192 protein-coding genes (2 of these 192 running past the window's edge) are annotated in these 230,686 nt (G+C 65.7%); 87 read left to right on the top strand and 105 right to left on the bottom strand.

The features are described from left to right. Positions 1-1,248 carry the final stretch of a reverse transcriptase domain-containing protein gene (locus QEP15_RS21735; RefSeq protein WP_280148046.1) on the top strand. It extends 1,791 nt beyond the left edge of the window, so the window shows 1,248 of its 3,039 coding nt (coding positions 1,792-3,039); the start codon falls outside the window, past its left edge; it ends in the stop codon at positions 1,246-1,248. A 101-nt stretch (positions 1,249-1,349) separates the two neighbouring features. Here the strand turns inward: QEP15_RS21735 and QEP15_RS21730 are convergent, their stop codons facing one another. Together QEP15_RS21730 and QEP15_RS21725 are read right to left on the bottom strand one after the other, a co-directional pair. Continuing rightward, positions 1,350-1,793 (bottom strand): MarR family winged helix-turn-helix transcriptional regulator, encoded by a 444-nt coding sequence (locus QEP15_RS21730; RefSeq protein WP_056325394.1) that lies wholly within the window; start codon positions 1,791-1,793, stop codon positions 1,350-1,352. Between the two features lie 3 nt (positions 1,794-1,796). Then, complete coding sequence (locus QEP15_RS21725) at positions 1,797-3,395, bottom strand: MDR family MFS transporter (RefSeq protein WP_179690311.1); 1,599 nt, start codon at positions 3,393-3,395, stop codon at positions 1,797-1,799. 357 nt (positions 3,396-3,752) lie between these two features. Here QEP15_RS21725 and QEP15_RS21720 point away from each other — a divergent pair, with 357 nt between their 5' ends. Both QEP15_RS21720 and QEP15_RS21715 read left to right on the top strand, forming a co-directional pair. After that, positions 3,753-6,251 carry an AsmA family protein gene (locus QEP15_RS21720; protein ID WP_280148045.1) on the top strand — a complete coding sequence of 833 codons (2,499 nt, stop codon included), beginning with the start codon at positions 3,753-3,755 and terminating at the stop codon, positions 6,249-6,251. Continuing rightward, positions 6,248-6,634 carry an MOSC N-terminal beta barrel domain-containing protein gene (locus QEP15_RS21715; RefSeq protein ID WP_217618999.1) on the top strand — a complete coding sequence of 129 codons (387 nt, stop codon included), beginning with the start codon at positions 6,248-6,250 and terminating at the stop codon, positions 6,632-6,634. Before QEP15_RS21720 ends, QEP15_RS21715 begins: the two co-directional genes overlap by 4 nt. Before the next feature lie 19 nt (positions 6,635-6,653). Here the strand turns inward: QEP15_RS21715 and QEP15_RS21710 are convergent, their stop codons facing one another. From QEP15_RS21710 to rsmD, 4 genes are all read right to left on the bottom strand, one after another. Next, positions 6,654-7,877 carry a benzoate/H(+) symporter BenE family transporter gene (locus tag QEP15_RS21710; RefSeq protein ID WP_280148044.1) on the bottom strand — a complete coding sequence of 408 codons (1,224 nt, stop codon included), beginning with the start codon at positions 7,875-7,877 and terminating at the stop codon, positions 6,654-6,656. Next, entirely contained in the window at positions 7,874-8,125 is a 252-nt protein-coding gene (locus QEP15_RS21705) for a YfhL family 4Fe-4S dicluster ferredoxin (protein ID WP_042795127.1), read from the bottom strand. Before QEP15_RS21705 ends, QEP15_RS21710 begins: the two co-directional genes overlap by 4 nt. A gap of 113 nt (positions 8,126-8,238) precedes the next feature. Next, positions 8,239-8,742 carry a pantetheine-phosphate adenylyltransferase gene (gene coaD, locus QEP15_RS21700; RefSeq protein WP_056558877.1) on the bottom strand — a complete coding sequence of 168 codons (504 nt, stop codon included), beginning with the start codon at positions 8,740-8,742 and terminating at the stop codon, positions 8,239-8,241. An 18-nt stretch (positions 8,743-8,760) separates the two neighbouring features. Continuing rightward, a complete protein-coding gene (rsmD, locus tag QEP15_RS21695) occupies positions 8,761-9,366 on the bottom strand; it encodes a 16S rRNA (guanine(966)-N(2))-methyltransferase RsmD (protein ID WP_056325409.1) in 606 nt (201 codons plus the stop codon). Positions 9,367-9,832: 466 nt separating this feature from the next. On the opposite strand from rsmD, the gene ftsY reads away from it, so the two are divergent. Then, on the top strand, positions 9,833-10,873 hold the full coding sequence (gene ftsY / locus QEP15_RS21690) for a signal recognition particle-docking protein FtsY (protein ID WP_226849524.1): 1,041 nt from the start codon (positions 9,833-9,835) through the stop codon (positions 10,871-10,873). A gap of 114 nt (positions 10,874-10,987) precedes the next feature. On the opposite strand, the gene QEP15_RS21685 is transcribed toward ftsY, so the two are convergent. The 7 genes from QEP15_RS21685 to QEP15_RS21655 form a co-directional block, all read right to left on the bottom strand. Further along, entirely contained in the window at positions 10,988-12,646 is a 1,659-nt protein-coding gene (locus tag QEP15_RS21685; RefSeq protein WP_280148042.1) for a CYTH and CHAD domain-containing protein, read from the bottom strand. Between the two features lie 246 nt (positions 12,647-12,892). After that, positions 12,893-13,717: a phosphonate ABC transporter, permease protein PhnE gene (gene phnE, locus QEP15_RS21680; protein WP_056325416.1), complete on the bottom strand. Its 825-nt coding sequence runs from the start codon at positions 13,715-13,717 to the stop codon at positions 12,893-12,895. After that, positions 13,714-14,601, bottom strand: a complete 888-nt coding sequence (gene phnE / locus QEP15_RS21675; RefSeq protein ID WP_062839588.1) for a phosphonate ABC transporter, permease protein PhnE — start codon at positions 14,599-14,601, stop codon at positions 13,714-13,716. Before phnE (QEP15_RS21675) ends, phnE (QEP15_RS21680) begins: the two co-directional genes overlap by 4 nt. After that, positions 14,598-15,368 carry a phosphonate ABC transporter ATP-binding protein gene (gene phnC / locus QEP15_RS21670; protein WP_128828945.1) on the bottom strand — a complete coding sequence of 257 codons (771 nt, stop codon included), beginning with the start codon at positions 15,366-15,368 and terminating at the stop codon, positions 14,598-14,600. The genes phnE (QEP15_RS21675) and phnC overlap by 4 nt, the downstream gene beginning before the upstream one ends. A 6-nt stretch (positions 15,369-15,374) precedes the next feature. Further along, positions 15,375-16,373, bottom strand: a complete 999-nt coding sequence (phnD, locus tag QEP15_RS21665; protein ID WP_056325424.1) for a phosphate/phosphite/phosphonate ABC transporter substrate-binding protein — start codon at positions 16,371-16,373, stop codon at positions 15,375-15,377. Between the two features lie 147 nt (positions 16,374-16,520). Then, on the bottom strand, positions 16,521-17,333 hold the full coding sequence (locus QEP15_RS21660) for an IclR family transcriptional regulator (protein WP_056325427.1): 813 nt from the start codon (positions 17,331-17,333) through the stop codon (positions 16,521-16,523). Positions 17,334-17,345: 12 nt separating this feature from the next. Then, complete coding sequence (locus QEP15_RS21655) at positions 17,346-18,164, bottom strand: HAD-IIB family hydrolase (protein WP_280148041.1); 819 nt, start codon at positions 18,162-18,164, stop codon at positions 17,346-17,348. Between the two features lie 149 nt (positions 18,165-18,313). Between QEP15_RS21655 and ribBA the strand changes: the two genes are divergently transcribed. From ribBA to QEP15_RS21625, 6 genes are all read left to right on the top strand, one after another. Continuing rightward, positions 18,314-19,489, top strand: a complete 1,176-nt coding sequence (gene ribBA, locus QEP15_RS21650) for a bifunctional 3,4-dihydroxy-2-butanone-4-phosphate synthase/GTP cyclohydrolase II (protein WP_280148040.1) — start codon at positions 18,314-18,316, stop codon at positions 19,487-19,489. Between the two features lie 10 nt (positions 19,490-19,499). Continuing rightward, complete coding sequence (gene ribH / locus QEP15_RS21645; RefSeq protein ID WP_056325435.1) at positions 19,500-20,030, top strand: 6,7-dimethyl-8-ribityllumazine synthase; 531 nt, start codon at positions 19,500-19,502, stop codon at positions 20,028-20,030. Continuing rightward, on the top strand, positions 19,999-20,508 hold the full coding sequence (nusB, locus tag QEP15_RS21640; protein WP_056325438.1) for a transcription antitermination factor NusB: 510 nt from the start codon (positions 19,999-20,001) through the stop codon (positions 20,506-20,508). Before ribH ends, nusB begins: the two co-directional genes overlap by 32 nt. 146 nt (positions 20,509-20,654) lie before the next feature. Continuing rightward, on the top strand, positions 20,655-21,620 hold the full coding sequence (gene thiL, locus QEP15_RS21635) for a thiamine-phosphate kinase (protein ID WP_217619003.1): 966 nt from the start codon (positions 20,655-20,657) through the stop codon (positions 21,618-21,620). A gap of 63 nt (positions 21,621-21,683) precedes the next feature. Beyond that, a complete protein-coding gene (locus tag QEP15_RS21630; protein WP_175156222.1) occupies positions 21,684-22,190 on the top strand; it encodes a phosphatidylglycerophosphatase A family protein in 507 nt (168 codons plus the stop codon). Then, positions 22,187-22,753, top strand: coding sequence for a CinA family protein (locus QEP15_RS21625; protein ID WP_056325445.1), 567 nt, complete (start codon positions 22,187-22,189; stop codon positions 22,751-22,753). Before QEP15_RS21630 ends, QEP15_RS21625 begins: the two co-directional genes overlap by 4 nt. Positions 22,754-22,857: 104 nt before the next feature. On the opposite strand, the gene pyrF is transcribed toward QEP15_RS21625, so the two are convergent. The 3 genes from pyrF to QEP15_RS21610 are packed head-to-tail and all read right to left on the bottom strand — an operon-like array spanning position 22,858 to position 25,449. After that, entirely contained in the window at positions 22,858-23,676 is an 819-nt protein-coding gene (gene pyrF / locus QEP15_RS21620) for an orotidine-5'-phosphate decarboxylase (RefSeq protein WP_062839593.1), read from the bottom strand. 5 nt (positions 23,677-23,681) lie between these two features. Then, positions 23,682-25,001 carry an NAD(P)/FAD-dependent oxidoreductase gene (locus QEP15_RS21615; protein WP_062839594.1) on the bottom strand — a complete coding sequence of 440 codons (1,320 nt, stop codon included), beginning with the start codon at positions 24,999-25,001 and terminating at the stop codon, positions 23,682-23,684. A gap of 49 nt (positions 25,002-25,050) precedes the next feature. Continuing rightward, on the bottom strand, positions 25,051-25,449 hold the full coding sequence (locus QEP15_RS21610; protein ID WP_076516669.1) for a diacylglycerol kinase: 399 nt from the start codon (positions 25,447-25,449) through the stop codon (positions 25,051-25,053). 147 nt (positions 25,450-25,596) lie between these two features. Here QEP15_RS21610 and QEP15_RS21605 point away from each other — a divergent pair, with 147 nt between their 5' ends. From QEP15_RS21605 to QEP15_RS21565, 9 genes are all read left to right on the top strand, one after another. After that, on the top strand, positions 25,597-26,310 hold the full coding sequence (locus QEP15_RS21605) for a FadR/GntR family transcriptional regulator (RefSeq protein ID WP_056325456.1): 714 nt from the start codon (positions 25,597-25,599) through the stop codon (positions 26,308-26,310). A gap of 139 nt (positions 26,311-26,449) precedes the next feature. Then, a complete protein-coding gene (locus QEP15_RS21600; RefSeq protein WP_152382573.1) occupies positions 26,450-27,424 on the top strand; it encodes a sialic acid TRAP transporter substrate-binding protein SiaP in 975 nt (324 codons plus the stop codon). Positions 27,425-27,504: 80 nt separating this feature from the next. Continuing rightward, the gene (locus QEP15_RS21595) at positions 27,505-28,131 is read left to right on the top strand and encodes a TRAP transporter small permease (RefSeq protein ID WP_175156059.1); all 627 of its coding nucleotides are present in this window, start codon (positions 27,505-27,507) and stop codon (positions 28,129-28,131) included. A 49-nt stretch (positions 28,132-28,180) separates the two neighbouring features. Next, the gene (locus QEP15_RS21590; protein WP_280148039.1) at positions 28,181-29,590 is read left to right on the top strand and encodes a TRAP transporter large permease; all 1,410 of its coding nucleotides are present in this window, start codon (positions 28,181-28,183) and stop codon (positions 29,588-29,590) included. A 12-nt stretch (positions 29,591-29,602) separates the two neighbouring features. Beyond that, a complete protein-coding gene (locus QEP15_RS21585) occupies positions 29,603-30,349 on the top strand; it encodes an SDR family oxidoreductase (RefSeq protein ID WP_152382571.1) in 747 nt (248 codons plus the stop codon). Between the two features lie 31 nt (positions 30,350-30,380). Next, positions 30,381-31,247 (top strand): fumarylacetoacetate hydrolase family protein, encoded by an 867-nt coding sequence (locus QEP15_RS21580; RefSeq protein ID WP_152382570.1) that lies wholly within the window; start codon positions 30,381-30,383, stop codon positions 31,245-31,247. Positions 31,248-31,279: 32 nt separating this feature from the next. After that, positions 31,280-32,815: a UxaA family hydrolase gene (locus QEP15_RS21575; protein ID WP_280148038.1), complete on the top strand. Its 1,536-nt coding sequence runs from the start codon at positions 31,280-31,282 to the stop codon at positions 32,813-32,815. 59 nt (positions 32,816-32,874) lie between these two features. Next, positions 32,875-34,395 (top strand): mannitol dehydrogenase family protein, encoded by a 1,521-nt coding sequence (locus tag QEP15_RS21570; protein ID WP_180097815.1) that lies wholly within the window; start codon positions 32,875-32,877, stop codon positions 34,393-34,395. Positions 34,396-34,405: 10 nt separating this feature from the next. Further along, positions 34,406-35,470 (top strand): Ldh family oxidoreductase, encoded by a 1,065-nt coding sequence (locus QEP15_RS21565; RefSeq protein WP_280148037.1) that lies wholly within the window; start codon positions 34,406-34,408, stop codon positions 35,468-35,470. A 10-nt stretch (positions 35,471-35,480) separates the two neighbouring features. On the opposite strand, the gene QEP15_RS21560 is transcribed toward QEP15_RS21565, so the two are convergent. The 3 genes from QEP15_RS21560 to groES all read right to left on the bottom strand — a co-directional run bounded on the left by QEP15_RS21560 (position 35,481) and on the right by groES (position 38,683). Further along, entirely contained in the window at positions 35,481-36,488 is a 1,008-nt protein-coding gene (locus QEP15_RS21560; RefSeq protein WP_175156052.1) for a YihY/virulence factor BrkB family protein, read from the bottom strand. A gap of 229 nt (positions 36,489-36,717) precedes the next feature. Beyond that, a complete protein-coding gene (groL, locus tag QEP15_RS21555; protein WP_056325479.1) occupies positions 36,718-38,358 on the bottom strand; it encodes a chaperonin GroEL in 1,641 nt (546 codons plus the stop codon). 37 nt (positions 38,359-38,395) lie between these two features. Next, positions 38,396-38,683 (bottom strand): co-chaperone GroES, encoded by a 288-nt coding sequence (gene groES / locus QEP15_RS21550; RefSeq protein ID WP_006221616.1) that lies wholly within the window; start codon positions 38,681-38,683, stop codon positions 38,396-38,398. Between the two features lie 318 nt (positions 38,684-39,001). Here groES and QEP15_RS21545 point away from each other — a divergent pair, with 318 nt between their 5' ends. Further along, positions 39,002-39,784: a hypothetical protein gene (locus QEP15_RS21545; protein ID WP_280148036.1), complete on the top strand. Its 783-nt coding sequence runs from the start codon at positions 39,002-39,004 to the stop codon at positions 39,782-39,784. 46 nt (positions 39,785-39,830) lie between these two features. Here QEP15_RS21545 and QEP15_RS21540 read toward each other — a convergent pair whose 3' ends face one another. Then, positions 39,831-40,778, bottom strand: a complete 948-nt coding sequence (locus QEP15_RS21540) for an amidohydrolase family protein (protein ID WP_280148035.1) — start codon at positions 40,776-40,778, stop codon at positions 39,831-39,833. Between the two features lie 49 nt (positions 40,779-40,827). Beyond that, positions 40,828-41,832 (bottom strand): tripartite tricarboxylate transporter substrate-binding protein, encoded by a 1,005-nt coding sequence (locus QEP15_RS21535; protein WP_280148034.1) that lies wholly within the window; start codon positions 41,830-41,832, stop codon positions 40,828-40,830. Positions 41,833-41,981: 149 nt separating this feature from the next. On the opposite strand from QEP15_RS21535, the gene QEP15_RS21530 reads away from it, so the two are divergent. Together QEP15_RS21530 and QEP15_RS21525 are read left to right on the top strand one after the other, a co-directional pair. Beyond that, the gene (locus QEP15_RS21530; RefSeq protein WP_280148033.1) at positions 41,982-42,872 is read left to right on the top strand and encodes a LysR family transcriptional regulator; all 891 of its coding nucleotides are present in this window, start codon (positions 41,982-41,984) and stop codon (positions 42,870-42,872) included. A 185-nt stretch (positions 42,873-43,057) separates the two neighbouring features. Beyond that, positions 43,058-44,041, top strand: a complete 984-nt coding sequence (locus QEP15_RS21525) for a Bug family tripartite tricarboxylate transporter substrate binding protein (RefSeq protein WP_152382563.1) — start codon at positions 43,058-43,060, stop codon at positions 44,039-44,041. A 27-nt stretch (positions 44,042-44,068) separates the two neighbouring features. Here the strand turns inward: QEP15_RS21525 and QEP15_RS21520 are convergent, their stop codons facing one another. The 6 genes from QEP15_RS21520 to QEP15_RS21495 form a co-directional block, all read right to left on the bottom strand. Next, positions 44,069-46,204 carry an acetate--CoA ligase family protein gene (locus QEP15_RS21520; RefSeq protein WP_280148032.1) on the bottom strand — a complete coding sequence of 712 codons (2,136 nt, stop codon included), beginning with the start codon at positions 46,202-46,204 and terminating at the stop codon, positions 44,069-44,071. Positions 46,205-46,216: 12 nt separating this feature from the next. Beyond that, the gene (locus QEP15_RS21515; RefSeq protein WP_280148031.1) at positions 46,217-47,212 is read right to left on the bottom strand and encodes an acrylyl-CoA reductase family protein; all 996 of its coding nucleotides are present in this window, start codon (positions 47,210-47,212) and stop codon (positions 46,217-46,219) included. Positions 47,213-47,230: 18 nt separating this feature from the next. Continuing rightward, the gene (locus QEP15_RS21510) at positions 47,231-48,400 is read right to left on the bottom strand and encodes an acyl-CoA dehydrogenase family protein (protein ID WP_280148030.1); all 1,170 of its coding nucleotides are present in this window, start codon (positions 48,398-48,400) and stop codon (positions 47,231-47,233) included. Between the two features lie 3 nt (positions 48,401-48,403). Then, complete coding sequence (locus QEP15_RS21505; RefSeq protein WP_280148029.1) at positions 48,404-49,375, bottom strand: Bug family tripartite tricarboxylate transporter substrate binding protein; 972 nt, start codon at positions 49,373-49,375, stop codon at positions 48,404-48,406. Positions 49,376-49,395: 20 nt separating this feature from the next. Next, complete coding sequence (locus QEP15_RS21500) at positions 49,396-50,379, bottom strand: Bug family tripartite tricarboxylate transporter substrate binding protein (RefSeq protein WP_062839609.1); 984 nt, start codon at positions 50,377-50,379, stop codon at positions 49,396-49,398. 62 nt (positions 50,380-50,441) lie between these two features. After that, positions 50,442-51,608: an acyl-CoA dehydrogenase family protein gene (locus QEP15_RS21495; protein ID WP_280148028.1), complete on the bottom strand. Its 1,167-nt coding sequence runs from the start codon at positions 51,606-51,608 to the stop codon at positions 50,442-50,444. A gap of 193 nt (positions 51,609-51,801) precedes the next feature. Here QEP15_RS21495 and QEP15_RS21490 point away from each other — a divergent pair, with 193 nt between their 5' ends. Both QEP15_RS21490 and QEP15_RS21485 read left to right on the top strand, forming a co-directional pair. Next, positions 51,802-52,599 (top strand): IclR family transcriptional regulator, encoded by a 798-nt coding sequence (locus QEP15_RS21490; RefSeq protein WP_062839611.1) that lies wholly within the window; start codon positions 51,802-51,804, stop codon positions 52,597-52,599. Next, entirely contained in the window at positions 52,589-53,362 is a 774-nt protein-coding gene (locus tag QEP15_RS21485; RefSeq protein ID WP_152382556.1) for an IclR family transcriptional regulator, read from the top strand. The genes QEP15_RS21490 and QEP15_RS21485 overlap by 11 nt, the downstream gene beginning before the upstream one ends. 164 nt (positions 53,363-53,526) lie before the next feature. On the opposite strand, the gene QEP15_RS21480 is transcribed toward QEP15_RS21485, so the two are convergent. Further along, a complete protein-coding gene (locus tag QEP15_RS21480) occupies positions 53,527-55,479 on the bottom strand; it encodes a heavy metal translocating P-type ATPase (RefSeq protein ID WP_334165409.1) in 1,953 nt (650 codons plus the stop codon). A 326-nt stretch (positions 55,480-55,805) separates the two neighbouring features. Between QEP15_RS21480 and QEP15_RS21475 the strand changes: the two genes are divergently transcribed. Together QEP15_RS21475 and QEP15_RS21470 are read left to right on the top strand one after the other, a co-directional pair. Beyond that, positions 55,806-56,141 (top strand): DUF4148 domain-containing protein, encoded by a 336-nt coding sequence (locus QEP15_RS21475; RefSeq protein ID WP_280148027.1) that lies wholly within the window; start codon positions 55,806-55,808, stop codon positions 56,139-56,141. A 69-nt stretch (positions 56,142-56,210) separates the two neighbouring features. Next, a complete protein-coding gene (locus tag QEP15_RS21470) occupies positions 56,211-56,525 on the top strand; it encodes a DUF4148 domain-containing protein (protein ID WP_334165407.1) in 315 nt (104 codons plus the stop codon). Between the two features lie 338 nt (positions 56,526-56,863). On the opposite strand, the gene QEP15_RS21465 is transcribed toward QEP15_RS21470, so the two are convergent. After that, on the bottom strand, positions 56,864-57,175 hold the full coding sequence (locus QEP15_RS21465; protein ID WP_280148025.1) for a DUF4148 domain-containing protein: 312 nt from the start codon (positions 57,173-57,175) through the stop codon (positions 56,864-56,866). A gap of 497 nt (positions 57,176-57,672) precedes the next feature. On the opposite strand from QEP15_RS21465, the gene QEP15_RS21460 reads away from it, so the two are divergent. After that, entirely contained in the window at positions 57,673-58,830 is a 1,158-nt protein-coding gene (locus QEP15_RS21460; RefSeq protein ID WP_280148024.1) for a porin, read from the top strand. A gap of 118 nt (positions 58,831-58,948) precedes the next feature. On the opposite strand, the gene QEP15_RS21455 is transcribed toward QEP15_RS21460, so the two are convergent. The 3 genes from QEP15_RS21455 to QEP15_RS21445 form a co-directional block, all read right to left on the bottom strand. After that, positions 58,949-59,641 (bottom strand): heavy metal response regulator transcription factor, encoded by a 693-nt coding sequence (locus QEP15_RS21455; protein ID WP_253854652.1) that lies wholly within the window; start codon positions 59,639-59,641, stop codon positions 58,949-58,951. Positions 59,642-60,013: 372 nt separating this feature from the next. Then, on the bottom strand, positions 60,014-61,360 hold the full coding sequence (locus QEP15_RS21450; protein WP_253854654.1) for a heavy metal sensor histidine kinase: 1,347 nt from the start codon (positions 61,358-61,360) through the stop codon (positions 60,014-60,016). Then, complete coding sequence (locus QEP15_RS21445) at positions 61,360-62,049, bottom strand: heavy metal response regulator transcription factor (protein ID WP_253854656.1); 690 nt, start codon at positions 62,047-62,049, stop codon at positions 61,360-61,362. The genes QEP15_RS21450 and QEP15_RS21445 overlap by 1 nt, the downstream gene beginning before the upstream one ends. A gap of 360 nt (positions 62,050-62,409) precedes the next feature. Between QEP15_RS21445 and QEP15_RS21440 the strand changes: the two genes are divergently transcribed. From QEP15_RS21440 to QEP15_RS21415, 6 genes are all read left to right on the top strand, one after another. After that, on the top strand, positions 62,410-63,669 hold the full coding sequence (locus QEP15_RS21440; RefSeq protein ID WP_253854658.1) for a TolC family protein: 1,260 nt from the start codon (positions 62,410-62,412) through the stop codon (positions 63,667-63,669). Between the two features lie 12 nt (positions 63,670-63,681). Next, positions 63,682-65,154, top strand: a complete 1,473-nt coding sequence (locus QEP15_RS21435; RefSeq protein ID WP_253854660.1) for an efflux RND transporter periplasmic adaptor subunit — start codon at positions 63,682-63,684, stop codon at positions 65,152-65,154. A gap of 12 nt (positions 65,155-65,166) precedes the next feature. Continuing rightward, positions 65,167-68,316, top strand: coding sequence for a CusA/CzcA family heavy metal efflux RND transporter (locus tag QEP15_RS21430; protein ID WP_280148023.1), 3,150 nt, complete (start codon positions 65,167-65,169; stop codon positions 68,314-68,316). A 130-nt stretch (positions 68,317-68,446) separates the two neighbouring features. Beyond that, positions 68,447-69,481, top strand: a complete 1,035-nt coding sequence (locus QEP15_RS21425) for a glycosyltransferase family 2 protein (RefSeq protein WP_253854664.1) — start codon at positions 68,447-68,449, stop codon at positions 69,479-69,481. Beyond that, the gene (locus QEP15_RS21420) at positions 69,465-70,910 is read left to right on the top strand and encodes an ArnT family glycosyltransferase (protein ID WP_280148022.1); all 1,446 of its coding nucleotides are present in this window, start codon (positions 69,465-69,467) and stop codon (positions 70,908-70,910) included. The genes QEP15_RS21425 and QEP15_RS21420 overlap by 17 nt, the downstream gene beginning before the upstream one ends. A 157-nt stretch (positions 70,911-71,067) precedes the next feature. Beyond that, positions 71,068-72,096: a glycosyltransferase family 4 protein gene (locus QEP15_RS21415; protein ID WP_253854668.1), complete on the top strand. Its 1,029-nt coding sequence runs from the start codon at positions 71,068-71,070 to the stop codon at positions 72,094-72,096. 218 nt (positions 72,097-72,314) lie between these two features. Here the strand turns inward: QEP15_RS21415 and blaOXA are convergent, their stop codons facing one another. Then, positions 72,315-73,160 (bottom strand): class D beta-lactamase, encoded by an 846-nt coding sequence (gene blaOXA, locus QEP15_RS21410; RefSeq protein WP_280148021.1) that lies wholly within the window; start codon positions 73,158-73,160, stop codon positions 72,315-72,317. Positions 73,161-73,261: 101 nt separating this feature from the next. Between blaOXA and QEP15_RS21405 the strand changes: the two genes are divergently transcribed. Then, entirely contained in the window at positions 73,262-74,863 is a 1,602-nt protein-coding gene (locus QEP15_RS21405; protein ID WP_280148020.1) for a hypothetical protein, read from the top strand. Positions 74,864-74,878: 15 nt separating this feature from the next. Here QEP15_RS21405 and QEP15_RS21400 read toward each other — a convergent pair whose 3' ends face one another. Then, entirely contained in the window at positions 74,879-75,745 is an 867-nt protein-coding gene (locus QEP15_RS21400; RefSeq protein ID WP_425285967.1) for a LysR family transcriptional regulator, read from the bottom strand. Positions 75,746-75,892: 147 nt separating this feature from the next. Here QEP15_RS21400 and argH point away from each other — a divergent pair, with 147 nt between their 5' ends. Continuing rightward, on the top strand, positions 75,893-77,404 hold the full coding sequence (gene argH, locus QEP15_RS21395) for an argininosuccinate lyase (protein WP_280148019.1): 1,512 nt from the start codon (positions 75,893-75,895) through the stop codon (positions 77,402-77,404). A 52-nt stretch (positions 77,405-77,456) separates the two neighbouring features. After that, entirely contained in the window at positions 77,457-78,422 is a 966-nt protein-coding gene (locus tag QEP15_RS21390; RefSeq protein ID WP_280148018.1) for a Bug family tripartite tricarboxylate transporter substrate binding protein, read from the top strand. A gap of 10 nt (positions 78,423-78,432) precedes the next feature. Here QEP15_RS21390 and QEP15_RS21385 read toward each other — a convergent pair whose 3' ends face one another. From QEP15_RS21385 to QEP15_RS21355, 7 genes are all read right to left on the bottom strand, one after another. Continuing rightward, positions 78,433-79,158 (bottom strand): anti-sigma factor, encoded by a 726-nt coding sequence (locus tag QEP15_RS21385; protein ID WP_280148017.1) that lies wholly within the window; start codon positions 79,156-79,158, stop codon positions 78,433-78,435. After that, positions 79,155-79,724 carry a sigma-70 family RNA polymerase sigma factor gene (locus QEP15_RS21380; RefSeq protein WP_226847074.1) on the bottom strand — a complete coding sequence of 190 codons (570 nt, stop codon included), beginning with the start codon at positions 79,722-79,724 and terminating at the stop codon, positions 79,155-79,157. The genes QEP15_RS21385 and QEP15_RS21380 overlap by 4 nt, the downstream gene beginning before the upstream one ends. 109 nt (positions 79,725-79,833) lie before the next feature. Then, on the bottom strand, positions 79,834-80,379 hold the full coding sequence (locus QEP15_RS21375) for a DUF3455 domain-containing protein (RefSeq protein ID WP_280148016.1): 546 nt from the start codon (positions 80,377-80,379) through the stop codon (positions 79,834-79,836). A 179-nt stretch (positions 80,380-80,558) separates the two neighbouring features. Beyond that, positions 80,559-81,500 carry a DUF3829 domain-containing protein gene (locus tag QEP15_RS21370; protein ID WP_280148015.1) on the bottom strand — a complete coding sequence of 314 codons (942 nt, stop codon included), beginning with the start codon at positions 81,498-81,500 and terminating at the stop codon, positions 80,559-80,561. Positions 81,501-81,683: 183 nt separating this feature from the next. Further along, positions 81,684-82,556: a LysR family transcriptional regulator gene (locus QEP15_RS21365; RefSeq protein ID WP_152382544.1), complete on the bottom strand. Its 873-nt coding sequence runs from the start codon at positions 82,554-82,556 to the stop codon at positions 81,684-81,686. A 30-nt stretch (positions 82,557-82,586) separates the two neighbouring features. Next, positions 82,587-83,315, bottom strand: a complete 729-nt coding sequence (locus QEP15_RS21360; protein ID WP_175155280.1) for a type 1 glutamine amidotransferase — start codon at positions 83,313-83,315, stop codon at positions 82,587-82,589. A 118-nt stretch (positions 83,316-83,433) separates the two neighbouring features. Beyond that, positions 83,434-84,672 carry an MFS transporter gene (locus QEP15_RS21355; protein ID WP_217618806.1) on the bottom strand — a complete coding sequence of 413 codons (1,239 nt, stop codon included), beginning with the start codon at positions 84,670-84,672 and terminating at the stop codon, positions 83,434-83,436. 386 nt (positions 84,673-85,058) lie between these two features. Here QEP15_RS21355 and QEP15_RS21350 point away from each other — a divergent pair, with 386 nt between their 5' ends. The 12 genes from QEP15_RS21350 (at position 85,059) to QEP15_RS21295 (ending at position 95,138) form a co-directional block, all read left to right on the top strand. Next, positions 85,059-85,559 (top strand): anti-virulence regulator CigR family protein, encoded by a 501-nt coding sequence (locus tag QEP15_RS21350; protein WP_152382541.1) that lies wholly within the window; start codon positions 85,059-85,061, stop codon positions 85,557-85,559. 144 nt (positions 85,560-85,703) lie between these two features. Continuing rightward, positions 85,704-86,249 carry an RNA polymerase sigma factor gene (locus QEP15_RS21345; RefSeq protein ID WP_056325661.1) on the top strand — a complete coding sequence of 182 codons (546 nt, stop codon included), beginning with the start codon at positions 85,704-85,706 and terminating at the stop codon, positions 86,247-86,249. Then, the gene (locus tag QEP15_RS21340) at positions 86,246-86,917 is read left to right on the top strand and encodes an anti-sigma factor (RefSeq protein ID WP_152382540.1); all 672 of its coding nucleotides are present in this window, start codon (positions 86,246-86,248) and stop codon (positions 86,915-86,917) included. Before QEP15_RS21345 ends, QEP15_RS21340 begins: the two co-directional genes overlap by 4 nt. Positions 86,918-86,974: 57 nt before the next feature. After that, complete coding sequence (locus QEP15_RS21335; RefSeq protein WP_152382539.1) at positions 86,975-87,874, top strand: alpha/beta hydrolase; 900 nt, start codon at positions 86,975-86,977, stop codon at positions 87,872-87,874. A gap of 118 nt (positions 87,875-87,992) precedes the next feature. Then, positions 87,993-88,925, top strand: a complete 933-nt coding sequence (locus QEP15_RS21330) for an acyl-CoA desaturase (protein ID WP_056325670.1) — start codon at positions 87,993-87,995, stop codon at positions 88,923-88,925. 2 nt (positions 88,926-88,927) lie between these two features. Further along, a complete protein-coding gene (locus tag QEP15_RS21325) occupies positions 88,928-90,193 on the top strand; it encodes an NAD(P)/FAD-dependent oxidoreductase (RefSeq protein ID WP_152382538.1) in 1,266 nt (421 codons plus the stop codon). Continuing rightward, positions 90,190-90,966 (top strand): DUF1365 domain-containing protein, encoded by a 777-nt coding sequence (locus QEP15_RS21320; RefSeq protein WP_152382537.1) that lies wholly within the window; start codon positions 90,190-90,192, stop codon positions 90,964-90,966. Before QEP15_RS21325 ends, QEP15_RS21320 begins: the two co-directional genes overlap by 4 nt. After that, complete coding sequence (locus QEP15_RS21315; protein WP_152382536.1) at positions 90,963-92,237, top strand: SAM-dependent methyltransferase; 1,275 nt, start codon at positions 90,963-90,965, stop codon at positions 92,235-92,237. The genes QEP15_RS21320 and QEP15_RS21315 overlap by 4 nt, the downstream gene beginning before the upstream one ends. Further along, positions 92,234-92,749 carry a DUF2878 domain-containing protein gene (locus QEP15_RS21310; protein ID WP_227741301.1) on the top strand — a complete coding sequence of 172 codons (516 nt, stop codon included), beginning with the start codon at positions 92,234-92,236 and terminating at the stop codon, positions 92,747-92,749. Before QEP15_RS21315 ends, QEP15_RS21310 begins: the two co-directional genes overlap by 4 nt. After that, positions 92,746-93,513, top strand: a complete 768-nt coding sequence (locus tag QEP15_RS21305; RefSeq protein ID WP_280148014.1) for a DUF1295 domain-containing protein — start codon at positions 92,746-92,748, stop codon at positions 93,511-93,513. The genes QEP15_RS21310 and QEP15_RS21305 overlap by 4 nt, the downstream gene beginning before the upstream one ends. Positions 93,514-93,524: 11 nt before the next feature. Beyond that, complete coding sequence (locus QEP15_RS21300) at positions 93,525-94,607, top strand: SAM-dependent methyltransferase (protein WP_152382534.1); 1,083 nt, start codon at positions 93,525-93,527, stop codon at positions 94,605-94,607. 12 nt (positions 94,608-94,619) lie between these two features. Beyond that, positions 94,620-95,138: a lipocalin family protein gene (locus QEP15_RS21295; protein ID WP_056325683.1), complete on the top strand. Its 519-nt coding sequence runs from the start codon at positions 94,620-94,622 to the stop codon at positions 95,136-95,138. A gap of 16 nt (positions 95,139-95,154) precedes the next feature. Here QEP15_RS21295 and QEP15_RS21290 read toward each other — a convergent pair whose 3' ends face one another. Then, complete coding sequence (locus tag QEP15_RS21290; RefSeq protein ID WP_056325685.1) at positions 95,155-95,424, bottom strand: PAAR domain-containing protein; 270 nt, start codon at positions 95,422-95,424, stop codon at positions 95,155-95,157. 18 nt (positions 95,425-95,442) lie between these two features. After that, positions 95,443-95,697: a hypothetical protein gene (locus QEP15_RS21285; RefSeq protein WP_063952630.1), complete on the bottom strand. Its 255-nt coding sequence runs from the start codon at positions 95,695-95,697 to the stop codon at positions 95,443-95,445. A gap of 131 nt (positions 95,698-95,828) precedes the next feature. On the opposite strand from QEP15_RS21285, the gene tssA reads away from it, so the two are divergent. After that, positions 95,829-96,974, top strand: coding sequence for a type VI secretion system protein TssA (gene tssA, locus QEP15_RS21280; RefSeq protein ID WP_217618782.1), 1,146 nt, complete (start codon positions 95,829-95,831; stop codon positions 96,972-96,974). A gap of 21 nt (positions 96,975-96,995) precedes the next feature. On the opposite strand, the gene QEP15_RS21275 is transcribed toward tssA, so the two are convergent. The 5 genes from QEP15_RS21275 to QEP15_RS21255 form a co-directional block, all read right to left on the bottom strand. Beyond that, entirely contained in the window at positions 96,996-97,790 is a 795-nt protein-coding gene (locus QEP15_RS21275; protein WP_056325693.1) for an OmpA family protein, read from the bottom strand. A gap of 3 nt (positions 97,791-97,793) precedes the next feature. After that, positions 97,794-98,777 (bottom strand): type VI secretion system-associated protein TagF, encoded by a 984-nt coding sequence (tagF, locus tag QEP15_RS21270; RefSeq protein WP_056325695.1) that lies wholly within the window; start codon positions 98,775-98,777, stop codon positions 97,794-97,796. Beyond that, complete coding sequence (gene tssM, locus QEP15_RS21265) at positions 98,774-102,541, bottom strand: type VI secretion system membrane subunit TssM (protein WP_254636955.1); 3,768 nt, start codon at positions 102,539-102,541, stop codon at positions 98,774-98,776. The genes tagF and tssM overlap by 4 nt, the downstream gene beginning before the upstream one ends. 64 nt (positions 102,542-102,605) lie before the next feature. Further along, on the bottom strand, positions 102,606-103,973 hold the full coding sequence (locus tag QEP15_RS21260) for a hypothetical protein (RefSeq protein ID WP_280148013.1): 1,368 nt from the start codon (positions 103,971-103,973) through the stop codon (positions 102,606-102,608). Beyond that, positions 103,973-104,827: a M15 family metallopeptidase gene (locus tag QEP15_RS21255; protein ID WP_180098203.1), complete on the bottom strand. Its 855-nt coding sequence runs from the start codon at positions 104,825-104,827 to the stop codon at positions 103,973-103,975. Before QEP15_RS21255 ends, QEP15_RS21260 begins: the two co-directional genes overlap by 1 nt. Before the next feature lie 189 nt (positions 104,828-105,016). Between QEP15_RS21255 and QEP15_RS21250 the strand changes: the two genes are divergently transcribed. From QEP15_RS21250 to QEP15_RS21225, 6 genes are read left to right on the top strand one after another with little or no spacing between them, the layout of a single operon-like run. Further along, positions 105,017-105,892, top strand: coding sequence for a hypothetical protein (locus QEP15_RS21250; protein ID WP_146177817.1), 876 nt, complete (start codon positions 105,017-105,019; stop codon positions 105,890-105,892). A 58-nt stretch (positions 105,893-105,950) separates the two neighbouring features. Beyond that, positions 105,951-108,839, top strand: coding sequence for a type VI secretion system Vgr family protein (locus QEP15_RS21245; RefSeq protein WP_280148012.1), 2,889 nt, complete (start codon positions 105,951-105,953; stop codon positions 108,837-108,839). Next, a complete protein-coding gene (locus tag QEP15_RS21240) occupies positions 108,836-109,825 on the top strand; it encodes a DUF4123 domain-containing protein (RefSeq protein ID WP_254607095.1) in 990 nt (329 codons plus the stop codon). Before QEP15_RS21245 ends, QEP15_RS21240 begins: the two co-directional genes overlap by 4 nt. Beyond that, entirely contained in the window at positions 109,818-110,597 is a 780-nt protein-coding gene (locus tag QEP15_RS21235) for a DUF3304 domain-containing protein (protein ID WP_217618786.1), read from the top strand. Before QEP15_RS21240 ends, QEP15_RS21235 begins: the two co-directional genes overlap by 8 nt. 20 nt (positions 110,598-110,617) lie before the next feature. After that, a complete protein-coding gene (locus QEP15_RS21230; RefSeq protein WP_217618787.1) occupies positions 110,618-111,400 on the top strand; it encodes a hypothetical protein in 783 nt (260 codons plus the stop codon). Next, the gene (locus QEP15_RS21225; protein WP_217618788.1) at positions 111,390-113,696 is read left to right on the top strand and encodes a DUF2235 domain-containing protein; all 2,307 of its coding nucleotides are present in this window, start codon (positions 111,390-111,392) and stop codon (positions 113,694-113,696) included. Before QEP15_RS21230 ends, QEP15_RS21225 begins: the two co-directional genes overlap by 11 nt. Before the next feature lie 134 nt (positions 113,697-113,830). Here QEP15_RS21225 and QEP15_RS21220 read toward each other — a convergent pair whose 3' ends face one another. The 5 genes from QEP15_RS21220 to tssJ form a co-directional block, all read right to left on the bottom strand. Beyond that, complete coding sequence (locus tag QEP15_RS21220; RefSeq protein WP_056325710.1) at positions 113,831-114,334, bottom strand: hypothetical protein; 504 nt, start codon at positions 114,332-114,334, stop codon at positions 113,831-113,833. 43 nt (positions 114,335-114,377) lie between these two features. Further along, complete coding sequence (gene tssI, locus QEP15_RS21215) at positions 114,378-122,912, bottom strand: type VI secretion system tip protein TssI/VgrG (RefSeq protein ID WP_280148011.1); 8,535 nt, start codon at positions 122,910-122,912, stop codon at positions 114,378-114,380. A 92-nt stretch (positions 122,913-123,004) separates the two neighbouring features. Next, positions 123,005-123,784 (bottom strand): type IVB secretion system protein IcmH/DotU, encoded by a 780-nt coding sequence (icmH, locus tag QEP15_RS21210; protein ID WP_056325715.1) that lies wholly within the window; start codon positions 123,782-123,784, stop codon positions 123,005-123,007. A gap of 16 nt (positions 123,785-123,800) precedes the next feature. After that, positions 123,801-125,147 (bottom strand): type VI secretion system baseplate subunit TssK, encoded by a 1,347-nt coding sequence (tssK, locus tag QEP15_RS21205; protein WP_056325717.1) that lies wholly within the window; start codon positions 125,145-125,147, stop codon positions 123,801-123,803. A 66-nt stretch (positions 125,148-125,213) separates the two neighbouring features. Beyond that, complete coding sequence (gene tssJ / locus QEP15_RS21200) at positions 125,214-125,831, bottom strand: type VI secretion system lipoprotein TssJ (RefSeq protein ID WP_081100935.1); 618 nt, start codon at positions 125,829-125,831, stop codon at positions 125,214-125,216. Between the two features lie 155 nt (positions 125,832-125,986). On the opposite strand from tssJ, the gene QEP15_RS21195 reads away from it, so the two are divergent. The 13 genes from QEP15_RS21195 to pdxR all read left to right on the top strand — a co-directional run bounded on the left by QEP15_RS21195 (position 125,987) and on the right by pdxR (position 144,594). After that, positions 125,987-126,700 carry a tetratricopeptide repeat protein gene (locus QEP15_RS21195; protein WP_280148010.1) on the top strand — a complete coding sequence of 238 codons (714 nt, stop codon included), beginning with the start codon at positions 125,987-125,989 and terminating at the stop codon, positions 126,698-126,700. Between the two features lie 70 nt (positions 126,701-126,770). After that, entirely contained in the window at positions 126,771-127,286 is a 516-nt protein-coding gene (tssB, locus tag QEP15_RS21190; RefSeq protein ID WP_152382523.1) for a type VI secretion system contractile sheath small subunit, read from the top strand. Beyond that, positions 127,279-128,772, top strand: a complete 1,494-nt coding sequence (gene tssC, locus QEP15_RS21185; protein ID WP_056325730.1) for a type VI secretion system contractile sheath large subunit — start codon at positions 127,279-127,281, stop codon at positions 128,770-128,772. Before tssB ends, tssC begins: the two co-directional genes overlap by 8 nt. Positions 128,773-128,817: 45 nt before the next feature. Continuing rightward, complete coding sequence (locus QEP15_RS21180) at positions 128,818-129,321, top strand: Hcp family type VI secretion system effector (RefSeq protein WP_006226591.1); 504 nt, start codon at positions 128,818-128,820, stop codon at positions 129,319-129,321. Between the two features lie 82 nt (positions 129,322-129,403). Beyond that, on the top strand, positions 129,404-129,889 hold the full coding sequence (gene tssE, locus QEP15_RS21175; protein WP_056325732.1) for a type VI secretion system baseplate subunit TssE: 486 nt from the start codon (positions 129,404-129,406) through the stop codon (positions 129,887-129,889). A 51-nt stretch (positions 129,890-129,940) separates the two neighbouring features. Next, entirely contained in the window at positions 129,941-131,779 is a 1,839-nt protein-coding gene (gene tssF / locus QEP15_RS21170; RefSeq protein ID WP_152382522.1) for a type VI secretion system baseplate subunit TssF, read from the top strand. Further along, complete coding sequence (gene tssG / locus QEP15_RS21165; RefSeq protein ID WP_174245419.1) at positions 131,743-132,834, top strand: type VI secretion system baseplate subunit TssG; 1,092 nt, start codon at positions 131,743-131,745, stop codon at positions 132,832-132,834. The genes tssF and tssG overlap by 37 nt, the downstream gene beginning before the upstream one ends. Before the next feature lie 21 nt (positions 132,835-132,855). After that, on the top strand, positions 132,856-135,567 hold the full coding sequence (tssH, locus tag QEP15_RS21160) for a type VI secretion system ATPase TssH (RefSeq protein ID WP_280148009.1): 2,712 nt from the start codon (positions 132,856-132,858) through the stop codon (positions 135,565-135,567). Between the two features lie 25 nt (positions 135,568-135,592). Beyond that, positions 135,593-138,310 carry a type VI secretion system Vgr family protein gene (locus QEP15_RS21155; protein WP_280148008.1) on the top strand — a complete coding sequence of 906 codons (2,718 nt, stop codon included), beginning with the start codon at positions 135,593-135,595 and terminating at the stop codon, positions 138,308-138,310. Continuing rightward, positions 138,307-139,269, top strand: coding sequence for a DUF4123 domain-containing protein (locus tag QEP15_RS21150; RefSeq protein WP_280148007.1), 963 nt, complete (start codon positions 138,307-138,309; stop codon positions 139,267-139,269). The genes QEP15_RS21155 and QEP15_RS21150 overlap by 4 nt, the downstream gene beginning before the upstream one ends. Beyond that, positions 139,266-142,406: a T6SS effector BTH_I2691 family protein gene (locus QEP15_RS21145; protein WP_280148006.1), complete on the top strand. Its 3,141-nt coding sequence runs from the start codon at positions 139,266-139,268 to the stop codon at positions 142,404-142,406. The genes QEP15_RS21150 and QEP15_RS21145 overlap by 4 nt, the downstream gene beginning before the upstream one ends. Positions 142,407-142,460: 54 nt before the next feature. Continuing rightward, positions 142,461-143,069 (top strand): hypothetical protein, encoded by a 609-nt coding sequence (locus QEP15_RS21140; RefSeq protein WP_142053390.1) that lies wholly within the window; start codon positions 142,461-142,463, stop codon positions 143,067-143,069. Positions 143,070-143,097: 28 nt separating this feature from the next. Beyond that, a complete protein-coding gene (gene pdxR, locus QEP15_RS21135) occupies positions 143,098-144,594 on the top strand; it encodes a MocR-like pyridoxine biosynthesis transcription factor PdxR (RefSeq protein WP_280148005.1) in 1,497 nt (498 codons plus the stop codon). On the opposite strand, the gene QEP15_RS21130 is transcribed toward pdxR, so the two are convergent. Together QEP15_RS21130 and QEP15_RS21125 are read right to left on the bottom strand one after the other, a co-directional pair. Continuing rightward, positions 144,583-145,797, bottom strand: coding sequence for a benzoate/H(+) symporter BenE family transporter (locus QEP15_RS21130; RefSeq protein ID WP_280148004.1), 1,215 nt, complete (start codon positions 145,795-145,797; stop codon positions 144,583-144,585). The two genes, pdxR and QEP15_RS21130, sit on opposite strands and share 12 nt — an antisense overlap. Positions 145,798-145,976: 179 nt before the next feature. Further along, complete coding sequence (locus tag QEP15_RS21125) at positions 145,977-148,076, bottom strand: TonB-dependent siderophore receptor (RefSeq protein WP_280148003.1); 2,100 nt, start codon at positions 148,074-148,076, stop codon at positions 145,977-145,979. Positions 148,077-148,209: 133 nt separating this feature from the next. Between QEP15_RS21125 and QEP15_RS21120 the strand changes: the two genes are divergently transcribed. Further along, the gene (locus QEP15_RS21120; protein WP_280148002.1) at positions 148,210-149,532 is read left to right on the top strand and encodes a PepSY-associated TM helix domain-containing protein; all 1,323 of its coding nucleotides are present in this window, start codon (positions 148,210-148,212) and stop codon (positions 149,530-149,532) included. Between the two features lie 25 nt (positions 149,533-149,557). Here QEP15_RS21120 and QEP15_RS21115 read toward each other — a convergent pair whose 3' ends face one another. From QEP15_RS21115 to QEP15_RS21050, 14 genes are all read right to left on the bottom strand, one after another. Continuing rightward, positions 149,558-150,712 (bottom strand): iron-containing alcohol dehydrogenase, encoded by a 1,155-nt coding sequence (locus QEP15_RS21115; protein WP_280148001.1) that lies wholly within the window; start codon positions 150,710-150,712, stop codon positions 149,558-149,560. Positions 150,713-150,716: 4 nt separating this feature from the next. Next, positions 150,717-151,325, bottom strand: coding sequence for an ANTAR domain-containing response regulator (locus tag QEP15_RS21110; RefSeq protein ID WP_152382514.1), 609 nt, complete (start codon positions 151,323-151,325; stop codon positions 150,717-150,719). Continuing rightward, complete coding sequence (locus QEP15_RS21105; RefSeq protein WP_062839650.1) at positions 151,322-152,461, bottom strand: transporter substrate-binding domain-containing protein; 1,140 nt, start codon at positions 152,459-152,461, stop codon at positions 151,322-151,324. The genes QEP15_RS21110 and QEP15_RS21105 overlap by 4 nt, the downstream gene beginning before the upstream one ends. After that, on the bottom strand, positions 152,458-153,969 hold the full coding sequence (locus tag QEP15_RS21100; protein WP_142053400.1) for an amidase: 1,512 nt from the start codon (positions 153,967-153,969) through the stop codon (positions 152,458-152,460). Before QEP15_RS21100 ends, QEP15_RS21105 begins: the two co-directional genes overlap by 4 nt. A gap of 13 nt (positions 153,970-153,982) precedes the next feature. After that, positions 153,983-154,687, bottom strand: coding sequence for an ABC transporter ATP-binding protein (locus tag QEP15_RS21095; protein ID WP_280148000.1), 705 nt, complete (start codon positions 154,685-154,687; stop codon positions 153,983-153,985). Further along, a complete protein-coding gene (locus tag QEP15_RS21090) occupies positions 154,671-155,405 on the bottom strand; it encodes an ATP-binding cassette domain-containing protein (protein WP_056325776.1) in 735 nt (244 codons plus the stop codon). The genes QEP15_RS21095 and QEP15_RS21090 overlap by 17 nt, the downstream gene beginning before the upstream one ends. Beyond that, complete coding sequence (locus tag QEP15_RS21085) at positions 155,402-156,394, bottom strand: ABC transporter permease subunit (protein WP_152382512.1); 993 nt, start codon at positions 156,392-156,394, stop codon at positions 155,402-155,404. Before QEP15_RS21085 ends, QEP15_RS21090 begins: the two co-directional genes overlap by 4 nt. Further along, positions 156,394-157,263 (bottom strand): ABC transporter permease subunit, encoded by an 870-nt coding sequence (locus QEP15_RS21080; RefSeq protein ID WP_056325781.1) that lies wholly within the window; start codon positions 157,261-157,263, stop codon positions 156,394-156,396. The genes QEP15_RS21085 and QEP15_RS21080 overlap by 1 nt, the downstream gene beginning before the upstream one ends. 7 nt (positions 157,264-157,270) lie before the next feature. Next, positions 157,271-158,512 (bottom strand): urea ABC transporter substrate-binding protein, encoded by a 1,242-nt coding sequence (locus QEP15_RS21075; protein ID WP_142053405.1) that lies wholly within the window; start codon positions 158,510-158,512, stop codon positions 157,271-157,273. Positions 158,513-158,835: 323 nt separating this feature from the next. After that, positions 158,836-159,387, bottom strand: coding sequence for a cytochrome b (locus QEP15_RS21070; protein WP_152382511.1), 552 nt, complete (start codon positions 159,385-159,387; stop codon positions 158,836-158,838). A gap of 15 nt (positions 159,388-159,402) precedes the next feature. Then, positions 159,403-160,389, bottom strand: a complete 987-nt coding sequence (locus QEP15_RS21065) for a cation diffusion facilitator family transporter (RefSeq protein ID WP_063955135.1) — start codon at positions 160,387-160,389, stop codon at positions 159,403-159,405. Positions 160,390-160,508: 119 nt separating this feature from the next. Then, positions 160,509-162,059, bottom strand: a complete 1,551-nt coding sequence (locus QEP15_RS21060) for a cryptochrome/photolyase family protein (RefSeq protein WP_280147999.1) — start codon at positions 162,057-162,059, stop codon at positions 160,509-160,511. Between the two features lie 16 nt (positions 162,060-162,075). Beyond that, complete coding sequence (locus QEP15_RS21055; protein ID WP_152382509.1) at positions 162,076-162,684, bottom strand: lipocalin family protein; 609 nt, start codon at positions 162,682-162,684, stop codon at positions 162,076-162,078. Positions 162,685-162,845: 161 nt separating this feature from the next. Beyond that, positions 162,846-167,591 (bottom strand): autotransporter domain-containing protein, encoded by a 4,746-nt coding sequence (locus QEP15_RS21050; protein ID WP_483069188.1) that lies wholly within the window; start codon positions 167,589-167,591, stop codon positions 162,846-162,848. 501 nt (positions 167,592-168,092) lie between these two features. On the opposite strand from QEP15_RS21050, the gene QEP15_RS21045 reads away from it, so the two are divergent. Continuing rightward, complete coding sequence (locus tag QEP15_RS21045) at positions 168,093-174,188, top strand: autotransporter outer membrane beta-barrel domain-containing protein (protein ID WP_280147998.1); 6,096 nt, start codon at positions 168,093-168,095, stop codon at positions 174,186-174,188. Positions 174,189-174,313: 125 nt separating this feature from the next. Here the strand turns inward: QEP15_RS21045 and QEP15_RS21040 are convergent, their stop codons facing one another. The 4 genes from QEP15_RS21040 to QEP15_RS21025 all read right to left on the bottom strand — a co-directional run bounded on the left by QEP15_RS21040 (position 174,314) and on the right by QEP15_RS21025 (position 182,140). Beyond that, positions 174,314-177,682 (bottom strand): autotransporter outer membrane beta-barrel domain-containing protein, encoded by a 3,369-nt coding sequence (locus QEP15_RS21040; RefSeq protein ID WP_280147997.1) that lies wholly within the window; start codon positions 177,680-177,682, stop codon positions 174,314-174,316. A gap of 359 nt (positions 177,683-178,041) precedes the next feature. Further along, positions 178,042-180,030, bottom strand: a complete 1,989-nt coding sequence (locus QEP15_RS26010; protein ID WP_280147996.1) for a tetratricopeptide repeat protein — start codon at positions 180,028-180,030, stop codon at positions 178,042-178,044. Positions 180,031-180,113: 83 nt separating this feature from the next. Further along, positions 180,114-181,472 carry an ATP-binding protein gene (locus QEP15_RS21030; RefSeq protein ID WP_152382504.1) on the bottom strand — a complete coding sequence of 453 codons (1,359 nt, stop codon included), beginning with the start codon at positions 181,470-181,472 and terminating at the stop codon, positions 180,114-180,116. After that, positions 181,469-182,140 (bottom strand): response regulator, encoded by a 672-nt coding sequence (locus tag QEP15_RS21025; protein WP_063955380.1) that lies wholly within the window; start codon positions 182,138-182,140, stop codon positions 181,469-181,471. Before QEP15_RS21025 ends, QEP15_RS21030 begins: the two co-directional genes overlap by 4 nt. Before the next feature lie 127 nt (positions 182,141-182,267). Here QEP15_RS21025 and QEP15_RS21020 point away from each other — a divergent pair, with 127 nt between their 5' ends. From QEP15_RS21020 to QEP15_RS21000, 5 genes are read left to right on the top strand one after another with little or no spacing between them, the layout of a single operon-like run. Continuing rightward, positions 182,268-182,894: a thermostable hemolysin gene (locus QEP15_RS21020; RefSeq protein ID WP_280147995.1), complete on the top strand. Its 627-nt coding sequence runs from the start codon at positions 182,268-182,270 to the stop codon at positions 182,892-182,894. Continuing rightward, on the top strand, positions 182,891-184,384 hold the full coding sequence (locus QEP15_RS21015; RefSeq protein ID WP_280147994.1) for an AMP-binding protein: 1,494 nt from the start codon (positions 182,891-182,893) through the stop codon (positions 184,382-184,384). Before QEP15_RS21020 ends, QEP15_RS21015 begins: the two co-directional genes overlap by 4 nt. Next, positions 184,381-185,052, top strand: a complete 672-nt coding sequence (locus QEP15_RS21010; protein WP_280147993.1) for an iron-containing redox enzyme family protein — start codon at positions 184,381-184,383, stop codon at positions 185,050-185,052. The genes QEP15_RS21015 and QEP15_RS21010 overlap by 4 nt, the downstream gene beginning before the upstream one ends. After that, on the top strand, positions 185,049-185,858 hold the full coding sequence (locus QEP15_RS21005; protein WP_175155245.1) for an SDR family oxidoreductase: 810 nt from the start codon (positions 185,049-185,051) through the stop codon (positions 185,856-185,858). Before QEP15_RS21010 ends, QEP15_RS21005 begins: the two co-directional genes overlap by 4 nt. Positions 185,859-185,860: 2 nt before the next feature. Further along, positions 185,861-186,520, top strand: coding sequence for a tetratricopeptide repeat protein (locus QEP15_RS21000; RefSeq protein ID WP_152382500.1), 660 nt, complete (start codon positions 185,861-185,863; stop codon positions 186,518-186,520). Between the two features lie 13 nt (positions 186,521-186,533). Here the strand turns inward: QEP15_RS21000 and QEP15_RS20995 are convergent, their stop codons facing one another. Further along, positions 186,534-187,397, bottom strand: a complete 864-nt coding sequence (locus tag QEP15_RS20995) for a prephenate dehydratase (protein WP_416372788.1) — start codon at positions 187,395-187,397, stop codon at positions 186,534-186,536. 278 nt (positions 187,398-187,675) lie between these two features. On the opposite strand from QEP15_RS20995, the gene QEP15_RS20990 reads away from it, so the two are divergent. Continuing rightward, complete coding sequence (locus QEP15_RS20990; protein ID WP_280147992.1) at positions 187,676-189,310, top strand: thiamine pyrophosphate-binding protein; 1,635 nt, start codon at positions 187,676-187,678, stop codon at positions 189,308-189,310. A gap of 63 nt (positions 189,311-189,373) precedes the next feature. Beyond that, entirely contained in the window at positions 189,374-190,375 is a 1,002-nt protein-coding gene (locus tag QEP15_RS20985) for a Bug family tripartite tricarboxylate transporter substrate binding protein (RefSeq protein ID WP_280147991.1), read from the top strand. On the opposite strand, the gene QEP15_RS20980 is transcribed toward QEP15_RS20985, so the two are convergent. Then, positions 190,372-191,334 (bottom strand): LysR family transcriptional regulator, encoded by a 963-nt coding sequence (locus QEP15_RS20980; protein WP_280147990.1) that lies wholly within the window; start codon positions 191,332-191,334, stop codon positions 190,372-190,374. The two genes, QEP15_RS20985 and QEP15_RS20980, sit on opposite strands and share 4 nt — an antisense overlap. Positions 191,335-191,453: 119 nt before the next feature. Here QEP15_RS20980 and QEP15_RS20975 point away from each other — a divergent pair, with 119 nt between their 5' ends. Beyond that, positions 191,454-192,983, top strand: coding sequence for a CoA-acylating methylmalonate-semialdehyde dehydrogenase (locus QEP15_RS20975; protein WP_056325830.1), 1,530 nt, complete (start codon positions 191,454-191,456; stop codon positions 192,981-192,983). Between the two features lie 74 nt (positions 192,984-193,057). On the opposite strand, the gene QEP15_RS20970 is transcribed toward QEP15_RS20975, so the two are convergent. The 15 genes from QEP15_RS20970 to QEP15_RS20900 form a co-directional block, all read right to left on the bottom strand. Further along, a complete protein-coding gene (locus tag QEP15_RS20970; protein ID WP_128827573.1) occupies positions 193,058-193,807 on the bottom strand; it encodes a sulfite exporter TauE/SafE family protein in 750 nt (249 codons plus the stop codon). 62 nt (positions 193,808-193,869) lie between these two features. Next, positions 193,870-194,871, bottom strand: a complete 1,002-nt coding sequence (locus QEP15_RS20965; protein ID WP_280147989.1) for a Bug family tripartite tricarboxylate transporter substrate binding protein — start codon at positions 194,869-194,871, stop codon at positions 193,870-193,872. A 211-nt stretch (positions 194,872-195,082) separates the two neighbouring features. After that, entirely contained in the window at positions 195,083-195,961 is an 879-nt protein-coding gene (locus QEP15_RS20960; protein ID WP_056325836.1) for a LysR substrate-binding domain-containing protein, read from the bottom strand. 52 nt (positions 195,962-196,013) lie between these two features. After that, positions 196,014-196,847, bottom strand: coding sequence for an amidohydrolase family protein (locus tag QEP15_RS20955; protein ID WP_180097903.1), 834 nt, complete (start codon positions 196,845-196,847; stop codon positions 196,014-196,016). 48 nt (positions 196,848-196,895) lie between these two features. Beyond that, the gene (locus QEP15_RS20950) at positions 196,896-197,576 is read right to left on the bottom strand and encodes a fumarate hydratase C-terminal domain-containing protein (protein WP_280147988.1); all 681 of its coding nucleotides are present in this window, start codon (positions 197,574-197,576) and stop codon (positions 196,896-196,898) included. Continuing rightward, positions 197,570-198,505 (bottom strand): fumarate hydratase, encoded by a 936-nt coding sequence (locus QEP15_RS20945; RefSeq protein WP_056325844.1) that lies wholly within the window; start codon positions 198,503-198,505, stop codon positions 197,570-197,572. The genes QEP15_RS20950 and QEP15_RS20945 overlap by 7 nt, the downstream gene beginning before the upstream one ends. A 12-nt stretch (positions 198,506-198,517) precedes the next feature. Further along, a complete protein-coding gene (locus QEP15_RS20940; RefSeq protein WP_180097904.1) occupies positions 198,518-200,257 on the bottom strand; it encodes an L-aspartate oxidase in 1,740 nt (579 codons plus the stop codon). 1 nt (position 200,258) lies between these two features. Then, the gene (locus QEP15_RS20935) at positions 200,259-200,603 is read right to left on the bottom strand and encodes a succinate dehydrogenase/fumarate reductase transmembrane subunit (protein ID WP_108696761.1); all 345 of its coding nucleotides are present in this window, start codon (positions 200,601-200,603) and stop codon (positions 200,259-200,261) included. Next, positions 200,603-200,935 (bottom strand): succinate dehydrogenase, encoded by a 333-nt coding sequence (locus tag QEP15_RS20930; RefSeq protein WP_280147987.1) that lies wholly within the window; start codon positions 200,933-200,935, stop codon positions 200,603-200,605. Before QEP15_RS20930 ends, QEP15_RS20935 begins: the two co-directional genes overlap by 1 nt. A gap of 1 nt (position 200,936) precedes the next feature. Continuing rightward, positions 200,937-201,671 (bottom strand): succinate dehydrogenase/fumarate reductase iron-sulfur subunit, encoded by a 735-nt coding sequence (locus QEP15_RS20925; protein WP_217618803.1) that lies wholly within the window; start codon positions 201,669-201,671, stop codon positions 200,937-200,939. Between the two features lie 204 nt (positions 201,672-201,875). After that, the gene (locus QEP15_RS20920; RefSeq protein ID WP_056325855.1) at positions 201,876-203,057 is read right to left on the bottom strand and encodes an MFS transporter; all 1,182 of its coding nucleotides are present in this window, start codon (positions 203,055-203,057) and stop codon (positions 201,876-201,878) included. A 90-nt stretch (positions 203,058-203,147) separates the two neighbouring features. After that, positions 203,148-204,044, bottom strand: a complete 897-nt coding sequence (locus QEP15_RS20915) for a glycerophosphodiester phosphodiesterase (protein WP_227741295.1) — start codon at positions 204,042-204,044, stop codon at positions 203,148-203,150. After that, complete coding sequence (locus QEP15_RS20910) at positions 204,034-205,638, bottom strand: hypothetical protein (RefSeq protein WP_280148938.1); 1,605 nt, start codon at positions 205,636-205,638, stop codon at positions 204,034-204,036. The genes QEP15_RS20915 and QEP15_RS20910 overlap by 11 nt, the downstream gene beginning before the upstream one ends. Positions 205,639-205,640: 2 nt before the next feature. Continuing rightward, positions 205,641-206,555: a hypothetical protein gene (locus QEP15_RS20905; protein ID WP_280147986.1), complete on the bottom strand. Its 915-nt coding sequence runs from the start codon at positions 206,553-206,555 to the stop codon at positions 205,641-205,643. Positions 206,556-206,672: 117 nt separating this feature from the next. Beyond that, entirely contained in the window at positions 206,673-207,131 is a 459-nt protein-coding gene (locus QEP15_RS20900) for a hypothetical protein (protein WP_152382488.1), read from the bottom strand. Positions 207,132-207,395: 264 nt separating this feature from the next. Here QEP15_RS20900 and QEP15_RS20895 point away from each other — a divergent pair, with 264 nt between their 5' ends. From QEP15_RS20895 to QEP15_RS20880, 4 genes are read left to right on the top strand one after another with little or no spacing between them, the layout of a single operon-like run. Further along, positions 207,396-207,980: a hypothetical protein gene (locus QEP15_RS20895; protein WP_175155235.1), complete on the top strand. Its 585-nt coding sequence runs from the start codon at positions 207,396-207,398 to the stop codon at positions 207,978-207,980. Between the two features lie 49 nt (positions 207,981-208,029). After that, positions 208,030-208,695, top strand: coding sequence for an RNA polymerase sigma factor (locus tag QEP15_RS20890; RefSeq protein ID WP_175155234.1), 666 nt, complete (start codon positions 208,030-208,032; stop codon positions 208,693-208,695). Beyond that, the gene (locus QEP15_RS20885; protein WP_280147985.1) at positions 208,695-209,315 is read left to right on the top strand and encodes a hypothetical protein; all 621 of its coding nucleotides are present in this window, start codon (positions 208,695-208,697) and stop codon (positions 209,313-209,315) included. Before QEP15_RS20890 ends, QEP15_RS20885 begins: the two co-directional genes overlap by 1 nt. Positions 209,316-209,349: 34 nt before the next feature. Continuing rightward, complete coding sequence (locus tag QEP15_RS20880; protein ID WP_253854821.1) at positions 209,350-210,987, top strand: caspase family protein; 1,638 nt, start codon at positions 209,350-209,352, stop codon at positions 210,985-210,987. A gap of 15 nt (positions 210,988-211,002) precedes the next feature. On the opposite strand, the gene QEP15_RS20875 is transcribed toward QEP15_RS20880, so the two are convergent. From QEP15_RS20875 to QEP15_RS20805, 15 genes are all read right to left on the bottom strand, one after another. Next, the gene (locus QEP15_RS20875; protein WP_152382485.1) at positions 211,003-211,797 is read right to left on the bottom strand and encodes an SDR family NAD(P)-dependent oxidoreductase; all 795 of its coding nucleotides are present in this window, start codon (positions 211,795-211,797) and stop codon (positions 211,003-211,005) included. 18 nt (positions 211,798-211,815) lie between these two features. Then, positions 211,816-212,322: a 2,4'-dihydroxyacetophenone dioxygenase family protein gene (locus QEP15_RS20870; RefSeq protein ID WP_056325881.1), complete on the bottom strand. Its 507-nt coding sequence runs from the start codon at positions 212,320-212,322 to the stop codon at positions 211,816-211,818. Positions 212,323-212,344: 22 nt separating this feature from the next. After that, the gene (locus QEP15_RS20865; RefSeq protein WP_280147984.1) at positions 212,345-213,364 is read right to left on the bottom strand and encodes a LacI family DNA-binding transcriptional regulator; all 1,020 of its coding nucleotides are present in this window, start codon (positions 213,362-213,364) and stop codon (positions 212,345-212,347) included. Positions 213,365-213,423: 59 nt separating this feature from the next. Continuing rightward, positions 213,424-213,954 carry a VOC family protein gene (locus QEP15_RS20860; RefSeq protein WP_179690065.1) on the bottom strand — a complete coding sequence of 177 codons (531 nt, stop codon included), beginning with the start codon at positions 213,952-213,954 and terminating at the stop codon, positions 213,424-213,426. A gap of 9 nt (positions 213,955-213,963) precedes the next feature. Then, on the bottom strand, positions 213,964-214,728 hold the full coding sequence (locus QEP15_RS20855) for an SDR family NAD(P)-dependent oxidoreductase (RefSeq protein ID WP_152382482.1): 765 nt from the start codon (positions 214,726-214,728) through the stop codon (positions 213,964-213,966). A gap of 51 nt (positions 214,729-214,779) precedes the next feature. Then, on the bottom strand, positions 214,780-215,742 hold the full coding sequence (locus QEP15_RS20850) for a Bug family tripartite tricarboxylate transporter substrate binding protein (RefSeq protein WP_152382481.1): 963 nt from the start codon (positions 215,740-215,742) through the stop codon (positions 214,780-214,782). A 118-nt stretch (positions 215,743-215,860) separates the two neighbouring features. Then, the gene (locus QEP15_RS20845; protein WP_175155230.1) at positions 215,861-216,304 is read right to left on the bottom strand and encodes a nuclear transport factor 2 family protein; all 444 of its coding nucleotides are present in this window, start codon (positions 216,302-216,304) and stop codon (positions 215,861-215,863) included. 74 nt (positions 216,305-216,378) lie between these two features. Then, complete coding sequence (locus QEP15_RS20840; RefSeq protein WP_175155229.1) at positions 216,379-216,519, bottom strand: hypothetical protein; 141 nt, start codon at positions 216,517-216,519, stop codon at positions 216,379-216,381. Between the two features lie 149 nt (positions 216,520-216,668). Beyond that, positions 216,669-218,504, bottom strand: coding sequence for a methyl-accepting chemotaxis protein (locus tag QEP15_RS20835; RefSeq protein ID WP_280147983.1), 1,836 nt, complete (start codon positions 218,502-218,504; stop codon positions 216,669-216,671). 106 nt (positions 218,505-218,610) lie between these two features. Continuing rightward, positions 218,611-219,558 (bottom strand): sensor domain-containing diguanylate cyclase, encoded by a 948-nt coding sequence (locus QEP15_RS20830; RefSeq protein WP_280147982.1) that lies wholly within the window; start codon positions 219,556-219,558, stop codon positions 218,611-218,613. Between the two features lie 113 nt (positions 219,559-219,671). Then, on the bottom strand, positions 219,672-221,249 hold the full coding sequence (locus tag QEP15_RS20825; RefSeq protein WP_280147981.1) for a serine hydrolase: 1,578 nt from the start codon (positions 221,247-221,249) through the stop codon (positions 219,672-219,674). Positions 221,250-221,256: 7 nt separating this feature from the next. After that, positions 221,257-222,426, bottom strand: a complete 1,170-nt coding sequence (locus QEP15_RS20820; protein ID WP_280147980.1) for a hypothetical protein — start codon at positions 222,424-222,426, stop codon at positions 221,257-221,259. Further along, positions 222,426-223,571 (bottom strand): D-alanyl-D-alanine-carboxypeptidase/endopeptidase AmpH, encoded by a 1,146-nt coding sequence (ampH, locus tag QEP15_RS20815; protein WP_280147979.1) that lies wholly within the window; start codon positions 223,569-223,571, stop codon positions 222,426-222,428. The genes QEP15_RS20820 and ampH overlap by 1 nt, the downstream gene beginning before the upstream one ends. 153 nt (positions 223,572-223,724) lie before the next feature. Continuing rightward, positions 223,725-224,639 carry a GAF domain-containing DNA-binding protein gene (locus QEP15_RS20810; RefSeq protein ID WP_253854836.1) on the bottom strand — a complete coding sequence of 305 codons (915 nt, stop codon included), beginning with the start codon at positions 224,637-224,639 and terminating at the stop codon, positions 223,725-223,727. A gap of 136 nt (positions 224,640-224,775) precedes the next feature. Continuing rightward, positions 224,776-225,777: a LacI family DNA-binding transcriptional regulator gene (locus QEP15_RS20805; protein WP_175155223.1), complete on the bottom strand. Its 1,002-nt coding sequence runs from the start codon at positions 225,775-225,777 to the stop codon at positions 224,776-224,778. Positions 225,778-226,000: 223 nt separating this feature from the next. Between QEP15_RS20805 and QEP15_RS20800 the strand changes: the two genes are divergently transcribed. From QEP15_RS20800 to QEP15_RS20780, 5 genes are all read left to right on the top strand, one after another. Beyond that, the gene (locus QEP15_RS20800) at positions 226,001-227,143 is read left to right on the top strand and encodes an L-talarate/galactarate dehydratase (protein WP_175155222.1); all 1,143 of its coding nucleotides are present in this window, start codon (positions 226,001-226,003) and stop codon (positions 227,141-227,143) included. A gap of 86 nt (positions 227,144-227,229) precedes the next feature. After that, positions 227,230-228,192 carry a Bug family tripartite tricarboxylate transporter substrate binding protein gene (locus tag QEP15_RS20795; RefSeq protein ID WP_142053480.1) on the top strand — a complete coding sequence of 321 codons (963 nt, stop codon included), beginning with the start codon at positions 227,230-227,232 and terminating at the stop codon, positions 228,190-228,192. A 197-nt stretch (positions 228,193-228,389) separates the two neighbouring features. Beyond that, the gene (locus QEP15_RS20790; protein ID WP_152385336.1) at positions 228,390-229,535 is read left to right on the top strand and encodes a muconate/chloromuconate family cycloisomerase; all 1,146 of its coding nucleotides are present in this window, start codon (positions 228,390-228,392) and stop codon (positions 229,533-229,535) included. 37 nt (positions 229,536-229,572) lie between these two features. Further along, a complete protein-coding gene (gene catA / locus QEP15_RS20785) occupies positions 229,573-230,508 on the top strand; it encodes a catechol 1,2-dioxygenase (protein WP_152382471.1) in 936 nt (311 codons plus the stop codon). A gap of 98 nt (positions 230,509-230,606) precedes the next feature. Continuing rightward, positions 230,607-230,686, top strand: partial view of an SDR family oxidoreductase gene (locus QEP15_RS20780; RefSeq protein WP_280148937.1) — the 5' end (the start) only. It continues 223 nt past the right edge of the window; 80 of the gene's 303 nt are visible here — the first part of the coding sequence; it begins with the start codon at positions 230,607-230,609; its stop codon lies beyond the right edge, outside the window.

Genomic DNA, 230,686 nt, shown 5'->3' with positions numbered 1-230,686 from the left:
TCGCTTGACCTTGCGCATTTGCCATTCCGCTTCATCGGTCTGCCGAAGGAAATGGTGGCACAGCGCGGTATCCCTGCCAAAAAAACCGTTGTAGGTTGCGACAATGCTGCCGAGGTGTTGCCTAGCGCTGTACTTGAGGGCGCCCAGACACTTGCCCAGTGGATCGGCTTCAAGCATTTGCCACAGGGGCTCCCGTTCGCAACTCGGCCCTTCAATCTGCCTGAGCTGTTTATCCTGAATCGCCATGCCTATTTAGAAGGGGCACAGGTCGACATGCAGGCGGTGGTGATGTCGGTGCGTGGCTTCGACATGGGAGAGAAAGCGCCTCTATTCGACAAAAATAACGTACTGCAAATACCAGACAGTGTTACTCAACGGAAATACGGCATTGCTGTCTCTAGTTGGCAAACAAAGCTAGAGAGCTGGACAGCCAGCGTGATGTGCATGCCGGACCCTGATGCCGAACGCTATGTTCGCCTTTGCCGTCTGTTAGATGGCGTAATTGCCCAGCCCAGAGACAGCCGCTATCTGGTCCTGCCAGAGCTGGCACTGCCAGCGCACTGGTTCATCCGTATCGCTCGCAAGTTGCAAGGGCGAGGCATTTCGCTGATTACCGGCGTCGAATACCTGCACGCCAGCAAGTCACGAATCCGTAACCAGGTTTGGGCGGCGCTATGCCACGATGGTTTGGGCTTTCCCTCGCTGATGATCTACCGTCAGGATAAACAAAGGCCTGCGTTGCATGAAGAGCAGGAGTTGCAGCGCTTGGCAGGGTTGGAAATGAAGCCGGACAAAGCGTGGAAAACACCGCCCGTCATTCAGCATGGCGATTTGCGTTTCGCTATGCTGATTTGCAGCGAACTGACCAACATCCGTTATCGCGCTGATCTGCGTGGCAAGGTGGATGCGCTGTTCGTGCCTGAATGGAACCCAGACACTGAAACCTTCAATGCACTAGTTGAATCCGCCGCATTGGATATCCACGCCTACATCATTCAATGTAATGATAGACAGTACGGCGACAGCCGCATCCGCGCTCCCTACAAGGATAATTGGAAGCGCGATGTGTTACGGGTCAAGGGCGGCGTGACTGATTACTGTGTGATTGGTGAAATCGATGTGCAAGCCTTGCGCCAATTTCAGAGTAGCCACCGTTCACCTGGACACTCTTTTAAGCCGGTACCGGATGGATTTAACGATGCGATGAACTATCAACGCAGGGTATTGCCCACGAATAATGGTGGTTGACCCTGAGCTTTGGCTCATGCGGGAGGGGCGTCGAATTTGGAACGTTCTAACTGTGTGGCAGCGTCACGCCAATCACGGCGCAATGCGGCCCTTAGAAGCGCTTAACCGCCCCGATCCCCCGCCGCCCTTACAAAATTCTCCTCCAATACGCTCAACACCCGATTCAGCGTATCCACATCCGCCGCGGACAACCCCTTCAGCGACTCCTCAAAAAACTGCGCCCGCTTCGGCAGCGCCTCATTCACCACCGCCTGCCCTTCAGCCGTCAGCGTCGCATTCGTCAGCCGGTTGTCGTCGGCATCCACCGCCCGCGAAATCCATCCCAGCTTTTGCATCGCCTGCAATTGCCGCGTCAACGAAGCCGGATCCAACCGGCAACGCTCGGCCAGATGCTTTTGCGAGCATTGTCCGTTTTCATGCAGCGCCAGCAGAATCCGCCAGCGCGGCAGCGCGTGGCCAACCTTGCTGCTGAAGGCGCTTTGCATCACGCGGTAGGTTTGGCCCATGTGCTGGATGACTTGCAGGCCTTGTTGTTGTTTGGGCAAAAGCTACTCTCCGACGCCGGCGGGCTCCGGTTTGGATGGCCGGACCAGTTGCACCAGGGGCACGCGCCGCACGCACCAGATTGCGAAGACGGCGACGGCGAGGGCGATGAGTTGCCCTTCGTGGATGGCGCCCACCAGCGCGATGCGCGCGATTTCGATGAGCGACGTTCCGTCCTGGCCTTGATGGGCCAATTGTGCCAGGAACTCGGTCTGGGCCGCGGGGTTGACCAGCATCTGCGGGTCGTTGAGTTTCGGAAGCCATTGGGCGGACGCGCCGCGCAGCGTGGACTCCACGCCGTTGAAGTAGCTGTGGCTGACCATCGTGCCGACAACCGCGGTGCCCAGCATGCCGCCGATCATGCGCAGGGATTGCAGCAGCGCCGTGGCGATGCCCAGGTGGCTGCGGCCGGCGGTCTGTTGGGCGAAGACGGTGAGGTTGGGCATGATGAAGCCCATGCCCAGGCCGGCCATCAGCATGTAGCCGGCGATCAAGAGGTGCGAGGTGTAGTTGTGGGTGGTGACGATGCCCAGGCACGAGAACGCCATGAGGATGAAGCCGGCGTACAGCATGCGGTTGGGGTTGCGGATGCGGGTGATGATGCGGCCATTGACGATGCTGCCCACGGTGATGAAGACGACCATGGGCGTGATGAGCAGACCCGCCTGCTGGGGCGACAGCCCGAAGCCGCCTTGCAGGAGCAGCGGGGCGTAGAAGAGCAGGGAATACATCGTCACGCCGACCAGCAGGGCCAGGGTGAAGAGCGTGGCCAGGCCGCGGTTGCGGAACATGTCCAGGGGCAAAAGGGGATGCGGGCAGCGGCGCTCCCACCAGATCAGGGCGGCGAAGGCGGCGATGCTGCCGGCGCCCAGCAGCATGAGCGAGGGCGTGAAGCCGTCCTTGGGCAGGAGCTCGACGAGCAGTTGCAGGGCGCCCAATGCCACGGCAATCAGCAGCGCGCCCTGCCAATCCAGCCGGACCTTGCCGGGGTTTTGGTTGCGCAGGTGCGGCAGGTAGCGGGCGACGAACCACAGGCCCAGGATGCCGATGGGCAGGTTGACGTAGAAGACGGAGCGCCAGCCGTAGTGCTCCGTCAAGGCGCCGCCTAGGGTGGGGCCGACGGCGTTGGCGATGCCGAAGGCGGCGCTGAGCATTACCTGCCAGCGCAGGCGCACGTGGGGGTCGGGGAAGAGATCCGGGATACAGGCGAAGGCCGTGCCGACCAGCATGCCGCCGCCAATGCCTTGCAGTGCCCGCGCCAGCACCAGTTCGAGCATCGTGTCAGCCGCGCCGCACAGGACCGAGGCCAGCGTGAACAGCACGATGGCGGCCACGACGAAGGGTTTGCGTCCGTAGTAGTCGCCCAGCCTGCCGAAGATGGGCACGGTGATGACGGAGGTGAGGAGGTACGACGTCGCGACCCATGCGTAGAGTTCGAAGCCCCGCAGCTCCGCCACGATGGTGGGCAGCGCGGTGCCCACCACGGTCTGGTCGATGGCGACCAGCATCATCACGAAGCACATGCCCAGCATGGCCAGCAGGGTTTGCCGGAAGGGCAGGATCTGGCCGGGCGAGTGTGGAGAAGTGGGGGCGGGGGCGGTCATTGTTGGACGCATCAATAATTGATCGATCAATCATTCTAGTCCCACAATCCGCCCGACAGGAAGCCGTCAGCTTGGCCGATCCCGCTGACCGGCCTGATTTGTTACGATAGCGGTTATCTGCACGCTGGGTTACCGGCGTCTTCAGCAGGCCTTCCTCGGTAGCACCTTCCTTTGGCGCCCATGCCGCAGGCTCGGCAGGCGCGAGGACACGTCCTGAAAGGCAAGCCCTTCGTGGCAAGCCCTGGAATGCAGACAGTTCAATAGGCCGGCGGACTTCCGCTGGCAACGCACCTTCCCCCGCGCTTGGCGCGGTGGTCGGCATCAAGGATTTCCAGTCGAGGTACCGACGGGGCAGCAATGAAAACGTGGTTCAAGCGCATTTTGATAGGCCTGGTAGTGTTGGTTGTCGTGGCCGTCGTCGGCCTGGCCATCTTCTTGCTGACATTCGACCCCAACGCGTACAAGTACAAGCTGGAAGAGCTTGTCCAGGAACGCTATCAGCGCACGTTGACGATCGACGGCGAGATCGAGCTTTCGCTCTTCCCGCGGATCGGCCTGTCGGTGCAGGGCGTGTCCCTGTCCGAACCCAATAGCACGGACACCTTTGCCTCCATCGAGAGCACGCGGCTGGCCGTGGCCGTTTGGCCGCTGCTGTCCAACAGCTTCGTCGTGGACCACGTTGCCATCAGTGGGCTGAAGGCGCGCGTGGTGCGCGACAAGCAGGGCCAGTTCAATTTCAGCAATCTGGTGGGCGGCACGCCGCCTGTCACCGATGCCCCCGGCAACCCGGCCGAGGCCCTGGTGGGCGCGGCCCAGACCGCCGCGCAGGCGATTACCGGCGGCCCCGTGCCGACGCCGCGCAACAACATGCAGATCGACATCGCCGGCCTGGACCTGAAGGACGGCGAAGTGCAGATGCAGGACGCGATCACCGGCATGGCGGTCGCGGTGACCCGTATCAACGCCAATACCGGCCGCGTCACGTTCAACCAGCCTTTCGATGTGCGGATGTCGGCCCGGGTCGAAGGCGGCTATCCGCGCGTCGACGCCAACCTGACCGGCCAGGCGTTGCTGACGCTGGACCCCTCGGCCAAGCGCTACGCCGCGCAAAAGCTTGATTTGCGCATGGACGGCAAGTTGCCCGGCGCGGAGGCCAAGAGCCTCGTGATGCGCGGCAACCTTGCCTTCAATGGGCAGAAGTCCGCGCTGGACGTGGCTGGGCTGGAACTCCTGTTCCAGGGCGACGTGACCGAACCTTCGGCCAAGGCGACCAATGTGGAAGCCAGCGTGGCAATTCCCAAACTGGCGATCGACCCGCACAAGAGCCAGCTCCAGATCGAAAAACTGGCCGTGCGCGCCAAGGGCGGCGTGGCCGATGGTCCGTTTGAACTGGCGGTCGATGCGCCCGCGCTCAATATTTCGCCCGCGTCCGCCACCGGCGAGGCGCTGACCGGCCGCGTGCGCATCAGCGGCCTGGACGCCAGCTTCGGCCTGAACGGCATCAGCGGCAATGCCGGCGAACTGGACATCAAGGAAGCCAAACTGGACAGCACGTCCAAGAAGGGCGAACGGGTGGTGAAGCTGAATTTTGCGTCGCCGCTCAGCCTGAATCTCTTGATGCGCAGCGGCGCCATGTCCGCGCTGCGTGGCGACGTGAACATCACCGATCCGGGCCTGCCCAAGGGCAGCCTCCAGATCCCGGTGATCGGCAGCCTGACGGTGGACCTGCTCAAGGACCAGGCCACCAGCAAGATCAACGCGGTCCTGGAAGGCGGCAAGTTCGACCTGAGCGCCGACATCACCAAACTGTCCGACACGCCGCAGATGAAGTTTGCGCTGGCCGTGGACACGCTGGACCTGGACAAGCTGGTGCCGCCGGTCTTGGCCGCGCCGCCCAAGCCGCCCACGGACGGCAAGAAAGACGACAGCAAGCCCGCGCCGGCGCCCGCACCGGCAGCGCCCCCTGACGACACGATCAACCTGTCCGCGCTGGTGGGTCCCAGCGTGAACGGCACGCTGAAAGTGGGCAAGCTGGTCGTGCGCGGCCTGAAGGCCGACGACGTGTCGGCGGCGGTCAAGCTGGACAAGGGCAAGCTCGACATCTCCAACCTCGCGGCAGGGCTTTACGGCGGCAAGCTGGCCGGCGCCCTGTCGGTGGACGCGGCGCAGGGCAATCAGATCGCGACCAAGATGACGCTGGCCGATATCGCCATCGAGCCGCTGCTGATGGACCTGGCCAAACGGAACGTGCTGAGCGGCACGGGCAATCTGATGCTGGACCTGAAAACCGGGGGCGCCAACGTCTATGCCATGAAGAGCGGGCTGGCGGGCGCGTTGCAAGTGCGCCTGCGCGATGGCGCGGTCAAGGGCATCGACCTGACGCAGACGCTGCGCGACCTGAAGGCCCGGTTCTCGCCGGACGCGCAGAACGAGACCGTGGCTGCCGACACCAGCAAGCAGACGCAGTTCTCCGAAATGGATGCGGACCTGGCCATCGCCAAGGGCGTGGCAACGGTCAAGCGCCTGAGCTTCGTGTCGCCGCTGCTGCGCGTCACGCAGGGCGATCCGGCCACCATCGACTTCGTCAAGAGCGAGCTGGATCTGGTGGCGCGCGCGCGTGTCATCAACCCGGCGGCCAATCCCGACGGCAAAGAACTGATCGACCTGAAGGACGTGACCATTCCCGTCCATTTCAAGGGTCCGTTCGACAACCCTTCGTACACGCTGCTCTGGAAGGACGCCATCGGCGGCATCCTGAAGCGCAGCCTGGAGAACAAGCTCAAGGAAGCGGTCTCCGGGAAGGGCAAGAGCGGCGCCGCGGTGGACAAGGCCTTGAAGGGACTGCTTGGCAAATGAGCGACGACCAATTCCAGCCCATCGCCGAATGCGGCGTGACGACGCAGGCGCAGGCCGCCGCCTACCATCGCCAGTGGCTGGTCGCCAATGATTCCGGGCAGTGGCTGAACCGCGAGCTGTGCCCCAGGCTGGCCGACGTGTCGGTGGAACTGCGCCTGGGCTACCTGGTGTTGAAGGCGCCGGGCATGCTGCGCATGGATATTCCGCTGGACGTGATCGAAGACGACGACAGCGTGCGCTACAGCATGCTGGTGGGTGAGCAGAACATCGACGTCGTCGACGAAGGCGAGCTGGCCGCGGCCTGGATTTCGAACTTCGTGCAGGTGCCTTGCCGCATCATGAAGGTCCACCCGGATACACCCGTGACCCACTGGCCGGCCTGAAGGCGGCCAGCGCCGGTTTTCAAGCGCCCGCGCGGGTGCGCTTGTACTCGAAGGCGGTGTGGGCCACGAGGCCCGCCGCCAGGCCCCAGAAGGCCGAACCAATTCCCCAGAAACTGAATCCCGAGGCCGTCGCCAGCAGCGTGATGAGCGCGGCCTCGCGTCGTTGCGGGTTGGCCATGGCAGCGGCCATGCCGCCCATGATGGTGCCCAGCAGCGCCAGGCCGGCCAACGCTGCCAGCAGGGCGGCAGGTAGCGCCTGGAAGAAGACGGCGACCGCGCCCGCAACGATGCTGAGCGCGACGTAGCTGACGCCGTAGGTGGCGGCGGCGATGTAGCGCTTGGCCGGATCAGGATGGGCCTCGGGCCCCGTGCAGATGGCCGCGCTGATCGCGCCCATGGTGACGCTGTGCGCGCCGAAGGGGGCGGCCAGGAGGCCCAGCAGGCCCGTGGCGGCCACGAGGCGCGAGGCCGGCGGCCGGTAGCCGGCGGCCTGCAGAATGGCCAGGCCGGGCAGGTTCTGCGAGGCCATGGCGACGACAAAGAGGGGAATGCCCAGGCTGACCGCCGCCTGCGCGCTGAAGGCGGGCGTCGTCCACACGAATTCGGTCAGGCGCCAGTCCAGCTGGTCGACCTGCATGAGGCCCATTGCGGCCGCCATGGCCACTGCCACGGCCATCACCACCAGCACGGCGTAGCGCGGCGCCCAGCGGCGGCACAGCAGGTAGGCGGCGCACATGGCCAGCACCAGCGCGGGCTGCTTGTTGATGTTGCTGAAGATGCCCATGCCGAAATTGAGCAGCACGCCTGCCAGCATGGCGGCGGCGACCTCGCCGGGAATGCGGCGCAGGATGGGATCGATCCAGCCGAACAGTCCGCACGCGAGCGTCAGGCCGGCCGCCAGCACGAAGGCGCCCACGGCTTCATTGAAGGGAACGCCGGCCAGCGCGGTGACCAGCAGCGCCGCGCCGGGCGTGGACCACGCCATGACAACGGGCAGGCCCGTGCGCAGGCTGTAGAACGCGCCGCCCAGGCCCAGTACGAGGCTCAGCGAGCCGATCCATGAGCCGATGCGCGCCGCGTCCAGGCCGGCTGCATGGCCCGCCTGCACCATCAGCACGGCGGTGCCGCCGAAACTGACCAGGACGGCGACCAGCCCCGCAGCGACCGCGGACGCGGAGAGGTCGCGTCGGGCGTGGTGTGGGGAGGGGGAAAGGTTGATGCTTGGCGGCGCCGTGTCGCTCATGCGGCACCGGTCAGGCGTCGATACTTGGCCATGAGTTGCTCCTGGCCTTCATTCCATTGCGGGTGCAGCTCGATGCATTCCACCGGACAGACCACCTTGCACTGCGGCTCGTCGTGGTGGCCGACGCATTCCGTGCACCGGTCGGGGTCGATGACGTAGTAGTCCTCGCCCATGGAAATCGCTTCGTTCGGGCACTGGGGCTCGCAAACGTCGCAATTGATACATTCTTCGGTGATGGTCAGGGCCATGATGGGCTACGGAAAGGCGAGGGGCCCGGCCATTGTAGCGCCGGGCGGCCGGGGCCCGGAAAGCGCGAAAAGGGCGCCTTCGCACCCTTTGGGGATGGTGCGGGCGGGGCGCCTCAGCCCGGCCAGGACTGTTCGCGGCGTTCCTTGGCCTTTTCCTGGAGCCAGCGCTCGACGGAGGGGAACACGAACTTGCTGACGTCTCCGCCCAGTTGCGCGATTTCACGGACGATGGTGCCCGAGATGAACTGGTACTGGTCGGACGGCGTCATGAACAGCGTCTCGACGTCGGGCAGCAGATGGCGGTTCATGCCGGCCATCTGGAATTCGTATTCGAAGTCGGACACGGCGCGCAGCCCGCGCACGATGACGCGCCCATTCTGTTCGCGAACAAAGTCCTTCAACAGGCCGCCGAAGCTTTGCACTTCCACGTTGGGATAGTGCCCCAGCACTTCGCGCGCGATGTCCACGCGCTCGTCGATGCTGAAGAAGGGCTTCTTGTTGCGGCTAATGGCGATTCCCACCACGACTTTGTCAAAAAGCGTGGCTGCACGGCGAACCAGGTCCTCGTGGCCCCTGGTCAGCGGGTCGAAAGTGCCGGGATAAACAGCGATGATCATGCGAGCTCCGTACCGTTATTAGTGGTCTACACCATCCTCCGAAGCCGGATTATTGATCGATTTGCGCATCGCAGCAAATTCCAAAAGATGGAAGTGGACCGCGCCGGCCTTGTCCTGCCGCAGAATCTGGAATCCTTCGGGGGCTTCGATGGCGGATTCCGCCTCGACATAGACTAGCCCGTGATCGGTCAAAATGCCCGGCAGGATCGGCCACAGGCGCGGCAGCCAGCCCTGTCCAAAGGGCGGATCCAGCAGGATGAGGTCGAACCGCGAGGCATCCATCCGTTCGGCGACCTGCATCGCATCGCCCACATGGATGCGTATCATGTCGGCTTTGAGCTTGTCGCGCAGTGTCCGCAGCGCGGACGCGGCGGTCTTGTCCCGCTCGACCATCTGCACATGCGCCACGCCGCGCGAGGCCGCCTCGAAGCCCAGGGCGCCGCTGCCGGCAAAAAGATCCAGCACCTGCTTGTCGGCGAACTCGCCGCCCCACAGGTGCGTAAGCCAGTTGAACAGCGTCTCGCGGACCCGGTCGGGCGTGGGACGCAGCGTCTCCACGTCGGGCACGGCGATGGGGGTGCGCCTGTATTGGCCCCCGACGATACGAATATACTTGTTACCCATGTTTAGCCGCTTCTTCAAGAAAAAATCCCCTCCGCCCGCCACGCCGGCTCAGCCCGCGTCGCCGCCGGAGGTTGCCGACGCGCCAGTCGCGCCCGCGGAGCCGTCTTCTGCCCCGTCCAGCCCGTCGCCGGCGTCGTCTTCGCCGGCGCTTCGGCCGGAACCTGCGGAGCCGGTCGCCGCGCCGGTCAGCGCGCCTGTGACGGCGCCTGTGACCCCGACGGTGACCCCGCCCGCGGCGCCGCCAGCTCCGGCTGTGCCTGCGCCGACGTCTACGCCAGCGCCGTCGGTCTCATCCGCGCCTGGCCCAGTAGCGACGCCCGCGCAGCCTGCGCCGTCCTCGGCACCGGCCGCGCCGTCCCTCACGCGCACCGCGCCGGCTTCCGCGCCGGTCGCCGCGCCTGCAGCAGCTGCTTCCGCCGCGCCAGCGGTTGAGCCATTCCGCGCACCGCAGCCGCCCGCACCCGTCATCGCGCCCACGCCTGCACCCGTGGTCCCGGCGCCTGCGCCGGTATCAGCGCCTGCGCCAGTATCCACGCCTGCCCCTGTTGCAGCCCCCGCACCCGTCCCGGAACCCGCACCCGCCGAGGCGCCCAAGAAGGCCTCGTGGCTGTCGCGCCTGAAGCAGGGCTTGTCGCGCACCGGTCAGAGCATTGGCGGCATCTTCGTCGGCGTTAAGGTCGACGAGAACCTGTTCGAGGAACTCGAATCGGCCCTCATTATGGCCGATGCGGGCCTTGAGGCCACCGAGAAGCTCCTGACCGCGCTGCGCGCGCGCGTCAAGAAGGAACGCATCGAGGACCCGGCCAAGGTGAAGACGGCCCTGCGCCAGTTGCTGGCCGATCACCTGCGCCCACTGGAGCGCGCGTTTGACCTGAAGCGCACGCAACCGCTGGTGGTGATGATTGCCGGCGTGAACGGCGCGGGCAAGACGACTTCCATCGGCAAGCTGGCGCATACGTTCCAGCGCCAGGGCGCCAGCGTGCTGCTGGCCGCCGGCGACACCTTCCGTGCCGCCGCGCGCGAGCAACTGGTGGAATGGGGCAGCCGCAACAACGTCAGCGTGATTTCGCAGGACGGCGGCGATCCGGCCGCGGTGGCGTTCGACTCGGTCAACGCCGGCCGCGCACGCGGCATGGGCGTGGTGATGGTGGATACCGCCGGCCGCCTGCCCACGCAGCTGCACCTGATGGAAGAACTGAAGAAGATCCGCCGCGTCATCGGCAAGGCGGATGCGTCCGCGCCGCATGAGGTGCTGCTGGTGGTGGATGGCAACACGGGGCAGAATGCGCTGGCGCAGATCCGCGCGTTTGACGCTGCCATCAACCTGACCGGTCTGGTCGTGACCAAGCTGGACGGCACGGCCAAGGGCGGCACGCTGGCGGCCGTTGCTGCCGGCAGCCAGGGCGTGCGTCCGGTGCCGGTGTATTGGATTGGCGTGGGCGAAAGCCTGGAAGACCTGCAGCCCTTCGTGGCGGACGAGTTCGCGGCGGCATTGCTGGCGGATTGAAGCCGTTCATTCGGCGGGCTGAAACGCCCCTCTGAAGGCCCCTGGCGGGACGACGCGCAAGCGCCGTCCCGCAGTCGTTTGCGCGCCCGCCACACGGCCGGCGCACGATACGTGTCACTTCCAGAATGGCTTGCTGCGCGCCAGATCATCGAAGGCTTGCTGCGCCTCGATGACCAGTTCGTCCAGGCGCGCGCTGATCCAGCCCAGCGCAAACCACGCCTGCGGATGCGATGCCGTACACGACTGGTAGTAGTCCTTGGCCATCGCCAGATCATTGATCTCGCCCAACACGTCCTGCACGCGGGACAGCAGCTTGCGATAGCCGCGCAGCTTGCAGGCGGGCAGCAGCGATTCGGCGAAAGACAGGCCGTAGCGCAGGCGTTTGCCGCGCTTGCGCAGTTCGTGGCGGGTGGGGATGTCCAGCGAGGCGAAGTGCGTGCCTTGGTCGGCCACCTTGCCGTGCCAACGGTGCAGGCGGCGGGCCAGGAGCTTGTGCAGACGCTGCGGCTGCGGCTCCGGCGTCAGCATCGGGATGATGGTGGGCTTGACGACGGGACCGGCCACGCCGCCTTCCAGCCGGATGGCGGGTTCGGGCGCGGCGTCGCTGGGCGTGCCGTTGGCGATGGTCTGGCCATCCGCTTCCGGCTGGACCGCCGGCACGTCGAGCGACCATTCCAGCAGTTCCAGCAGCCAGGCCTGAAACGGCTGGCCTCCCGCAATGGTCTGCGCGTCCGCCTCGGGCGGCGCGGCTTCCATCGGGATCACGGGCATGCCGGCGCGCAGCAGCGCGGGGGCGACCGTTTCGTTCAGCACGTCCTGGTCGCGGTTGGCGCCGAACGCCGCAAAGTGGGTGCGCACGCCTTGCAGCAGGGAATCGGGCACCGGCGCGATCCAGCCATCGAACAGCTTCCAGGCCGACCGCAGCCGGCGCACGCCCACGCGCAATTGATGCACGTGTTCGGAATTACCCGCGCGGTACACGCCTTCGGTGTCGACTTCGGCCAGCACCGCGGCATTGCGGCAGATCTGGTCCAGGCATTCGGCCGCGATCGCGCCCATGGCCTGGGACGGCGTCATGTCATTGCGCAGCTTGACGGCGGCGGCGCCGCGTGGCGCCCAGAACTGGGCGATGGCCTGCGCACGCCGCGCTTCGTGATCTTCGCCGGCGGCGGCGTCCACCTCGGCCAGGCGCTGCGCAAGCTGGGCCAGGGCGTCGCCGCGTTCTGACTTGCTGCGCGGATCCAGGATCAGCGCATGCCGCTGCTGCCAGCCGCGCGCGGCGGCGAAGATGGCGGCGGGGCGTCCCGACACCAGTTCGAATTCCAGTTCGGAGATCGGCAGCTCCAGCGCGCCCGCGCGCAGGATGCCGGTGTCGTAGGCCAGCTCCACTGTGCCGTGACGCGTGCGGATCTTGCGCAAGAGGCGCTGCACGTCGGTTTCGTAACGCAGGCCCAGTTCGCCTTTGATGGCGGATAGCGGGCCTTCGACTTCGGTGCCGGCATAGACCGACAGGTCCAGCACGGGACCGGGGCGCGGATGGTTCATCTCGATGCGCGAGATCGCGTCGGCGCCGGGCATCTTCAGCGTCTGCACCCAGTCGGGCCCTTCCTGGCGCAGCCGGATGGCGATGCGCGCCCGCGCAAGCTCACGCTCTGGCGTGTCGAAATACATGGCATGCAGGCGAAGGCGCGTGGCCTCGCGCTGCTTGACTTCACGCAACACGGCCTGGCGCGAAGCCGTGGGCACGTGCAGTTTCAATTCCTGTTCCGACATGGCAGCGGGTGTCCAACGGCAAAAGCCGAGATCTTAATCAAGGCGCGGGTGCGATTTGATGACCGGTCATATTTTGTTCACATGGAGGATAGACGTGATCGCGCCGCAAAAACAAGGCGGCGGATCAAGGACGCTGACGCGCTTTTGCGTTGCTTGCGAACAGAAAGGAACCGTCCATAGAAAACGCCGCCCCACAGGGGGCGGCGAAGGAGCGCTGTCAGGGGAAACCGACAACCGTAAAGCGGGCTACAGGATGCGTTTGCGCGCCTGCGTGATGATGACTTCGGCCAGGACGACGACCACGAAGATGGCGGCCAGCACCAGGGCAACGCGGTCCCACTGGAACAGGTTCAGCGCGGTGTCCAGCGCCATGCCGATGCCGCCGGCGCCAACCAGGCCCAGCACCGCGGATTCGCGCACGTTGATGTCCCAGCGCAGCAGCACGATGGACCAGAACGCCGGGCGGATCTGCGGCCAGTAGGCGTACCAGATCACCGATGCCTTGCTGGCGCCGGTGGCCGTGACGGCTTCGATGGGCCCGCGCTGCGCTTCTTCGATGGCTTCGCCGACCAGCTTGCCGACAAAGCCGATCGAGCGGAAGGCGATGGCCAACGTGCCGGCCAGCGCGCCCGGTCCGAAGATGGCGATGAACAGCAGCGCCCAGACCAGCGAATTGACCGACCGGCTGGACACCAGGATCAGGCGGGCCAGCATGTTGATGGTCTTGCTGGGCGTGAGGTTGTTGGCCGCCAGCAGGCCCACCGGCACGGCCATGAACACCGACAGGATGGTGCCAAGCGTGGCGATGTGCAGCGTTTCGATCAGCGCCGCGTGCACGCCATCCGGGTAGTAGGCCCAGTCGATCGGCCACATCCGGCGAAAGAGATCGGCCATCTGCTCCGGCGCGTCATACAGGAACTCCGGAATGATCTCCACGCCGCGGATCGCTTGCACGACGGCTGCCACCAGCAGCAGGTACAGCGCAAAGCGCAGCAGGCGCTGGCCCATGCTGTAGCGTTGCCAGACACGCGGCTGGCCAGCGGGATTCAAGGGGGAAACGTGGGCGTTCATTCGTCCACCTCCGCCTTGCGCGCCGCTGCCGGCTTGCTGGTGCCAAGGCCCCGCGCGCCGGCAAAGCGGCTTTGCAAGATGCGGTCGAAACCCAGGTTGTCCAGGAACACCGCCCGCACGAAGCCAGCCAGGATTTCGCCCAGCATGATGATCGCGATCAGGGTCAGCAGGATCGCGCTGACGAAGTCGTAATCGAAGCGCTGGAAGGCCGAGAACAACGTGCCGCCCACGCCGCCCGCGCCCACGATCCCCACCATGGTGGAGTTGCGCAGGTTGGAGTCGAATTGGTAGGTGGCAAAGCCGATGAAGCGGGCGAACACCTGCGGCAGCACGCCAAAGACGATGACGTTGGAGAACGACGCGCCGGTGGCGCGCACGGCCTCGACCTGCTTGAGCGAGATTTCTTCGATAGCCTCGGTGAAGAGCTTGCCGATGAAGCCGATGGACGCCACGGTCAGCGCCAGGATGCCTGCCAGTGCGCCAAAGCCCACGGCCTTGACGAACAGGATGGCGACGATGACCGGGTGCAGCGCGCGGCACAACGCGACGATCGACCGCGCGGGCCACGAGATCCACGCGGGCATCAGGTTGCGCGCGCCCAAAAGGCCCACGGGCAGGGCAAGAAAGATGCCCAGCATCGACGCCAGGACCGCGATTTCAAGACTTTCCGCGATGCCCTTCCACAGGGTGGCGGGCTTCTCGAAATTGGGCGGGAACATGCGCGCGAGGAACGTCGAGGCGTGCCCCATGCCGGCCTCGAAACGCGACCAGCTGAAGTCGAGCTGCGCGGCCGCATAGACCGTGTAGAGCACCAGCAGCAGCAAGCCCAGCTTGGCGCGTCCGGACATGGCGAAGGGGCGGATGGCGCCCCGGGGTTGCGTCATTCCAGCCAAGACTCGCCTCCGTAGATGGTCTTGAGCATGGTGGCGTCCAGGCCCTGTCCGTTGCCGTCATAGACCACGTGGCCGCCCGACATGCCGACGATGCGCGTGGCATAGCGGCGGGCCAGTTCGACGTCGTGGATGTTGACGATGACGGGGATGCCCGTGGCGCTGCCCTGCGCGGACAGCAGTTCCATGATTTCGACGGAGGTCTTGGGATCGAGCGACGACGTCGGTTCGTCGGCCAGCAGCACCTGCGGGCGCTGCATCAGCGCGCGGGCGATGCCCACACGTTGGCGCTGGCCGCCCGACAGCGCATCGGCGCGCTGGTCGGCAAACCCGGCAAGGCCCACGGTATCGAGCAGCTTGTAGGCGTGCTCGATGTCCTCGGGCTCGAAGCGGCGCATCCAGGCCTTCATGGCCGAGGTATAGCCCAGCCGGCCGGTCAGCAGGTTTTCCATCACCGTCAGGCGTTCGACCAGGTTGTATTCCTGGAACACCATGCCGATGCGGCGGCGCGCGCGGCGCAGCGACGCGCCGCGCACTTGCGCCAGGTCGACGGTGCCGTCTTCGGACTGCAGGATGATCTCGCCCTTGGTGGGTTCGATCAGCCGGTTGATGCAGCGCAGGAGCGTGCTTTTACCGGTGCCCGACGGCCCGATGATGGCGGTGAGCCCCTGTCCGGCGATCTGCAGGTCGATGCCGTTCAGTACCGGCCGGCCGGCCCGGTATTCCTTGACCAGGCCGGAAATGCGTAGCGACGTCGTCATGCTGGATTACTTCTTGCTCTTGGCGGATTCGCGGTCGTAGGCCGCGCGGTTGAAGCTTTCGCCACCGGACTCGGCGACCTGGCGGACGATGGCCCAGTCCTTCTGGTAGGTCACCGGATAGAAGCGGTCAGCGTTGTCAAAGGCCTTGGACATCTCCGGCGGGAAGCGGTAGTCGTAGAAGCACTTGAGCATCTGGTCGCGGAACTTCGGCTCCAGGTCGTGCGCGTAGGCGAACGACGAGGTCGGGAATTTCTCGCTGGTGTAGATGATGCGGAAATCGGCTTCCTTGACCTGGCCGCGTTCGACCATGCGCTTGAAGACGTCGGACGCGACGGCCGCGGCGTCGTAGTCGCCGGAGTTCACGCCCATGACCGATTGGTCGTGCTTGCCCGAGAAGATGACCTTGTAGTCCTTGTCGGGCGTCAGGCCTTCCTTGGGGAACAGGGCAACGGGCGCCATGTGGCCGGAGTTCGACGAGGGGGCGGTGTGCGCGAGCTTCTTGCCCTTCAGGTCGGTCAGCTTCTGGTAGGGGCTGTCCTTCTTGACGATGACGATCAGGTTGTAGCCCTGGAAGCCGTCGGCGTAGCCCTTGACCGCGAACGGCACGGCGCCCGCGATGTTCACGGCGAAGGCGGTGGGGCCGGTCGAGAAGCCGCCGACGTGCAGGCGGCCCGAGCGCATGGCTTCGATTTCAGCCGCATTGCTCTGCACCTGATAGAACACGACGCGCTTGCCCGTGCACTCGGACAGGTGCTTGGTGAAGGGCTTGAAGATGTCTTCGTACACGGCCGGGTCTTCCACGGGCGTGTACGTGAACACCAGCGTGGAAGGCGTCTTGAGCTTGGACGGATCGGTCGGCGTGTCGGCCACCAGGTCCTTGTTCGAGTCGCAGTACATCTGGTCCAGGTCGCCGCGGTTGGAGCAGGTGTCGGCGGCCTGGGCGGCGGACGCTCCAAAAGCGAATGCGGCCAGGGCGGCCGCCTGCATAAGACGCAAGGCTTGCATCGTGTGTCTCCTCGTATGGGTATTAATTGAATGTTTGCTGAATTCAAACACACAACCGGGGACGGCACACTCGGGAAAGTCCCTGCCTTTCTTTTCGTCTTTTGTTCGTTTTGTTCGCTTTGTTTTCGTTTTTGCGCGAAAGCGCGCTCAGCCGCGGAAGCCCAATTTGCGGGAGATTTCCTGCGCGCAGGCCAGCAACGGCCGCGCGATCGCGCCGTCCCACGACACGTCGAACAGGCCCGTGGGGCCCAGGCTGGTCAGCGCCAGCACGATGCTGCCCGTGTTGTCGAAGACCGGCACGGACAGCGCGTCCACGCCCGGCAGCGGATTGCCCAGCGCGCGGGCCATGCCGTGCACGCGGATGTCCGCCAATTGCGCGTCGATGTTGGCGCGCGAGGCCTTGCGCGGGGGCGGCACGCTGGCGATGACGGCGGTGTCGCCTTCCTCGCGCGCGATGTAGTGTTCGCTGACCTTCGGGGGCAGCCAGGCCGCGAACACAAGCCCCGTGGCGGTGTGCAGCATGGACATCACCGTGCCTTTGCGCATGTTCACGTGAACCGGGTAGCTGGCTTCGGTCATGTGGATCATGGTGGGGCCGTGCGAGCCCAGCACCGCGATGCCCAGCGTGTGGCCGATCTCGGATTGCAGCTTGGCGATCTCGGGCATGGCCACCCGCACGGGGTCCAGACGCTGCAGACTGACCAGCCCCATCTGCAGGGCGAAGGGGCCCAATTCGTACTGGCCGGTGGTGGCGTCTTGCTGCACCAGTCCCACGCGGATGAAGCTGACGAGATAAGGATGGGCCTTGGCGGAGGTCATGCCCGCGCCCGCCGCGAGATCGCGCAAGGTCAGGGGCTTGCCGGCGTCGACCAGGGCGGCCAGCAGCGGCACGCCCACTTCGATGGACTGGATGCTGCGGCGGCCGTCATTGGCGGGCGCCGCGGTCTTGGAAGTTGCCACGGTGTGCTGACCTCAGGCCGGCTGGACTTGGGAGGGCTGGCGCGCGGCGAGCAGCCGGTCGGCCATTTCGACGAAACCGCCGCCGCCATGGAAGGCGGCCACGAAAGCGGGGCGGTGCGTCAGGCGATGCAACTGGGCCTGGATGTTGGCCACGCCGACCGAGATCGGGAAGTAGGCGAACATCGGCTCGTCGTTGGGCGAATCGCCAATGAACAGTGTGCTGTCCAGCGCGCCCGCCACGTCCTGGCCGAACTCGCGCTGGAACATGGTGCGTGTCATCGTGAGCTTGTCGTAGTCGCCGAACCAGCCATTGACGTGGATGGAGCTGACCTTGGCCTGCGCGCCCGCGTCCTGGAAGATCTGGACGATGCGGCTGATGGCGGCGTCGGGCAGGGCGGGCACGTCTTCGCAGAAATCGATGGCCAGGTCGGCCACGCGATAGTCCTGGTCGCTGGCGACGGCGCTGCCGTGCACCTCGGCCAGGACGCGGTCGCGGATGGCGTCCAGCCGCTTGCGGCTTTCCTGGCGCGAAGCGGCGTCGGTCCAGTAATGCGTGGTCATGCGGCGGGCCTTGCGGTCGTAGGCGTAGTAGAACGCGCCGTTCTCGCCGACCACGGCGCGCACGGGCCACATGCGCGCGATGTGGTCGCACCAGCCGGCCGGACGGCCGGTGATGGGCACGACCTGGATGCCGGCCTGTTCCAGGCGTTCAAGCGCGGCGTACGCGTCGGCCGGCAGGCGGCCTTCAGTGGTCAGCGTGTCGTCGATGTCGGTCAGGACGACGCGGACGGCTGCCGCGACGTTCAAAGGCATGGCCGCAAGGGCTTGCATGAGGTTTTTCCTTCGTTTTTCTGGGGGGATCTCCGGGCGAAAGTTTAACCGGACGGCCCCATCCGGACGGGCCCTCCAGACACGAATAGGGGTTCGGCCCGCAGGGGCGGTAAAATTCGGGCTTTCCCGCCTGGTTTACGCGTCACGCCATGTCCGTCCAGTTGTCCTCCCTGCCCGGCTCCGAGCCGGAATCCTTCGGCATCGCTTCGGTTGCCGAGATCATCGCCGAGCTGCGCGCCGGCCGCATCGTCATTTTGGTTGACGAAGAAGACCGCGAAAACGAGGGCGACCTCGTCATGGCCGCCGAATTCGTCACGCCCGAAGCCATCAACTTCATGGTCACCCACGGCCGCGGCCTGGTGTGCCTGACTCTGACCGAAGAACGCTGCCGCCAGCTCGAGCTGCCCATGATGGCCGCCCGCAACGGCACGCGTTACGGCACCAATTTCACGCAATCGATCGAAGCCGCCGTGGGCGTCGAGACCGGCATCTCGGCCGCCGACCGCGCCCGCACCATCCAGGTGGCGGTGGCGCGCGACGCCAAGCCGGCCGATCTGGTCCAGCCGGGCCACATCTTCCCGGTGCGCGCCGTGCCCGGCGGCGTGCTGGTGCGCGCTGGCCATACCGAGGCCGGCTGCGACCTGACCGCCATGGCGGGCCTGACGCCCGCCGCCGTGATCTGCGAAATCCTCAAACCCGACGGCACCATGGCCCGCCTGCCGGACCTGGTCGAATTCGCGCGCCAGCACGGCCTGAAGATCGGCACCATCGCCGATCTGATTCAGTACCGCAGCGAGCACGAGTCCATCGTCAAGCGCGTGGGCAAGCGCACCATGCAAACGGCCTGGGGCACGTTCGAGGCCGTGGCCTACAAAGACGCCGCCACCGGCTCCGCCCACTTGGCGCTGGTGCATGGTAATGTGACTCCCGACGCCGAGACGCTGGTGCGCGTGCACGAGCCCGCGTCCGTGCTGGATGTGCTGGATACCGGCGCAAGTCCGCATAGCTGGGGCGTGGCCCAGGCGCTCGAGGCCATCGCCGCCGCCCCGGCCGGCGTGCTGGTGCTGATGAACTGCCAGTCTTCCACGGAACACCTGTTTGGCCAGATTGCAGGCTGGAACGACCCGAAGGCCCAGGCCAATTCCGCCAACGCCGACCGCTTCGGCCTGCGCACTTACGGGATCGGCGCCCAGATTCTGCGCGACCTGAACGTGGGTCAAATGAGGCTCCTGGCCCGGCCGCGCAAGATGCCCAGCATGGCGGGCTTCTCGCTCACCATTACGGGTTACGATTGCGACCCGCAGAACACTCCCGCAACACACTGAAGGCCGACACATGAACCCTTACATCCTTACCCCCGACCTGAACGGCGAAGGGCTGCACATCGGCATCGTACGCGCCCGCTTCAACGAAGAAGTCGGCCAGGCCGAACTCGAAGCGTGCCTGAAGGAACTGGCCGAACTGGGCGTGGACGAGCGCGACGTGATGGTCGCCACCGTGCCCGGCGCGCTGGAACTGGGCGTGGCCCTGTCCCACATGGCCGAAACGTTTGAATTCGACGCCCTGATCGCGCTGGGCGCGGTCATCCGCGGCGAAACCTATCACTTTGAAGTGGTCAGCAATGAAATGGCCACGGCAATCACCCGCATCTCCCTCGAAACCGGCATCCCCGTCGCGAACGGCGTGCTGACCGTCGACACCGACGAGCAGGCGCAAGCCCGCGCCGCCGGCAAGGGTCGCGATTGCGCCCAGGTGGCCGTCGAAATGGCCAACCTGGTGGCAGCGCTGGAACCCGAGGAAGAAGACGAAGACGAAGACGACGAGGACGAAGATTTTGACGACGAAGAAGACGACGACCAGCGCTGATAGCGCGGCGCAGGCCCGCGCCAATGCGCGCAGCGCGCGCCGCCGTGCGCGCGAATTCGCGCTGCAGGGCGTGTACGCGTGGCTGCTGCGCGGCGGCGAAGGCACGCAGGACGCCGGCGAGATCGACGCCCATCTGCGCGACACCGAGGACTTTTCCGAGGCCGATGCGCAGTGGTTCAAGACCTTGCTGCACGGCGTGCTGCGCGAAGCGCCCGCGCTGCGCGAACGCTTCACGCCTTACGTCGACCGTCCGCTGGCCGAGTTGTCGCCCGTTGAGCACGGCATCCTGCTGATCGGCAGCTTCGAGCTGATCCATCACGTCGAAGTGCCGTACAAGGTCGCCATCAACGAAGCCGTGGAACTGGCCAAGTCGTTCGGCGGCACCGATGGCTTCAAGTTCGTCAACGGCGTGCTCGACAAGCTGGCTGCCGATGTCCGCGCGCACGAGGTCCAGGCCGCGGCGCAGCAACGGCGATAGCGAGCCCCCCCCCGCAGCGCTTTGCGCTTCCCCCCGGGGGGCGCCGCTGCGGACCGGCGGAGCCCGGATCCGCGCGGCCCCGATCTGAGCCGCACGGCGGCCATGCAGACAATGGCGACCATCGGGCGCCGCATAGTGGAGGCGCGGTGGCGTCCGAATTTGATCTGATTGCGCGCTATTTCACGCGTGCCGCGCCTGACGGCCTCTTGGGCGTTGGCGACGACTGCGCGCTCTTTCCTGTTCCTCCCGGTGAACAGGTGGCCACCAGCACGGATCTGCTGCTGGAAGGCCGGCATTTCTTTCCCGACGTAGACCCGAAATCGCTGGGCCACAAGGCGCTGGCGGTGAACCTGTCCGACCTCGCGGCCATGGGCGCGCGCCCGATCGGCTGCGTGCTCGGGTTGGCGTTGCCGCGCCTGGACGAGCCTTGGCTGGCGGCGTTTGCCGAAGGGTTTCACGCGCTGGCCGCAGCGCACGGCTGCCCGCTAGTCGGCGGCGACACCACGCGCAGCGCGCACGACCTGGCGATCAGCGTGACCGTTTTTGGCTCGGTGCCCCCCGGCCAGGCGCTGCGCCGCGATGGCGCGCGAAGCGGCGACGACATCTGGGTGTCCGGTGAACTGGGGGCAGCCGACGTGGCCTACCGGCTGCTCGACGGGCAATATCCGGCTAATGCCGCGCTGCTGGCCGCCACGCGCGGCGCGTTGGAATGGCCCGAGCCGCAAGTGGGGCTGGGCACGGCGCTGCGCGGCATCGCGAATGCAGCCATCGATCTTTCCGACGGCCTGGTGCAGGACCTGGGCCACATCCTGGCCGCCAGCCGCGTCGGCGCCTGCCTGCGGTTCGCGGACCTGCCGATGGCGCCCGCGCTGGCGGGCCTGGACGCGGCGCCGCAGCAACGCGCGCTGCTGGGCGGGGGTGATGTCTATCAACTGTGTTTCACCGCGCCGCCGTCCCGGCGCGACGCTGTGCTGGCGGCAGCCCGCAGGGCCGGCGCCCGCGTGACCCGGGTGGGAGAGATCCTGCCGCAGCCGGGAATCGCCGTTCTCGACTCGCACGGCCAGCCGCTTGCCGAGCTGCCCGCCGGCTTCGATCACTTCCCCGCGGACTGATCCGCGGCTTCCTTTTTGCAGGCCCTTCCCCCCATGTCTTCCGCTGATAAGCACTCCACCTCCATGCGCGACCGCCGCCGCGCCGCGTATCCGGCGCTCTCCTGGGTCTGCCGCGATCCGGGCCGGCTGATTGCGTTTGGCTTTGGCAGCGGACTGATCCGTCCGGCCTCGGGCACGTGGGGCACGCTGCTTGCTTGGGCCATCTGGGTGGCGGCGGCGCCTGCGGCGTCGGACCTGGCCATTGGCGTGTTCCTGGCGGTGGCATTTCTGTACGGATGCTGGGCCTGCCATCGCGTCGGCCGAGAACTCCAGCAGCCGGATCATGTCGGAATGGTCTGGGACGAGATGGTGGCGTTCTGGCTGGTGCTGTGGCTTACGCCGGCCGGCTGGGTCGCGCAGGCGCTGGCGTTCGTGCTGTTCCGCACGTTCGACATCGTCAAGCCGCCACCCATCAAGTTCTTCGACGCCCATATCAAGGGCGGTTTCGGAGTCATGTGGGACGATATCGTGGCTGCCGGCTATGCCTTGCTGGTAATGGCGCTGGTGGCCCGCACAGGAGTCTTGGGATGAACGATCAGCATGAAGGCGCGCGGACCAACATGACGGCCGCGCAGTTGTCGGAAGCGACGATCCTCGGCCTGTCCGAGCGGCTGGGCGATGTGCTGCGCCAGCAGGGGTGGATGCTTGGCACCGCCGAATCCTGCACGGGCGGCCTGCTGGCAGGCGCCGTCACCGCGGTGGCCGGTTCCAGCGAATGGTTCGAGCGCGGCTTCGTCACTTACAGCAACGACGCCAAGGTTACCGAGCTGGAGGTGTCGCCCGAAACGCTGCATCACTTTGGCGCAGTCAGCGAGCCCGTGGCGCTGGAAATGGCAAACGGGGTGCTGCTTGCCGTGCCCAATGCGCACGTGGCCATGTCGACCACCGGCATCGCCGGACCGGGCGGCGCCACGCCCGGCAAGCCGGTGGGCATGGTGTGCTTTGGCTTTGCCATGCGGGTGGGCGACGGCATCAGCAGCCGCGCGGTGACGCATGTGTTCCAGGGCGACCGGGGGCAGGTGCGGCAGGCGGCGGTGGAGTTCGCGCTGCGGGCCGTGCTGGAATTCGCGGGGGCGCCGATCAACCGGCGATGAATCCCGACGCGAAACGCCCGCGCTGAACTGGCGGGCGTTGAAATGAAAAAAGCCGCTGCACCGTGCATTCGCACATGGTGCAGCGGCTTTTGCGCAATGTGGCGTCAGCGCACCGCGTTGATCGCGTCGCGCAGGCCCTTGGCGGCCTCGGCGGCGGCTTGGCGCCAGTCGTCGCCGCCGCTGGCGTAGATAATGGCGCGCGACGAGTTGATCATCATGCCGTTGCGCGCCGCGTTGGCGCCGGCGTTGACCGTGGCGGTGATGTCGCCGCCCTGGGCGCCGATGCCCGGCACCAGCAGGGGCAGGGCGTCGCCGATGCGCTGGCGCACCGCGGCCAGTTCGTTGGGGAACGTGGCGCCCACCACCAGGCCGCACTGGCCATTGGCATTCCATTTGTCAGCCACCAGCCCTGCCACGTGCAGGTACAGCGGCTCGCCGTTGTCCATCTTCAGGAATTGCAGGTCCGAGCCGCCGGGGTTGGAGGTGCGGCACAGCACGATCACGCCGCGGTCGCGCCACGCCAGGTAGGGCTCGACCGAGTCCAGTCCCATGTAGGGGCTGACGGTGAGGGCGTGGGCCTGGTAGCGCTCGTAGGCTTCGCGGGCGTAGTTTTCGGCGGTCGAGCCGATGTCGCCGCGCTTGGCGTCCAGCACGATGGGCAGGTCGGGGTGGTTGTCGCGGATGTGCTGGCACAGCGCTTCCAGCTGGTCTTCGGCGCGGTGCGCGGCGAAGTACGCGATCTGCGGCTTGAAGCTGCAGGCGTACGGCGCGGTGGCGTCGACGATGTCGCGGCAGAACTGGAAGATGGCGTCCGGCTTGTCCTGCAATTCGCGCGGGAAGCGCTGCGGGTCGGGATCCAGCCCGACTTGCAGGAGCGAGTTGCTGGTGGTCCAGGCGTGTTCGAGTTTTTGCAGGAAATTCATGGGATTCAGTGCAGTTTGACCCGCGGGCGCGTGCGCCGCATGAGCAGGCGAGCCAGGGCGAGGGAGACGGTACGCGAGGCGCCCAGCACCGCGCGGTGGTGCATCAGGTGCAGGCTCATGTACATCAGGCGCGCCAGTGTACCGCTTACGAACAGTCCCCGTCCGGCAAGCTTGCCCATCAGGCTGCCCACCCCGGCGTCCTGGCCCAGCGACACCAGCGATCCGTGGTCCTGGTAGACGTAGGGCTCGGTGGGCTCGGGGTTGTTGCGCAGCCGGGCGGTCAGCTTCTTGGTCAGGTAATCGGCCTGCTGGTGCGCGGCCTGGGCGCGGGCGGGCACGGTGCGGCCGTCACGCCACGGCGCCGCGCAGCAGTCGCCCAGCGCCAGAATGTGCGGATCGGGCGTTTCGAGCCGCTCGTTGACTTCGATCTGCCCCAGCTTGTTCAGCGGCAATCCCAGGTCGGCCAAGAGCGCCGGGCCCTTGATGCCGGCGGCCCACATGCACAACTGCGCGGGAAACTCGCGGCCGTCGGCGGTGCGCACCGTGTTGTCCGTCACTTCGGACACACGGCATGAGGTCTCGACGCGGATCCCCAATTCGGTCAGGCGCTTGGTCGCCGCCACCGAGATCTTCTCGGGCAGCGCGGACAGGATGCGCGGGGCGCCTTCGACCAGCGTAATGGCCAGGTCGCGGTCGGCGCGGAAGTTGGGCAGGCCATAGGCGCTGACGACGTGGCTGGCTTCGGTCAGTTCCACCGCCAGCTCGACGCCGGTGGCGCCGCCGCCCACGATCACGAGATCCAGCCGCGCGGACGGATTGCGCACCTTGGCCTGATCTACCAGCGCCATGGCCTTGAGCATGGTCAGGCGAAATTGCTCGGCGTTTTCGGTGGTGTCCAGCGTGACGGCGTGCTCGGCCGCGCCCGGCGTGTTGAAGAAGTTGGAGGTGCTGCCCAGCGCCAGCACCAGCGTGTCGTACGCCAGTTCGCGGCGGGGCAGGACTTCCTGGCCCTGCGCGTCATTGACGGCGTCCACGGTGATGAGACGGCGTTCGCGGTCGACGCTTTCAAGCCGGCCCTGGGCGAACGAGAAGCCGTCCATGTGGGCCAGCATCAGGTAGGACAGGCCTTCCTGGTGAATATCCAGCGTGCCCGCCGCCGCTTCATGCAGCGAAGGCTTCCAGATGTGAAAAGGGCGGCTGTCGACCAGGGTGATGTATTGGCGGCCGTGGATCCGGCCCAGTTTGGCGGCCAGTTCAAGGCCGCCTGCGCCACCGCCGACGATGACGATGCGCTTGGAGGGTGCTGACGTCGATTGAGGCATCATGGCTCCCAGTATAAATAGAGTCGCATCCCCGTCGCGGTGCGAACCCGTATCAGTGCATGACGAAACGGCTGATGGCCACGCCCACCCATACCGTTCCGGCAAATATCAGCAGCAGCATCACCGCCGCGCTGCCCAGGTCCTTGGCCCGCCCCAAGAGGGGGTGGCGTTCGACCGACAACGCATCGGCAAGCGCTTCGATGGCGGAATTGAGCAGTTCTGCCGCCAGCACCATGACCACCACGCCCACCAGGAAAAACACCTCGACCGTGGTGCGGCCCAGAAAGAATGCCGCTGGAATCATCAGCACGGCCAGCGCCAGTTCCTGGCGGAAGGCCGCCTCGTATTGGACGGCCGCCTTCAGGCCCTGCCAGGAATAGCGCAGCGCGTTGAGGATACGGCGCGCGCCGCCGGTGCTCTTGAAGGGCGAGTGTTGCGGATCGTGGGTCATGGAATCGGATGAAAGCCGTGGTGGCCGCTTTTTAACAGATAAGGGTTGCCCGCGTGGCACATCCCGACGCGGATGGGCAAACCCTAATTGTGACCCAGCGTCGGGAGGCGCAGGATTCTGGTCAATTGGTAAGGCCACTTTACCTATATGCCGATTCAGACCATTGAACCTCGCCGCCTGTATCGCCAGATCGCCGATCAGCTTCGCCTGCTGATCGAGGCTGGCGAATTTCCGGCCGGCGCGCGCCTGCCGCCCGAGCGCGATCTAGCGCTGAAGCTGGGCGTGTCCCGGCCGTCGGTGCGGGAAGCGCTGATTGCGCTGGAGGTCGAAGGCTGGGTGGAAGTGCGCATGGGTTCGGGCGTGTACGTGCAGAGCCCGGGCGGCGCGCCGCGCGCCAGCCTGACCGCCGAAAGCCCGCTTGAAACCATCCGCGCCCGCCGCACCATCGAGAGCGAGCTGGCCGCGCAGGCGGCGCTCAATCCCGTGCCCGCGTTGGTGGAAGGCCTGCGCGAAGCCGTCGATGCGATGGAAGACGAGGCGCGGGCCGGCAGCGTGCCCATCCGCGGCGACCGGCTGTTCCATCTGCGCGTGGCGGAAATGGCCAACAACGCCGTGCTGGTGCGCGTCGTGGGCGAACTCTTTGACGAACGCCACAACCCGCTCTCCGTGAAGCTGGGCGATTACTTCGAAAACTCCGACAGCTGGGCCGTCGCCATCACCGAACACCGCCGCGTCATCGACGCCATCGCGGCCGGTGACGAACAGGGCGCGCGGGCCGCCATGCGTGAACATCTTTCCTGCTCGTACGACCGCCTGATGGCCAGCTGGCCCGGTGCGGCGGAAGCCTTGCGCGCTGAATAGCAACAGGCTGCCGGTCCCTCCCGGGAGGCCGGCGGCAACTCGCAGTCGCAGTTGGTAGGTGCAGCTCCAGTAGGTGAACTCCATATGTAAAACATGACGCGAGGCCGCCGAGCCCGCCACCTCAAAGAGAGGAGACAACATGAAGCCAGGCAACGCCATCAAAGTGCTCTTTGCCGCCGTCGCGATCGCCGTCAGCGGCTCCGCGCTGGCGCAGACCAAACTGAAGTGGGCGCACGTCTACGAGACGTCCGAACCGTTCCATACCTCGTCGGTGTGGGCCGCGCAGGAGATCGAGAAGCGCACCAACGGCCGCTATCACATCGACGTCTATCCGGCCTCGCAACTGGGCAAGGAAAACGACATCAACCAGGGGCTGACGCTCGGCACGGTCGACATGATCATCTCCGGGTCCAGCTTCGCGGCCAAGAGTTTTCCGCGCATCGGCGTCACGTACTACCCCTATACCTTCCGCAACCCCGAGCACCTGATCGCCTACACCAAGAGCGACATCTACAAGGAGCTCACGCAGGGCTACGACGAAAAGAGCGGCAACCACATCGTCGCGACCACCTACTACGGCACGCGCCAGACGACGTCCAACAAGCCGTTCACCAAGTGCAGCGAGATGAAGGGCCTGAAGATTCGCGTGCCGGACGTGGCCGCGTATCTGGCCATGCCGCGCGCCTGTGGCGCCAACACCGCGCCCATTGCCTTTGCCGAGGTCTATCTGGCCTTGCAGAACGGCACGGTCGAGGCCCAGGAAAACCCGCTGACCACCATCGAGGCCAAGAAGTTCTACGAGGTGCAGAAGAACATCATCCTCACCGGCCACATCGTCGATCACCTGAACACGGTGATCTCCGGCAAGCTCTGGAAGAGCCTGTCGGACGAGGACAAGAAGATCTTCGCCGAGGTCGCGCAGCAGGCCGCGGAAAAGGCGTCGGCCGAAGTGGCCGCGTCCGAGAAGAAGATGGTCGACGTCTTCAAACAGCGTGGCCTGACGGTGGCCGAGGTCAACATCGACGACTTCCGCAACACGGTGCTGGAGAAGGTGCCGTTCAAGCAATACGGTTACGAGAAGTCGGACTGGGAAAAGATCCAGGCGGTGAAGTGAACGCCGGCGCGGCGGGCCGCCACGCCGGTCCGCCGCGCCTGATCTGATCGCCATACCGATCCCGCACGAGGGTAGATTCCATGCACTCCAACGCGAAGGCCGCGCCGATGGCGGCCGTCAGCAATCCGCCGGACCAGCCGCCCGGTCCGCATCATGTCGCCTCGGTGGACGAGATCGTCCAGAGTTTCGAGGAAGCCGATCATCACGTGGTCAGCCTGTCCGGCTACCAGCCGGAAGACTGGATCTGCCTGGCCATGTTCTGGGCGATGGCGTTGCTGGTCTTCCTGCAGTTTTTTTCCCGCTACGTGCTGAACGACTCGTACGCCTGGACCGAGGAGCTGGCGGTGTATTGCCTGATCGGCGTGGTGTTCTTGGGATCCGCGATGTGCGTGCGCGCGTGCCGCCATATCCAGGTGGACTTCCTGTACCGCTACCTGCCCAAGCCAGCCGGCCGCGTGCTGTCCACGCTGATCGATATCCTGCGCACCGCGTTTTTCGGCTATGCCGTGTGGCTGACGTACCGCTACATCGTGCTGGTCGGCGACGAGCCCATGACGACGCTGTTCTGGAACAAGGCGTACGTCTACTGGGTGGCGCTGGCGGGCTTCGTCATGATGTTCTTGCGGTCTCTGCAGGTGTCCGTGCAGAACTGGCGGCAGGGCTACTCCATCCTGGAGAACCCCGCGGCCTATGAGTCGCTGGACTGAAGCGCTGGACTGAATTCCCGAATCCGCAGTGCCTTTGCCAGGAGCGAACATGGGCACCCTGATTGGAACCTTTCTGCTGTTGATGATCATGGGGCTGCCGGTGGCGGTCTCGATGGCGGGCGCATCCCTGCTGTTCATCCTGATTTCCGGCAGCGTGCCGGACGTCGTGATCGCGCAGCGCATGATTGCGGGCGTCGAGTCGTTTCCGCTGCTGGCCGTGCCGTTCTTCATCCTGGCCGGCAACCTGATGAACATCGCGGGCATCACGGGCCGCATCTACAACTTCGCCGTCGCGCTGGTGGGCTGGATGCGCGGCGGGCTGGGGCAGGTGAACATCATCGGCTCGGTGGTGTTTGCCGGCATGTCCGGCACCGCCATCGCCGACGCCGCGGGCCTGGGCACCATCGAGATCAAGGCCATGAAGGACCACGGCTACCAGACCGAGTTCGCGGTCGGGGTGACGGCCGCATCGGCCACGCTGGGCCCCATCATTCCGCCGTCGCTGCCGTTCGTCATCTACGGCATGATGGCCAACGTGTCGATCGGTTCGCTGTTCCTGGCAGGCCTGATTCCCGGCCTGGTGCTGACCATCCTGATGATGCTCACCGTGGCCTACTACGCGCGCCGCAACAATTGGGGCGGCGACGTTGCCTTCAACTGGAAGCGGCTGGGGGGCGCGGGGCTGGAAGTGCTGATCGTGCTGGCGTTTCCGATGTCGATCTGGCTGATGACGCTGGCGGGCGTGTCGCCCAACATCGCCACCGGCATCTCGTTCGCGGCCTTGCTGCTGCTGGACTGGAAGTTCAACTTTTCGGCCGTGATGGCGCTGATGGCGCCGGTGATCCTGATCGGCGGCATGACGCTGGGCTGGTTCACGCCCACGGAAGCTGCGGTGGCGGCCGTGATCTGGGCGCTCTTTTTGGGACTGGTGCGCTATCGCTCCATGACGCTGCGCACGCTGGCCAAGGCGTCGTTCGACACCATCGAGACCACCGCGTCGGTCCTGTTCATCGTGACGGCAGCCTCGGTGTTCGCCTGGCTGCTGACCACGACGCAGGCCGCGCAGGCGCTTACCGACGCCATCCTGAGCGTGACGCAGAACAAGTGGGTGTTCCTGCTGATGGCGAACGTGCTGATCCTGATCGTCGGCTGCTTCATCGACACCATCGCGGCCATCACCATCCTCGTGCCCATCCTGCTGCCCATCGTCCTGAAACTGGGCATTGACCCGATCCACTTCGGGCTCATCATGACGCTGAATCTGATGATCGGCCTTCTGCATCCGCCAATGGGCATGGTGCTCTTCGTGCTGGCGCGGGTGGCCAAGCTGTCGGTCGAGCGCACCACGATGGCCATCCTGCCGTGGCTTGTGCCGCTGTTCGTGGCGCTGATCGCCATCACCTACATTCCTTCGATCACCCTGTGGCTGCCCACCGTAATGGGCATGACCGGCAAATAAGGACGCACGCCCATGTCAGCAAGACTGCAAGGCAAGACCGCCATCGTCACCGCCGCAGGGCAGGGCATTGGCCGCGCCGTGGCCCTGGCCTACGCGCACCAGGGCGCCGATGTGCTGGCCGTGGACCTGAACGGCGCCGCGCTGGAGTCGCTGTCCGGCTGCCGCACCCACGTGCTGGACGTGACCGACGCCCGCGCCGTGCGCGCGTTGGCCCAGGATGCGGGCGGCGTCGACGTGCTGTTCAATGGCGCGGGCTTCGTGCATGCCGGCACCATCCTGGATTGCGACGAAGACGCCTGGGATTTCTCGTTCAACCTGAACGTGCGATCCATGTACCTGCTGATCCGTGCCTGCCTGCCGGCCATGCTGGCGCGCGGCGCGGGTTCCATCGTCAACATGGCGTCCGTGGCGGGCAGCATCAAGGGCGCGCCCAACCGCTGCGCCTACGGCGCCACCAAGGCAGCCGTCATCGGCCTGACCAAGGCGGTCGCCGCCGACTACGTGGGGCAGGGCATCCGCTGTAACGCGATCTGCCCCGGCACGGTGGAGTCGCCGTCCCTGCGCCAGCGCATCGACGCGCAGGCGCTGGCCAGCGGCCAGTCCGTCGCGGCGGTCGAAGCCGCCTTCACCGCGCGCCAGCCAATGGGCCGGATCGGCCGCGCCGAAGAGATCGCCGCGCTGGCGGTGTATCTTGCCAGCGACGAATCCGCCTTCACCACCGGCACCGCGCAGGTGATCGACGGCGGCTGGTCCAATTGAATTCTTCTTTTCCAGCAACCAGGAAACCGCTATGAAACTGATGCGCTATGGCGCCAAGGGCTCGGAAAAGCCCGCCTTGATCGACGCAGAGGGCCAGGTCCGCGACCTGTCGTCCGTCATTTCCGACATCACCGCCGAGTCGCTCGTGCCCGCCAAGCTGGCGCAGTTGCGCGCGCTGGATCCGGCGTCGCTGCCGCTTGTTGCGCAGCCCGGCCGCGTGGCGCCGCCGTGGCGCGGCATGGGCAAGTTCATCTGCATCGGCCTGAATTACGCCGACCATGCCGCCGAGTCCGGACTGCCGGTGCCGGCCGAACCTGTCGTCTTCATGAAGACGACGTCGGCCGTGGTGGGCTGCAACGATCCGGTCGTGCTGCCGCAGGAATCGGTCAAGACCGACTGGGAAGTCGAGCTGGGCGTGGTGATCGGCGAGAAGGCCCGCTATGTCAGCGAGGCCGACGCCATGAAGCACGTGGCCGGTTACTGCGTGGTGAACGACGTGTCCGAGCGCGAATACCAGATCGAACGCGGCGGCACGTGGGACAAGGGCAAGGGCTGCGATACCTTTGGCCCTGTCGGGCCGTGGCTGGTGACGGCCGACGAGATCCCCAATCCGCAGGACCTGGAGATGTGGCTGGAGGTCAACGGCAAGCGCTACCAGAATGGCAGCACCCGCACGATGGTGTTCGGCGTGGCGCAGCTGGTGTCGTACGTCAGCCGCTTCATGACGCTGTACCCGGGGGACCTCATCAGCACCGGCACGCCGCCCGGCGTGGGCATGGGCCAGAAGCCGTCGCCCGTTTATCTGAAAGCGGGCGACGAAATGAAACTGGGCATCGCGGGCCTGGGCGAACAGCGCCAGCGCGTCCATGCCTGGGATCCCGCCCTGATTGACGGCTGATCCGCAAGGCCCCCCTGGATTCCGGAGTTCTCATGTCGCAGACCAATACGGCAGTCATCCGCATTCACCCGGCGGACAACGTGGTGATCGCCAGACGCCAGCTTGTCAGCGGCACGAGGCTGGAAGGCGAGGGGGTGACTATCGTGGGGCTGGTGCCGCCGGGCCACAAGGTGGCGGTGCGCGCCATCGCGGCCGGCGAACCGGTGCGCCGCTACAACCAGATCATCGGCGTGGCGCGGCAGGACATTGCGCCCGGCCAGCACGTTCACACCCAGAATCTGGAATTCTCGGATTTCGAGCGCGACTATGCCGTGGGGCAAGATGCGCGGCCCACCGACTACGTGGGGGCGCCGGCCATGTTCGACGGCATCGTGCGCGCCGACGGCCGCATCGCCACGCGCAACTACATCGGCATCCTGACCAGCGTGAACTGTTCGGCCACGGTGGCGCGCGCCATCGCCGATCACTTCCGCCGCGACATCCGGCCCGAGGCCCTGGCAGCCTGTCCGAACGTGGACGGCGTCGTGGCGCTGACGCATGGCGCGGGCTGCGCCACCGGCAGCGACGGCGAACCATTGCGCGTGCTGCGGCGCACGCTGGGCGGTTACGCCCGGCATGCCAACTTTGGCGGGCTGATGGTCGTGGGGCTGGGCTGCGAGACCAACCAGATCGGCGGGCTGATGGAGCAGGAGCATTTGCGCGAAAGCGGCATGCTGCACACCTTCAACATCCAGGACACGGGCGGCACGCGCAAGACGGTGGCGCGCGGCATTGAATTGGTCGAGCGCATGCTGGACCAGGCCAATCGCGTCCAGCGCCAGCCCGTGCCCGCCAGCCACCTGACCGTGGGGTTGCAATGCGGCGGGTCGGACGGCTATTCCGGCATCAGCGCCAATCCGGCGCTGGGCGCCGCGGTGGACCTGCTGGTGCGCCACGGCGGCACGGCCATCCTGTCCGAGACGCCGGAAATCTACGGCGGCGAGCACCTGCTGACGCGCCGCGCGCAATCGCCCGCCGTGGCGGACAAGCTGCTGGCGCGGGTGCGCTGGTGGGAAGACTACTGCGCCCGCAACGATGCCGAGATGGACAACAACCCCTCGGCCGGCAACAAGGCGGGCGGGCTGACCACCATCCTGGAAAAATCGCTGGGCGCCATCGCCAAGAGCGGCACGACCAATCTCACCGACGTCTACGAGTACGCCGAGCCCGTGCATACGCGCGGGCTGGTCTTCATGGACACCCCGGGCTACGACCCGGTCTCGGCCACCGGGCAGGTGGCCGGGGGCGCCAATCTGATCTGCTTTACGACCGGCCGCGGGTCTGCGTATGGCTGCGCGCCCGCGCCGTCGCTCAAGCTGTCCACCAACACGGCGCTTTGGCAGCACCAGTCCGACGATATCGACATCAATTGCGGCGAAGTCGTCGACGGCGCGCAAAGCGTGGCGCAGATGGGCGAGCGAATTTTCCAGCTCATGCTGCAGACGGCGTCGGGCCGGCGCACCCGCAGCGAGACGCACGGCTACGGACAAAATGAATTCGTCCCGTGGCAACTGGGCGCGGTGATGTAGCGAAGACGGCTCGGGGCATGCTATACCCTGGCGTCTCCCCTTTTAGGCATAGCGCACCCATGCTTGAACGTTTGAATTCGGAGTCATTGCCGCGTCTGCCCGCCGACGTTGAAAAGCCCAGCTACGACCGTAGCCGGCTGACGCCGGGCATCGTCCATCTTGGGCTGGGCGCCTTTCATCGGGCGCATCAGGCGTTTGTGACCGATCAGGCCATGCAAGCCAGCGGCGACCTCACCTGGGGCATCCTGGGCGTCTCGCTGCGTCACCCCGCCACCCGCGATGCGCTCACGCCCCAGGACGGGCTGTACACGCTGGCCGTGCGCGACGCCGGTCCGGACGGCCAGGACCGCGAACACCTGCGTATCGTGGGATCCGTGCTGCGCGTGATGGTGGCCGAGGAAGACCCCAACGCCGTCCTCGAACGCATCGCGTATCCGCAGACCCGCATCGTCAGCCTGACCGTGACGGAAAAGGGCTACAGCCACGAACCGGCCACGGGGCATTTGCGCTGGGACGATCCGGACATCGTGCACGATCTGGAAAACCCCATCCGGCCCCGCAGCACCATCGGCATCCTGGTCTACGGCCTGGCGCTGCGCCGCGAACGCGACCTGCCGCCGATCACGCTGTTGTCGTGCGACAACCTGCGCGGCAACGGCGACACGCTGCGCAGCCTGGTGCTGGCCTTTGCGCTGCGCGTCGACGTGACCCTGGCCGACTGGATCGACCGCCACTGCACGTTTCCGAATTCCATGGTCGACCGCATCGTGCCGGCCACCGAAGACCAGGACCGCCGGCGGATCGCCGAACGCCTGGGCGTCGAGGATGCCTGGCCCGTGCTGGGCGAGCCCTATCTGAACTGGGTGATCGAAGACCGGTTCGCCGCCGGCCGCCCTGCCTGGGACGCGTACGGAGGCGCCACCTTCGTGCGCAATGCGGCGCCCTACGAGCGTCTGAAACTGCGCATGGTCAGCGGGCCGCATTCGGCGCTGGCCTACCTGGGCGCGACGCTGGGACTGCATACGGTGGCCGATGCCGCCAACACGCCCGCCCTGCGGGCGTTCGTCGACGCCATGATGCGCGAAGAGATCGCCCCGACCCTGCGCGGCATTCCCGACACGGGGCTGGTGGAATACCGTCTGCGGTTTCTGGAACGGATCTCCAACCCGGCGCTGCCGCATCCGCTGTCGCAGATCGCCATGGACGGATCGCAGAAGCTGCCCCAGCGCCTGCTGGACACCATCCGCGACCGGCTGCGTGCCGGCCACGGCATCGATCGTCTGTGCCTGGCGGTTGCCGCATGGCTGAACTACCTGCGCGGCGAAGACGAGCAGGGCAGCGCCTACCCCATCCAGGACCCCATTGCCGCGCGCCTTGACCGCCTGTTGGCGCGTGCCGAGGTGGCCGCGCATGCCGCCATGCCGTCGCAGGCGGCGCAGCGGCGCGCGACGGTGCTGGCGCGTTTCAAACCGGTGTTCGGCGACCTGGGCAATTCGGCCGAGTTCGTGGGCGCCCTGACCAAGCATCTGGAAGCGCTGCGCGAGCACGGTGTGATCCATGCCGTGCAGGCGGCCACCTAGGAGACAGGACATGAACGCCGACCGCCGCGTGACCGCCACCGACTGGGAACGCTGGGGCACGGCGTGCCTGCTGGCGCAGGATTTTCCGGCCGATGACGCGCGCTGTCTGGCGCAAAGCCTGGCGCAGACCAGCCTGTGGGGCATCGATTCGCACGGCATCGCGCGCCTGCCGCATTACCTGAACCGCGTGGCGCATGGCTCGATCCTGGCGCGCCCGGACATCCGCGTCGACCGGACGGGGCCGGGAGCCGCCCAGGTGCATGGCGGCCGGGGGCAGGGCATCGTGGTGGCCCATCGGGCGAACGCGCTGGCAATCGACCTGGCGCGCGAGGCTGGGGTGGCGGCGGTGGGCGTCAGCGATTCGTCTCACTGCGGGGCGATCGGCCTGTACAGCCGCGCGGCCGCCCGGCAGGGTCTCATCGGCATCGCCTTCACGCATTCCGATTCCATCGCCGCACCCTTCGGCGGCCATGCGCCCTTTTTCGGCACCAATCCCATTTCGCTCGCCTTCCCGCGTGCGGGCGGACAGCCGCTTTGCCTGGATATGGCGACAACCGCCATTCCGTGGAACCGCGTCATGAACGCGCGGCGCGACGGCGCGGCGCTGCCGCCGGGCGTGGCGCTGGACGGGCGGGGCGACGACTCCACCGATGCGCAGGCCGCGCGCGCCCTGCGTCCGCTGGGCGGCGAGGAATACGGCTACAAGGGCTATGGCTTGGCAATGATGATCGAGCTGCTGTGCGGACCGCTGAACGGCAACCCTCACGGCCCGCACATCTCGCCCATGTACGACGCCTTGGACCGGCCGCGCGAACTGGGCGCTTTCTTCATCGTCATCGATCCGGCGCGCTTCGCGGGGGGCGCGGCCCTGGCGTCCGTGGTGGCGGGAATGGCGATGGAGCTATCGGAAGCGCCCGGCAAGCCTCGCATGCCTGGCGATCCGGAGGCCACGCACGAAGCGGAACGCCAACGCCTCGGCTTGCCCGTGCCGCCGGCGCTTTGGCACGAGATGCAGGTCTGGAGCGACCGGCTTGGCGCGGCACTGCCACCCTTGCATCAGACGCGGCAGGCGTGAAGCCCGGAGGTCAGGCGTCGGTCGGGGGCGTCTGCACGGGCGATTGGGCGGGCGGCTGCGTGGGCGATTGCGTGGACGTTTGCGCGGGCGATTGCGCGGGCGATTGAACCGGCGGTTCGGCGGACGGCGTGCGCGGCCGCTCCACCTTGCCAAAGCGCAGCGCAAACTGGCGCGTGAAGACCGCGCCAAAGAAGAAGATCTGCGCCGAATACCAAATCCACAGCAACAGCGCGATCAGCGACCCGGCCGCGCCATAGGCCGACACCGCCGCGCCGCGGCTCAGGTACAGCCCGATCCCCCATTTGCCCAGCAAAAACAGCCCGGCCGTCACGATGGCCCCGGGGATCACGTCCTGCCACGAGATCTTGGCGCTGGGCAGCAGCTTGAAGATCACCGCAAATAGCGCCGCCACCACCGAAAACGAAAAAAGATTAGACGCCCAATCGGCCACGATCGAGAACGTCGAGTTGGCCCACAGCGAGCCATAGATGCCCCTGGCCGCCGCGAGCGCCGCGTTCACGGTCAGCGACACCAGCAGGAACAGCGCCAGCACCAGCACCAGGCCGAACGACAGCAGACGGCTGCGCACCAGTCCGTGCAGGCCGCTCTTCTGGTTGGCCCTCACGTCCCACAATTCGTCCAGGCTGGCCTGCAGCTCGGCAAAGGCCGTGGTCGCGCTGAAGATCAGCACGCAGATCGACACCAGCGCCGCCATCCAGCCGCCGCCCGATTCGTGGGCGCTGGCCAGCACGGTCTGGATCACCTCGGCCCCGCGATCGCCGATCAGGTCGCGCAATTGCGCAAAGAGCTCGGAGCGAACCGCTTCCTCCCCGAAGAAGGCGCCTGCCACCGCGATCACCAGCAGCAGCATCGGCGCCAACGAAAACACCATGTACAGCGCCAGCGCCGCACCCTTGCTGGACGCGCGATGACTGGACCACTGTTTGGCCGAGTCGACCAGCAGGCCGCTGATCTGGGAGGGGCGCAGGATACGCAGCACGGTTCGGGGCAGTCGCATGGGCGGATTCTCGGTGAGGCGAACCTTCATTGTAGGGACGCATGCAAGCCCCAGATACGGGCAGATTGTTGGCAAAAGTTTGCCAACCCCGGGAAATCCGGCGCCGCTGAAACAACACGCAAAGATATCCGGGCGGACAAAAGAAAAACCCCCGGGGCGAAGGACCGGGGGTTTTTGGATACTGCGTTCCCCGGCCGAAGCCGGGGAGGCCTTGCAAGAAGAGCGGGACTTAGAAGTCCATGCCGCCCATGCCGCCCATGCCGCCGGGCATGGCCGGAGCAGCGGGCTTGTCTTCAGCCAGTTCCACAACGGCGGCTTCGGCCGTCAGCAGCAGGCTGGCGACGGAGGCAGCGTTTTGCAGGGCGGTGCGGGTCACCTTGGTGGGATCCAGCACGCCTTGCTCGACCAGGTCGGTGTACTCGCCGGTCGCGGCGTTGTAGCCGTAGTTGCCCTTGCCGTTCAGCACGTTGCTGACCACGACGCTGGCTTCTTCGCCGGCGTTCGTGACGATGGTGCGCAGGGGCTCTTCCACAGCGCGCAGGATCAGCTTGATGCCGGCGTTCTGGTCAGGCGTGTCGCCCTTCAGGTCAGCGATGGCTTGCTTGGCGCGCAGCAGCGCAACGCCGCCACCAGCCACAACGCCTTCTTCCACTGCAGCGCGGGTGGCGTGCAGGGCGTCTTCGACGCGAGCCTTCTTTTCCTTCATTTCGACTTCGGTGGCAGCGCCAACGCGAATCACGGCAACGCCGCCGGCCAGCTTGGCCACGCGTTCTTGCAGCTTTTCACGGTCGTAGTCGGACGTGGCTTCTTCGATCTGCACGCGCACTTGCTTGACGCGGGCTTCGATGGACTTGCTGTCGCCAGCGCCGTCGATGACCGTGGTGTTTTCCTTGCCCACTTCGATGCGCTTGGCTTGGCCCAGCTCAGCCAGCGTGGCCTTTTCCAGCGACATGCCGGTTTCTTCGGAGATCACCGTGCCGCCCGTCAGGATGGCGATGTCTTCCAGCATGGCCTTGCGGCGGTCGCCGAAGCCAGGCGCCTTGACGGCGGTGGTCTTCAGGATGCCACGGATGTTGTTCACAACCAGGGTGGCCAGCGCTTCGCCTTCGACGTCTTCCGCGATGATCAGCAGGGGACGGCTCGACTTGGCGACTTGTTCCAGCACGGGCAGCAGGTCGCGGATGTTGCTGATCTTCTTGTCGAAGATCAGGACATACGGGTCTTCCAGGACGGCGACTTGCTTGTCCGGGTTGTTGATGAAGTAGGGCGACAGGTAGCCGCGGTCGAATTGCATACCTTCGACGACGTCCAGCTCGTTTTCCAGCGACTTGCCGTCTTCGACGGTGATGACGCCTTCCTTGCCAACCTTGTCCATCGCGTCAGCGATGATCTGGCCGATGGAGGAATCGCTGTTGGCCGAGATGGAACCGACTTGGGCGATTTCCTTGCTGGTCGTGACCGGCTTGGATTGCTTTTGCAGTTCGGCGACGGCAGCGGCGACAGCCTTGTCGATGCCGCGCTTCAGGTCGATGGGGTTGAAACCGGCGGCAACGTACTTCAGGCCTTCCTGAACGATGGCCTGGGCCAGCACGGTCGCGGTCGTGGTGCCGTCACCGGCGTTGTCGGAGGTCTTGGACGCGACGTCCTTGACGAGTTGGGCGCCGATGTTTTCGAACTTGTCCTTCAGTTCGATTTCCTTGGCGACGGACACACCGTCCTTGGTCACGGTCGGGGCGCCGAACGAGCGCTCCAGCACGACGTTGCGACCCTTGGGGCCCAGGGTGGTCTTGACAGCGTTGGCGAGAACGTTCACGCCACGGACGATGCGCACACGGGCGTCATCACCGAACAATACTTGCTTGGCAGCCATGTCTTAGCTTCCTTCGAAAATTCGTTTGAGGCAGGGTTTACTGGACCACGGCGAGGATTTCGTCCTCGCGGATGACGAGCAGTTCTTCGCCATCAACCTTCACGGACTGGCCGGCGTACTTGCCGAACAGAACCTTGTCACCAGCCTTCAGGTCAACCGGCAGGATCTTGCCGTCTTCGGTCTTCTTGCCGGGGCCGACGGCCACGACTTCACCCTGGTCGGGCTTTTCAGCGGCGCTGTCCGGGATGACGATGCCCGAGGCAGTCTTGCGCTCGTTTTCGAGGCGTTTGACGATCACGCGATCGCCCAGGGGACGCAAGGCCATGAGGAACTCCTGTTAACTAAAAGTAAGTGAATGGTCGGTTTGCCCCGGGAGGTGTTAGCACTCACCGGTGTCGAGTGCTAATTATAGGGATGATGTTTGGAGGTTCAAGGGGGGGAGGTGCGCTGTTACATCTTCGGGGAGAGCAGGGGCTCGGCATCCTGGTGAGAGCGACGCCTCGGAAAGATGTGATTGGATGCGGACAAACAGGGTGGAATCATGTCCCGCGTGAAACCCCGGCCGCTCCGCTTAGCAATCTGGAGCCTCGCCGATACCTGCGCTCCTGCTTGATAACGACTTTCGAACCTGTCTGATTCGAATGTGCAATCGATCTCTATATCGTATCGCCGCATCGCGGATGTGGCAGGCGCGTTGGCTTTAGCGGATGTGAGTTGGCGTTCTCCGATGTGCACTGGCAACTCTTGCAACGGAAGCTCAAACCCGGAGGATGAAATTATCGTGATGTTTGCACCCAGTATTAAAACTGTCCGGTTGACAAGTCGCCTTGCTGTCGTCGGCGCTTTGCTCACCGTCGTTGCCAATCTGGCTGGTTTTTACAACGTCACATACCGGCCGTGGAGCGATAACGAGATTCCGCCGTGGCTGAACTGGTTTGGAATCCAGTTGGCGCTAGCAGGCTGGCTCATCATGTTGCTTGGCGGCAAGAAGTGGCTCGGTTGGGGCGCAGTGGTGCTCTCCGTCATTCTGCTGAATATATTCTGGCCTGCACGAATGCACATCCACCTATCCAATGCGAGCAGTGAATCCGTTCATGGGTCTCCTTATCGCATCAGCTACGAGCCTTTTCGCAATTGGAGATGGCGAGTCACTCAAGCCGAGGGGCTGATGCCGGGAAGCAGTACGTTTTCCGGCCAAAGATTCATGTACAAGAAGGTGACTGCTGCGACGGCTGATGACGCGGGTGATATCTCGATTCGAGAGTTCAGATGCGAGGCCCGCAGGGAGGTCTATTGGGGGCCCATATCGATTACGTATGCGCGAGCCTTTCCCGAAAATCCTCTGAGCCCCTATCTCAACTTGCTGGAAGACTCTGCAGGTTTCAATTTCAAGGGATGTTCCGTAATCACGGAGAGAAATAGGTAGTGCTGTGACGCGGCCCGGAGTACCGGGCATTCGGTATTCCGACGCGCTAAAAGTCATAGAGCCGCGCCGCGTTATCCACCAGGATCGCCTGCTTTTCCTTTTCGCTCACCCAAGCGCAAAACGCCGACAGTTGTTCGCCGTCGTCGATGGGATGCAGCGGTTCGCTCCGATCCCGTGTGCGCGCCACACCCGGCCATGCTCCCGAATGCGGCCAGTCGGTGCCCCACAGCATGCGGTCGAGCCGCGTATCGATCAGGGCGCGTGCGATCTCGCGCGCCTGGATGGGCGGGCGGCCGTCCTGCCAGACCGTAAGGCGATACGGCGCGGAGAGCTTTACGTACACATTGCCCGTTGCCACCGTCTCCAGCAGCGCATCGAAGCCGGGCTGGCCCGTGCCGGCGACGGCGCTCGCCAATGCGAAGTGATCGATCACGATCGGCACGGGGCAGTCGCGCAGCGCGGGCGCCAGCGCGGCAACCACCGGCAGCGTGGTGTAGATCTGCACATGCCAACCCAGGTCGGCGACTTGCTCGGCGGTGCGCGTCAGCGCATCGCGCGCGATGGCCGGATCCTGCTGGCCGAACGATTGCAGGTTGACGCGCGCGCCTCTTACGCCTGCCGCATGCAGCGCGCGCAGGCCCTCGCGCGAGATATCGGGCGCCAGTACCGCGACGCCGCGCGACGCGTGGCCTGCCGCATTCAGGGTGGCTAGGGCATCGGTCATGCAGCGGTTGTCGGTGCCTTGAGGGCTGGCCTGCACAACCACTGCCCGGTCAACCCCAAGCGCCGCGTGCAGCGCCAGCAGATCATCGGTCGAGGCGAGGCCCGGCATGAACACGCGGTTTTCGGCAAGCGGATAGCGGTCGAAGGGGCCGAAGATGTGTACGTGGCAATCGCAGGCGCCGGGCGGAATCGTGCCGGCGACAGGGCTGTGATGGACGCCCAACACGGTGCGCGGGTCGTCGGAAGAAGCGGCGGACTGGGTACGGCTCATGGGATGCTCGAAAGGTTCGGGGTCGGGAAACGCATTCAAACGTCGGCGCTCAGGGGTTCTGCTTGATGCCGGCGGTCTGGATCAGCCGCACCCATTTGTCGCGATCGGCCTGGTAGTAGCGGGTGAACGCCGCCGGGCTGTCGTCCGACAGCGCATAGCCCTGCGCCTGCAGCTTCTCGCGCACATCCGGCAGGCGCAGCACGCGGCGCACTTCCGCGTTCAGTGCGTTGACGACGTCGGGCGGCGTGGCGGCGGGGGCAAGCAGGCCAAGCCAGGTCGCGACCTCGTAGTCCTTGAGGCCCGCTTCGGCCGTTGTAGGTAACTGCGGCGCGAAGCTGACGCGCGCGTTGCTCGTCACGGCCAGGGCGCGCAGGCGCTGGTCCTTCATGTAGGGCAGGGCCGTCGAGGCATTGGCGAACATGAACGGCAGGCGGCCTGCCAGCATTTCAGTGATGCAGGCTTGTTCGCCGGCAAACGGGATGCTGTGCAGTTCGATTCCCGCGGTCTGGGCAAACAGCACGGCCGCCATGGAGGGCGAGGTGCCGATGCCGCCCGAACAGAAATCGATCTCGCCCGGCGCGGCCTTGGCCTGCGCGATGAGTTCCTGGACGGAGTTGGCGCGCAGCTTCGGCCCGGCCAGCAGCACCTGCGGCGCGCTGCCCACCAACGCCACGCCCGTGAAATCCTTCATGGGGTCGAACGTCGTCACGTTCTGCAGCGTGGGCGCGACCGCGACCGTCGTCTGGCTGGCGAGCAAGAGGGTGTTGCCATCGGGCCGCGCGCGGGCCACATAGGCGGCCGCGATCATGGAGGCGGCGCCGTTCTTGTTTTCGACCATCACGGCACGGCCACCCACCTGCATGTGCTGCGCCACGATGCGGGCCACGGTGTCGGGCGCGCCACCCGGCGGGGCGCCGACGACGATCCGGATCGTGCCCCCGGCCGGGGTGTCGGACAGGGCGGGGGCCACGAAAGCCAGCAACGCGCTGCCAAGCAGCGGTGCAAGCAATCTGGCCAGCAGCCTGCGTGGGTGAGCGCCAGGTCTCGTCTGCATCGTTGTCTCCTCGCGGTATTGCCGTGCGCCGCATCGAAGCGGCGCCGGCTGTTGTGATGTGGAGCCAGTGTCCGGCAGGCGGATTGATATAGTCAAATATATATATTTAGTCATTTCATACATGAATATGTATGAGAAAAGAGGTTTGCATGAATAAACGCGAGATGGCGCTGTTTGAAGCGGTGGGGCGAACCGGTTCCGTCACCTTGGCGGCTGCGGCCACCGGGATGTCGCAGCCCGCGGCCAGCGCGATGCTGAAGTCGCTGGAAGACAAGTTGGGCTTTGCGCTGTTCAGCCGCGAGAAACGCCGGCTGGCGCTGACCGCCGAGGCCCGCATGTTGCTGCCGGAGATCGATCATGCGCTTGCTGCGATGGACAACGCCGAACGGGTGGCGGCCAGCATGCGGGGCGGGGCGCAGGCGAGGCTGGACGTGGGGGCGGTGGCGGCCGTGGGCGCGAGCATCCTGCCCGGTGCGATGGCGTGGTTGCAAGCCCGCGAGCCCGGCGTGCGCGTCAGCGTGCGTACGGACATGACGCTGGGCGTGGCGGGGCTGGCGGCCGATCAGCGTATCGATATCGGCATCGTGATCGGCTCGGCCGCGCTGCCGAACGTGGGTCAGCGCACGCTGGCGCGGTTGACCCTGCAGGCCGTGATGCCGGCCGGCCACGCGCTGGCGGACCGCCGTCAACTCGCCTTGTCCGATCTGGCGGACATCCCCTATATCTCGCTCAGTCGTCACTTGCAGGTGGGGGCGCTTACGGCGCGGCAGTTCGAGCGGGAGCGGTTGCCCTTTCTGCCCGTGATCGAGGTGAATCAGTACTCGGCCGCCTGCGCCTTCGCGGAGCGGGGCCTGGGCGTGGCCATCCTCGATAGCATGAGCGGCCTGTACGCGCGTCGACATGGGCTGAACGTCGTACCCGTCGATGTGGAAGGCGGTCTTGACCTTTCCATCGTATGGCCCCTGAACCGGGGACTGGGGCGCGTGGCGCGGCAGCTGGAGTCCGGCCTGGAGCACGAACTGTCACAGACCACCGAATAGCGAAGCCTGGCCTGCCGCCGGCAAGCTAGGGTTATCAGGGATTCTTTATGCTTAAACTTTTGTGAAGAATGAGCGGCACATGCGGGGCCGCCGCCGCGATGCGCAATCAGGGCGGTTCACCGTGGTGCGGCGCGGGACGCACCGGGCGCATGATCTCGGGGTAGAGCCCCCTTAAGGAGAATTGCATGCTGCTGCGTAGACGTTGTCTGGCCGTGATGATGCTGGCGTTGGCGGGTTGGACGACGGGCAGCCATGCACAAACATCGTCTGCGGCGTGGCCCACCAAGCCCGTTCGTCTGGTCGTGGGGCTGGCGCCCGGCGGGCTGGTCGACGTGCTGGCCCGCACCGTGCAGCCGCACTTGGCCGAGGCCTTGAAGCAGACCGTCATCGTGGAGAATCGTGGCGGTGCGGGCGGCAACCTGGCGGGGGCCGAAGTGGTCCGCAATGGCCGCGACAACCATACTTTCCTGCTCAATCCGTCGACGACCGAATCGGTCAACCCGCTGATGTTCGCCAACATGCCGTTCGACCCGCAGCGGGATTTGCGGCCGGTTGCCCTGCTGGCCAACAGCCAGTTGTTCCTGTTTGTCCGGTCCTCGCTTGGCGTCAATACGCTCGAAGAGTTCGTGGAATACGCGCGCAAGCGGCCCGAGCCCCTGAATTACGGGTCGGCCGGCAACGGCACGACGCCGCATCTGGCCGGCGAGCTGCTCAAGCAGGCCACTGGCATGCAGGCCACCCACGCGCCGTATCGCGGCGTGGCGCCGGCGATACAAGACCTGGCCGCGGGCCAGATCGACTTCGCGTTTGGACCCGCCACGGTCTTTCCCATGGTGCAGGCGGGCAAATTGAAGGTGCTGGCAGTGGCAAGCCGGCAACGCGCGGCCGTGGCGCCCGACATCCGGACCTTTACCGAGGCCGGCATTGACGGCGTGTTCGCGGACAGCCTGTTCGGCGTGTATGCGGCCGCGGGCACCCGCGATGATGTGGTCGAACGCATGAACGCCGAGATCAACAAGGTGCTGGCGCGGCCGGATATCAAGGCGCGCTTCCTGGATGCGGGCGCCGAGGCGATCCCGCTGAGCGTGGCCGATTACGCCACGCGCGTGCAGGACGAAAAGAAACTGTTCGCGCCGTTGGTGAAATCGTTGGGGCTGAAGGAGCAGTAGACGGAACTGGCCCCAGTGCCCAGCACATCACGCAGGCTGGCCTTTCCGAATCACCACCGCGTCCAGCGCCACCGCGCCCTGTCCCTCGGGCAGCGCCAGCAAGGGATTGATCTCGACCGAGCTGAAATCCCCCGCTCGCGCATGCGCGAACCGGGATAGGGTGGCCAGCGCGTCGGCCAGGGCATCGACATCGCACGGGGGCGCCCCGCGCGCGCCCTGCAGCAGCGCGTATCCCTTAATCTCGCGAATCATGTCCAGGGCCTCATCGCGGCCAAAGGGCGCCAGCCGGAAGCTGACGTCTTTCAGCACCTCGACGAAAACGCCGCCCAGTCCGAACATGACCACGGGCCCGAACACCGGGTCGCAATGCACGCCCGCGATGCATTCCACGCCCTTGGGCGCCATGGGCGCGACGAGTACCCCCTCGACGCGGGCGTCGGGGCGATGCTGGCTTACCGCGGCCATGATGTCCGCATAAGCCCGTCGCACCGCGTCCTCGCCCCGGATGTTGAGCTTGACGCCGCCCACGTCGCTTTTGTGCGTGATATCTGGCGAGACCACTTTTAGGACGACAGGAATGTCCTGGCCTGCCGCGCGAAGGTCGCCGGCGGCGCGCACGGCCGCGTCGGCATCAACCGCCAGCGTGCTCGGGGAAGCCGGCATGCCGGCGTCGCGCAGCAGTTCCATGGCCTGGATTTCGGTATAGGTTTCGCGCAGCGGCGCACGGTTAGCCGTGTCCGGGGCGGGATCCGCTTGCGTCGTTCCGCGGCCGGAATGGGATGCCATGGCGGCCACCGCAGCGATCGTGCGGACGGCGGCGCTGGGATCCGGGAAGACCAGGCAGCCCAGACGCTCCAGTTCGCGCCGCCGCGCAGGCGGGAACAGGGCGCTAATTGCAAGCGGCACGTCGGGATGGCGCGCCTGCATCTGCCGCGCGAAGGCTTCGAAGGTGGGCCACAGCGCTTCGGACGAGCCCGCGGCGGCCAGGAAGACAGCCAGGGCATCGTAGCGGCCATCGGCCAGCATGTCGTCGGCGGTGGCCAGCAGCAGCCCAGGTTCGGAGACGGCCTGGCCGGTGACGTCGACCGGATTGCGGCCGCTGGCAAACGGCACGCGTTCCAGCAGCCTGGCCTGCGCGTCCGCGGCCGGTTCGGGCAGCGTCAGTCCGCTGTCGGCGGCGTCGTCGGCCATCAGCGCGCCCACGCCGCCGGAAATGGTGAAGATGCCCAGGCGGCGGCCTTGCGGCGGGCGCTTCCAGGTGTCCAGCGCATAGCCCAGGTTGAAGAATTCCTCGATGGTGCGCGCGCGCAGGGCGCCGTACTGGCGGAACAGCGCGTCGTACACGGCGTCGTCGCCGGCAAGTGCCGCGGTGTGCGAGGCCGCGGCCTGCGCGCCGGCCTGGGTGCGGCCGATCTTGGTCACGACCACGGGCTTGCCGGCAGCGCGCGCCGCGGACAGCGCGTGGCGTAGCTTGGCGCCGTCTCGGCAGCCTTCCATGTAGGCCATGATGACGCGGGTGTGTGTATCGTTGGCCAGCCATTCGATGCAGTCGGCAACGTCGATGTCGGCCTCGTTGCCGGTGCTGATCCAGTGCGACAGGCCCAGGCCGCGCTCGCGCGCCATGCTGTAGGCGTAGGCGCCGAACGCGCCGCTTTGCGTCACCATGCCGATGCCGCCGGCGGCGACGACACCGTTGGCGGGCGCGGGCGAGAACGTCGCGTAGACGTTGCGCCGCACATTCATGAAGCCCAGGCAATTCGGTCCCAGCAGGCGGATGCCGCGCTCGCGCGCGATGGCGCACAGCCGGTCCTGTTCGGCCGCGCCTTGCGCGCCGGTTTCGGAAAAGCCGGAGGTAAACACCACGGCCGCGCCTACCTGGCCCGGGCGGGCGCGTTCAAGTGCCTGCGCGGCGTGGGCGGCGGGCACCGCCAGAATGGCCAGGTCGATGTCCGCGTCGAGCGCGTCCAGGCCGGGCACGGCACGCAGGCCAGCGATGGTGTCCGCGCGCGGATTCACGGGGACGATGCGGCCGCCATAGCCGTGCTGCAGCAGCAGGCTGACGGGCATCGCGCCGATCTTGCCGGGCGTGGCCGACGCGCCGACGATGGCAATCCCTTGCGGATCGAAGAGGCGGGACAGGGAGGGGAGGGCAGACGGGTTCATGGATATCGGCGTTCAGGAGTAGCGGACGACACTGCGGCCGGTGCTGCCGCGTTCGAGCAGGGCGGCAAGCGCCTGCGGCAGCTGGCGGGGTTCGATGACGCGCGCGATCAGGTCCAGGTGCGCGGGGCGGTATTCACCGGCAAGCTTGTTCCAGACCTCGCGCCGCAACGGCATGGGGCTGTTGGCGTTGATGCCCAGCAGCTTGATGCCGCGAAGGATGAAGGGGATGACCGACGTGGGCAGCTCCGCGCCGCCCGCGTTGCCGAAGGCAGCGGCAACGCCGTCCGGTTTCACGCTGGCCAGCGCGTGGGCCAGCAGCGCGCCGCCCACGGCGTCGATCACGCCCGCCCAGCGCGCGCTCATCAGCGGCTTGATGCCGGCCGGCAGATCGGGCGGGGCGATCACTTCGTGGGCGCCGAGCGAGCTCAGATAGTCCGCGGCGTCCGGCTTGCCGGTCATGGCGCAGACGCGGTAGCCGCGCTGGCTCAGGATGTCGATCGCGACGCTGGCCACGCCGCCCGTGGCGCCGGTGACCAGCACGTCGCCGTGCGCGGGCGTCAGTCCGCAGTGTTCCATCCAGTGCAGCGACAGCGCGGCGGTGTAGCCGGCTGCGCCCAGCACGGCCGCGTCGCGCAGGCCGATGCCCGCGGGCAGCGGCAGCACCCAGTCATGGCGCACCCGCGCAAACTCGGCATAGCCGCCGTCGCAATCCACGCCGATGCCGAAGCCGTGCACGACGACCTCCTGGCCCGGCGAAAGCGCGGGGTCGGCGGAATGCACCACCGTGCCGGACAGGTCGATGCCGCCGATGCGGGGGTAGTCGCGCACGATGCCGCCGCGTCCGGCCTGCGCCAGCGCATCCTTGTAGTTCAGGCCGGCATACGCCACCTTGATGAGCGTGTCGCCCGCGGACAACTGGTCGGCGGTCAGCGTCTCGAAGCGGCCCTGCGGCGGCTCGCCCGCCGCGCCGGCGTGCAGGCGCCAGGCCTGGAATCGGGGATTGTCCATCGTTGTCTCCATTGAGGCTCAGGCTTGCGCCATCAGCCGGCGCGCCAGCGTGGCGCGGTGCAGTTCGTTGGCGCCGTCATAGATGCGGAAAGGGCGCATCTCCTGCCAGATCATCGACACGGGGGTGTCGTCGGACAGACCCAGGGCGCCCATCATTTGCACGGCGCGGTCGGCCACGCGGTTCACGGCGTCGGACACGAAAACCTTGGTCATGGCGCTGTGCTGCTTTACCGGCAGGCCCGCGTCCATGCGGGCCGCGCAGTCCAGCGTCATGAGGCGGCTGGCATGCAGGTCGATGTGCGAATCCGCGATCATCGCCTGCACCTGTTGCAGGTCCGCAAGACGCGCGCCGAAGGACTCGCGCTGCGCGACGTAGGCCTGCGCCGTCTCCAGCGCGCGGCGGGCGCGGCCGATGTATCGCATGCAGTGGGAAAGGCGTGCGGGCTCCAGCCTGAGTTGCGCATGGGCCAGGCCCTGGCCCGGTTCACCCAGCACGGCGTCGTCGCCCACCTCGCAGTCCTGCAGCAGGATCTCGGCATGTCCGCCGATCTGGTAGCCCGTGACCATGCCGATGTCGCGCACCACCCGGTAACCCGGGGTGTCGGCAGGCACCAGGAACAAGGTGGCGCCGGTCTCGCCGCGTGCCAGCACCAGGGCAAAGTCCGCGCCCACGCCGCCGCTGATGAACTGCTTGTGGCCGTTCAGCACCCAGTGCGAACCGCGCCGCTCGGCCCGTGTGCGCAGCATGGACGGGTCGGAGCCGGCGCCTGGCGCCGGTTCGGTCATGGCGAAGCAGGCCCGCTGCTCTCCCCGCACCAGCGGCGCCAGAAAGCGCTCCTGCTGGGCAGCGTTGCCCAGACGTAGCAGCGTCAGCATGTTGGGCTGGTCGGGCGCGGCGCAGTTAAGCGCCGCGGGGCCCAGAAAGCTCCGGCCGGCTTCTTCCAGCACCTCGGCCAGCGCGCGCCAGCCCAGCCCGAGTCCGCCCCATTGCACGGGCAACTGGGGCGCGTACAGACCGGCCTCTTTTGCCCGTGCGCGCAGTTGGGCGACACAACGGTCGAGTGCGGCCACGTCGCGCGCGATGGCCGGGGACTCGGCGGGTATCGCGACCTCGTCAACGAAGCGGCGCACCCGTGCGCACAGGTCCGGCAGGGCATCGCCCGCGTAGCGATCTTGCGTATCCTGCATGGCTTATTCCTCGATCTTGACGCCCGCCTGCTTGACGACGGCGCGCCATCTGCGGGTTTCGTCGGCGATGTGCTGCCCGAAGGCTTCGGGCGTGCCGCCGGTAGGCTGCATGCCAAGGCCGGTGAAATAGCTGCGCACTTCGGGGTCGGCCAGCACGGCGTTGATCTGGCGGTTGAGCTGGCCGATCACGTCCTTCGGTGTGTCGGCAGGCGCCATCACGCCCCACCACGACGAGGCCGACAGCGGCACGCCCAGCTCGGCCAGCGTGGGCACGTCGGGCAGATCGGGGTTGCGTTTCTGCGCCGCGATGGCAATGGGCCGCAGCCGCCGCGCCTTGACCTGCGCATACACCGGGGGCAGGTTGTCAAAGCTCATCTGGACCTGCCCGCCGACCAGTGCGGTGGCGGCCTCGCTGCTCCCCTTGTACGGAATGTGGCGCAGCGAAATGCCCGTCTCGTGCGCGAACTGCTCGCCTGCCAGATGCGGGATGCTGCCCGTGCCGGCGGTGGCGTAGGTCAGGCCCTGCTGCGCGGTGGCGGCACGCTTGATGTCTTCCAACGTCCGAAGCGGGCTGGCCGCCGGCAGCAGCAGGTACACGGGCACATCCGTGGCCCCGATCACCGGCGTCAGGTCCTTGTTCACGTCGTAGGGCAGCTTGGCGTACAGCACGCTGTTGGTCGCAAGATTGGCCGTGCCCATCAGCAGGGTGTAGCCGTCCGGCTGCGCGCTGGCCACGTAGGCGGTCCCGATCTGCGTGGCGCCGCCAGGCTTGTTTTCAACCACCACCGGCTGCCCGATCAGGGGCGCCAGTTTGCGCGCGATCATTCGCGCGGCGGTGTCGGTGCCGCCGCCGGCGGCGTAGGGCACGATCAGCCGCACCGGTTTATCCGGATAGGCGCCCGCCTGGGCGGCGCCCGCCGCGCTCAGCAGGACGGCGGCGCAAAGCGCGCGCAACGTTCGAAAGCAGGGTTGCATGGCGGTCTCCTGGCGTCGGCCTATTGGATGCGGGTGCCTGTGGACTTCACCAGCTTGGCCCACCAGGCGGTTTCGTCGGCGATCTGCTTGGCGAACTCGGCCGGCGTGCTGGCCAGCGGCTCGGCCCCCAGCTCCTGGAAGCGGGCGCGCAATTGCGGATCCTGCAGCGCCTTGACCACGGCTGCATGCAGGCGCTCGATCACCGCCGGGTCGGTGCCGGCGGGCGCCATCAAGCCTTTCCAGGCCATCACTACAAAGCCCTTCTGGCCGGCCTCGTCAAAGGTGGGAATGTCGGGCGCGGCGGTGGCGCGCTGGTCGCTGGGCACGGCCAGCGCGCGCAGGCCGCCCGCCTTCACCTGGGGCAAGAGGGCGGGCATGTTGTCGATCATGAAATCGATGTGCCCGGCCACGAGGTCGGTGATGGCGGGACCGCTGCCCTTGTACGGCACGTGCTCGGCCTGGATGCCTGTCTGCTGCTTGAGCAGCTCTCCGGCCAGTTGCGCGGGTGAGCCATTGCCCGGCGAGCCGAACGACAGCTTGCCCGGGTTGGCGCGGGCGTACTGCAGGAACTCCTGCAGCGTCTTCACCGGCATCGACTTTGTCACCACCATCAGGTTGTGCTCGCGTTCCAGGCAGGTGATGGGCGCCAGATCCTTGGCCGGATTGAACGGCATGTTGGCGTACAGGCTGGGATTGACGACGGTGGGCCCGGCGGCGGCCAGCAGCAGCGTATAGCCGTCGGGGGCCGCGCGCGCCACGAAGTCGCCGCCGATGTTGCCGCCCGCGCCCGGCTTGTTCTCGACGATGACGGGCTGACCCAGGATGGGGTGCAGGGCCTCGGCCAGCAGGCGGCCCAGGATGTCGGTCGAGCCGCCGGGGGCGAACGGCACGATCAGGCGGATGGGCTTGTCGGGGTAGGCAGCCGCGGCTTGCGGCGGCAACGCCGCGCAGGCGAGGGCGGCGGCCAGCGCGCCGATCCATTTGGGCAGGTGCTTGTGCAGCATGATGGGAGTCTCCTTTGGTTTGGCGGGCCGGCGGCTTCTGGTGGCCGTGGTCCCTGGGTGCCCTAGCGGCCGGGCGTGTAGCCCGCCTGGGTCAGCGTGTGGCGGGCGATGGTCAATTGATGGATCTGGCTGGTGCCCTCGTACAGACGGAACAGGCGCACGTCGCGGTAGAAGCGCTCGATGCCGTAATCGGCGATGTAGCCATAGCCGCCGTGCATCTGCACGCAGCGGTCGGCCACGCGGCCGCACATTTCAGAGGCGAAGTACTTGCAGATCGAGGCGTTCAACGTCACGTCCACGCCCGCGTCGCGTTCCCGGGCGGTTTGCAGCACCAGCGCGCGGGCGGCCTGGATCTCGGTCTGGCAGTCCGCCAGCATGGCCTGGATGAGCTGGAAGTCCATCAGGGGCTTGCCGAACTGCTGGCGTTCGGCCACAAAGCGCAGCGTGTCGTCCAGCATGCGGATGGCGGGACCGATGCACAGGGCCGCCAGATGGATGCGTTGCTTGTTCAGCACCTTCATCGCGGTCTTGAAACCCAGGCCTTCCTGGCCGCCGATGATGTTGGCCGCCGGCACCCGGCAGTCCTGGAAATGCACGGCCGACACGGGGGACCCGGCCTGGCCCATCTTGTCGTAAGGCTGGCCGGTGGTCAGTCCTGGCGTGCCGCGCTCCACGATGAATGCCGTGATGCCCTTGGCGCCGGGCGCGTCCGGATCGGTGCGCGCCATGACCGTGAAGAGGCCAGCTAGTGGCGCGTTCGTGATGAAGCACTTCTCGCCGTTCAAGACGTAATGGTCGCCGTCGCGCACGGCGGTGGTCCGCAGCGCGGTAGCGTCGGAGCCTGCCTGCGGCTCCGTCAGGGCAAAGCACCCGGTCAGTTCGCCCGCCGCCAGCAGCGGCAGGTAGTGCGCCTTCTGCGCCGGGGTGCCGTCGGCGACCAGCGCCTCGGACCCGATGCCGGTGTTGGTGCCGACGCGGGCGCGCAGCGCCACGGAACACTGGGACAGCTCCATCGCGGCCAGGATCAGCTCTTCGCTCGTCATGCCCGCTCCGCCATACTCCTGCGGAATGGAATAGCCGAACATCCCCTGTTCGGCCATGCTCTCGACCAGATCCTGCGGCACCTCATCCAAACGGGCGATCTCGGCCTCGCGGGGCGCGAGCTGATCGCGCACGTAGCGGCGCAGTGAATCGAGAAATTGCGGGAAACCTTCGGGGTCCCTGATCATGGCGAGTCTCCGTTTTATCGTGGGCGCTGATGCGTGCCGCGTCTTGTTCAAATCAGGCTAGCAAAAGGCCGCCGGATTTGAGACAAATGTTTCGATATCTTGAACGGCATGAAAGGGGGCGCGCAGGCTGGCTGCTCTATCATCTGCGGATACGCGGTGCGCGTCCCGAGCGCGCCGCACCAGGATCCCGCCCATGACCGCCCGCCCCGGTGAACACCATGCCGACCCCGCCTTCGCCACCACGCTGGCGCACGGCCTGTCGGTGCTGCAGGCTTTCCGGCATGGCGAGCCCGCGCTCAGCAACCGTGAACTCTCGGACCGCACGGGCCTGTCCAAGGCCACGATTTCCCGCCTGACGACGACGCTGATGCAGCGCGGCCTGTTGCGCTACGACGCGGGGCTGCGGCGCTACCGCCTTGGCACGGCCGTGCTCTCACTCAGCTATCCGCTTCTGGCCAGCATCAAGGTGCGTCAATTGGCGCGCCCGTTGATGAAGCGGCTGGCCGATGCGGCGGGCGGGTCCGCGTCGCTGGGCATGCACCACGGCTTGAGCATGGTCTACGTGGAAACTTGCCGCGGGCACGATGCCGTGTCGTTCCGACCGGACATCGGCGCTTTGCTGCCGCTGCTGCCTTCGGCGATGGGGCGGGCCTGGCTGGCGCAGGCGCCGCCCGGCGAGGCCGAACCCGTGCTGGCGGCGTTACGGCGGCACGATCCCGCCATCTGGCGGCGCCACGCGCCGGATCTGGCAGCGGCGCAACGTGATTACGCCGAACACGGGTATTGCGTGGGACAGGGGGATTGGCACTCGGACGTACATGCCGTGGCGGTGCCCATGCGCACGCGCGTGGATGGCCAGACGCTGGTCTTCAATTGCGGGGTGCCGGTGACGCGGCTGCGGCCCGGCGACCTGCGCGGCCGCATTGCGCCGCGCCTGGTGACGCTGGTCAAGCGTGTGGAGAAAATGCTGGAGCAGCGCAATGACGCGTGATCCGGACCGCGAACTGACCACCACGCTGGCGCGCGGGATCGACATCCTTACGTGCTTTCGTGCCGACAGGCCCGTGTTGGCCAACAAAGACTTCGCGCAGCAAACCGGCCTGTCGCGCAGCGCGGTGGCGCGTCTGACGCACACGCTGGTGGAACTGGGGTTCCTGCAGCGCGAGGGCGAGCCGGCACGCTACCGCCTGGGCGCGTCGGTGCTGGCGTTGAGTTACCCCTTGCTCGCCAGCATGCAGATCCGGCAACTGGCCCGGCCGTTGATGAAGCAGCTTGCCGACCACGCGCGCGGCGCGGTGTCGCTAGTTGTGCGAGACCGCTTGCAGATGGTGTACGTGGAAACGGCCCGCTCCAACGAGGCGCTGCAGACGCGGCCCGACATCGGCGCGTCGCTGCCGCTGCTGTCCAGCGCCGCGGGCAAGGCATGGCTTGCACGGGTGCCGGACGAGGAACGCGCCGTCGTGCTGAACCAGCTGCGCGTGGCCGACCCAAGGCATTACGCGGCGCATTTTCCCAATCTGGCCGCGGCGCGCCGCGATCTGGAACGCAAGGGTTTCTGTGGCAACAACCAGGAATGGCGGCCGGACGCCTACGGATTTGCAGCGCCGCTGGGGCGGCCGTATCAATCGTTGTTATATGTTTTCAATTGCGGCGTGCCCACGCAGGACGGCCCTTACCGCGAACGCGCGGCCGACATCGGCCCCCGGCTGGTTGCGTTGGCCAGAGAAACCGAAAGGCTGCTGGGGCTTGCCTGATTGGTGTGCGCTTGGTGTCCTTGGCCCATGCGGCCATGGCGGCGCCGGACGCATCGCCATCGGGGGCAACCATCGGGCAAAAGAGCCGGTATTCGTGACGGTCCTCTGTCTATTGCCCGTACCGGCCTGGTGGGCGCCATTCGCAGCGCTCGTGACGGCGCCAACTAGCCCTTTCGGTAGGCCAGCAATCTCAAAGCGTTAAACACGACGAGCAGCGTCGATCCTTCATGGACGGCAACTGCGGCACCCATACTCAGCCCCATGATCGTCGCAGGTACCAAGACGGCGACGATAGCGAGACTGACATACAGATTCTGACGAATGATTCGTCGAGTCTGGCGGCTCAGTCCGACCGCAAAAGGCAGATGACGCAGATCATCCGCCATCAAAGCGACATCGGCCGTTTCCAGCGCGACATCAGATCCGGCGGCGCCCATGGCGATACCCACGGTCGCATTTGCCATGGCGGGAGCATCGTTCACTCCGTCTCCAATCATCGCGATTTGAGCCTTAGCCCTAAGATCGCGAATCACTTGAACTTTGTCCTCCGGCATTAAATTGCCGCGCGCGTCCTCTATGCCCACTTCGTTTGCGATGGCGCGGGCGACGTTCTCATGGTCGCCAGAGATCATCACCATGTGGGAAATCCCCAGTTGTCGCAGGTCCTCTATCGTTTCGGCAGCTCCCTGCCGTGGCGTATCCATTAGCCCAATGGCACCGAGATCTCGGTCTCCCAGTCGCACGACCATTGTGGTTCGGCCATCCTCTCTCAACTCGTTGGCGGCAGCCGTCGTCGAGCTTTCGAGCAGAGGAATGCCAGCCGCGCCGAACATTTCAACCTTTCCGATCCATACGCTTTGCGAACCCACTTTGGCCGTGATCCCCTGGCCAACTAAATTCTCCACCTGGTAAGCCTCGGGGATCGGATACGTTCCCAGAATTTTGCGGCCATCTCGCACAATGGCCGCGGCTAGCGGATGATCACTCAGCGACTCTACTGCCACCGCGACCGCGACTAGCTCCTGTTCGGAGACTCCAGGTGCGGGCAAGAGGTCGGTGATTCGAGGGCGCCCTACGGTCAAGGTTCCGGTCTTGTCAAAAGCTAGCGCCTTCAGACTTCCCAGTTCCTCCAGCGGGGCGCCGCCCTTGATGAGTACGCCGCCCCGTGCCGCGCGAGCGATACCTGAAAGCACTGCGCTAGGGGTGGCGATGGCAAGTGCACAAGGGCTGGCTGCGACGAGTACTGCCATCGCGCGGTAGAAGCTATCGCGAAATGGCTCATCAACAATGACCCAAGCGAAAAGTAATAGGATCGCGAGGCTTAGGACAGTCGGCACAAAGATTCGCTCGAATCTGTCTGTGAACCGCTGGGTTGGTGACCTTCTGACGTCAGCCTGCTCGACCAGCGCTACAACGCGAGCAAGGGCGGAGTCGCTCGACTTACGAGTGACCTCGACCTCCATCAAACCTGACCCGTTAATCGTGCCGGCGAACACTTGAGATCTGGGCTCGATGCCAGCCGGACGGCTGCGCGCAATGGCAGCGTCTAACACTGGGGCTTTATCCACGGGGATGCTCTCGCCCGTTATGGGTGCTTGATCGACGCTCGATGTTCCCTTGACGACAAAGCCGTCAGCGGGAAGACGCGTGTTCGGCTTGACGATTACCTCGTCGCCCACCTCAATTTCTTCGACCGCAATTTCGAAAAGCTCACCGTTGCGACGAACCGTAGCCGTCTTTGGCGCAAGCTCTCCCAGGGCTTCGATTGCCCGCTTCGCCCGCCCCATCGCGAAATGCTCCAGCGCGTGCCCGAGGCTGAACAAGAAGAGGAGGAGAGCGCCTTCGGCCCATGCGCCGAGCGCTGCAGCACCAGCGGCGGCAATGAGCATCAAACTGTCGATTTCCAGACGCCGCTCCTTCCAGCTATTGACGGCGTCTCGCACGGTGAAGATTCCTCCAAACGCGTACGCAAAAACGTACATGGCGAGAGGGATCCATCCCGGGATAGACGGCCACCAGCGTTCAATCGCGGCCCCGGTGCCCAGCAGCGCGCCGCATGCTAAAGCAAAATAAATCTCCGCTGAGAGCGCTTTAATCGCTCTGGTGAAACTATTCATTTTTTTTCCTTGCTTTGGAAGCGACTTCCATTCACGCGAACAGCGACGCTTACTTTTTCCCAGTCAGAAGGCAAGACATAGAAGCCCATCTGGTGTTTTGTGGGAGGCGGGTCCTGCAGGGGCTATCCGGTACGCGTTAAGTTGTCTATGATGCGCGGCAATCTCTCGCGACCCGGTTTAGTCGAAAGTCTAAAAGCAGAACAGTCCAAGTGGCGCAGGATTACAGATTTGTAATGGTAATGACGGCAAACTGTCGAAACGGGATCCTTACATTATTAATTCAGTCGCATCTGCGCGACGACTTAACCAACGTGAGGATCACTGATATGAAAGTAGCTATTTCTAGCGCCGCCGTCGCAATCACTCTGGCTGTCCTGGGTTTGCCTGCCCAAGCCGACACAGTTCACAATACCAACACTGAGATTGGCTACGAAGTGCACGTCGGCGACAGCCAAAGTGGGAAAACCTCCGAGCAAGTTAGGCAGGAGCTTGTTGCCGCAAAATCCAACAAGCGGGAATGGTTCTTCACGAACCTCAATGCGGCAAAACCCGGATGGATGGTTCCCACTGAAAAAACCCGCGAGCAAGTCGCCAAAGAACGCGATTCAATCACTCCCGAAGAGCGTGCGCGCATAGACGAAATCTACAACACCGGTGCGTAAATGCCGCCGCTTTTGGGCAGGAGGTAGCGCTCATTCGTGTGGAGGTTCTACGCGTTTGGGTGCTCCTCCATGCATTGGCGAAACCAGCTTCGAAGGTTATGTATGAGGATTCGTCTCGCTATTGCGATTTCGGTGGTGTTACTTTCTGGCTGCGCGATAACGAGCAGTTCGCCGCCGTTGCCCGAGGGTGGGAAGACACGCGCGGAAGTACGGGCAGACTTGGCCATGTGGAAGCGAGCGGGAATGGACAAATTCTATAAAGGAAGGCGCACGCCCAATGTCTACAGCGCATCCTATCGTAAGAGCTATGCCAACTATTTGGAGCTCCGAAACGGTCAGGAATATCAGGAGGAACTTGCTCGTCTCACTAACGAAGAGCACTAACACTACGTTCCTCCATGCCGTGCGTGCGGCTCTGCCCGTAAGGGCGGCGGGACTGTCGCCTGTAATTTGTGCGCTGTCCAGAAATACCGAAGAAAATCGTTTGGCAACGCACCCTGGATGCGACGCTCGAGGCCACATTGGCGGTATGCGAGCGTCGCCCTCGCCGTTTTAACGGTCCATTCTCTCCACTCGCTCTGAGGCCGATCCGATGCGGAAACGACGGGGCCTCGATCTGATCATTTCATAAAAAAAAGGTGCACATTTCAATAGAATGTGCACCAAAAAAGACCTCTTCCCTTCGCGGTGGAGGAGGCCGCTCGCCGCTGGCGGAGATCGCCTTAGCGTTTGAGGCGTTCCAGCTCTTGTTGATACTCGGCGCCGCTGCGAAGGCGAACATATTCCGCATAAGCCATTTTATATTCGCGGCTATAAATGTCGGGAGTTTCGCTTTGATTCCAGAAGCGGTCCACTCCTGCACGTTTCCACATTGCCAGGTCTGCTCGTACTTCCGCTCGAGTAAGTCCCCGGTCAACTCCGCTAGAGTACGTCGAGGCTGCAGAGTTCGCCGATACAGCAGTCTGCGCCCCGGCGTACGCCACGGGGGTTGCGACCAGTACGATGGCCGAAAGCATCTTGAGGGAAATTTTCATCGCCAACTCCATTTGATTACCGGCGGTACGCATTAACGCCGGTCTTAATAAATCATCATCACTTAACGCGTATAGGAATTGTATCGAAGCCATCCGATCCAAACCGCGACCACAAAATTACGTTTTTGTCCGGATTTGGAAATGTGGGATCTGCGAGATTTCTACTTTGATGTCGCCAGGGATGTTGTGATCGTGCAACGGAAACTTTGCGTCCGCATCAGGATTGGCGGCGTACGTTCACCGGTCTGGATTCCTCTTTGCTACAGCAAAATCGAGAGGAAACATGGAGTTGCGTCCAAATGCGGCTATTCGCGGAAATTAATGACCGTACGCAGACATATATGTAATCGAATCGTTGGTTTTTTGTCGACGAACACTCTCCACACTTGCTTGGCACTTGCCGAATAGACACTGCGAAATGAGAAATGCGAAACGGACTTCGCAATTCTTCTATCGGCGAGGCCATCCAGTCCGCCTCTGTGATAAAGGAGCAATTTGTGAAGAAATCTCTATTGCTGGCAATTTCTGCGGCAACACTTTCCACGGCTGCGTACGCCGAGACGTCGGTCACGCTGTATGGAATTATTGATACCGGGATTGGCTACGCCAAGGTCGACGGGTCCTATATCGATCCTCAAACGGGCGTAAAGTCCGACTTCAAGGGAAGCCGCGTGGCGATGACCACTGGCCAAACCGCCGGCTCGCGGTGGGGCTTGCGCGGAAAGGAGGATTTGGGTGATGGCTTGTACGCGACCTTCCGCCTCGAGTCTGGTTACGATTCCGCTAACGGCTCGTCTTCCCAAAACAATCGCTTGTTTGGACGTGAAGCTACCATCGGGCTTGGCAGCGACCAGTGGGGTGAGTTTCGTCTTGGGCGCCAATACAACGTAGCGTCGCGTCTTATGGCTTCGATGTACGGTTCTGGATTCGGTGGGGGCTTCACGCAGCTCAATACCGGTGGGGGCCTTGGCTTTAGCGCCTCTTATTTTGTGCGGTATGACAACCTGGCGCTGTATGAAAGCCCTTCAATGGGCGGCTTCCGCGTATCGGCTGGCTATGCGTTTAACGCCGACGACCGCAACGCGGCCCAGACGGGCTTCCGAACGGCCGATAACACTCGCGCAATTACGACTGGCGTTAGCTACGCAAATGGTCCGCTCATGGCATTCTTCGCCTATGAGCAATTGAATGCATCGAACAAACTATCGTCAGCCCAAACTGCGGCGACTCCTCGCTCATTCACGCTGGGTGGCTCGTACGACTTTGAAGTCTTCAAGCTGGCGCTAGCGTACGAACGAGCCACGGATGGCTGGTTCGCTGGCAAGGGGCTCCCCTCGAGCGCCGCGATTGGAACGTTCCGCGGTACGCCGTCCAACACGTTCGTCGATGGTTTTAGTTCGAATTCCTACGTGATTGCAGCATCGGTCCCCCTGGGCGGCGCAAGCAGCATGTTTGGTTCGTGGCAACGAGTCGACCCGAACAACAGCGACCTGACGGGTGGTGACTCGACCAGCAACACGTTTGCGTTGGGTTACTCCCATACGCTGTCGAAGCGCACGACAATGTACGCGGCTGCCACATATACCAATAACTTTGCATTCCAAGATGATGCGAAAGCCACGGAAGCAGTGATCGGTTTGCGCCACGCATTCTGACACGTAGTGCGCATTTAACGAGTGGAGGACATAGGGGGGTGCCCATAACCCGCTATGTCCTCATTTTGTTGCGTGAATAGCCAGTTGGGCCACTATCGGCAGATCGGCAGTGGCAAGCCTATTCGGGCTCGCGATACTCGATGGTATAGCCCATTCCTCTGACGGTGTGCAGTAATTTTGTTTCGAACGGATCGTCGACCTTGGCGCGAAGGCGGCGGATCGCGACCTCCACCACATTCGTATTACTGTTGAAGTTTATGTCCCAAACTTGTTCCGCAAGGACGAGGCGCGACAATACTTCGCCTTGGCGCCGCATCAGGAAGGTCAGCAGCCCAAATTCCTTGGCAGTGAGGTCTATGCGAGCAGTGCCTCGCGCGACTCGTCGGCGAAGAAGGTCCAGTTCGAGGTCCGCTACGCGAAGAATATTTCCGCCGGATATGGTGTCGCCGGATGCCGCCCCGCGCCGTTTAAGCGCGAGCACTCTTGCCTGAAGCTCGGAGAGCGCAAACGGCTTGACTAAATAATCATCTGCCCCCTGCTCTAAACCGCGAACTCTATCCTCAAGACTTGATCGAGAGGTCAACATCATGACCGGCACATTGTCGTTTTTACGAATGCGTTGTAAAACCTCAAAACCATCCAAGCCGGGCAGACCGATGTCAAGAATGATCAGGTCGTATTGCGTTTCATAGGTAAGTTGAAGACCGCTGACGCCGTCCATTGCGATATCAACGATATAGCTGTTATCCGTAAGGCTGCGGCGCAACATTTCGGCCAGTTTTTGCTCATCTTCGATAACTAAAATTTTCATTTGTCGTTTGAGTACGTCATTCAAAATGACGTTGAAAAAAGCGAGGGGGATCGGTGATCGCTTCGCCGTTGCAGCCTGGTCAACGTAACACTACGCTGCTCGCCTTCCGGCTCCTGGCATCGCTTTACATGTAAAGCTAATGTAGCGGCCAGGCTTCGTCAGAACCCGAACTCGTCAATTACGAATCTGCAAACAAAAAAGCGGAAACCTGTAATTTCCCTGTCGCTATTTCCGGCGAGCACCTCTTTAGAAGGATCGCTGCCCAAGTTGACTCGCTAGATGTCAAATGATGCGCGACACGTTGCTGCTCTACAAACGACTTTGACGCCCACTGCATAACCATGCAGGAGCGCCAAAATCTCTAGCCTGGTTCTAGTTGGATGGATCGAACTCTGCAGCTATGCTGAAGCCGATGGTCGTGCCGGACAAGTCCGATCTGACAAAGGGAGTGCCGCCATGCATTCGTGCAATTGCGGCGACGATGGCCAAGCCGAGGCCGTGATGGTTCGCGTCGCTCGCACGAGCAGAGTCGGACCGGTAGAACCGGTAAAAGAGGCGCGGTAGGTGTTGCGGTTCGATTTGCTCGCCGAAATTGTGTACGGTGACGTGTATCTTCCCGTCGCTGGCCCTGCACAGCCTAACCGTCACACTTGAGTTTGGCTTGCTATAGCGAATGGCATTCGAAACCAAATTCGATATCGCACGTTGATAGAGCGAGCGGTCCACATTACCAGCCTGATCACCCAAGACGGTTAAGTTAACCCTCGCATCGAGTGCTTCGGCCTCGTGGTATTCAAGAACTTCCGTAGTAATCGCGCGTAGGCTCTCAACATGCTCGGCCCGCGCCCTTGCCCCGCGGTCAGCCTGTGAGAGAAAGAGCATATCGTTGACAATGGCGGTCATACGCTGGAGTTCTTCCAGATTTGACCCAAGCACGTCTCGCAAATCAACTGGCGACCGATTTGCTGCCAGCGCGAATTCCGTTTCTCCTATTAGCGTGGCGAGCGGAGTACGTAGTTCATGTGCGACGTCTGCATTGAAGCCTTCCATTTGTATATAGGCCCGCTCTAGCCGTTGTAGCAGCGCATTGAACTGCAGGACCAACGGTTTGATCTCTTGCGCTAACCCCGTTTCCTTCAGTCGTTCTCCGATGCGATCAGGCGATATCAACTCGGCCTGGCGCGCCACTTCGTGGAGAGGAAGCAGCGCGCGCCGGACAAGGACGTTGGCTATAAAGGAAACCACTATCGCTCCGATCACCGCGCACGAAAACAACGTCCACGCCAGCATCACTCGAAGCCGCACATCCGGTGTGGTGTCCAGAAACAGCTCAGCCGTCATCCTCCTGTCTGGCTGGCTGGGGGCAGGCAACGAAAATATCGTCTGTATCCGATTTGCGTCGTTCGCCGCTACGGCAGGCTCACCATACACGCTGGTTCTTTGATTGATGACAAGTCGCAATGAAAACTCAGACTTTCCATAAAAAAAATCATTCAGTTTATGCTCGAGTGCGGGTAGGTCGCCCTTGGCGGCGAATTCATCGGCAAGGTGCTCGATGACTTCGCGTTTTTGGTCCAGTAGTGCCTGTTGACGATGAGATAGATTCATATTCGTCGCCCAGTACACGACAAGGCAGACAACTCCCAGTGCGACAAATGTCTGGAGCGCGAGCCAGCGAGACAGCCATTGGCGCAGAGAACTGATCTCGCGAAATCCCATTACTCATCCCTCAGTTCGAGCACGTAGCCCATCCCGCGCACGGTATGAAGGATCTTGGTTTCAAAAGGGTCATCTACCTTTCCACGAAGGCGCCGTACAGCAACCTCCACCACATTGGTATTGCTATTGAAGTTGATGTCCCAAACTTGTTCCGCAAGATCCAGGCGAGACAGGACCTCCCCCTGCTTTCGCATCAGAAGGGCAAGTAGCGTAAATTCCTTGGCCGTTAAATCGAGGCGCGTACCGGCCCTACTAGCTTTGCGCCGCAGGAGATCAAGTTCGAGATCTCCTACTTTCAAGACATTCTGTCTGCTGGTCTCTGCGACGACATGCCCCCTGCGGCGCCCCAACGCGAGGACGCGCGCCAGCAATTCAGATAGCGCGAATGGCTTGACCAAGTAATCGTCTGCGCCGTCCTGCAGCCCCCTGACTCGATCCTCGACTTTGTCTCGCGCCGTGAGCATAAGGACCGGTACGCGATCGGATTTGCGCAGTTCGTGCAGGACGGCAAAACCATCCATCCCCGGAAGCATTACGTCCAGAAGAATGAGATCGTACTGAGTCTCTCGGGCAAGATGCAGTCCGCTGACGCCGTCCGATGCAACGTCGACCACATAATTGTGTTCTGAGAGTGCACGCTTTAGGTATTCAGCGAGCTTGCGCTCGTCTTCAACGACCAGAATCTTCATGTTCCGCAACCGTTCGAATCGTAATTGGCACCCTTGAGTGTTGAAGCCGGCGCCAAACGGGATTTGGTGGGCGAGCTTGTGCTCGCATGGCCACTAACGTTGCGTGTTCAGAAACGCGCACGTCTTGCACTTGAATGGAAGCACGCATTCTAGGGCAGGCTAGCCGTCAGTCTACCTTCACCGAGATTACGAATCTGTAATGCACGGCAACCTTACAAAATTGTCATCTGGGGGTCCGGATTCTGACGAAGGCGCTTGGATACAGTACGGGCGGTCATCCCTCTTGGCCGTTCCTATTGTGTCTCACGTGCGATAGCCCGGCTCAGGGAACAACATCTCCTCAGACACTAGCAAGGTTGAATGATGCGCCTCAAGTCGCTTCCATTGTTCCTGATGGTCGCCGCGCTGTGCGGCCCGCAGGCTCGGGCACAGACTACGCCAGAAAAGTACACCCGGGAAGACGCATCGATTGCGTCGGCAAACGTCCTCACGCTGTCCGAGGCCCTGGAGGCCGCGTACTCGTTGAACCCCCAATTGTCGGCAGCCAAGAATAATTTCGGGGCGTCCAAGGGACTGGTGGAGCAGGCAAGCCTGCTGCCCAATCCTTCCCTCGACGTCAGCATCGACGACCAACAGCGTTCGACGCGGACGACCACAGCAATGCTCAGCATGCCCATTGAGTTGGGCGGAAAGCGGCGAGCACGCACAGAAGCCGCTCAACTGAACAGTAATTTGGCCGGCCGTGACTATGAGATTGCGAGAGCGGAGATAAAGACGTCCGTCATGTCTCGATTTTTTGCAGTCGCAATCGCTCAGGAAACGGTGCGCGTCAATCGCGACATGGCCGAGGTAGCGGCTGGGGCATTGCGCGTGGCCCAAAAGCGGGTGGACTCAGGAAAGGCCGCGCCTTTGGAAAGAAACAAAGCAGACATCGAGCTTACCAAGGCGCAGATTGAAGTGCGTCAAGCAGAAAACGAACTCACCGTTGCCCGCAGGGAACTGTCATTACTGTGGAACGAGCCAGCTCCGAAATTCGCGACAGTGCGTGCGGAGATTGAGGATCTTCCGCCACGTCAAACGCTGGATGAGCTGCGAGGCGCTCTGTTGGCCTCTCCGAGATTGGCTGCCGGACGTCTCGCGTTGGAAGTGAGCAAGGCCGAATTGAATGTCGAGAAGAGTAAGCGGTATCCCGATATCACCGTAAGTGGTGGGCTGGCTCGCGACAATGAAATGGGGCGCAACAAGGCTCAACTTGGGGTCTCCTTGCCATTGCCGATTTTTGACAGAAATCAGGGGAATGTCTATGCCGCCACCATGCAAACGTACAAGGCGCAAGACACTTACCGAGAGCTCGAGGCACGACTGAGTGCTGACTTGGTGACCGCCGCCTCTACGTACGATCTTGCATTGTCTTCCGCGAGCGACTATCGCCAGTCCGTTATTCCTACGTCGCAGAAAGCATACGATGCCGCGCGTAAGGGCTTTGAGGCGGGCAAGGTCGGCTATCTGGAAGTCCTAGACGCGCAGCGGACTTTGTCGCAGGGGAACATTTCCTACCTGACGACGTTGTCGCGCGCGGCTTCGGCCCGCGCCGAAATCGATCGCATCCTTGGTCAATAAACAGAGATGAACATGAGCCCGTATCTCACGCTAGTTCGGCGTCGCACCGTCATTGCCGTCGCGCTTTCCCTCCAATTTTTAATCCCAGCTCCGAGTCTCGCCGAGCCATCTGACCACGCAGGGGAAAGTCATTCCGAAGTGGCAGTGGGCCCGAATAAGGGTGAAGTAACCACTAACGGAAACAACACGATCGAGGTGGGTCTGGTTGAGGAAGGCGAGGCGGCGCGGCTAAAGGTCTGGATAGCGGAGGCAGGCAAGCCAATGAATGCACGAGACCTGACGGCAACCGCGACTCTGAAAAGGCCGAATGGGGAGGAGAAGGTGCTTAAGCTCACCCCCGCCGCTGAAGGATTCGTCAGCGATCAGCTTATCGCCGAGCCGCACTTCTTCGAAGTGGAAATTAGCGTCTCCTTGCCAGGAAGGCCAGACCCTATCCGCGCAGAGTTGCACAAAGAGGAGGGGTTGCTGGCGCTCACGCCTGAACAAATTTCCGCGGCAGGAATTGGCACAAGTGAAGCCAAGGCTCAGAGCCTTGAGTCGAGCACGAGATTCCCCGGGGAGATCCGGTTTAATGCAGATCGCACTGCGCATGTCGTGCCGAAGGCCGCAGGAACCGTTCAACAGGTCTCGGCCGATCTGGGACAAGAGGTGAAAAAAGGACAGCTCTTGGCGGTCATATCAAGTGCATCGCTCTCCGAGCTCAGAAGCGAGTGGCTTGCTGCGACGAAGCGCCGGGCATTGGCTGCCGCCACGCACGCTCGAGAGCTGAAGTTGTGGCGCGAGCAAGTGTCGGCCCAACAGGACTATCAACAGGCGCAGACTGCGCTTCAAGAGGCGGATATCGCCGTGCAAAATGCGGCTCAGAAGCTCAGGGCAATTGGCGCGGAACCGTCCGCAAAAGACTTAAATCTTCTTGAGATTCGTGCGCCCTTTGATGGTGTCATCGTCGAGAAGCACATCGCTTTGGGCGAGGCGCTATCCGACACGTCAAGCATCTTCACAATCTCGGATCTGAGCACGGTATGGGCAGAATTCGTAATCGCGCCCAAAGATCTGCGGGATGTCAGGGTTGGTGAAGATGCAAAGGTCACCTCGACCGCCTTTTCGGAGGAGGCGGTCGGCACAGTGTCCTATATAGGTGCATTGCTTGGACAGCAAACCCGCACGGCAACTGCGAGGGTGACGCTGAAGAATCCCAACATGGCGTGGCGGCCTGGGCTGTTCGTCTCGGTCAATGTCGTGGTGGAGCGAAATGATGTTGGAGTAGCCGTGGAGAGCGACGCCATCCAGGATGTAAACGGACAACCTACGGTGTTCATCGAAGTTCCTGGGGGATTCCTCCCCCAGCCCGTCAAGTTAGGCGCGACGACAGATAAGAGTGCGGAGATTGTGTCAGGCCTCAGTGCCGGAACACGCTACGTCAGCTCCAATGCTTTCGTGCTGAAGTCCGAGTTGGGCAAGGCAACGGCAGATCACGCGCATTGAGTCGGAGCCCACATGTTTGAACGTCTAATTCGCTTTGCCATTGAGCAGCGTTGGCTTGTCTTGTTCATCGCTTTCGGAATGGCCGCCGTTGGCGTGTACAACTATTCGCGACTGGCCATTGACGCGGTTCCGGACATCACCAACGTCCAGGTCCAGATCAACGCGAGCGCCCCTGGATACTCTCCTTTGGAGACGGAGCAGCGCGTCACGTATCCGATCGAGACCGTGATGGCTGGTCTGCCGGGGCTGCAGCAAACTCGCTCGTTGTCTCGTTATGGCCTTTCTCAGACGACGGTGATTTTCGAAGATGGGACAGACATCTACTTCGCTCGTCAGCTCGTCAATCAGCGTCTGCAGGAGGCCAAGGAAAGCCTGCCGGAGGGGGTCACCCCTGTTATGGGGCCGATATCTACCGGATTGGGAGAGATCTTCCTGTGGACCGTCGAAGCAAAACCCGATGCAAAGAAGGCAGACGGTTCCCCCTATACGGCCACGGACCTGCGCGAGATTCAAGATTGGGTCATCAAGCCGCAACTGCGCAACGTCAAAGGCGTGACCGAGGTCAATTCAATCGGAGGCTACGCAAAGGAGTACCAGGTAGCGCCAGATACCGAGCGCTTGGCATCCTATGGACTCTCGCTCACCGACATCATCACCGCTCTAGAGCGAAACAACGCGAATGTTGGAGCCGGGTATATTGAAAGAAAGGGCGAGCAGTACTTGATTCGTGCTCCGGGCCAGGTTCGGTCGATAGCCGATATTCAGGATATTGTCCTGACCGCGAGAGATGGGCAAGCCATACGCGTTCGTGACGTTGCGGATGTTTCAATCGGGAAAGAGCTTCGCACGGGCGCCGCGACAGACAATGGCAAGGAGGTGGTCCTTGGTACCGTCTTCATGTTGATTGGCGAGAACAGCCGGGCTGTTTCGCAGGCTGTGTCGAAAAAGCTCGAAGAGATAAACAAGAATTTGCCCGACGGGGTAGAAGCGATCACCGTCTATGACCGCACCAATCTCGTAGACAAAGCTATCGCCACGGTAAAGAAGAATCTTCTTGAAGGCGCGATCTTGGTGATCGTGATCCTGTTCGTTTTTCTCGGAAACATTCGTGCTGCGATCATCACGGCGATGGTGATCCCGCTATCCATGCTGTTCACGTTTACGGGAATGGTGACCTACAAGGTCAGCGCAAACCTGATGAGTCTTGGGGCGCTTGATTTCGGGATCATTGTCGACGGGGCGGTAGTGATTGTGGAGAACTGCGTCAGACGGCTGAGTCATGCACAGCTGCATCACGGTCGTCCCCTCACTCGCTCCGAACGCTTCCACGAAGTATTCGCGGCCGCTCGCGAGGCGCGACGTCCGCTGCTGTACGGTCAGCTGATCATCATGGTTGTTTACCTTCCAATATTCGCGCTCAGCGGGGTGGAAGGGCGCATGTTCCACCCGATGGCTCTCACCGTGGTGATGGCATTGCTTGGCGCCATGATTTTGTCGGTCACGTTCGTGCCGGCGGCTGTGGCTATGTTCATCGGGAAGAAGGTTTCAGAGAAGGAAATTCGGGTAATGGCGTGGGCACGTCGACGCTACGAACCTCTGCTCGACCTGGCACTTCGCCGCACTCCTCTCATGCTCGGGGGGGCACTAGGGTTCTTGCTCGTGTGCGGTTTTATCGCCACTCGTTTGGGAAGCGAGTTTATTCCGAATCTCAACGAAGGAGACATGGCAATCCAAGCATTGCGCATTCCGGGCACAAGTCTGACGCAATCAGTCGCCATGCAGGTTCAGCTGGAAACCCGCTTGAAGGAGAAGTTCCCCGAGATCGAGCGTGTGTTCGCGCGGACCGGCACTGCCGAGATCGCATCGGACGCTATGCCCCCCAATATCTCCGATGGCTACATCATGCTTAAGCCCGAAAAGGACTGGCCGACCCCGAAGAAGTCCCATGCCGAGCTGCGTGAGGCGATTCAGCGTGAAGCACAGAACATTCCGGGGAACAACTACGAGTTCTCGCAGCCGATTCAGCTACGGTTCAACGAACTGATTTCTGGCGTTCGCAGCGATGTCGCGGTGAAGATATTCGGTGATGACAACGATGTGTTGAACAAGACTGCGGCTGAGGTGGCTGAAGTCCTCCAGAAGATTCCTGGCGCCTCGGAAGTCAAAGTGGAACAAACCACGGGTCTTCCCATGCTGAGCGTGTCGATCGATCGAGCTAAAGCAGCGCGCTATGGCCTTAGCCTGTCGGATATCCAGGACACTCTGACGATTGCCGCGGGGGGGCGTGAGGCGGGCACGTTCTTCCAGGGCGACCGCAGATTCGATATCGTCGTTCGACTTCCAGAAAAGGTCCGCGAGAACATCACGGCACTCAAAAATCTCCCGATTGCGCTGCCGAGAGGTGAGGGGCAGGTTCAGACGGCCTACATACCACTATCTGAAGTTGCGACATTTGATTTGGCGCCTGGTCCCAACCAGGTCTCCCGCGAGGATGGAAAGCGGAGGATTGTGGTCAGCGCCAACGTTCGCGGCAGAGACCTCGGATCATTCGTCGGCGAGGCGGAAGCGGCCATCGCTGAACAGGTCAAGGTACCGACGGGTTACTGGACAGCATTTGGGGGCACTTTCGAACAACTTGAATCGGCTACCAAGCGATTGCAGATTGTGGTCCCCGTTGCCCTGCTTCTGGTGTTCGTCTTGTTGTTCGCGATGTTTGGAAACGTTAAGGATGGCCTACTCGTCTTCACCGGTATTCCCTTCGCGTTGACAGGTGGAATCCTTGCGCTATGGATCAGGGGAATTCCGTTGTCAATTACCGCTGCAGTGGGATTCATTGCATTGTGTGGTGTGGCAGTTCTCAATGGTTTGGTTCTGTTGTCCTTTATTCGCTCCTTGAGAGATGAGGGCAAGCCGTTGTACACCGCGGTGCGAGAAGGAGCCTTGACTCGCTTGCGTCCCGTGCTGATGACCGCCCTGGTGGCTTCGCTTGGATTCGTACCTATGGCTATCGCTACGGGGACAGGAGCGGAGGTGCAGCGGCCGCTAGCCACAGTGGTTATTGGGGGAATCATCTCCTCCACCATCTTGACGCTGCTGATTCTGCCCGCGCTCTATCGCTTGGTACATCATGCAGACGCCGAGGAGGAGGAGCTAAACGGCTAGGAGCCTGAACTGTCGCGAGCCTGGAGGGGCCGGCCTCCTCCAAGCTTGCGGAAATGTAATTACAAGGTTCGACGATTGTCGAGCGCACTTTCGTAAATTGGCAGCCTTCGATAGCGAATGGTTAGATCCCATGGTTACATTGCCACCAGGCCCCGCAGAAGCCGAAAAGAAAGCGGAGAACGCAATTCAGATCTCGATTGTGATTCCGTTCTTGAATGAACAAGATGTCTTGCCAATTTGTCACTCGAAGCTGAAAGAGATTCTCGGTGAGCTGGCTCTGCCCTACGAGATCGTGTTCGTGGATGACGGTAGCACGGACAAAAGCGTAATGCTCTTGACTGCGCTGATGGAGCGGGATCCCACAGTTCGAGTGGTGCGCCTGAGTAGAAATTTTGGGAAAGAGGCCGCGATGAGCGCTGGCCTGGCGCATGCGCGGGGTGAGGCAGTGATCATGTTGGATGCCGACCTGCAGGACCCTCCGGAACTGATTCCGGAAATGGTCAAGGCATGGCAGGACGGCTTCGATGTCGTATCGATGCGCAGGCGCAAGCGTGAGGGTGAGGGTTTCGCGAAGCGCTTGTCTGCTTATGCGTTCTACCGAATCATGAGTCGCTTGAGCCGGTCGAGGATTCCCGCAGACACCGGCGATTTCAGACTTATGAGTCGTAGGGCCGTAGAGGCCTTGCTCCAGATGCCGGAGCGGTGCCGCTACATGAAAGGTCTCTATGCTTGGATCGGGTTCCCGACCAAAGTGATCGATTATGACCGCGCGCCCAGGGCCGCCGGCAAGACCAAATGGAACTACTTTGCGCTGTTCGGTCTCGCCCTTGAGGGCATTACCTCATTCTCAACTGCTCCGCTGCGCTGGGCCACTGGCGTAGGAGCGGTTGTCGCGTTGACAGGTGGCACGTTTGGCCTCTGGATAATTTTAAAAACTATCGTATTCGGTCACGACGTACCTGGCTATCCATCACTAACAGCCATGATCACCCTCCTAAGTGGAATACAGCTTCTGACGATTGGGCTGTTGGGCGAATACGTTGGAAAAGGATACATGGAGACGAAGCAGCGTCCGATCTTCATAGTGCGCGATGTGCTCGAAAAAGCCACGCAGATGGCCTCACATCACGCCGGGATTCAAACGAAAAATGCAGTTGAAGGCTAAGTGGTTTTTTTGGGGGCTGGCGGGCATCGCTATTGCTCGGCTTTTTTCAATGGCTGCGATGCCACTGATCGATACCTCGGAGCCGAGATATGCTGAGATAGCGAGACTGATGGTGGAAACCGGAGATTGGATCACTCCTTGGTTCGAACCTGGAGTTCCTTTTTGGGGAAAGCCTCCGCTCTCATTCTGGAGCCAAGCGATGGGGATAAGGATCCTTGGCGGGTCCGAATTCGCGGTCAGATTCCCTTCATTCCTGGCGATGGTTGCGCTCGCAGTAATCCTCTACCGAGCGACCGCTATCTTGGTTGATCGACAGGCTGCTCGATGGACCACGCTCATACTGTCTTCCATGCTGCTACCGCTCGCCGCGGCCGGCGCTGTGCTCACGGATTCCTTTTTTGCGCTAGGGATAACCTATTCAATGTTGGCGTTCCTTATCGCGCCAACAGCGCCGACACCATTCTGGCGTTATGGGCTCTTTGTGGGCATGGCAATTGGCCTGTTGTCGAAAGGGCCCCTCGCACTCGTCCTCGTGGCGATAGTCCTCGTTCCTTGGCTTGCGCTTCGCCGAGATCGTATGGTGCACCTGACCAATCTTCCTTGGTTAACAGGCACGTTGGTGATGCTCGCTCTGACTGTTCCCTGGTACATCTGCGCTGAGCTAAAGACCCCCGGATTCGTCCAGTACTTTTTAGTGGGTGAGCACTTCCTGCGATTCGTAGACGCGGGTTGGCAGGGAGATCTGTATGGTACTGCGCACGAGCGACCCTTTGGCAGCATTTGGATTGAGTGGCTACTGGCTTCGTTCCCATGGGGATGGGCCGGGATTCTGCTAGGGGTTTGGGTAGTGGCTAATGCCTCTCGCAGGGCACGGGCTCGTCAGGCGTGTCGGTCGCCGGTCGTCGGCTACTTGGCGCTGTGGGCCGTTGCCGCTCCGACCTTCTTCACCTTCTCTGGAAACATACTCTGGACGTACGTGTTGCCCAGTCTGCCAGCTTTTGCGCTGCTTCTTGCAATGCTCGCCAAAGAACTGTCGCCTGCGGAAGCGTTGCCGCGTCTAGTCCGGATCTTGGTAGTCACGGGTGCACTAGCGCCGATTGCGGCAATTAGTCTCGGGGTGGTCTCGCTCATGGCGCCCACAAAGCTCAAGACAGAGAAGCAATTAGTGGCCGTCGCGAAATCTCAGATGAGTGAAGGTCAGAGGCTTTACTTTGTGCATAGCCGCCCATTCTCCGCGCGCTTTTATTCGGGCGGCACTGCAGAGCTAATTGCGCCGGGTGAGTTGGAAAAGCTGTCCATGGAAAAGGGTGAAACTGCTTTCGTAGCAATTCCAAAGGGTAAAGAGTCCTCAATCGAGGAAAGCGTGAGAGAACGGTTGGTGCCGATCTATCAAAGTCGTCGCTATGCGCTCTACAGAGTAAATGGCTGAGCCTGTGTCAGCGCTAAAGAAGTATCAGCGTGCCTTCGCGCTTCTTGGTCGCGCGTCCGCTTGGAGGCATCCACGGTCTCTCCTGAGGGTTCTGCACGTTAGCCTGTCCAGCGGCTTCGGTGGCAAGGAGCTGCGTATCCTCAATGAGATGCTCGCCATGCGCGATCGTGGACATACGCTCGAGGTGGTTTGCGCGGCAAGATCTGCGCTAGGGCAGCGATCTCAAAATCACGGCTTTAAAACGCACTGCATTGAGGTGGAGGGGCTGATCGCTTCTGCAAGCATTCCATTTCGCATCGGCGGCATATTGCGTGGAGGAGACTTTGATGTAGTCAACACTCATTCGGTGGAAGATGATCTGCGCGCCGCGCTGGTCGCGCGTTTAGCGCGATCACGATTGGTGGTCAGAACACATCACCGGGAAAACAGACAGCACGTGGCGCGAATCCGCGGCGCGGCGAGCGGTAATGTGATAACCGTAAGCACTTATCAGCGTCAGCGATACCTCGAACGCGGTCATCTCGAGCAGCGTGTTCGGACTATTCCTACAGGCCTGGACATTCCGTATCCCAGGCCAGCGATGCCTTCGATGCGCGAAGAACTCGGCATTCCCGGCGATGCGATTGTCATTGGAAACGTTGCCGACGATCAGGATGCGCAAGGGCTTCGAATTCTCGTCGAGGCGATGTACCCGTTGATGGAGGTCCACCCACAAGTTCACTTGGTGCTTGGTGGCCTGCATGAGCCCCGACTCAACCAACTACGGAGACGTGCGGTCGAAATTGGGCTGACAGGAAGGATCCACTTTCCCGATTTTTTCTTATGCGGTGGTGACCTGTTAGACGCGGTTGATATTTACGCAATGGTGCCGGAGTGCGAAGTGTTGGGATCCACGTTTGTCGAAGCATGTGCGTCTGGTGTACCGGTGGTAGCCACGGCAGTTGGTTGTCTGCCGGAAGTTATAGAAAACGGGGTTACGGGTTATGTGGTGCTTCCTTTTGATCGGCTGATACTCCGTTCGGTAATCGGTAAGCTGATCGTAGACGGCAGACTGCGCGACCGGTTTGGCAATGCTGGACGAGCAAACTTTGCGCTCCGGGAAAGGTTCAGTGCGGCGACAATGGCTGAATCTATTGAGAATGCCTATCTTGGGTGGCTGAACCTGGAGTGGCGAGCGGCAAGGTAGATGCGCCAGTGATGCATATGGGCGTCGCGGCGAAGGACGCACACACATGAGATGGCAACTCCTGCTCGTTCACTTCTGGCCGGTTGCGGCCGTTGACCAACGTCCGCAACCGGCCAGAAGGACTCGAGGCCAACTCCGGGGAAAGAACGGGGAAGCCGTGCCCGATGCCGCCCCTACCTGGAAACGCCAAACCTCTCAGATTCGTCGGACTGCGGAGTTCACTTGGGTGTAGCAGTGCCCATCAATCCCAGATCCCCAAACACAGCGCGCACGATCTTCATGCGCGCAGCGGCATCCTGTTTTTTCTTGACGTCCACGTTAAGCGCGAAATAGAAAACCTTATCCTCGCGCTCCAGGTAGCCCGCCAGCCATCCCGTCTGCTGCGCACCAGGTTCGCCAAGTCCGGCCCAACCCGTCTTGCCGCTCAGACGGTAGTCAGGTGTCTCTTCCAGGACGAGGATGTCCTTGGTCATCTGCACCGTCCGCTCGGACAGGCCGAATTGATTGACATAGAACCGGCGCAGGAATTCCACCTGTTCGTTTGCGGAGATTCTGAGCCCACCGGTTAGCCAGAATTTGTCTATGCCACCAGAAATGTCTCGATTTCCGTAGTTGAACCGGTCGACATAAGCCTGCATACGTTCGGCGCCGATGCGCCTGGCAATTTCCTGGTAATACCAGACGGCGGAGTTCTGTAGCGCCGATTCAAGCGTATGGTTTTGCGCCCATGCCGCCGGCCACCATGGCTGGCGAGGGTTGCGCTTGCTGTCCCACTCGATTTCGAAGTCCTTGCCTTTCGCGACGCCTGTTTCCAGCGCGATAAGCGAGTTGGGAATCTTGTAGGTGGATGCGGGCAGATACCGCTTATCGGCCCTGGCCTCGTCGTAGCGCTGAAATGCTCCGGTCTGTCCGTCAAGCAGGACGAACGTGCCCTCAACTTGTTCCTCCCGGAATCTCGCGCCGATATCGACCTGCGGTAATTCGGCGTGCGCGCCGGCGGACGCGAGCAACGTCATCAGCAGCGGAAAGGCGGCTTTGGCAAACCGACGAAATTTCGAATTCATGTTATCTCCGTGATTGTCATGCGGGATGCATGCGGCCGCCAGAATATGCGTGGGGTTGATGAGCGCCAATCAAGGTGCCGTAACGCCTGTAACATGGCGGCATGACTCAGAACATCCAAATCGATTTGGACCGTCCACTGCTTGTGGACGGCAAGCCTGCGCGGTATCAGTCGGTTTGGCTGCTGCTAAGGGTCTGGTACGCGCAGCAGACGGGTGAGGGGGCTGTGCCCGGGTCGTCATTGCAGGCCCGATATCCGGGGAACGCCAACTTGCGCATGTTTGTTTCCCGCGCGTTTCGGGATTTCGCGGCGTGGGGCGTGGAGGTGGGGTGGGGAAGCGCCATTGACCTGCCGCCTGCGCTGCTCAATGCGTCACGGCGCAGCCAGGGACCCTTCTGGATGACGCAAGCGCAGGCAGATAGAGTGCTGTGCCGTCATGGTGCGGCGCCGGCAAGCCTGGACCTCGTGGCGAACTTTCTCGGACTGAGTGGGCAGGTGCCCCCGCGCGCAGATCTGCTGCAATACGTGACCCAGGAGGGGGATTACTGGAATCACCTTACCGAGGCCATGCGGCTGGCGCGAGATGGCATGGCGACAACGGGTATGAATTGGGCGGCGAGTTATCGGGCAGCCGACCGAACGGCGCTGGACGACTTTCAGCGAGCGTTGGCCATACTGAAAGAGAGTCTGGCATGGCGTCGTCACGGTAACGTAAGGCGTAGCGAGGCCGCGTTAAACCGGCTGGGAAAGATTCTCCAGTCGGAAGCCGTCGGTCCATCCATGCCGACCTTGTCGGCGATGGCGTCGGTTGCCACAGCCTGGAATAGCTATGCGCGCGGGGATATCCGGCAATCCCATGCCGGGCTGGACCGTCTGGCGGCAGACCAGTTTCTGGCGCCGGTCATTCGCTATAACCCCCGCGTACGATTTGAGTATCTGAATCTGCGTGCGCTGCTGCACAAAGGCAGCGCTCTGGAAGACAAAGGCGCGGATCGAGTTTTGAGAATGAACGAGGCGGAGAAGGCGATTAGCGCCTTGTCGGAAGCGCTGCAGGCCGCTTACGAGGCGGACTCTGTCGAGGCGGCTCAGGATGTGGCGGCAAACATCGGATGGACGTTGTGGCTGTTCTGGCAGCAGCGATTGCTGGCTGTCATCAACGACCAGGACGTTCATTCGGTACAAGGAACGTCGCTACGCTGGCTGGGGCTGTCGGAATGGATATGCGACCGCTTCGGCGTGGGCGGCAGTTCTGCCTGGAATACGGTATTCGTGCTCCGCATCGCGCGTGGCGGTTGCGACGACAGGAGCGGGGACGTAAAGCGCTTTCAATCGCAATCGCCCCTTCCGGTAGAAAAAATGCTGGAGGCGGTCAAGCCGTTTGAAGCCGCCTTCTCGCGCGCCAAGGGCTACGCAGACTGGTCGAATGTCGCGGCGTTTACGCTTGAGGAGAATGATGCGGGCCGGGTTTTCTATGGGGCTCATCAGGTGGCCAACCTGCTGCTTGAATTTGTGTGGTTTCGCACGCACAGCAAGGGGCTGAGTCGTGAGGTGTTTGCGGCGGTGGAGCGGCTGGCGCACATCGTCCAAGGGTTGGGTCCCGGCCAACGACGCTTTTTCAGGGAAAGCCTCAAGGCATTGCCGGAGCCGCTGCAGATCGCCGCAAAGGATGCGGCGGCTTCGCGCAACGGCAAGAAGCTGGCGTGATTGGCGTTCCTCGCATTACTCCTCGCGCAGGCACCCCAGAAATGCCGCCGTCAAACTTGACTCGGCCTGTTGCTGCGCGGCAAGGATATAGCGCGAGAACACGATCGTCGGCGAAAACGGCAAGCTGGTGACGCCGGGAATCTTCAAGGTCCGCATCACAAGCGGATTGACCACGCTTACCCCAAGCCCCATCGCCACCATGCGACAGATCGTGGCCGCGTAGGGCGTATCCAGGATGAGCTTGCGGCGATCGGGCGCAAATGCGGCATCGATCGCGGCACGCGTGCCGTCGCCCTGGGTCAGCGAGACAAACGGCTCATCATCAAGGTCGCCGGCATTTACCCGTCGCTTGCGTGCCAATCGATGCCCATTGGGTACGATGCAAACCCCTTCATCCTCCGCCCAGAGTTCGACGGCGACCCCGGGCGTATCGGCCAGATACGAGACCAGGCCCACGTCGCAATAGCGCGTTGCGGTCCACTTGGCGACGGTGGGCGAGTCGCCCGTGTGAATCGAGACCGGCACGTCGGGGTAGTGCTGCCGGAACTTGCGCATCACTTCCGGCATGACGCTCATGGCGATGGAAGGCACGGCGCCGATACGCAGCGTGCCGGGGCCCACTTGCCGAATCAGACGCGCAGCATCGGCCAACGCATCCATGCCAAGAAATGCGCGTTGCACTTCCCGGTAGAACGCTTCGGCTTCCGGCGTGGGAATCAGTCCGCCCGGCCGGCGTTCAAACAATCGAAATCCGGTGGCGGCTTCCAGTTGCCCGATGACCCGGCTGATATTGGATTGCGAGGTGTGGAGTTCACCCGCAGCCAGCGTCATGGAACGCGTCAGCATCACCACGCGAAACGTCTCGATGTGTTTGAACTTCATCCTTGAATCCCCCGTATGTGAGTCGCAGCATATCAAAACTGCATGCGTAAGCCGAATACTGTCATTTGACGTAATGTCGGTCGATTTTCATACTCCAGCCATACATCGGATCGGGCGCCTTGCACGGGCAACAGGAGCAGGAAGATCATGGAATCGAAGGTCAGTCGCAGATTGCAGCAAGCCACCGCGCAGGAAGTCTGCGACCACATATATCTGCCGCGGTTGAATCGCGAGTTCGGTAGTGGCTTTGATTACCTCTCGGATATCAATCAAGCGCATCTGCTGATGCTGTTGCGCGCGGGCCTGATGCCGCGAGAGCCGGCCATCAGCCTGGCCCGCGCGCTGCAGCGAATGGAGCGCGATGGCGCCGCTGCGGTGCCGCTGGACCCGCAGCGGGAGGATGCGTACTTCAATTATGAAGCCCACCTCATGGGCCTGGCGGGATCGGAAGTGGGCGGCCGCCTGCATGTGGCGCGCAGCCGCAATGACATCCTTGCCACGCATGACCGGTTGCGAGCGCGCGACGCCGGCTTGAACGTGCTTGACGCGCTCAATGCCGTGCGAGAGGTCGCGATATCCCGCGCCGAGCAGTATGCCGGCGTGGTCATGCCCGGCTACACCCATCTGCAATCCGCGCAACCCATCACCTATGGCCACTACCTGGCCGCCGCGGCCGATGCCATCGCCCGCGATGCGGCCCGCATCGAACAGGCGTTGGCGCATATCGACGCATGCCCGTTGGGCGCTGGTGCGCTGGCGGGAACAACGTTTCCCATCCAGCGCGAAGAGACCGCGCGTCTGCTGGGCTTTGACCGCTGCGTCGACAACTCATTGGATGCCGTGGCTTCGCGGGATTTTGCCTGGGAGCTGATGTCGGCGATGACCATCGCCTCGTTGACCTGGGGAAGAATCGCGCAGGATTTCTATGTGTGGGCTACCCCTGAGTTCGGGCTCATCAATTTTCCCGATCGTGTGGCCGGCACGTCCAGCATCATGCCGCAGAAGAAGAACCCGGTGGTGGTCGAGTATCTGAAAGGTAAAACCAGCCACCTGATCGCCCTGTTCACCGCGTCGATGACCGCCGTGAAGGGCACGCACTTCACGCATAGCGGCGATGGCAACAGGGAGAGCATGCGCAGCTTCTGGGAATCGGCCGACGAGTGCGTTCGCTGCCTGGCGCTTTTCCGGCTGGTGCTGGACGCCGCAGAGCCCGTCGAACAGACCATGCTGCGCAGAGCGAAGACCGACTTTTCCACGGCGACCGATCTGGCGGATGCGCTGGTGCGTGAATCGGGGCTGTCGTTCCGGGAAGCGCATCATGCGGTGGGCGCCGTGGTGTACCAAGCCATTGAAGCCAAGTTGTGTGCCGATGAAATTACCGTCGAGATGGTGAACGCCGCGGCGTCGGAACAGACGGGACGCGACATCCATCTTGATGCGGCAACCGTTCAACGTTGTCTGGATCCGCAGGCGAGCGTGCAGGCCCGTTCCGCCTATGGCGGCCCCGCGCCTGCGCAATTGTCGAAGCGCATTGAAGACCTGCGCCGTGCGCTGGCTGGCTCCCGGTCCCTGGCGGCGTCCCGGCGCGAGGCGATTGCCGCGGCAAGGTCCACGTTGAAGAAAGAGATCGCGGTGCTTGCGATGGCGCCGCTGGACTAAGGCCGAGCCGGGATCACGGCTTTCCTATTCTTATTACACAAGGGGTTCCACCATGAAGCTTGCCATCACGATTGCCGCCGTCTCGGCGCTGGCATTTTCTTCCGCTGCGATTGCGGATGCCTATCCGACAAAACCGATTCGGCTGATCATTCCATTCGCCGTGGGCGGCAGCACCGACAACCTGGGCCGCGTGCTGGCGGCGCGCCTGTCGGAGAAGCTTGGCCAGCAAGTGGTGGCCGACAACCGCCCGGGCGCGGGCGGCAACATTGGCACGGACCTGGTCGCCAAAGCGCCCGCCGACGGATACACGCTGTTGTTCGCCACCGAGGGCACGTTGGGGATCAATCCTTCCCTCTACAAGAAGCTGCCGTTCGACCCGGAGAAGGACTTCACGCCGATCGCGCAATTTGCCAGTGTGCCCAACATCCTGGTCGTCAATCCCAAGGTGCAGGCCAAGACAGTGGAAGAACTTGCGGCCTACGCCAAGAGCAAGCCGGCCAGTCTGAACATGGGCTCGGCTGGCAACGGTACGACCAACCATCTGTCGGGTGAGTTGTTCCAGTCGATGACGGGCACGTCCTTCACGCATGTGCCGTACAAAGGAAGCGGCCCCGCGATGGCGGATCTATTGGCCGATCAGATCCAGTTGATGTTTGACAATCTGCCCGGCTCGTTGCCGCACGTGAAGGCCGGCAGCCTGCGAGCGTTGGCCGTGACCAGCGCCAAGCGCTCGCCGCTGCTGCCGGACGTGCCGACCATGGCCGAGGCGGGCGTGCCGGGCTATGACGTGGAAGTGTGGTTCGGCGTGGCCGCGCCCAAAGGCCTGCCGGCGCAGACGTTGGCGACGCTCTCCAAGGCCATCACCGAGATCTCGCAGGAGCCGGCAACGATAGAAAAGATCCTGAACATTGGCGCCACGCCGCTTACGTCCACGCCCGCTGAGTTCGGCAGCCGGATCCAGGAGGCCCGGATCAAATGGGCGCCGATCGTGGCGCACTCTGGCGCCAAGATCGACTAGGACCCTTTGGCTACATCACCTTTACCGCCCGGCCGATGAACTGAATCGGACCGGTCGGCTTGCCGGTGGGCGAGCCATTGGGCGGTTCCAGCGTCAGTTCAAACAACTGGTTCGCCTCCAGCGGGGGCAGCTTGTCCAGGGGGATGCGCACCGGCTCGCCGGGTTTGATCAGGCCCAGCGACACCGGGCCGGCCCAGCCGTCCGCCTTGGTCCAGAATTCCAGCGCGCGATCGGCCGGCACCTGCATGGCCGCGATCGGCACCAGTTGCACCTCGCGCTGACCCGCGCTGGCCTGCACCACCCAGCCTGGCGTCTGCGATTGGGGCGCGACCAACACCACCATGTACTGCACGGGACCTGGCGTTTGCGCTGGCCGTAGCGCGAGCGTGCCAGCCAGGACCAATGCGGCGGCCAGGGCGCTGGCGGCTGCGCCGCGCCAGAAGAAGAGGCTATCCCACCAGCTTGGACGCGTGGACTGGCCGGCTTGCCGGGCCGCGTGCTGGCGGTCCAGCGTTTTGGCAATGCGCGGCCACAGGCCGGGCGAGGGCTCGATCGGCTCGGTCAGGCTGGTAAGCGGCAGCAGGCGCGCTTCCCAACGGTCGACGGCGGCGCGCAGGGCCGCATCGTGCGGCAGGCGGGCGTTGACTTCCTGACGGCGCGCGCCGGACAAGGTGCCAAGCACGTACTCGCCGGCCAGTTCGTCCAGGTTTTCGGGGGGGACTGTCGGGGCGCTCATGCCAGGCATTCCTTCAGCGCTTTCAGGCTGCGTTTGATCCAGGCTTTGACGGTGCCCAGCGGCGCGCCCAGGCGCTGGGCGATTTCGCTGTGCGACAGGCCGTCCACGTAGGCGTGCAGCACACAGTTGCGGCGCACGGGTTCCAGTTGTTCCAGGCAGGGGCCGATGCGGCCGGCGCTGTCGCGCCAGTCGAAGGCCTCGCGTGTGTCGTGCCAGGCGTCGATCGCTTCGCGTGCATCCAGCGCGGCGGCGGTGTCGTCGTCGACGGCGGTTTCATGGCGGCCGTCTCGCACGGCGTTCAGCGCCAGGTTGCGCGCCACGCTGTAAAGCCAGCCACGCGCCGAGCCGCGGGTGGCGTCGAAGCTGCCGGCCCGGTTCCAGATATTGACGAAGGCATCGTGCACGATGTCTTCAGCGCGGGCGCGGTCACGAACGATGCGCTGGGCGACGCCCAGCAGCCGCGGGCCTTCGTGGCGGTACAGGGCTTCCAGCGCCGAGCGGCGCCCTGCGGCGCACTGCTCGAGGGCTGCTTCGTAATCGAAATCCGGAACAGGTCGGTTTGGCATGCGCGCGGGGGCGGGGGGTGAGGGGCACGGACCGGGCTGGCAAGCCCCGGCAGCGGCGGCGGGTCCGGGCACATGTTACCGGACTCCCGCCGCCTTGGCCCGCCTGGTGTCAGTTCGCCTTCCAGAAGATGTAGTCGGCCTGGTACGACACCTGGCTGCGTTGGCCGGCCTGGGTGCAAGGCTTCTGAGGCGCCACGCCGCCCTTGAGCGCCGTGCGCTGGATGTAAGCGACGCCAGTCATGGCGCCGGCGCCCATGGCGGGATTGGCCTTGACCAGTTGATAGGGCAAATTGCCCGCGCCGGCCGGCGCCACGGCGACCTGCGTGCCGGTCAGCTTGGAGCCGTCCGCGGCCTCCCAGGTGGCGGGCGGGCCGTAATAGGTGCCGACCTGCTTGCCTTGGCGGTCTTTCAGGACCGCCTTCGGACCGGCGAACACCCATTCCATTTGATCCTTGGCGTCGGCCTTGGCGCGGCATTCGTAGGTAATTTCGCCGGTGCCCACGGTTTCCCAGGCCACTTTGTGGCCGGCGGGCACTTGGACGGCGGCGGGCAGGGCGTCTTGCGAGGCGGCCATGGCCGGGGCTTGCAGTATGCCGCAAGCAGCCAGCAGGGCGGCGGTGAAAAGGCCGGTGGCGGGGGTGGGGCGAGTCGTCATGAGCGGTCTCCTGCGCAAAAGGAATTTGCGGATACGGCGCACGGAATGTGCGCCGTTGCAGGTACTACACGCGGGAGACGCGATTGGATGCAGGGCGGCGGAAATTTTTTTCGGCGTGCATTGGGCGTCCATCAAGACCGGATCGCCCAACACGGCGGACCCTGCGCCCGGACTAGCGATCAGCAGCGCCCGGTATTCAAGTCTGAAATCAGGTTGTTGAAATCCTGGCGCAGGCTGTTGGCGTCGTTTTCGATCGTCGGGCGCATCATCTTGAACGCGCCGGTGCGGGCGGCGTCTTCCTTGTAGCGGCCGTTGTTGGTGTGCTCAAGAATCTGGCGGCCGGAGGCGAGGAAGCTGTTGACGTTCATCATCATGCCGCTGCAACCCTTGGGGTCGGCTTCGCGCGTTTTCTTGTCAAAGCCCAGCGCCATTTCGTTCATCTTGTCCAACTGCTGCTTGAACGCTTCCTGGTCGGCGCCCAGCCCCTGGCCGTCGAACACGCCCGAGGCCTTGTCCATCGTGGCCTTGCCGTAATACACCATGCCGGCGCGGTAGTAGGCGACCGTGTCTTTCTTGGCCTTTTCGAAGGCTTCCTTGGTGTTCGCGGTGTCCTTGATCGAGATGCCGCGGTAGAAAATGTTTTCGGCTTTTGCGACGTCCGTCAGCGCGGCGACATAGGCCGGGCTTTTGTCGCGGGCCAGCGCGCCGTTGTCCGACAGGAAGGTCTTGGCTGCCGAATAGTTTTGCAGTTCGGTGCTCAGCGGCGCCAGCTTGCCCAGCGCGTCCGAGAACGCCTTGGCCGGTGCGTCGATTTCGGCGATGGGCGTCGGCATTGCCAGCGCGCGGTCGAGTTTTTCTTTGGTGCGCAGGATTGCCGTGTCGTTGCTGATGACAAAGTCCTTGAGCGGCTTGCCGCTCTTGAGGGCCGGGACGGCATGGGTCTCGTAGCGGTCCAGCGCCTGCGCGAACGTCGTGGAGAGGCTGTTCGCGGTATCGACGTACAGGTTGTACTTGATGATCTCTGCCTGAGCGGTGGTCGCCTCGGGCGCCTTGGCTTCCTGTTTGGCGCTATCGTCGCCGCACGCGGCAAGCGCCAGCGTGAAGACCAGAACTGCGGACATGCGCAAGGGGCGCGGCATAAACATCTTTGTTTCCTGTTGGGGGTGATTGTGAAGGGGACGGATGATATTCCCTTCGATTTCCCAACGGGCTACAAAGTCATTCAAAGCTGTCACAAGATTTTGCAGGGTTTGGCCATCGTCCGGATTCAACGCCGCCACCTCAGCGCAGATGCCCCTGCCCCTTCAGCGGCTGAACCGTTCGGCCGCTTCCACGATGCGTTGCGCGAGCAGCGCGGCCACGGGCTGGCGGATGTCGGAAGGACGTTCAACCAGTCCGATCTCGCGAAAGAAGGTGGCGTCGCCCAGCGTCTTGACGACGACTCCCCGTGGCAGCGAAAGCGCTTTGCTTAGCGGAAGCAGCGCAACGCCCACGCCCTTGCGCACGAGTTGCGCGATGGCCTGCAGCTCGTCCAGTTCAATGGCTTCCTTCGGCGTGATGCGCGAGTGCCGCAGGAACTGATCGACGAGTCTGCCGCCGAAGGAACCGCGGTCGTACCGAATGAAGGGCTCGTTTTCCAGCAGATCGAGCCACTCGCGCTGCCCGTGCTTGCGGGGGGCCAGCAGCACGAACGGCTCGCTGAACAGCACGCGCCAGCGCAAGTCGGCGGGTAGGGCGAAGGGGGGCTTGATCATCACCGCAATGTCCACTTCGCCCGAGTCGACCTGTCCCAGCAGGTTCAGCGACAGGCCCGGGACCAGCCGGATGCGATAGCCGGGGTTGATGCGCCAGAACTCGGTCAGGGCATCGGTCAAAAACGTTGTTTGCGCCGACGCGATGGAGCCGACCCGGATCAGGCCGGTCTTGGGGCTGCTTACGTTCTTGCCGAACTTGGCGTAGACGGCCATCACCTCTTCGGCAATGGCCAAGGCTTCGCGGCCATTGCTGTTCAGGTTTGCCGAACGTCCCGTGCGGTCAAAGAGCGGATAGCCCAGTTCTTCTTCCAGGCGCTGGATCTGCGCGCTGACGGCGGACTGCGTCAGACCGATGTGAGCCGCCGCATTGGCGAATGTGCCGTAACGCACAACGGCCATGAAAGTCTGGAGTTCTCGCCGCATGGTGGCCCTTGGTCGCTGGGGTTGCCCCGATCAGCGCAGGTTGTCAGGACGCTGAATCGTCTGGACGAAGGCGCGTGCGATCCGGGCGCCCGCCGCATCGGCGTCGTCCGCGTGCAGGGCGCGGTCGGCATCGGCCTGGGATTCAAGCCAGCCGGGCGCGATGCGATCGACGCGTTCCTTGTTGCTGCGGGTCCAGCGCTGTACCACATCGCCGCTGGCTTCGAAGTGAAACTGCATGCCGTACGCGGCGCGGCCCACGCGAAAGCATTGATTCTTGACCAGGCGGCTCTCGGCAAGCAGCGCGGCGGAATCCGGCAGCGTGTAGGTGTCCACATGCCATTGAAAGCTGACGAAACCCGGATGCAACTCGGCAAACAACGGGTCCTTGCGCCCATCTTCCGTCACGGTAAGCGGCGTCCAGGAAAACTCCCGGGCCACCCCGAGCAGGTTGTCGGCCCCGTAAGCGCGGGCCAGCACCTGCGCCCCGAGGCAGATGCCCAGCACGGATTTGCCGGCATCGCCAAACTTGCGCATCAGCGCCACCAGTTTGGGCAGGTAGGGGTGAAGTTCGTCGTCTCGCGCGCTTGGCCAGCCGCCCGGCACGATCAACGCATCGAAGTCGTCCAGGCAGATGTCGCCCAGTCCATCGCGGTGCGCGCGGAACCAGGTGATTTCGGCATGGGCGCTTTGCAGCGCGCTCAACAGCAGCCCAAGCTGCGTGTCGTCCATGGTCTCGATGATTGCAACGCGTGGCGCCATAAGGGGGATCGAACGGTAGAGGTTGGACGCAAGGCGCCGGCAGCCCTTGCAGGTCAGACCGGCGAAAAGGGGGATAGTAACGGCACGCCTTGATATCGGGGAGGCCGCGCTGAATGGCTCAAGCCCCGCTTCGGCTCATTTCAGCGCGCTTTCTACGCATGGCAACGCCAAGGGCGGCGACGGACAGCGCCAGCGGAATGAATGACACCCACAGCACGGTGTTCCAACCGAACGCCGACAGCAGGCCCCCGGACGAGAACGAGCCGATCGCCATCAAGCCGAAGACGATGAAGTCGTTCAGGGACTGGACACGCGTTCTCTCCTCGGGCCGATGGCATTCCAGCACCAGCGCGGACGCGCCCAGAAACCCGAAGTTCCATCCCACGCCGAGCAGGACCAGTGACCACCAGAAGTGCGCGACATCGATACCGCCCAGGCCCACCGCGGCCGCGACCCCAATCAACATCAGGCCCATGGTCGCGACCCGTCCCGCACCAAAGCGCGATATCAGTCTGCCGGTGAAAAAGCTTGGCGCGTACATGGCAATGACATGCCACTGCAGTCCGAGGTTGGCGGACTCCTGCGAGTGGCCGCAGAGGTGCATTGCCAGCGGTGCGGCCGTCATGAGGAAGTTCATGAGCATGTAGGAGACGGCGCCGGCGATCACTGCGGCGATGAAGCGCGGCTGCAGCGCAATCTCGGAAAGCGGCCGCCCGCCTGCGACCTCCGCGGCAGTGGGGGCGGGCAACCTGACACCGATAAGAATGAACGCCGAAATTGCTGCAACCGCCGCTTGCGCCAGAAAGGTGGCGGCAAACATGTGCGGCGGCCATAGGTTCATCGTGCCGTTGACGAGCTGTGGCCCGACGATCCCGGCCGCGACGCCGCCCGCCATGACCAGGGATAGCGCGCGCGCCCGTCGCTTGGGCTCCACGCCGTCCGCGGCGGCGAAGCGGAACGACAGGACGACCGCAGCATAGACACCGCCGAAGAACGTAGCCAGGCTGAACAGCCAGAAGCTTCCGATCAAGACCGCCAGCATCGCCAGCAGGCCGGTGAGCACGCCAGCGCCGGTGCCCAGCAGAAAGGCCGCGCGCCTGCCGTGGCGCCTGGCGACGGCGCCCATGGGCAGCGTGCACGTCGCCATGCCCACCACAAAGATGGAAATCGGCAGCGTCGCGAGCATGGGCGTCGGGGCAAGCGTATTGCCGATGATGGAGCCCGTTGCATAGACGACCACCGAATTCGCGCCCGCCAGGGCTTGGGCTGCGGTCAGTCGCCAGATGTTGCCTTGTTGAACACCCTCGGGCAGAACAGCGGGGCGGTCATGCGCGGAAGCGGCGCTATTTTTTGTCATTATGGTCAATGGCGTTACGTTGAGGTGGCATTACAACTCAAAGTTACGAAGGCGATCTATCGACAGTCTGCCAAGTTATATAGAATCGGCGACATATGAAAGCGCTCGTGCCGTGGGAAGCCATTACCGCGCCGCCAGATGTCCTGCCGCCTTTGCCAATGACCATGAGGGTGCAGTCCATCGGCGCGCGGAATTATTTCGCCATATCTCCGAATCAGGCTGCGTGGATTCCGTCAGGAACCTTGCATAGCGTTGGGACCTTCCTTGGCGCCGAATATCGCAGTGTTTGGCTTGCCTGCGCCTTCGCCCTTCAAGGTTCCGTTCCCTCTCCTGGACTTGAACCGACTTAGAATCGGTCACCAACTTTCGACTGAGGGGAGCCAGCCATGGTGGGTAGTGCCAAAAAAGCCTTGCTTGCAGGCATCTCATGTGTGTTTATCGCGGCCAGCGCATTGGCGGCGCCGCCAGAGGGAAAGGGCAAACCCGATAACGCTGGCCAGGGGCAAGGGCAGAGCAAGGGACGCGGACAGGGCAGCAACGGAAATGCTTCCGGAAAGGGCAACGCCGGTCACGGAGATGCGCCTTCCAAGTCCAACGATGCCAGCGTCACGCTGCGTTATGCGGGCATAACCGTCTCCACCGCCAGATCGTACGCGCAGGAGTATGGCCTGTCGGGCTACGGTCAGCTGCCGCCGGGTGTCCGCAAGAACCTCGCCCGTGGCAAGCCGCTGCCTCCCGGAATTGCGAAGAAAATGGTCCCCGGTCCGATGTTGGCCCGGCTCCCCGCCTATCCCGGGTATGAGTGGAGGGTGGCCGGATCGGATCTCGTCCTGGTCGCGGTTGCAACCGCCGTGGTCGCCGATATCCTGATCGACGTGTTCGATTGAGGGGCCACATGCGCCGTTGCGGCGGGCCGGTGTCCACCACGCCCGCGCCCCGGACTTGCCTGTATCATCCGCTGCAAGACATCCGTCCCCCGAGCGCCGTATACCGCCGCGCGGCCTGATTGCCAGTGACCCCGGATAGCCGCCATGCCCGACCCGCTACGTCTGCAGGCTTTGATACAGGAGTGCGCCCGCGGCCAGGAGTCCGCGCTGGCGGAACTCTATCGTCAGACCTCCCCGCATCTGTTTGCGCTTGCCGTACGTATATTGCGGCGAAGCGACTGGGCGGAAGAAGTCCTCCAGGACAGCTTCATCAATATCTGGCGCAATGCCGCCCGCTATTCCTCGGAGCAGAGCCAAGTCATGACCTGGATGACGCGCATCGTGCGCAACCGCTGCATCGACCTGCTACGCAGGCCGGACCTGGAACGCCCCGACGCCGACGGCGCGTTGACGCAGGCCTGGGCCGATGACGCGCCCGGCCCGTTCGAGCGGCTGCAACGCGACCAGGACGGCCAGCGCCTGGCGGACTGCCTGAAACAGCTCGAGGGGCAGCAACGCACCGCCATTGCGCTGTCCTTTTTCGACGACCTCAGCCACAGCGAGATCGCCCGGCGCCTCCAGGCGCCGCTGGGCACGATCAAGAGCTGGGTGCGGCGCGGCATGGACCGGCTCAAGAGGTGCCTGTCATGAACTACAGCAATCCTCAACTGCGCGAGCGGCTTGCCGCCGACTACGTGGCCGGCGCCATGCGCGGTGGCGCGCGCCGCCGTTTCGAGGGCCTGATGGCCGCCGACGCCAACCTGCGCCGCCAGGTGCGCGACTGGGAAAACGATATCTATCCGCTGTTATGGTCGCTGCCGCCGCGGGTTCCCCCGCGCCGCGTGTGGCGCGCCATCGAAGCGCGCCTGAAACCCGGCGGCAGCCACGGCTGGCAGGGCCTGACGTTCTGGCGCGTGCTTAGCGGCGCGCTGGCGGCCATGCTGGTGGCCGGCATGGTGGTCTACCCAATGCAGGTCGACCGCGCCGCGCGCACTCAATTGATGGCGGTGCTGCAAAGCCCCGAGGCGCAGGCCATGCTGGTGGTGCGCGCCGACGAGCGCGGCGGCCTGCACGTGCATACCTTGCAGGATCTGGCCTCGCGCGCCGACGGCAAGGCGCTGGAGCTCTGGGTGATTCCCCCGGGTCAGGCGCCGATATCCGTCGGGGTGGTGGCGCCCGATGGCCAGACGGCGCTGCCGCGCGCTCAAGGGCTGGAAGGGGTGCAGACCCTGGCCATCACCCTGGAGCCGCCGGGCGGCTCGCCCTCGGGCAAGCCCACCGGACCGGTCATCATGAAGGGCGACGTGCTCAAGATCTGAGCTGCATCCAAACCGGGCCTGCCCGCGTATAGAGGGTGTTCCGTTGCGGAGTGCCCCATGTCTTCCTGGATTGCCGCTGGCCCGCGTGGCCTGCTTGCCATCGTGGCCGTGGCCGCGCTGGCCCTGGGCCTGCTGGCCGCCTGTTCGCCATTGACGCTGCTAAACGGTGCGGTGCCCGAGGACGGCAGCGACGTCACGGCGGGGCTGGCTTACGGCACCTTGCCGCGTCAGCACCTGGACGTCTACCGGCCGACGGACGCCACGGGGGCGCCCGTGGTGGTTTTTTTCTACGGTGGCGGCTGGCGCAGCGGGGAACGCGCCGACTACCGGTTCGTGGGCGACGCGCTGGCGGCGCGTGGCATGGTGGCGGTTGTCGCCGACTACCGTCTTTATCCCGAAGCCGGCTTTCCGGCTTTTTTGCGCGACGCCGCCCTGGCGGTGGCGTGGACCCAACGCCATATCGGCGACTACGGCGGCGACCCGGCGCGTGTCTTCGTCGCCGGCCACAGCGCCGGCGGCTACATCGCGGCCATGCTGGCGCTGGACAAGCGCTGGCTTGCCGCCGCCGGTTCCAGCCCGGCGTCGCTGGCCGGCTGGATCGGGCTGGCCGGCCCCTATGACTTCCTGCCCATCGAGGCGCGCGGCGTGCGGCCGGTGTTCGGCTATCCGGACACGCCCGCCGATTCCCAACCCATCCATCACGTCAGCCGCCACGCGCCGCCGGGCCTGCTGCTGACGGGCGCCGCCGACACCACGGTCGACCCGCGCCGCAACAGCGTCGGCCTGGCGGACGCCTTGCGGGAGGCGGGAGCGTGCGCGCGGCTGGTGCAGTACCCCGACCTGGGTCACAAGCTGCTGGTGGGCGCGCTGTCGCGGCCGCTGCGCTGGCGTGCGCCCGTGCTCGACGACGTCAGCGCGTTCGTCAGCCGTCCGTGCCCCTCCGCCGAAGGAGAGTGACCCTGCGATCGCTGGCGATGGCAACGCCGTCGGTCGCGTGTTGCGAATAAGGGTTTCCACCTATGCATCCGATGCCGCGCCGCGCCCGTATATCCCCACACGTTTCACACAGGACAGCATGATGCGCTCCGTTCTTACCGGCTGGACCGCCTCGATACGACGCTGGGTCGATACGCAGGCGCAGGATGCGCCAGGCGGCGACCCCGATCGCATCGACTGGACCCGCGCCTTGCCTTTCGCCTTGTTGCACGCCGGCTGCCTGGGCGTGCTGTGGACCGGCGTGTCCCCGGCCGCGCTGGCGCTTGCGGCGGCGTTGTATGCCGTGCGCATGTTCGCCCTGACCGGCTTCTACCACCGCTACTTCTCGCATCGCACGTTCCGTACCTCGCGCGGCATGCAATTGGTCTTCGCCGTGCTGGGGGCGTCGTGCGCGCAGCGTGGACCGTTGTGGTGGGCGGCCCACCATCGTCATCACCATCGTCATGCCGACGACGCCCAGGACCTGCATTCGCCGCGCCGCCATGGCTTCTGGTGGAGCCACATGGGCTGGTTCCTGACCCGCCGCGCCTTCGCCACCGACATGGCGCGGGTGCCCGACCTGCGCGGCTACCCCGAACTGCGCTGGCTCGACCGCTTCGACGCGGCGGTGCCGCTGGCGCTGGCGTTGGGGTGCTACGGGCTGGGCGCGCTGCTGGCGCGCGTGGCGCCGGGCCTGGGCACCGATGGGCCGCAGATGCTGGTGTGGGGCTTTTTCATTTCCACCGTGGCGCTGTTTCACGCCACCGTCACCATCAATTCGCTGGCGCACCGGTACGGCAGGCGGCGCTACGACACCGCCGACGACAGCCGCAATAACGCCTGGCTTGCGCTGCTGACGTTCGGCGAGGGTTGGCACAACAACCATCACTTTTATCCGGGCTCGGCGCGCCAGGGCTTTCGCGCCCGCGAGATCGACATCACCTGGTACGGCCTGCGCCTGCTGGCCGCCGCCGGCCTCATCTGGGATTTGAAGGGCGTACCGGCCTGGGCGCTGGCCGCCGCCAAGGAGTGAACATGCGCATCGCCATCATCGGTTCGGGCATCTCGGGACTGGTCTGCGCCTGGAAGCTGGGCCGCGATCACGAGGTCACGCTGTACGAGGCCAACGACTACCTGGGCGGGCACACGCATACGCACACGGTCGAACAGGACGGGCAACAGTACGCGGTTGATAGCGGATTCATCGTCCATAACCCGCTCAATTACCCGCATTTCACGGCGTTGCTGACGGAACTGGGCGTGGCGTCGCAGCCCACCACCATGAGCTTTTCGGTGCACAAGGAGGCCAATGACCTGGCCTACAACGCCACCTCGCTGGACACGCTGTTCTGCCAGCGGCGCAACCTGGTATCTCCACGCTTCCTGGGCATGGTGCGCGACCTGATGCGCTTTTACCGGGAGTCGCCCGCGCTGTTGCGCGCGCCGGAGCCAGGCCCCACGCTGGGCGAATACCTGGCGCAGCACCGCTATGGCGACGCCTTTCGCACCGATCACCTGATTCCGATGGCCTCGGCGCTGTGGTCGTCGCCGGCCTCGCGCATCCTGGAATTTCCGGCGCGCTACCTGGTGCGGTTCATGGCCAACCACCAGATGCTGCGCATCAGCGGCCGTCCGCAATGGCGCGTGGTGCAGGGCGGGTCGCGATCCTATATTGACGCGATGCGCCAGCGGTGGACGGTGCGCGAGCGGCTGAACTGCGCCGTGCGCGCCGTCAGGCGTCTGCCGGGCGGCGTGCAGGTGGCGACGCGCGAGGGCCTGGAACATCACGACGAAGTGATCTTCGCCTGCCACAGCGACCAGGCGCTGTCGCTGCTGGCCGACCCGACGCCGCAGGAACGCGAGGTTCTGGGCGCGATCACCTACCAGGACAACGACGTGGTGCTGCACACCGACGCGCGCCTCCTGCCGCGCCAGCGCAAGGCGTGGGCCGCCTGGAACGCCTACGTGCCGGCCGACCCCGAGGCACCTTGTTCGGTCAGCTACTGCATGAATCTGCTGCAGGGCATCACGTCGCCGCGGCCCTTTATCGTGACGCTGAACCGCAGCGATGCGATCGATCCCGCGGCGGTGCTGGCGCGCATGCGTTATCACCACCCTGTGTACACCCACGAATCGGTGGCCGCGCAGGCGCGCCGCGCCGAGATCTCGGGACAGCGGCGCAGCTGGTATGCGGGCGCCTATTGGGGATGGGGCTTTCACGAAGACGGGGTGGCGAGCGCGCTGGACGTGGTGCGCGGCATCCAGGAACAGCCGGGGGTCTGGGCGCGGGAGGCGGCATGAACCTGCAAAGCGCCGTCTACGAAGGCCGGGTCACCCACCGGCGCCACCACCCGCATGCGCACGGCTTCGGCTACCGCATGGCGCAGCTATACCTGGACCTGGACGAGATCGGCCAGGTGTTCCAGGACCGCTGGCTGTGGTCGGTGGAGCGGCCCAATCTGGCGCAGTGGCGCCGGGCCGATTATCTTGACGCCGCCGAGGGCCTGCCGCTGGCGCAGGCGGTGCGGCAGCGCCTGCGCACGCAGTTGGGCGACGTGCCGGCCGGGCCCATCCGCCTGCTCGCGCATCCGCGCTATGCCGGCTACGTCTTCAACCCCGTGAGCTTTTATTACTGCTTTGAAGCCGACGGCCGCACGCTGGCGGCGATCGTGGCGGAGATCACCAATACCCCTTGGAAGCAGCGCCATTGCGTGGTGCTGCCCGCCGCCGCCGCCGAGCGCGAGGGCGGCGTGCTGGCCTGGCGCTTTGACAAGCGCTTTCACGTGTCGCCCTTCATGCCCATGGACTGCGCCTACGACTGGCGCTTCAACCTGCCCGCCGACGACCTGCGTGTGCATATGCAGGTCAGCCGGGAAGGCGTGACGCAGTTCGACGCGCACCTGAGCCTGCAGCGCCGCGCGCTGGACGGCGCGGCGCTGGCGCGCGTGCTGTGGCGCTATCCGCTGATGACGCTGCAGGTCGTCGGCGCGATCCATTGGCAGGCGCTGCGCCTGTGGCTCAAGCGCAATCCCGTCTACGACCATCCCCGCACGCCCAACGGAGAACCGCAATGAAACCCATGACGTCCTCGGAACATGCCTCGATCGCGGCCAGCCGCCCCGCCACGGCGCTCGACCGCCTGTTGCGCCAGCGTCTGTTCGCCAGCCTGGCGGCGCTGGACCACGGTCAACTGCTGATCGAGGACTGCCTGGGCAGCGCCACGCTGGGCCGCGGCGAGCCGCTGGTGCGCCTGACCGTCAGCGACCTGGGGTTCTACCGGCTGGTGGCCGCGCAAGGCAGCGTGGGCGCGGGCGAGGCCTACGGCGATGGCCTGTGGCGCTGCGACGACCTGGTCGGGCTGGTGCGGCTGCTGGTGCGCAACCGCGACACGCTGGACGCCATGGAGTCGGGACTGGCGCGGCTGGCCGGCTGGGCGCTTCGGCGCTGGCATGCGCGCAATGCCAACACCCGCGAGGGCAGCCGCCGCAACATCGCCGCGCATTACGACCTGGGCAATCCGTTTTTCTCGCTGTTTCTTTCCGGCGACCTGATGTATTCGTCGGCACTGTGGGCCGACGGCGACGACACGCTGGAGGCGGCGTCCCATCGCAAGCTGGACGCAATCTGCCGCAAGCTGGCGTTGCAGCCGTCGGACCGCGTGGTCGAGATTGGCAGCGGCTGGGGCGGCCTGGCCATCCACGCCGCCCGTCATTACGGCTGCCATGTCACCACCGCCACGCTGTCGCGCGAGCAGCATGACCTGGCGGTCGAGCGGGTGCGGGCCGCCGGGCTGCAGGACCGCGTCAGCGTCGTGCTGCGGGACTATCGCGACCTGCAGGGCCAGTACGACAAGGTGGTGTCGGTGGAAATGATCGAGGCTGTCGGCGCGAATTTCCTGGAAGCGTATTTCGCCAAGGTCGCCAGCCTGCTCAGTCCGCATGGCCGCGCGCTGATCCAGGCCATCACCATCGAAGACCACCGCTACGAGCAGGCGCTGGGCTCGGTGGATTTCATCAAGCGCCACATCTTTCCGGGCAGCTTCATTCCGTCCATCGAGGCGATGCTGCGCGCCAAGACCCGCGCCTGCGACCTGGCGCTGGTGCACCTGGAGGACTTCGGCCTGTCGTACGCGCGCACGCTGCAAGCCTGGCGCGAGCGCTTCCTGGCGCGGCAGCCCGAGGTGCGGGCGCAAGGTTTCGATGCGCGCTTTTGCCGCTTGTGGGAGTTCTACCTGGCGTACTGCGAAGGCGGTTTTCGCGAGCGCTCCATCGGCGTCGCGCACCTGCTGCTGACGCATCCGCAGGCGCGCCCCGAGGGCGAACGCTGGCTGCGGGAGGATGCATGATGCGCTTCTGGGCCAACCTGATCGGCTACCAGCTCGTCTGGTTCAGCGCCGTCATCGGCGCCGGCCGCGGGCTGGCCTGGCCGGGCGTGGCCGCCGCCGTGGTGTTCGTCGCGGCGCAACTGGCGGTCTCGGCGACGGCGCGTGCCGACTTCAGACTGGCGGCCGCCGCCGTGCTGTGCGGCCTGGTGCTGGAGGGCACGCTGTCCGCGTTGGAATGGGCGCGGTACGCGGCCGACGCCTGGCCCGCGCCGCTGTGGATCCTGGCGTTGTGGGCCGCCTTTGCGCTGACGCTGAACCACTCGCTCGTTTACCTGCGTTCCCGGCCGTGGCTGGCCTGCGTGTTCGGCGCGGTGGGCGCGCCGCTCGCCTATTGGGGCGCCGCCCGCGGCTGGCAATCGGTGCAGTTCGAACCGCCCGCGTGGCGCGCGACCGCCGCGCTGGCGGCGGGCTGGGCGCTGGCGTTGCCCGCGCTGACGGCAGGGGCGCGGCGATGGACCCGGGAGGCATCATGACGATCTGGCAACAATGGTCCACCATCGCGATCGTCATGATCGCCGCCATGGCGCTGGCTTGGGGCTGGCAGCGCCGCCATGCCAATGCGGGCATCGTGGACGTGGTGTGGGCGCTGGGCATGGGCGCTTCGGCCTGGCTGATCGCGGCCACCGGCGCGGGCAGCGGTGCCGCGAGGCTGGCCCTTGCCGTGATGGCGGGCGTGTGGTCGCTGCGGCTGGCGTGGCACCTGTGGCGCCGCGTGCGCGAAGGCGAAGACGGCCGCTATCGCGCCTTGCGCGAACACTGGGACGGCCATCAGGGCAAATTCTTTGGCCTCTTCATGTTCCAGGCCGGGCTGGTGATGATGTTCTGCCTGCCGTTCCTCGCGGTGGGCGTCAGTCCCGCGCAGGGCTGGCCCGTGGCGCTGGGGCTGCTGATCTGGCTGGCCGCGCTGTCGGGCGAGGTGATCGCCGACCGCCAGCTCGACCGCTTCCGCGATAACCCCGCGAATCGCGGCAACACTTGCAGGCGGGGCCTGTGGCGCTACTCGCGGCATCCGAACTACTTCTTCGAGTGGTGCCATTGGTTCGGCTACGTCGCCCTGGCGTGGGGTTCTCCGCTGGCATGGCTGTCGTGGCTGGGGCCGGTGCTGATGTTTGTGTTCCTGCGCTGGATCAGCGGCATTCCGTTCACCGAGCAACAGGCGCTGCGCACGCGCGGCGACGACTATCGCGACTATCAACGCCGCACGCCGGCGTTCTTTCCCTGGTTTCCGAAACGCTGACGAGGCATACCATGACGACCGCCATCCTGAACGACTCTCCCTTGGCCTCCGACCGTCCGGCGCCAGGCCTGCTTGGCCTGGCCGAGCGAGGCCTGCTGCCCGATGCGCTCCTGCGCCTGGGCATGCGGCGCCTGTGCGCCCAGCGCCTGGCGCAGGAATACGCCGGCGGCATCGAGGCCTGGACCGAACGCGACCGCCAGCTGATCGCCAGCCTGCGCGCCAGCGCCGTCGCCATCCATACCGACGCCGCCAACGCGCAGCACTATGAGTTGCCCACTGCGTTCTTCCAGCTGTGCCTGGGCGCGCGCATGAAGTATTCGAGTTGCTATTACCCGACGGGCCGCGAAACGCTGGACCAGGCCGAAGACGCGATGCTGCGCCTGTATGGCGAGCGCGCCGGGCTGGCCGACGGCCAGGACATCCTGGAGCTGGGTTGCGGCTGGGGCTCGTTGACGCTGTGGATGGCCGAACAGTATCCCAACGCGCGCATCACCGCGGTGTCCAATTCGGCCACGCAACGCCAGCACATCGAGGCGCAGTGCCGCGCGCGCGGCTGGAACCACGTGCGCGTGGTGACCTGCGACGTCAATGTCCTGTCACTGCCCGGCGCCGCCTTCGACCGGTGCGTCTCGGTGGAAATGTTCGAGCACATGCGCAACTACCAGGACCTGCTGGCGCGCATCTCGCAGTGGCTGCGGCCCGGCGGCAAGCTCTTCGTGCACATCTTCGCGCACCGCGAGCGCGCCTATCCGTTCGAGACCGATGGGGCCGGCAACTGGATGGGACGGCACTTCTTCACGGGCGGCATCATGCCGTCGGCCGATACGCTGCTGCATTTCCAGCAAGACCTGACGCTTGAGGAACGCTGGTTTCTCGACGGCACGCATTACGCCCGCACCGCCAATCACTGGCTGGCTAACCAGGACGCCCGTGCGGAACCCGCGCGGGCGGCGTTGGCGCAGGCTTACGGCGCACCCTTGGCCGGCTTGTGGCATCAGCGCTGGCGCATGTTCTGGATGGCGTGCGCCGAACTCTTCGGCTACGACGACGGACAGCAATGGGGCGTGGCGCACTATCGATACACGCGGCCCTGAGGAGAAACGATCATGTTGCGAACCCTGTGTATCGGCGTGACGGCCCTCTTGGCCGGCTGCGCGTCGCCGCCGCCCATGCCGCCGGTGGCGCAGGTGGACCTGGACCGTTTCATGGGCGACTGGTATGTGATCGCGCACATTCCCAGCTGGCCTGAGCGCAACGCCTATGACGCCGTGGAAAGCTACCGGCTGTTGCCGGACGGCCGGGTGCAGACGGATTTCCGCTATCGCGATGGCAGCTTCGATGCGCCCATCGACACCATGCACCCCGTGGCGACGGTGCGGCCCGGCACCGGCAACGCGGTGTGGGGCATGCAGTTCATCTGGCCCATCAAGGCCGAGTACGTGATCGCCTATCTGGACGAGTCATACCAGACCACCATCATTGGCCGGTCCAAGCGCGACTACGTCTGGATCATGGCCAGGGTGCCATGCCTGGACGACGCGGTGTACGCCGACCTGCTGCGCAGGGTGACGGCGCTGGGCTATACGGAAGCGCCGCGCAAGGTGCCGCAGCGCTGCGACCGGTGAGGTGTCCTGCGCGGGGTCAACCGTATTCCAGCTGATAGAAACTCTGGCTGGCGATGAGCGTGGCGCCGCAGGATGTGCGCATGCCTTCCAGGGCGGTCAGGCGGTCGGAGCCGACGTTCTGCACGCCTTCCACGATGGTGTGGTTGTCGCCGCATTTGGGGCAGGTGACGCGGTCGCCGACCCGTGCCATCGGTTGGCCAAAGATCACGACGGTTTCGTCGCCGGTGACGACGACGCCGCCGTGCGAGGTTTTATCGCCCTTGCGGATGACGGAACGTTGGGACATGGTGCGCGAGAGTCAGGTTTATAGATACGTGCCATCCGGCGCGAGCCGCGCGGGGCCGGCCACGAAGGTGCCGTCCGGCGCCATGCGCACCGGCCCGCCGCCGCCCTTGTAGCTGCCGTCGGGCGCGCGTTGGGGCTTGCCGGCCACATAGGTCCCGTCAGGCGCGCGGGTGATGGGGCCTTCTCCGCCCACGTACGATCCATCGGGCGCGCGGCGCGGCGTGCCGGCGATGAAGTGTCCGTCGGGCAACATACGAATGGTCTTCGACGTCATGAATGCTCCTTGGGGATGAGGGCAAATCATAACGAAGCATCGTGATGCGCCTTGTAATAGGACGTGTCATCTTTGAACGTTACACGTAAGCGGATGTGGCATGATTTGCGCCTACAACAGCCCTGACGCCTATGACCGACATCAACGCCCTGTTGCAACCCATTCCCGGCGACACGCCTTGCGGCGTGGACCTGGTGTTCTCGCCCGAGTTCGACGCGATACGCGAGGCCCGCCGGCATGACGACCCCCAGCTCGACCAAGGCGACTGGGTCATCGACCTGAAAGAGGCCGATTGGCCCGAGGTGACGCGCATCTGCACCACCGTGCTGCGCGACCGCAGCAAAGACATCCGCATCGCATCGTGGCTTGCCGAATCCTGGGCCAAGACCCGCGGCTTCGCGGGGCTGCGCGACGGCTACCTGCTGATCGACGGCCTGTGCCGCAACTATTGGGACGGGCTGCACCCGGTGCCCGAAGATGGCGATGTGCAGCAGCGCGTGGGCAATCTGGCGTGGCTGTTGTCGCGGTCGCAGCAACTGATTGGCGAGATCCCGCTGACGCAAGCCGACGGCGCCCGCTATGGCGCGGTGCTCTGGGAGGCGGCAAGCCAATTGGCCAATGCGGTCAAGCGCACGCCCGACAACGCCCACGAACTAACACGCGGCAAGCTCACGCTGGACCGCTTCGATGCCGCGCGGCGCGACACGCCGCCTTCTTTCTATTCGGAGCTGGACGCGCAGCTGCAAGGCTGCGCGCAGGCGCTGGATCAACTGGAACGCACCCTGGATGCGCAACTGGGCGATGAAAGCCCGGCGTTCTCCCGGGTGCGCGAGGCGCTGCGCAACGTGACCGAACTGGTGCACCGATTTGCGCGCGATGCGGGCCTTCTGGTCCGTAAGGACCTTGCCGCCGCACCGGCGCCGGCCGCGCCCGCCGCCCCTGTTCGTGTGGAGCCCACATTGACTGCCGCCGATCACTTCGATGACGCCGCTGCGTCGGGCGCTCCGGGCGCTGCCGCGCCGCTGCACGCCGTACCGACCGCCACCGCCCGCGGGCCCATCCAGACCCGCGAACAGGCGCTGGCGCAGTTGCGGGACGTGGCCGAGTTCTTCCGCCGCACCGAGCCGCACAGCCCGGTGGCCTACCTGGCCGACAAGGCGGCAAGCTGGGGCGAGATGTCGTTGCACCTGTGGCTGCGCACGGTGGTCAAGAACGACGAGACGCTGTCGGGCCTGGAAGAATTGCTGGGCATCAAGAAGGCCGGCGACGGCAACTGAGCGCACCGCCGCCACCCCTGACTACCGCGCCGCCCGGAACTCGATACGCCGGTTCTTGGCGCGGCCTTCCGCCGTGGCGTTCGTGGCCACCGGCTGATCCGGGCCCGCTCCCATCGCTTCGAAGCGCGACGCAGGCAACCCCTTGTCCACCAGATAGTCCCGAACCGCGTCCGCACGCGCCTGGCTGAGCGCCAGGTTGGTGCTGCGGCTGCCGGAGCTGTCGGTGTGGCCGATGATCTGGATCTTGTCGGCGCGCAGCTTGGGCACGGTGTCGGCCACGCGATCCAGCAATTCCCGGCCGCGCGTCGTCAAGCGGGTGCTGCCGGTCTCAAACTCCACCACGCGGTTGGTCAACAGGTTGTCCAGCACATCCTGCTCATCCTTGCCGGCCGACACGCGCAAGCCGTTGACGATCTTGTACGTCGGGTTCAGCGACGTGGCAAAGTTGCTGGCGATCTGTTGGCGCGAGGCTTCGTTGTCGACCTCGCCCCGCAGGCGGATCTGCGTGCCGTCGATTTCCAGCTGGCCGCGGTTGATCTGCTTGAGCGGGCTGTCCAGCAGCTTGCCCACGTGTTGGGACCAGTTCGGGGGGGCCACTACGCCGCCCACGTCGATGCGGTCGATGACGTTGCCCACGCCATAGACCTTTTGCAGCCGCGCCAGCACATCGGCCTTGGTGGCCTCGTCGGGCACCGCGCCGCTGGCCACCACCTGGCCGGGTTGGGGAATGACGTTGGCGGGCACGACCGTGGCGGCGTCCTGGGCGTGGGCCGAGAATGCCAGCGAGGCGGCCAGGACCAGAGTAAGCGTACGCATGTCCTAGGCTCCGATGAAAACTTCGCGGAACGTCTCCAGCGCCTGGCGCAAGGAGAGCCGCGGTTGATCCAGATAGCTCGCCAGCTTGGCCAGCCCGTGGCTGGCGCTGACGTGATCGCGCACCCACGGCGCGTCTTCCAGCACGATGTAATGCTGCGACAGCGCCTGCGGGGTGGATAGCAGCGTTGCCAGCGTGCGCGGCGAGGCGCCGCGAAAGCCCACCACCAGCCGATGCTTGCCGGCGATGCGCCCGATGAAAATGGCGATCTCGAAATCGGCGCGTGTCAGGAATGGCGCGATCAAGGTCATCCAGTAGCTGGCGACCAGATTGATGTAGAGCGGATCGTCCGGCAGCGGCAGCGCAAGCCCGGTGTCCAGCTGCGATGAGCCGCTGGACATCACGGGCGTGAGCAGGATGCCCAGCGCCAGGACGATGTCGTGCATGCTGGCCGCGTGTCCGTTGCCGCGCAGCATGGCCTCGACGCGTTCGATCGTCTGAAGGTCGATGAAGGCATCGAAGCCGTCGTCGGCGGCGGTGCGGATCTCGCCTTCCAGGTCGTTCAGCGTTTGCAGCGCGGGCGCGGGGTCGCCGTCGTGCATGAGCTGCGCCGCCGCCGTGCCCATGCGATTCCACATGCGGCTGAAGGCGAGCGGGCTGCGCGCGATGAAGTCCAGCGGACGGGTCACTTCCACCGACGTGGCGGTAATGAACGGAAAGCGCCGGCCCGATTGGTCGCGGCTGGGCTGCAGATGGCCGGCGATGGCCAGCTTGCCGCGCGAGCCCAGCACGGCAAAGGGAACGGGCTGCGCTTCGTCGTACAGCGTCTTCCAGTGCGGGTCCTGCGCCAGCACCTCCATGGTGTTGGCCACCCACGCATCCAGCGTCGCCATCAGCTGCGGGTGCGAGGTATTCTTGACGAAATCACCCCGGGACGGAATCTTGCCAAAGTAAGCCGTACGGAACATGGGAGACTGCGGATTGCTCATTGCTGCGCTCCGGCAGGCGTCGGGGCGACGGAGGGTTGAGGGGACGTGCCGGCCACCGTGGCGGGCAGGCGCAGGTTGCGCAGGCCCTGGCTGCCGGGCTCGGCGCCGCCGGCGCTGGCGGCTTGCGCGTTGCTGATGATGCGCAGACGGACGGGCACGGTGATGTTGGATTTGCTCCAGCTCATCTCGAAGCTGCCGTCCGGGTTGGGCTTGCGCTGCGCGCCCGAGATCAGGCGTTCCAGGCCGAAGCGGCCGGGTTCGTTGACCACTTCCACCACGGTGCCGTCAAAGGCGGTGGCCGTGATGCGCGCGCCCGGCGCGCCCTGCGCGTTGGGCCATACGAAGTTCACCCATTGCGCCGGCGTGTTGCGGTAGCGCAGCTGCTGGCCGTCGATCTCGATGGTGTATTCGGTCACGCCGCCGGCGGGCCTGGGCTGGATCTGGAACAGCGTCTGCGGCTGGCTTGCCGCGCCCGATCCGGCTGCGCCGCCGGACAGCGGCGCCACCCACTGGGCAAAGTTCGCCGTGAAGGACGGTTGCAGCTCGATGCCCATGTCGCCCCAGGTGCGCGCAGTCAGGATGTCGCCGCGACGCACGGTCAGCGGACCCAACGTCTCGTTGACGTACTTGGCGATGCTGCCCTGCGGGCCGAAGATCTGCCCGATTTCTTCACCGCTGGCCTCGATGCCGGCCTTGGTCGAGAACGGATACTTGTCGGCCAGCGTCTGCGTGAAGGGCTGGTACACCTGCGCGTTCCAGACCTTGTTCAACTCGGTCTGGGCAGGTTGCATCGCGACGGCGTAACCCTGGATCAGCGGGCGCACCAGCAGCGGACGGAGCGTCTCGCGCTGCGCGGGCGTCAATCCCGCCAGCATCTGCTCATCCACCAGCTTCAGCGCATCGGCCAGTTCCGAATCCTTGCCTTCCAGCGTCTGGCGCATCAGGAGCAGCGCGCCGGGGCCCGGATCGCCCTGGTTGTTGATGAGGTTAAAGCGCGTGCGGATCTTGGACAGCGCATTCATGTAGTTGCCCAGCAGCGACTGGTTGTCGCGCGTGACAACCAGTCGCGCCACGTCGGAGAACTCGCGGCCCACCGGTCCCATCGGCATCTGTTCGCCACCCGGCGCGACTTCCGTGGGCTTGGGCTGGCCCTGGCGCAGGATCACTCGCTTGAACCACGCGACCACGCCGGTCTGCGCCTGCGAAAGGCCGGTGTTGATCAGCGACGGGTTGTCCCAGGAGGTCTGCTCGTACGTCGTGTTGATGAGCTTGACCAGCGGCGAGTTCTGCGGATCGCCAAGGCGGTTCATGCCTTGCACCGCCTGTTCGAAGCTTGAGAAAGGCTTGATCGTGACGCCGCGCAGCATCTTCTGCCACTCCTGCGCGTACTCCGTCTTGTACATCGTGGCCAGGCTTTTCTGGATCTGCTCGGGGCTGCCTTCCAGCGTGAGGTCGTCGCGCGCGTTCACGCCCAGCACCCAATCGCTGGTCTGGACTTCCTTGCGGGCGGCTTCGCCGATGGCCGGTTCGATGTATTGCTCCCAGGCTTCCCGCGTGAACGTGCCCGGCACCGCGTAGCTGCCCGCGACCACGGCGGCGTCGGCCTCGCCCATGATGCGCGCCACCGTCATCGCGGGGAAGCGGGTCGCGGCGCGCGCCTTGAGCGTGGCGTAGGCGCGTTCGCGCGCCGGCATGCCCTGCATCACGCTGCGCAGGTTGCCGCGCGTGCGCTCGACCATGGCCAGGTTGGTTTCGATCTGCGGCCAGTCGCTGTCCGCCGCGCGCGCAACGTAGAACGAGATCAGCCGTTCGGCGCTGCGGATGAGCTGGTCGCGCGGCATCGCGCCCCGGTTGGTTTCCAGCCAGCCGCGCCAGAAACGCGTGATCTGATCCGACAGGTGCGTCGGATCCACGTGTTCGCGGTTGGCCATCATCAGGTACGTCTTGAGCGCGTTGTAGGCGTCGTCGACGTTCGTGGGCGAGGCGTCCTGGAACAGCGTGTCGCCCGCGTTCGCGCGCACGGGTTGCGCTTGCGCCGGCGCGGTGGCGGGGCGCTCGCCGGAAGCGGCCGCCTGCGATACGTCCACGCGTCCCAGATAGTCCTCCAGGCTGGCCTTGACGGGCGCCAGCATGAATTGACGCAGGCCGTTGTAGTACTCGGCAAGCAGGCGCTGCTTGAGCACATCGCCTTGATACAGCCCCAGGCCCAGCGACAGCGGCCGGCTGGCGGCATAGCGGTCCAGCTGTTCGATGCGGTCCTGCAGGATCTCCATCGCTTCCAGGCGGCTTTGCAGGTCCGTGCGCTCGCTCTGCAGGCGCACGACCTTGTCCAGGTCGGCCTGCACGTTGGTGGCCAGTTGCCGGTTGCCCAGGTAAGACCAGCTCCATCCGCCCAGCACCAGGCCCAGCGCCAGCACCAACCCGAAGAAGGTCAGGTAACGCATGCGGACCTTGTTCGGACTGGCGTGCTGGCGCACCAGCTTCTTGTCCGCAAAGATCACGTTGGAGAACAGGTCGCGCAGGAAGAAACCGTTGTGCGAACTGACGCCGCGCGCGGGCTCGCGGTTGGCCGGGCGCAGCGTGAAGCGTTCGGCCAGCTTGTCGGTGGACGTGCTGCGCGATGCGCCTTCCTGCAGCGCGCTGGTGAAGTAAAAGCCGCGGAACACGGGCTTGTACTGAAACGGATTGGTCTCGAACAGCGTCGACAGAAACGTGCGCAGCGCCGGCTTGATGCCCGCGAATTCCAGCGGGAACGTCAGCAGGCCCGGGGGCAGGGCGGCGCTGCGGCGCAGCGACATCTGCGCCGTGCCCATTTCCTTGAGCCCTTCGTACAGTTCGTCGAAGCGCTCGTCGAACAGCGTCAGGACGTCGCGGCTTTCATCGGCGCCATAGGGCAACGTGGCGCCCCAGACTCGATCGCGCTCGCGCGCATCCGCGTCGGCAAAGAACTCCGAAAAGCCGGCGATCAGGTCGGCCTTGGTGAAGATCACATACACCGGGGCAAACACTTCCAGCCGGTCGGTCAGTTCCTGAACGCGCTGGCGCAGATTCTTGGCCAGGTTGATCGCGAACTCGGGTCCGGCATCCGTCAGTTCACTGATGCTGGCGGCCACGATGATGCCGTTGATGGGCGCCTTGGGGCGATGGCGCTTGAGCAGGTCCAGAAAGCTCATCCATTCGTTGCGGTCTTCTTCGTGCACCGAGTAGCGGCCGGCGGTGTCCAGCAGGATGCCTTCCGTGGTGAAGAACCAGTCGCAGTTGCGCGTGCCGCCCACGCCGCGCACCGCTGCGCCGTTCTTGTCTGCAAAGGGGAACTGCAAGCCGGAATTGATCACGGCGCTGCTCTTGCCGGCGGCAGGGTTGCCGATGACGATGTACCAGGGCAGCTCGTACAGCGCTTCGTTGCCGGAGGTCTGGCCGATCTTCGATGTCTTGATGGTGCGCACGGCATGCGTCAGCCGGGTGCGCAGCGCCTCGATCTCATTGCGGTTGGCGGCGGGGCTGGCGGCCGCGCCCGTCTGCACCTGCTGTTCCAGCATGTCGCCCAGCTTCTGGTTGGCGCGCCGCGCCTTGCGGCGGCGCCACAGGTAGGTGCACAACCACAGAAACAGCAGCACGCCCAGCAAGGCCCCGGCCCACACCATGGCGATCTGCATCGTGTCGGCAAACAGGAACAGGAACACGATCAGCGCAATCAGGCCAATGGCCATGAAGGTGCGCGGGTTGGCGAACACGCGAGCGCTCCAGTAGCGGAAGTCGCTCATGGCGCTGGAAAATCGAGAAAACAATCCTGATGGGCTACGCATGGTTTTCGCTGTTGTTATGGGGTCAGGCGGTAGCGCTGGCGGCGGGCAGGGAAACCAGTGCCGCCGAGCGCAATACGGGGTCTTGCAGGGTAAGGGTCAGTACCGGCTGGGCGTACTGCATGCAGGCTTGCCCGGCCACGGCCAGCGTCAGCAGAGAGGCGGCCACGCCGGTATGGCCACAGGCAACGCCAACCGACTGGCAATCCTTGGCCGCGTCCAGGTGACTGAAAAGTTGTGACGCGATGTTGATCGGTTCTAGCGGGCGGCTGCCCCGGTGGTCGGCATCGCTGATGACGTGGATGACGCTGTCGGGCGCGACGTCCGCGCGTTGCAGCAGGTCTTGCACGGTCTGCGCCAGCGGGGCTTCGGCCTGCGCGCCGCGCGCGTCGGCCTGCTTCTGGCGGCGCAGCACGGGCGACAGGGCCACGCGCAGTGGGGCATCGGTGCCGGCCGGGCCCAGCAGCAGGCCGGCGGCCGCTTCGCCCGGCACGCGGCCTTGCGGATTGGCGGGGGTGAGCAGTGTCGACATGCCATCCCACATTGCCACTTGCTCGGGATCGATATAGCCGTCGCCAGCCAGCACGATGCGCCAGGGCTCGGGCGTCTGCGCGTCGTGCGGGGCCGTCGCCAGGTCGCGCAGCAGGCCGTCGGCTGCCATGGTGTCGCGCGCCTGGTGTTGCGCGACGCTGATGCGGCTATCAGGCCAGACGCCGGCCGCGGCCTGAATCTCCTGGCACGCGCGTTCACGCGCCGCGTCCGGCCAATCGGCCGGCAGGACGAGCTCCACGCGCAGCAGGGGCCAGTCCTCATCACGGGCGGGCACATCCAGCGCGGTGACGTGGCGATGCGCCTCGTTGGTGAGCGTGCGGGCGACGTCGGCCAGCAGGGACGTCACGCGCAGGGTTGCCGTGCCCGTCGCCTCGGGCGGCGCGCCGCGCTCGCGGGCGGCGGCGTACAGCGCAAGGTCGTTCACGCCGGGCACGCGCGCGGCGAAGATGGGATAGCCCTGCGGCGTTTTCAGTTCGGCATCCAGCTCGGGACGCTTTTGCGCCGCCAGCGCCTCGGCGATGGCGGCGGTGTCGTCGCCGGCGGCGGCACGCGCCGCCACGGCGGCCACGCGCAATTGGGCAAGTTGCGCGGGCGCGTGCGCCGGCGTTTGCGCCGTCGGCGTGGCGGGGTCCGCGGCAGGCTTGGGGGCGCGTGCGGCACGCACCGCGCGCGCCCCGAGCCACACGGCCGCCAGCATCGCCAGGGGCAGCGCGAAAAGATACAGGCCGATGTCCACGCCGGTCGGCAGCGTACGGGATTCCTGCCACCAGATGATGACGGCCAGCCACACCACGGCGAACAGCATCAGGACCAACAGGCCTTTTTTGACGACGCGGGCCATCACTTGGCGCCCTCGCGAGCGCGTTGCATGACCCCGGGACGGCGCAGCTCGACGTGGCCGAAGTCCATCATCTTCCAGCGGCCGCCCCACGTCAGGCCGACCAGTTCGGCGGTTTCGCCAAAGAGTTCATAGCCGCGCATGGCCCAGGGGTCTTTTTCAGAGATGACGATCTTGCCGTCGCGGAAGAATGCGCTGTCGGCGGCCAGGCCATATTGGTGATAGCTCTGGAACGCGCCCGCGTTCGTCACGTGCGTGCCCATGCCCGCCAGCTCTTCCTGCCGCTCGGGGCTGCGATAGCCCTCGATCAGCGCCATTTCGTACCCATGCTGTTCACGCATGATGCGATACGCCAAGAGCAGGCGCTGGCGGAAATCCGCGTCCAGCAGATCCCAGTTCCGGCTTGCGCCGCCCAGCTTCGGCCGCACCAATTCCACTTCGCGGGTGGTGAATGCGTCGGGGGGCAGCGGGGCGGGCGGCGCCAGCCTTTCGCCCTCCAGCAAAGCCTGTATCCGGCGGTCCGGACCGGCCGTTTGGGTGCTGTAAACGAATGTGTGATTGTGTCGCATGAAGAAAGCAAAAAGTGACGGAAGCATTACAACTGTCAGCCCGATTGCAACTTGCCAGCGATACCTTCCGACCCAATCCTTCGACGCGTTCATGCCGCTGCGCAGCACGCCCGCCGTCCCGCCAACTGCCCCGCCCGCGTGGGTCGCGCCACGCGTCGCACCCCGCGCCACGCCTTGTACGCAGGCGCGCAGACCCCGGGCTGCGCCGTGGCGCAACGCGGGAAAAAAAAGGAGAGCGGAGACGCCCACCGCCAGTAAAAAATACAGGGGCAGTAGCAGCAACAAAATAGGTCCCTCATGTGAAGGCGTAATCTTTTGTTCTATTCGCGCACGAGGCAAGTGCTCGGGCGTTGCAAGTAGCGTCCGACCCTTAGGAATCGTAACAAGGAGCGATGATCGAAACGGATCGATCGGGTATTCTCGGCGGGCTTGGTTACAGGGGGGCTGCACACGCCTCCTGCTGACACGGGAATCCGCATGGCAGAAGACAAACAAGAATCTCGCCCTACGAAGACCGCGCCGAGTTTGCTCAGCGCCACGGCGTCCTCGTCACGCGAGATCGAATCGGCGCGCATTCTTGCGGCGCTAGAGGGGCGCGTACCGCAAGCCGAGGTCAAACATCTTGCGCCGCCGCGCCGCCGCGCGGGGCGGTGGCTGGCGCTGGCGCTGTTGCTGGCCTTGCTGGCTGGCGGCGTCACCTGGTTCATTCATGAAGAGGGCGCGGCGCCCATGACGGCGCAAGCGCCGGCGCCCGCCGTGGCGTCGGCCGAGCGCCCCGTCTCCGCGCCGCCGCAAGCGTCTGGCGCGGCCTCCGCGGCAGAGACGTCGCTACCCTCTGTGTTGGACACGCCGCCGGCGGTCGCCGCCATCGTTGACGAAGCGCCGCCCGCGCGCGATGCGAACATCGGCCGAGGCGACCCGGACCCGCTGGGCGAACCGACTAATCCGCTGTCTGTGCTGGCCATGACGCCGCCGCCAGCGGCCGCGCCTGCGCCTGGACCCACGCGTCAGGCAGCCGAACAGCAACGCGCGCGCCAGTCTGGCGCGCCGCAAGCGGCCAAGCCCGCCAGCAACACGCCGCGCACTGCCGCCAAGCAGTCGGATACCGACGCCGCCTTGCTCTCGGCATTGATGAGCTACGGGCTGCCGCCCGCGTCTCCGCCGGGCACGCGCGTCTACAAGTCCGACGGCGTATTCATCCGCGAGATGCCCGGCTCGCCGCTGGCCGACCGGCTGAAGGCGTGCCGCAAACTCAGTTTCATCGAAGGCGAGCAATGCCGCCTGCGCGTGTGCGCGGGGCAGTGGGGCACGGCCCCGGAATGCCCAACGCCGCAAGCCAACGTCGAACCCTGAATTCGCATCGCCCGGAGCGGGCGAGTGTCGTCAACGTCTTCCAAGAGGTTTTTGTTCCATGGCTGTCAACGCAAGCAGCGGCAGTTTCAGCGCCGAGACCCGCCTTTTCCGGCTGGACGGCGAAGGGGCGATGTCGTCCTTGCAGGTGGAAGGCTGGGCCGCGCGCGAGGGGCTGTCGACGATTGGTCAGATGCGCGTGGTGGCGCTGGCCGAAGATGCCGGGCTGGACCTGAACGACATGATCTCGCGCCCGGCCACCTTGTGGACCACGTGTGCGGACGGCACCGAAACCGGGCGCAGCGGCGTCGTGCGCGAGGCCGAGATGCTGGGCGGCAATCCGGGCATGGCGCGGTATCGCCTGACCTTGGCGCCGTGGCTGTGGCTGGCGACGCAGCGGCGCGAAAGCCGCATCTATGAAAGCCAGCCCGTAATGGACATCGTGCGGCACGTGCTGGATACCTACCCGGGCTACACATACAAGGTGTCCGCCGAGGTAGAGACGCATCTGGCCGATCTGCCCGCGCGTCCCTACACCACGCAGTATCGCGAAACCGATTACGACTTCCTGTCGCGGCTGTTGGCCGAGTCCGGCCTGGGCTGGACCACCGTCGAAGACGACAGCGCGCCTGCGCGCCACGCGGTGCTGATCTTTGCCGACAGCCGCACGCTGGCCGAGGACGCCCAGTCCGCCGGCGTGGGCGTGCGCTTTCAGCGCGCGCACGCCACCGAATCGCAGGACGGCGTGCAGGTGTTTGCGCGGCGGCAACGCCGCGGCGTGGAACGCGTCACCGTGCTGGGATGGCATGCCAGCGGCAAGCATGCCATTTCGGGCCAGGCCCTGGCGGGCCCGGCCAGCGGGTCCGATGACGAGAGCGCCGGGCTGGAATGGTTCGAGCCGCTGGGCCACGGCGCCTTGCTGAATCAGGCGCATGCGCAGTTTCAGGCCACGCTGATGATGCAGGCGGTGCAGGCAAGCGCGGAAACGTTCGTGGGGCGCGGCAATGTGCGCACTTTCCGGTCGGGAACGCGGTTCACGCTGCAAGACATGTCGCCGCTCGGTCCGTCCGGCGAGGCGGGTTTTGAACCGGTCTTCGCGCTGGATCTGCTGGAGCAGGTGGGCGTGAACAATCTGCCTGGCCAGGCCGATGCCGGCATGGCGGCAATGCGGGGCGCGCTGGATGATTTTCTGCGCTTTGACGACGAGACCGTCGCGCATTCCGCCGACGGGGATGAGCCTGCGCGCAGCGACGCCTTTCTTGGCCAGGCGCAGCCCGACGCCGCCGTGCTGGCGCGCGCGCACGACGTCGGCTATGCAAACCGGTTTCGCGCCGTGCGCTGCGACCGGCCCTGGCGCGCCGCCTTCGCTGCGGGGCGCGGCGCACGGCTGGCGGGCGCGCCGTCGGTGGTGGGCGTGCACACGGCCATCGTCACCAACGCCGAAGGTTCCACCGAGGCCCGTGGCGAGGACGAGATCTACCGCAATGCACGCGGCGATGTGCGCGTGCGCTTTCATTGGCAGGCCGAAGGCGCGGGCCTGGCAAAAAGCCGATGGGCCCGCGTGGCGCAGCGCCAGGCAGGCGCGGGGATGGGCATGAGCTTCGTGCCGCGCGTCGGCCAGGAAGTGCTGGTGCGGTTTCTGGATGAAGACATCGACCAGCCCCTGGTGGTGGGCGCGCTGTACAACGGACGCGGCGAGGGCGGCATTCCCTCCACGCCCGGCGGCAGGGCCGGCGAACCGATGAACACCGACGTGTACGCCGCCGCCTTGGACGGCAAGCCCAGTGCGCAGGCCAACCTGGCCAGCGGCAATGCGCCTGCCTGGCATGGCGCGGCCGGTGGCGACGAACAGCATCGCAACGCGGCCGCGCTGAGCGGCTTCAAGAGCAAGGAATTCGGCGGCGACGGCTACAACCAGATCGTGTTCGACGACAGCGATGGCCAGCTGCGCATGCAGATCAAGACGACACAGGCCGCCACGGAGTTGAACCTGGGCCACTTGATTCACCAAAGCGGCAACTATCGCGGCAACGTGCGCGGCGTGGGCGCAGAGCTGCGCACGGATGCGTTCGGCGCGGTGCGCGGCGCAGGCGGCGTGTTGCTCACGACCTATAACGCGGGCGGCAGCGAGCCGGCGGGCGAGGCCGCGGCGCCTTTGACGCTGGCCGGGCAGGCCGACATCATGGCGCAGTCGTTCGATGGCGTGGTCGGCGCCCACCAGGGCGTGCGGCTGGCGTCCGCGCGCGGCACGACGTCCGAAGGCGCCAGCCGCCTGGATGGCGAACGCGCGCCGCTGGCCGCCATGACGCACGCCGTGTCCGGCACCGTGGCCGGCGAGGCGCTGGGCGGCGCGGCGGGCGATGCCTCGGCCAAACATACGGACGTGGTGGACGGCAAGGTGCCCCACCTGACGGACCCGCTGGTGCTGATGGCGGGCCGCGCGGGCCTGACGCAAGCGGCCGGACGCAACCTGCAGGTGGCGGCGGGCGAACTGGTGCATTGGTCTTCCGGGCAGGACCACAACCTGGCCGTCATCGGGTCGTTGCGCGTGCATACCGGGCAGGCGCTGGGAATCGTGGCCGGAGTGCAGCAGGGCGGCGCGGAATCGGGCCTGGATCTGATTGCGGGCACGGGCGATGTGGAGGTGCTGTCGCAGCACGATGTGCTGACAGTGCAGGCGCAGCAGGACCTGCGCATGGTGAGCGCCAACGCGGGCATTGAGTACGCGTCGCCCACACGAATCCGCATCGCCAACGCGGCGGGCGCCAGCATCGTGATCGAAGGCGGCAACATCACCGTCACCGCCCCGGGCCGTATCGACGTCAAGACCGGCAACAAGCAATTTGCCGGCCCGACGCAGATGCCGTATCCGCTCCCCCAATTCACCGTCTGCAAGACCTGCGTCCTGGACGCCCTGGAGAGCGTGCAGTCCATCACCGACAAGGCATGACGGCGATGCACTATTCCTGGCAGGACGCGCTGCTGTCCACATTCGCAGAATTGCCCCATCACCGGGGCCCGTATGGCGAGGCCGCGCGCGCGTATGTGATCGTCGACTTCCGCGGCCATCCGGATCTGCTGGCGCGGCTGACCGCGACCGAGGACCTGAGCTTCGGCTCGGTGTGGGCGCAGACCGGGCTGGACATATACGGCGACGTGGCGCCGCTGCTGATCGAAGTGGACGGCGCCTCGCAAGGCGTGCTGCGCGGACCGCGTCACGGGGATTTCAGCACCGTGCTTGTGCGCGTGCTGGAAGCGCTGCACGAGCGCGCCGCAGGCCGCTACGCGATGATGAGCTTCGCGTCGGCGGTGCCGCTGGAGAAGCTGATCGCGCACTTTGGCGCGTTCTGCGACTACGCCTTGCCGGATGCCAGCGAGTTCTTCCTGCATTGGTACGACAGCCGCATCCTCGCGCGCGTGGTCCAGGTCTGGACACCCGAGCAGCGCGCGCGTTTCGCGGCGCCGTTGATCACGTTGCGTTATGCGCTGCGAGATGGTTCGCAGGGCGAGCTGGCTGGCACGGGCCGGCTACCCGCGGCGCGGCCGGACGGCATCGAACGCTTCACGCCCGAGCAGCACCAGATGCTGTTCGATCTGGACTACCCGGACAAGCTGGCGGTGCAGTTGCGCCGGCTTTATCCGAACCTGCTGCCCGGCAACCCCGATCAGGACGCCCTGGTGCCGCGCGTGCAGGCGCAATTGGAACGCGCGCGCGCTCACGGCGTGGCGGGGGATAAGGACACGTTCGACTATGTTGCGTGGGGCGTGGCGATCTCGCCGCGCTTCGATGAGCATCCGGCGATCGCCGACGGGCTGCGTGCGTATCGGGCAAACGCAGAAGGCGGGCTGTCGAAAGCGCTGGAAGGCGTGCCGGACGCGGTGTGGGATGCGGTGCAGGCACGGCATCGGGCGGGCCGGGATGGCGGCGATGCGTAAAGCATTGGTCGGCATGCTGCTTTGGCTTGGCCTGTTGAGCGGGTGTAGCGCCGAACCGACTTATCGGGGGGTGAGCGTGATCACCTACAACTACACGCCCTGGGATCTGGAATCCGTTCAGATCGCTGATGCGTTTGGCGGGATGGCCGCGAGCGGGATGATTCCATCAGGTGGTGGCGAGGGAAGTGTCTCGTGTTGCTACTCGCTGAAAGGTACTGACTTCACGATCAAGTGGAAAGGTGGCGACGCAGATTTGATGCGCAAGCACATGTACGACGGAAGATTCGATGACGTGATCTTTACCAAAGAGACGCAGGCGCGCCTGCAAGATCAGGAGCTTCCTCCCGGCGATGGGCCCGTCATATTGGAATTGCACATCTATCCGGACGAGCACATGGAGTTGGCCCTCAGCCGTCAATTGTTGGGGCAAGTCAGAATTCCCATCGTTGAAACCGCGCGCTGGCTATACAAGCATCACAAAGAGGAACTGGAGAATTACAGAAGCATTCACGAGCTGAGATACGTGCTTGCGAAGGTGACAAAACAGGCTTGGATGCGTTATCGGATTGAAGACGAAGGGGACATGCGCGGCTATATGTATATGTACTTCGTCGTCGCTTCGGACTTCGACAAGGATTCGAAGCTTGCAGCGTTGTTGATGGATCCGAACAGAAAGCCGGGCGATCTGGGGCGGGCGGTGTCCAAGCTAACCATGGACAGGCTCGCGCAGATCAAGGCGGCGGGAACAGCGCCCGGAGGCAAGGGTGTCTGATGACAATTTGGGAGCAAGGAATGCGTAAGGGCTTGATCGGGGTACTGCTGTGGCTGGGCCTGTTGGCGGGGTGCAATGGCGAACCCACGTACCAGGGTGTCAGCTTCATCGCGTACAACTACACGCCCTGGAATCTGGAGCCGGTTAGGCTGAGTGACGCATCGGGCAACGTAGTCAGTTCAAGTACGTTGGTGCCGGGCGGAGGCGAGGGACGGGTTTCCTGCTGCTACACATTTAAGGGGACTGACTTTACGGTGAAGTGGAGCGGGGGGGACCCTGATTTGCTTCGCAAACATCTGTTCGACGACAAGTTCGACGATCTGTTGTTCAGGAAGGAAACAAAGGTGCATTTTCCCGCTACCAAGGCGCCCGACGGAGATGGCACGCTTTATCTCGAATTGCATATCTATCCTGACGAGCATATGGAGCTCGCGCTGAGTCGCAATCTGACCGGTCAAGTCAGAATTCCAATCGTGGAAACCACGCGATGGCTGTACGGGAAGTACGGCGCCGAGTTGACCGGCTACGAAAACGCGACCCAGTTGAAGCATGTTCTCGCAAAGGTCACCCGGCAGGCCTGGACGCGGTATCGCATTGAAGAGGCCGAGGACATGCGCGGCTACATGTATCTCTACTTTGTCGTGGCCTCGGATTTTGACAAGCAGGCCGAGATCGCGAAACTCTTGAAAGATCCGAATCGCAAACCGGGTGATTTTGGCCGTGCCGTGTTTGCCCTGCCGAGCGAAAAGATTGCACAGATCAAGGCGTCCGGCACGCCTCCTGGAGAGAAGAATGTCCAGTGATCAAATTCCTGAAGTCGACAGAACGCCCGCTTCAGTCTTGAAGGCCATGGCGGCTAATGAGGCCGCCTATCCCAAGGATTCCTGCACCGAGTGCGGTATCACTTTGCGGATGGGCTTCTTTTTCGATGGCTTCGGGCGGAACAAGGATATCGATAAGGAGAATCCGACGTTCCTGTCGAATGTGAGCAGGCTGTGGATGGCCCACTTCAGCGAAGACGACGAAAACAGGCCGAACAAGCAGCACTGGTTTCCGTTCTACTACTCGGGCCTTGGCGTCGAGCTGAACGAGAGCGCAAAGGCTGACGTCGTTGTCCGCGCGCTGACGATTGCTGGAGGAAAAGTGGCCGACAAGGCGATCTCCAGCGCGCAGGACGCGGCAAAGAACATCACGCGTCTTGATGAAATTCCGGATGTGGATGCCACGGGACGCGCAAAGAAGGCTGTCCAGCAATCCATCAAGGATGGGTCCTTCCACCCCATGGTGAAGGCATACAAGGACGTCGTGAAAGACGTCCAGTCGCTTCCCGAGAAGACGGTAAGAATCTGGAATGCGCTGGATCCCGAGCGAATCCGCAATCGCGCACAAGCCACCTTGCGCGGCTTCTGGTCGGATTTCAAGAAGAATCCGCTGAAGGTTGCCTGGACGGCGGGAAAGAACGCTGCCAAAGCTACATTGCTGGAGGGCGTGCCGGTCGTGCGGGACAATGCCGCCGTCGCCGAATTGATGGGAACCGGTGTTGACACGCGCCTGGACGCGGCCAGGCGTCAGTTCGAGGAAGCCTATCAGAAGGCAAACGCGGGTACGGAAAAGGTCGTGCGTATCGAGATCTGCGTTTTTGGCGCGGATCGTGGCGGGGTCATCGCCAAGCAATTCGTCAACGATATCGTCAAGAAGTACAAGCGCCGCCACGACACCGACCTGGCCATCATCGGAAAAGACGGTGCCCCGGACGCGAAGATTGTCATTCGATTCCTGGGACTGTTTGACAGTGTCGCTTCCATCATGGAAGAAAACTGGTTCCTTGAGTTAATTCCCTTCACGGACCTGATCAAACAGACGCACAAGGATCGCACGCTGACCATACCCGCAGCCGTGGAGAAGGCCGTGCATTTCGCCGCGGCGCATGAATTGCGCCGCAATCAGCGGCTGGACTCCCTGGAAAAGACGCGTGGCCTGCAGTATCTCTATCCGGGCTCGAGCGGTGACGTGACCGGCGTGGCCCCAATGGGATCGCTGGGCACTCGCGCGTCGCTATCCCGGGTTCCATTGCGCGAAATGATGAACCTGGCGCTCGCGCACGGCGCTGCGATGTATAGCATGGAGAGCATTGCGTCCCGGGATCAGGTGCTGTACCGGATGCTGAGCCTGGCCGGCTCGATCGAAGATGAAGGACAGACCTATCACGTCCAGGAACTGGTCGATGCCTACCGCGAGATCGTCAAATACGAACCCGGCTGCGATTTCGCACCGCACATGGAAGTTTTCCTGCGGTGGCTGGCGGTGCGTTATCAGGACCCCGTGTTTCGCGCCGGGATGTCGGATCCCGCAGAGGCGTGGATCAAGGACCGGGACTTCTTCACCCCGGAGCAGGAGCTCATCGAAGAGCGCAGGCGATTGAGCATGCTGCCGCGGGAGGAGCTTGCCAAGCCCGAGACGACGGCGCGCGCGCGCGAACTGGAGGCGCTGGCCAATGAGCGCCGCGAACGGGCCAATGCCAGCCGGGGCGAAGCGCCGCCGCAGCGCTTCCTGCCGCTGTGGGAGCGCCTGGAAGAAGAGTACAAGGGGCTGGAAGAAGCCGAGCGCCAGGATGCGGCGACGGAGCAGCGGCGTCAGGACATGGAACGCAACCAACCCGAGCAGCTTCGGGCCATGGAAAGATGGGAGCAGGAGGCGGTCGTCATGGAAAACATGCGCCTTGGCAGAAAGCCGGGCGACCCAGATTATGTGGAGAAGCTGCCGGACCCCTTCGCCGACATGAAGGCCGATCGCGCCATGCAGCGGCGTCTGCTGACCGCATGGCGCGATGCGCGGGACGGCAAAACGCAATTGCCGCCCAAGGTGATGACGCTGTTCGACTGGCTGGTGCACGACGCGATGCTGAGCAGCTGGCCAGACCATCTGCTGGCCAGCACCCGCATGTATTTCCGCGTGCGCGACAAGGATGTGTTCGCCAAGACCGACGCGAAGGCCGAGATGGAACAGCGCGCCAAGGATATGCGCAACGCTGAGAAAGTGGAGGCGATGGCTGCGCGCAACGAGCAGAACATCCGGCAGATGACGCCCGCGCGGCCCTGAGCGGCGGCTCGTTGTTGATGGAAAGACGGCCCTGCAGAGCAGGGCCGTCTTCATTTGACCGGTCCGTTCGTTTGGCAGCCGGAACTTCTGCTGGCCGGCGCTTTCCCTGGCCGGGTTTTACTTCTAGCCAAGTTTCACTTCTGGCCTTCTTCGACCTCGATGGTCACCGTGTTCGACTTCACGTCCTCGGCCTCGATGTAGACCTCATAGGTGGCCGGCGTGGCCGGCAGGTGCAGCACGCCGGCCATGTCGGTGGTGAAGCGCGTTTCCACGGTCATGCCCGGCGGCAGGGCGATCTTCGGGGGGCGGGGGCCGCCTTCCCGAGGGTCCACCGAGACATTGGGCAGCTTGGGACGCACGTAGTTGAACGCGACGCCGCGGTAGACCTTGCCGGTGCGCGTATCCTTCGCCACGAAGCGCGGCAGTTGCGGATTGTCGATGACGGGCAGGATGCCGCGTGCGCAGACCGGAATCGTCAGGGTGCTGCCGTCGCGGATCCTTACGCGCGAGGGCGCGGCGATGCGCATCTGCGCGTCGTAGCCTTGCAGCGGCGGCATGCAGGCGTGTTCCTGCTGCGAGTGCGTGGGCACCGAGGCAAAGGAGGCGGGCTCGATCCAGTCGGTAGTCATGATGGGCATGTCGATGTCGTTTCAGAGAGCGAAGGTGATCCGGGGCGCGTCGTCAGAATGAGGTCCAGCCTTCCGAGCAGTCCACCTTGCGCACGGCCTTGCTGCAACTCGGGCAGAAGTGGATGTTGGCGCAGGTGATGCCGTACATCACGCACTGCCCGATCTCATCGCTGTACTGGCCGTTCCGGTTGGGCAGGCCAAAGTAGCAGTGTCCTCCCATGTTGTAGTAGAAGTACTGCGGCGGATCCAGCTTGGAATCGTCGGCCGAGGAGTCTTCGTTGCGCAGGCCGGGCCAATCGGGGCCGCTGGGCACCATGCCGAGCAGGTGGCCCATTTCGTGGGCCAGCGTTTCCGTCAGGTACGCCTGCGAGTTAGGGACGTAGGGATCCAGGGTGGACACGAACAGCAGGTTGGTGCCGGTGATGGCCAGGCCAGCATAGCTGGCGGCGACCGTGTTGAACTGGATGTTGAGCACGCCGTTCAGGGGCGTGGACGAAATCTGGGTCAGGTCGACTTTCACGGAGAAGACGGCGCCGGAGCTTTCGCGCAGCGGCGTCATCAAATGGCGCGGAATGGGAATCGAACGTTCCGCGCCCGATGCGTCAGTGTAGAGGTACCGGGCGTGGACGAGCCAGTCGTCGCTGTCGTCGAACTCGTACCAGAGGCTGGCAAGGGTGCGGTCGTCGTTGACGATGGGCACCGTCATCACGCGTCCGCCCGGGCCGGCCGGCACGGGCAGGCGCATGTCGCCGCTGGTGCCGGGCGCGGCCAGCCGGTCGACGTGGCACACCACCAGCGTGTAAGGCTCGCGCTGCTTGCCGGGCGAGGTGGCGTACACGCGGCGCACGGCGTCCATGATGGCCTGCTGCGCGTCCACGTTGTCCGCCGCATCCACCGCCGAGCGGCCGCGGAATTGCAGGCGCGGCAGCTGGATCATGTCGATGCCGTGCAGCGCGAATTCCGCGGTGACCGGCGTCACGTCGGCCAGATGGTTCGCCGGGCGGGCGCTCATGCACATCACTTCCTGGATATACAGGCGGCGCGCGGTTTCGACGCGCTCCGTCTTGATGAGCTGGCCGCGTTCGTCGCGCACCTCGAACAGGTAGACGTTGCGGCCGGCGGCGGGCAGGTCGATGTCATCGACGATGCGGGTGCCGTCGGCGTCCGTGACGTAGCTGCGCGGATTGGCGTGCGGCTCCTGGTAGCTGGCGCGGCGGCCGCGCTCGCGGCTGGAGTAGGCGATGTTGCCGGCGTCGGCCTTGACGGTGATGGTGAAGCGGTGCGCGCCCGGACGGTTGAACTCCACGTGGATTCGCGGGCGTCGGGTCTGCCGCTCGGTGGTGGTCAACGCGTTGCCGTCGTTCCAGCGTTCGTCCGCGCGTTCCAGGTTGACGTATTGCAGGCGCGCGCCATCCTGGCGGCCGCGATACGTGGAGACGCTGGGCACCACACGCCCGGAGCCGGACGGGCCGGGCAGATTGGTGCCCTGCGTGCGGGCGACCGGGCCCAGTCCGATCGTGTCCAGCACGTCCCGCGCGATCTGCGGCAGCGGCGAGTCCGCCACGCCCGGGATCTTCATCAACACCTCGGCCACCTTGGGCAGCGTTTCGGTGGCGAGCGTGGGCGATTGCAGGATGGCGCCAATGACGCCCGGCACCGACGAGGACGACAGACCCGGCATGCTGAGAATGGCGCCGGCCACGGCGGGAATGTTGGCCTGCTTCACGTCGGGCAGCGAGAACAGCGTGTCCACGGCTGAACTCAGCGCTGCGGCGCGGTCGCCCGCCGCGTTCAGCGCTTGCGTCATGACGGGCACGATGGCTGCGCCAACGTTGGCGCTGACGCCGCCGCTGGCGAGCGTGCTGGCGCTAGATAGCACGGTGGAGGCGGTGCTGGCCTGCTGCGCGATGGCCGCCAGGGTGCCTCCGCCAGCCACGGCGGCAATGCCGGACGCCCCGGCTCCGCCACCTCCGCCCGCGGCAGCGCCGGCTGCACCGACTGCACCGCCTGCGGCTGACAGGTCCGTCGCGCGGGTTGCCGGTGTGCTGTCGGCCATGCCCGCCGCGCGCGCGGTCTCGGCGCCGAGCACGGTGTCCGGCGGGTCGGCGGGGGCAGTGGTTCCGGCCGGCGCAAAGGGCGGCGTGGCGCTTGCCGCGCCGGTGCTGGCGCTTGCCAAGGGCGGCGTTGCGCCGGTGGTGTTGCCGGCGGCGAGGGGAGGCGTTGGGCTGGCGCCGCCGCCAGCGATGGGGGCGGTGGTCTCGGCGGGTTGCGTCGAAGAGACGTCCGCCGGGGAGGGCGCGCCGGTAGTTTGCGTGGTGACGGTTGCCGGTGCGCTGCCATTGGCCGCTGCGGAACCGACCGGCGCGGCCGCGCCATTCGCGCCGATGGGAGCGGAGGCCGCCGAGGCGTTCGTTGAACTTGCGGTCGCGTCGGCGCCGGGGATTGCCCCTGCGCCTGCATCTGCTGGGCCAGCTCCAGCACCTATACCAGAACCTGCACCGGCACCTGTACCTGCTGCACCCGCAACTGCACCTGCATCGGCACCTGTACCTGCTGCACCAGCAACTGCACCTGCATCGGCACCTGTACCTGCTACACCGGCAACTGCACCAGCACCTGCATCCGCTGAGCCTGTCTCTATTCTGGCGCCGGCCGCCGTGCCTTCGCTGACGCCGGCACCTGCCAAACCGGGGGAAGCCCCCGCGGAACCTGCAACCGCGTCTGTTCCTGCGAGAGGGCCCGCGCTGGCGATGCCGCCCGTGGCTGTGGGAAGGGTCGAGGTCGCGGCGCCGCTTGTCGCGGCCGCGTCAACCGCCGCTCCCGCGCCCGCCGCGCCGACGGCAACGGACGGGCTGGGAGAGGCTTCGATGTTCGGAAGTCCGAAAGTGCTGTCCCCGGTCGCACCGGGCAGCCCGGTTCCCTGCGGCAAGCTCTCGCCGGGCGCAGGCACGAAGCCGGGCGTTTGCGGCGCCGCGCCAGACAAGGGCGGCGTGGTGAAAACACCGGCCGATTCGGGCAGCGACGGCGCGCCGGCCAAGGCAGCACCCGGGTCCGTGGCGCCGGAGGAGACCGGCAACCCGCTTATCGCCGCGTCAGACGCGACCGGCACGCTCGGCGCCGCAACGGATGGCGCGCCAGTCGGCAACGCCAATGCATCGGGCAGACTGCCCGGCGCGGCGGTCGAGCCGGACGCCGCTTGCGTGACGCTGCTGGCCGCGGCAGAGGTGGCGCCCAACAGACTGCCCGCGCCCGCCGCAATGGACGCGAGCAGCGCGGCATTCGCAGCCGGGCTGCGCCCCTTGGTCGTGTCGTCCTGCTGCGCGGCGTCAGCCGCGTCATGAGCGGAGGCGTTCATCGACCCGCGCGCAGCGGCCGTGCCGGTGGCCAAGGGGGCATCGGCCCGCTGGCTTGCGTGTACGCCGGACGCTATGTCGCTGCCGCCTACGCGGTGGGCGGACGTGCCGCGCGCAAGCCAGTCGCGCGCGTCGCGAGCGGTGTGTTCCGCGTGGGTGGTCTGCTCGTCCCGTTCCGCCGTGTGATCGAGATGCGGGGCTGGGCCGGTCGAGCGATGCGCGTCAGGCGACGCGCCCGGTTGCAGCACTGTCGATCCTTGCGTGAACGCGGGCGCCAATCCCGCGGCGGCGGCGCCGATACGTGTCGGGTCGACCTGCGCGTGCTGCGTGGTGTCTTCGCCGTCATTGGCGTGCTGGGTGGCGTCGTCGCCGTCATGCGCGTGCTGCGTGTCGTCATCGCCGTCCTGGGCGTGCGTACGACGCGACGTCGTCGCGGTCACGGTTCCGGCGACGGCGGCGAGCAGGCCGATGGCGGCTCCCGATCCCTCTGTCTGACGGGCTTGGCCCGGCGCGGCCATGGACGCGGACGGCGCTGCATCGTGGGTCGAGCCCGGCGCCGTCCTGGCGTCCGCCTCGATGCGGCCGGGCGCTTCCGTGCCTGAGCTGGCGGACAGATGCGAGCGGGCGGCAGCGTCGGATTGCGTAGCGGACGTGGACGCGACCGATGAGGACGAGCCGAAAGCGGGCTCGCCTGCCTTGGACGCTTGCGAGTCAAACGCCGATCCGGACCCCGATCCCGACTCCGATCCCGATCCCGATTGGGTCGCGATGGGCATCGCTGCGGACGCCGAACTGCTGCGGCCCGCCAACGAGGCAGCCAGCGCGCCCGTGGCCGGGATGCCGACTCCCGTTGCGCCAGCAGCAAAAGCGGCGGCGCCGCCAGCAGCCGACGCGATGGACGGGACGGCCGTGCGGGTGCTTGAGGCGGCGATGGCAGACGCAACGCCAGCGTCCGCGCCGGCAACAGATGCCGGCGAGGCGATGTTCGCATCCGCGCCAGCGGCCGCAGCGCCAGATGCCAGAAGGTCGTCCGCGCTTGCTGGGGACGCGGCGGACCCAACACCGGCGTCTGTGTTTGCGAGGGACGTGCCGGAGGCAATACCTGCGTCCGCGCTTGTGAAGGACGTGCCGGAGGCAATGCCCGGGCTCGCATCTGCCAGGAACATGCCGGAGGCGATGCCGGTGTCCGCACTGGCGAGCGACGCATTGGACGCGATGCTTGTGCCTGCCAGGGTTGCGCCCGATGCGACACCCGCACCAGCGACTGAAGCGATGCCCGCGCCCGCGCCAGAGCTAGCTCCCACGCCGGCGCTGGTACCTGCTTGGGAAGGAATTGCAGACGCGGCGCTGCTGCCGGCCGCTGCCGTGGCAAGCGTGGGCGTTTGTGTTGCGGCGTCGGATGCGGACGGCGCTTGCAGGGTGCCGTTGGCCGGATGCGCACTGTTGTCAGCCATGGCGCCTGCGGGCGATGCCGCGGGCGCCGCGGCGGCGGTGGCCGCTGAAGACGGAAGCGTTGCGGCCGCCGTGGCCTGCGCGGTGGGCGTCGCGGCGGATTCCGACGTTGCTGCCGATCCCAACGCCGTTTCCGAGGCCGGTTGCGAGACCGTTTGCGAGGCCGGTGACGAGGCCTGTGCCGACGCGGACGCCGAGGTTTCTGGAGCGGGGGAGGGGGCCGCGGATGCCGGTGTTGCCGTGGTCGCGGAAGCCGTGGCCTGCGTCGACGCACCTGCCGTTCCCGATGCACCTGCCGACGCACCTGCCGTTCCCGATGCACCTGCCGACGCACCTGCAGTAGCCGACGCACCTGCCGTTGCCGATGTCTCTGCTGTAGCCAATGCGCCTGCGCCTGCCGGATCGGCTGCTGGCGACGCACTCGCCGCAGTCATCGGGCTTGATGCCGACGCTGGCGTCGATCCTGCTGCCGCCGATTGCGCAGCGCCGGTCCCCGTCGGCGCGAAGGACGGCGTCGCGGCTGCGCCCGTCAGTCCTCCGTCGGCACCAAGCCCCGCGCCCGAACCTACCTCTGCACCCTTGCCCAGTCCCGCGATCGACGCGGCGCTCGTGATCATCTTGGACGCGCCTTCGGGCGCGGCCGAGGCCAGCATGTCGGTTGCGGCGGGCAGGGCGGCGGTGGGGTCCTTGACCCATTCAGCGGCCTTGGAGACCGTGCCAACGGCTGCCGTCGCGCCGTCGATCATGCCGCCCGCGCCGGGCGCGACGGACGCCAGCATGCCGGAGGCGGCGGGCAGCGCGGACATCGGGTTGGCGATCATGGCTTGCGCCTGCGACACCATGCCCATCGTTTTCTTGGCCGTGTTCAGCAAGCCTCCCACGGCAGAGGGCGTCGAACCCATGCCGCCGAGCAAGCCCGGCGCCTGCGACAACGCGCCCATGGGATTTTTCGCCAGCCCGGCCAATGTGTTCGCCTGGCCGGCAAATTGCGAGAGCTTGGCCGCCGCGCCGGCGGCCGTCTTGCCCAGATCGCCCAAGCCGCTGGGCGCGAGGTCGCCCAATCCGCTCAGGCCCCCGCCCGCACCCGCCGCACCCGCCGCGCCGCCAAAACCGGCCATCAGGCTGGTTCCGGCCTTTTTGGCGGCCGAGGCCAGGGCGCCGTCCTTGTGGATAAGCTCTGCGCTGACGATCAGCGGGTCGTCCACCGTGGTGCTGGGCAGCGCCGGCAGCGCGGCGGCATCGCTGCCGGGGCCGACGAAGTTGTGCGTGGCGCCCTTGACCGAAAACAGCCCCGGTCCCTTGAAGACGATATCGGCGCCGTCGAGGATGACGCTGCCGCCCGCTGCCTGCAAGGTGACGCGCTGCTGCCCCAGGATCTCGATGCCTTCTGCCGATGACGTGACGGTGATGTCTTGCCCCGCCAGGGCTTCCAGAATGTCGGTGTGGGCGTGCAGCGACACGGGCGCGTGTGCCGACACCGCGCGTATCGCCCCTTGCTGCGCGAACACGCTGGCCGACCGTGCCGACACGGCCGCATAGGTTTGCGTGGCGGCCACATGCGCATCGGACTGCGCCGTGGCGTGCAGGTGTTCGCCCGCGTGCAACACGGCGCTGGCCGGCGTGGCCAGGTTCAGCGAGTTCGGCGAATCGATCAGCAGATGCGGGCCGTTGATGCGCTCGACGGCGGCCTCGCCGGTGCGTTTCCCGTCGGCGGCCTTGCCTGCGGCCTGTCCGTTCACCTGGGCGGCGTAGCGGCCTTCCAGCTTGGGGTCCAGCGCCTTGAGCAGGTCCTCGTAGCCTTCGGACGCCGCCAGCGGGCGCGCCTTGTGCTGGCCCGCGCTGTCGTTCAACCGGCGCGACGCGTCCTGCGCGCCGCGCAGCAGCAGCAGGGCTTCCTGTGCATCGGCTTGCGTCGACTTGCCTTGTTCACGCGCAGTGGCCGACAACAGCATGCCCTGACCGGAACGCACGACCGTCCACGCGTCCGAGCGCAGTTCAAAGCCGGTGCCGCGCCATTGGCCGCGGCTGGCGTCGTCCAGCTCCTGTTCCACCAGATAGCCCAGCCCAAGTTGCGTGGCCGCGGTGGAGCTGGCCAGCCGTGTGCGCAGTTTGCCCTTGGTGTCGTCGAACAGCCATTGGTTGCGGCCCGCGCCATCCAGGCCCTGGCTGTGCCACCCGCTCAACACGCCGGCGTGATTGGCGTCGCCGTCTTCGCCGGCGGACCAGGGCGGCAAATCCGCATCGTTGTAGAGCTGCCCCGCGACAACGGGCTGGTTGATGTCGCCGTCGATGAATTCAACGATGACTTCGGTGCCGGCGCGCGGCAGGTGATGCGCGCCCCAGTTTGGGCCCGCCTGCGCGCTGGCCACGCGCAGCCACGTGCCCGAGCGGTCATCGCCGGGCGCATTGCCGCTGGCATCGCCATGCGTGCGATGCGGCAGGCCGCCCGGCAGCGGCTTTTCGCCGCGCTGCCACGGAAACTGCACCTTGACGCGCAGATCGCGGTCGGCGGTGATGGGCGCATCGGCCGCGCTGACGACCACCGCAGCCAGGCTTTCCGGGGCCGTGGGGCGCGCGCGCCACGCGGGCATCAACGCTGCCGCGTCGGGCTGCGCAACGAAGACATTGCGATATGTGCCGCGCTCCATGTCCGGGGTGTTCAACACCTGCGCGGCCTGGCTGCCCAGGTTGTTCGTGGCTTCGTGCGTCACGTCCAGCACCACGTAACGGTTGCCGCCCAGTTCGTCGGCGGCCTGTCCGCCGCCGCCTTCGGCGTAGCGTGCGTGCTGGCTCAGCGCGAACACGTGCCCTGCCGCCAGCGAGCGGGCGGTGCCCGCGCCCTCAAAGCGCACCACCTCGGATTCATGGGCGCGCAGCGCCCGCGCCGCGCTCTGCTCGGCCGCGTCGTCATCGCCATAGCGGCCATGGCCGGCGTAGTCGTAGTCTTCAAGGACGGGCAGGGATTCCACCTGCACCTGCGACTGGCTCTGCGCGGCGTGCGCGTTCAGCGTGCGCTCGTTCCAGGCGGCGCGCGCCACGCGGTTGGGCCGCACGGCCTGCCGGGCGGCAAACCGGGTGATGCTGTCGCTTGTTTCGGTCGCGTCGCTACGGTGAAAGCGCAAGGGCGAGGCCGGGTCCTGCGGACGCGCGGCGTCGGCGTCGAAGATCACCACGCGGTGGCGCGCGCCGCCGCTGGCGGACTGGCCGTCGTCCTGTTGGTGTTCGAAGCGATAGCTCAACCCCGCCTCGGTCAGGATGCGTTCGACGAACGCCAGGTCCGACTCTCGATACTGCGTGCAGACGGCAAGCGGCTCCAGCGCCTGGCTCAATTCAAAGGCGAACGCGGCCTGGGGATAATCCGAAAACACCTCGCTGACGATGTCCTGCACCGACAGGTCCTGGTAGATGAAGCTGTCGCGCCGCAACGCCAGCGCGGCCATCCACGGCGCGGCATGCAGGCGGAAACGCGCCAGCCCGCCGTCGGCGCCCAGCGCGTCCACCCCTTCCACCACCGCGTGCCACCGCCGCATCGCGCCATCGGCCTGCAGCAGGCTGACGCTGATCTCCTTGCCCAGCAACGCGCCCACGTCCACTTCGGCGCTGGCCGCCAGGCAGTCCAGCGTCAGCGAGAACAGGCGCGACACGCCTTCGCGCAGGTTCAGGTGTTCGACCACGAGCTCGGCGTTCAGCGGGGTGTCCAGGCGCAGCAGGCGCGCCTGCTGCGACAGCGTGGCGATGTTCAATGACGAGTAGGCCGGGGCGTTCGAAGGCAAGGCGTTCATAGGACGTGGCGAATGTCGTTCGGCGGAGCCGGGGCGCGGGGCACGCGCCGGGAGGGGGCGGGTGAAAGCAGGGCCGGGAGCCGGCCCGGACGCTATGGCAGCGAAATCGTCAGGTGCGCGGCGCGCGGACCCAGCTTGACGATGTCGTGGTACGGCGCCATCGCCGTCTGCATCTCGGTGTTCAGGAAGTGGCGCATCCCCAGAAACGCCAGCAGGCCGAGCAGCGCAAAGACAGCCATGATCGACCACAGCGGCACGTCGCGTTTCAGCGTGTGCGCCACCTTGTCGGGCAGCGGCCAGTGCGGCGCGAAACCGGTGCGCTTGCCGCGCAGCAGCGCGATCTCGTCGCCCAGCCGCGCAGTCAGATAGCCGAGTTTTTCCTGGCCCTCGATCAGGTACTTGCCCTGAAAGCCGAGCAACAGGCACATGTAGTAGATCTCAAGCGATTGCAGGCGCGGCGCGCCTTGGGCGCGCAGGTCTTCCAGCCGGGCAAAGAAATTCTCGCCAGCCAGCTGTTCGCCGAACAAGGTGAGCTGCAGGGGTTGCAGCATCCACGCATCGCGAATGGCGAACTGCGAATTCAGCACGGTCTCGTCTACCGCGGCGCAGAATGCATACTTGGTGGCATACACGTCTTCCGCGGGAATATCCATTTTCTTGGCGGCGCGTTCGTAGTCCGCCAGAAACTGCTGCACCCGCGCCGAGAACGCCGCGGCGTCGGTGGGCTCTTGTCCGCTCTTGAGCAGGAACAGCATCAGGAAGCCGTCATACAGCAAGTCCAGCAAGGACCTGGCCGGACGGCTGGCGTGGAACTCGGCGGCCCGGGGCGGCAGCGTGGCGCCGGGCATCAGGGAGGGAGCGTCTGCGGTCATGGAAGTACGTGTCCTGTCAGCGGGTGACTGCAATCAAATCCAGCTTGAGCTCAGGGATGCCGGCGGGCGCGTAGATGGCGATGCTGCGCGCTTGCAGCATGCGGTCATAGAGCGAACCCCGCGCCTGTAGCGCGAAATACACCGCCCCGGGCTTGACGGGCACCGCCGGCGGCACCTGCGGCGTGTAGGCCAGCGGCACGCCGGGCATGGCCGACAGCACCAGCTTATCCACGTCTTCCGGCGCGCCCACCTTGAAGCGCATGGGTACGCTTTCGGAAAGTTCCGAGGCAGGCATGGCGGCCTGCACCGCCAGATACAGCGACGTGGTTTCGTCGAGCTTTTCCGAATCCAGCCTGCCCATGTGGAACGACGGCCGCAACTCTTCCAGCACGATGGAGAAGTAGCGTGTGGAGATCACCGTTTCCAGCAGGTCGCGCAGGATTTCGTCCATGCGGGCGAACGCCGGGCCGGGCGCGTCATGCCGGTAGACGGGCAGGTCGGCCAGCGTATGCAGCTTGGAGAACGTCATCAGCGCGCCCGCCAGCCGCGCCAGTTCCTGGAACAGCCGTTCCGGGTGGAGCTGCGGATGGTGAAACAGATGCGACAGCGTGGCGTAGGCCTCGTTGGCCGTGTGCAGCAGCCAGAACGAGGCGACGTCGCCCGAGCGGAACTCGATGATGTTCTTGCTGGGTTCGCGGTGAAAGCCGTACAGCGCATTCACCTTGGCCTGCAGCGCGTCCAGCAGTCGGCGCAGCTGTTCATGCAGGGCGCCAGAGGCCGTCAACGACAGGCTCGGCGCAACGAAGGTGGTGTCCAGCTCATAGCCCGCGCTGGCGGTGCGGCGCACGCGCGCCACCGGAATGGCCAGCAGCGCGTCGCGCGGTTCGAATTCCGAGATCAGGCGCACGTCTTTGCGCAGGAACGCCAGCTCAGCCGTGGTGGCGCCCGTGTACAGGTCGGGGGCCGGCGCATTGTTGTGCGTGTAGCGTGAGTCGAAGCTGGCTGCCGATTGGCCATCGCGGTAATTGCCGCCAATCGCCTTGAGCGGATGGATGGCCAGGTAAAAGACCGCTTCGGTGACGCCATCCAGCGCGGTCAGCGCAACCGGCGGCGGCAGTTCATCGCCATGGGGCGCGTTGTAGAGTTCACCGTCCGGAAACACCGCGCTCATCTCTGTGGCGCGCAACATGCCGTTGGCCAGTGCCGATGCATCGAAGCGCGCGGCGCGCAGGCCCCACGCATAGGGATGCAAGGCGCGGGCCATCTCGGCCAGCCGGTCTTCGTGATAGGCATCCTGCCGCTGAAAATGTTGCGGCCGCAGAAACAACCCTTCGCCCCAAAGGACTTTGGCTGAGTGACTCAAGTTGGCGCTCCCTTTGCTTGTCTTTCCATGTCTTCATATAGAAGGCGGGCCTACGCGCAATGCGCGTCAACCGGGACACTGCACGCCGGAAAGGCGTGCCGGGTCGTAGGCTGGCAGGCCCGCCGGCAACGTGGGTTTGCCAGTGGCGACGGTGAGCGCACACGCGTGCGCGCCCAGCACAATGCCACTGTCTTCCACGTCGTCGACCTTGAATACATACTTCCAACGCATCGGCGCGGGCGCGTAGAACAACCCGGCGATCGCGATGTAATCGGCTTGCTTGGGGACCTTTTCGACGGCTTCGAACCGTTGGCCGGGTGTGAGCGTCAGCTCACGTATTCCCAGCACGGATTCCCCGAGCGTGGCTTTCTCGGCAGCAGTGTCTATCAATTGCGTGAGCGGCGCACGTTGGAATTGCTCAGGATTCTTCAGGTAGTATATTTTTGTAACTACAGCCATCGACTGTCCGCTGCTGGCATTCAAATTTTCTCCGGCATGGATCGTCAAATTCACCTCGACAGGCGCGTTTTCGGGCTTTTTCAGGCCCGCCATCTCCATCGCATTTCCGGTCAAGCCGGCCACCGCGCCGATGGCTGATACGGCCGCACATCCAGTAATGACGGTGCTTGCAAGCGAGCAAGCCGCGACTGCGAAGAAGCGTGATAAATGGATATGTTTGGACATGGCCCTTTATACCGGAAGTGTGTGAAGCAATACAGATCGCAGCACGTTAGGCGCAATTTCGACGCAAGTAACATGAAGACACTTGCTGTAGCGCTGGGCTAACAAAAGGTTGTTGAAATACGGCCCCTAGTTACAACCCCGCTAGGTGCTTAAAAATGCGCTTTCCCCGCCTCGTCGTTCTCGCAGGTGTCGTTGCCGTAATGGCCGGCTGCGCGTCGGTAAAACCGCAGTCGGAATCCGAATACAAACAATCCATGGCCGAAGCGGAAAAGGCGCTTGAGCAAAAGAGCGCCGACCAGGCCGTCGCGCAATTCGAGGAGATTGCAGTCCGCAATCCGTCCAAGGGATTGCCGTGGTCCTACATCGCGAAGATTCGTTTCGACGAACAGAAATATGGTCAAGCCATCGTCGCGGCCGACGAGGCGCTGAGCCGCGACCCGGATGATTTCGTGGCCAAGAGCGTGCGCGCCGTCGGCGGCCTGCGTGTAGCCATGCAGTCGCTGGCGGACCTGCGCGCCGATGCGTTGCTGGCAGGCAATGCGCGCGCAGACGCCGTGGCCCTGGCCGCGGCAATGCGCGAGACGCTGGGCCAGGATGTGCTGTTCCCGGAAGGCCGCCGCCCGCCGCCGCGTCCGCGTCAGCCGCCGCGCAAGGCCGACCCCGCCCCGGCGAGTGCGTCGCCTTCCAGCGCCGCACCGACGGGCGTTGCACCGACGGGTGCGGCACCCGCCGCATCGACGCCTGCCGCACCCAAGGTCACTCCCAGCGCCGCGCCGGGGGCCGCCTCCAATGCGTCGCCCGCCGCAACCCAGCCCGCCCAGCAGCCCAACCGCGCGCCGAACCCGTTCGGCGACCTGCTTACCAAGTGATTCGCCCAGGCAGCGCCGGCTAGCCCGGCGCGCCTGACCGACCGCCACGATCCTTTGCACGGAGCCATCCATGGCCAAGAAAGAAAGCGTTCAGAAACGATTGCAGAAAGTCCGTCCGCCGCGCGTTCAGCTCACGTATGACGTGGAGAAGGGCGACGCCATCGAACAGAAGGAGCTTCCCTTCGTCGTGGGCGTGGTGGGGGACTTTTCGGCGCAATCCGAAGCCGAGCTGCCGCGTCTGAAGGACCGCAAGTTCGTCAACATCGACGTCGACAACTTCGACGACGTGATGCGTGGGCTGGAGCCGCGCGCCGCGTACCGCGTCAAGAATGCGCTGACCGAGGAAGGCGGCACGTTCGGCGTGGACCTGAAGTTCCGTTCGATCGAGGATTTCCGCCCGGAAGCCGTGGTCCAGCAGGTGGAGCCGCTGCGCGAATTGCTCGACATACGCACCAAGCTAGCGGACCTGCGCAACAAGCTGGCGGGCAACGACAAGCTGGAAGACCTGCTGGGCGAAGTGCTGTCCAGCACCGAGAAGCTGCAACAGTTGACCAGCGAGACCGACAAGGGAGGCCGCAATGAGTAATTCCGCCGCTGCACAGAACACCGCTGCCGCCCCGGCCGACGCGCAAGGCGGCCTGCTGGACCAGATCGTCGAGCAAAGCCGGGTCGCCAAGTCGACCGCCGAGCACGATCGCGCCAAAGACATCATCGGTGAGCTGGTGCGTGAAGTCATGAAGGGCACCGTGGTGGTGTCCGACAATCTTTCCGCAATGCTGGATGCGCGCGTGGCCGAGCTGGACCGCCTGATTTCCGCGCAACTGAGCGAGGTGATGCACGCGCCGGAATTCCAGAACCTGGAGAGCACGTGGCGCGGCCTGCACTACCTGTGCCAGGAGACCGACACCAGCCCGATGCTGAAGATCAAGGTGTTGAACACCACCAAGCGTGACCTGGTTCGCGACTTCCAGACCGCCATCGACTTCGACCAGAGCCTGATGTTCAAGAAGGTCTACGAAGAAGAATTCGGCACGTTCGGCGGCGCGCCGTTCGGCGCATTGCTGGGCAACTTCGAGATCACGCGCCAGCCCGAGGACATGTACTTCATCGAGCAGATGTCGCATGTGGCCGCGGCTTCGCACGCGCCCTTCATCGCCTCGGCCTCGCCCGAACTGCTGGGCCTGGACAGCTTTGCCGACCTGGGCCGCCCGCGCGACCTGGCCAAGGTGTTCGACACCGTGGAATACACCAAGTGGCGCAGCTTCCGCGATTCGGAAGACTCCCGCTATGTGGGCCTGACCATGCCGCGCTTTCTGGGCCGCCTGCCCTACGATCCGGTGGAAGGCACCACGGTCGAAGGCTTCAACTTCGTTGAGGACGTGGACGGCACCGACCACTCGAAGTACCTGTGGTGCAACGCGGCGTGGGCGTTCGGCGCCCGCCTGACGGCCGCGTTTGCCGACTTTGGCTGGTGCGCCGCGATCCGCGGCGTGGAAGGCGGCGGTCTGGTCGAGAACCTGCCGACGCACACGTTCAAGACGGACGACGGCGAAATCGCGCTCAAGTGCCCGACCGAAATCGCCATCACGGACCGCCGGGAAAAGGAACTGAGCGATCAGGGCCTGATCCCGCTGGTGCATTGCAAGAATTCGGACTACGCGGCCTTCTTCGGCGCACAGTCGGTGCAGAAGGCCAAGAAATACAACACGGACAGCGCCAACGCCAATGCGGTGTTGTCGGCGCAGCTGCAGTACATCTTCTCGGTGTCGCGCGTGGCGCATTACCTGAAGGCGATGATGCGCGACAAGATCGGCAGCTTCGCGTCGGCGCAGTCCGTTGAGAGTTTCCTGAATCGCTGGGTGTCGCAGTACGTGCTGCTGGACGACAACGCGACGCAGGAACAAAAAGCGCAGTTTCCGCTGCGCGAAGCTTCGGTGCAGGTGGCCGAGGTCCCGGGACGTCCGGGCGTCTTCCGCGCCGTGGCGTTTTTGCGGCCGCATTTCCAGCTTGACGAACTCTCGATCTCGTTGCGCCTGGTTGCCGAACTGCCGGCTCAGGCTCAGAAATCCTGATCGTCATTGCACTGACCACTCATCCATTGAAAGAGGTTATCAACAATGAAGGACATCTACGTCAAGTTCGGCAATCCGGCGCTCAAGGGCGAATCGCAAGACAAGGACCACCCGGATTGGATCGAAGTCAGCTCGTGGCGCCATGAAATCATCCAGCCGCGTTCGGCCACCGCATCGACCTCGGGCGGCCATACCGCCGAGCGCACCGAACACGGCGAAATGGTCTTCACCAAGGATCTGGACGTGGTCAGCCCGCTGCTGTATCAGCACGCGTCCGGCGGCACGACGTTCGATGAAGTCACCATCGATTTTCTGCGCGCGGACGGTGAGGGCAATCGGGTCAAGTACCTGGAAATCAAGCTCAAGTACGTGATCATTGCGCGCGTGGCGCCGGAAGTGGTTGCCGAAGGCCTGCCGCACGAGTCGTTCTCGCTGAAGTACGCCGCCGTGCAGTGGAAGTACACGCAGCAGAAGGTCGGCGGCAACCAGGGCGGCAACGCCCAGGGCGCCTGGAGCCTGACCAAGAACGACAAGACCTACTCGGTCTGATCGCTGCCAGGTTGCCAAGAGACCGCGGCCCGAGCCGGGCCGCTGTCCATTTTTTTGCTGTTTCCGGATTGATCAGGCCCCGATGAAAGGATTCGAACCGAGTCTGTTCGACAAGCTGTTCGAGGCGGAGGGCCAATCGCCCTATGCGCTGCGCCGCCTGTCGATCGAAGAGATGAAGGAAACGGTGGCGCGCGACATCGAGGCCTTGCTGAACACCCGCATGGTGTTCACCGAGGAAGACCTGCGGCGCTTCCCCAACTGCCAGCGGTCGGTGCTGACGTACGGCCTGTCGGACTTTTCCGGATTGAGTCTTGCCAGCCACTACGACCGCGAATTCATCTGCCGGTCGCTGGAGCAGGCGATCGCGCGCCACGAGCCTCGCCTGACGCACGTGCGGGTGATGCTCCAGGTGGACAGCCGCGCGACATCGGTGCTGTATTTCGCGATCACGGCGATGCTGGACGTGGGACCCGCCCACGAGCCCGTCACCTTCGACGCCACGTTGCAGCCCTCGACGCTGCAGTACTCCGTGACCAAGGGCTGGGCCAAGAGCCCGGCCACGGTCTGAGGCCCCCACTCGTAACGCAGGTGCATTGGCGCGCTGGAAGGAAAGACAACAATGGAAGAATTGCTGCCTTATTACGAGCGCGAACTGGGCTTTCTGCGCACGTCGTCGCGCGACTTCGCCGAACGCTACCCGAAGATCGCCGCGCGGCTCGGCCTCTCGGGCGAGACCTGCGAAGATCCGCACGTTGAACGCATGATCGAGTCGTTCGCCTTGTTGAGCGCCCGCATCAACAAGAAGCTGGACGATGACTACCCGGAATTCACCGAAGCGTTGTTCGAGGTGATGTACCCGCATTACCTGCGGCCCTTTCCCTCTTGCAGCATCGCGCAGTTCGACCTTGGCGGCGCGGGCGCGCAACTGACCGCGCCGGTCCGGATTGCGCGCGGCACGGAACTGAAGTCGCACCCGGTCCGGGGCGTGTCGTGCCGCTTTCGCACCACTTATGACGTCACGCTGGCGCCCGTTGAAGTGCTGCGCGCCGGCTTTGAGTCCAGCGCCAATGCGCCCGCCACGGCCAAGCTGCCGGCCGGCGTGACCGGGCGTTTTTCCGTCACCCTGGGTTGCCAGGGCGAGAATCAGCATTTCGGGGCCCTGGGCGTGGACCGGCTTCGGGTGTACCTGCACGGTGAACCGTCATTCGTGGCGGCCTTGCGCGACGCGCTGTTCCTGCGCGCCGCCGCGGCCTACGTCGAGCTGCAACCGGGGCGCTGGGATCGTCTGCCCGCCATTCCGGTCGGGCAGGTGGGACTGGCGGAAGAAGACGCGCTGATCGACTTTCCGGCCAGTTCGCACCCGGCGTATCGCCTCCTGGCCGAGTACTTCGTGTTCTCGGAAAAATTCAACTTCGTGGACATCGACCTGGCCGCGCTGCGCCCCTATCTGGGCACGGTGCGCCAGTTCACGCTGCACCTGCCGGTCAGCGGCCTGCGCGCGGATTCCAATACCGCGCGGCTGCTGGAATCGACGTCCGCCGACAATCTGCGGCTCGGCTGCACGCCGGTGTCAAACCTGTTTTCGCAGCGCGCGGATCCCATCCGCGTCACGCATGCGTCGGCGTCGTACCCGGTGGTGGCGGACGCGCGGCGGGCCTATGGTTACGAGGTCTATTCGATCGACCGCGTGCGCCAGGTGCGTCAGAACGCGCAGGGCGATGCGGTCGTGGAATTCAGGCCCTTCTATTCGCTGCACCATGGCGAATCGCCCGACAAGGCGGGCCACTACTGGACGATGCGGCGCGATGCGTCGATGGCGCAGCGCAGTCCGGGCTACGAGACGGAGATTTCGATCGTCGATATCGACTTCGACCCGTCGGTGCCGCAGACCGAAACGCTGAGCCTGGATCTGACCTGCACCAATCGGGACTTGCCGTCGCAGATTGCGGTGGGGCAGGCGGGCGGCGATCTGTTTCTGGAAGGCGGCTCGGTGGCCCGCACGATCCGCATGCTGCGCCGCCCGACGCATTCGCACCGGTTCCAGCAGGGCCGTGCGGCGCATTGGCGCCTGATCTCGCATCTGGCGTTGAACCATCTGTCCCTGGTGCAGAGCGGGTTGCCGGCGCTCAAGGAAACGCTGCGCCTGTACGACCTGTCCGGCTCGGCCGTGGCCGCGCGCCAGATCGAAGGGCTGGTGGGACTGGACTACAAGCCCGCCACGCACTGGATGCCGGGCGAACCGTTCGCCACCTTCGTGCGCGGCATCGAAATCCGGTTGACCGTCAATGAAGACCACTTCGTGGGCACCAGCCTGCACACGTTCGTGGCGGTCATCAATCGCTTCTTCGGCCTGTATGTGCATGCGAACAGTTTCGTGCAGTTGGTTGTGTTGTCGCGCCGCGGCGCGGAGGAACTTCTACGATGCCCCCCTTGCAACGGCGACGCCATCCTAGCGTGATGGACGCGCTGCTGGCCGAGCCGCAGCGCTTCAAGTTTTTCCAGGCGGTGCGCCTGCTGGAGCAATGCTTTGCCCGGCAGGAGCGGGGTGCGACGCGTCATCCGGTGCCGGTGCACCTGCGCTTTCCCAACGCGCCGGGCCTGGGCTTTCCGCCCAGCGAGATCGTGGATGCGGTGGCGTACGACAAGAACGGCGAAGTGCTGGCGGACGAGGCCGCGCGGCAGGCCGCCGTGGCCGAAGGCCGGCTGGGCCGCGTGGACGTGACGCCCGCGTTCTTTGGACTCTTGGGCGGGCAGGGCGCATTGCCGCTGCATTACTCGGAAATGCTGGCCAACCGCGAAAGCCTGCGGCGCGACCGGGGCGCCCGCGCGTTCTTCGACATCTTTTCGAACCGGGCGGCGGCGCTCTTCTACGCGGCGTGGAAGAAATACCGCATGCCGCTGCGGCACGAAACCGAACCGGACCATCATTACCTGCCGCTCTTGCTGGCCTTGGGCGGCATCGGCCATCCGGCGCTGCGGGACCGCCTGCACAACGGCGCGGGGCGGGTCCATGACGAATCGATCGCGCACTACGCGGCGGCGGCGCGTCAGCGGCCGGTGTCGGCGCCGTACCTGCAGCGCGTGCTGCAGGATTACTTTGGCGTGCCGCTGCGCGTGGAACAGTTTGTCGGCCGCTGGTATGACGTCCCGCCGCAGAACCGCACGCAGCTTGGGCATCCTGGCGCCGTGCTTGGCGTGTCGGCGCTTGCTGGAGACCGCATCTGGCAGCGCGACCTGCGCATCCGGCTCTGGATCGGCCCCTTGTCGGGCCAGGCGTTCACCGACTTCCTGCCTGGCGGCGAGCGCGCGCAGGCGCTGGAGAAACTCCTGACGATGTTCGGCGGGATGACGTTCGAATACGAGGTGCGGCTGGTGCTGGCGCGCGAGAGCGTCACCCCCAGCCAGTTGGGCGCAGGCGCCGAGGTGCGCCTGGGCTGGAATTCGTTCCTGTGCACCGAGCCCGCCCGGCAAGACCGCGACGACGCCAGTTACGAACTGCACACCATCCATTGACCCCATCACCCTCAGACACTTATGGCCACACCGCTGAAGACCTTGATCGGAAAGCTCAACCAGACCTGCCGCCAGGCCGCCGAACGCGCCGCCAGCCTGTGCATGGCGCAAGGCCACTACGAAGTGGATCTGGAGCATCTGTTTCTGGCCTTGCTGGAAAGGCCGGCCAGCGACGTGAGCGTCATCGCGCAGCGTTGCCACATCAAGACCGACGCGTTGGAGGCGGACCTGAATGCGGAGATCGGCCGCTTCAAGAACGGCAATACGCGCACGCCGGTGTTTTCACCGCATCTGCCCAAGCTCTTTGAACATGCGTGGCTGATTGCGTCGCTTGATACCCAGACGACGCGCATCCGGTCCGGCCACCTGTTGCTGGCCCTGCTGACCGAGCCCGATCTGGCGCAACTGGCGCGGCGCGGCTCGACGCTGTTCGAATCGTTCCGGCTGGACGCGTTAAAGCATGACTTTGCCGCCTTGACGGCCGGTTCGGAAGAGGCCGGGCAAGCCGTGGGTTTTGCCGATGGCGCGGGGCCGCAGGGCGACGCTGGCCAGCCGGCGCCGGCGCTGTCGGCCACGCCGGCCCTGGACCAATACACCACGAACCTGACCGAACGCGCCCGCGAGGGCAAGATCGACCCGGTGATCGGACGGGACGCCGAAATCCGCCAGATGATCGACATCCTGACGCGGCGGCGGCAAAACAACCCCATCCTGACCGGCGAGGCGGGCGTGGGCAAGACGGCGGTGGTCGAGGGATTGGCGCTGCGGATTGTGTCGGGCGACGTGCCGCCCGCGCTGGCCGAGGTGACGCTGCGCACGCTGGACATGGGTCTGCTGCAGGCGGGCGCCAGCGTCAAGGGCGAGTTCGAGAACCGCTTGAAGAACGTCATCGACGAGGTCAAGAAGAGCCCGTCGCCCATCATCCTGTTCATCGACGAAGCCCACACCATGATCGGCGCGGGCGGGCAGGCGGGGCAGAACGACGCGGCCAACCTGCTCAAGCCGGCCCTGGCGCGCGGCGAACTGCGCACCATCGCCGCCACCACCTGGAGCGAATACAAAAAGTTCTTCGAGAAGGACGCCGCGCTGGCGCGCCGCTTCCAGGTGATCAAGGTGGAGGAACCGGACGAGACGCTGGCCGCATCGATGTTGCGCGGCATGGCGCCGCTGATGGAGCGCCATTTCGGTGTGCGCATCCTGGACGAGGCGATCAGCGCGGCGGCCAGGCTGTCGCATCGCTACATCACCGGCCGCCAGCTGCCCGATAAGGCGGTCAGCGTGCTGGATACGGCATGCGCGCGCGTGGCGCTGGGCCGCAGCGCCACGCCGGCCTTGATCGATGATGCGCGGCATCGCCTGACGCGCCTTGGCGCCGAACAGGCCGCGTTGCAGCGCGAAGCCGCCACGGGCGCGCCGCACGCGCGCCTGGACGAATTGCGCGACGAGATCGCGGCGGTCACGCAGACCTTGGCCGATGCCGAGTCGCGCCACGCGGCGGAAATGGACCTGGTGGCGCGGATACACGCCTTGCGGACGGAGCTGGAAACCGCGCCGCAGGAAACGGCCGCGGAGGCGTCCGCGGAGAAGGCGCCGCCGCCGTCCTCGTCGCGCCGCAAGGCCGCGCAGGCCGTGCCGCTGACGCCCGCGCAGCAGCGTCTGGCGGGCTTGATGGACGAGCTGCGGGCGTTGCAAGGCGAACAGCCCCTGGTGCCGGCCTGCGTGGACGCGCAGATCGTGGCCGAGATCATCTCGGCGTGGACCGGGATCCCGCTGGGCCGCATGGTCAACGACGAGATCCGCACGGTGCTGCAATTGCAGCCGCTGCTGGCCGAACGCGTGATCGGGCAGGACCACGCGCTGGAGGCCATCGCGCAGCGCGTTCGTACGGCGCGCGCCGGGCTGGAAGACCCGGACAAGCCCAAGGGCGTGTTCCTGTTCGTGGGCCCGTCGGGCGTGGGCAAGACCGAGACCGCGCTGGCGCTGGCCGACATTCTGTACGGCGGCGAGCGCAAGCTCGTCACGATCAACATGAGCGAGTACCAGGAGGCCCACAGCATTTCTGGCCTGAAGGGCTCGCCGCCGGGCTATGTGGGCTACGGCGAAGGCGGGGTGCTGACCGAGGCGGTGCGCCGCCAGCCCTATAGCGTGGTGCTGCTGGATGAAATCGAAAAGGCCCACCCCGATGTGCTGGAGCTGTTCTTCCAGGTTTTTGACAAGGGTGTGATGGACGACGCGGAGGGGCGCGAGATCGACTTCCGCAACACGCTGATCATCCTGACGTCGAACGTCGGCTCCAGCGCCATCATGCAGGCATGCCTGAACAAGCCGGCCGCGGAGCGCCCGACGCCGGACGCCTTGTCCGAGCTGTTGATGCCGCAGTTGTACAAGGCCTTCAAGCCGGCCTTCCTGGGCCGCATGAAGACCATTCCTTATTTCCCCGTGGACGATGACGCGCTGGCGCACATCATCGAACTGAAGCTGGGCCGCATCGCACGCCGCGTGGCGGCCACGCACCGCGCGGTGTTCGAATGGGATGAGGCGCTGGTCGAGGCGGTGCTGGCCCGCTGCACCGAAGTGGACACGGGGGCGCGCAATGTCGATCACATCCTCAATGGAACGCTGCTGCCCGAGATTGCCGGGCAGGTCCTCAGCCGCATGGCGCAAGGTGAGGCGATCGCCAAGATCCGTGTCAGTGCGGGCAAGAACGGCGAATTCCGCTTCCGCATGAGCTGATTCAAGACAGAGAGGTTACGCCAACATGGCTCAGACACATGCCGCCGCCAGCCCATTGGGCGCGGGCTTCACGCAGGCCGACCGCCTGCTCGACCTGTGCACGCCGCTGGGGCCGGACAAGCTGCTGGCCGAGCGTCTTCAGGGCACCGAGCAACTGAGCGATGGCGGCTTTGCGCTGATGGTCGATGCGCTGTCGGACGATGCGCATGTGCCGCTGAAGTCGCTGATCGGCCAGCCGGCGCAGGTAAAGCTGCAAACGGCCTTGGGCCGTGACGCGCACCGCGTGTGGTGCGGCCTGGTGACGGAGGCGCGCTTTGAGGGAGCCAACGGCGGCTTCGCGCGCTACCGGCTGCGCATCGAGCCGTGGCTGGCGCTGCTGCGCCAGCGCCGCGACAGCTTCGCCTTCCAGGACTTGTCGGTGATCGACATCGTGGACAGCGTGTTCGGCGACTACAACGGGCAGGGCGCGGTGGCGGCGCAGTGGCGCTGGGAAGTGAAGGACCGGGACGCTTACGCCAAGCGCAGCCTGACGATTCAGTACCGCGAGACGGACTTCGCCTTTGTCGAGCGGCTTCTGGCCGAAGAGGGACTCTTCTATTGGGTCGAGCACGAAGCCGGTGACGGCGCGGCGGGCGGCCATACCGTGGTCATTGCCGACCACAACGGCGCCTTCAAGGCCGGGCCGCAGGACAGCATCAAGTTCCAGCGCGCGGACGCGACCGAAACCGAAGACACCATCCAGGCGTGGCGCCAGCGCCGCGCGTGGCGCACCAACGCCGTGCGGCTGGCCACGTGGGATTACCGCGCGATGCAGGCGCGGCGGGTCAGCGCGCAGGTCGAGGACAAACTGGCCAACGCCGTGGAACTGGCGGATTCGGACTACCCCGGCCAGTATCTGTTCGAAGACGGCGCCCAGGGCGAGCGGCTTGCGCACAACGCGTTGGCCGCGCAGCGGGTGCGCCAGTCGTTGCAGGAAGGCGAGGGCACCGTGCGCACGCTGGCGCCGGGGCAGCGCTTTACGCTGACGGGGCATTTCGGGCCGTCGCAGGGGGCGGGCGCCGAATTCGTGGTGCTGCGCATCGCGCACGAGGCCCGCAACAATTTCGATGAAAGTCTGGGCCGCGCGGTGGCCGACGCCCTGGGCGCGGCAGGGGAAAACCAGGGCCCGGGCACCGCCGAAGACGCCGGAGCGGATTTCTATCGCAACCGTTTCGAGGCGATCGCCGCCACGCTGGAGTACCGTCCCAGCACGGTGGATGGCCACGGCGCACGCCTGCATCCCCGTCCCACCGTGCACGGCGCGCAGACGGCGCTGGTGGTTGGGGCGAATGATCCGGTCCATACGGACCGCGACCATCGCATCAAGATCCAATTCCATTGGCAGCGCGGCAGCGCGTCCAGCAATCGCCAGGATCATCCCGCGGGCGAAGACAACGCGCCGGCCAGCGACGCGCTGGGCACGTGGGTGCGCGTGGCCGAACCGGTGGCCGGGTCGGACTGGGGCGGTCACTTCGTGCCCCGCCTGGGACAGGAGGTGCTGGTGCAGTTCATGCACGGCGACATCGACCGGCCGGTGGTGGTGGGCGCGCTGTATAACGGCGCGGGCAGCGAGAACGCCGCGAACAACCAGGTGCAGGCCGGCGCGGCCAAGGCCACCGGCAACGCGCCGGCCTGGTTCGCGGGCAGCGAGGCCGGGCACGCGCACAACGTGGTGATGTCGGGCTTCAAGACACAGGCGCTGGCCGATAGCGGGCAGGGCATGGGCGGCTACAACCAGTTGGTGCAGGACGACACGCCGGGACAGTCGCGCCTGACGGCATCGACCACGCAGGCGGAGGCGCGGCTGAACCTGGGCCACCTGAAGCAGCAGCGCGACAACGAGCGTCTTTCGGACCTGGGACATGGCGCGGAACTGGCGACCAGCGAGGCAGTGGCGTTGCGCGCGGGCGAGGGCCTGCTGATCAGCGCGGACAAGCGCGAGGGCGCGACGGGCGGCCTGCTGGATAGCGAGCCGGCCATCCAGCAGATGGAAAAGGCCATCGAGCAGGCCAAAGCGCTGTCGGCCACGGCGGCGCGCCAGGAAGCGAAGCTGGACGGCGACGGCGACAAGACGCGTCCGCTGGATGAACTGGACGCCGTGCGCAAGATTATCGAGGGCGCCCGCGCCGAGGAAGGCGTGCAGGTGCCGGCGTACAGCCTGCCGCACATCCAGGTCAGCGCCCCGAAGGGCATTGGCCAGTACACGCCGAAAAATGCGTTTGCCGTGGCGGGCGCCACCTTGTGCCAAGTGGCGCCGGATGTGAACTGGGCCGCGGGCACGCACCTGTCTCTGTGCGTGGCGCAGGGCGTGGTCTTGTTCACCAAAGGCTTGGGCGGCGACGGCCGGGCCGTGCCGGAGAAAGGGATCCGGTTGCACGCGGCAGGCGGGCAGTTGCGGATGCAAAGCCAGAAGGCGCGCATGCGCCTGGCCGCCGAGAAGTCGGTGACGCTGGCCTCGGCCCAAGGCGCGGTGGACGTGAACGCATCGAAAAAGGTGCTGGCCACGGCGGCCGGCGCGTACATGCGGATCGAGGGCGGCGGGATTCAATTGCATGCGCCCGGCAAGGTGGAATTGAAGGCGGGTGTGCACAACTGGGTGGGACCGCAAAGCGGTACCGGCCCGGCGCAGCCGCCGCAGGGCGATATGGAAGGCTGCGCCGCGGCGCTTGAAGACGCGGCCGGCAGCGGCGCATTGGCGGCATGATGGCACCGTCAACGCCCCGCCTGGCGCAAGCGTCTCAAGCACGTTGGGAGCCGCCGCGCGCCGAGGACTGTGTCGAACGCGCCATCGCGGGCTTGCGGGCCGTGCTGGACGGCCGCGCCAGCCGGCGCGTGCTGCTCTTGTGCGATTCCACGTTGGCCGATCCGCTGGCCGACGACATCGCGGCTGCGGGATTGGCGCGGCGCGAGGTCGAGCTGATCTCGCAGGGTGCGGCCGCGCCGCCGCTGTATCTGGCAGAGGTGCCGGACGAGATTCGCCATGAGCGGCTGATCAACGCCAGCCTCCGCGTGGCGGTGGACGAAGCCTTGCGTCCCGCGCCCGCCGCCAGGCGGCCTCGGTCGATGGCGGCGTGGCTGGCCACGGACCTGCCGCTGGCCGAAGTGGCGCAGCGGCTCGCGCTGCGCGCCCGTTTGCGCGACGCGCAGGCGCGCGTGCGCATCCTGCGATTCTGGGACCCGCGCACCACGCAATACCAGAGCGAGCTGTACGCGGGCACGGCGCCCGCCTCATGGATACCGGGCGTCACGTGGATGACGGTGGACGGCTTTGCGCGCTGGCAGGTGCTGCCGGATGTGCCGGGTCCGATGCAGACCGTGACGCCTGACTGGCCGCGCCTTGCGCGGCTGGGGCGTATCAACGCGGTGCTGCAGCGCTTGAATGCGAAAGGCCTGTGCGTGGGGCCGTCCGTGCTGGACGCGGTTCGCCGAGCGCTGGACGCGGCCGCGGATTGTGGGATTGACGACGATGAGGACGCGGCGCTGTTCGCCGCCTGGCGAGTGCGCCTGGACGCGCCGCTGGAACGTGCGCCGTCGTTTGCGGCCTTGCTGCGCGAGGTGCAAGAAGAAGGCGGCCGCCTGCGCGGCGCCGCGCAGGACATGGACGACGAGGATTGGCAGCGGTTTGCGCAAGAGGCGCAGGCGCGGGAGGATCTGCAAGCATGACGACTGACTACGACGCGTTGCCCTGCAAGGGCAAGTTCTGCGGCCGGCCGGGGCTGCCCATCCTGCCGATGCGAATTGCGTACGTGCCGGGCGGCAAGAACGATTTGCCTGACGGCGTGTACACGGATCCCGAGCTGTACTACGAGACCATGCGCCAGGGCGCGTACATGCTGCGCGCCATCACGGCTGGCTACGTGTACCTTTGGGATCCGCGCCGCAGCTACGGCTGGCGCGCGTTCGCGGCCACGGCAACGGGGCAGATGAAGGAAGTGCCGGTTGACGACGACAACCGTCCGTCCGAGCAACCGACGTTCACGTGCACGCGCGAAGGCCACGGCCTGGAATCCGCGTTGATCAACGTCGAGGCGCCCGCAAACGCGTCGCGCAGCGTGTGGGTCGGCTATTCGCGCGTGTGGTGGACGCAGGATATCCGCCGCGAGCTGACGCGCAACGATCGCTGGCGCAAGAAGGTCATGGTGGAACTGGACGCCAAGGCCGTCTGGGCGGGGGGCTACCCCAAGCCCGAAACGGGCTTTCGCGTGGCGGAAGACGGCGCCAATCTGGCCAAGCATTCGATCGAGTTCCGGGACGCCGCCGGCGCGGCGACCTTGTTTGCCAACACGCTGACCCCCGGCGTCAGCCTGTTTGGCGGGCAGGCCGCGGCGATGGCCGGCAAGATGCGGCAGATGACGCCCAAGGGCGGCGTGGCGCTGGCGCTGCGCGACCCGGTGGGCGTGCTGGCCGACATTTCCACCTGGCGCAACAAGTGCATGGGCGAGCTGGCCGAACATCATCTGGAGCCGACCCGGCTGCGCGAAGTGGCGGTGGCGCAGATCATCGACGGGCTGGAAAAGCAGATGGAATCGTCCAGCGATGAGCGCCAGCGCTTGCGCGAGCGCATCGACACCGGCAAGGTCACCAGGACGCTCAGCGAAAACAAGGCGGCCATTGCCCGCATGCGCGACAAGATCGAGGGCGCGGGCAAGGACTGGGCCTGGTGGTATGGCCGAGATACGTTCTGGCTGGCGTGCAAGGCGTATTCGCCCAAGGACGCCGCCGCCGGCGAGCGCCTGGAAGACGACATGGCGATGTGCGTCGATGGCGCGGGCGCGGTGGCCAGCGAGCACAAGGCCATCGATGACTCGCTGAAAGACGAGGACATGGTCGACGGCACCTACGAGGCGATATGGCGGTCGCTGGCGGGCAACGACGGCGACTTGCTGGCCTTCCTGAACCGGGAAGGCAAAGGCAAGGTGATCTCCAAGCAGGTGTCCAACCTGCGCAAGATGGTCAAGAGCTACAACGATTGGATCAAGTTGCGGGCGGCCGACGGCAAGCTGCCGCCCATGCGGGCGGCGGGCTCGGCGATTGGCCGCTTCATGGCCACGCAGCTTCTGCGCCTGACCCTGTCGGGCGACCCCATCGCCGAACGGGTGGCGGCGCGCGTCACGTTGTCCGTGTCGGCGCGCATGAACATCGTGGTGGCGGTGCGCACGCATACGACGACGCTGCCGCGAATGATCGCGGACATGCACCAGATCGTCTGGGAGCCGAATCTGACGTCGGTCACGGTCGGTGGCGGCGGCGGGATCTACGCGAACAAGCACATGCAGTCCGGATGGATCGGCACGCAGGCCGAACGTTCCACCCCGCTGACCATCAACTACATCATTCCCGAGGAGGTCGACGCGCAGCTGAACGCGGCCGCCAACGCGCCGCCGCCTTCTCGCCCCGCGGCCTCGCCGCAGTTGTCCCTGCCGTCGCCGCCCAGGGTGCTGGCCTTGCCGGCGCCCACGATGTCGCCGCTGGCGGGGCTGGTCAAGTGGGCCAAGACGCGGGACGGCCAGAACGCAAGCGCGACGGGCGTGTTGACGCTGGTGGCGTTGTACACGTCTGTGTCGGACTTGAACAAGGCCGACGCCATCGGCGATGCGAAGGCGGCGCGCAAGGCCTGGTTCGGCATCACGTCGGGCGTGCTGGGCGTGGGCAGCGTGGCGATCGAAGCCACGGCGGGCGCGATCGGCGCGCGCGTGGGCACGAATACGGCGTATTCGATGAACCTGACGCTGAACATGCGTCTGGCTACCGTGCGCACGGCGGGCGCCGTGTTCGCGGCGGCGGCCACGTTTGTGGATGGCGCCAACAACGCGCTCAGCGCCGTGGACCAGTACGACGTCAAGAACTACGAGGCGGGCGGCGCGTATGCGACGTCCTCGATGTTCCTGTTGTTGTCCGGCCTGACCGGCGTGGCGACGGCGCTGGTCAGCCTGGGCGGCGCCTTCAGCGCGGCCGGCGTGGTGGCGGGGGCCGGCGGGTTTGGCAGCGCGATGGTCGGATTGACCAGCGGCGGCACGGTGCTGCTGGGGATTCCGGTCTGGGGCTGGATCGTGCTGGGCCTGTGCCTGCTCGCGGCCGGCCTGTACTTCAAGTTCTGGGGCGATAGTGCCAAGGACAGCGAACTGGAGATCTGGTTCACCCGATGCTGCATGCGCTCAGCGGCGTTTGAAAACGTGGAGGACCGCCCGCTGTACGAGAACCGCGAAGAGGAACTTTACGAGTTCAACCGCGCGGTGTTCGGCGTGCGTGTGACGCTGGACTGGAAGGGCCTGTGGCAAGGCGAAATTTTTGGCCGCGACCGGTTGGTGCTGGAAGTGATGATGCCCGGCTATACCGAGCACAGCGACTACGCCTACAGCCTGAAGCTGGTGGGCGAGGGTGTCAGCGCCGTGGTGTCCAGCAAGGGGTCGATGCGTTCGAATGACCCCGAATTGCAGCCGCGCGGTCCCTCCAATGCGCAGCTCGTGCAAGGCCGGCCCAAGCCGGAAACGTGGGCCGACCGCATGGACAAGTACGTGGACAACATGGCCTCGCGCCCGGGGTGGGCCGATGCGTGGCGCTGGATACGCAAGGACCGGAGCCAACCCATCGAGTTCACGAGCAAACCGTGGGAAGAGGTCGTGAAGTTCCACGTGAGTAATGGTTGCGCGGTGCTGCGCACCGAAGTGCTGGTCGATGACGACATCTTCCAGGAAGCGATCATCAAGATCGAATACTGGCCCGATCCGGACCGCATGCCCGACATCCGCTCGGTGCCGATGGGCGGCAACGGCTCCAATCTGATAAAAGCAAGCAATTGACCCGGCAACCTGCCGAATGATTTCGCAGACGACAGACCAGCATGGACGGCAAGCATGAAAAGCAGTGAAGGGATCCAGGCGGCGGTGTACACACGATGGCATCAGTTGTCGGTGCCATTGGCATTCGTGCTGGCGGCGGGCAGCTTCATGCTGGTGGTGCTGAACCGGGGGCCGATCGGGTTGGGCGCGGCGCTGGCCGTGCTGGGCCTGCTGGTGCCGCCGCTGGTGGCGTTCAAGGGCTTTCCCACGCGCAACGCCGTCAGGGTGACGCCGGATGGCCTGGAGTTTTCACGCCGGTCGCCCATCGCCTTTGCCGACCTGAGCAGTTGGGGCACGGACGACTACCTGAAACTGGTCCGTCCCGGCCTGCCCACGCTGCTGGTCAGCCCGGCGGACTTGCCCAGCCGCGAAAGGCTGCTGCGCGAATTTGAAGCGGCGTTGGCTGCGTGGCAGGCGCGGCAGCCGGCGGGCACGGCCGCCGCGCGCCGCACGCATTTCTACGGATCGACGGGCGGGCGTCTGGTGGGCGGCGTGATCACGGCCTTGGGCGCGGGCTCGGCGATCATGGCGCTGAACCTGCGCGAACCGTCGATCTCGCTGGCGGTGGTGGGCGGCCTTGGCGCGGTGTTCGGCCTGGCCCTGCTGTTCGGCAAGCGGGGCTGAGGGCGGCGGCAGACCGTTACGCGACCCCATGGCAACGACATTCCAGCTGGACACGCTCAAGATTCGGATGAGCGAGGCGGCGCTCCAGCGATTGGACCTGCATCAGCGCATTCAGCGGGCGCTGCGCGCGCTGATCCTGGACGGCGCGCTGGGCCCGGGGGTCAAGTTGCCCGCGACGCGTGGCCTGGCCAAGTCGCTGGGCGTGTCGCGCGACACCGTCGAAAACGCCTATGTGCAACTGCACCGCGACGGCTACATCGTGCGCCGCGAGGGCTCGGGCAGCTATGTGTCCGAGACGGTGGGCATCGAGCTGCGGGGCGCGACGCGCAAGCGGGCAACGCTTGCGCGCCAGCCGGTCGCGACGCAGCCCGGCACAGGCCTCAGCCTTCGCGGGCGAGCGATCCTGGAGAGCGGCGGCGTTTCCGACCAGCAGGTCATCAAGGCGTTCGCCACCGGACTGCCCGAGACGCGCACGTTTCCCACCGGCGTCTGGGAGCGCCTGCAGCGCCAGGTCATGAAGGACAACCGCGCCCACGTGCTGCTGCATGGTGACCCGCAGGGCGCCGAACCGCTGCGCCGCGCGATCGCGGCCTACCTGAACCTGGAGCGTGGCGCCAAGGTGTTGCCTGAGCAGGTGCTGGTGCTGAGCAGCACCCGGCAAGCGCTCTTTCTGTGCGCGCAACTGCTGGCTGACGCGGACACGCCCATCCTGATGGAGAATCCCGGCTACTTCGGCGCCCGCAAGGCGTTCGAAGCCGCCGAGACGCGGATCGTACCCATCGACGTCGATGCGCAGGGCATACGCACGGATCATTTGCACGCGGACCGCAGCGGCGCCAGTTGCGTGTACGTGACGCCGTCGCACCAGTATCCGACCGGTGTGACGTTGTCGCTGGAACGCCGGCTGGCGCTGATCGGTTGGGCCGCTAGCCATGGCAAGTGGATCATCGAGGACGACTACGACAGCGAATTCCATTACGACGGGTTGCCGACCGCTTGCGTGCAGGGCCTGGACCGGCATCAACGCACCTTGTACCTGGGCACGTTCAGCAAGACGCTGTATCCCGGCCTCAGGATGGGATACATGGCGCTGCCGCTGGAACTGGTCGAGGCCTTTTCGCGGGCGCGCAGCATCATGGACGGACACACGCCGCAGATACTGCAGCTGACGCTGGCCCGCTTCATGGAAGACGGTCATTACCACACGCACGTGCGGGCGATGCGCAAGCTGTACGCGGGACGACGCGAGGTGCTGCTGGCGTCGCTGGTAAAGCGGCTGGACGGCGTCGTGCAGGCCGTGCGTCCGCCGGGCGGCCTGCAGATTCCATGCCTGCTTCAGCCAGGCTGGACCGAGGAAAAGACCCTCCGTCTGGCAGAGCGCGCCGGTCTGCGCCTGCCCGGGCTGAGCCGCCTGTATGCCGGCGAGTTCAAGCAGCCGGGCTGGCTGTTGGGCTACGCGTCGCTGACGGCCTACGAGATCGAGGACGCCGTGCTGCGTCTGTCGAACGCGTTGTCAAGCGCCTGACCGGCCTTCACGGGGCAGAACGAAGGCCCGGCCGCCATGCATCAGCAGGTGCGCGGTCAGGCCGGCCACCAGCCCCCAGAATGCGCCGCCCACGCCCAGCAGGGTCACGTTCGCGGCGGTGGCCAGGAACGTGATGAGCGCCGTTTCCCGGGTGCGAGCGTCGGCCATGGCGTTGGCCAGGCTGCCGCCGATGGCGCCAAGCAGCGCAAGCCCGGCCAGCGTGGTGATGAAGGCCTTGGGCAGCACCATGAACAGCGTCGCCAACGTGACGCCGAACGTGCCCACCAGGATGTAGAACACACCGCAGGCCAGACCCGCGACGTATCGCTTGGCGGGATCCTCGTGGGCGTCCTTGCCGGTGCAGATGGCGGCGGTGATGGCCGCGACATTGAACGCGTGCGCGCCAAAGGGCGCCATGACGAGCGAACCCAGCCCGGTCACGGTCAGGATCGGATTCGCGCTGGTCCGGTAGCCGTCGTTGCGTAGCACCAGCATGCCGGGCATGTATTGGCCAGTCAGTGTGATGATGAAAAGGGGTAGCGCAACGCCCAGCAAGGCCTGCAACGAGAAGCTTGGCATTTCGAACACGGGCACCGCCAGGCGCAGATGGACGGCCGAGAAGTCGATGCGGCCTTGCACGACGAGTAGTCCCAGGCCGATGGCCAGGATGCCGACCACGGCAAAGCGTGAGGTAAAGCGCTTGAGCAGCGCGTAGGAGATCACCAGCACGATCACCAGCAGGGGGTCGGCGCTGGCGCCGCCGAAGGCATTGACGCCGAACTGCAGCAGGATGCCCGCCAGCAGGCCGGCGGCAATGCCGCCCGGGATCCTGCGCACAAGCTTTTCAAAAGCGCCCGACAGCCCCAGCGCGACGAAGCCCAGCGCCGAAAGCATGTACGCGCCGATGACTTCGCCATAAGGCGTGAAAGGCATGACGGTTGCCAGGAACGCGACGCCAGGCGTGGACCACGCCGTGATGATCGGCGCCTTGTAGCGCCAGCTCAGCAGCGCGCCGGTCACGCCCACCCCGACGGATACCGCCCATACCCAGGAGGTGGTTTGCGCCGGCGACAACCGGGCCAGCTCGGCCGCCTGGAACACCAGGACGAAGGTGCCGCCGTGGTTCACCAGGACCGAGATCAGGGCGGCGACGGTGGGGGATAGGAAGTCGGCGGGTCTGAGACCCGCCCGAGGTGCTGTCATGAGTGGCTCCGCATTCAAGAGGCGCCCGGCCGCAGGCCGGACTTGAACGGGGAGTCTATGAGGAACGCGGTATGTTGATACCAGCCACATGCGGTAAGACGGGCAGACCGCTTTGGGCCGTTCGGTGGGGACTACGCTATTCTGCGGCCGGTCGTTCCCTTGCCGGTAGGGGCGTCGCTTCAGTAGCGCAAGGCCAGGCTGACCAACGTGGTGCGCCCATTCCCCAGCGCGACGGCGTTGCGCACGCCGCCTGCGTAATACTGTTTGTCGAACAGGTTGTTCATCGTCAGGGCCGCCCGCCAACGCCCCGCGTCATACGCCACGCCCGCATCCGCCACCAGATATCCGGGAATGTCGTAGCCGTAGGTATACCGGCTTCCTTCCGCGCGAAGGCCGCCCGTCAGCTCCCAGCCGGCCAGGCTGCCCTGCATCCGATAGCGCGCCGTCACGTTGAAGCTGTGCCGCGGCACGCTGTTGAGGCGGGTGTTGTTGGTGGAGGGCACCTGGCCGCCATCGTCCACGACCACGGCCGATAGATAGGCATAACCGCCCATGAGGCTCAGACCATTGCCCAGGTCCGACGCCCATCCCAGTTCCGCGCCGCGCGTGCGCTGTTTGCCGACCGCGATGCTGTAGCCGTCATTCACCGGGTCCGCCTGCAGGACGTTGCGCCGCTCCAGGTCGAACGCGGCCACCGTGATGCTGGTGGCGCCATCGTCAAGATCGATCTTCACGCCGGCTTCCCATTGCCTGCCGCTTTCGGGCTTGAAGGTGTTGCCGTCGACGTTGGTGCCGCTGTTGGGATAGAACGACGTGGCGTAGCTGATATAGGGGCGCACGCCGGGCGCAATCTCGTACATCAGCGCGCCCGACCCGGTGATGGCGTTATCGCTGCTGTCCTCGCGGGATTGTGTGAGATGGTTGGTGGAATAGGTGCTGGCGGTGTCATGGCGCAGGCCGAACACCGCGTTCCACCGCTCGCCCAGCGCGATCTGATCCCGGGCATACACGCCGATCGCGCGCACGGTGGTGCTGCTGTCGGTGCGCGGATTGGCCGGGCAGTTGATGGGGCTGCCGTAAACCGGTTGGTAGACGTCCAGGTCCCGCACCGAGCAGTTGTACGACAGGCTGTTTTCGCGCGTGCGCAGGTAATCCACGCCGACCGTGATGTCGTGGGCGCCGAATCCCGTATCGAATCTGCGCTGCGCGTTGGTGTCCAGCGTGATCGTGTCGCCGTCCCAGTGCTGGTCCGTGGCGGTGCGCCGCAGCGTCCGATTGTCGGCGCGCAGCAAGCCATTGGCGACCAGTTGGCCATTGAGCGTGAACGATTGCCAACGCGCGTTCTGGTTGACCGTCCAGCCATTGTCGAAGCGGTGCGTCAGCGCGTAGCCCACCCGGCTCTGGTAGCCGCGATAGGGGTCCTGGCCGGGCTCGCCAGTGAAGCGGTCACGCGGGATGGCGCCATTGGGGTTGGACTGGACCGTCCCGACGATCGGCAGTCCCTGCTGGCGGATGTACTGACGTTCCTGGTAGCTGGTCAGGATAGTGAAATCCGTGCGCGGACCCAGATCCAGCGACAGCGAAGGGGCGATGAACCGATTCTTGAACCACACGTGGTCGGTCTCGTCATTCGAATTCATGGCCAGGGCATTGACACGAAACGCCGCTTTGCCGTTGTCCGACAGCGGGGTGCCCATGTCCAGCGTGGCCTGCCGGAATTCGTGGCTGCCCAGCGTGGTGGCCGCTTCGGCGAAGGTTTCGGCGCGCGGGCGCTTGCTGACCATGTTGACCAGGCCCCCGGGAAGGACCTGACCGTAAAGCAGCGAGGCCGGCCCCTTCAGCACTTCCACTTGTTCCACACCGAACAGCTGTTCGGCGACACGGTTGCTTGCCGCCGTGCGCAGCCCGTCCAGGAACAGGGAATCCGAGGCGACCTGCCCGCGGATGATGAGATCGTCCCAGCCGCGGCGGCCAAACTGATTGGCGACCACACCGGGCACGTTATGCAGCGCGTCGGCCAGGGTCTGCGCCTGCTGCGCGTCCAGAACCGCTCGCGGCACGACGGTGATCGACTGCGGGGTCTTGGACAGGGGTACGGACGACTTGTTGACGGCGGGCGGCGCGACCGGGTTGAAGAGTCCGTCCTGGCCGGCGTCATCGTCGCCGGTGACGCGCACGGCGGGCAGTTGCACGGGGGAATCGTCAGTCTGAGCGACAGCGGCAAAGGGGGCGGCCAGCACGATGGCGGCGGCCAGTGCCGAATAGGAATTCAAGGACATGGAAGGACGGCGGGCGCAGGAGAAGCGGTGGGTATGCATGCGCGGCGGCACGCTAGATCGATGATCAACGTGCTTTGCGAATGAGAATAACAACGATTAATTATAAGCACTACAATGCGCGTTGGGCGCGGCAATGCGCCCGAAAATTTCGTCCTTGTGTCGCTTTACATCACATTCATGTCTCATGCCGTCTTCGCTTGAATCTTCCGCCGGCTCGCTTGCCGCAGCCAAGACGCGTTCGTCCGCCCGCCGGCTTTGGTTCGATCTGCATAGCTGGATTGGCATGAAGTTGTGCATCCTGCTCAGCTTCATTTTCTGTACGGGGACGCTGGCGGTGGTGGCGACCGAGATCGATTGGCTGATCGAACCCGCCATGCGCGTGACACCCCAGGACCGCCAGGCCAGTTGGGGAGAAATGCTCGCGGCTGCGGAGCGGGCGCACCCCGGCTTGCGCCTGCGCAGCCTGGCCGCGCCGCACGGCGAGCGCTTTGCCGCCGAAGCGCTGATGCGTCAGGACAATGGTCAATTGCTGCGGGTGTGGGTGAATCCGCATACCGCGCAAGTGACCGGGCAATCGTCGTGGTGGAGCGCGCAGCGATGGCTGCGGGACACGCATCGCAACCTCATGCTGCCCCCGAAATATGGCGTGCCATTGGTCGCCCTTCTGTCGATCCCGCTCCTGTTGATGCTGGTCAGCAGCCTCTACATCTACAAGCGTTGGTGGCGCGGGTTCCTGGCCTGGCCACGCAAGGGCAAACCGCGGCTGACGTGGGGCGACGTGCATCGCCTGGCGGGCGTGTGGAGTCTCGGGTTCATGCTGCTCATCGGCGTGACCGCCTTTTGGTATCTGGCCGAGTCACTGGGGGCGAAGGCGCCCCTTCCGCCAACGATTGTGCAGCTCAAGGGCACGGCCACGCACGCGCCGCTGGCCGCCCAGGACGTGGACAGGGCGATTTCTGCCGCGCAGGCGGCCTGGCCCGATCTGAAAATCTCCAGCGTGCGGCCGAGCCCCAATGGAAAGGCGCTGCTGTTGGAAGGGCAGGCAAACGGATGGCTGTTGCGCGAGCGCGCCAACGTCATCGGCGTGGAGATCGCCTCGGGCGCCATCCTGGGACGCAACGACGGGCAGGACATGAATGTTCACCAGCGCATCGGCGAGGCGGCCGACCCCCTCCATTTCGGCACGTTTGGCGGTTGGCCGGTGCGGGCGTTGTGGTGCTGTTTCGGAATCTTGTTGACCACGCTATCCCTGACCGGCGCGTATCTCTACGGCATCCGCATCGCCGAGTCGGCGCGCGCCGCGCTCAAGCGCCGCGGTGCGCCAGCGGGCGCACCGCATTCCCGCGACCCGTCTGCCTGGGCGGCCGCGTGGCGGCGCATGGGCCGGTGGCGCTGGCTGGCCGGCGGCCTGCTCGGCATGTGGCTTGCGCTCGTGATCATCCAGGCGCTGAAATGACGCCGAGGTCCCCGCAGCAGGCCGCTCAGTAGGCGGCGCGGTAGATGTCCAGCGCCTGCGCCTCATCGATGGGCAGCGGGTTGTTCATCAGCAGGCGCTGCTGCGCCATGGCGGCGCTTGCCAGCGTGGGCAAGTCGGCTTCCGAGATGCCCACGGCGCGCAGCCCCTTCGGCAACTCGGCCTGGCGGATCAGGTCTTCCAGGAAGGCGATGAAGGCGGCTGCGCCGCTGGCGTCATCCGCGGCCGCCGGCAAGCCCACGGCCCGCCCAAGTTCGGCGTAGAGAGGCGCCGCGGCCTGCGCATTGAAGTGCAGCACGGCGGGAAGCACCAGCGCGTTCGACAGGCCATGCGGCACATGGAATATGCCGCCGATGGGGTAGGCCAGCGCGTGCACGCCACCCACGGGCGCATTGGCGAATGCCTGGCCGGCCAGCATCGCGCCCAGCAGCATGTCCGAGCGCGCCTGCAGATTGGCGCCGTTGCGGCAAACGGTGATCAGGTTGGCGGACAGCAGCTTCAACGCCAGGATGGCCAGATGATCGGACAGCGGATTCTTCAGGCGTTTGCTGGTGTAGGCCTCGATGGCGTGCACCATCGCGTCCACGCCGGTGGCGGCCGTAGCGGCGGGCGGCAGGCCGACCGTCAGTTCGGCATCCAGAAAGGCCGCGTCGGCATAGAGCTGCGTCGCGACCACGCCGCTCTTGGTGGTGGCGCCCGTGGTCACGATCGAGATCGGCGTGACTTCCGAGCCTGTGCCGGCCGTTGTCGGCACCTGAATCAGCGGCAAGCGCTGGCCTTGCACCTGGTTGACGCCGTACATGGCGGCCAGCGGCTGATCGCTCTTGCACAACAACGCCACCAGCTTGGCCACGTCCATGGACGAACCGCCGCCAAAGCCGATCACCACGTCGGCGTCGAATGCGCGGGCGCGTTCCGCGGCCGCCTGCACCACGGCTTCGGGCGGGTCGGCGACCACATCGTCGATCACCAGCGTTTGCCAGCCGCTGGCGGCCAGGCTGTCCAGCGCCGGTTGCAGCGCGCCGCTGCGGTTCAGAAAGTTGTCGGTGACGAGCACCGCGCGCGCGCCGGCATGGCGCTCGCGCAGCAGGGCGCCCAGGCGGCGTGCCAGGCCCGGTTCGACAAGAATGTGGGGGACGGTCTGAAATGAAAAGGCGGACATGGGATCAGGAGAATTCGTTGATGATGGTTTGCGCCACGTCTTCGAGCGACGATCGCGTGGCCATGGCGCGCCCCTGGATTCGGCGGTGCGCCTCGTTTTCGGTGATGCCTTCGCGCGCGATCAGCAGCGTCTTGGCGGTGGCGACCTTGCTGACCGCGGCGTATCGCCCTTCCAGCTTGCGCATGTGAGCCATCGTGGCGGCCTGCTGGCGCCAGGCGGTGCGCGCCAGCAGCAGCTGGGTCAGCAGGCCAAAAGGGCGGATCGGCCGCTCGATGACGCCGGTGCAGCCGCTATGCAGCACCAGTTGCAACGTGGCGGGGTTCTCGTACTCGACGATGCCGACTAGCGGCGGGCTCAACGCGTTCAGGCCGTCGGCCAGCTTCTGGATGGAGTCGCGATAGTCTTCTTCGATGGGCAGAACGACCACGTCGGTATCGGTGCAGAGCGTATCGGGCAGCGGCCATTGCTGGGTCGGCACGCAGCCGATGCGTTTCAGATGCGACATCAACAGACGCGATTCGGCATCCTGCGGGTGCAGGACCAGCACGCGCAGGCCGTTCAGTTCGCGCAGCGCCGTGGTGCTGCGGCCGGGCCGGGTCAGAGAGGCGGTCACGGTAGCGCCAGGGCCTCGGGGTCGAGCGCGTGGTCCACGAGGTACGGCACCGGCCGCACCGCGGCCCGCGCGGCGTAGATGATCTTGAACTGGCGTTGCGCGTCGATGCGCGCGATGCGCGGCCAGAGCGAGGTGTGCTGCGTATCGCCATCGATGGTGACCAGGCCTTGGGGCGCTTCGAACTGGGCGCCGTCCAGGGCCTGCACCAGGTCGGGCACGGCCAGACCGCCCGCGCGGCGCGCGGCGTCGGCCACGAGATGGACCTGGGAATAGGCGGCTTCGGCGCCTGCCGTGATCGGGCTGTCTTCGCCGAAGCGCGCATGGTAGGCCTGGGCGAACCGGCGGCTGGGCGCGGTGTTCAGGGACGCGAAGTAGGGCGCGGCCGTGATGTGGCCTTCGGCCTCTTCAGCGGTAAGCGCCGCAACGTCGGTCTCGTTGGTGGCCAGGCTGACGATGGGCATGCGCGCCGGGTCCAGGCCCAGCTCGCGGTAGGCGCGGTACAGCTTGACGATGTCCCGGCCGACCATGGTCGAGTAGATGGCGTCCGGACGCAACGCGACGGCGCGCTTCAGCACATCGGCCAGGTCTTCCTGCGGCGCGTTCAGCGGCAGGTAGACCTCGTCGACGACTTCGCCGCCCGCCTGCTCGTAGAGCTCGCGCATGATGCGGTTGGACTCGCGCGGGTAGACGTACTGGCCGCCAATGAAGAGCACGCGGTTGCCGAAGTGGCGGATCACGTAACTGGCCAGCTGCACCGAGTTCTGGTTGGGCACCGAGCCGCCGTAGAAGCAATAGGGCGAGTACTCGAAACCCTCGTAGAGCGTGGCGTAGAACAGCAGCGCGCGGCGGCTTTCGACGACCGGCAGCACGGCCTTGCGGGTGCTGGACATATGGGTGCCGAAGATCAGCGGCACGCGCTCGCGGTCGCAGAGCCATTCGGCGGCTTGGCGATAGTCGGCCGGCTGGGCGCCCACGCGCGCGCTGACAGGAACCAGCGGCACGCCGCCGATGCCGCCGGCGGCATTGACTTCGTCGATGGCCAGCAGCGTGGCGTTTTCCTGGGTGATCTCGGTGGCCGCTGTCAGGCTCTCGTGCGAGAACAGCAGGCCGACCCGATGGCCGGTGGTGGCGGTCACAGCGATGTCCAGTCGAGCGATTGCTCGAAAGCATGGGCGGCGCGATACAGCGTCGTTTCGTCGAAATGGCGGCCCACCAGCATCATGCCGACGGGCAGGCCGTCGCGCAGGGCGCAGGGCACGGAGATGGCCGGATGGCCGGTGACGTCGAAGGGCGCGGTGTTGGCGTTCATTTCAAGGGCGCGGGTCACGAAGAGGTCCGGGGCCGCGCCGGCATCGATGAGACGGGGCGCGCGCATGGGCACGGTCGGCATCAACAGCAGGTCGACGCGGTCCAAAGCCTGATCATAGGCCTGGCGCAGACGGCGCGCGAGGTTTTGCGCCTTGCCATAGTACTGGCCGCCGTAGCGCGCGTAGAAGTATTCGCCGGCCAGCAGGCAGGTCTTGACGTCGTGCGGGAACTCGTCGGCGTGGTCGCGCCAGTGGCGTTGCGCCTGCATCAGGCCGGTCACATACAGGCCCTTCCAGTTGGTGCCGTAATTGAAGCCCTTCATCTGCTGGGTGGTGCCCTCGACCGCGATCGGCGTCCAGATGGCATGGCCCTTGCGGTGCAGGGGCACCGGCAGCTCGACGACTTCGGCGCCCAGCGCGGCCATCTCCCGGGCCGCCTTGCGCACCGCTTCGTCCACCTCGCTTTCACTGTTTGCCCAGCCAAAGCCCTCGGGCACGACGCCAACGCGCAACCCCTTGAGCGGCATGTCCAACGCGTCCCGGTAGGACGGGCGCTCGGCGGGCAGGCCTTGCTGGCGCGGGTCCAGTCCGTCGGCGCCGGCGATGGCGTCCAGCAGCAAGGCGTTGTCGGCCACATTGGCCGTCATGATGCCGGCGTGGTCCAGCGTCATTTCGATCGGCATGATGCCGGTATAGGGAATGAGGCCGTGGGTGGGCTTCATGCCGTAGATGCCGGAGTAGGCCGCCGGAATGCGCACCGACCCGCCCTGGTCCGTGCCGATGGCCATGTCGGCTTCGCCGGCGCCGACCAGGGCCGCCGCGCCCGAGGACGAGCCGCCGGCCGAGTGCTCGGGATTGCGCGGGTTGCGCACCGGGCCCGCGGCATTGGTATGGCTGCTGCCGGACACGCAGAAATACTCGCAATGGGCCTTGCCGACAATGCGGCCGCCGGCATCCAGAATGCGCGTGGCGACGGTGGCGTCCTGATCGGGCACGTAGCCGCGCAGCGTGGCCGCGCCGTTCATCATGGGCACGCCGGCCAGGCAGACGTTGTCCTTGAGCACCACGCGCTTGCCCGCCAGCGGACCGCCCGGGCGGCCGTCGATCTCGGTGCGCACATACCAGGCGTTCAGCGGGTTGTCTTCGGGCTGCACGCCGGGCGTACGCGGATAGCGCACCACCGGCGGCTGATCGATCAGCGCATCGACCTGGTCGTAGTCGGCGAACGTGGCCTCCAGAATGCTGCCGTAGGCGCGCAGCGTGGCATCGTCCAGATTCAGGCCGATGCGGCGCGCGGCCTGGTCCAGCGCTTCCAGGGTGGGACGGGGAAGGGACATCTTGGATTCCGTATCAGGATTGCAGACCGCCGTAACGCCGGGCGATCTCTGGGGCAGTGGTGGTGGCGGTGGGAACGTCGGCGATCAGCTCGCCTTTTTCCAGCACCAGAATGCGGTCGGATAACGCGCACAGGAAGTCGATGTCCTGTTCGACCAGCAGGATCGCGATGCCATGCGAGGCGCGCAGCGTCTGCAAGGCCTCGACGATCTCATCGCAGATAGACGGCTGGATGCCTTCGGTGGGTTCGTCCAGCAGCATCAGCCTGGGCTCGCCGCACAGGCAGCGGGCCAGCGCCAGCAATTGCTGTTCGCCGCCCGACAGGCTGCCGCCGGGGCGATCGAGCAGACGTTGCAGACGCGGAAAGACCTTCAACACCGAGGCGATCATGGCATCGGCGCCGCGCAGATTCTTCACGCAGCCCATGCGCAGGTTTTCGGCCACGCTCAGCGCTGGGAAGATCTGCCGGCCTTGCGGCACGAAGCCCAGGCCCTGGCGGGCGCGCGCATGCGGGGCAAGCGCGCCGATCTTCCGGTCGGCCAGCGTCAGGTCGCCGCCGGTCAGGGGCAGCTCGCCCATCAAGGTGCGCAGCAACGTGGTCTTGCCCATGCCGTTGCGGCCCAGAATGCCGGTGAATTCCCCGGCGGCCATGCTGAAGCTCACGCCATGCAGCACCGGGATGCGGCCGTACCCGGCCTTCAGGTCACGCGCCTGGAGCATGTGTCTCTCCTTGCTTGCCCAGATAGGCGGCACGCACTTCGGCATGCGCCATGATGTCGTCGAAGCTGCCTTCGGCCAGCACTTCGCCCTGGTTGAATACCGTGATGCGGCCGGCGATCAGCCGGATAAAGGCCATGTCGTGCTCGACCACGACCACGGTGCTGTGGCGGTTGATGGCGCCAATCAGGTCGGCGGTCTTGCGCACCTCCTGGTGCGTCATGCCGGCTGCCGGTTCGTCCAGCAGCACCAGCTCGGGCCGCGACGCCAGGATCATGCCAAGCTCGACCCATTGCCGTTGGCCGTGGGCCAGCGCGTTGACCGGCGTGCCGGCCACAGCGTCCAGGCCGATTTCCGCCAGCACCTGGGCGGCAATCTCGGCCGGCACGCCCTGCGCGCGCCGCGCCGCGGCCAGGCGCAGGTTCTCGCGCACGTCCAGCCCTTCGAACACGCTGGGCACCTGGGTCTTGATGCCGATGCCCAAACGCGCCACTTCGTGCGTGGCCAGCCCGCGCAGGGGGCGCCCTTTGAAGCGGATCTCGCCGCGGCTGGGCTGCAACTGGCCCGACAGCATCTTGAAGAACGTGCTTTTGCCGGCGCCGTTGGGGCCGATCAGGCAGCGCACTTCACCGCGTTCCAGCCGGAAATCGACCTCCCTGACGGCGTGCACGCCACCGAAGCTCACGCCCAGGCCCTGGGTTTCCAACAGCAGCGTGCTCATGCTTGCTCCTTGGCCGGCCGCACCACGCGGCGGCACGCGTCGAGCACCGTCGGGGCCAGGCCGCGCGGGATCAACAGAACGAAGAGAATCAGGATGACGCCCAGCACCAGTCCGGTGTCGACGGTGTGCTGCGCGCCCAGTTGCGTGACCATGGCTTGCAGCGCCACGCAGGCGATGATGGGGCCGATCAGCGTGCCCCGGCCGCCGACGATCACCCAGATGATGATCTGCGCCGACTGCGACAGGCCGAACACGCCAGGGCTGACGAAGGCGCCCCAGTTGGCGTAGAGCATGCCGGCAAGGCCAGCCAGCGCGCCGCCCAGCGTGAACGCGGCCAGCTTGTACAGGCTGGCGTGGTAGCCCAGCAGCAGCGCGCGCTGCTCGTTTTCACGCACGGCGGCGACCACGCGGCCAAAGCGCGAGGCCATGACGACGCGCAGGCCGAAGTACGCCGCGATCAGAATCAGCGCGGCCAGCGTGAACGTGCCTTCGGGCGACAGGGGTTCGGCCGCGCCCGGCAGCGTCAGCGGGGGGATGGACGGAATGCCATTGAATCCGCCCAGCAGCGCCTCGCCGATGCGATAGCTGTCGCCCGAGGTCGAATTCATCAGGTTGAACAGGATCAAGGTCACGGCCAGCGTGATGACGCCCAGATAGACGTCGCTGATCTTGCCGTAGAACATGAAGTAGCCCAGCAGGGCGGCAAAGGCCGCCGGCACGGCGACCGCCACGGCCATCGCGGCCAGACCTGCGCCGAAGTTGAAGGCGCCGATCGCCCAGGCGTACGCGCCCAGGCCAAAGAAGGCGGCCTGCCCGAAGCACAGGATGCCGCCGTGCCCCCAGACGAACGCCAGGCTCAGGGCCAGCAACGCCATGACGAGGTAGACCGTCATGGACAAGAGGCTGAACATGTCGACGACGGTGGGCAACAGGATCGCGGCGGCGACGGCCGCGGCGCCCAGCGCCAGAGAAATCACAGGTACACGCATCAGATCGCTCGCTTGAAGAATCGGCCGGTGATGCCTTGCGGCAGCAGACGGATCAGCACGATGGCGGCCAGCAGCAAGGCCACCTGGCCGTAAACCGGCGTGGCAAGAAAGGTCACGCCCTGGCTGATGGCGCCGAAGAACCCCGATGCGCTTACCGTGCCGGCGATGACGGCGCTGCCGCCGCTGATGACGGTGATGAAGGCCTTGGCGATATAGGCCGCGCCAATGGTCGGGATGACGCCGGTCAGCGGGGCGAGCACGGCGCCCGCCAGACCGGACAGGGCGGCGCCCAGACCGAAGGTCATCTTGTAGACGCCATTGGGGTTCATGCCCAGCGCATTGGCCATCGCGGCGTTCTGCATGCAGGCGCGGGCGCGCAGGCCGAAATCGGTAAAGCGCAACAGGCACCACAGCGCCACCATGACGCCGGCGGCCAGCGCAATCAGAAAGAGCGTGTAGCCGCTTGCCTGGCGCGCGCCGATCGTGATGCCGCCCAGGGGCGACGAAATGCCGACCGTGGTGTTGCCAAAGACCATGGTGGCCAGGCCGATGACGGCCAGCGACAGTCCCCAGGTCGCCAGCATGGTGTCGATCATGCGGCCGTACAGGTGGCGCACCAGCAGGTGTTCGACCAGCACGCCGAAGACGCCGACGATCAAGGGAGCCAGCACCAGCATGGAGATCCAGATCGGCACGCCCCATTGATTGGTGGCAAGGATGGCGACATAGCCGCCCAGCATCATGAACTCGCCGTGGGCGAGGTTGATGATCTTCATCATCCCGAATACCACCGCCAACCCGACGCTCAACAGCGCCAGGATGGCGATCGCACCCAGGATATCGATGGCATAAATGGCAACGAGATCCATGGAACGCTCAGAACTTGATGGCGTATTGACGGTTGTCCGCCGGGTTCTTGATCAGGTCGCAGACGGCCGCGGTATCGCCGGGCTGCTGCTGCGGGAAGCTCTCGACCAGGTTGAGCTTGCGGTCGCGCACTTCGGCGATGTGCACGTCCAGCGTGCAGTGGTGGGTGGCCGGGTCCAGCGACACGCGGCCGCTCGGCGCATCGATGGCGATGCCGGATTCCAGCGCTTCGATGACCTTCATGCGGTCCAGCGAGCCGGCCTTGCGCACGCCTTCGGCCCACAGCATGAAGCCCTGATAGGCGCCCATGGCCAGTTCGGTGATGTAGGGATAGTCGGCGCCGTAGCGGGCATGGAAGCGCTTGACGAAGTCGGCGTTGGCCGCGCCAGGCAGCTCTTGCAGGTAGTTCTGGCAGACCAGGAAGCCGTTGCATTCCTCGGGCGACAGCACGATGTGTTCATTGCCGCCGGCAAAGGTGGTCGAGGCCAGCGGGATCTTGCCCGTCATGCCGGTGGCTTTCCATTGCCGGTAGAACGACATGTGCGCGCCGCCCACAAGACCCGACCAGATGAAGTCGGGCGAGGCGGCCTGGATCTTGGAAATGGCGGCGCCGAAATCGGTCACATCCAGCGGGAAGAATTCCGTGGCGACGGTCTTGCCGCCCACGTCGGCCGCGTATTTGCGCACCCAGTTGGACACGATCTGGCCGTAGTTGTAGTCGGCGGCCACGATGTACACCTTCTTGCCCCAGTGCTTGACGGCGTAGGGGGCGAGCTTTTGCACGGTCTGCGCAGGCGTCACGCCGGCCGCGAAGTAGTTGCGGTCGCAGACGCCGCCTTCGTACTGGTTGTTGTAGAAATACAGGGTCCGATAACGGTTGAGCACCGGGCGCACGACCTCGCGCGAGGCCGACGTGATGCCGGCGTGGACCACGGCGGCCTTGTCGCGCAGCGCGGCCTGCTGCGCGAACTGCGCATACAGCTGCATGTTCGATTGCGCGTCATAGGCGATGAAGTTGATCTGCCTGTCCAGCAGGCCGCCCTTGGCATTGATTTCCTCGGCTGCGAATCGCAGCGCGTCCATCACCGGCTTGCCGTAGATGTCCAGGCCCCCCGACAGATCGTAGATGGCGGCGACGTTGATTTTTTCCTCGCCAGCCGCAAAGGCGCGCGAGCCCGCCAGCCCCATCAGGGTGGCGGAGGCGGCGGTGGCAGCGGTGGACGAGAGGAACTGGCGGCGGTTCATGCTCATGTTGATGGCCCCTTGAGCGCTCGCGGCGCGCACGGTCTGGCGCCCGGCGCAAAGTGCAGGGACGAGCAGAGGCCGACGCCGAAAGTCGCGTAGACGTGTATAGGTGTGTGGGTATGCCGAGAACCCGGCAGGATGTCGACGCCGTTGTCGACGAGAAAAACTGAGCGGCCTTGCGGGCAGTTGCGCCTTTGGAACTTGCCGAGCCGGCCTTCAATGCGTGAAGGCAGGGCAAATTCTAGGGGAAGGGCAAAGTCCAGGCTAGCCCCGGGATTTCCCTAGGGGCTAGCGCACGTTCGGCGTTTCGCGTTGCGTTGGGCCTGGCGTTAGCGGCGTCCCGGCAGCATGCGCGCCAGCGTATTGTCCTGCAGGATGTAGTGGTGAAACAGCGCCGCGGCGGCGTGCATGCCCACCAGAAAGTAGCCGGCCGTCGCCAGGGTTTCATGCAGTTCCTTCAGCTGGCTTGCCAGCGCCTTGTCCGCGCCCACCAAGGCGGGCACCTCAAGGCCAAAGAACGGAATGGTTTTACCGCCCGCGCTAAGCGTCAGCCACCCAAGAATGGGGGTGGCGATCATGAACGCATACAGGGCGTAGTGCATCAGCCGCGCGAGCACGTCCTGCCAACGCGGCATCGGCGGCCGGACGGCAGGCGCGGCGCCAGCGGCCACGCGGATGGCCAGCCGCAAGGCAACCAGCCCGATCACGCACAGCCCCAGCGAGAAATGCAGCGCCTTGACGTTGTTGTAGAGATCGGTGCCTTTCGTGGCCAGGCCGCGCAGTTCCATACAGGCGTAGACCAGCGCCAGCACGATGAGCATGAGCCAGTGCAGCGCAATGACGAGGCCGCCAAACTGTGTATCGGTGTTCTTGATTGCCATGAGGTTTCCTTATTTTCAGGACTGCTGCTGAATAGCGGGCGTGATGCCGGACGCACCTTGATCGGAACTTGCCGGCGCGCCGGTGCGCCGCCAGGGGTCGACGTGGGTCATCAGGTTCAATACACGGTGCCGCTGCATGACCCGGTGGCGGGCCTCGACCGCGATCTTGTGGCCTTCGTCCACGGTCAACGCCGCGTCGATTTCCAGGTGGGCATCGGCCAGGATCATGTCGCCCATTTTTCGGGTCCGCAGGTCATGCACGCCTTGAACGCCGGCGGTATCCAGCAAGGTCCGGCGTATGGCTGCGGTTTCGTCTTCGTCGGCCGCACGGTCCATCAGATCGTGCAGGGCATCCCAGCCAAAATTCCAGCCCATTCTTGCCACCATGAATCCCACGATGGCGGCGGCCACGGGATCCAGGATCGGGTAGCCGAGCAGGTTGCCGACGATGCCGATGCCGACCACCAACGAGGAAGCGGCATCCGAGCGCGCGTGCCAGGCATTGGCCACCAGCATGCTGGACTTCACGCGCTTGGCCACAGCCAGCATGTAGCGGAACAGGAGTTCCTTGGCGACCAGGGCGATGCCCACCACCCACAGGGCAATGCCATGCACCTGCGGGATCGCGCCGGGCTGCTCCAGTTTGCTGATTGCCGCCCAGAGCATGCCGCCGCCCACGAGCAGCAGCAAGATGCCCAGCGCGAACGACGCCGCGGTCTCGTAGCGGTAATGCCCATAGTGATGACCGGCATCGGCTTCCTTCTGGCTATGCCGGTTGGCAAGCAGCACGATGAAGTCTGCGACCAGATCGGACAAGGAGTGGATGCCGTCGGCGATCAACCCCTGGGATTTCGAGAATATGCCCAGGATGATCTGGGCGGTCGCAAGCGCCACATTGACGCCCACGCTGACCCATGTGCTGCGGGAGGCGGCGGCAGCGCGCTCTGCCGGCGTGTGTTCGTTATCTTCGGGGGCGTCGGGCGCGGGCCGAAGGGGTGTCATGGGTACAGCTCCGATGCTTGGTGTTTGCGATGGGGTATTTGGGCGCCCAGCATAGCGGCCCGACCTTAACGCAGGATGAATGCCGCCGGAATGATTCGCGCTCTGGCGTTAAGCCAGTCTTACAGGCCTTCCAGGCGCGTCAACGTCAGCGCCGCCTGCTCGCGCAACGCGGCCTGCGCTTCCTCGGGAAGGTCCTGCCATCGCCGGTACACCATGGCAAGTCGCCGGTTGTCCTCAAGCTGCGATTGGTGGCGAGCAAAAAAATCCCAGTACAGGGCGTTGAACGGACAGGCTCGCTCGCCCGTCTTCTGCTTCTTGTCGTACGGACACGCGTGGCAGTAGTCGCTCATCTTGTCGATGTATGACGCGCTGCTGACATAGGGTTTGGTGCCCAGCAAGCCCCCGTCGGCAAACTGGCTCATCCCCACCGTGTTGGGCAGCTCGACCCATTCGAACGCGTCGATGTAGACGCCCAGATACCAACGGTGCACCTCGGCAGGGTCCAGGCCGGCCAACAGCGCGAAGTTGCCGATGACCATCAGGCGCTGGATATGGTGCGCGTAGGCGTTCTCCAGCGAATTGCCGATGGCGTCGCTCATGCAGCGCATGCGGGTCTGCCCGGTCCAGAACCAGGCCGGCAGCGGGCGCGTGTGCCCCAACGCGTTGCGCGTCTCGTACCCCGGCATGTGCGCCCAATACACGCCACGAACATACTCGCGCCATCCCAGAATCTGCCGGATGAAGCCTTCAACGGCCGCCAAGGGAGCGTGTCCCGTTTCGTAGGCGGCCTGCGCCTGACGCACCAGCTCGCCGGGGTGCAGCATCTTGGTGTTCAGGGCGAACGACAACTGCGAGTGAAAAAGGCGCGGATTGCCCGCGCTCATGGCGTCTTCGTAGGCCCCGAAGTTGGGCAGCGTGTGCTGGATGAAATGGTCCAGCCATGCAAGCGCCTGCGCGCGATTCAGCGGCCAGCGGAACTGATCGGCCTGCGGATTTCCAAAGCTCTGCACGCCTGCCTGCTGCACCGTTTCCCACAGCGCGCGATGGTCGTGCACCGGCCGGACGTCGGGCGGCAGCGGCGGGGTGCCGGGCCAGGGCTTGCGGTTGTCGTGATCAAAGTTCCATCGCCCGCCCACTGGCTCGCCAGAGGCATCCATCAATACGCCGTGACGCCGGCGCATGTGGCGGTAGAACGTCTCCATGAGCCAGCTCTTGCGGGGGCCGAAGAACGTGGCCACTTCGTCCCGCGTGGTATGGAAATGCTCGCTGTCGGCCTGCTGCACGGAGAAGGCCTGCGTCGCACTCCAGGCGCCAAGGACTTGGCTGACCCGCCATTCGTCGGGCTGCTGGTAGACCAGTTCGCGGGCGCCGTAGTGCGCCATCAGCGCAGTCAGATTCTGGGTGATGTCCTGCCGGTTACTGGGGTTGTCGATCGCGATATACCTGACGCGATGTCCCGCCTGGCGCAGATGGCGCGCGAAATCGCGCATGGCGGCGAATATCGCCAGGATTTTTTGCGCGTGGTGCAGCACGTAGTCCGTCTCTTGACGCACTTCCATCAGCACATACACCACGTCCGGGTCGGTCCGGGCGAACCAGCTGTGCAGCGGGTTCAGCTGGTCGCCGAGAATCAAGCGCAGGGTGTGCGCGCCAGCGCCCTTGGATGTCATGGCGCGCGACGCGGCATCAGGAAGCCGGTTCCAGCGGCGGCTGTTCGCGGTCCTGGCTGACCCAGATGAACGCGTCTGTGTCCAGGCCCAACGCCTTGGCGCGGCTCAGGATGTCGTCGCGCGTCTGCGCATTCAGTGTCTTGTCGCGCGCGAGGATCCACGCATAGCTGCGATCCGGGCCCACCACCAGGGCCCAGCGATAATCCGGATCCAATGCGGCCACATGGTAGCCGCCATAGAAGGGGCCGAAGAACGACACCTTCAGCGATGCCACCGAGGGGTCTCCCGTGAAGCGGGCCAGCCCCTCTGCCGAACGCCAATCGCCATTCGACCCCTTGGCCGGGTCGAATCCGCGGTTCACGACGCGCACGGTGCCGTCATCCTTAAGCGTGTAGTGCGCGGTGACGTCCGTCATGCCGCGCTCGAAACGGTGGTCCAGCCGCGCGATTTCGAACCAGCGGCCTTCATAACGATGCACGTCGAAGGCGCCGACGGGCGTCACGCCTTTGGGCGGCGTGGTCGCCGCACAGCCATACAACGTCAAGCCCAATAGTCCCAGCGCCACCCACGGCGCGACGCGCCGCAACGGGTGGGTGAAACGACGACCGGCTTCTGCATGGCGCATGGCAAACCTCCGCTGAATTTGAGTCCTGGAAATTATATTTGCGCGGTTTTCGGGCCATGCTTGCGGTTCGGAAAAAATGGAAACAAATCTTGGTTCGCGAGTTTCGGCTCCGCTTCAGTGGGAAAGGTCGCGGCCATCGGCCGCTGAAGTTGAACGTGATTTCAGAACTGATACTCGAACCGCGCATACCCCGCTTGCGCCGACGCGTGACCGGTATTGATCAGCGCGTCGTAGCCCAACGAGATCGACGTGGCCTTTGAGGGGCGAAAACCGATGCTGGCGCCGCCCGTGACGTAGTTGCGTGGCAGCGCGACGCCGGGTGCGGCGAAGCGGGTGCCGTCCTGCGACAGGACGGTGACCTGCCGGCTTGTGCCCATCAGTTCGCGCGCATAGCCCACGCGCAACTGGGCATCGATGGCGCGTTCTCCCTCGCCGAACGTCTTGTCCAGCTTGAGCATCAGGTAGGGCTGAAGACTGCGCGCGGTGTCGGCATCGACGTCCAGGTTCTGCGCGGAGGCGCCGCTTTCGGTAAAGCTTGCGCCCCGGAAGAAGGCGTAGCGCAGCCCGGCGGCGGGCGTCAGCGTGACACTGCCTACGCGCATCGGCACGGCGGCCTGGGTGGCGGCCGAGATTTCGTGCCCGATGTGATCGCCTTGCGCGGTGCCAAACGCGCCAAACGGGCGCTTCTGCGACAGGAAGTCGAGTCCATAGCCGAGCGTTGCGGACACGATGACCGGTCCGAAGTCGCGGCCCCCATAGAGGGCCAGGCGCACGGTGTCGGTGGCGCCGGAGCTGCTTGTCTCGTCTTCGTTGATCGACGTATGCGCATAGCCGCCGGCCAGACCCACGGTGTAGTCGCCGACGCGCCGGTCGGTGCCCGCCAGAAAGCCGAACTGGTTTGCCTTGAAGCCCGGCTGCCCGTCGTCGGCGTGCAGGCGCGTGCTGGATCCGGTGGCCTCGATCCAGGCGCCGCGCGCGGCCGGCTGTGTCTGCGGCGAGGGCACGAAGCGGCCGAGCAGCGTCGCGTTGACCGATTGCGCGCGCATGATCGCCGCCGTGCCAAGCGCGGTGTAGATGCTGGTGTTGGTGGGAGCGACGACCACAGGGCCCGTGGCGTCGGGGGTGAACAACTGCAGGCCGACCTCGTTTGCGCCGTAGGTGACCGATGGCCTGAGCGTGGAAAGATCCGCGCCGGCGGACGTGGTGCTGGTTACCGTGGCAAAGGTGCCGTTGACGCCGTTGGCGGCCGAAAGCAGGGTATAGCGGCGCGCCGTGTAGGTGCCGGGCGCGTAGACGATCGATAGCCCGCCGTCCAGGGTGGCGGCGCCACCGACGCGTAGCAGCGAGCTTTCCAGCGGATTGACCTCGATGGACAGCGTGGCGTTGCTGGCCTGGGTGTAGTTGCCGCCGGCGCTCAACGTGCCGACCGACCCGCCTGGCATGACGATGCCTTGGTTCAAGAGGCTGCCGGCGATCGTGCCGTGACCCTTCAACGTGCCCTGGGCGCCCACGGCCACGTTGCCGCCGAGCAGCGCGGTGTCGTGGTTGGCATCGCCCACGGCCAGCGTGCCGCCGTCCACGCGCGTGAGGCCGGCGAAACCGCTGCTGTCGCCGTTCAGGGTCAGCATGCCGGCGCCTTGTTTGGCGAAGACGCCAGAGCCGTTCAATGCGCCGTCAAACGTGCTGTCGGCCGGCGAATCCAGCGTCAACGTGCTTGTGCCGAGTTGCAGGCGCGTGCCCGTCCCGCCCGCCAACGCGGTCACCCGCTGCGCGCCGGCGCCCGACACATCCAGCGCGGCGCCCGGGCCGGCCAGCACGATGTTCGACGCGGACGACAGGCTGCCCGTGACGGCAAGCGTGCCGCTGTTGATGGTGGTGGCGCCCGTGTAGCTGTTGGCGCCCGCCAGGACCTGCGTGCCGCCGTCAAGCGTCAGGCCGCCCGTGCCGGCAATGGATCCCGAGAAATTGCCGGCGGCGTTGGTCAGCGTAAGCGTGCGCGCGCCGAGCGCCACGTTCCCCGTTCCGCTCAGGCTCGTTGCCGACGCGCCCGCCGCCGTGCCCGAGATATCCAGCGTGCCTTGGTTCGTGATCCCACTGGAGGTTGCGATGCTGCCCGCGCCGTTGATGGCGAGGGTGGCGCCCGGGCTGATCGTGGTTGCGCCGGTATAGGTGTTTGCGCCGGTGAGCGTTTGCGTGCCGCCTCCCACCGTCAGGCCGCCCGTGCCGCCAATGCTGCCGCCGAAGGCGCTCGCCGCGTTGCTGATCGTCAGGGTGCGGCTGCCCAGCGCTACCGCGCCGCTGCCCGTCAACCCCGTGACCGAGGTGCCCGCCGTGGCGCCGGAAATATCGAAGGTGCCGTTGTTGATGACGACATTGGAGGCTGCGACGCTGCCGTTGCCCGTCAGCGCCAGCGTGCCGCCATTGATCGTGGTCGCGCCGCTGTACGTGTGGTTGCCGGTCAGCGTCTGCGTGCTGGCGTTCAGCGTGATCCCGCCCGTTCCGCCAATCGAACCCGCATAGGTGCCCGCCGCGTTCGTCAGCGTCAGGGTGCGCGAGCCAAGCGTGGTAACGCCTGCGCCAGTCAGGGCTTGGACGGAAGCACCCGCCGTGGTGCCGGAAATATCGAAGGTGCCGTTGTTGATGAGCCCGCTGGAGGCCGCGAGGCTGCCATTGCCGGCAAGCGCGAGGGTCGCGCCATTGCCGATGTCGGTCGCGCCGGTGTAGGTGTTGACGCCCGAAAGCGTCTGCGTGCCGCCCGCCACCGTGAAACCACCGGCGCCGCCGATCACGCCGCCGAAGTCGCCAGCGGCGCTGTTCACGGTCAGCGATTGGGAGCCCAGCTCGACGACGCCGGCGCCGGTCAGCGCCTTGACGGAAGCGCCTGCGGTGGTGACGGAGATATCGAACCGGCCATTGTTGATCAGCCCCGACGAGGCCGCGATGCTGCCGTTGCCCGTCAGCGCCAGCGTGCCGCCATTGATCGTGGTCGCGCCGCTGTACGTGTTGTTGCCGGTCAGCGTCTGCGTGCCGGCGTTCAGCGTGATTCCGCCCGTCCCGCCGATGGCGCCTGCATAGGTGCCCGCCGCGTTCGTCAGCGTCAGGGTGCGCGAGCCGAGGGTGGTGGCGCCAGCGCCAGTCAGGGCTTGGACGGAAGCACCCGCCGTGGTGCCGGAAATATCGAAGGTGCCGTTGTTGATGACGCCGCTGGAGGCCGCGAGGCTGCCATTGCCTGCCAGCGCGAGGGTCGCGCCATTGCCGATGTCGGTCGCGCCGGTATAGGTGTTGACGCCCGAGAGTGTCTGGGTGCCGCCCGCCACCGTGAAACCACCGGCGCCGCCGATCACGCCGCTGAAGGCGCCCGCGGCGCTGTTCACGGTCAGGGACTGGGCGCCCAGCGCGATGACGCCGGTGCCAGACAGCGCCTTGAGCGAAGCGCCTGCGGCGGTGGCCGAGATATCGAACCGGCCATTGTTGACCAGCCCCGACGAGGCCGCGATGCTGCCGTTGCCCGTCAGCGCCAGCGTGCCGCTTGTGATTGTCGTGGCGCCCGTGTAGTCGTGGACGGCCGACGTGGACAGCGTGCCGCCCATCGCGGTCATGCCGCCTAGTCCGGAAATGGTGCCTGTCAGCGTGAGGGGGGCCGTGCCGGTGTTGAAGGAGACGGCGGATGCGGCGTCGGTCAGGATTACGGCATTGCCGAGCGATAGACCCTGGTGTGCCGGGTTGATCTCGGCAGAGGCGCCGGCCTCGACGACCAGATCGCCCACCATCGTAGAGCCCGAGAGCAGCGTGAGTGTGTTCCCCGTGCCGCCAAACTGGATGGCAGCCGCGCGCGTGCCGTTGGCGACGCCGCCAACGATGGTGCCGGCATTTGTGATGTAGTTGGAACCGTGCGTGATTACGCCGGCGCCCGCCGCGCCGCCGTTGCTGCCGCCGCCGGTGATGGTTCCGACGTTGGCCAGCGAGCTGAAGGCGCCCACGAGATTGACGCCGGCGCCGCCGTTGCCGCTGCTTCCGTTGCCGCTGGCGCCGGCGCCCCCGTCACCGCCCGCGCCGCCGCCTATCGAGCCGAGGTTGATGACGCTGGAGCTGACGCCAAACATCGCCAGCCCATCGCCACCGCCTCCGCCGCCTCCGCCAAAGCCGCCCGTTCCGCCCGCGCCGCCGGCGCCGCCCTGGATCAACCCGTTCGACGTGATGTTCGTGCCGGTGGTGATCGATATCATCCCGGCGCCGCCACCGCCACCGGCGCCCGCATTGCCGACGACACCATTGGACGTGGCGCCCCCGGCACCTCCGGCGTCGCCGGAGAGGACGGCATTGACACCGATCGTCGCCGCGGTCCCGCCGTAGTACAGCCCGGTGCCCCCACCGCCGCCGCCGCCGCCGAAGTTGGTGCCGTCTGCGCCCACGTCGCCCGCGGTTCCGCCGAAGTTTGTATTTACGGAGACGTTGGTGGACGAGAGCGCCAGGCCGGTGGCACCGCCGGAAGCGTTGCCACCCGCGTCGCCCGCGGCGCCGCTGCCGCCGCTGCCGCTGGCGCCGGGCGCGCCGCCCGGAACCTGCACCGTGACGGTATTGGCATCGAGCTCGCTGGAGCCGCCGCCCTGGCCGTTGCCCGCGCCGCCGTTGCCGCTGCGTGCCGGGTAACCCGCGCCGCCGGACGCGCCGCAGGCGCTGGCATCGCTGGCGGCGCACCCGGCGGCCCACGCGGAAGGAAAGGCGCAAGTCAGGCCGAGCATCAAGGCAATCTGCCCGGCCTGGTGTGCGGCGCGGGGAAGGGAGCGCCGTGGTGTCCTGCAATGCGTCGCGCTGCCTGGGACTGAGGATCTGGATGTGGCGATTTCGGGCGCGACCTGCATCATTTGCAAGGTCTGATTCCAGACGAGCCGATAGCTGCGGTTCATCGTTGCTTTCCCTTTGCGCGCCCATTGGCCGGCCGGCCCGGAGCCGGCATTCGCTGACAACTGACGCAGCGCTTATTCAATCGTGGTGGTGGAGCCGGGCGGCGATCCTCCCGAGAGCTCGGGTACGACAGGTCGACATGCCGCCTACGGCATTCGCATGAGGCGGTCGGACTATATCACCGGGCCGCCGGCCGTCATTCGCGGAATTAAGCCGAATTCTTGAGGTAATTCCAGGCTGGCAGGTTCGCGATGGTCGCATGGCGGCGAGGCAACACGCGGGCGGACTGAAGTGCAACAGCGCTGTGCAAAGGCAAGCCTCACTGGTAAAAAACGTCCGGAGCAGAATAAATCAGAAAACTCATGCGGCCCGTTGTTACGGTTCGCGCCGAGGGGAAGACGATGGGAAAGCCGACCGCAAAGCGACCTTTGCGAGCCAGGGGCACCGCTGTTGGGACACTGGAACCGCGTCGTTCGCTGCCACGTCCCCCGGACTGGCGCGAGATGCTCTCCGTCACTGCCGTGGGGCTCGTCATGGCGCAGCCCGCTGTCGCGGCATTGAGTTGTCCTTCGGTCGACACCAATCCTTCCAACTCCACCACCTGCACCATTTCGTCCAGCCAGGGCGGGTCGGGTGCGCAGGTCAGTGTCGTCAACACTGCCAGCGCCGGCACCGGCGACAACATCGGCGGCTATGGCGGCAACTACACGGTGGTCAACAACGGCGCCGTGCTGCAGCCGAGCGTCCCGCAGGGCGGCATCTTCGTTCGCCTGACGGGCGGCATGGGGTCCAGCGACACCAGCAACAATGCGACGAACGGCGGCAACGGCGGCACCATCACCATCAACAACAACGGCGGGACGATCACCGTTCAGAACGCGCCGACCTCCAGCACCCAAGGCAGCGGACCTGGCATCTGGGCGGATTCGGGCGCGCAGTTCGGGATCTACGGCGTGTCGGTCGGGGGTATTGGCGCCAATGCCAACGAGACGGTGATTGACGGGGGCAACGGGGGCCAGGGGGGCGATGGCTCTGCCGTCACCATCACCAATAGCGGCAACGTCAGCGTCTTGAACCTGCCCTATGGCGGCGTGGGCCTCTATGGCGCCAGCATCGGCGCGACGGGCGGCAACCAGGACAATGCGGCGACGGGCGACCAGGTCGGCGGTAATGGCGGCGGAAGCAATATCGTCAATATCTCGAATTCCGGGGCAGTGTCGGTCACCGGTTCAACGTCGCGCTATGCATGGGGCATCGGCGCGGAATCCATCAGCGGCAGCGGCGGGTTGGACAACGGCAGCGGTTCCAGCGGCGGCGCGGTCAATTACTCCAATCCGACGATCATCACGAATACGGGCTCCGTGACGGTGAACGTCAGCGGGACGGCCCTGAGCAGCGTGCGCGGCCTGTATGTCCTGAGCCAGGGCGGCAACGGCACGACATCCGAGGACGGCAGCGACAACGGCGGCACCGGCGGCCAGTTTGGCGCGATGACGGTGGTGAACTCGGGTCAGGTGTCCGTGTCCAGCACCTCGACGGTGCAGCCCGCGAACCTGTCGAAGGTGTCCGGCGGGATCGTCGTGGTCGGCCTGGGCGGCAATGGCGGCATGGGTCCGCAGACGATCACCAACACCAGCGGCGAAATCGGCGGATACGGCGGCGGCAACGGCAATACGACCACCACGGTCACCCTGAACAGCGGGTCGTCGGTCACGACCTCGGGCGACTACCTGCCGGGCGTCAACGTGATCACGCAGGGCGGCAATGGTGGCGCGGGGCGCGAGGACAGCAACGGGGCGGCCGGCGGCAATGGCGGCACGGTGAACGTCACCCTGAGCGGCAATGCCACCATCAGCACCAATGGCGTGCAGTCCACCGGCATCTCGGCCAGCAGCCTGGGCGGCGCGGGCGGAGGGGTGGAGACCAGCAGCGGCATCATCGACTTCACGCCCGAAAACGCCGGCAGCGGCGGGGCCGGCGGCGCGGTGACGGTGACGACCACCGGCGGCTCCATCCAGACTTCCAACAACTATTCCATCGGCATCCTCGGCCAGTCGATGGGCGGCATTGGCGGCACGACCACGGCGAACTTCGAACTGTTCGGCAATGCCGGCGCGGATGCGGGGATTGGCGGGGCCAGCGGCTCGGTTTCCATCAACAGCCAGTCCTCGATCACGACTACCGGACAGTCCTCGCACGGCATATCGGCGCAGGCCATCGGCGGCGGCGGCGGCACGGCGGGCGTCAGCAGCGGCATCGTTGCATTGGGCGGGGCGGGCGGCACGGCGGTCGCCGGCGGCACGGTCACGATCAACCAGTCCGGCACGCTGACCACGGGCGGAACGTCGGCCATCGGGATGCTGGGCCAGTCCATCGGCGGCGGCGGCGGAGATGGCGGCGCGGCAAGCGGGGTTGCCGTGATCGGCGGGCAGGGCGGCGGCGGCGGCAACGGCGGCTCGTCCACCGTTGGCCTGAACGGCTACACCTTGACCACGGGCGGCGACCATGCGTACGGCATCGTGTCCCAGTCCATCGGCGGCGGCGGGGGAACCGGCGGGGCAGCCTCTTCCTACGACGCCGGCGTGGGCTTTGCCATGTCCGTCGCGGTGGGCGGCACGGGCGGCAACGGCGGCGCGGGCGGCAGCGCCGCGGGCAACGTGTCCAACGCCACCTTGACGACCGGTTCCTCGGGCACCACGAACGGCGATGCGCACGGCGTGGTCGTGCAGTCGATTGGCGGCGGCGGCGGGGCGGGCGGCGCGTCCGTCGCCAAGGCCCTGGCGATTGCGGTGCCAGACGAGGACGCGTCTTTTGGCGTCGCGGTCACGTTTGCCATGGGCGGGTCCGGGGCCTCGGGCGGCGCGGGCGGCACCGCGTCATCGGCCATCAACAATTCCATCCTGACCACGTATGGTCCCAATTCGCAAGGCGTCCTCGTGCAATCCATCGGCGGCGGCGGCGGGCTGGGCGGCAGCGCATCGGCCCTCTCGACGGTGGTCGGCACCGGCGATTCCGTCGGCGGCACGGTTCAGTCGTCGGTGGGGGGCAGCGGCGGATCGGGCAGCTACGGCGGCAACGCCACGCTCAGCCTGGCGGGCAGTTCCATCACCACGTGGGGAGACTCCGCGAATGCGCTGGTGCTGCAAAGCATTGGCGGCGGCGGCGGGGCGGGCGGCGTGGGTTCCGCCACGGGACGCAGCCCCAATGTGGATGCCAACGTGTCGATCACGGCCAACGTGGGCGGGATCGGCGGATCGGGCGGACAGGGCGGCACGGCATCGCTGACCGTCAATCCGGCCAGCACGATCATCACGCACGGCGATGGCGCGCGCGCCGTGCTGGTGCAGTCCATCGGCGGCGGCGGCGGGGCGTCGCAAGGCGGCCAGGTCGGGCTCGCCGTCAACAGCGAAAGCGAAGACAGCACGACCGACGTCAGGGCTACCGTGTCGGTTGGCCGCGGCGGCACCGGCGGCGGCTATGGCGGCGCCATCAACCTGAACAGCGATGGCAATGTCACCACCTATGGCGCCGATGCCGACGGCCTGCTTGTGCAGAGCATCGGCGGTTCGGGCGGGCTGGGCGGCGCGGTCGGCGGCACCAGCCAGAACAATTCCTCCGACGCGCTGGACGACTCCGGCACGACCTATCAGTTCAACGTCTCGATGGGCGGCAATGGCGGCGCGGGCGGCAATGGCGGCGCGATCGGAACGACGTCCAATGCCGCAAGCGTCGGGGCGTCCACGAATACGTACGGGGATTACGCGGACGCCGCCGTCCTGCAATCCATCGGCGGCGGCGGCGGCGCGGGTGGCGCGTCGACGGCGTCGTCCAGCATTTCGTCGTCGAACGTGTCGATTTCGGTGGGCGGCTCGGGCGGAAGCGGCGGGGCGGGCAACAGCATCGTCGCCTTCCTGAACGGCAACGGGACAAACAGCTTCAACACGGCCGGCTATGGCGCGATGGGCATCGTCTTGCAGTCGATCGGCGGCGGGGGCGGCATGGGCGCCACGGGATCGCCGCTGGCAAACGGCTCGCTGCGGGCCGGCGCGACCGGCGGCAGCGGTGGCGCGGGCGGCAGCATCACGGTCACGAGCGGCAGTTACGCGGCCATCCAGACCACCGGCGACAGCGCCTACGGCCTGGTGGCGCAGTCCATCGGCGGGGGCGGCGGCATTGCGATGGCGGGCAGCACGGCCTCGGCCGCGAATCCCGGCAGCCAGCGATTCAACCTGCATGCGGGCGGCGCGGGTGTGGCCGGCGCGGGCGGCACGCTCAATCTGTCCACCGGTCTCAATCTGAACACCCATGGCGATCGGGCCATCGGCGTCATCGCGCAATCGATCGGCGGGGGCGGCGGCATCGTGACGTCCGGCACGGCGACCGGCGTCGGCACGACGGTGCTGGGCGGCGGGAACGCCAATGCCAGCGCCGTGAACGTGGATCTGCGCTACACGCTGGCCACGCATGGCGCGGGCGCGCACGGGATCGTGGCGCAGTCCATCGCGGACGGCGGGGGCATCCTGGGCGACACGACCAAGCTGATCACCACCAGCGCGGCCGGATTCCTGCCGACCGCGTTCAGTTCAGGCACCGCCGGCAACGTGACGGTTTCCTTCGACGGCAATCTGACGACTGCGGGCGCCAACGCCTACGGCATCATCGCGCAGTCGATCGGCGGGGGCGGCGGGCTGGCTGGCGGACCGAACGCCGGCTTTGCCGGGTCGGTCAGCAGCGCCACGGGCAATTCCGGCAGCGTCACCGTGAACCAGAGCGGGACGCTCAGCGTGACGGGTCCGGATGCGACGGGCATCATGGCGCAAAGCCAGGGCGGACAAAGCGAGCAGGGCGCCACGGTCAACATCAACGGCAGCGTGTCGGGCGGCTCCAACTCCGGCAAAGGCGTGTGGATACTGAGCGGCCGGGACAACGTGGTCAACGTCAACGCAGGCGGTTCGCTCAGCGCGCTGTCCAGCACGGCGTTGACGTTCAACGGCGATTCGACCACGGCGGCGGGGTCGTTCCTCACCATCAACGACTACGGCACCATCTCCGGCAACGTCTATTGCGGCAACGGCGATTCCACCAATGCCTGCAACTACTACGTGCAGTCCGGCGGCGTGGCCAACGCGGCCACTGCGTACCAGGCCAACGTCATCAACTCGGGGCTGGTCGTGATCGGCTCGCCGGGCCAGTTCCAGACCCTGACCGTCAGCGGCAATTTCAGGCAGTCCGCCAGCGGCGTCCTGCGCGCCGACGTGGACTTCGATCAGATGCGCGCCTCGCAGATGGTGGTGCAAGGCAATGGCGACCTGAATGGCAATGTCGACGTGCTGGCCGCGACGCTGATGCCGAACCGCGAGCTGACGGTTCTGACGGTGCAGGGCGATTCGCAAGGCAGCGTGGGCGCCGTCGACAGTCCGGTCTTCGATTACGCCACGCGCCAGGTCGGCCCGTCCACGCGCATCCGCGTGGCGGGCGCCGACTTCAATGCGCCGTCGATGCAACTGAAGGCCAACCAGCGCCAGGTCGCCGATCAGCTTCAGCGTATCTGGGATGCAGGCGGCAATTCCGCCCTGGCGCCGCTTTTCGGGCAGCTGGACCAGGCTTCGCGCCAGGGGGCGGGCACGTATCGCGACCGCGTGTCCAGCCTGTCGCCGGGCGTGACGAGCGCGCCGGCGGCGCAATCGGCCGCAAACCTGGGGCATTTCACGGGCGCGATGATGTCCTGCCCCACGTTCACCGGGGTCGATGCCTTCTCGGGCGAGCAGAACTGCTACTGGGGCCAGGTCACGGGCCGCGCGACCAGCCAGGATGGCAGCAAAGGCACGGCTGGCTTTGACTACGACACGGTGACCTACCAGATTGGCGGGCAGCGCGAAGTCAGTCCAGGCTGGTTCGTCGGCGGCTCGGTGGCCTACGAAAGCAGCAAGGTGCGCGCCAACGACGGCAGCGTGCGCGGCGATGGCGACAGCGGCTACGCCGGCATGGTCGTCAAGCGCCAGGAAGGGCCGTGGGTGTTCTCGGCCGCGGTCGGCGGCGGCTATGGCGGTTATCGCATGGACCGCAACATCGACATCGCGGGATATCAGGACACCTTGACCAGCCGCCCCGACGTCTACGGCTTTAATGCACGTTTGCGCGCCGCCCGCACCTTCGCCTTCGAGAGCGTGTACGTGAAGCCGTACCTGGACTTCGACGCCAGCTATACCCGCATGCCGGGCTACAAGGAATCGGGCGCGAATCCGCTGGCCTTGTCGGTGGACGGCAGCGACCAGTTCATCCTGGGCCTGTCGCCCATGATCGAGTTCGGCGGACGCGCCAAGCTGTCCAACGGCGCGATGCTGCGGCCGTTCGTGTACGCCGGCGTGTCGTTCCTGTCCAAGGACGATTGGACGACCACCTCACGCCTGCGCGGGGCGCCCGCCGGCACGGGATCGTTCGATACGTCGCTGCCCATCGACGATGTGGTGGGCAAGGTGGGGGCGGGGCTGCACGTCATGCGCGCCGCGGGGGTCGACTTCCGGCTTCAGTACGACGGCCAGTTTTCCGAGAATGTGCGCAGCCACAGCGGCACGTTGAAGGTCATGGTGCCGTTCTGAGGCCTGCGCCAACGTCGGCTGCGTTCTGACGCTGGAAACTTCCGGGCAGAACGCGACTTGGCGCACGTTGTTCCAAAAAGAATAGGCCCACGCCATGGCGTGGGCCTATTTTCATTTACCGCGCTTTAGAACCGGTACGTCGCCTGCAGCTGGAACGTTTGTCCCGACACGTTGCCCGTGTCGAACAGCCGGTCGTAACTGGCCGTCAGATCCATGGCCTTGCTGACGGGCATCGTGAGACCCATGCCGGCAGAGAACATGCCGCGCGAGGGCGACACGCCGGGCAGCGTGAAGCCGGTGCCGTCGGTCGCCGTGGCGTGGAATGCGCGGTTGCTGTCCAGGGTTTCGTAGGCGTAGCCGACGCGGGCCTCGACGACGGCGGGCTTGTCCGGCTTCATGCTGAAGGGCAAGCCCACGACGAGCTGCGCATAGGGTTGCAGGCTGTTGAAGTCCTGCGAGCCGACATCCAGGTTCTGGCTGGTGGAGCCCGTTTCGCTGAAGCGTTCGGTGTGCAGGTACAGATAGCGCAGCCCGAGACGCGGCGTGATCGTGAGCGGGCCGGCGGCCAGCGGCAGGCTGGCTTGCAGGCCTGCCGTGATTTCCTGTGCGTCGGAGTCGCCGCGGGCCTTGCCCGGGCCGGGGAAGGACCGGCTCGTCTTGAGGAAGTCGTAGGCGGCGCCGACCGTCGCGGCGAGGGTCACGGCCCCCACGCGGCGGCTGCCATAGCCGGCGATGCGCAGGGTGTCGATTTTGCCGCTTGCCTCGTCTTCGGTCACATCGACGTGGCTATAGCCGCCCGCGACGCCCAGCGTCCAGGCGCCGACCTGCTGATCCAGGCCGGCCAGAAAGCCGTAATGGCGATCCTTGTAGCTGGGCGCGTCGTCGTTGCCGCGCACGTTGACGCTGTTGGAGACGATCTGGGCCCAGGCCTGGCGGCCGGGACGCGCGCAATTGGCGGGCGTCGCCGCGTCCGCGCAATCCTGACCCAGGCGCGCGAGCAGCGTGTCGTTCACGCGCTGGCCTTCGCGGATGGCGGCCGAGGCGACCGCGCCGAAGATCGTGGCGTTGGTGGGGGCAATGACGACAGTCCCGCCGCCAGTGTCCGTGCCGCCGCCGGTGTCGGTGCCGCCGCCGGTGTCCGTACCGCCGCCGGTATCCGTACCGCCGCCAGTATCTGTGCCGCCGCCGTTATCCGTGCCGCTGGCGGCCAGCGTGAGGGTGCTGCCGTCGGCCAGGTTCTGCACGCTTTGCGCCAGTTCGGCCGGCGCGTTGCTGGTCACGGACGCGAAACGGCCGGTGACGCTGGCCGCGTCGACGATGCGGAAGGACGTCGCGCTGTAGGTGCCCGGGCCGTACAGCACGTTCAGGGTGCCGGCCAGGGTGGCGGTGCCGCTCACCTTCAGTTGCGAAGCAGCCGTTGGGCTGACGTCGACGAACAGCGTGCCGGTCGGGGACTGCGTGTAATTGCCCAGGATCGTCAGCGTGCCGATGGAGCCGCCCGGACGCACGACGCCGTCGTTGGTCACATTGCCGCCAATGGAGCCGTGCCCGCGCAGCGTGCCGGCGCTGCCGACGGCCACGTCGCCCAGGATGCTGGCGGTGGGATGCGCGGCATCGCCGATCTCAAGCGTGCCCGCGGACACCGAGGTGCCGCCCGAGTAGGTGTTCACGCCGTTCAGTATCAGCATGCCGCTGCCGGTCTTGGCAAGCGCGCCGCTGCCGTTCAGCGTGGAATCGATGATGGCGGTGGTGTTGGCATCGACCTCGATGGCCGAGGTGGCCGCCGCCAGCCCGATGGCGTCGCCGGTGACGCGGTAGCCATCGGTGGAGAACTGCATGCCGTTCACGGCGATTGCGCCGTGGCTGGCGTCGACCGTCACGGTGCCCGCCGCGCCGCCGAACACCGGCCGCACGTCGGTCTGATCGAGCTTGCCGTTGGCGGTGCCGTCGGTCGAGGTCCAGTTCTTGCCGTTGGCCGTCCAGGTGCCGGAGCCGCCGGCAATTGTGCCGTCGGCCACGGTGTTGGCGCCGTCCCAATAGTGGGTCTGGGCATCGGGCGCGATGGTCACGGTCAGCGCGCCGTTCACGTCGCTCAGTTGGGCGAGCAGGCCGTTGTTGGTGGAAACGAAGGCCGTGTTGTTGGCATAGGTGCCGGAACCGGTTGCGCGCACGACCGTGTAGGACTGGCCATTGGCCAACCCCGTGCCGCCCAGGCTGATCGCCGCGCTGCTGATGGCCGCCGAGCCGTTCACGTCCAGGTAGCCATAGCTGCTGGTGTCGACGACATTGAAGGCCAGTCCGCCGCCGGTCTGCGAATAGTTGCCTGTGATGGTGATGGGGTTGTTGATCTGAAGGGTCGCGCCATAGTTGAGGACGGAACGGCCCACCGCAGCGATGTCGTTGTTCAGCAGCAGGTTTCCGCCCGAAAACACCAGGTTTGCGCCCGTCACCTTGATGAGGCCTTTATCGGCCACGCCCAGGCCGCCGCTCGCGCCGGTAAGGGTGCCGAAGACGTTGCCGCTGCCGCCTGCGATGGAAAGGGGGATGGCGCTGGCGGAGGTCAGGTCGCCCGCGATGAGGCCGCTGTTGGTGATCGTGCTGATATAGCTGTTGCTATCGAGCTGGATCGCCGCATTCCGGCCGGTGATGGTGCCGCTATTGGCGAGCAGGCTTACGCTGCTGGCGCGGGACAGGTAGATGCCTGCATCGAACGACCCGCCCATGGCGCTGCTGGGCGCACCCACGATCAGGCCCGTGTTGGTGATGGTGCCGGCCGTGCTGGCATCCATGAAGATGCCTGCGATGTCGCCAGAGAGGGTCCCGGAGTTCGTGAGCGTGCCTAACCGGGCGTTGTCCTGAGCCAGGATGCCTAGCTGGCCGACGATGGTCCCCTCGTTTTGCAGCGTTTCGATGGCGCCATTTTCGGTGACCACACCGAACCCCGTGAGGAAACTGCCGATCTTGGCGCTTTGCAAGGTGCCGGTGTTGGTCAGGTTGGTGATCGTTCCGCCGTCGTTCCAGATGGCTGCAATCGTGCCGCCGAAGGAACTGTTGCTGCTGATCATCCCGGCATTGCTGATCGTGGCGATGCTGCCCTCATTGAAGATCCCGGCGCGTGCGCCGGCGATGGAGCCGCCCGTGTTGTTGACCACGCTGGTGATGCTTCCAGACCCCGTATTCAGGATGCCGGCCACGGTGACGCCCGTTCCGGTGGACCAGATCAGGCCAGCGTTTTGCACCTGAGCCAGAACGGCGTCGTTCTGCATGCCCGCCAGTGTGCCAACGATGGTGCCGAGGTTCGTCAGCGTGCGGCCGGAAATGGTGCCGGAGGCGTGCAGACCGATGTCGGCGCCGGAGAGCGTGCCGGTCCCGGTGACCAAAAAGTTACCGCCCGTCCATTCGATGCAGTCGGTGGAGCCGAAGAGCGTCGTGTTGTTCCCAAATGTGAGGCACGCCGCGGCATGGACCACGCCGGGAAGCAGGCTGGCGGCCACGAGGGAAACACCCGACAGAATCTGCGTCGACCGGGCAAGCGCCGGCCTCGAGCCGGCTCGCGCGGATGCCACGGGGAAAGAGGGGGTACGTTTTTTTCGGTGTTTCAGCTTCAAGGCAAGCTCCCGCCTGGGGCGATGTCGGTTGGAATGTGCGGCAACCGTTGGAGCTATGGACTATCCGCGCGGCCGGTGCCAGGGTATGACGGCAGACAGGCGGCCTTTTGCTGGGGCGTACTATCTCACCCCGCACATTACTGGCGATGGCGCGGTCTCAAAGGCCGCAATAATGCCGAAATTCAGGCCTATTTCCGGTTGACACTGGGGGCGTGCCGGCTTGCGCGCCGGTTGCGCCCGCATGTTCAGGCCTGGCCGCGGTGAAACCGGCTTTCCAGCGCCTGGCCCACGTCGTGCATGACCGGCTTCCAATCGCCCGGCGCGGGCTGGCGAAACAATTGCAGCGACGGATACCAGGGGGAGTCGGACCGCTGCAGCAGCCAGCGCCAGTCGGGCAGGAAAGGCAGCAGCACCCAGGCGGGCCGATTCAATGCGCCGGCCAGATGCACGGGAGACGAATCGACCGAGACGAGCAGGTCGGCCAGGGACAGGATCGCGGCGGTGTCCTCGAAGTCGGCGATCTCGGCATCCAGCGGCACGATGTTCATGCCGGGCGGGGCCGTGGCGGCCTGGGCTGCGGCAGGCCCTTTCTGGATGGCCAGGTACGTGATGCCGGGCACGGCCAGGGGCGCCATGTCCGCCAAGGCAAGAGACCGGTTGGCGTCGTTCGAATGCGTGGGCCTGCCTGCCCAGGCCAGCGCCACCCATGGCCGTGGCAAGCCGGTCAGCCGCTTGCGCCATTTCTCGACGCGTGCCGCATCGGCTGACAGGTAGCCGACCTGGCCCGGCAGGTCGGCCATGCGCAGGCCGATCGCCATGGGCAGGGACATCAGTTCGCAGTGCTGGTCGAACGGCGGGGGGATCTGTCCGCGCGGGAAGGCGTCCGGGCCGACGAGGCGCCGGGCGAAGGACAGCAGGTCGGGATGGACTTCCAGCACGACGCGCGCGCCGCTGCGGGCACGGGCCGCGTCGATCAGGCGCATGAATTGCAGCGTGTCGCCGTACCCCTGCTCGTCATGAATGAGCAGCGTCTGACCCGCGATGCGGCTGCCGTCCCAGCGCGGCCGCTGCACCTTGCGGTCCATCGCCGCGGTATGGGAAAGGCTGTAGCGCCAACGGTATTCCGTCCAGCCGCGCTCGAAATCCCCTTGCAGCAAGCGCGTTTCGGCCAGGTCGAATCGGGCGGACAGGTTGCCGGGCATGGCGGTGGCGAGCATGGCCTGAATGTCAGCGGCTTCCTGAACGCGCCCTTGAAATTTCACTGCCAGACCGAGAAGGCGCCAAAGTACGGCGGGAGCGCCGCGCGGGTCCATGTTCTCGCGCAGTAGCCGCTCGGCTTCGGCGTTCTGTCGCTCAGTCAGCAGATCGCGGACGCGGCGTGCCAAGTCTTCCAAGTCTTGCGCTTCGGCTGTTGCAGCCTGCGAGCCGCATGCCGTCCGCAGGCGCGTGCGCAGTTCAAGCGCCTGCGGATGGCTGGGCGCGAAGGCCAGCAGCGCTTCGGTCCATTGCAGCGCTTGCGCGGGCCGCGACCGCGCCGCTTCGATTTCCGCCAGATTGATGTACGCGTTCGCCAGGCGCGGGTTGCATTCGATGGCGCGCTGCCCGGCGTTTGCCGCGGCCTCGTAATCGCCCAGTTCGCGCAGCACGAAGGCAAGGTTGCTGTGCGCCTCGGCGTAGTCGCCGCGCAATGCGAGCGCCTGGACGTAATGCTGACGCGCTTCGTCCAGGCGATTCACGCCCGTGTACGCGTTGCCGAGATTGTTGAGGGCCTCGGGGCTGTGCGGCTGAAGTTGCGCCACCCGTTCAAGACACTCGACGCTGTCGGCGTGGCGCCCGGATTCCTGCAGGATGATTCCCAGGTTGTTCCACGCCATGACCAGCCCGGGCTCTCGTTGCGTGGCATGGCGCGCGGCGGCCTCGCCTTCAGCGAGCAGGCCTTGCTGCCGGCAGATTTCAGCCAGGTTGCCGAAGTAGACCGCCGGCGCGGCGTCGGTCCGGCAAGCGTGCCGCAGCAGGTCGAGCGCCAGCGCGGGCTGGCCGTGCGTGTGCGCGATCAGGCCCAGCAGGTGGGAGGCATCGACCTGTCCTGGCGATGCGGCCAGAATGCGGCGGCACAGGATCTCTGCCTGGGCCGCCTGTCCGGCGTTCCAATGGGCGTGGGCCTGTTGCAGGGCTTCGCGCAGCGAAAGCTGCGTGCCTGTCGTTGGCGGTGGCGGTGCGGGCGTGGAGGCCATGGTCAGACCAGCGGCCGCCGTCCGGGCCGGCCTGAAGGGAAACGTGAAGCGCAGATTCTAGTGCCTTCGCGCGGGCTTGCCATCTACGCGCCGCGGCGTATCGTCACCCGCAGGCCCGGGCCGAAGTCGCTTTGCGCATCGCGCATGGCGAATGCGATGCGCATGCCGTGCGCATGGGCGATGCGGCGGGCGATGGAGACGCCCAGGCCGCTGCCGGCTTCCTCGTTGCCGGCCGCGCGAAGGAACCGGTCGCCCAGCCGTGGCAGCACCTCGGGCGCAACGCCCGGCCCCTGGTCGTCGACCGATATTTGCGAGGGCGAGAACGCCAGACGCACCCGGCCATGGCGCGGGCCGTACCGGATGGCGTTGTCCAGGATGTTTTTCAGCATGATGACCAGCGCGTCGGCATCGCCGGCCATGGGCAGCGGCAGCACGCCCGGCGCGGGCCATTCCACCGCGATGTCCACGTCCCGCCGGTTGGCGATCCAGAGGCAGTCGCTGACGGCCTGCTCGGCCACGCGGCCCCAGTCGACAGCACTGCCGAAGTCCGTGTGATTGGCATTGTCCAGTCGCGCCATCGTCAGCAGCTGCGAGACCAGCCGGTCCAGCCGCTCCATCCCGCGCGTCACGCTGGTTTGCGCCTGTTGCAGGGCCTGCGGGTCTTGCGTGCGCCGCATCACATCCCACTGCGCCCGCACGGCAGCCAGCGGCGTGCGCAGCTCGTGCGCCGCATCCGCGGTCAGCCGGCGCTCTTGTTCGATCAGCGTACCGACCCGCGCAAGCAGGCCATTCATGGACGTTATCAGCGGCGTGAGCTCGCCCGGCACGCCGGACAGCGGCAAGGGCTTGGCGTCGTCCGGGCTGCGCCGTTCCAGGTCGGACGACAGCCTGCGCACGGGGGCCATCGCCTGGCGCACCGCGTAGATCAGCAGTGCGATCAGCACCGGCAGGCCCAACAGCCACGGCAGGATCTGCCCGGCCACGTAGGCGATCACGAGGTCGTCGCGTTCTCCGATGCGCTGTCCCACGCCGACCCGCGTCTGGCCCGAGGGATCGTCCAGATAAAAGAGGCGCCAGCGTTCGCCGTTGACGATGCTTTCCGCAAACCCTTCGCGGTCTTCGTTGCGAGGAAACTGCAGGGCTTCGGGGTCGAGCACCAAGGGGGCTTGCGAGCCGCGCCATATCGCCACGGACAGGTCGCCAAGGCCCGCATCGCCGGCGCTGTCCGACGCGGGCAACTGGGCGCGCGCCGGCTGCGTCTGGGCGGAAGGCGGGATCAGCGCGGATATGGCGATGGTCTGCTGCGCCAGGCGCACCATGTCGGTGTCGTAGAGCTCGTTGATCTCGTGGGCGGCGCGCCAGTACGTGCCGGCGATGGTGATGAGCCACGCGACTGGCGCCGCCAGCAGCACGGCAATGATCAGGCGGCGTTGCAATGTCATGAGTCGGCTTCCACCTGGCCCAGCGCGTAGCCCGACCCCCGCACGGTGCGCACGATCTTCGGATGGATCTTCTTGCGCAGATGATGCACGAAAACCTCCAGCGCATTGCTTTCGAGTTCGGCTTCCCAGTCGTAGAGCTTGTCGCGGATAAAGTCGCGCGTCAGCACGCGATTCGGATGTGTCAGGAACAGTTCCAGCAGCAGCGCTTCGCGCGTCGTGAGGTCGACCTTCTGGCCTTTCCAGTGCACTTCGTGGAGAGCTGGGTGGTAGTCGAGATCGCCGTGGCGCCAGACGGGTTCGGGTTTGCCGGCCACGCGCCGCGTGACCGCCCGCAGGCGTGCCGCCAGTTCATCCAGGGTGATGGGCTTGATGAGGTAATCGTCCGCGCCGGCATCCAGGCCCGCGATGCGGCTAGAGACCGCTTCGCGCGCCGTCAGGATGACAACCGGCACGGTGCGCCCTTCGCGGCGCCAGCGGTTGAGCAGCGACACGCCGTCTTCGCCCGGCAGGCCAAGATCGAGGACTACGGCGTCGTAGTGCACAACGCTGATCGCCTGGTCGCCTTCCCGGCTGCTGGAGAACCAATCGACGGCATAGCCCAGAAGCCGTAAGCCGGATTTAATACCATCGCCAATGAGCGGGTCGTCTTCAATGATGAGAATTCTCATTTATCGTCTTCTCGCCGTGCAGGATTGAAATTAACACCGCCCGGGTGGTTAATTGCTCATTAAGGTTCCATGCCTAAGCTGCGCTCCATCGTATCGGGAAAATCAGTTCCTAAGCATGGAATACCGCATGCCCCACAACAAATGTTTCGCCCCGTCCGCCTGGACGGCGATGGCCGCGCGGCCTCGGGCCATGCCCGCCACGCTGCACATCCATCCCATCGAGGATCCGATGCGCGCGCGGATCGAGTCCTACATTCACCAACGTTATCAACAGCGCTTCGGCGCCCGGCTGACCGAGTGGCTGCCCACGCTGGTCAGCGTGCAGCGCGACGGCGAGATCCTGGCGGCGGCGGGCTATCGCAGCGCGAACGATCCGCTTTTTCTGGAACGCTACCTGTCCGCGCCCATCGAGCAATACGTGCGCGATCAAGGCGCGCCGGTTGCGCGCAGTCTCATCGTTGAAGCCGGGCAGTTCGCCGCCGTGCGTCCCGGCGGCGGCAGGTTGCTGGTGCCGCTTCTGGCACGGCATCTGCACGCCGAGGGCTTTGATTGGGCGGTCAGCACGCTCACCATCGAACTGCACCATCTGTTCCAGCGAATGGGGTTGGCGCATCAGCCGATCTCGGCGGCCACCTCGGACCACCTGAACGAAGCCGAACGCAAGGACTGGGGCAATTACTACGCGCATGCGCCGACGGTGTTCGCGGGGCGGCTCAATGCCATTCTTGGCCGCCTTCCGGAGCTGGACGTATGAACGTGTCCCGCTTTTTCTCGCTGTTGAGGGAACCTGCCCGCGCGCGTGCCGTTGCGGTCCAGACCCAGTCAGAGGGATTGGACTACGCGGCGCTGCTCGCCCGCGTGGACTCGCTTGCCGGCGACCTCGCGGCGCGCGGGGCGACGGTCGTGGCCTCGCTGATGGACAACGGTCTTGAGTGGATCGTGTTGGATCTGGCCTGTCTTCAAGCGGACGTGGTGCACGTGCCCCTGCCGCTGTTCTTCACGCCGGGCCAGTGGCGCGAGACCCTGGACGCCGCAGGCGTGAACGCCGTCGTCGGACCTGCGTCATTGCAGCCCATGTTGCAGGCCTTCGGTTTTGAGATCGCCGCGCAATGGCAGGGTCACACAGCGCTGTTCCGGCGCGCTTTCGCCAAGGTGCCATTGCCCGCCGGCACGGCGAAGATCACCTTTACGTCCGGGTCGACCGGCAGCCCGAAGGGCGTGTGCCTGGGCGCGGACCAGATGCTCGCGGTGGCGGGGGGGCTTGCAGCCGCCACGCGGCCGCTAGGCATCGTGCGCCATTTCACGGCGCTGCCCCTGCCCGTGCTGCTGGAGAACATCGCGGGCGTCTACGCGCCCCTGATCGAGGGCGCGGCGATCTGCGTCAATCCCTTGAAGGACATCGGGCTCCAGGGATCGTCGCGCTTCGATCCGGCCGTGTTTCACCAGGCCCTAGTGGCGGGCCGCGCGCAAAGCGTCATCGTGCTGCCGCAGATGTTGCGCGCTTATGCGGGCTGGCTGCGGGCGGCGGGCCTCGCAGGCCCCGGCACGCTGCGCTTCGTTGCGGTGGGCGGGGCGGCGGTGGGAACCGACCTGCTGGAATACGCCCGCTCGCTGGGGATACCCGCCTATGAAGGCTACGGGCTGTCGGAGGCCTGCTCGGTGCAGACCCTGAACCTGCCCGCCGCGGACTGTCCCGGCTCGGCGGGCCGCCCCTTGCCGCATGCGCGCGTGCGCGTCGCTGCCGACGGTGAAATCGAGGTGGCCGGCGCGCTGGCGCTGGGCTATCTGGGGCAGCCCGCGATGCCCTCGACATGGCTGCCGACAGGCGACCTGGGCCGCATCGACGATGCCGGATTCCTGCATATCCGCGGTCGAAAGAAGAATGTGCTGATTACCGGATACGGACGCAATGTGTCGCCCGAATGGGTCGAGCTGCGCCTGGCGAACCAGCCCGTCATCGCGCACTGCGTGGTGTTGGGCGAAGGCCAGGCAGCGCTGGGCGCCGTGATCTGGCCGCTGGGCGATCCCAGCGACAGCGCCATTCAAGCGTGCGTCGACCAGGTCAACCAGGGGCTGCCGGATTATGCCCGGATCGGATCCTGGATGCGCGCGCGGGCCGAGTTCTCTGCCACCAGCGGCCTGGCAACGGTGAACGGGCGTCCGCGCCGGCAGGCCGTCGCCGAATTGCACGCCGATCTCTTTTCCGCGGGTTACCGCTCACCTATCGATGTAGACCCATCATGACCTTTTTCGAACAGTTGCTTGATCAGACGCGCGAGGCCCGGGAGTCCCTGGTGGCCACGCCCATCATCCAGGATTGCCTGCGCGGCCAGGTCGCGCGGCCCGCCTATGCGGCGTTTCTGCGCGAGGCCTATCACCACGTCAGCCACACCGTGCCGCTGATGCACGCGTGCCGCGCGCGCATGCCGGCACGACTGGCATGGATGCTGCCCGCGATCGATGAATACATCGAGGAGGAGACCGGCCACGATGCCTGGATCCTCAATGACCTGCGTGCGCTGGGACACGATGCGGACGAGGTTCGCCGCGCCGGACCCGGGCCGGCCACCGAAATCATGGTGGCTTACGCCTACGACACCATCGCGCGCAAGAATCCGGTGGGATTCTTCGGCATGGTGCACGTGCTGGAGGGCACCAGCGTCACGCTGGCCTTGAACGCCGCGGACCAGATCCAGCGCGCGCTGGCGCTGCCGCCAAGCGCCTTCAGCTATCTGCGATCCCACGGCACGCTGGACCAGGAGCACACCGCGCATTTCGCCGATCTGGTCAACCGCCTGGACGACGACGCCGACCGCGCCGCCGTGGTCCATGCCGCCAACATGTTCTACGGGCTTTATGGGGCGATCTTCCGTTCCCTGCCGCGCTCGTCTTCGCAAGGACAAGGCGCATGAGCCCGCGCGATGCCTCCGTCGTGTTGACGGGCGCCGCGGGCGGCCTCGGAAGCGCGATTGCGCGCCGGCTCTTCGACGAAGGCGCGAGTCTGCTGCTGGTCGGCCGCAGCGAAGCGCCCTTGCTGGCGCTGGCGCAGTCGCTGAGCGCCGGGGCGCGCGACCGGTCGCGTGTGGACGCGCTGGTGGTGGACGTGACCACCGACGCCGGCCGCAACGCGGTCATCGATGCCGCCGGCGCCCGCAATGCCAACGTGCTCATCAACAATGCGGCGCTGGCCGCGTTCGGACCCGCGCAATCCCTGCAGACCGAAGCGCTGCGCCAGCTCATGGACACGAATGTCGTCGCGCCCATGATGCTGACCGCCGGCATGCTGCCGCAGTTGCTGGCGCAGCCGCGCGCACAGGTGCTGAACATCGGATCGACGCTGGGCAGTCTGGGCGTGCCGGGGTTCTCGGCCTATGCGGCAAGCAAGGCCGCGCTTCGGATGTACTCCGAAGCCTTGCGCCGCGAGCTGGCCGACTCGTCCGTCCGGGTGCAGTACTACGCGCCCCGGGCCATCGACACGCCGTTCAACTCGCCCGAAGTGCTGGCGTTCAACAAAGAAACCGATTCGGCCAGCGATAGCCCGGAAGAAATCGCAGAGGCGGTATCGCGCATGCTGCAAAGCGAATCGCGCCAACGCTTCGCGGGCGGAATCGAATCCGTGGCGGCACGGCTGAATGGTCTTTGCCCTGAATGGTTGGACGGCGCGTTTGCGAAGCATCGCCGCGCCTTGATGTCGTTGAAATTTCCTACTGGAGCCTAGTCATGAATCAGAATATCGGCCTGCGCAATGCGGCCGCCGGCTTGCTGGCGGGCGTGGCGTGCTTGTTTTCCACCTTTACCCTCGCGGCGCCCGCCGACATGGACCAGGGTATCCGCGAGCTGCAAAACGGCTGGGCGGACATTCAATACAAGACCCCGCCCAACGATCGCGCCAAGCGCTTCGAGGCACTGTCCAAGCAGGCCCACGACCTGACGCAGCGTTACGCCAACAAAGCCGAACCGCACATCTGGGAAGGCATCATCCTGAGCTCGTGGGCCGGCGCCAAGGGCGGCATGGGGGCGCTCAGCCTGGCGAAACAGGCCAAGGCCGAGTACGAAACCGCCATCCAGATCGACAGCAAGGCGCTGGACGGGTCCGCGCTGAACAGCCTGGGCGTGCTGTATTACAAGGTGCCCGGCTGGCCAGTGGGATTCGGCGACAACAAGCGCGCCGAGGCCTTGCTGCAGCAGGCGTTGACCATCAACCCGGACGGCATCGATCCGAACTACTTCTACGCGGATTATTTGGTGTACCGGAACCGCAAGTCCGAAGCGATTCCCTACCTGGAAAAGGCGCTGAAAGCGCCGCCCCGCCCCGGCCGCGAAGTGGCTGACGAGGGCCGGCGGGAGGAAGTCCGGACACTGATGAAGGAAGCGCGCTGAAGGCGAGGGCGGCTCACTTGCGCGGGTAGGAACCCAGCAACCGGAATTCGGGATGCGCCTTCAAAAGCCCGGCCAGGGGTTCCTGCGCGGCATGGCCCGCGACCTCGACGAGATACCGGTGCGTGTCCAGGGTCTTTTTGCTGGGACGCTCATAGATCGTCAGCACGGCAACGTTGGCCTGCACGAGGGCGCGCAGTGCATCATTAAGGTTGTCGTCCGCGGTCGAGAGCACCAGCGAGGTCTTGTCATGTCCCGTGGGCGCCGGCAGGTCGCGGCCCAGTACCCACCAGCGCGTCACATTGTGCGGTCCTTCCTCGATCCCATCGACCAGCGCGCTCAGCGCATACACGCTGGCGCCCACCTTCGGACCGAACGAGGCCTTGTCGAGGGTGGCGCTTTCCGCAACGGTCTTGGCCGCGGCGCCGCCACTTGCGGACTCGGTGCGCTTCACCGTGGGCATTTCCCGGTCCAGCCAGGGTTTCACTTCCTCGAATGCCACCGGGTGGGCGAACACTTCCTTGATGTCTTGCAGCTTCGCGCCGGGTCGCGCCAGCAGGCTGTAGCCCAGCATCTTGGGGTATTCGCCGACCACCACGGCATTGGGCAGATCCAGCACCGCGTCCAGATAGGGCGTGACGCCAACGACCGACGTCGTCACGGGGACGCACGCCTGGGTCAGCTTGCCCGATGCGTAGCCGGAAAACAGTTCATCGCGCGTGAGCGGGGCAAGCGCGTTGGGCCCGAACAGGTCCAGGCACGCCTGATGCGTCCAGGAGCCCGCGGGCCCCAGGTAACCAATGGAACCGGCAAAGCTGGGGGTCATCGTCATCATCCAGGTCATGAGGCCAACTGCCGCGCCAAGGTGTCTTTTTGCCATGGTGTCGCCTTCGAAGAGGGCCGCGCGACGGCCGCGCAATGTCATGAATCGCCAAGACGGTATGAAACACCAGGCGCGCCGATCTGTATAGAGGGATCCGCTTTCAGCGTGTGAGGTCTGGCCGCCACGCGTCGGCGGGCGCGATCCTTGGTTCAAAAAACATCAACCAAAACGCCGCTGTTACCCGATACACTGAGCCGCAAATGGGTCAAAGAAACATGTCGGATCAATAAAAGGTTGCAAGGCAAAGCCAAGCGCAACCTCGGGGGGAGACAAACGTGCTTGGTTCTGAGTTGATCATTCGCTCGCTGCGTCGGCGGGGCGTCAATACCATTTTCAGCCTCTCCGGCAACCAGATCATGCCGCTATACGATGCCTGTATCGACGCAGGCATCCGCATCATCCACGTCCGGCACGAAGCGGCCGCGGTCTTCATGGCCGATGCGTGGTCGCAGATTACCGGCGAACTCGGCGTGGCGTTGATCACCGCCGCGCCGGGCCTGACCAACGGACTCGCGCCGCTTTATTCGGCCTCGCAGGCGGAAAGCCCGGTGCTGCTCATCTCGGGCGACTCCTCGGTGTCGGAAGACGGCTCTGGCGCGTTCCAGGAACTGGACCAGGTCTCCATCACCCGTCCGCTGACCAAGTTGTCGGTCCGCCCGCGGTCCGCGGCAGAGCTTTGCCCTGCGCTTGAAGCGGCGATCTCGCAGGCGCTTGCGCCGCGTCGCGGCCCCGTCCACCTGGCGTTGCCCTTTGACCTGCTGACCGCCGAATCGGGCATGGCGGACCTTCCCGACGCGCCAGCCGTTCAGCCGGTTGCCTCGGTGGATACTTCCAGCGTGAACCAACTGGCAGACCTGTTGCATTCGGCGCAGCGTCCGCTGGTGCTGGCCGGCCCGACGAGCGCGCGGCCGCAAGGACGTTCCGCGCGCGCGGCAGCCGAAGCCGCGCTGGGGCTGCGCATCATCCCGATGGAAAGCCCCCGCGGGCTGAAAGATCCGTCGCTGGGGGCCTTGGCCGGCATCATCCCAAGCGCCGACCTGATCGTTCTGGCGGGAAAGTGCCTGGACTTCACGCTGGGATTCGGCAGCACCGGCGCCCTGGGGCAAGAGGCCCGCGTCGCGGTCATCGACCCGGACCCCGCGATGCTGGAACGCGCGGGCCGGCTGCTTGGCGCGCGTCTGGTCCTGGCATTGCAGGCCGACCCGGCGGCGGCGCTGGCGGCGGTGGCGGTGGCGCAACCGTCGGCCGAACGCCTTTCGTGGCGCGCCCAGGTCGATGAAGCGCTGCAAAGCCGGACGGTGAAGACGCCGTCCGCACCGACGCAGGGCGCATTGGATCCGCGCGCGCTGTGCGAGACCGTGCAGGCGTTTCTGGCGTCCGCGCCCGATCCGATCCTGATCTGCGACGGCGGCGAGTTCGGCCAATGGGCGCAAGCCTTCTGCCAGGCGCCGGTTCGCATCATCAACGGCATGTCCGGGGCGATCGGCGCAGGGGTCTGTTATGCGATCGCCGCGAAGATCGCGCGGCCCGGCGCCACGGTGGTCGTCATGATGGGCGACGGCACCGCCGGGTTCCACCTGATGGAGCTGGACACGGCGGTGCGCGAAGGCGCGGCGATCACGGCGGTGATCGGCAACGACTTGCGCTGGAACGCCGAGCACCTGATTCAAATGCGCACCTACGGCCCGCAGCGGCTGATCGGGTGCGAGCTTTCTCCGGCGGCTCGCTACCACGATGTCGCCTCGGCGCTGGGCGGCGCGGGGTTTGCGGCGCACGACGCCGCAGGCCTGGCCACCGCCTTGCGCCAGGCCGCCGCCAGCGGCCTGCCAGCCTGCATCAACGTGTCTCTCGCGGGCGAGGCCGCGCCGGTTTTCCACGCAGCATCAATGCAGTCCACGACCGGTCATTGAGCTCAAGGCATCGAGCGTTGCCGCAGTCCGGTTTCGTCCCGTAGAACGACCAGGAGACATCCCATGATCAGCCTCACCGGCATCCGCCCGGGCGGGTCCGCTCGCGCCGCGTTTTGCCTGCTTCTCGCCTGTCCCGGCCTGGCCGCTGCCCAGGCTTACCCTGCCAAACCGATTCAGCTCATCGTCCCTTTCAGCGTGGGCGGCGACGCCGACATGGCGGCCCGCAATCTGTCCGCCGCCGCGCAAGGCGTTCTTGGGCAGCCGGTGGTCGTGGTCAACAAGGCCGGGGCCAACGGCGCGATCGGATCGGCCGCGGTCAAGAATGCAGCGCCCGACGGGTACACGCTGCTGATGGGACGCATCGGTTCCCAGGTCCTCCTGCCCGCGTTGCAGCCCAAGACAACGCCCTATACCTCGAAGGATTTCACGTTCATCGGGCTGCTGGAGCTGAACCCCGTGGTCTGTGTGGTGCATCCGGATAGCACGTACCGGACCATCGGCGATCTGTCCCAGGCATTGAAGGCCAGGCCCGGCAAGCTGAACTACAGCCATTCCGGCCCCGCGACCGTGCAGAACCTTGCCCCGCAACTGTTGCTCAGCAGTCTGGGGCTGAAGCCGGACGCGGCCGTCAGCGTCCCGTACAAGGGCGGCAGCGAGGTGGCCATGGCGGTACTAAGCCGCGATGTGGACTTCGCCTGCAACAACTTGAGCTCGATGACCGGAATTCTTGCGGGTGGAAAGTTGCGCGCCTTGCTGACGACGACGCCGGAACGCCTTGCGCAGTTTCCGGGCATTCCGACCGCACGCGAATCGAATCTGCCGCAGCTCGAGGCCGTCATCGGCTGGAGCGGGCTGTTCGGGCCACCGGGCATGAGCGCCGAAGCGGTGGACAAGTGGGCCTCCGCGCTTCAGCAGATCTCGAAGGACCCGAAGTGGATCGAAGGCAACGCCAACTTCGGCGGCATTCCGCATGTGTTGTCGCCCGCCGATACGGCAAAGTATGTCGATCAGGGCGCCACCATTTATGCCGAGCTGGTGGCCAAGGCGGGGTTGCAGGTCAATTAGCCATGGGCATGCGGGGCGATGCCGGCCGCCAGGCCTTCGGCGGCCGGAATCGCCTGGCGCAGATACTGGACGAACGAGGTCACGGTCAGGGGCACGCGCGGCGTGTAGGGCCTGACGGCATAGAGCCGTTCGGCATAGTCGCCGACGACGCGCCATCCTGGCAGAACCTCGACCAGCGTGCCGCACTGCAGCGCCTGGCCCGCGCTGAAATCCGGAAGCAGCGCGATGCCGACCGAGCCGGCGGCCGCCTCGCGCAGGACTTCACTGTTGTTGGCCGTGAAGCTGCCGCGCACCGGCACGGCGATGCGCTTGTCCCCGTCCAGCGATTCGAACGACCAGGTCGCGCCGCCGCTGCGGCGCAGGTAGTGCAGGCAATTGTGGCCCTCCAGATCCGTGGGCGTGCGTGGCGTGCCATGTGCCGACAGATACTGCGGCGTGGCGACGAGCACCGAGCGCGTCTCGCAGATCAACGAGGCGACATGGGTGTCGGGCACGCCGGCGACATGCCGGATCGCCAGGTCGAATCCCTCGGTGGCCAGGGAAGCCAGGTGGTCGCTCAGCTCAAGCTGAATCCGGACGTCCGGAAAGCGCGCAAGGAAACCGGGTATCAGCGGCGCGATGACCTGGCGTCCCAAGGCGACGGGCGCCGTCACGGACAACACGCCGCGCGGGCCGTCGGACAAGTCGCGGACCGCGGAGAATCCCGCTTCGATGCGCTGGTAGGCCGACGCGGTGTGGTCGACCAGGCTTGCCCCCGCCTCGGTCAGGCTGACACTGCGCGTGGTTCGCCGCACGAGGGGAACGCCGGCCGCCTGCTCCAGTTCCACGATGCGCTGGCTGACCGACGCCTTGCTGATCTGCAGCCGGCGCGCGGCGGCCGTGAAGTTTCCCGTGTCGGCCAGCACGCCCAGGCAGTGAATGTGCGACCACAGGTCTTCCAGGCGTCTTGTCTTTGTCATGCCAATTTCCATTGTTCAGAACCGCAAACACTGATTCCAGCCTTCTGGTCTCGACGCGCGGTGGGCGAAACGACATAGTGCCAGCACCCGCACTTCACGCTTGAGCACAGGAGAACACCATGCATGCAACCCCGCGCAGCGCCGGCGAATCCATTGCCGGACACTTTATCGCCGGAAGCCGCGTCGATGGGACAGGCGCGCGCCAGCCCATCTTCAATCCGGCCACGGGCGCCGTCACCCGTCACGTCACGCTGGCCACGCCCGACGAGGTGCAGCGCGCGGTAGCCAGCGCGCAAGCCGCCTTTCCGGCGTGGGCCGACACGCCGCCGATCCGCCGTGCGCGCGTGTTGTTCAGATTTCTTGAACTGCTGAACCGCCACCGCGACGAGCTCGCTCACCTGATCACCGCCGAGCACGGCAAGGTGTTCAGCGATGCGCAAGGCGAAGTCGCGCGCGGCATCGACATTGTGGAGTTCGCTTGCGGCATTCCGCAACTGCTCAAGGGCGCGCATACCGAACAGGTTTCCACCGGCATCGACAACTGGACGTTGCGCCAGCCGCTGGGCGTCGTGGCCGGCATCACGCCTTTCAATTTTCCGGTGATGGTGCCGATGTGGATGTTTCCGGTTGCGATCGCCGCAGGCAACACGTTCGTGCTCAAGCCCAGCCCGACGGATCCCAGTGCGTCGCTGCGCATCGCCGAACTGCTGCGCGAGGCAGGTCTGCCCGATGGCGTGTTCAACGTGGTGCAGGGCGACAAGGTCGCCGTGGACGCGCTGCTCACGCATCCCGGCGTGAAGGCGGTTAGCTTTGTCGGATCCACGCCGATCGCCAACTACATCTATGAGACGGGCGCCCGCCTGGGCAAGCGCGTGCAGGCGCTGGGCGGCGCGAAGAACCATATGGTGGTGATGCCCGATGCCGATATCGACCAGGCCGTGGATGCCTTGATCGGCGCCGGCTACGGATCGGCGGGTGAGCGGTGCATGGCGATCAGCGTGGCCGTGCTGGTGGGCGACGTGGCCGACCGCCTGCTGCCCAGGCTGATCGAGCGCACGAAGGCCTTGAAGGTGCTGGACGGCGAGAACCCGGCCGCCGAAATGGGACCGATCGTGACCCGCGCCGCGCACGAGCGCATCAGCGGCTACATCGCGCAGGGAGAAGCGGAGGGCGCGAAGCTGCTGGTCGATGGCCGAGGCTTCAACGGCACGCAGGCAGGCGAGGGGTGCGGCGACGGCTTCTGGATGGGCGGCACGTTGTTCGACCACGTCACGCCCGACATGCGCATCTACAAGGAAGAAATCTTCGGTCCGGTCCTGGGCTGCGTGCGGGTCAAGGACCTGAAGGAAGCCGTGGATCTCATCAACGCGCATGAGTTCGGCAATGGCGTCGCGTGCTTTACGCGGGACGGCAACGTGGCGCGCGAATTCGGCCGGCGCATCGAGGTCGGCATGGTAGGCATCAATGTGCCCATTCCCGTCCCGATGGCCTGGCACGGCTTTGGCGGCTGGAAGCGCAGCCTTTTTGGCGACATGCATGCCTACGGCGAAGAAGGCGTGCGCTTCTACACCCGCCAGAAGTCGATCATGCAGCGCTGGCCGGAGAGCATCGGCAAGGGCGCGGAGTTCGCGATGCCGACGGCGAAGTGATCGTGGCGGCGGGCGGCGGGCACGCGGCCGCCCGCCCGCGCCGCGGGCCGCCTGCCCGCGCGGCGCAATGCCGCTCATGCGGGCGACATCCACCCGCGGTAGATCGCGCCGGCGCCCGCGATCGCAAGCAGCACGAAGATGGATCGCTTCAGCAGTTCGGGAGAGACGCGCGTTCTGAAGCGCGAGCCGGCGTACAGGCCGATGAGCGCGACGGGCAGGAGCACGGCGGCGGCGCGCAGGATGTCCGGATTGGAGTACATCCCCGCGGCCCCGAACGCGGCCGCCCGCACGATCCCGCTCAGCAGGATCACGACCGAAATGGTTGCCCGGAATTGCTCCAGCGCGTCCAGGCGTCGCGAGAGGTAGATCGTGTAAATGGGGCCGCCGGTGCCGAACAGCGCGCTGAAGACGCCGCCGAACACCCCGAACGGAAACGCCCAGAAGGGCTTGAGCGGCGGCTTGGCGCCGCCCCGGGCGCCTCGCAGGCCCTGGATGCACACGACCAGCACGAACGCGCCCAGAAGGATCAGGGGCCAGCGGGCCCCGGCGTCGCGCAGCAGCGTGACACCCAGCGCGATGCCCAGCAGCATCCAGGGCAGCAAACGCTTGAACTCGGCCAGGCTGACGCGTCTCCAGTTTCTGCCGCCGACCAATGCCGTGCAGGTCAGGTCAAACAGCACGACCAGCGGCACGGCCAGTTGCAGGGGAATGAATTGGACCAGCACGGGCACGGCGACCATGGCCGCGCCGAATCCCGTCATCCCGAAGACCGTGTAGGCGACGAAGATGACGGGGATGACAAACGCAAGCGATTCGGTGGGCATGGGGGGAAACAGCACCTCGATGGTCGAAGCAGGGCTGGCGCGCGACGAAGCCCTGCGGTGGGTCAGCTGGCGGTGATGCCTTTCTTTTGCACCAGAGCCTGCCATTTGGCGGACTCCGCGGCAATCTCCTTTTGCAGCGCCGCGCCAGGCACGATAGTGGGCGCCATGCCCTGGTCTTGAAGGTACCGCTTCAAGCCCGGTTGCTCAACAGCCTGGTTGGCCACCGCAAGCAGCCGGACTATCGCGGCCTGCGGCGTGCCGGCAGGGGCCATCAGCGCAAACCAGCCGGTGAACTCGAAGCCGGGCACGCCGTCCTCGGCGGTGGTCGGCACGCCGGGCAGCAAGGCCGCGCGCTCCTTGCCCGTGACGGAAAGCGCGCGCAGGCGGCCACCTTTGAGCAGCGGCGCAATCGCATTGATGTTGCCGACGGCCACCTGGATGACGCCTGCCATCAGGTCCGTGTAGCCCGGGCCTTCACCCTTGTACGGGACATGCATGAGTTCAATGCCGGCGGCGTCCGTGAAGGCTTCGCCGGCCATATGCGTCTGGCTGCCGACCCCTGCGGACGAAAAGCTGAGCTTGCCCGGCCGCGCCTTGGCGTAGGCAATGAGTTCCCGCGTGTTCTTGACAGGCAGTTCGGCATTGACGGTGATGACCATCGGTCCGCTTGCGACCTTGGCGATGAGGCTGAAGTCGTTGAGCGAGTAGGGCAGCTTGCTGTAGATGAACTGATTGACGGTGAACATGCTTCCCGAAGCGAGCAACAGCGTATAGCCGTCCGCGGGTGACCCGGCCACGGCCTGCGCGCCCACGCTGCCGCCGGCGCCCGCGCGGTTCTCGACGACGATGGTCTGGTTCAGGCCCTTGGCCATTTCGGAGGCGAGCGCGCGCCCCAGCAAATCGGTGGCGCCGCCCGCCGAGAACGGGATGACCATGCGGATGGCCTTGTCCGATGGCCAGTTCGCGCGCGCGGGCGCCGCCAGCCAGGGCGACAGCGCCAGCCCATACCCCATGGCCTTGATGAGACGGCGGCGTCCATTCACAGGTTGATGTTCGTCTTTCACGGTGTTGTCTCCTTCGTTCGCGGTAGGCGCGGCCCGCCGATCTGCGGGAAGGGCGGGGTTTGCCAGGCAGCAACTGTCCCTCGGGCCAGCCGGCTCGATTTTTTTGGGGCGTCGCGGTGATTGTTGGCGGACTACTGGACTGCTGGGTTACGCACTGCTGGACTGCTGAGCTACGTACTGCGGATCAGGTATGGGGATGCGCCTCGCGTCGTCATCGGGTCTGGCTGGCGCAGACCGACTTCAATGCGTCGAGCAGCAACTGCGAAAGATGCGATCGGGGATTCTCCTGGGGCGCCAGGATGCCCAGACGGCGCTTGATGGTCGGAGAGCCGAACGGCGTGACCCGGATTCCCGCCGGGAACTCGTTGCGGCCGCGCCTGGCCGGCACCACGGACGCGCCAAGGCCATTGGCCACCATCGCAATGACGCCTTCCAGGTTGTCGATTTCCATGGTCGACCGCACCGTGATGCGCCTGCGCACCATTTCTTCCTGCACCAGATGGCCGACGCGGGCAGAGCGGTTGAATCGCACGTACGGGGTCTGCTCCAGGATTTCCTGGTCGCTGGCGCCCTGCACCGACCGGTGCGCGATGACGACAAGCTCTTCCTCGACGAAAGGTAGGAAGTCCAGGCCGGAGCGCGGCGCATCTGGCTCGGTCACGATGGCGACATCGAGCTGGCGGTGGTAGATGGCCCGCTCCAGGTCATGCGTCAGCCCGGTGGTGACGTGAACCTCCAGCCCATGCCCCTGCTTTTGCAGGTGCCGCAGGGCCAGCGGCAGCACACCCGACACACAGGTGTGCACACTGCCCAGCTTGAGCAGGCCGGCCGACGTCCCCTTCTTGAGCGAGGCGCTCATGCTCTCCCAGTGCGTGATCAGGTCGCGCGCGCGGTGGACCAGCGCAAGGCCCGTGTCCGTCAGGATCGGCGGGCGGCGGCTGCGGTCGAAGATCGTGATGCCCAGTTCATCCTCCAGGGCGCGGACCTGCATGCTGACGGCAGACAACGACAGGCCGATCGTGTTGCCGGCCTCGGCGAAACTGCCGTGGTCTGCGATCGCTATCAGCGTGTAGAGGGTCCGGATGTCCATGCAAGAGTCGTCCTGGTAGGGGGCGCGTTGCGAAACGCGCGGGGTTCGGGCGCTACATCCCGAGCAGCCGCCGGGCGTTGCCTCCCATGACCTTCTTTAGGTTCTCCTCACGGATCGGCAAGCGCTCAAACCACTCTTTGTACCCTTGCACGGGACAGAAGGGAAACGAGCTGGCGTACAGCATCCGGTCGGACAGAAAGCTGTCGGCCGCCTTCACGTATTCCTCCCAGCCGGGCATGCGCGAAAAGTACATGTCTGGCGACAGCCATAGATTCGGCCGCCGGAAGCCCAGGTGCAGGATTTCGTTGACCCAGGGCCAGCCGCCGTGGGCGACCACGACATTGAGGTTGGGAAAATCGGTCAGGACGCGATCCGTCCGAATGGGATCGGAATAGCTCAAATCGGGTCCCGCGGTGCCGCCCACCATCATGATCACGGGCACGCCAACGTCTTCGCAATGGCCATAGATGGGATAAAGACGCCGGTCGTCCGCGTGCATGGGCACCGGATACGAGCCCGGTTCGATGTTGATGAGCCGGAAGCCGTCCTCGATGGCCTGATTGATGGTCTGGCAGGCCTTGCGCCGGTCGGTGGGGTCGATCGAGGCCGCGCCGATGAACCGGTCCGGGTGTGCGGCCACAATGCCGCGCACGTCGTCGTTGGACACGCTGCCCAGCACGCCGGCCAGCCTGCCCACCACCACGCCGCGATCGATGCGGGCCGCCTCCATCTCTTGCAGCAGCAGGTCCATCGACTGTTGCTGGGCCGCCTTCGAGGGTTCGAATCCCACCGTCCGAGTGAAGCCGTCGCGCCGTTCTCCCGCTGAGTACATCAGCGTGTTCAGGAAGCCGCCCACGGGCGGCCGAAGCCGAAAGTCGATGATCATCGCAGTCTCTTTGAATGGAATCCGATTGGGGGCACGGCAAGGCGGCGCCTACATCACTTCGTCCTTGCGGTCGTCGGTCTCGCCGTAGCGGTGCAATGCGGGCGGCTTCAACCCGGCATAGAGCTTTTCGATGCCGGCGTTGATCGTTTCCGCGTGCTGCGCGAAAAGCGAGTTCCCGTGCAAGTCGCTTTCGACGATGAAAGGCCCGAAGTCCTTGACTTCAAACAGCCACATGGCCTGCGCGATGCCCAGCTCATCCAGCCAATGCACCTCGCGAACCTGCTTGATGCCCCGTCCCAGCAGCGCACCCGTGCCGTAGCCGACCGTGGTCAGGTAGATGGCGCCGCCCGGCGCCAGTACCTGCTTGTAGTCATCGGCGGGCATGCCGCCCTTGCCGATCAGGATGCGGCACCCCGTTTCGCTGAGCCACCGGGGAATCCATTTGGAGAACCGGAACGATGCGGTGGCGGTGACCGCGCCCACGTTGTAGCCGCCGTGGCCGTCGGGTGCGGCGGCGGGCGAGCAGTGGAAGTTGACGTTACTGACGGACCGCAGATCCACCGGCAGCGGCAGGCCCTCGTCCAGCACCTTCTTGTAGACGCCCTCGCGAGCCGTGTACACCAAGCCATTCAAGTACACGGCCGATCCCAGTTCAAGCTTGGCGATGTCTTCCGTCTCGGCGGGCAGGTCCAGGTGAAAGACCTTGATGTCGTCGTCGTTGTTTACCATTCGACCGTCTCCCGGCGCATGTAGGGCGTGAACCATTGGGGATCCGTGCGGTACTGGATCTCTCCGTTGGCGTGAATTCGCGCGGTGGCGCGGCGCGAAGACAGACAGAACGTATGCAGGCTGATGGGCATGCCGCCGGTGTGCGTGTAGCCACATTCGATGTGGCAGTCGACCACCATGCCGGTGCCGACGAAGCCCATCGCGCCCATGCCGATCGAGTTGCCGAGCTTCATCAGTTCAAGCTCCAGTTCGGCCACCTTGGGATCGGGATTGCGGTCGCCTACCGTGCGCAGACAGGCCGCCTGCTTGCCGAGCTGCATGCACGTGTCCTTGGAGCCGCCCAGACCGATGCCGACGATGGCGGGCTGGCAGGCCAGCCCGCGCTTGCCGAATGCGATCAGGGTATCGAGCACGAAGCGCTTGATGCCGTCTATGCCGTCACCCGGAAACAGCATCCGGTAGTCGGTGCCGAAAAGCCCGCCCTTGTGCACGGTGGTGATCTCGATCCAGTCGGCGTCCGGTTCGAACGACCATTCGATCTCCGGCGCGTTGATGCCAACGTTGTTGTTGTGGTCGGTGCGCCAGAGCGGATGCACGCGGTTCGGCCGCAGCGGAATGGTGACGGTGCCTTCGGCCGTGGCGTGGCGCAGCGCGCGCTCCACGGCCACGAACCCGGCGTCCACGGATGCCTCGTTGCCGACCTTGACGTAATACCGCGGCAGGCCGGTATCGGCGCACATCGGGCGCCGGTCCTGGTCGGCGGCTTCCCAGTTGTCCATCATGGCGTGGATGACGAATCGCGGCAGCTTGCCGGTTTCCTTTTTCTGGAGCGCCTGGATCCCTTCCTTGTAGTCCTTGGGGATCTCGATTGCAGCGCGGCGCATGATTTCCAGCGCGGCTTGTTCAATCTTCTGGACGGGAATTCTCATGGTGGGTTGCCTTCAGCTTTGGGGGTTGCCTGCTTCGCCTTCGATCAGCGATTCGCCGGGCTTCACGATGTCAAAGGAAACCGGCACCATCTCCAGCTTCACGTCGCCGTCCCGCGCGCTGACGCGCGTGTAGCAGCTGGTGTGCAGGTCGCCCGGTTCGGAGAAGTCTTCGCGATAGTGCGCGCCGCGGCTGTTTTCACGCGCCAGCGCCGACACGGTGATGACCTTTGAGATGTCGACCAGGCTTTCAAGGTTGAGCCAGTCGTGCCAGGTCAGGTTAAAGCGCCGGTCGCCGTCCGCCACGCCGATATCGCGCAGGGCGGCGCGGTGGGCGGCAATGGCGTCAAGGCCATGTTCCATGGCATCCCGATTGCGCAGCACGCCCACGTCGTCCCACATCGTCTGCGACAGCGCATCGCGCAGTTCATGGATGCGTCCGGCGCGCCGCGAAAACGGGAACTCGGCGCGTTCGACACCGCGCGCGATGACCTGCTGGTCCGGATCGCGCCAGTGGCCTTCGCGGGCGACATAGGCGGCCATCGCATCGCCCGCGATGCCCCCGAAAACCGTGGAATTGGCGACGCCGTTTCCGCCCAGCCGGTTCGCGCCGTGCACGCCGCCGCAGTCTTCGCCCGCGGCATACAGGCCCGGCGAGGCGGTCGAGCCATCCACATTGAATTCAACGCCGCCCATCAGGTAATGCGCGGTCGGCACCACTTCGACCTTGCCACCGGCCAGGTCGAATCCGCAGTCCTTGCATCGATTGACCATGCCGGGAAAGGTCTTGGCGACTTTCTCCGGACCCAGATGGCTCATCTGGATGTAGACGCCGCCCATCGGACCGGTACGCCCCGCGCGCATCTCGGCGTAGATGCCGCGGCTGACCACGTCGCGCGTGGCCCGTTCGCCGCGCTTGTCGTAGTTCGTCATGAAGCGTTCGCCTTCGCCGTTGAGCAGATAGCCGCCGGCGCCGCGCAATCCTTCTTCCAGCACCGTGCCGGTCATGCGTGTATCCGGTCCGCCCAGCAGGCCGGTCGGATGAAATTGCACCATCTCCATGTCCCTGAGCTTCAGGCCATAGCGCAATGCCATGGCCAGGCCGTCGCACGTCTTGTCACCGGACGGCGTGTGGTAGCGGTACATCGTCGGGCCGGCACCGGTGGCCAGGAGGACGGCCTTGGCCTGCACGAAGCGATAGGTGCCCGCACGCATGTCGATGAAGAGCACGCCCGAGATGCCCGAACCGTCGGCGGCGGGAATGAGCTCGATGGCGCGGTGCTCCTCAAGTTCCTCCACGTCCAGCGCGCGAACCTGCTCCATCAGCCGGTTGATGATCTCGATGCCCGTCAGGTCCGCCTTGTGCACGGTCCGGTCAAAGCTCTGGCCGGCAAACGCCTTGGAGTGCAGCGATCCATCGGGATTGCGGTCGAAGAAGCAGCCGATCTCGTTTTCGAGTTCCCGCACGCGTTCGACCGCGCCTTCCACCAGCCGCCACGCCAGATCCTGGCGCGGCAGCCACTTGCCGCCTTCGATCGTGTCCATGAAGTGGCGCTCGACCGAGTCACCCGCGGCCAGCGCGACGTTGTAGCCGCCCTGAACCATGCGGGTACAGCCGCACTTGCCGAGCAGGCCTTTCACAGTCACCGTCACCTTCAACGAGGGGTTTGCCTTTTTCGCGTGCAACGCGGCAAAGAGGCCGGCCCCGCCGGTGCCCAGCACCAGAATGTCCGTCTTGTGGTTGTCGATACGCATGTCAGATCACTCCGGCGATGAACGCCAGTCCGGTGGCCATCGAGATCGCAAATCCCCATCCGATCCAGGCAACGCGCGCGTCGCGCGGAGAGCGCCACGGCAGAAGTTCCAGCGCAAGCAGGCGCAGGCCGAAGAACATGTGAAGCGTCAGCAGCAGGACCAGCCCCCATTCGCCGGCTTTCATCCACGGCATTTCCGCCAGCTTCAGGAAGGCGTCCAGCCTGGCTTCGTCCAGCGCCATTGCCAGCACGTAGAAGTGCACGGGAACGAACAGCGCCAGCGCCAGACCAGAGAGCCGATGTCCCAGGAACGCCCAGTACGCCCGGTGATTGCGTGCGGACCTCATCACGCCAGCCCTCCCACCGCGGCGACCGCGCGCATGCCCAGGACGAGGAGCACCGCGCCGAACGCCAGGCCGACGACGGAGGCGGCCGGCCGGCCAAGCTTGAGCCACTCGATCAGGATGTTGCGCAAGCCGATGGGGACGTGGACCGATACGCTGACCACGAACAGGCCGTAGAAGACGATCCACAGCCAGTTCCCGTCGGTGCGCGAGAGGATTTCGCCAGTGGTCAGGCCACCGCGGACCGCATAGATCACCAGGCCGACATGCACCAGGACGAAGGGCGCCATCACCATCGCCGTAAGGCGCTGGAGCGCGAACAGACGGGCCTCCATGTCAGTCTCCCTTGAGCAGGCTGAAGATGGCGCTGCGTTTCAGCCCGGCAATGCTGCCGGTCGGGCTCAGGCTGACCGGACAGTGCTTCATGCAGCTGCCCTGCGTGTGACAGGAATTGCAGCCGCTGCCGGAGGTGGCCTTGTGCAGGACGTCCTTGGGATCGGCGTGCCGTTCGTCGTTGTAGAGCGTCCACGCGCGGTTCAGCGCCGCCGGCCCCAGGTAGTCCTTGTCCCAGGAAACCACGTCACAGGCGGCGTAGCAGACGCCGCAGTTGATGCATTCGATGGCCGCGTCGGCCAGCTTGCGCTGCTTGCTTTGCGGCAACACCTGTGCCGGCGGATCGGCGCGCGTGGCGGTGCCGACAAAGGTATTTCCGGCGCGTGCCCACTTTTGAAAGAACTCGCGCATGTCGACGACCAGGTCCTTGATCCGCGGCATGTTGCGCAAGGGCTCGATGACGATCACGCCGGCTTCCTCGACGCGGCTCACATGCGTGCGGCACGTCCAGCGCGGCGTGCCGTTGACGGTCATCGCACAGGATCCGCACACGCCAACGCGACAGGCGTAGCGGTACGAGAGGCCGGGCTCCTGCGTACGCTGGACTTCCGTCACCACGTCCAGGACGGTCTGGTTGTCACGCCACGGGACCATGTAGGTGGAGAACTTGCCGTCCTCCGTGCCTCGCGAAATGCGAACCGTCAGTTGCTTCGGGTTCGCGGAGTGCTTCGTATCCATTTTCCGTCCTCAAGCGGCATGCTGCGCCCATGAACAGAATTCTGGAACTTGCGATTCCCTGTAGCAATACAGATTTGGTTGATATTTTTTGAACTTATTTTGGGCGGCCCGAGGGGCGTCGCGTGGCACTGCGGGGTTGCCGCGACGCGGTAGATTCAGCGGTTTGCGATGACGCAGTGCGTCAATGCCGCTTGCCGCGGCTTGTCATGGCGACGCGCGACGCGGCAACCACCGCCAGAACACCCCGGCCGCGACCAAGCCCAACGTCCCCACTCCAAAAGATGCGCCGCCCAGCGACAACAGCGCCGTCAGCGCCGACAACGCCACCGGCCCGCCGCTTGCGCCCAGATCGGCCATGAAGCGCCAGATGCCCAGGAATTGCGTGCGCGCGCCCGGGGGGGCGGCATCGGCGCCCAGCGTCATCACGATGCCAGAGCCGATGCCGTTGCCAAAGCCCAGCAGCAGCGACACCAGGATGAAGCTCGTCACGCCGCTAGTCAGCGGGATCGCCATCAGGCTCAGCCCCATCAGCAGGGTGCACGGCAGCGCCACCCACAGGCGGCCGCGCTGGTCCATCACCTTGCCCGCGGGATAGAACACGGACATGTCCACCGCGGCAACTAGCCCGTAGACGAGGGACGTGGTGGTGGCGTCCAGGCCGAGGTGGTCCGCCCAAAGCGGTATCACTACCTGACGCGATGCCCGCAGGGCGCTGATCAGCATCACGCCCACGCCCAGCGTGGCGTAAACGCTGCGATGATCGCGCGCGACCTCGCCGATGCGGGCGCGCGGCTTGCCAGCCGCCTTGACGTGAACGGGTTCGATGTCCGGCGCCTTGATGGCGATGAATCCCGCGCCGAGCATCGCGCAGACGGCGATCCAATACGCGCCATCCAGGCCCAGAAAGTGGATCAGCGCCGCGCCCGCGAAGGGGCCGATGAAAGTGCCGATCCGCGTCGTGCCGCCCAGCGTGGACAGAGCGCGCGCGCGGTAGGCCAGCGGCACGACCTCGATCATGTAGCTCTGCCGCGCCAGCTGGAACACCGATTGCGCGCATCCCTGCATCAGCATGGCCAGCGCCAGCACCCAGAGATGCGGCACGCCAATGACCAGCAGCAGTCCGGCCACGCTGAGCAGCGCGGCGCCGGCCATGGCGCGTTTTTCGCCGAATCGCTCGGTGATGAGCGCCGACGGAATGTTCGAGAGCAGCGAGCCGACGCCGATCAGGGCGGCGATGAGGCCGGCGGCCGCGAAGGACGCGCCTTGCTCCCGCGCGGTGAGCGCGATGACGGGAAGGATCGCGCCGTTGCTGATGCCGTAAAGCAGCGACGGACCGAACGCCGGCACGGCGATCTGCTTCAGATTGAACGATTCGGGATGCGACATGAGGGGGCGTGGGTGCGCCGGACGGCGCGGCGGTCATCGATGCGGAATCCCGTGAGTGTATCGAAAGGCCTTCGTGCCCGCCTATTAACGCTATCCGCCCACCGCCCGGCAGAACGCCTGCGCATCGCCGTCGATGATGACGCCGGACGGCAGATAGCCCTCGCGCTGCTTCGTGGCGCGAAGTTGCTGCGCCAGGGCCGCATCACCGCCGACCGCGTACGCGAAGACGCGCACGGATTGCGCGGCGGCGTCGCGCAGCAATTGGGGGTTAGCGGCCAGCGTCAGCGCGTCCACGTGCACGCCGACGGGGGCGCCGACGGTGGCGGACAGGTCGGCCAGCCACTGGCGCGTCAGTTTGGGCGCGGCGGCGCGCTGCGAAACGTATTTGCCTAGCGGATTCGCGCCCACCGACTCCGCGTGGCGCGGGTCGAACACGATCAGGCCCAGATAACCCTGCCGGTCGGTGCCGCGCACGCAGCGCAGCGCCTCGGGGAAGGCGGACGTGATCATCCAGTTGCCGTGCGGCAGCGCGGCCTTCATGCCGGCGACCAGCTTGGACACCGGCGCGCAATCGCGGTAGATGACCTTCAGTTCCGCATTGAAGGTCTTGGCGGGCTGCGCGGCCGCGACGCGTAGCGCATCAGTCAGGAACGGCGGGGGCGTCCCGCCACCCGCGCCCGTCAGCCTGGCGTCGCGCCATTGGTCGCTGGACAGTTGCAGCACGGCCTTGCGCCCAACGCCGCTCACCGTCCTGCCGGTCAGCAGATCGTGATGCAGCACCCAGGTGCCGTCCTTCAGGCGCTGCATGTCGATTTCGACGCCATCCCACGCGCCGGCGTAGGCCGCGCGAATCGAGGCCAGCGAATTCTCAGGCAGCGCGGGCGCGCCGCGATGCGCATGGACCTGCATGCCCAGGCAGGCGGCGCTGGCGCCGGACCAGGGCAGCGCGGCGGCCAGCACCGCGGCAATCAGACGGCTAGCTCGCATTGCCGTGATATCCAAACCGGAAGCCGCCCAGCACGTAGGTGCGCACGGCCTCGTTGAAGGGGTAGGTGTAGGCCTGCCCCACCACGATCACGTGCGCCACGTTGGCCAGCACGCGGCGGCGCAGCGCCTGGCCGATCGATTCGTCATCGCGGCCGCCTTCCACGCGCGACATTTGCTGGAAGAGGTCGCTTTGCGTGACGCCGTTCTGCATGAACGAGAACGCGGTCCAGACGCAGGCCAGCGTCAGGACCAGCGCCAGGCCCGCGGCCCGCGTCGCGGTGCGTCCCGGCTGCTGGCCGGCGGGCGTGCGCAGCCAGACGATGAGCTTGACGATCAGGTACAGCAGCTTGCCGAAGTGGCCCACCGCGCCCAGCAATGAAAACAGCAGCGCGACGGGCGGCACGATGGCCGCGCGCGCGGCGTCTTGGCCCAGCTGGTAATGCTGGCCGCCGCGCGAAAAATCCGCGCTGCTCGCCGAAAAGCGCGGCAGGGCTTCGTCCACCGCGCGGTCCAGCATGCCGTCGTACAGCCGCTTGAAGCCGGCGGCGTCGGTGTAGTTGGGCGCGACGTTCATGGTGGCCGGCACCATCAAGGTCTGGCGCAGCAGCTTCTGCACGCCGGGCCGCGCCACGAAATCTTCGTACGACAGACCCGGCGGGATGGCGTCTCCTTCGACGTGCACCGTGCGGCTGCGCATCGTTTTCCAGTATTGCTGCGCGACGGCTTCGTTGAAGGTGGCGCGGTCGTGCGGTTGCCAGCCCGCAGGCACGGGAATGCGCTTGCGCACGTCCTGCACCACGCGGCCCTGATAGCGGGCGGGCACGCTTTCCGGGGTCCAGCCGCGGCGCGACAGGTTGCGGCGGTAATCGCCCCAGGCGCGGTCCTGTTCGCGCGCAAGGCCGATGTCCGATGCCACCGGCACGCCCGCGTACTTCTTCCAGCGCTCGGCCACGGACTGCATCACGCTGGTGTAGACCTGGTGATACCCCCGAATGCCCGGCGCCGTCATGCGGACTTCGCGGTCATCGAAGGTGAAGGTCTTCATCTGGCGTTGCAGGTCGGTGCGGATGACCTGCCGCTTCTTGGGTTCGACCTTGTCGTCCAGGTTGTCGATGTTGGACAGCAGCACCTGGAACACCGCCAGGAACGCCTTGCCTTCGGGGCGCGCGTAGACGCCATCGTCGACCAGCCCATCCAGATGCAGGTCGCCCTGCACGAGCGATCGTTGCAGCAGTCCGGCGTTGGTGGCAACGCGGCGGAACTCGCCGTCGCGCGAGTCGACCAGCACGTTCACCATCATCTTGATGGCGCTGAAGACGAGCAGCGCCGTCACCACGCAGGCAATGGCAATCTTCAGGGACGACGGCCGGCCGCCGGTGGCAAGCCGCCGCGCCAGCATCAGTTGCAGCACGACCAGCGCCGCGGCGATGCCGGACAGGGTGCGGCCGAAGAATTCCAGTTCCTCGATGTCGTGCGGTGTCGCGCGGCTGCCCACCACATCGAGCAGCCGGGCGTTGAAGCCGAGTTCAAAACTCAGGTAGATGACCGTCAGGACGATCAGGAAGAGGATCTGGCGAATCTGGGCTTGGCGCACGTTCAATCCCTCAGATCCAGGCGGGTCGAGGTGATTTCCTCGTCGGGCAGATCCAGCTTGGCGGGCGTGCGCGATGCCGTGCCCGAGCGGGCCGGCGCGGGCGCGTCGCCCGCCGGCACGCGTTGCGGGGGCGGTGGCACGACGCGGCCTGCGCTGGCCGCGCCGCTGGCCGTCTGGGTTTGCACCGCTGCGGGAGCGTCGGGGGCGGTGCGCCGGTTCGGCCGGTTGCCGCTGGCGGGCTTTGCCGCCTTGCCCGGCCGGGCGGCCGGCGCGGCGGGCGTCGGATAGACGCCATGCAGCCGGATCGAATCCATGTACCCGGGCGGATACAGCGATTCGTCGGCGAACGGCTTGGCGCGCGGATTCAATCCGGCCACCGCCTTCACGTTGCCGCGGCGCATGCGGCCGTCCTGCGTGTAGACGAAGCGTTCGATCGACGAGCCCTTTGGGAAGTCGAAAGTCAGGGCGCTGCGGTCATCCTGGACCAGCACGACCGGCCGGTCGCGGCAATTGCCCACGTCCCACGACAGCACGTCGGACCCTTCGATGGCCAGCACGCTGTAGCGGTAATCGCAATTGCGGCGCTGGGTCTCGATCACGACCACCGTGCGCGAGCCGACGTTCTCGGTGCGCGCGATGCGCGCCGATTCCACGTTGTTGATCGGCACCACGCGCTGGTTGCCCGACAGCTTGACCGAGAAGTTCTTGCCTTCGCGCCGCAAGGTGCCCAGCCCGCCATCCTGCAAGGGAAACTGGCCGATCTCGGTGCCGAACAGGGCGGCGGTGTCCACGCCGTACACGAGGTTGCCCCGCGAATTGGTCTTGACGGCGCAGGCGGACAAGCCTGCAAGGAGCAGCACGCTGGCCGCAAGGCGAAGGAGCAACGAACGGGAATCGGACAGGCGCATCGACATCATGTTGGAGGCAGAAAAAATTGGCGCCTCTTGGGCGCCATTTTCATCAAAGCCCTGCAATGTATCGCAAAGTTACAACGCAGGGCCAGACTTGTTTCAATTGCGCGGCGCGGGCGCGCGTCAGTTGGCGGCCTGCTTGAACTCCATCGACAGCTTGACCAGTTCGTGCACGCCATGGCGCACGGCCGACACGCAGCGCGCCGCGATGCCGCGCAGCAGGGCGAGGTCGGGCAGGGTGTCGGGGGCGGCCACGAAGCTCTCCACCGACGCCGACACGCGTGCGGGGCGGTCGGCGCTTTCGGGCGCCAGCGTCAGCTTGATGGCCTTGCAGCGGTTGTTCACGACGTTGATGACCTCCAGGAACTGGTCGCGCGTCAGGTCCAGTTCGTCGGCCTGCACGAAGCTGGGGTAGACCAGGCGCAGGAACTCGGGGTCTGCGTCGCTCAGGCTGAAGTACATGATGCCCAGATCGGGATGCTTGAAGACCACGTCGCCTTGATCGTCCTGGCTGGCGACCAGGCCCAGTTCTTCTTGCACGAGGGTCTGGTACAGGGCGGACAGCGGGGTAGGGGTGGACATGTTTGAAGGCTCCGTTCTTGATGGTGGGAAATATCGGCAGGTGGAAGTGGCGGTTTGCGTTCCAGCAGGCGGGGCTGAAAAGGCGAGCCCTTGACCATGGCTACGCGCCGATTCGGAAAAGGTTCGAAAAAAGTTGGGGCGAAGCATAAACCGGAACCCGAAAGGGCAATCGCCAAAAAAGACCCAAAAAAAATCGAACCTTCTGTTCGGCCGCGCGTAGCGACAAGTACCGGCCTTCGCGCCTCACCCTCACAAGGAAAGACCATGCAGGACAAAGCACAAGACGTATTGGCGCAGGCCAGGACCCATGCGGCGCGTTGGACGGCGATCGCGGCGCGGCGCGTCAACCGCGGCGACGCGGCGGGCGCACTGCTGTTCCTGCTGGGCACGACGCTCTTTGCCGTCATTACCGTGCGCATGATGGGATCGGCCGCCAGCCTGAGCTTCTACGACATGCTTCGCCTGCAGAACGGCGCCAGCCTGCAAGGCGCAATCGCCGGGCAGGGGGCGGGCGCGGGCGTGTATGCCGTGTTGTGGCTGCTGGCCGTTGCCGGGCCGCTGCTGCCGTCGCTTCTGGAACATCGCGCGGCGCGCCTGGGCTATTTCGCGCCGCTGGCGTTGTGGGCCATTGCGCTGGCGGGCGTGGTTTCGCAAGTGCGGGAAGTCTTGGACGCGACGCGCCAGTTCGCGGGTTTCATGGGCAGTTCGCGCGCCAGCCGCAGCTTGGCTGGCGACATGGCGTCCAACCTGTGGAACAGCCTGTCGTTCGGATTCGGTTTCTATCTGTGCGCGGCCATCGCCATCGCCTTTACCGTCCGCGGCGTCGCCGCGATGCGCCGCCGCGCTTGATTTTCCGCCCCTGCGCGGCTAAGGTGCCGCAGCTCCCAGAATCCGAATCATGAATACGCTCGATTCCAAGCGTTACGTCATCAATAACGTCGACGCGCTGCTGCGCATCCTGCACGCCGACCCGCGCTACGCGCTGGCGTTTCGCAACAAGGCCGAGCAGCACATCACGCTGAAGCTGCGCAGGAAGTTCTTCAATGCACCGCCGGAAGGCGTGGTGGATGCGTTCAATAACGCGCTCATGAAGTTCCTGCAGACGCGCTCCTTCAAGGACGAAGCCCTGTTGCACGGCCAGCCCGAGGGCGGATGGACGGCGCACGAGCTGGCGGTCAGCAAGCTGGGCGGCTACCTGTACCGCGGATCGCTGCATGAATTGATCCAGATCCATCGCCGCACGCGGCACGAAGTGCACTTGACTGGCCCGCAGGGCAATGAGGAAGGGGAGGACGCGGCGCTCGGCGATGCGCGGCACGTGGCCGATCCTTCCGAGTTCAACGACCCGGCGCGCGCCTACGAGCACCTGTCGATCATCAAGCGCATGCGCGATTGCATCAACAAACTCAGCGACACGCTGCGTACCACCATGTTCCTGTATCTGGACGACATGCCGATGGAACAGATCGCGCGGCAGCAGGACCTGCACGTGCCCACCGTGAAGAGCCGCCTGCACGCCGCGCGCAAGCTGGTGACCGACTGCACGCGTAAAGGAATGGACTGATGATGCCCGAAGACCGAGTGCTGACCTATCTGTCGGGCGACATGGATCCGGATGCCCGCCGGTCCCTCGAAGCGGACCTCGCGCGCGATCCCGCGCTGCGGGCAGAGCTTGAGGCGTGGCGCAACCTTGCCCAAGCCCGCCAGCTGGCGCACAACGAGATCGGACAGGCCGAGCGCGATGCCGCCTTTCTGCGCGCGCTAGCGCAGCAGCGTCCCCGGAACGCGCCAGCCTCCCGCGCGCGCCGGCTGTGGCAGTGGCTGTGGCCCACGCCCGCCAGCCCCTTGATGTCATTGGGCTGGGCTCTGGCGATCGTGCTGTCCGTCGTGGTGGCGCAACAGGCGCCCGTCGGTCCGGACGTTGGCGGCGCGGCGCCCGATGCGGTGCTGACGCGCGGGGGCGCCTCGTGCCCGCGCCTGGTGGTGGACCTGCCCGACGCGTTGACCGCCCGGCAACTGCGCAACACCCTGTCCCAGTACGCCGTGTCCATCGTCGACGGCCCCGATGCGGACGGCCGGTACGTCCTGGCCGCCTCGCGCGAGTCGTCGCTGCGAGATGCCGCGGCGGCGCTGGGCGCGCTGTCCGCCACGGCAGCGCCGTCCGGCGCCTGCCCCACCCCTTAAAGCCCCCCCTTTGAAACCCCGTTCGCGAACCCTCATGAAGCGCATCGACCCACCCGCCCGTGCCGGCGCACCCATTTCGCGCGCACACCCCCTCGTGCGGCGGCGTCTGCTGACGGCGTTGCTTGGCGCCGCCCTGAGCGGCGGACCGGCGACCGCCGTGTGGGCGGCGGGCAGCAACGCCAGGGGGCTGAACAATCGGAACATGGTGGACGACGACCCGCCGCCTTCGGCCGCGCCGTCGCACCCGCCCGCCACGCCCGCGCCGGCGCCGGATGATGGCCCCGCCGCCAGCGCGGCGGCGTCCAACGCCGAATCCAATGCGCCCTCCCAGGCGGACCCCGAGGCGGCGTCCAATCCGACTGCTGTCCGGCGCCGTTACGCGCTGGTGATCGGCAACGCCCGCTACGCCGTGCCGGCCAACGCGCTCGTCAACCCGGTCAACGACGCGCGCCTGATCGCCGAGGCGCTGCGCCAGCGAAGCATCGATGTGACGCTGCTCACGGATCTGACCACCGCGCAGATGGAAGCCGCCGTCGACGAATTCGCCGATCGCGCCGCCGGCGGGGATCTGGCGCTGATGTACTTCGCCGGACACGCCGTCGCCGTGGACGACGTGAACTATCTGTTTGGCGTGGACCTGCCGTTGCCGCTGGGCGACGTGCGCATCCGCACGGCGCAGCAAAGTTCGCTAAGCCTGCGGCGCGTGTCGCAGGCGCTGCGGCGCGCCAACGTGCGCGCGCGCCTGATGGTGCTGGACGCTTGCCGCACCAACCTGACGCGCGGCACGCCTGCCGCCGGCCTGGTGCATGCCGTGCCCGCGGGCGGGGAGCTGATCGCGTTTTCGACGCAGCCCGGGGCGACCGCCGAGGACGGCTTCGGCAATCAAGGGCCGCGTCACAGCCCTTATGCGTACTACTTTGCGCAGGGCCTGCGCGCGCTGCCCGGCACGGCGCCCGTGGAGACCTTCTTCAAGCAGTTGACCGCCGACGTGCAGGTGGCCACCGCCTACCGGCAGATTCCGCACTACGCGAGCAGCCTGGTCGGCACGGTGACCTTCACGACGCTGGCGGACGGGCAGACGCCCGCGACGCCCGGCGGATCCGGCGGCCAAACCGCGCAGGGCCGCGGCCCGTCGCCCACCCTGGGCCGCGACCTGATCAAGGCGCGCATGAGCGCGTGGGAATACGAGATCGAGCGGGGCGCCCAGTATGTGGATGAACCTCGCCTCGCGTCGCTGCAGGCGCGCGCCAAGGCGGGCGACGTGGTCGCCATGACCACCTTGGGCCTGATCGCCGAGAACGGCGAGCACGTGCAACAGAACTACCCCGTCGCCGCCCGCTGGTACCAGCGCGCCGCCGACCAGGGCTTCGCACCCGCGCAGACCTACCTGGGCGAACTGACCGGCATGGGCCGCGGCGTGCCCAAGAACTACGCCGTGGCCGAACGCCTGTTCCGCGACGCGGCCGAGGCGGGACACCGGCGCGCGGCCCTGGACTTGCTGGACGTGCGCGCGCGCATGGGCGAACCGATCGACCCGCGCGAATGGGCGCGGGTGCTGCAAGACGCCGCGCTCAATCCCGTGGGCTTTCCGATGCCGGGCGGGGCGCCCATCCAGGGTCTGCCGGACATGCCGTGGATGCGCGCGCTGGGCGTGCGTCCCGGCCAGCCTTGACATCGCGGCCGCCGGTTAAAGGCTGGACCCCCCATCGACCACCATCAGGCTGCCCGTGACATACGCGGCTTCGTCGGACGCAAGAAAGAGCGCCGCATTCGCGATATCCCAGGGACTTCCCTGGCGGCCCATCGGGCATCGGGCGTCGCGCGCTTCATGGCCTTGCGCGGCAGCGTCCGCGGAGGAATAGAGCGCGTCCGCATGAGGCGTTCGGATCATGCCCGGGATGATGCAGTTGCAGCGGACCTGATCGGCTGCATACTGACGGGCGATGACCCGCGTCATGTGATTGACGGCCGCCTTGGCGGTGCTGTACGAAAGAAATTGCATCGGACTCCATTTCAGACTGGCCGTCGACGAGACATTGACGATAGAGCCCCCGCCGCGCGCTTTCATTTGCGGCAGAAAGGCGCGCGCCGTGGCCATGGAACCGCGTACATTGACCGTCATGACGCGATCCCATTCGTCATCCTGCACCGCAAGCAGGTCGCCCTGGATCTCGATGCCGACGTTGTTGTGCAGGATGTCGATGCCGCCAAAACGATGTGCGATGTCCTGCGCGGCGTGGCCGATCCGGGCCGAATCGGTGACGTCAAGTTCGATGGCATGTGCCGCACCGCCCTCCGACAGAATTCTCTCGACCGTCTCCTGGGCGGCCGGTAAGGACCGGTCTGCGCAGATGACCGTTGCCCCTTCCTGGGCAAACCGGATCGCACAGGCGGCGCCATTGCCGACCAGATCGGGTGACGAGAATGCGCTTCTCAATGTGCCTGCGCCGGCGACCAGGGCAATCTTGGATTTCAACCGCATGGCTGATGGTCTCCCGGCTCAATCTCGCGTGAACTCGGCGCCGCCCTTCGGACGAATGTACCGGGGCAGCGGCAAGCCGGCCTTCCTGGCTGCATCGATGATCGAGTCTTCGATGGCGCCCGCATCGCGAATGTTCGCGAACTGGCCATCAATGAAGTTGATGTTGGCGCCGAATACCACCATGAATCCCTCGGCAGGTTCCGTGGCGGTGTCGGGCACGGAAAAGGTGTGGACGGAGCCGCCGGGTTCGTACAGGTAACTGCCGGCTGTCTGCGGGTCGTTCGGATATTCGAGATAGTTCCACTGGCCCTTCGTCGTAAAGAAGTGGACGACACCGGTGTGGAAGTGAGTCGGAAGTCGAGTGCCCGGCGCAAACTTTCCGTACAGAACCCAGACGCCGTTTTCTCTATCGAGGAAGAGTGGAATGATCGAGGAGCCGGGTGCCGCGCCAGGAAGCTGCACGCCGTCTTCGATGTTGACGGTCAGCAGACGGTCTTGGTGGGTTTCGGTGTACGGAAGTGTCATGGAATTTTCCTTGGGTGAAGGGTCAACTGGGCGCCGCGGGAGCGCATGACTCACGCAGTATCAGTTGTGTTTTGATGACAATGCGATCGCCTTGCTCTGAAGAAGTCTGACGATCCAGTTGCTTGAGAACCTGCTGCGCCGCGCAAGTGCCCATCGCCTCCAGGTCCCAACTGAGCGAGGTGATGGAAGGGCTGAACAGCCGAGACAGGTCGGTATCGCCGATGCTGATGACGCTGATGTCATTCGGCACCGAGTCGCCGGTGTGTCGAAGGGCTTGAAGCACGCCGGACAGTATTCGCGTACCCAGGCAGACGAAGGCCGTGGGGCGGTTGGCATGCGACAGCAGCGACATGGCCTCGGCGAATGCAAACTGCATCGCCGACTGTTCGGCACGGATCAGTGCCGGGTCCGGCGAGATGCCGTGCACGTCGTAGGCATGACGAAAGCCCGCGATGCGCTCCTTTCCCGTACGCAAGTCGGTTCCTGGCGTAAGCAGGGCGATCCGCCGGTGACCCAGGTTGAGCAGATATTGCGTTGCCTGGAATGCTCCAGCCGCGTGATCCACATGGATACCAACGGAGGACGCACCGAACTCCCTATCCAGCGCCACGACCGGAATTTCCTGCGATAGCGCGTCGATGAGATCGGCTGACTCTCTTTCGCAGGGCCCGAGGATCAACGCGTCAACCCGGCGGCCGCGAAATATCTCGATCAATGACGCTTCACGCCGCCGCTCGTTATGAGTGCTGGCCACCAGTAGCGAGTAGCCCTCCGCCTGTAGCGCCGATTCCGTCGCGGTGATGATGCGTGCGTAGAGCGGATTGGCCAGATCTGACACCAGCAGCCCGATCACGCCTGAAGACTTTGTCCGCAGGCTTCTCGCGACGGCGTCCGGACGGTAGTCAAGACTGCGCGCGGCCTGTTCGACCGCAGCGATGGCTGACTCGCTGACGCGTCCTGTACGGTTGAGCGCGCGCGATGCCGTTCCCAGGGACACGCCGGCCTTCCTGGCAACATCGCGAATTGTGATCCGGTCATTCATGATTGCGTTCAGTCCGAGCCAAAAGTGGCTAACATACACCGTCTTTGGCGCACGGCTGGCTAGGTTCGCAGTCGGATCGGCGCGGACCCGTCCCACGATTCGCTGGCCTTTCTGATCTCTTCGAAATACTCGCCTTTTCCGCCTTTCATCTCGGAGATTTCGATCATGCCGCTGGGCAGGTCGGGGTGAACAAAGTACGAGAAGCGGCCGCGCGTTCCCATCCGGCCTCCATGGCCTTCCACATAGCCGCGAGCGCTCAGGTGGGCGCAAAAGTCGTCAAAGTGGTCCAGCGTCCAGAACGCCACGTGTTGAGCGCACTCTCCGCCTGTGCGCAGGGAGTCCAGATACAGCGACGGCGCGTCATCCCGTTGCTGTATCAGCTCAATCTGAAGTGGACCCGTATTGGCCAACGCGATGGAGAGGCGGGGAGGGCGGGATTCCTTGCCCTGGTAGCGGAACTCGGTGGTTCCCACTTCCTCCTTGTAGAACCAGGGTCCCACGCCCAGCACGTCAGACCAATGCTTCATGGCCTTCTCTATGTCGCGAACCACGTAGCCCACCTGCCGGACTCCCCCCAGGATCTTGCTCATGCTGTTTCCTTAATTCATGTGTGCGCCGCCGTTGATGTCCAACGTCGTGCCGGTGATGTAAGTTGAGAGGTCGCTCGCCAGGAAGAGACAGCCGCCGGCGATTTCGTGTGGCCGCCCCGCCCGCCGCAATGGCCAGCCTTGAGCGGCTTCGTCCTTGCTTTCATCCGAGCGGCCAGTCCGGGAAAAGTCGGTGGTGATGAGCCCGGGTGATATGGCGTTGACGCGGATCCTGTATTGGCCGAATTCCTTGGCCATGGCGCGCGTGATGCCCTGCACGCCGGCTTTGGCGGCGCAATAATGGGCGCCGCCAAAGATGCCGCCGCCGTTCTGGGCGGAAAGCGAGGAAATCGAGATGATGCTTCCTGCCTGCTGCCCGATCATCCGTGCAATGACCGCCTGACTCAGATTGAAGACGCCAGTCAGGTTCACCCGCAGGATCCGATCGAAGTCCGCGGGAGATATCTCCTGGAAAGCCGCCTTTTGCGTGACGGCGGCATTGTTCACCAGCACGTCGATTCGGCCGCCGGCCCATTGCGCAACCGAATCGATTGCCGCGCGGCATTGCTGCGTGTCGCCGACATCGCAGCCTAAAGCAATGAGTCGGGATTGCGGCGCGCCGAGGTCTTCGGCGGCCTCGCGTATGCGAGCCGCGTCAAGGTCAAGGATGGCCACGCGGGCGCCATGCTCGAGGAATAGCCTGGCGGTTGCCTTGCCGATCCCCTTGGGATGGGCGGCGCCGGATATGACGGCGACGCGGTCTTGGAGCAGGTTCATTGAGGTCTCGCGAAAGCGGCGACGAGCTCGCTCGTCGCCGTGGAGATGCAGTTACTGGGGCTTGATGCCGGCGTCGCGGGCCACGGCTCGCCAGGCTTCGATATCAGCGATGTTGGCCTTTTCGTGCGCCGGTCCGGGAACGTAATTTGCCGTAATGCCCAGTCCAAGCAGCTTGTCCTTGACGTCCGCTTCCTTGAGCACCTTTTCCAGCGTGTCGGACAGCTTGGCAACGATAGGCGCTGGCGTTCCGGCCGGAACGTACATGGCCCAGTTCAACTCGCGATCGAAGTCGATACCCTGTTCCTTGTAGCTCTGGATGTCCGGCACACTCGGCGATCGCTGGGTACAGACGGCCAAGCCCTTTACCTTGTGCTGCGTGACCATCGGGGTCGCCGTGGCCATATCGACGAATCCGACGTCGACATGACCGCCCATGATGTCGGTCATGATCTGGGTGGTTCCCTTGTAGGGAACATGTTGCAGCTTCAGGCCACCCTTCTGCACGAGCACCTCTCCGCAGAAGTGGCCCGTCGAACCGATCCCCCAACTGCCGTACTGCACTGGATCCTTGCGGGAGGCGGCCAGGTTTTTGAGTTCGGCGATGTTGTTGGCGGCGAAGTTGTTGTTAGCGACGACCATGATGGCTGAATTGCCAATGGCGCCGAGCGATGTGAAGCTCTTTATCGGGTCGTATTGCAGATCCTTGTAGACGGAAGGAGACAGGATATGTGTCGTCATGCCGCCGATCGTGATCGTGTAGCCGTCAGGCGCCGCGCGCGCGACCGAAGCAATGCCGATGGTGCCGCCCGCGCCAGGCTTGTTCTCCACGATCACGGGTTGCTTCAGTTCGACGGCAAAGCGCTCTGCCAGGATCCTGCCCAGCGTGTCGCCGCCGCCGCCCGCGGAGAAGGGCAAGAGCATGCGGATCGGGCGATTCGGATAATCGTCGGCGTGGGCAGTTCCCATGCCGAGTACAGCGAGCAGCACGGCCGCTGCGGCGGACAGCTTCATCATTGTTGTCTCCTCGAGTTGGATTCCTGGTGCAGCGCCGGATGGCCCGCCCTGGCTGTTATGTGCAGAACAACTTCATGCTTCGCGCCTTCCCGCCTCCTGAACGGGAAAGCCTGTACCTCTACAGCAACCCGAGCGAACGCAGCTTCGCGTTTTGACAGGTATAGGGGCGCTCGCAGATCACCTTGTCCGAGTTCGGCGCAAATTCGAAGGACGCGGCCATGCGCACGCGGAACTTGCGGCCGGTCGGCTCGTAGGTCTTGCCTTCGACGGTGAAGGGGCCGGCGTGCGTGCCGGACAGCCAGAACTCAACCAGCACGGTGTCCGTTCCGTCGGCGGCGGCCACCGCGATGATCTCGTTCTTCAAGTCCGGGAAGGACGCGCGCGATGACTGGAAATACCCCATGACTTCGTTTTCGCCGTCGAAAACGGCGCCGCTGGAGTGCATTTCATAGCGGGGGTGTTCGAAGGTGTCGATGACCTTGTCCCACTCCTGCGTGCATTCCAGCGCCATGTGATCCACCACCGTTTTGACCCGTGCAGCCTGCAAATCATCGCCCTTCATTTCTGCTCCTCGTGGAAACGTTTCCGCAAATTATCACGGGCTAGCATAGGCGAAAAAATTAGGGATTACGATAATTAGTGGAAACGATAACGCGCTTCGTGACGCGGAATAGGGGCGGTGCGATACAGCGCCGCGGCGCGATCCGGTTTCTTCGGGCAGTTATCGCGCAGGCTGCGCTTTTCAGCTTTGATGTCCGTGGTGGACGTGCCCGCCATGTCCCGGCTTGGAGTCGCAGGTCGTCGGCATTGGCCAGGGTGCTGCCTGAAGACGGCCCGGTGGCCGCCTTCAGGCGTCAGGTCTCATTACCTTGCGTAGGGAACTGAGGGGGGCGAGCGTAGGTTTGCCGCGTTGCCCCGCTTGCCGATCAGAAACTCTCCCAATCGTCATTCGACTGCGCAGGCTTGCTATCGCCCGGCACGCGCAGCGGCGCCTTGGGCTGCGCGGCCGGCTTCGCCTCGGCGCGGCGGGGCGACGCCGGTTTGCCAGCCGCAGCCGGCCGCGACGCGCTGGGCTTGGCCAGCGCGCGTTGCGGCTTGGCAGGCGGCGGCGCAGCTGGCTCGGGCTGCGTCTCGCGCGCCTGAACAATGTGCGCCTGAGCGGGGCGCGCCTGCGCAATCTGCGCGTGCGCCACGGGGCGCGGCGCTTCGTCTTCGGCCAGGCGGAACACGCTGACCAGCTTCACCAGCGTCGCGGCCTGGGCGTTCAGGCTGTGCGCGGCCGCGGCGGATTCTTCCACCAGCGACGCGTTCTGCTGCGTCGTCTGGTCTAGCTGGTTGATGGCGTCGCCCACCTGCGAGATGCCTTGTCCCTGCTCATGCGCGGCGGCGCCGATTTCGGCAATCAGGTCGGCCACGCGGCGCACCTGGGTGACGATGTCGTTCATCGTGCTGCCCGCCTCGCCCACCAGGTTGGAACCGGCTTCGACGTTGCCGACGCTGTCGCCGATCAGTTGCTTGATTTCCTTGGCGGCGCTGGCGCTGCGCTGGGCCAGTGCACGCACTTCGCTGGCCACGACGGCAAAGCCGCGGCCCTGTTCGCCGGCGCGGGCGGCTTCGACGGCCGCGTTCAGCGCGAGGATGTTGGTCTGGAACGCGATGGAATCGATGACGGCGATGATGTCGACGATCTTGCGCGAACTGGCGGAGATGGCGTCCATGGTGCTGACCACGTTGCCGACCACTTGGCCGCCGCGCGCGGCGGCTTCGCTGGCCGAGCCGGCCAGGCTGGCGGCCATCTGCACGGACTCCAGGTTCTGCTTGACCGCCGCGTTCATTTCTTCCATCGAGGCGGCGGTCTCTTCGACGTTGGCGGCCTGCTCTTCGGTGCGCTGGCTGAGATCGGTATTGCCGGTGGAGATCTGGGTGGCGCCCGTGGCGATCGATTCGCTGGACCGGCGCACCTGGCTGACCAGTTGCGCCAGGTTGGCGCGCATGGCGTCCATGTTGGCGAGCACGCTGGTCTGGTCGCCGTCGCGGCGCTGCACGCGCACGGCGAGGTTGCCCTTTGCGACTTCCTGCGCGATCTGGGCCGCGTAGGCGGGTTCGCCGCCCAGGCGGCGCATGACGGAACGCACGAGGCCCAGGCCCAGGGTGCTGCCGATCAGCGCGCACAGCACGATGAGCGCGGTCAGCGTCCAGAACGTGCGTTCGACTGCCGCGGCGGCGTCTTCGGTATCCAGGCGGGCCAGCTCTTCCTGGCGCTTGGCCGCTTCCATCAGGATATTGCGCGCGGCCACGTGCAGTTCGGCCGAGTCCTTGTGCAGCACGGTCATCGCGGTCGGATCGTTGCGGTCGGCCAGTCCCTTCACGTCGTTCACGGCCGCCTTGTAGCGGGTCCAGGTGTCGGCCAGCTTGCCGCCCAGGGCGCGCAGGGCAGGGTCCTGCTCCTGCTGTAGGCGGTCACGCGCTTGCAGCACCGATTTCTCGGAATCGTCGTTCAGGCGCAGTTCGTTCTGCCGGGCTTGCGGATCGGTGTTCCAGATGTAGACGTACATGCGCCGGAAGTGCGTGGCGCCTTGGCGGGCGGCGTCGACGACGACGCGCAGCGGCATGACGGTTTCCGTGTACATGGCGCGCTGCTTCTGGCTGATGCTCCAGAGCTGCTGCATGGCGATGGCGCCGACGGCCACCAGCATCAAGATGAAAAAAAGCACCAGTGCAGTCAGGCTGCTCCGGAGAGAGAGATTTCTGAGTTTGGACATGATGGGCACGCGACGGGGGCGCGGAATGCGCCCTCCACCCGGCCACTACAGCACGTTTTGCTGCACTGCAATACGGGGAACTACGGGTGAAAAAGGCGGATTGGCGCTATTGGCCCACCTGCACATGCTCCGCGCGGTTGCGCCCGTTGTTCTTGGCCAGGTACAGCGCCTGATCCACGCCCTTGATGAAGTCGGCCGCCGTCACCGGGCCGGCCGGCGACACCGTGCCCGCGCCGGCGCTGACCGTGACGCGCCTGCCGTGCGGCGACAGCGCGTGGACGATGGCCTTTTTCTGAAGCTGGCGCTGGCAGCGTTCGGCGACCTTGCGGGCGACCTCGGCGTCGGCCTCGGGCAGCAGCACCACGAATTCCTCTCCGCCGTAGCGCGCAACCAGGTCGCGCGGCCCGTCCAGCGCCAGGCTCAGCGTCTCGGCGATTTCGATAAGGCACTTGTCGCCCTGCGTGTGGCCATACAGGTCGTTGTACTGCTTGAAGAAATCGACGTCGAAGAGCAGTACCGACAGGGGCTGGCCCTCGCTGCGCGCACGCTCCCATTCCAGTTCGAAACTGCTGTCGAAGCGCCGCCGGTTCGCGATGTTGGTCAAGCCATCCTTGAAGGACAGGACCTCCAGCTCTTTCTGCAGGCTGAGCAGCTTTTCCTCGGTTTTCTTGCGTTCGGTGATGTCGAACATGAAGCCGATCAAGGCTTCGGGCTCTCCGGTTTCCGTGCGCACGACGTGAACCACGTCGCGGATCCAGACATAACCGTTGTCGCGAGTCAGCGCCCGGTAGTCGGCCTCGTGGTCGATGCCGGCCTGGGATTGCGAGACGCAGAAATTCACCACGTACTCGCGATCCTCGGGGTGCATGCGCATGGCCCAGTCCTCGACGGTGACCCAGCTGTCGGCGCGCCAGCCCAGCAACGCTTCGATCTGGGGGCCGATGTAGGCGAACTTCATGGTGGCCCAATCGATCTTCCAGGGAATCGCCTTGGTCGATTCCAGCAAAGTCCTGTACACCGCGTTGTCGTTGAGAAGCGTGCTGTCGTCGGCCATGCTCGATCCTTCGTGGATTCCGATGAACGGGCACTGTAGCCCGAAGCGTGTGGTGGCGGGAATGGGGGAACGCGATCCGGCGAATGTCGACATTCGACCCGCGCCCGCCCGCTTTACTTGCGGACCCAGCGCCCCAGCCCGGCGCCATCGTAATACTGGATGTCAAAGCCCTGGGCCCCCCCCTGGTCCATCTTGAAGACAATCGATGCGCGCGAGCCGATCATTTCGGCTTCGCCGGCCGGCGAAAAGGCGAACGTGTCGCCGTCCCAGTGGCTCACGGGAAAGCGCATGTCCTTGGGACCAAGAACCAGCGTCAGCGCGCCTTGCGCCTCCTCGATCCGGGCGGGGCCGTAATAGGGGTTGTCGAACGTGCCGGCGTATTGCGGCAAGGCTTTGGCCGCGGCGGGCTTGGCGGGGGCGGCTTTCCCGGTCAGATCGGCCTGCGGCTCGAACAGCACCTTCATGGCGCCGTGGTACGCCGCAAACCAGTCGCGGCTCGGCTGGCCGTACAGCGCGGTGTCGATGAATGTGGCCGCGACGGCTTCGGCCGCGCCCACCGGCGCGCCATTGGTCAGCACGACGATGCCGATGCCGGCGGAAGGCACGATGCGAAACGTCGTTCCCGTGCCCACCAGGAATGCGCCGGAATGTCCCATCGACGGCCGTCCGCCCGTCTCCGTGTTGACGTTGAATCCATAGCCATAAAAGCCGGAACGCGCATCCACATCGGGCGCGCGCGCACTGAAGGCCTGAGGCGACAGCGCTGGCAGCAATGCGCCGGGGGCGGCCAGCGGCTTGCCCTGGTGCTGCCCGTTGGCCAGCAGCAGCTTCAGCCACTGCGCCAGATCCACCACCGTCGAGGACACGCCGCCCGCGGGCGCCTGGGCATCGGCGTTGCGCTGGCCCGCCTGTACGAAGCGGCCGTTCTGGTAGGCATGCAGCAAGGCGCGATTGGCATGGGCCTCGAAGGCTGCATGGCGGTAACTCGTCGAAGCCATGCCCAGCGGCTTGAACAGCTGCTCGTCCGCAAGCTGCTCCCAGGGTCGTTCCGCAGCCTTGGCCACGGCCTCGGCGCCTATCGTGGTGCTGAAGTTGGCGTAGTGGTACGACGTGCGAAAAGGGGTGAGCGGCACGAGGCGCAGGCGCGCGATGACGTCGTTGCGGGAAAAGCCCAGGTCTTCCAGATCGTCTCCCGCCGTGCCCGGCAGCCCGGTGCGGTGCGCGAAAAAGTCGCCGATGGTGGCGTGTTCGGACACATAGGCGTTGCTGAGCGCAAAGCCGGGCAGGTGACGCGACACGGGGTCGTCCCACGCCACCTTGCCCCGCGTGATTTCGATGGCCGCGACGGTTGCCGACAACGACTTGGAGATGGACGCGATCTGGAACACGGTGTTGGCATCCACCGGCGCGTCCTTGCCGGCCTCGCGCGTGCCGTAGCCTTGCGCCAGCACGGTCTTGCCGTCGATGACGACGGCCACGGCAAGGCCGGGCACCTGGCTGCGTTTCATGATGTCCGTGACGATGCCGGGCAAGTCCCGCACGGCGCGTTCGCGGCTGCCGGCCGGGATGGCGACCGCGTCCGCCGGCGGGTAGTCGGCGCGGGTAATCGGCACCGGCTGCGACCCGGCCGGCATGATGCCGCCCAGGGCCAGAACGATCGTTGCGGTGATGCGCGTGATGGTGTTGTTCATGTCGGCCTCAGAATCCTGCCTGGTAAGCGATGCGGAAAACGCCCTGGTTGATGCGCAGGGCCTGGTCACGCTGATGCGTCAGCCCGGCCTGCACGATCAATCCCAAGGGCGTGACGTAGGTGACTGCGCCCGATACTCCCCAATCCGTGCCGTCCTGCAAGCCATGCCGCGCTAGTGTCTGGCTGCCGCCGGTCAGCTTGCGCGCGGCGGCCGTCGCGGTAACCTGCCAGCGGTCACGAGACAACGACACTGAGGTTACGCCATTGCCGTTGGCGACCGGCGCGCCGCGAAAGGCGCTGGAGTAGGTGACTTCGTTGAACCAGTTCAGGTGCCATGCGTTGCCCAGCGGCGTGTCGTAGCTCAGGCGGGCCGATACCGTGTTGGCGCTTTTTCCCTGGTCCGGATCCAGGTGCAGCCGGCCGGCGTCCACCCCGCCCGAGACGCCCGGCAATCCGGGCAGATCGCGAAAGTCGTACGACACGACGAATGACTTGAGCTGGTCGCTGAACAGGGGCGGTTCATCGGGCCCGAGCAGGCCGCCGTCCAGGCTGAACCGGCGGTTCATGGCAGTGTTGTCGCGCTTGAACAGGATGACGGCGACCGAGTGCGCGCCGCGGCCCGCGGTGTCCAGGGTGTAGCGTCCGCCCACACCGATCGAGCCGCGAAATTCCGAGTTCTCGTTGAATCCCGAATACAGGCCGTCCACGACGTGCCAGGCGTCGCCAAATCCCAGGTCCATCTTGCCGCCGTACAGCGCGTAGTTGTCGGCGGTGTAGGCGGCGAACAGGTTGTCCAGATTCGCGCCCAGATCGGAAAACGCGTTGTCCTTGGTGTCGTTGGTGGACGAGTTGAAGGTTGCCTTGGTCCGGAACGAGAACGCCCGCGTCAGTTGCAGCACCAGCGCCGCCTCGGCCGTCGGTTGCACGCTGCTCCAGTGCGAGCGAGGCAGCTGGCCGTTGTCGTCCCGCACGCCAAAAAAGCCCGTGTAGCCCGTCATTAGCAGAAATCTGCCGTTCAGGCGTGGATACGAGTCGTCGCCGTCCGACAGGTCGCTGTAGGGCGTGAGGAAGATTTCGGTCTTGAATATGTCTTGCGCCTGCTGCGCCCACGCGCCCTGCGCGGCCCACGCCAGCAGCAGCGCCGCCGCGGCCAGGCGCGGCGCACGAAGGCGCCGCATCACCGGCCCAGCTCGGCCGCCAGTTCGCGCACCTGCGCATGGATGTTGTTGAACATCCCGAAGTTCACCCGGCTGGCGACGACGAACACGCCCATGTCGCGGTTGGGCGACAGGACGGCGTAGGACATGAAGCCGCCGATGCCGCCGCTCTTGCCCAGCAGAAACGGCGTGCCGTTGCGCGGCAGGGTCACCACCCAGCCCAGCCCCATGCCGTCGCCATCCGTGACTTCCGTGCCCACGACGGACTTCAGCCCGTCGTACGGCAGCCACATCGTGTGGGCCAGGAGCGCGGCCTCGCGGGCTTGCCGGGCGCCATCCAGATGCCAACGCATCCAGCGCACCATGTCGTCCGCCGTGGCATAGATTCCCGCGCTGGCGTACATGATGTCGGGCGCAACGGCATTGGGATCCGGCTTGTCGAAGGGATCCAGACCGGTCATCAGGCGTTTTTTCTGCGCCTCGGTGAGCACGTTGGTGGCGTCGGTCATGCCGGCGGGCTTGAAGACTTCGTTGGCGAGCACGGTTGAATAGTCCGCGCCGCCCGCCTTGGCCAGCGCGTCGCCCAACAGGCCATAGCCCAGGTTGGAGTACAGCGTGGTGGTGGCCGGCGCATAGGCCGGCTTGTGGGTGCCCATCCACTTCCAGTAATAGGCGCGGTCGAAGGCGTTGAACGGGTTGTCGGAGGGCTTGGCGTCGGGATCGGGCAACTCGCGGGGCAGGCCGGCCGAATGCGTTGCCAGGTCCAGCAGCGTGATCGGCCGGCCGTTGGCGTCGACCTTGGCATGCTCGGGTGCGTATTTCGCAAGCGGATCGGTCAGCTTGAGCTTGCCCTTGGCCGCCAAGGACGCAAGCACATCGCCGGCAAACACCTTGGACACCGACGCGATGCGGAAGATGGACTGGCCGTCGGGTTCGACGCCGCTGCCGGGCGCGGTCTCGCCATAGCCCTGCACAACGACGTCATTGCCGCGCACCGCCGCGATGATCAGCGCGGGCGCGCCGGCGTTCAGGTAGAGCTGCATGCCGGCCATGGAAACGGCATCCTGCAGGGCAAGGTCGGTTGCCCGGGCGGGGCCCGCGCCCAGTGCGCAGACAGCGCTCAAGGCAAGAAGGGAGATGCGCGGCAGAAGGCGGGACGTCAGCATGCGGTTCTCTCGGAGCGGCGCGGCTGGGAGTGTCCCATCCGCATGCCGCGATGATCCCAAAAACCGCCGACGCAGCCATCTGCGCCAGGACGAAACAACATTCCCGCATGATGAATGGCATATTGGGCGGCGCCGCAACCGGCAAACCCGGGCTCAAAGCCCCATGCGTTCGCGCAGCGGCTTGCGATAGGCGCGGGACACGGGCCAGGTGTCGTCCACGGCCCGCATGCGGATCTGCCACTTGTCGACGCTTCTGCGGTCCACGTCCATGACATGCAACGCGTTCGCAATGGCGGTGCGGTGCACCCGGAAGAATGTCTGCTCGGGCAGCAGCGTCGACCAGACGCCGAGCGCGCGCGAGTCCAGCACCATCGAGCCGTCCTCGAGCCAGATTTCGCTGTAATTGCCGGCCGAGCGCACGCCGACGATGGCCTCTGGCTGCACGCCGCGGACCACGCCGCGCATGCTCAGGTACACCACTGATGCGGCAGGGTTGCCCAGCGGCGCACGGGTGCGGCCGCTGCCGTACTTGGCCTGACCGATGAGGTTCGCGCATTGGTACAGGGCGCCGACCTCGGCGGCGGACCAGTGCCGGTGGCGCAACGTGGTGTCAAAGCCGATGATGCCTTGCAGCTTGCCGTCATGGCAGACCGGTACGCTCAGTACGCTCTTGTTGCCCTGGCGCTGGAACTCGGCCTGGATGGTGCGCGCGGTGCGGGGCAGGTCGTTGACGTCGTGGATGGCGACTGCCTGGCCCTTGACCATGAAGCGGTGCAGCCAGGCGATCAGCGTGGTGGGCACATCCTGCAGCTCGGCGACGAAAGGGGCGGTCTGGCCACGGCACCATTCATGCGTATTGCGCAGCCGCAGCATGTCCGGGCGGTACTCGATCATCCAGGACCGGTCGATGTCCGAGGTTTCACCCATGTAGGCAAGCTGCTCGGAGATCGCATCGTCCGCGGGCAGCTTGAGCAGGCTCATTGCGCAGTGGTAGACCCATTGCGATGACGGGTCCGGCTGGAGCAGGGTGACGGGGTGAGTCTGGTATTGGCCAACATCATCCTTCACGGGCGGATCCTTTTGAGGCGGCGACGCGCTTCGGGGGCGCGCTGTCGGACGCGCGCGGCTCGGCGGAATTCTCCTACCGGCGGCGCGGCATGACAACTGCCTGCCGCGGCCAGGTGCCCAGCCAGGTGGCCCCTGGCTACGTTGCCGCACAGCCGCCCGTCGACTCGCGCTCGACGATCTGGAAACCCACGTCGATGATGCGCTCCTGCGTGCTCTCGCCGCGGCAGCGCGCCATCAGGATGCGCGCGGCCTGAGCGCCGATGTTCGCGCCGTCGACCTGCACGGTGGTCAGCGACGGCGCCAGGTGCGCGGCGAAGTCGGCGCCGCCGAACCCGCAGACCGCCAGGTCCTGCGGCACGCGCAGGCCGCGCACGCGCGCTTCGGTCAGCACGCCCTCGGCAAGCGCGTCGGCGCTACAGAAAATGGCCTGCAGGCCGGGCGCCTTGTCGAACAGTTCGGCGGCGGCGCGCCGGCCGGAAGCCACATTGCTGGGCGCCGGTACCACGGCCGTGGGCACGTCGTGGCCCAGGGTTTCCAGAAAGCCCGCGCGTCGCACGGCGGCACGCTGGTCGTCGCCGGTTGCCAGCCCCACGTTGCGCCATCCCTTGGACAGGAAGAATTCGGCCACGGCGTTACCCACCCTCCGGTGCGAAAAACCCACCAGCATGTCGAGCGGGTGCGCGGTCAGGTCCCAGGTCTCGACGACGGGGATGCCGATTTCGCGCAGGCGGTGCGCGGCCGGTATGTCGCTCAGCAGGCCGGCGACGACGACGCCGTCGACCCGGCGTCCCGCCATGGCATTGAGCAGGGCTTCTTCGCGGCCGCGGTCATAGCCCATCTGCCCCAGGATGAGCTGGTAGCCGTCGCGGTCGAGCTCGGCGGTCAAGGCTTCGATGGTGGGCAGGAACTGCGGCACCGAGATGATGGGGACCAGCGCCGCGACGGTGTGGCTGCGCCGCGACTTCAGGCCGCCGGCCAGCAAGTTCGGGATGTAGCCCGTTTCCGTCACGGCCTGCTGGACTTTCGCGATGGTGGCGTCGGAGACGCGCCCCGGGTTGCCGAGCGCGCGCGATGCGGTGATGAGCGACACGCCAGCGGCGCGGGCGACGTCATGCAGGGTGATGGACTTGGGCTTCATGGGATGGAAGGATAGTACGGGTATGTACGGATCGCGGCGCGGCTTGCCGTGAATTTTGGACAACGTTATCATGACCGCCAGCTGCCACGTTCTCATCGCCGCCGCCAGCAAGGCTCCGCATTCCGGCGCTTTTTATTTGGCCACGAATGACAACGTTGTCCATTAGCTGGGACATCCCGCGCCTGCTGGCCCCAATGCCCATTCAAGACACCTGGAGACTCCTATGACCGCCCCGATCCCCGCCGACCGCATCGCCTGGATGCGTATCTCGTCCTGCTATCTGCCGCTGGCCACCCCGATCAGCGACGCGAAAGTGCTGACCGGCCGCCAAAAGCCGATGACCGAGGTCGCGATGCTGTTCGTCGAAGTGCAGACCGAAAACGGCGACGAAGGTATCGGGCTCAGCTACTCCAAGCGCGCCGGCGGCCCGGGCCAGTTTGCCCACGCCAAGGAGATCGCGCCCGTCCTGATCGGCGAAGACCCCAGCGATATCGGCCGGCTCTGGACCAAGCTGTGCTGGGCGGGCGCGTCCGTGGGCCGCAGCGGCCTGTCCACGCAGGCCATCGCCGCGTTCGACGTGGCGCTTTACGACCTGAAGGCCCGCCGTGCCAAGCTGCCGCTTGCCAAGCTGCTGGGCGCCTATCGCGATTCGGTCGCTTGCTACAACACGTCGGGCGGATTTCTGCACACGCCGCTGGAACAACTGCTTGTGAACGCCAGCGCGTCGCGCGAGCGCGGCATTGGCGGCATCAAGTTGAAGGTCGGTCAGCCCGACCGCCAGCTCGATATCCGCCGCGTCGAAGCCGTGCGCAAGCACCTGGGCGACGACGTGCCGCTGATGGTCGATGCCAACCAGCAATGGGACCGCCCGACGGCTCAGCGCATGTGCCGCATCTTTGAACAATTCAACCTGGTGTGGATCGAAGAGCCGCTGGACGCCTACGACCACGAAGGCCACGCCGCGCTGGCCGCCCAGTTCGACACGCCGATCGCCACCGGCGAAATGCTGACCAGCGCGGCCGAGCACAGCGAGCTGATCCGCCACCGCGCCGCCGACTACGTGCAGCCCGACGCCCCGCGCGTGGGCGGCATCACGCCGTTCCTGAAGATTCTTTCGCAGGCCGAGCAGGCCGGCGCGATGCTGGCGCCGCACTTCGCGATGGAGCTGCACGTGCACCTGGCCGCCATCTATCCGACCGAGCCGTGGGTCGAGCACTTCGACTGGCTGGAGCCGCTTTTCAACGAGCGGCTGGAGATCCGGGACGGCCGCATGCTGGTGCCCAACCGGCCGGGCCTGGGCATCTCGCTCAGCGATCAGGCGCGCGCCTGGACGCGTGAAAGTGTCGAGGTCGGCAAGCGGATCTGATCCATTTCCTGTTCCCGCCGCGGGCCTTGCGGCGGGACGCATGCAACACCACCGGCGCGACAGACGCCATCCCAGAGGAGACTCGCATGAAAAAATGGTTCACCACGCTCGCACTTGGCCTGGCCGTCACGGCGTCGGCCCAGGCGCAGAACTGGCCGGCCAAGCCCGTCACGATGATCGTGCCGTTCCCGCCAGGCGGTTCGACGGACCTCATCGCCCGCACGGTGGCGCCCAAGCTGCAGGAAAAGTTTGGCGCCACCTTCGTGATCGAGAACAAGCCCGGCGCGGGCGGCACGCTGGGCGCCGGGCAGGCCAAGCGCGCCGCGCCCGACGGCTACACGATCCTGGTGTCGTCGCTTGGGCCCTTCGTGATCGGCCCGCATCTGGTCAAGGATCCCGGCTACGACGCGCTCAAGGATTTTGAATACATCACGGTGGCCGTGCAGGCGCCCAACGTGCTGGTGGTCAATGCCAACTCGCAGTTCCGCGACCTGAAGGGCGTGCTGGCGTACCTGAAGGCCAACCCGGGCCGCATGACGTTCGCCTCGGCGGGCAACGGCACCTCGGACCACCTGACTGCCGAACTGTTCTGGCAAGAGACCGGCACGCAGGCCACGCACGTGCCGTACAAGGGCGGCGCGCCCGCCATCGTGGACCTGCTGGGCGGCCAGGTCGACGCCAGCTTCAGCAACATCAACACCAGCCTCACGCACATCCAGTCGGGCAAGCTGCGCGCCCTGGCGGTCACGAGCGCGAAGCGTTCGCCCCTGCTGCCGGACGTGCCGACCATGGAAGAGTTGGGCCTGAAGGGCGTGACCGTGACGTCGTGGCAGGCGTTTGCCGGTCCCAGGAACATGCCCGCCGACGTTCGCGACAAGCTGCGCGGCGGCATCGTCGAGGCGCTGAACGACCCGTCGGTCAAACCGCGTTTGCTGGAACTGGGCTTTGAGATCGTCGGCAACACGCCGGCGGAATTCACCAAGTTCCAGGCGGACGAGTTTGCCCGGTGGAAGAAGGTGATCGAAGTGGGCAAGATCACGGCGAATTGATCTTGACGGGGGCGGGGGGAGAAGACTGCTTCGATCCCGATATAACCCGAAAAGTATCGGTATCCGGCCCCGTTCTCCTGAGGCGGGGCTTTTTATTTATGCCTTGAAGGTATCAATTCGGATTCTCAAAGTATTGGACGCGCAGAGTCGCCGGCTCTTATAAACGCCGTGTGACCACCTCTTCTACACCGCCGTCCATGCCCGCAGCCTTCATCGAACGCATCGAAACCTCTCTCGTCGACCTTCCCACCATCCGCCCGCACAAACTGTCGGTGGCCACGATGTATGGCCAGACGCTGATGCTGGTGAAGGTGTTCTGCAGCGACGGCGTGGTGGGCATTGGCGAAGGCACCACCATCGCAGGCATGGCGTACGGCCCGGAAAGCCCCGAGGCCATGAAGCTGTCGATCGACGCGTACTTCGCGCCGGCCATGATCGGCCAGGACGCCACGCGCATCCAGGCGCTGATGGCGCATCTGGGCAAGCTCGTCAAGGTCAATCACTTTGCCAAGAGCGCGCTGGAGACCGCGCTGCTGGATGCGCAGGGCAAGCGCCTGGGCGTGCCGGTCAGCGAACTGCTGGGCGGCCGCCGCCGGGACCGGCTGCCCGTGGCCTGGACGCTGGCGTCCGGCGACACCACGCGCGACATTGCGGAGGCCGAGCAGATGCTGCAAGAGCGCCGCCACCGCATCTTCAAGCTGAAGATCGGCGCGCGGGATCCGAAGACGGATATCGAGCACGTGGCCGCGATCAAGCGCGCGTTGGGCGACCGCGGTTCGGTGCGGGTCGACGTGAACATGGCGTGGAGCGAAACGCAGGCGGCCTGGGCGATTCCGGCCTTGGCGCAGGCGGGCTGCGAACTGGTGGAGCAGCCGGTGGCCAGCGCCGCGGCGCTGGCGCGGCTGGTGCGCCGGTTCCCGGTGGCGCTGATGGCCGACGAGGTCCTGCAAGGCCCGGACACCGCGTTCGAGATCGCGCGCCAGCACGGCGCCGATGTCTTCGCCATCAAGATCGAGCAGAACGGCGGCCTTTTTGCGGCGCAGCGCGTGGCGGCGATTGCCGACGCGGCGGGCATCGAACTCTACGGTGGCACGATGCTGGAAGGCGCGGTCAGCACGGTGGCGTCGGCCCAGCTGTTTGCGAGCTTTGCCCAACTGCAGTGGGGCACGGAGCTCTTCGGCCCCTTGCTGATCACCGAGGAAATCCTGACGCAGCCGCTGGACTACAGCGACTTCGAGCTGACCGTGCCCACCGGCCCGGGCCTGGGCATCACGCTGGACGACGACCGCGTCAAGCGCTTCACGCGCGAGGGACTGGTCAAGGTCACGAACAAGAAACACTGAACACACCAAACAAACAGACAACCCACTGGAGACAGACATGAGCCTCGACGTATTCAACTCGAAAGAAGTGCAGGACCTGCTGAAGGCCGCGACCAATCTGGACGGCAGCGAAGGCAACCCCCGCTTCAAGCAGATTCTGAACCGCCTGTTGAGCGACCTTTTCAAGGCCATCGACGATCTGGACATCACGCCCGATGAAGTGTGGGCGGGCGTCAATTACCTGAATCAGCTGGGCCGCGACGGGGAGGCCGCGCTGCTGGCCGCCGGACTGGGCCTGGAGAAGTACCTGGACATGCGCATGGACCACGAAGACAAGCTGGCCGGCCTGGATGGCGGCACGCCGCGCACCATCGAGGGCCCGCTCTACGTGGCCGGCGCGCCGGTGCGCGATGGCGTGTCGCGCATCGATGCCGATCCGGATGCCAACGCCGGTCCGCTGGTGATCCGCGGCATCGTGCGCGATACCCGCGGCGAGCCGCTGGCCAATGCGGTCGTCGAGTGCTGGCATGCCAATTCCAACGGCTTTTACTCGCACTTCGATCCGACGGGCGCGCAGACCGACTTCAACCTGCGCGGCGCGGTGCGTACCGGCCCGGACGGCAAGTATGAGTTCCGCACTCTGATGCCGGTCGGCTATGGCTGTCCGCCTCAGGGCGCCACCCAGCAGCTGCTGGACGCGCTGGGCCGCCACGGCAACCGCCCGGCGCACGTGCACCTTTTTGTCAGCGCGGATCAGCACCGCAAGCTGACGACGCAATTCAATATCGAGGGCGATCCCCTCATCTGGGACGATTTCGCTTACGCCACCCGCGAAGCGTTGATCCCGCCGGTGACCGACAAGACCGGCGGCGCCGAACTGGGCCTGAAGGCAGACGCGTACAAGGAAATCGTCTTCGACGTCGTGCTCACGGGCCTTGTGCAAGGCAAGGACAACCAGATCGTCAATCGCCTGCGCGCGTCCGCCCAGGCCTGATCCCGGCAGGCATCGCCGTGACGAGATGCCGCCACCACCCCCCACCTCATACCGATAACGCGCTCCGCGCGGAGCCGTGCCGCGAGGTGACCCCGGTGATGCGCAATCAGGGGCGGGGCGCCATTGTGAACGTGGGCTCAAACGCCACCCGTGGCATTTACCGCGTGCCGTATTCCGC

Origin of the sequence: Achromobacter mucicolens (assembly GCF_029866465.1) — a bacterium.
Classification (GTDB): Bacteria; Pseudomonadota; Gammaproteobacteria; order Burkholderiales; family Burkholderiaceae_B; genus Achromobacter; species Achromobacter mucicolens.
The sequence above is the reverse complement of the archived record's forward strand: the minus strand, read 5'-3'. Positions and strand labels throughout refer to the sequence as shown.

What these genes read in the sequence shown, in the direction of transcription:
- QEP15_RS21725 (WP_179690311.1), bottom strand. Translation starts at nt 3,395, where the DNA reads ATGACCGCCCCCGCCCCCACTTCTCCACACTCGCCCGGCCAGATCCTG.
- QEP15_RS21720 (WP_280148045.1), top strand. Translation starts at nt 3,753, where the DNA reads ATGAAAACGTGGTTCAAGCGCATTTTGATAGGCCTGGTAGTGTTGGTT.
- QEP15_RS21715 (WP_217618999.1), top strand. Translation starts at nt 6,248, where the DNA reads ATGAGCGACGACCAATTCCAGCCCATCGCCGAATGCGGCGTGACGACG.
- QEP15_RS21710 (WP_280148044.1), bottom strand. Translation starts at nt 7,877, where the DNA reads ATGAGCGACACGGCGCCGCCAAGCATCAACCTTTCCCCCTCCCCACAC.
- QEP15_RS21705 (WP_042795127.1), bottom strand. Translation starts at nt 8,125, where the DNA reads ATGGCCCTGACCATCACCGAAGAATGTATCAATTGCGACGTTTGCGAG.
- coaD (WP_056558877.1), bottom strand. Translation starts at nt 8,742, where the DNA reads ATGATCATCGCTGTTTATCCCGGCACTTTCGACCCGCTGACCAGGGGC.
- rsmD (WP_056325409.1), bottom strand. Translation starts at nt 9,366, where the DNA reads ATGGGTAACAAGTATATTCGTATCGTCGGGGGCCAATACAGGCGCACC.
- QEP15_RS21685 (WP_280148042.1), bottom strand. Translation starts at nt 12,646, where the DNA reads ATGTCGGAACAGGAATTGAAACTGCACGTGCCCACGGCTTCGCGCCAG.
- phnE (WP_056325416.1), bottom strand. Translation starts at nt 13,717, where the DNA reads ATGAACGCCCACGTTTCCCCCTTGAATCCCGCTGGCCAGCCGCGTGTC.
- phnE (WP_062839588.1), bottom strand. Translation starts at nt 14,601, where the DNA reads ATGACGCAACCCCGGGGCGCCATCCGCCCCTTCGCCATGTCCGGACGC.
- phnC (WP_128828945.1), bottom strand. Translation starts at nt 15,368, where the DNA reads ATGACGACGTCGCTACGCATTTCCGGCCTGGTCAAGGAATACCGGGCC.
- phnD (WP_056325424.1), bottom strand. Translation starts at nt 16,373, where the DNA reads ATGCAAGCCTTGCGTCTTATGCAGGCGGCCGCCCTGGCCGCATTCGCT.
- QEP15_RS21655 (WP_280148041.1), bottom strand. Translation starts at nt 18,164, where the DNA reads ATGCAAGCCCTTGCGGCCATGCCTTTGAACGTCGCGGCAGCCGTCCGC.
- ribBA (WP_280148040.1), top strand. Translation starts at nt 18,314, where the DNA reads ATGTCCGTCCAGTTGTCCTCCCTGCCCGGCTCCGAGCCGGAATCCTTC.
- ribH (WP_056325435.1), top strand. Translation starts at nt 19,500, where the DNA reads ATGAACCCTTACATCCTTACCCCCGACCTGAACGGCGAAGGGCTGCAC.
- QEP15_RS21630 (WP_175156222.1), top strand. Translation starts at nt 21,684, where the DNA reads ATGCGCGACCGCCGCCGCGCCGCGTATCCGGCGCTCTCCTGGGTCTGC.
- QEP15_RS21625 (WP_056325445.1), top strand. Translation starts at nt 22,187, where the DNA reads ATGAACGATCAGCATGAAGGCGCGCGGACCAACATGACGGCCGCGCAG.
- pyrF (WP_062839593.1), bottom strand. Translation starts at nt 23,676, where the DNA reads ATGAATTTCCTGCAAAAACTCGAACACGCCTGGACCACCAGCAACTCG.
- QEP15_RS21615 (WP_062839594.1), bottom strand. Translation starts at nt 25,001, where the DNA reads ATGATGCCTCAATCGACGTCAGCACCCTCCAAGCGCATCGTCATCGTC.
- QEP15_RS21610 (WP_076516669.1), bottom strand. Translation starts at nt 25,449, where the DNA reads ATGACCCACGATCCGCAACACTCGCCCTTCAAGAGCACCGGCGGCGCG.
- QEP15_RS21605 (WP_056325456.1), top strand. Translation starts at nt 25,597, where the DNA reads ATGCCGATTCAGACCATTGAACCTCGCCGCCTGTATCGCCAGATCGCC.
- QEP15_RS21600 (WP_152382573.1), top strand. Translation starts at nt 26,450, where the DNA reads ATGAAGCCAGGCAACGCCATCAAAGTGCTCTTTGCCGCCGTCGCGATC.
- QEP15_RS21595 (WP_175156059.1), top strand. Translation starts at nt 27,505, where the DNA reads ATGCACTCCAACGCGAAGGCCGCGCCGATGGCGGCCGTCAGCAATCCG.
- QEP15_RS21590 (WP_280148039.1), top strand. Translation starts at nt 28,181, where the DNA reads ATGGGCACCCTGATTGGAACCTTTCTGCTGTTGATGATCATGGGGCTG.
- QEP15_RS21585 (WP_152382571.1), top strand. Translation starts at nt 29,603, where the DNA reads ATGTCAGCAAGACTGCAAGGCAAGACCGCCATCGTCACCGCCGCAGGG.
- QEP15_RS21580 (WP_152382570.1), top strand. Translation starts at nt 30,381, where the DNA reads ATGAAACTGATGCGCTATGGCGCCAAGGGCTCGGAAAAGCCCGCCTTG.
- QEP15_RS21575 (WP_280148038.1), top strand. Translation starts at nt 31,280, where the DNA reads ATGTCGCAGACCAATACGGCAGTCATCCGCATTCACCCGGCGGACAAC.
- QEP15_RS21570 (WP_180097815.1), top strand. Translation starts at nt 32,875, where the DNA reads ATGCTTGAACGTTTGAATTCGGAGTCATTGCCGCGTCTGCCCGCCGAC.
- QEP15_RS21565 (WP_280148037.1), top strand. Translation starts at nt 34,406, where the DNA reads ATGAACGCCGACCGCCGCGTGACCGCCACCGACTGGGAACGCTGGGGC.
- QEP15_RS21560 (WP_175156052.1), bottom strand. Translation starts at nt 36,488, where the DNA reads ATGCGACTGCCCCGAACCGTGCTGCGTATCCTGCGCCCCTCCCAGATC.
- groL (WP_056325479.1), bottom strand. Translation starts at nt 38,358, where the DNA reads ATGGCTGCCAAGCAAGTATTGTTCGGTGATGACGCCCGTGTGCGCATC.
- groES (WP_006221616.1), bottom strand. Translation starts at nt 38,683, where the DNA reads ATGGCCTTGCGTCCCCTGGGCGATCGCGTGATCGTCAAACGCCTCGAA.
- QEP15_RS21540 (WP_280148035.1), bottom strand. Translation starts at nt 40,778, where the DNA reads ATGAGCCGTACCCAGTCCGCCGCTTCTTCCGACGACCCGCGCACCGTG.
- QEP15_RS21535 (WP_280148034.1), bottom strand. Translation starts at nt 41,832, where the DNA reads ATGCAGACGAGACCTGGCGCTCACCCACGCAGGCTGCTGGCCAGATTG.
- QEP15_RS21530 (WP_280148033.1), top strand. Translation starts at nt 41,982, where the DNA reads ATGAATAAACGCGAGATGGCGCTGTTTGAAGCGGTGGGGCGAACCGGT.
- QEP15_RS21525 (WP_152382563.1), top strand. Translation starts at nt 43,058, where the DNA reads ATGCTGCTGCGTAGACGTTGTCTGGCCGTGATGATGCTGGCGTTGGCG.
- QEP15_RS21520 (WP_280148032.1), bottom strand. Translation starts at nt 46,204, where the DNA reads ATGAACCCGTCTGCCCTCCCCTCCCTGTCCCGCCTCTTCGATCCGCAA.
- QEP15_RS21515 (WP_280148031.1), bottom strand. Translation starts at nt 47,212, where the DNA reads ATGGACAATCCCCGATTCCAGGCCTGGCGCCTGCACGCCGGCGCGGCG.
- QEP15_RS21510 (WP_280148030.1), bottom strand. Translation starts at nt 48,400, where the DNA reads ATGCAGGATACGCAAGATCGCTACGCGGGCGATGCCCTGCCGGACCTG.
- QEP15_RS21505 (WP_280148029.1), bottom strand. Translation starts at nt 49,375, where the DNA reads ATGCAACCCTGCTTTCGAACGTTGCGCGCGCTTTGCGCCGCCGTCCTG.
- QEP15_RS21500 (WP_062839609.1), bottom strand. Translation starts at nt 50,379, where the DNA reads ATGCTGCACAAGCACCTGCCCAAATGGATCGGCGCGCTGGCCGCCGCC.
- QEP15_RS21495 (WP_280148028.1), bottom strand. Translation starts at nt 51,608, where the DNA reads ATGATCAGGGACCCCGAAGGTTTCCCGCAATTTCTCGATTCACTGCGC.
- QEP15_RS21490 (WP_062839611.1), top strand. Translation starts at nt 51,802, where the DNA reads ATGACCGCCCGCCCCGGTGAACACCATGCCGACCCCGCCTTCGCCACC.
- QEP15_RS21485 (WP_152382556.1), top strand. Translation starts at nt 52,589, where the DNA reads ATGACGCGTGATCCGGACCGCGAACTGACCACCACGCTGGCGCGCGGG.
- QEP15_RS21480 (WP_334165409.1), bottom strand. Translation starts at nt 55,479, where the DNA reads ATGAATAGTTTCACCAGAGCGATTAAAGCGCTCTCAGCGGAGATTTAT.
- QEP15_RS21475 (WP_280148027.1), top strand. Translation starts at nt 55,806, where the DNA reads ATGAAAGTAGCTATTTCTAGCGCCGCCGTCGCAATCACTCTGGCTGTC.
- QEP15_RS21470 (WP_334165407.1), top strand. Translation starts at nt 56,211, where the DNA reads ATGCATTGGCGAAACCAGCTTCGAAGGTTATGTATGAGGATTCGTCTC.
- QEP15_RS21465 (WP_280148025.1), bottom strand. Translation starts at nt 57,175, where the DNA reads ATGAAAATTTCCCTCAAGATGCTTTCGGCCATCGTACTGGTCGCAACC.
- QEP15_RS21455 (WP_253854652.1), bottom strand. Translation starts at nt 59,641, where the DNA reads ATGAAAATTTTAGTTATCGAAGATGAGCAAAAACTGGCCGAAATGTTG.
- QEP15_RS21450 (WP_253854654.1), bottom strand. Translation starts at nt 61,360, where the DNA reads ATGGGATTTCGCGAGATCAGTTCTCTGCGCCAATGGCTGTCTCGCTGG.
- QEP15_RS21445 (WP_253854656.1), bottom strand. Translation starts at nt 62,049, where the DNA reads ATGAAGATTCTGGTCGTTGAAGACGAGCGCAAGCTCGCTGAATACCTA.
- QEP15_RS21440 (WP_253854658.1), top strand. Translation starts at nt 62,410, where the DNA reads ATGATGCGCCTCAAGTCGCTTCCATTGTTCCTGATGGTCGCCGCGCTG.
- QEP15_RS21435 (WP_253854660.1), top strand. Translation starts at nt 63,682, where the DNA reads ATGAGCCCGTATCTCACGCTAGTTCGGCGTCGCACCGTCATTGCCGTC.
- QEP15_RS21430 (WP_280148023.1), top strand. Translation starts at nt 65,167, where the DNA reads ATGTTTGAACGTCTAATTCGCTTTGCCATTGAGCAGCGTTGGCTTGTC.
- QEP15_RS21425 (WP_253854664.1), top strand. Translation starts at nt 68,447, where the DNA reads ATGGTTACATTGCCACCAGGCCCCGCAGAAGCCGAAAAGAAAGCGGAG.
- QEP15_RS21420 (WP_280148022.1), top strand. Translation starts at nt 69,465, where the DNA reads ATGCAGTTGAAGGCTAAGTGGTTTTTTTGGGGGCTGGCGGGCATCGCT.
- QEP15_RS21415 (WP_253854668.1), top strand. Translation starts at nt 71,068, where the DNA reads ATGCGCGATCGTGGACATACGCTCGAGGTGGTTTGCGCGGCAAGATCT.
- blaOXA (WP_280148021.1), bottom strand. Translation starts at nt 73,160, where the DNA reads ATGAATTCGAAATTTCGTCGGTTTGCCAAAGCCGCCTTTCCGCTGCTG.
- QEP15_RS21405 (WP_280148020.1), top strand. Translation starts at nt 73,262, where the DNA reads ATGACTCAGAACATCCAAATCGATTTGGACCGTCCACTGCTTGTGGAC.
- QEP15_RS21400 (WP_425285967.1), bottom strand. Translation starts at nt 75,745, where the DNA reads ATGAAGTTCAAACACATCGAGACGTTTCGCGTGGTGATGCTGACGCGT.
- argH (WP_280148019.1), top strand. Translation starts at nt 75,893, where the DNA reads ATGGAATCGAAGGTCAGTCGCAGATTGCAGCAAGCCACCGCGCAGGAA.
- QEP15_RS21390 (WP_280148018.1), top strand. Translation starts at nt 77,457, where the DNA reads ATGAAGCTTGCCATCACGATTGCCGCCGTCTCGGCGCTGGCATTTTCT.
- QEP15_RS21385 (WP_280148017.1), bottom strand. Translation starts at nt 79,158, where the DNA reads ATGAGCGCCCCGACAGTCCCCCCCGAAAACCTGGACGAACTGGCCGGC.
- QEP15_RS21380 (WP_226847074.1), bottom strand. Translation starts at nt 79,724, where the DNA reads ATGCCAAACCGACCTGTTCCGGATTTCGATTACGAAGCAGCCCTCGAG.
- QEP15_RS21375 (WP_280148016.1), bottom strand. Translation starts at nt 80,379, where the DNA reads ATGACGACTCGCCCCACCCCCGCCACCGGCCTTTTCACCGCCGCCCTG.
- QEP15_RS21370 (WP_280148015.1), bottom strand. Translation starts at nt 81,500, where the DNA reads ATGTCCGCAGTTCTGGTCTTCACGCTGGCGCTTGCCGCGTGCGGCGAC.
- QEP15_RS21365 (WP_152382544.1), bottom strand. Translation starts at nt 82,556, where the DNA reads ATGCGGCGAGAACTCCAGACTTTCATGGCCGTTGTGCGTTACGGCACA.
- QEP15_RS21360 (WP_175155280.1), bottom strand. Translation starts at nt 83,315, where the DNA reads ATGGCGCCACGCGTTGCAATCATCGAGACCATGGACGACACGCAGCTT.
- QEP15_RS21355 (WP_217618806.1), bottom strand. Translation starts at nt 84,672, where the DNA reads ATGACAAAAAATAGCGCCGCTTCCGCGCATGACCGCCCCGCTGTTCTG.
- QEP15_RS21350 (WP_152382541.1), top strand. Translation starts at nt 85,059, where the DNA reads ATGGTGGGTAGTGCCAAAAAAGCCTTGCTTGCAGGCATCTCATGTGTG.
- QEP15_RS21345 (WP_056325661.1), top strand. Translation starts at nt 85,704, where the DNA reads ATGCCCGACCCGCTACGTCTGCAGGCTTTGATACAGGAGTGCGCCCGC.
- QEP15_RS21340 (WP_152382540.1), top strand. Translation starts at nt 86,246, where the DNA reads ATGAACTACAGCAATCCTCAACTGCGCGAGCGGCTTGCCGCCGACTAC.
- QEP15_RS21335 (WP_152382539.1), top strand. Translation starts at nt 86,975, where the DNA reads ATGTCTTCCTGGATTGCCGCTGGCCCGCGTGGCCTGCTTGCCATCGTG.
- QEP15_RS21330 (WP_056325670.1), top strand. Translation starts at nt 87,993, where the DNA reads ATGATGCGCTCCGTTCTTACCGGCTGGACCGCCTCGATACGACGCTGG.
- QEP15_RS21325 (WP_152382538.1), top strand. Translation starts at nt 88,928, where the DNA reads ATGCGCATCGCCATCATCGGTTCGGGCATCTCGGGACTGGTCTGCGCC.
- QEP15_RS21320 (WP_152382537.1), top strand. Translation starts at nt 90,190, where the DNA reads ATGAACCTGCAAAGCGCCGTCTACGAAGGCCGGGTCACCCACCGGCGC.
- QEP15_RS21315 (WP_152382536.1), top strand. Translation starts at nt 90,963, where the DNA reads ATGAAACCCATGACGTCCTCGGAACATGCCTCGATCGCGGCCAGCCGC.
- QEP15_RS21310 (WP_227741301.1), top strand. Translation starts at nt 92,234, where the DNA reads ATGATGCGCTTCTGGGCCAACCTGATCGGCTACCAGCTCGTCTGGTTC.
- QEP15_RS21305 (WP_280148014.1), top strand. Translation starts at nt 92,746, where the DNA reads ATGACGATCTGGCAACAATGGTCCACCATCGCGATCGTCATGATCGCC.
- QEP15_RS21300 (WP_152382534.1), top strand. Translation starts at nt 93,525, where the DNA reads ATGACGACCGCCATCCTGAACGACTCTCCCTTGGCCTCCGACCGTCCG.
- QEP15_RS21295 (WP_056325683.1), top strand. Translation starts at nt 94,620, where the DNA reads ATGTTGCGAACCCTGTGTATCGGCGTGACGGCCCTCTTGGCCGGCTGC.
- QEP15_RS21290 (WP_056325685.1), bottom strand. Translation starts at nt 95,424, where the DNA reads ATGTCCCAACGTTCCGTCATCCGCAAGGGCGATAAAACCTCGCACGGC.
- QEP15_RS21285 (WP_063952630.1), bottom strand. Translation starts at nt 95,697, where the DNA reads ATGACGTCGAAGACCATTCGTATGTTGCCCGACGGACACTTCATCGCC.
- tssA (WP_217618782.1), top strand. Translation starts at nt 95,829, where the DNA reads ATGACCGACATCAACGCCCTGTTGCAACCCATTCCCGGCGACACGCCT.
- QEP15_RS21275 (WP_056325693.1), bottom strand. Translation starts at nt 97,790, where the DNA reads ATGCGTACGCTTACTCTGGTCCTGGCCGCCTCGCTGGCATTCTCGGCC.
- tagF (WP_056325695.1), bottom strand. Translation starts at nt 98,777, where the DNA reads ATGAGCAATCCGCAGTCTCCCATGTTCCGTACGGCTTACTTTGGCAAG.
- tssM (WP_254636955.1), bottom strand. Translation starts at nt 102,541, where the DNA reads ATGAGCGACTTCCGCTACTGGAGCGCTCGCGTGTTCGCCAACCCGCGC.
- QEP15_RS21260 (WP_280148013.1), bottom strand. Translation starts at nt 103,973, where the DNA reads ATGGCCCGCGTCGTCAAAAAAGGCCTGTTGGTCCTGATGCTGTTCGCC.
- QEP15_RS21250 (WP_146177817.1), top strand. Translation starts at nt 105,017, where the DNA reads ATGGCAGAAGACAAACAAGAATCTCGCCCTACGAAGACCGCGCCGAGT.
- QEP15_RS21245 (WP_280148012.1), top strand. Translation starts at nt 105,951, where the DNA reads ATGGCTGTCAACGCAAGCAGCGGCAGTTTCAGCGCCGAGACCCGCCTT.
- QEP15_RS21240 (WP_254607095.1), top strand. Translation starts at nt 108,836, where the DNA reads ATGACGGCGATGCACTATTCCTGGCAGGACGCGCTGCTGTCCACATTC.
- QEP15_RS21235 (WP_217618786.1), top strand. Translation starts at nt 109,818, where the DNA reads ATGCGTAAAGCATTGGTCGGCATGCTGCTTTGGCTTGGCCTGTTGAGC.
- QEP15_RS21230 (WP_217618787.1), top strand. Translation starts at nt 110,618, where the DNA reads ATGCGTAAGGGCTTGATCGGGGTACTGCTGTGGCTGGGCCTGTTGGCG.
- QEP15_RS21225 (WP_217618788.1), top strand. Translation starts at nt 111,390, where the DNA reads ATGTCCAGTGATCAAATTCCTGAAGTCGACAGAACGCCCGCTTCAGTC.
- QEP15_RS21220 (WP_056325710.1), bottom strand. Translation starts at nt 114,334, where the DNA reads ATGCCCATCATGACTACCGACTGGATCGAGCCCGCCTCCTTTGCCTCG.
- tssI (WP_280148011.1), bottom strand. Translation starts at nt 122,912, where the DNA reads ATGAACGCCTTGCCTTCGAACGCCCCGGCCTACTCGTCATTGAACATC.
- icmH (WP_056325715.1), bottom strand. Translation starts at nt 123,784, where the DNA reads ATGACCGCAGACGCTCCCTCCCTGATGCCCGGCGCCACGCTGCCGCCC.
- tssJ (WP_081100935.1), bottom strand. Translation starts at nt 125,831, where the DNA reads ATGTCCAAACATATCCATTTATCACGCTTCTTCGCAGTCGCGGCTTGC.
- QEP15_RS21195 (WP_280148010.1), top strand. Translation starts at nt 125,987, where the DNA reads ATGCGCTTTCCCCGCCTCGTCGTTCTCGCAGGTGTCGTTGCCGTAATG.
- tssB (WP_152382523.1), top strand. Translation starts at nt 126,771, where the DNA reads ATGGCCAAGAAAGAAAGCGTTCAGAAACGATTGCAGAAAGTCCGTCCG.
- tssC (WP_056325730.1), top strand. Translation starts at nt 127,279, where the DNA reads ATGAGTAATTCCGCCGCTGCACAGAACACCGCTGCCGCCCCGGCCGAC.
- QEP15_RS21180 (WP_006226591.1), top strand. Translation starts at nt 128,818, where the DNA reads ATGAAGGACATCTACGTCAAGTTCGGCAATCCGGCGCTCAAGGGCGAA.
- tssE (WP_056325732.1), top strand. Translation starts at nt 129,404, where the DNA reads ATGAAAGGATTCGAACCGAGTCTGTTCGACAAGCTGTTCGAGGCGGAG.
- tssF (WP_152382522.1), top strand. Translation starts at nt 129,941, where the DNA reads ATGGAAGAATTGCTGCCTTATTACGAGCGCGAACTGGGCTTTCTGCGC.
- tssG (WP_174245419.1), top strand. Translation starts at nt 131,743, where the DNA reads ATGCCCCCCTTGCAACGGCGACGCCATCCTAGCGTGATGGACGCGCTG.
- tssH (WP_280148009.1), top strand. Translation starts at nt 132,856, where the DNA reads ATGGCCACACCGCTGAAGACCTTGATCGGAAAGCTCAACCAGACCTGC.
- QEP15_RS21155 (WP_280148008.1), top strand. Translation starts at nt 135,593, where the DNA reads ATGGCTCAGACACATGCCGCCGCCAGCCCATTGGGCGCGGGCTTCACG.
- QEP15_RS21150 (WP_280148007.1), top strand. Translation starts at nt 138,307, where the DNA reads ATGATGGCACCGTCAACGCCCCGCCTGGCGCAAGCGTCTCAAGCACGT.
- QEP15_RS21145 (WP_280148006.1), top strand. Translation starts at nt 139,266, where the DNA reads ATGACGACTGACTACGACGCGTTGCCCTGCAAGGGCAAGTTCTGCGGC.
- QEP15_RS21140 (WP_142053390.1), top strand. Translation starts at nt 142,461, where the DNA reads ATGAAAAGCAGTGAAGGGATCCAGGCGGCGGTGTACACACGATGGCAT.
- pdxR (WP_280148005.1), top strand. Translation starts at nt 143,098, where the DNA reads ATGGCAACGACATTCCAGCTGGACACGCTCAAGATTCGGATGAGCGAG.
- QEP15_RS21130 (WP_280148004.1), bottom strand. Translation starts at nt 145,797, where the DNA reads ATGACAGCACCTCGGGCGGGTCTCAGACCCGCCGACTTCCTATCCCCC.
- QEP15_RS21125 (WP_280148003.1), bottom strand. Translation starts at nt 148,076, where the DNA reads ATGTCCTTGAATTCCTATTCGGCACTGGCCGCCGCCATCGTGCTGGCC.
- QEP15_RS21120 (WP_280148002.1), top strand. Translation starts at nt 148,210, where the DNA reads ATGCGCCCGAAAATTTCGTCCTTGTGTCGCTTTACATCACATTCATGT.
- QEP15_RS21115 (WP_280148001.1), bottom strand. Translation starts at nt 150,712, where the DNA reads ATGTCCGCCTTTTCATTTCAGACCGTCCCCCACATTCTTGTCGAACCG.
- QEP15_RS21100 (WP_142053400.1), bottom strand. Translation starts at nt 153,969, where the DNA reads ATGTCCCTTCCCCGTCCCACCCTGGAAGCGCTGGACCAGGCCGCGCGC.
- QEP15_RS21095 (WP_280148000.1), bottom strand. Translation starts at nt 154,687, where the DNA reads ATGCTCCAGGCGCGTGACCTGAAGGCCGGGTACGGCCGCATCCCGGTG.
- QEP15_RS21090 (WP_056325776.1), bottom strand. Translation starts at nt 155,405, where the DNA reads ATGAGCACGCTGCTGTTGGAAACCCAGGGCCTGGGCGTGAGCTTCGGT.
- QEP15_RS21085 (WP_152382512.1), bottom strand. Translation starts at nt 156,394, where the DNA reads ATGCGTGTACCTGTGATTTCTCTGGCGCTGGGCGCCGCGGCCGTCGCC.
- QEP15_RS21080 (WP_056325781.1), bottom strand. Translation starts at nt 157,263, where the DNA reads ATGGATCTCGTTGCCATTTATGCCATCGATATCCTGGGTGCGATCGCC.
- QEP15_RS21075 (WP_142053405.1), bottom strand. Translation starts at nt 158,512, where the DNA reads ATGAGCATGAACCGCCGCCAGTTCCTCTCGTCCACCGCTGCCACCGCC.
- QEP15_RS21070 (WP_152382511.1), bottom strand. Translation starts at nt 159,387, where the DNA reads ATGGCAATCAAGAACACCGATACACAGTTTGGCGGCCTCGTCATTGCG.
- QEP15_RS21065 (WP_063955135.1), bottom strand. Translation starts at nt 160,389, where the DNA reads ATGACACCCCTTCGGCCCGCGCCCGACGCCCCCGAAGATAACGAACAC.
- QEP15_RS21060 (WP_280147999.1), bottom strand. Translation starts at nt 162,059, where the DNA reads ATGACATCCAAGGGCGCTGGCGCGCACACCCTGCGCTTGATTCTCGGC.
- QEP15_RS21055 (WP_152382509.1), bottom strand. Translation starts at nt 162,684, where the DNA reads ATGCGCCATGCAGAAGCCGGTCGTCGTTTCACCCACCCGTTGCGGCGC.
- QEP15_RS21050 (WP_483069188.1), bottom strand. Translation starts at nt 167,591, where the DNA reads ATGAACCGCAGCTATCGGCTCGTCTGGAATCAGACCTTGCAAATGATG.
- QEP15_RS21045 (WP_280147998.1), top strand. Translation starts at nt 168,093, where the DNA reads ATGCTCTCCGTCACTGCCGTGGGGCTCGTCATGGCGCAGCCCGCTGTC.
- QEP15_RS26010 (WP_280147996.1), bottom strand. Translation starts at nt 180,030, where the DNA reads ATGGCCTCCACGCCCGCACCGCCACCGCCAACGACAGGCACGCAGCTT.
- QEP15_RS21030 (WP_152382504.1), bottom strand. Translation starts at nt 181,472, where the DNA reads ATGACATTGCAACGCCGCCTGATCATTGCCGTGCTGCTGGCGGCGCCA.
- QEP15_RS21025 (WP_063955380.1), bottom strand. Translation starts at nt 182,140, where the DNA reads ATGAGAATTCTCATCATTGAAGACGACCCGCTCATTGGCGATGGTATT.
- QEP15_RS21020 (WP_280147995.1), top strand. Translation starts at nt 182,268, where the DNA reads ATGCCCCACAACAAATGTTTCGCCCCGTCCGCCTGGACGGCGATGGCC.
- QEP15_RS21015 (WP_280147994.1), top strand. Translation starts at nt 182,891, where the DNA reads ATGAACGTGTCCCGCTTTTTCTCGCTGTTGAGGGAACCTGCCCGCGCG.
- QEP15_RS21010 (WP_280147993.1), top strand. Translation starts at nt 184,381, where the DNA reads ATGACCTTTTTCGAACAGTTGCTTGATCAGACGCGCGAGGCCCGGGAG.
- QEP15_RS21005 (WP_175155245.1), top strand. Translation starts at nt 185,049, where the DNA reads ATGAGCCCGCGCGATGCCTCCGTCGTGTTGACGGGCGCCGCGGGCGGC.
- QEP15_RS21000 (WP_152382500.1), top strand. Translation starts at nt 185,861, where the DNA reads ATGAATCAGAATATCGGCCTGCGCAATGCGGCCGCCGGCTTGCTGGCG.
- QEP15_RS20995 (WP_416372788.1), bottom strand. Translation starts at nt 187,397, where the DNA reads ATGGCAAAAAGACACCTTGGCGCGGCAGTTGGCCTCATGACCTGGATG.
- QEP15_RS20985 (WP_280147991.1), top strand. Translation starts at nt 189,374, where the DNA reads ATGATCAGCCTCACCGGCATCCGCCCGGGCGGGTCCGCTCGCGCCGCG.
- QEP15_RS20980 (WP_280147990.1), bottom strand. Translation starts at nt 191,334, where the DNA reads ATGACAAAGACAAGACGCCTGGAAGACCTGTGGTCGCACATTCACTGC.
- QEP15_RS20975 (WP_056325830.1), top strand. Translation starts at nt 191,454, where the DNA reads ATGCATGCAACCCCGCGCAGCGCCGGCGAATCCATTGCCGGACACTTT.
- QEP15_RS20970 (WP_128827573.1), bottom strand. Translation starts at nt 193,807, where the DNA reads ATGCCCACCGAATCGCTTGCGTTTGTCATCCCCGTCATCTTCGTCGCC.
- QEP15_RS20960 (WP_056325836.1), bottom strand. Translation starts at nt 195,961, where the DNA reads ATGGACATCCGGACCCTCTACACGCTGATAGCGATCGCAGACCACGGC.
- QEP15_RS20955 (WP_180097903.1), bottom strand. Translation starts at nt 196,847, where the DNA reads ATGATCATCGACTTTCGGCTTCGGCCGCCCGTGGGCGGCTTCCTGAAC.
- QEP15_RS20950 (WP_280147988.1), bottom strand. Translation starts at nt 197,576, where the DNA reads ATGGTAAACAACGACGACGACATCAAGGTCTTTCACCTGGACCTGCCC.
- QEP15_RS20945 (WP_056325844.1), bottom strand. Translation starts at nt 198,505, where the DNA reads ATGAGAATTCCCGTCCAGAAGATTGAACAAGCCGCGCTGGAAATCATG.
- QEP15_RS20940 (WP_180097904.1), bottom strand. Translation starts at nt 200,257, where the DNA reads ATGCGTATCGACAACCACAAGACGGACATTCTGGTGCTGGGCACCGGC.
- QEP15_RS20935 (WP_108696761.1), bottom strand. Translation starts at nt 200,603, where the DNA reads ATGAGGTCCGCACGCAATCACCGGGCGTACTGGGCGTTCCTGGGACAT.
- QEP15_RS20930 (WP_280147987.1), bottom strand. Translation starts at nt 200,935, where the DNA reads ATGGAGGCCCGTCTGTTCGCGCTCCAGCGCCTTACGGCGATGGTGATG.
- QEP15_RS20925 (WP_217618803.1), bottom strand. Translation starts at nt 201,671, where the DNA reads ATGGATACGAAGCACTCCGCGAACCCGAAGCAACTGACGGTTCGCATT.
- QEP15_RS20920 (WP_056325855.1), bottom strand. Translation starts at nt 203,057, where the DNA reads ATGTCGCATCCCGAATCGTTCAATCTGAAGCAGATCGCCGTGCCGGCG.
- QEP15_RS20915 (WP_227741295.1), bottom strand. Translation starts at nt 204,044, where the DNA reads ATGCGAGCTAGCCGTCTGATTGCCGCGGTGCTGGCCGCCGCGCTGCCC.
- QEP15_RS20905 (WP_280147986.1), bottom strand. Translation starts at nt 206,555, where the DNA reads ATGATGTCGATGCGCCTGTCCGATTCCCGTTCGTTGCTCCTTCGCCTT.
- QEP15_RS20900 (WP_152382488.1), bottom strand. Translation starts at nt 207,131, where the DNA reads ATGTCCACCCCTACCCCGCTGTCCGCCCTGTACCAGACCCTCGTGCAA.
- QEP15_RS20895 (WP_175155235.1), top strand. Translation starts at nt 207,396, where the DNA reads ATGCAGGACAAAGCACAAGACGTATTGGCGCAGGCCAGGACCCATGCG.
- QEP15_RS20890 (WP_175155234.1), top strand. Translation starts at nt 208,030, where the DNA reads ATGAATACGCTCGATTCCAAGCGTTACGTCATCAATAACGTCGACGCG.
- QEP15_RS20885 (WP_280147985.1), top strand. Translation starts at nt 208,695, where the DNA reads ATGATGCCCGAAGACCGAGTGCTGACCTATCTGTCGGGCGACATGGAT.
- QEP15_RS20880 (WP_253854821.1), top strand. Translation starts at nt 209,350, where the DNA reads ATGAAGCGCATCGACCCACCCGCCCGTGCCGGCGCACCCATTTCGCGC.
- QEP15_RS20875 (WP_152382485.1), bottom strand. Translation starts at nt 211,797, where the DNA reads ATGCGGTTGAAATCCAAGATTGCCCTGGTCGCCGGCGCAGGCACATTG.
- QEP15_RS20870 (WP_056325881.1), bottom strand. Translation starts at nt 212,322, where the DNA reads ATGACACTTCCGTACACCGAAACCCACCAAGACCGTCTGCTGACCGTC.
- QEP15_RS20865 (WP_280147984.1), bottom strand. Translation starts at nt 213,364, where the DNA reads ATGAATGACCGGATCACAATTCGCGATGTTGCCAGGAAGGCCGGCGTG.
- QEP15_RS20860 (WP_179690065.1), bottom strand. Translation starts at nt 213,954, where the DNA reads ATGAGCAAGATCCTGGGGGGAGTCCGGCAGGTGGGCTACGTGGTTCGC.
- QEP15_RS20855 (WP_152382482.1), bottom strand. Translation starts at nt 214,728, where the DNA reads ATGAACCTGCTCCAAGACCGCGTCGCCGTCATATCCGGCGCCGCCCAT.
- QEP15_RS20850 (WP_152382481.1), bottom strand. Translation starts at nt 215,742, where the DNA reads ATGATGAAGCTGTCCGCCGCAGCGGCCGTGCTGCTCGCTGTACTCGGC.
- QEP15_RS20845 (WP_175155230.1), bottom strand. Translation starts at nt 216,304, where the DNA reads ATGAAGGGCGATGATTTGCAGGCTGCACGGGTCAAAACGGTGGTGGAT.
- QEP15_RS20840 (WP_175155229.1), bottom strand. Translation starts at nt 216,519, where the DNA reads ATGGCGGGCACGTCCACCACGGACATCAAAGCTGAAAAGCGCAGCCTG.
- QEP15_RS20835 (WP_280147983.1), bottom strand. Translation starts at nt 218,504, where the DNA reads ATGTCCAAACTCAGAAATCTCTCTCTCCGGAGCAGCCTGACTGCACTG.
- QEP15_RS20830 (WP_280147982.1), bottom strand. Translation starts at nt 219,558, where the DNA reads ATGGCCGACGACAGCACGCTTCTCAACGACAACGCGGTGTACAGGACT.
- QEP15_RS20825 (WP_280147981.1), bottom strand. Translation starts at nt 221,249, where the DNA reads ATGAACAACACCATCACGCGCATCACCGCAACGATCGTTCTGGCCCTG.
- QEP15_RS20820 (WP_280147980.1), bottom strand. Translation starts at nt 222,426, where the DNA reads ATGCGGCGCCTTCGTGCGCCGCGCCTGGCCGCGGCGGCGCTGCTGCTG.
- ampH (WP_280147979.1), bottom strand. Translation starts at nt 223,571, where the DNA reads ATGCTGACGTCCCGCCTTCTGCCGCGCATCTCCCTTCTTGCCTTGAGC.
- QEP15_RS20805 (WP_175155223.1), bottom strand. Translation starts at nt 225,777, where the DNA reads ATGAAGCCCAAGTCCATCACCCTGCATGACGTCGCCCGCGCCGCTGGC.
- QEP15_RS20800 (WP_175155222.1), top strand. Translation starts at nt 226,001, where the DNA reads ATGACCGCCCCGATCCCCGCCGACCGCATCGCCTGGATGCGTATCTCG.
- QEP15_RS20795 (WP_142053480.1), top strand. Translation starts at nt 227,230, where the DNA reads ATGAAAAAATGGTTCACCACGCTCGCACTTGGCCTGGCCGTCACGGCG.
- QEP15_RS20790 (WP_152385336.1), top strand. Translation starts at nt 228,390, where the DNA reads ATGCCCGCAGCCTTCATCGAACGCATCGAAACCTCTCTCGTCGACCTT.
- catA (WP_152382471.1), top strand. Translation starts at nt 229,573, where the DNA reads ATGAGCCTCGACGTATTCAACTCGAAAGAAGTGCAGGACCTGCTGAAG.